General features: G+C 41.7%; 202 protein-coding genes, 3 pseudogenes, 2 riboswitches and 2 other annotated features (2 of these 209 cut by a window edge). Of the genes and pseudogenes, 154 read left to right on the top strand and 51 right to left on the bottom strand.

Features of this window, described 5'->3' with window-relative positions:
* The 3 genes from IGI76_RS10770 to IGI76_RS10760 form a co-directional block, all read left to right on the top strand.
* Nucleotides 1-2,915: the 3' portion of a rhamnan synthesis F family protein gene (locus IGI76_RS10770; RefSeq protein WP_086295562.1), read on the top strand. The gene continues 160 nt to the left of window position 1, outside the view; 2,915 of the gene's 3,075 nt are visible here — the last part of the coding sequence; its start codon lies beyond the left edge, outside the window; it ends in the stop codon at nt 2,913-2,915.
* A gap of 64 nt (nt 2,916-2,979) precedes the next feature.
* Nucleotides 2,980-4,209: a glycosyltransferase family 4 protein gene (locus tag IGI76_RS10765; RefSeq protein WP_438792263.1), complete on the top strand. Its 1,230-nt coding sequence runs from the start codon at nt 2,980-2,982 to the stop codon at nt 4,207-4,209.
* A gap of 20 nt (nt 4,210-4,229) precedes the next feature.
* A complete protein-coding gene (locus IGI76_RS10760) occupies nt 4,230-5,540 on the top strand; it encodes a DUF2142 domain-containing protein (protein ID WP_060792928.1) in 1,311 nt (436 codons plus the stop codon).
* Nucleotides 5,541-5,709: 169 nt separating this feature from the next.
* Here IGI76_RS10760 and IGI76_RS10755 read toward each other — a convergent pair.
* The 3 genes and pseudogenes from IGI76_RS10755 to IGI76_RS10745 form a co-directional block, all read right to left on the bottom strand.
* Nucleotides 5,710-7,004 (bottom strand): annotated as a pseudogene (locus IGI76_RS10755) (ISL3 family transposase).
* Nucleotides 7,005-7,150: 146 nt separating this feature from the next.
* A pseudogene (locus tag IGI76_RS10750) lies at nt 7,151-7,504 on the bottom strand (transposase); the annotation flags it as partial.
* 807 nt (nt 7,505-8,311) lie between these two features.
* On the bottom strand, nt 8,312-10,114 hold the full coding sequence (locus IGI76_RS10745; RefSeq protein ID WP_071859262.1) for an LTA synthase family protein: 1,803 nt from the start codon (nt 10,112-10,114) through the stop codon (nt 8,312-8,314).
* 236 nt (nt 10,115-10,350) lie between these two features.
* Here IGI76_RS10745 and IGI76_RS10740 point away from each other — a divergent pair, with 236 nt between their 5' ends.
* The 13 genes from IGI76_RS10740 to IGI76_RS10680 all read left to right on the top strand — a co-directional run bounded on the left by IGI76_RS10740 (nt 10,351) and on the right by IGI76_RS10680 (nt 21,605).
* A complete protein-coding gene (locus IGI76_RS10740; protein ID WP_060792197.1) occupies nt 10,351-11,133 on the top strand; it encodes a glycosyltransferase family 2 protein in 783 nt (260 codons plus the stop codon).
* The gene (locus tag IGI76_RS10735) at nt 11,102-11,878 is read left to right on the top strand and encodes a glycosyltransferase family 2 protein (RefSeq protein ID WP_051095375.1); all 777 of its coding nucleotides are present in this window, start codon (nt 11,102-11,104) and stop codon (nt 11,876-11,878) included. Before IGI76_RS10740 ends, IGI76_RS10735 begins: the two co-directional genes overlap by 32 nt.
* A 1-nt stretch (nt 11,879) precedes the next feature.
* Nucleotides 11,880-12,236 carry a DUF2304 domain-containing protein gene (locus IGI76_RS10730; protein WP_060792198.1) on the top strand — a complete coding sequence of 119 codons (357 nt, stop codon included), beginning with the start codon at nt 11,880-11,882 and terminating at the stop codon, nt 12,234-12,236.
* The gene (locus IGI76_RS10725) at nt 12,233-13,174 is read left to right on the top strand and encodes a glycosyltransferase (protein WP_438781530.1); all 942 of its coding nucleotides are present in this window, start codon (nt 12,233-12,235) and stop codon (nt 13,172-13,174) included. Before IGI76_RS10730 ends, IGI76_RS10725 begins: the two co-directional genes overlap by 4 nt.
* Nucleotides 13,175-13,384: 210 nt before the next feature.
* Nucleotides 13,385-14,959, top strand: a complete 1,575-nt coding sequence (locus IGI76_RS10720) for a lipopolysaccharide biosynthesis protein (protein ID WP_438792262.1) — start codon at nt 13,385-13,387, stop codon at nt 14,957-14,959.
* A 61-nt stretch (nt 14,960-15,020) separates the two neighbouring features.
* A complete protein-coding gene (gene mltG, locus IGI76_RS10715) occupies nt 15,021-16,364 on the top strand; it encodes an endolytic transglycosylase MltG (RefSeq protein WP_231434832.1) in 1,344 nt (447 codons plus the stop codon).
* 115 nt (nt 16,365-16,479) lie between these two features.
* The gene (gene greA, locus IGI76_RS10710; RefSeq protein ID WP_005229556.1) at nt 16,480-16,959 is read left to right on the top strand and encodes a transcription elongation factor GreA; all 480 of its coding nucleotides are present in this window, start codon (nt 16,480-16,482) and stop codon (nt 16,957-16,959) included.
* Nucleotides 16,960-17,111: 152 nt separating this feature from the next.
* Nucleotides 17,112-17,843 (top strand): cell wall-active antibiotics response protein LiaF, encoded by a 732-nt coding sequence (gene liaF, locus IGI76_RS10705; protein ID WP_010749367.1) that lies wholly within the window; start codon nt 17,112-17,114, stop codon nt 17,841-17,843.
* Complete coding sequence (locus IGI76_RS10700; RefSeq protein WP_201689550.1) at nt 17,840-18,907, top strand: sensor histidine kinase; 1,068 nt, start codon at nt 17,840-17,842, stop codon at nt 18,905-18,907. Before liaF ends, IGI76_RS10700 begins: the two co-directional genes overlap by 4 nt.
* Nucleotides 18,908-18,910: 3 nt before the next feature.
* Nucleotides 18,911-19,540, top strand: coding sequence for a response regulator transcription factor (locus IGI76_RS10695; protein ID WP_005236913.1), 630 nt, complete (start codon nt 18,911-18,913; stop codon nt 19,538-19,540).
* A gap of 86 nt (nt 19,541-19,626) precedes the next feature.
* Complete coding sequence (locus IGI76_RS10690) at nt 19,627-20,292, top strand: potassium channel family protein (RefSeq protein WP_005229566.1); 666 nt, start codon at nt 19,627-19,629, stop codon at nt 20,290-20,292.
* A gap of 11 nt (nt 20,293-20,303) precedes the next feature.
* On the top strand, nt 20,304-20,603 hold the full coding sequence (locus IGI76_RS10685; protein WP_005229567.1) for a HesB/YadR/YfhF family protein: 300 nt from the start codon (nt 20,304-20,306) through the stop codon (nt 20,601-20,603).
* 57 nt (nt 20,604-20,660) lie between these two features.
* Nucleotides 20,661-21,605 (top strand): glycosyltransferase family 2 protein, encoded by a 945-nt coding sequence (locus IGI76_RS10680; protein WP_162985184.1) that lies wholly within the window; start codon nt 20,661-20,663, stop codon nt 21,603-21,605.
* A gap of 64 nt (nt 21,606-21,669) precedes the next feature.
* Here IGI76_RS10680 and IGI76_RS10675 read toward each other — a convergent pair whose 3' ends face one another.
* On the bottom strand, nt 21,670-22,665 hold the full coding sequence (locus tag IGI76_RS10675; protein WP_121262294.1) for a phosphoglycerate dehydrogenase: 996 nt from the start codon (nt 22,663-22,665) through the stop codon (nt 21,670-21,672).
* Between the two features lie 26 nt (nt 22,666-22,691).
* Nucleotides 22,692-23,501 carry a DUF1189 family protein gene (locus IGI76_RS10670; protein WP_074535132.1) on the bottom strand — a complete coding sequence of 270 codons (810 nt, stop codon included), beginning with the start codon at nt 23,499-23,501 and terminating at the stop codon, nt 22,692-22,694.
* A gap of 132 nt (nt 23,502-23,633) precedes the next feature.
* On the opposite strand from IGI76_RS10670, the gene IGI76_RS10665 reads away from it, so the two are divergent.
* The 4 genes from IGI76_RS10665 to IGI76_RS10650 all read left to right on the top strand — a co-directional run bounded on the left by IGI76_RS10665 (nt 23,634) and on the right by IGI76_RS10650 (nt 26,380).
* Nucleotides 23,634-24,077 carry a GtrA family protein gene (locus IGI76_RS10665; protein ID WP_010749371.1) on the top strand — a complete coding sequence of 148 codons (444 nt, stop codon included), beginning with the start codon at nt 23,634-23,636 and terminating at the stop codon, nt 24,075-24,077.
* A 75-nt stretch (nt 24,078-24,152) separates the two neighbouring features.
* The gene (locus IGI76_RS10660; RefSeq protein ID WP_060792203.1) at nt 24,153-24,758 is read left to right on the top strand and encodes a superoxide dismutase; all 606 of its coding nucleotides are present in this window, start codon (nt 24,153-24,155) and stop codon (nt 24,756-24,758) included.
* 141 nt (nt 24,759-24,899) lie between these two features.
* A complete protein-coding gene (locus IGI76_RS10655) occupies nt 24,900-25,100 on the top strand; it encodes a cold-shock protein (RefSeq protein WP_005229578.1) in 201 nt (66 codons plus the stop codon).
* A gap of 254 nt (nt 25,101-25,354) precedes the next feature.
* Entirely contained in the window at nt 25,355-26,380 is a 1,026-nt protein-coding gene (locus IGI76_RS10650; protein WP_074535133.1) for an LCP family glycopolymer transferase, read from the top strand.
* 41 nt (nt 26,381-26,421) lie between these two features.
* Here IGI76_RS10650 and IGI76_RS10645 read toward each other — a convergent pair whose 3' ends face one another.
* Nucleotides 26,422-26,568 carry a hypothetical protein gene (locus tag IGI76_RS10645; RefSeq protein WP_438792261.1) on the bottom strand — a complete coding sequence of 49 codons (147 nt, stop codon included), beginning with the start codon at nt 26,566-26,568 and terminating at the stop codon, nt 26,422-26,424.
* 219 nt (nt 26,569-26,787) lie between these two features.
* Between IGI76_RS10645 and IGI76_RS10640 the strand changes: the two genes are divergently transcribed.
* The 7 genes from IGI76_RS10640 to IGI76_RS10610 all read left to right on the top strand — a co-directional run bounded on the left by IGI76_RS10640 (nt 26,788) and on the right by IGI76_RS10610 (nt 35,778).
* Entirely contained in the window at nt 26,788-28,908 is a 2,121-nt protein-coding gene (locus IGI76_RS10640; protein ID WP_086295557.1) for a peptidoglycan D,D-transpeptidase FtsI family protein, read from the top strand.
* 188 nt (nt 28,909-29,096) lie between these two features.
* The gene (locus tag IGI76_RS10635) at nt 29,097-29,378 is read left to right on the top strand and encodes a hypothetical protein (RefSeq protein ID WP_010749375.1); all 282 of its coding nucleotides are present in this window, start codon (nt 29,097-29,099) and stop codon (nt 29,376-29,378) included.
* A 3-nt stretch (nt 29,379-29,381) separates the two neighbouring features.
* Nucleotides 29,382-31,418 (top strand): cation:proton antiporter, encoded by a 2,037-nt coding sequence (locus IGI76_RS10630; protein ID WP_005229585.1) that lies wholly within the window; start codon nt 29,382-29,384, stop codon nt 31,416-31,418.
* Nucleotides 31,419-31,621: 203 nt separating this feature from the next.
* Nucleotides 31,622-33,529 (top strand): ABC-F family ATP-binding cassette domain-containing protein, encoded by a 1,908-nt coding sequence (locus IGI76_RS10625; protein ID WP_333719325.1) that lies wholly within the window; start codon nt 31,622-31,624, stop codon nt 33,527-33,529.
* A 16-nt stretch (nt 33,530-33,545) separates the two neighbouring features.
* Complete coding sequence (locus tag IGI76_RS10620; protein WP_010749378.1) at nt 33,546-34,493, top strand: thymidylate synthase; 948 nt, start codon at nt 33,546-33,548, stop codon at nt 34,491-34,493.
* Nucleotides 34,494-34,537: 44 nt separating this feature from the next.
* The gene (locus IGI76_RS10615) at nt 34,538-35,284 is read left to right on the top strand and encodes a hypothetical protein (RefSeq protein WP_231434830.1); all 747 of its coding nucleotides are present in this window, start codon (nt 34,538-34,540) and stop codon (nt 35,282-35,284) included.
* A 5-nt stretch (nt 35,285-35,289) separates the two neighbouring features.
* Nucleotides 35,290-35,778: a dihydrofolate reductase gene (locus IGI76_RS10610; RefSeq protein WP_005229592.1), complete on the top strand. Its 489-nt coding sequence runs from the start codon at nt 35,290-35,292 to the stop codon at nt 35,776-35,778.
* 64 nt (nt 35,779-35,842) lie between these two features.
* On the opposite strand, the gene trhA is transcribed toward IGI76_RS10610, so the two are convergent.
* On the bottom strand, nt 35,843-36,496 hold the full coding sequence (gene trhA, locus IGI76_RS10605) for a PAQR family membrane homeostasis protein TrhA (RefSeq protein ID WP_005229593.1): 654 nt from the start codon (nt 36,494-36,496) through the stop codon (nt 35,843-35,845).
* Between the two features lie 126 nt (nt 36,497-36,622).
* Here trhA and IGI76_RS10600 point away from each other — a divergent pair, with 126 nt between their 5' ends.
* The 7 genes from IGI76_RS10600 to lepB all read left to right on the top strand — a co-directional run bounded on the left by IGI76_RS10600 (nt 36,623) and on the right by lepB (nt 42,124).
* Nucleotides 36,623-37,465 carry a DegV family protein gene (locus IGI76_RS10600; protein ID WP_026008095.1) on the top strand — a complete coding sequence of 281 codons (843 nt, stop codon included), beginning with the start codon at nt 36,623-36,625 and terminating at the stop codon, nt 37,463-37,465.
* Between the two features lie 211 nt (nt 37,466-37,676).
* Nucleotides 37,677-38,663 carry an SGNH/GDSL hydrolase family protein gene (locus IGI76_RS10595; protein ID WP_121260961.1) on the top strand — a complete coding sequence of 329 codons (987 nt, stop codon included), beginning with the start codon at nt 37,677-37,679 and terminating at the stop codon, nt 38,661-38,663.
* The gene (locus IGI76_RS10590; RefSeq protein WP_010749381.1) at nt 38,660-39,310 is read left to right on the top strand and encodes a YpmS family protein; all 651 of its coding nucleotides are present in this window, start codon (nt 38,660-38,662) and stop codon (nt 39,308-39,310) included. Before IGI76_RS10595 ends, IGI76_RS10590 begins: the two co-directional genes overlap by 4 nt.
* Nucleotides 39,310-39,831, top strand: coding sequence for a peptide-methionine (S)-S-oxide reductase MsrA (gene msrA / locus IGI76_RS10585; RefSeq protein ID WP_231434828.1), 522 nt, complete (start codon nt 39,310-39,312; stop codon nt 39,829-39,831). Before IGI76_RS10590 ends, msrA begins: the two co-directional genes overlap by 1 nt.
* Nucleotides 39,824-40,045, top strand: a complete 222-nt coding sequence (locus IGI76_RS10580) for a YozE family protein (RefSeq protein WP_005229600.1) — start codon at nt 39,824-39,826, stop codon at nt 40,043-40,045. Before msrA ends, IGI76_RS10580 begins: the two co-directional genes overlap by 8 nt.
* Before the next feature lie 68 nt (nt 40,046-40,113).
* Nucleotides 40,114-41,544, top strand: a complete 1,431-nt coding sequence (locus tag IGI76_RS10575) for a S41 family peptidase (protein ID WP_010749383.1) — start codon at nt 40,114-40,116, stop codon at nt 41,542-41,544.
* Nucleotides 41,545-41,575: 31 nt separating this feature from the next.
* On the top strand, nt 41,576-42,124 hold the full coding sequence (gene lepB, locus IGI76_RS10570; protein ID WP_005229602.1) for a signal peptidase I: 549 nt from the start codon (nt 41,576-41,578) through the stop codon (nt 42,122-42,124).
* Between the two features lie 129 nt (nt 42,125-42,253).
* Here the strand turns inward: lepB and IGI76_RS10565 are convergent, their stop codons facing one another.
* Nucleotides 42,254-43,747, bottom strand: a complete 1,494-nt coding sequence (locus IGI76_RS10565; RefSeq protein ID WP_438781520.1) for a helix-turn-helix domain-containing protein — start codon at nt 43,745-43,747, stop codon at nt 42,254-42,256.
* Nucleotides 43,748-44,135: 388 nt separating this feature from the next.
* Here IGI76_RS10565 and IGI76_RS10560 point away from each other — a divergent pair, with 388 nt between their 5' ends.
* The 15 genes from IGI76_RS10560 (at nt 44,136) to IGI76_RS10490 (ending at nt 63,963) form a co-directional block, all read left to right on the top strand.
* Complete coding sequence (locus tag IGI76_RS10560; protein WP_438792260.1) at nt 44,136-47,666, top strand: SpaA isopeptide-forming pilin-related protein; 3,531 nt, start codon at nt 44,136-44,138, stop codon at nt 47,664-47,666.
* A 54-nt stretch (nt 47,667-47,720) separates the two neighbouring features.
* Complete coding sequence (locus IGI76_RS10555; protein ID WP_231434826.1) at nt 47,721-49,589, top strand: SpaH/EbpB family LPXTG-anchored major pilin; 1,869 nt, start codon at nt 47,721-47,723, stop codon at nt 49,587-49,589.
* Nucleotides 49,590-49,608: 19 nt separating this feature from the next.
* Nucleotides 49,609-50,508, top strand: a complete 900-nt coding sequence (locus IGI76_RS10550; protein ID WP_179190642.1) for a class C sortase — start codon at nt 49,609-49,611, stop codon at nt 50,506-50,508.
* Nucleotides 50,509-50,929: 421 nt separating this feature from the next.
* Nucleotides 50,930-51,796, top strand: a complete 867-nt coding sequence (gene ylqF / locus IGI76_RS10545) for a ribosome biogenesis GTPase YlqF (RefSeq protein WP_231434825.1) — start codon at nt 50,930-50,932, stop codon at nt 51,794-51,796.
* On the top strand, nt 51,780-52,544 hold the full coding sequence (locus IGI76_RS10540) for a ribonuclease HII (protein WP_231434824.1): 765 nt from the start codon (nt 51,780-51,782) through the stop codon (nt 52,542-52,544). Before ylqF ends, IGI76_RS10540 begins: the two co-directional genes overlap by 17 nt.
* Before the next feature lie 68 nt (nt 52,545-52,612).
* Nucleotides 52,613-53,491 (top strand): DNA-processing protein DprA, encoded by an 879-nt coding sequence (gene dprA / locus IGI76_RS10535; protein ID WP_005229619.1) that lies wholly within the window; start codon nt 52,613-52,615, stop codon nt 53,489-53,491.
* 142 nt (nt 53,492-53,633) lie between these two features.
* Complete coding sequence (gene topA, locus IGI76_RS10530; protein WP_438781516.1) at nt 53,634-55,712, top strand: type I DNA topoisomerase; 2,079 nt, start codon at nt 53,634-53,636, stop codon at nt 55,710-55,712.
* Nucleotides 55,713-55,863: 151 nt separating this feature from the next.
* A complete protein-coding gene (trmFO, locus tag IGI76_RS10525; RefSeq protein WP_005229622.1) occupies nt 55,864-57,165 on the top strand; it encodes an FADH(2)-oxidizing methylenetetrahydrofolate--tRNA-(uracil(54)-C(5))-methyltransferase TrmFO in 1,302 nt (433 codons plus the stop codon).
* 119 nt (nt 57,166-57,284) lie between these two features.
* Nucleotides 57,285-57,710, top strand: a complete 426-nt coding sequence (locus tag IGI76_RS10520) for a hypothetical protein (protein WP_231434823.1) — start codon at nt 57,285-57,287, stop codon at nt 57,708-57,710.
* A gap of 13 nt (nt 57,711-57,723) precedes the next feature.
* Nucleotides 57,724-59,160 carry a flotillin family protein gene (locus IGI76_RS10515; RefSeq protein ID WP_010749391.1) on the top strand — a complete coding sequence of 479 codons (1,437 nt, stop codon included), beginning with the start codon at nt 57,724-57,726 and terminating at the stop codon, nt 59,158-59,160.
* 195 nt (nt 59,161-59,355) lie between these two features.
* Nucleotides 59,356-60,294: a tyrosine recombinase XerC gene (xerC, locus tag IGI76_RS10510; RefSeq protein WP_081091721.1), complete on the top strand. Its 939-nt coding sequence runs from the start codon at nt 59,356-59,358 to the stop codon at nt 60,292-60,294.
* Between the two features lie 22 nt (nt 60,295-60,316).
* The gene (gene hslV, locus IGI76_RS10505; RefSeq protein ID WP_005229630.1) at nt 60,317-60,859 is read left to right on the top strand and encodes an ATP-dependent protease subunit HslV; all 543 of its coding nucleotides are present in this window, start codon (nt 60,317-60,319) and stop codon (nt 60,857-60,859) included.
* A 14-nt stretch (nt 60,860-60,873) separates the two neighbouring features.
* Complete coding sequence (hslU, locus tag IGI76_RS10500; RefSeq protein WP_010749393.1) at nt 60,874-62,271, top strand: ATP-dependent protease ATPase subunit HslU; 1,398 nt, start codon at nt 60,874-60,876, stop codon at nt 62,269-62,271.
* A gap of 13 nt (nt 62,272-62,284) precedes the next feature.
* Nucleotides 62,285-63,076: a GTP-sensing pleiotropic transcriptional regulator CodY gene (gene codY / locus IGI76_RS10495; RefSeq protein ID WP_231434822.1), complete on the top strand. Its 792-nt coding sequence runs from the start codon at nt 62,285-62,287 to the stop codon at nt 63,074-63,076.
* Nucleotides 63,077-63,087: 11 nt separating this feature from the next.
* Nucleotides 63,088-63,963 (top strand): aldose 1-epimerase family protein, encoded by an 876-nt coding sequence (locus IGI76_RS10490; protein ID WP_231434821.1) that lies wholly within the window; start codon nt 63,088-63,090, stop codon nt 63,961-63,963.
* Between the two features lie 52 nt (nt 63,964-64,015).
* Here the strand turns inward: IGI76_RS10490 and plsY are convergent, their stop codons facing one another.
* Nucleotides 64,016-64,654: a glycerol-3-phosphate 1-O-acyltransferase PlsY gene (gene plsY, locus IGI76_RS10485; protein WP_015510003.1), complete on the bottom strand. Its 639-nt coding sequence runs from the start codon at nt 64,652-64,654 to the stop codon at nt 64,016-64,018.
* Between the two features lie 284 nt (nt 64,655-64,938).
* On the opposite strand from plsY, the gene parE reads away from it, so the two are divergent.
* From parE to efp, 19 genes are all read left to right on the top strand, one after another.
* On the top strand, nt 64,939-66,966 hold the full coding sequence (gene parE / locus IGI76_RS10480) for a DNA topoisomerase IV subunit B (RefSeq protein WP_074535153.1): 2,028 nt from the start codon (nt 64,939-64,941) through the stop codon (nt 66,964-66,966).
* An 11-nt stretch (nt 66,967-66,977) separates the two neighbouring features.
* Entirely contained in the window at nt 66,978-69,440 is a 2,463-nt protein-coding gene (gene parC, locus IGI76_RS10475) for a DNA topoisomerase IV subunit A (protein ID WP_016610800.1), read from the top strand.
* A 268-nt stretch (nt 69,441-69,708) separates the two neighbouring features.
* A complete protein-coding gene (gene pflB, locus IGI76_RS10470) occupies nt 69,709-71,937 on the top strand; it encodes a formate C-acetyltransferase (RefSeq protein ID WP_010749399.1) in 2,229 nt (742 codons plus the stop codon).
* Nucleotides 71,938-72,041: 104 nt separating this feature from the next.
* The gene (pflA, locus tag IGI76_RS10465; protein WP_333719318.1) at nt 72,042-72,797 is read left to right on the top strand and encodes a pyruvate formate-lyase-activating protein; all 756 of its coding nucleotides are present in this window, start codon (nt 72,042-72,044) and stop codon (nt 72,795-72,797) included.
* A gap of 94 nt (nt 72,798-72,891) precedes the next feature.
* Nucleotides 72,892-73,821, top strand: a complete 930-nt coding sequence (locus IGI76_RS10460) for a manganese-dependent inorganic pyrophosphatase (RefSeq protein WP_086295537.1) — start codon at nt 72,892-72,894, stop codon at nt 73,819-73,821.
* 88 nt (nt 73,822-73,909) lie between these two features.
* On the top strand, nt 73,910-74,719 hold the full coding sequence (locus IGI76_RS10455; protein WP_081116407.1) for a DUF1803 domain-containing protein: 810 nt from the start codon (nt 73,910-73,912) through the stop codon (nt 74,717-74,719).
* Nucleotides 74,720-74,914: 195 nt separating this feature from the next.
* Nucleotides 74,915-75,361, top strand: a complete 447-nt coding sequence (locus tag IGI76_RS10450; RefSeq protein ID WP_060792226.1) for a hypothetical protein — start codon at nt 74,915-74,917, stop codon at nt 75,359-75,361.
* Nucleotides 75,362-75,455: 94 nt separating this feature from the next.
* Nucleotides 75,456-75,863, top strand: a complete 408-nt coding sequence (locus tag IGI76_RS10445; protein ID WP_060792227.1) for a hypothetical protein — start codon at nt 75,456-75,458, stop codon at nt 75,861-75,863.
* 177 nt (nt 75,864-76,040) lie between these two features.
* A complete protein-coding gene (glgB, locus tag IGI76_RS10440) occupies nt 76,041-77,987 on the top strand; it encodes a 1,4-alpha-glucan branching protein GlgB (protein ID WP_231434841.1) in 1,947 nt (648 codons plus the stop codon).
* Nucleotides 77,988-78,018: 31 nt separating this feature from the next.
* Nucleotides 78,019-79,161: a glucose-1-phosphate adenylyltransferase gene (locus tag IGI76_RS10435; RefSeq protein ID WP_016610807.1), complete on the top strand. Its 1,143-nt coding sequence runs from the start codon at nt 78,019-78,021 to the stop codon at nt 79,159-79,161.
* The gene (glgD, locus tag IGI76_RS10430; protein WP_016610808.1) at nt 79,151-80,302 is read left to right on the top strand and encodes a glucose-1-phosphate adenylyltransferase subunit GlgD; all 1,152 of its coding nucleotides are present in this window, start codon (nt 79,151-79,153) and stop codon (nt 80,300-80,302) included. The genes IGI76_RS10435 and glgD overlap by 11 nt, the downstream gene beginning before the upstream one ends.
* Nucleotides 80,299-81,732 carry a glycogen synthase GlgA gene (gene glgA / locus IGI76_RS10425; RefSeq protein ID WP_231434819.1) on the top strand — a complete coding sequence of 478 codons (1,434 nt, stop codon included), beginning with the start codon at nt 80,299-80,301 and terminating at the stop codon, nt 81,730-81,732. The genes glgD and glgA overlap by 4 nt, the downstream gene beginning before the upstream one ends.
* A 117-nt stretch (nt 81,733-81,849) precedes the next feature.
* Nucleotides 81,850-84,303: a glycogen/starch/alpha-glucan phosphorylase gene (locus tag IGI76_RS10420; protein ID WP_231434818.1), complete on the top strand. Its 2,454-nt coding sequence runs from the start codon at nt 81,850-81,852 to the stop codon at nt 84,301-84,303.
* 81 nt (nt 84,304-84,384) lie between these two features.
* Nucleotides 84,385-85,146 (top strand): hypothetical protein, encoded by a 762-nt coding sequence (locus IGI76_RS10415; RefSeq protein WP_231434817.1) that lies wholly within the window; start codon nt 84,385-84,387, stop codon nt 85,144-85,146.
* Between the two features lie 423 nt (nt 85,147-85,569).
* Nucleotides 85,570-86,313 carry a hypothetical protein gene (locus IGI76_RS10410; protein WP_416337219.1) on the top strand — a complete coding sequence of 248 codons (744 nt, stop codon included), beginning with the start codon at nt 85,570-85,572 and terminating at the stop codon, nt 86,311-86,313.
* A complete protein-coding gene (locus IGI76_RS10405; RefSeq protein WP_416337218.1) occupies nt 86,271-88,577 on the top strand; it encodes a WxL domain-containing protein in 2,307 nt (768 codons plus the stop codon). The genes IGI76_RS10410 and IGI76_RS10405 overlap by 43 nt, the downstream gene beginning before the upstream one ends.
* 362 nt (nt 88,578-88,939) lie before the next feature.
* Complete coding sequence (locus IGI76_RS10400) at nt 88,940-89,509, top strand: DUF2179 domain-containing protein (RefSeq protein WP_005229664.1); 570 nt, start codon at nt 88,940-88,942, stop codon at nt 89,507-89,509.
* Between the two features lie 103 nt (nt 89,510-89,612).
* On the top strand, nt 89,613-90,551 hold the full coding sequence (locus IGI76_RS10395) for a cation diffusion facilitator family transporter (RefSeq protein WP_233784951.1): 939 nt from the start codon (nt 89,613-89,615) through the stop codon (nt 90,549-90,551).
* Nucleotides 90,552-90,625: 74 nt separating this feature from the next.
* Entirely contained in the window at nt 90,626-91,186 is a 561-nt protein-coding gene (gene efp, locus IGI76_RS10390) for an elongation factor P (protein WP_005229668.1), read from the top strand.
* A gap of 59 nt (nt 91,187-91,245) precedes the next feature.
* Here the strand turns inward: efp and IGI76_RS10385 are convergent, their stop codons facing one another.
* Nucleotides 91,246-92,457 carry a chloride channel protein gene (locus IGI76_RS10385; protein WP_121260985.1) on the bottom strand — a complete coding sequence of 404 codons (1,212 nt, stop codon included), beginning with the start codon at nt 92,455-92,457 and terminating at the stop codon, nt 91,246-91,248.
* Between the two features lie 92 nt (nt 92,458-92,549).
* A riboswitch (Fluoride riboswitch) is annotated at nt 92,550-92,622 on the bottom strand.
* A 231-nt stretch (nt 92,623-92,853) separates the two neighbouring features.
* Here IGI76_RS10385 and IGI76_RS10380 point away from each other — a divergent pair.
* Nucleotides 92,854-93,546 carry a hypothetical protein gene (locus IGI76_RS10380; RefSeq protein ID WP_005229673.1) on the top strand — a complete coding sequence of 231 codons (693 nt, stop codon included), beginning with the start codon at nt 92,854-92,856 and terminating at the stop codon, nt 93,544-93,546.
* A gap of 86 nt (nt 93,547-93,632) precedes the next feature.
* Here IGI76_RS10380 and IGI76_RS10375 read toward each other — a convergent pair whose 3' ends face one another.
* Both IGI76_RS10375 and IGI76_RS10370 read right to left on the bottom strand, forming a co-directional pair.
* On the bottom strand, nt 93,633-93,911 hold the full coding sequence (locus tag IGI76_RS10375) for a GIY-YIG nuclease family protein (RefSeq protein WP_005229675.1): 279 nt from the start codon (nt 93,909-93,911) through the stop codon (nt 93,633-93,635).
* On the bottom strand, nt 93,901-94,635 hold the full coding sequence (locus tag IGI76_RS10370) for a tRNA1(Val) (adenine(37)-N6)-methyltransferase (RefSeq protein ID WP_005229677.1): 735 nt from the start codon (nt 94,633-94,635) through the stop codon (nt 93,901-93,903). Before IGI76_RS10370 ends, IGI76_RS10375 begins: the two co-directional genes overlap by 11 nt.
* A 137-nt stretch (nt 94,636-94,772) precedes the next feature.
* On the opposite strand from IGI76_RS10370, the gene IGI76_RS10365 reads away from it, so the two are divergent.
* A complete protein-coding gene (locus tag IGI76_RS10365) occupies nt 94,773-95,408 on the top strand; it encodes a lysophospholipid acyltransferase family protein (RefSeq protein WP_005229679.1) in 636 nt (211 codons plus the stop codon).
* Between the two features lie 53 nt (nt 95,409-95,461).
* Here IGI76_RS10365 and IGI76_RS10360 read toward each other — a convergent pair whose 3' ends face one another.
* From IGI76_RS10360 to anmK, 3 genes are all read right to left on the bottom strand, one after another.
* A complete protein-coding gene (locus IGI76_RS10360) occupies nt 95,462-96,553 on the bottom strand; it encodes a DUF871 domain-containing protein (RefSeq protein WP_201689510.1) in 1,092 nt (363 codons plus the stop codon).
* A gap of 117 nt (nt 96,554-96,670) precedes the next feature.
* The gene (locus IGI76_RS10355) at nt 96,671-97,966 is read right to left on the bottom strand and encodes a PTS sugar transporter subunit IIC (protein ID WP_231434812.1); all 1,296 of its coding nucleotides are present in this window, start codon (nt 97,964-97,966) and stop codon (nt 96,671-96,673) included.
* 21 nt (nt 97,967-97,987) lie between these two features.
* Nucleotides 97,988-99,148 (bottom strand): anhydro-N-acetylmuramic acid kinase AnmK, encoded by a 1,161-nt coding sequence (gene anmK, locus IGI76_RS10350; RefSeq protein WP_231434811.1) that lies wholly within the window; start codon nt 99,146-99,148, stop codon nt 97,988-97,990.
* 254 nt (nt 99,149-99,402) lie between these two features.
* On the opposite strand from anmK, the gene IGI76_RS10345 reads away from it, so the two are divergent.
* The 3 genes from IGI76_RS10345 to IGI76_RS10335 are packed head-to-tail and all read left to right on the top strand — an operon-like array spanning nt 99,403 to nt 106,836.
* The gene (locus IGI76_RS10345) at nt 99,403-100,524 is read left to right on the top strand and encodes an exonuclease SbcCD subunit D (RefSeq protein ID WP_438781503.1); all 1,122 of its coding nucleotides are present in this window, start codon (nt 99,403-99,405) and stop codon (nt 100,522-100,524) included.
* 2 nt (nt 100,525-100,526) lie between these two features.
* A complete protein-coding gene (locus IGI76_RS10340; RefSeq protein ID WP_231434809.1) occupies nt 100,527-103,655 on the top strand; it encodes an AAA family ATPase in 3,129 nt (1,042 codons plus the stop codon).
* Nucleotides 103,656-103,671: 16 nt separating this feature from the next.
* On the top strand, nt 103,672-106,836 hold the full coding sequence (locus IGI76_RS10335) for a DEAD/DEAH box helicase (RefSeq protein WP_121261001.1): 3,165 nt from the start codon (nt 103,672-103,674) through the stop codon (nt 106,834-106,836).
* Nucleotides 106,837-106,883: 47 nt separating this feature from the next.
* On the opposite strand, the gene IGI76_RS10330 is transcribed toward IGI76_RS10335, so the two are convergent.
* Nucleotides 106,884-107,618 carry an HAD family hydrolase gene (locus IGI76_RS10330; RefSeq protein ID WP_231434807.1) on the bottom strand — a complete coding sequence of 245 codons (735 nt, stop codon included), beginning with the start codon at nt 107,616-107,618 and terminating at the stop codon, nt 106,884-106,886.
* 244 nt (nt 107,619-107,862) lie between these two features.
* On the opposite strand from IGI76_RS10330, the gene IGI76_RS10325 reads away from it, so the two are divergent.
* The 5 genes from IGI76_RS10325 (at nt 107,863) to pepF (ending at nt 114,486) form a co-directional block, all read left to right on the top strand.
* Nucleotides 107,863-109,599 carry an ABC transporter ATP-binding protein gene (locus IGI76_RS10325; RefSeq protein ID WP_142968251.1) on the top strand — a complete coding sequence of 579 codons (1,737 nt, stop codon included), beginning with the start codon at nt 107,863-107,865 and terminating at the stop codon, nt 109,597-109,599.
* Between the two features lie 709 nt (nt 109,600-110,308).
* A complete protein-coding gene (gene spxA / locus IGI76_RS10320) occupies nt 110,309-110,707 on the top strand; it encodes a transcriptional regulator SpxA (protein ID WP_003127030.1) in 399 nt (132 codons plus the stop codon).
* A gap of 152 nt (nt 110,708-110,859) precedes the next feature.
* On the top strand, nt 110,860-111,510 hold the full coding sequence (locus IGI76_RS10315; protein WP_231434806.1) for an adaptor protein MecA: 651 nt from the start codon (nt 110,860-110,862) through the stop codon (nt 111,508-111,510).
* A gap of 100 nt (nt 111,511-111,610) precedes the next feature.
* On the top strand, nt 111,611-112,516 hold the full coding sequence (locus tag IGI76_RS10310) for a competence protein CoiA (protein WP_438781499.1): 906 nt from the start codon (nt 111,611-111,613) through the stop codon (nt 112,514-112,516).
* Between the two features lie 152 nt (nt 112,517-112,668).
* Complete coding sequence (gene pepF / locus IGI76_RS10305; RefSeq protein WP_016610833.1) at nt 112,669-114,486, top strand: oligoendopeptidase F; 1,818 nt, start codon at nt 112,669-112,671, stop codon at nt 114,484-114,486.
* A 130-nt stretch (nt 114,487-114,616) separates the two neighbouring features.
* On the opposite strand, the gene IGI76_RS10300 is transcribed toward pepF, so the two are convergent.
* The gene (locus IGI76_RS10300; RefSeq protein WP_005229705.1) at nt 114,617-115,273 is read right to left on the bottom strand and encodes a ClpXP adapter SpxH family protein; all 657 of its coding nucleotides are present in this window, start codon (nt 115,271-115,273) and stop codon (nt 114,617-114,619) included.
* A 108-nt stretch (nt 115,274-115,381) separates the two neighbouring features.
* A complete protein-coding gene (locus tag IGI76_RS10295; protein WP_016610835.1) occupies nt 115,382-115,957 on the bottom strand; it encodes a CYTH domain-containing protein in 576 nt (191 codons plus the stop codon).
* A 196-nt stretch (nt 115,958-116,153) separates the two neighbouring features.
* On the opposite strand from IGI76_RS10295, the gene IGI76_RS10290 reads away from it, so the two are divergent.
* From IGI76_RS10290 to mgtE, 4 genes are read left to right on the top strand one after another with little or no spacing between them, the layout of a single operon-like run.
* Nucleotides 116,154-116,822, top strand: coding sequence for a GTP pyrophosphokinase (locus IGI76_RS10290; RefSeq protein ID WP_005229708.1), 669 nt, complete (start codon nt 116,154-116,156; stop codon nt 116,820-116,822).
* A gap of 5 nt (nt 116,823-116,827) precedes the next feature.
* Nucleotides 116,828-117,625, top strand: a complete 798-nt coding sequence (locus IGI76_RS10285; protein ID WP_438781751.1) for an NAD kinase — start codon at nt 116,828-116,830, stop codon at nt 117,623-117,625.
* A 4-nt stretch (nt 117,626-117,629) separates the two neighbouring features.
* On the top strand, nt 117,630-118,529 hold the full coding sequence (locus tag IGI76_RS10280; protein WP_034858411.1) for an RluA family pseudouridine synthase: 900 nt from the start codon (nt 117,630-117,632) through the stop codon (nt 118,527-118,529).
* A 17-nt stretch (nt 118,530-118,546) separates the two neighbouring features.
* The gene (mgtE, locus tag IGI76_RS10275; RefSeq protein WP_010749430.1) at nt 118,547-119,911 is read left to right on the top strand and encodes a magnesium transporter; all 1,365 of its coding nucleotides are present in this window, start codon (nt 118,547-118,549) and stop codon (nt 119,909-119,911) included.
* A gap of 56 nt (nt 119,912-119,967) precedes the next feature.
* On the opposite strand, the gene IGI76_RS10270 is transcribed toward mgtE, so the two are convergent.
* Entirely contained in the window at nt 119,968-120,804 is an 837-nt protein-coding gene (locus IGI76_RS10270; RefSeq protein WP_010749431.1) for an AraC family transcriptional regulator, read from the bottom strand.
* 144 nt (nt 120,805-120,948) lie between these two features.
* On the opposite strand from IGI76_RS10270, the gene IGI76_RS10265 reads away from it, so the two are divergent.
* Together IGI76_RS10265 and IGI76_RS10260 are read left to right on the top strand one after the other, a co-directional pair.
* Nucleotides 120,949-122,700: an ABC transporter ATP-binding protein gene (locus tag IGI76_RS10265; RefSeq protein ID WP_438781495.1), complete on the top strand. Its 1,752-nt coding sequence runs from the start codon at nt 120,949-120,951 to the stop codon at nt 122,698-122,700.
* Entirely contained in the window at nt 122,687-124,468 is a 1,782-nt protein-coding gene (locus IGI76_RS10260) for an ABC transporter ATP-binding protein (protein ID WP_060792246.1), read from the top strand. The genes IGI76_RS10265 and IGI76_RS10260 overlap by 14 nt, the downstream gene beginning before the upstream one ends.
* A 61-nt stretch (nt 124,469-124,529) precedes the next feature.
* Here IGI76_RS10260 and IGI76_RS10255 read toward each other — a convergent pair whose 3' ends face one another.
* Entirely contained in the window at nt 124,530-125,171 is a 642-nt protein-coding gene (locus tag IGI76_RS10255) for a copper homeostasis protein CutC (RefSeq protein ID WP_015509972.1), read from the bottom strand.
* A 102-nt stretch (nt 125,172-125,273) separates the two neighbouring features.
* Between IGI76_RS10255 and IGI76_RS10250 the strand changes: the two genes are divergently transcribed.
* From IGI76_RS10250 to IGI76_RS10230, 5 genes are all read left to right on the top strand, one after another.
* Nucleotides 125,274-126,116 carry a methyltransferase domain-containing protein gene (locus IGI76_RS10250; protein WP_231434804.1) on the top strand — a complete coding sequence of 281 codons (843 nt, stop codon included), beginning with the start codon at nt 125,274-125,276 and terminating at the stop codon, nt 126,114-126,116.
* Nucleotides 126,117-126,469: 353 nt separating this feature from the next.
* The gene (trmL, locus tag IGI76_RS10245; protein WP_015509970.1) at nt 126,470-126,973 is read left to right on the top strand and encodes a tRNA (uridine(34)/cytosine(34)/5-carboxymethylaminomethyluridine(34)-2'-O)-methyltransferase TrmL; all 504 of its coding nucleotides are present in this window, start codon (nt 126,470-126,472) and stop codon (nt 126,971-126,973) included.
* A 17-nt stretch (nt 126,974-126,990) separates the two neighbouring features.
* Complete coding sequence (locus IGI76_RS10240) at nt 126,991-127,644, top strand: histidine phosphatase family protein (RefSeq protein ID WP_015509969.1); 654 nt, start codon at nt 126,991-126,993, stop codon at nt 127,642-127,644.
* Nucleotides 127,645-127,664: 20 nt separating this feature from the next.
* On the top strand, nt 127,665-130,319 hold the full coding sequence (gene recD2, locus IGI76_RS10235; protein WP_231434803.1) for an SF1B family DNA helicase RecD2: 2,655 nt from the start codon (nt 127,665-127,667) through the stop codon (nt 130,317-130,319).
* 101 nt (nt 130,320-130,420) lie between these two features.
* Nucleotides 130,421-130,648, top strand: a complete 228-nt coding sequence (locus IGI76_RS10230; protein ID WP_005229738.1) for a hypothetical protein — start codon at nt 130,421-130,423, stop codon at nt 130,646-130,648.
* 103 nt (nt 130,649-130,751) lie between these two features.
* Here IGI76_RS10230 and IGI76_RS10225 read toward each other — a convergent pair whose 3' ends face one another.
* On the bottom strand, nt 130,752-131,375 hold the full coding sequence (locus IGI76_RS10225) for a response regulator transcription factor (protein ID WP_010749438.1): 624 nt from the start codon (nt 131,373-131,375) through the stop codon (nt 130,752-130,754).
* Entirely contained in the window at nt 131,372-132,481 is a 1,110-nt protein-coding gene (locus IGI76_RS10220; protein ID WP_375354794.1) for a sensor histidine kinase, read from the bottom strand. The genes IGI76_RS10225 and IGI76_RS10220 overlap by 4 nt, the downstream gene beginning before the upstream one ends.
* Before the next feature lie 86 nt (nt 132,482-132,567).
* Between IGI76_RS10220 and IGI76_RS10215 the strand changes: the two genes are divergently transcribed.
* From IGI76_RS10215 to IGI76_RS10205, 3 genes are read left to right on the top strand one after another with little or no spacing between them, the layout of a single operon-like run.
* The gene (locus IGI76_RS10215; protein ID WP_015509966.1) at nt 132,568-133,500 is read left to right on the top strand and encodes an ABC transporter ATP-binding protein; all 933 of its coding nucleotides are present in this window, start codon (nt 132,568-132,570) and stop codon (nt 133,498-133,500) included.
* A gap of 14 nt (nt 133,501-133,514) precedes the next feature.
* Nucleotides 133,515-134,660 (top strand): ABC transporter permease, encoded by a 1,146-nt coding sequence (locus IGI76_RS10210; protein ID WP_231435424.1) that lies wholly within the window; start codon nt 133,515-133,517, stop codon nt 134,658-134,660.
* Nucleotides 134,647-135,819, top strand: a complete 1,173-nt coding sequence (locus IGI76_RS10205; protein WP_231435426.1) for an ABC transporter permease — start codon at nt 134,647-134,649, stop codon at nt 135,817-135,819. The genes IGI76_RS10210 and IGI76_RS10205 overlap by 14 nt, the downstream gene beginning before the upstream one ends.
* 54 nt (nt 135,820-135,873) lie before the next feature.
* Here IGI76_RS10205 and IGI76_RS10200 read toward each other — a convergent pair whose 3' ends face one another.
* From IGI76_RS10200 to IGI76_RS10190, 3 genes are all read right to left on the bottom strand, one after another.
* Nucleotides 135,874-136,845, bottom strand: a complete 972-nt coding sequence (locus tag IGI76_RS10200; protein WP_153883785.1) for a diacylglycerol/lipid kinase family protein — start codon at nt 136,843-136,845, stop codon at nt 135,874-135,876.
* A gap of 472 nt (nt 136,846-137,317) precedes the next feature.
* A complete protein-coding gene (locus tag IGI76_RS10195; RefSeq protein WP_074932921.1) occupies nt 137,318-137,563 on the bottom strand; it encodes a spermidine/putrescine ABC transporter permease in 246 nt (81 codons plus the stop codon).
* A gap of 16 nt (nt 137,564-137,579) precedes the next feature.
* Nucleotides 137,580-138,101 carry a hypothetical protein gene (locus IGI76_RS10190; protein WP_153883784.1) on the bottom strand — a complete coding sequence of 174 codons (522 nt, stop codon included), beginning with the start codon at nt 138,099-138,101 and terminating at the stop codon, nt 137,580-137,582.
* A 389-nt stretch (nt 138,102-138,490) separates the two neighbouring features.
* On the opposite strand from IGI76_RS10190, the gene bsh reads away from it, so the two are divergent.
* Nucleotides 138,491-139,465: a choloylglycine hydrolase gene (bsh, locus tag IGI76_RS10185; RefSeq protein ID WP_153883783.1), complete on the top strand. Its 975-nt coding sequence runs from the start codon at nt 138,491-138,493 to the stop codon at nt 139,463-139,465.
* 60 nt (nt 139,466-139,525) lie between these two features.
* Here bsh and IGI76_RS10180 read toward each other — a convergent pair whose 3' ends face one another.
* Nucleotides 139,526-140,053, bottom strand: coding sequence for an FUSC family protein (locus IGI76_RS10180; RefSeq protein ID WP_034858419.1), 528 nt, complete (start codon nt 140,051-140,053; stop codon nt 139,526-139,528).
* A 390-nt stretch (nt 140,054-140,443) separates the two neighbouring features.
* Between IGI76_RS10180 and IGI76_RS10175 the strand changes: the two genes are divergently transcribed.
* Nucleotides 140,444-141,142, top strand: a complete 699-nt coding sequence (locus IGI76_RS10175) for a sunset domain-containing protein (RefSeq protein ID WP_118215482.1) — start codon at nt 140,444-140,446, stop codon at nt 141,140-141,142.
* A gap of 174 nt (nt 141,143-141,316) precedes the next feature.
* On the opposite strand, the gene IGI76_RS10170 is transcribed toward IGI76_RS10175, so the two are convergent.
* Nucleotides 141,317-141,769 carry a hypothetical protein gene (locus IGI76_RS10170; RefSeq protein ID WP_128489384.1) on the bottom strand — a complete coding sequence of 151 codons (453 nt, stop codon included), beginning with the start codon at nt 141,767-141,769 and terminating at the stop codon, nt 141,317-141,319.
* 505 nt (nt 141,770-142,274) lie between these two features.
* On the opposite strand from IGI76_RS10170, the gene IGI76_RS10165 reads away from it, so the two are divergent.
* On the top strand, nt 142,275-142,784 hold the full coding sequence (locus IGI76_RS10165; protein WP_231435430.1) for a QueT transporter family protein: 510 nt from the start codon (nt 142,275-142,277) through the stop codon (nt 142,782-142,784).
* Nucleotides 142,785-142,868: 84 nt separating this feature from the next.
* Here IGI76_RS10165 and cbpA read toward each other — a convergent pair whose 3' ends face one another.
* Nucleotides 142,869-143,507, bottom strand: coding sequence for a cyclic di-AMP binding protein CbpA (gene cbpA / locus IGI76_RS10160; protein WP_005229762.1), 639 nt, complete (start codon nt 143,505-143,507; stop codon nt 142,869-142,871).
* Between the two features lie 155 nt (nt 143,508-143,662).
* On the opposite strand from cbpA, the gene rpmG reads away from it, so the two are divergent.
* From rpmG to IGI76_RS10140, 4 genes are all read left to right on the top strand, one after another.
* On the top strand, nt 143,663-143,815 hold the full coding sequence (gene rpmG / locus IGI76_RS10155; RefSeq protein WP_005229764.1) for a 50S ribosomal protein L33: 153 nt from the start codon (nt 143,663-143,665) through the stop codon (nt 143,813-143,815).
* 12 nt (nt 143,816-143,827) lie between these two features.
* Nucleotides 143,828-143,998, top strand: a complete 171-nt coding sequence (gene secE, locus IGI76_RS10150) for a preprotein translocase subunit SecE (protein ID WP_005229766.1) — start codon at nt 143,828-143,830, stop codon at nt 143,996-143,998.
* 118 nt (nt 143,999-144,116) lie between these two features.
* The gene (nusG, locus tag IGI76_RS10145) at nt 144,117-144,659 is read left to right on the top strand and encodes a transcription termination/antitermination protein NusG (RefSeq protein ID WP_005229769.1); all 543 of its coding nucleotides are present in this window, start codon (nt 144,117-144,119) and stop codon (nt 144,657-144,659) included.
* 128 nt (nt 144,660-144,787) lie between these two features.
* On the top strand, nt 144,788-146,278 hold the full coding sequence (locus tag IGI76_RS10140; RefSeq protein WP_311902331.1) for a DUF1576 domain-containing protein: 1,491 nt from the start codon (nt 144,788-144,790) through the stop codon (nt 146,276-146,278).
* 152 nt (nt 146,279-146,430) lie between these two features.
* Here the strand turns inward: IGI76_RS10140 and sdaAA are convergent, their stop codons facing one another.
* Together sdaAA and sdaAB are read right to left on the bottom strand one after the other, a co-directional pair.
* Nucleotides 146,431-147,303 (bottom strand): L-serine ammonia-lyase, iron-sulfur-dependent, subunit alpha, encoded by an 873-nt coding sequence (gene sdaAA / locus IGI76_RS10135; protein WP_081118463.1) that lies wholly within the window; start codon nt 147,301-147,303, stop codon nt 146,431-146,433.
* 14 nt (nt 147,304-147,317) lie between these two features.
* A complete protein-coding gene (gene sdaAB / locus IGI76_RS10130) occupies nt 147,318-147,983 on the bottom strand; it encodes an L-serine ammonia-lyase, iron-sulfur-dependent subunit beta (protein WP_201705083.1) in 666 nt (221 codons plus the stop codon).
* 317 nt (nt 147,984-148,300) lie between these two features.
* Between sdaAB and rplK the strand changes: the two genes are divergently transcribed.
* The 4 genes from rplK (at nt 148,301) to rplL (ending at nt 150,702) form a co-directional block, all read left to right on the top strand.
* Nucleotides 148,301-148,723 (top strand): 50S ribosomal protein L11, encoded by a 423-nt coding sequence (gene rplK / locus IGI76_RS10125; RefSeq protein WP_005229787.1) that lies wholly within the window; start codon nt 148,301-148,303, stop codon nt 148,721-148,723.
* 100 nt (nt 148,724-148,823) lie between these two features.
* Complete coding sequence (gene rplA, locus IGI76_RS10120) at nt 148,824-149,513, top strand: 50S ribosomal protein L1 (RefSeq protein ID WP_005229790.1); 690 nt, start codon at nt 148,824-148,826, stop codon at nt 149,511-149,513.
* 63 nt (nt 149,514-149,576) lie between these two features.
* Nucleotides 149,577-149,703 (top strand) — a sequence feature (ribosomal protein L10 leader region).
* Nucleotides 149,704-149,768: 65 nt separating this feature from the next.
* On the top strand, nt 149,769-150,269 hold the full coding sequence (gene rplJ / locus IGI76_RS10115; protein WP_016610861.1) for a 50S ribosomal protein L10: 501 nt from the start codon (nt 149,769-149,771) through the stop codon (nt 150,267-150,269).
* A gap of 61 nt (nt 150,270-150,330) precedes the next feature.
* Complete coding sequence (gene rplL, locus IGI76_RS10110; RefSeq protein ID WP_003127081.1) at nt 150,331-150,702, top strand: 50S ribosomal protein L7/L12; 372 nt, start codon at nt 150,331-150,333, stop codon at nt 150,700-150,702.
* Nucleotides 150,703-150,818: 116 nt separating this feature from the next.
* Here the strand turns inward: rplL and IGI76_RS10105 are convergent, their stop codons facing one another.
* Nucleotides 150,819-150,992, bottom strand: a complete 174-nt coding sequence (locus IGI76_RS10105) for a hypothetical protein (RefSeq protein WP_005231922.1) — start codon at nt 150,990-150,992, stop codon at nt 150,819-150,821.
* A gap of 148 nt (nt 150,993-151,140) precedes the next feature.
* A complete protein-coding gene (locus tag IGI76_RS10100) occupies nt 151,141-152,160 on the bottom strand; it encodes a branched-chain amino acid aminotransferase (protein ID WP_311902337.1) in 1,020 nt (339 codons plus the stop codon).
* A gap of 210 nt (nt 152,161-152,370) precedes the next feature.
* Between IGI76_RS10100 and IGI76_RS10095 the strand changes: the two genes are divergently transcribed.
* Entirely contained in the window at nt 152,371-153,339 is a 969-nt protein-coding gene (locus IGI76_RS10095) for a pyridoxal-phosphate dependent enzyme (protein WP_175496481.1), read from the top strand.
* A gap of 199 nt (nt 153,340-153,538) precedes the next feature.
* On the opposite strand, the gene IGI76_RS10090 is transcribed toward IGI76_RS10095, so the two are convergent.
* From IGI76_RS10090 to IGI76_RS10080, 3 genes and pseudogenes are all read right to left on the bottom strand, one after another.
* Nucleotides 153,539-154,363, bottom strand: a complete 825-nt coding sequence (locus tag IGI76_RS10090) for a TPM domain-containing protein (RefSeq protein ID WP_121261039.1) — start codon at nt 154,361-154,363, stop codon at nt 153,539-153,541.
* Nucleotides 154,360-155,481: a TFIIB-type zinc ribbon-containing protein gene (locus tag IGI76_RS10085; protein WP_311902342.1), complete on the bottom strand. Its 1,122-nt coding sequence runs from the start codon at nt 155,479-155,481 to the stop codon at nt 154,360-154,362. The genes IGI76_RS10090 and IGI76_RS10085 overlap by 4 nt, the downstream gene beginning before the upstream one ends.
* A 16-nt stretch (nt 155,482-155,497) precedes the next feature.
* Nucleotides 155,498-156,727: pseudogene (locus IGI76_RS10080) on the bottom strand (SPFH domain-containing protein).
* A 283-nt stretch (nt 156,728-157,010) separates the two neighbouring features.
* Here IGI76_RS10080 and dnaX point away from each other — a divergent pair.
* The 13 genes from dnaX to IGI76_RS10015 all read left to right on the top strand — a co-directional run bounded on the left by dnaX (nt 157,011) and on the right by IGI76_RS10015 (nt 167,481).
* Nucleotides 157,011-158,732 carry a DNA polymerase III subunit gamma/tau gene (gene dnaX / locus IGI76_RS10075; RefSeq protein ID WP_015509951.1) on the top strand — a complete coding sequence of 574 codons (1,722 nt, stop codon included), beginning with the start codon at nt 157,011-157,013 and terminating at the stop codon, nt 158,730-158,732.
* Between the two features lie 20 nt (nt 158,733-158,752).
* The gene (locus tag IGI76_RS10070) at nt 158,753-159,067 is read left to right on the top strand and encodes a YbaB/EbfC family nucleoid-associated protein (protein ID WP_005229811.1); all 315 of its coding nucleotides are present in this window, start codon (nt 158,753-158,755) and stop codon (nt 159,065-159,067) included.
* 14 nt (nt 159,068-159,081) lie between these two features.
* Nucleotides 159,082-159,678, top strand: coding sequence for a recombination mediator RecR (gene recR / locus IGI76_RS10065; RefSeq protein WP_005229813.1), 597 nt, complete (start codon nt 159,082-159,084; stop codon nt 159,676-159,678).
* Between the two features lie 20 nt (nt 159,679-159,698).
* Nucleotides 159,699-160,346: a dTMP kinase gene (tmk, locus tag IGI76_RS10060; protein WP_005229815.1), complete on the top strand. Its 648-nt coding sequence runs from the start codon at nt 159,699-159,701 to the stop codon at nt 160,344-160,346.
* Nucleotides 160,347-160,378: 32 nt separating this feature from the next.
* A complete protein-coding gene (locus tag IGI76_RS10055) occupies nt 160,379-160,708 on the top strand; it encodes a cyclic-di-AMP receptor (protein ID WP_005229817.1) in 330 nt (109 codons plus the stop codon).
* A gap of 14 nt (nt 160,709-160,722) precedes the next feature.
* The gene (holB, locus tag IGI76_RS10050) at nt 160,723-161,655 is read left to right on the top strand and encodes a DNA polymerase III subunit delta' (RefSeq protein WP_015509950.1); all 933 of its coding nucleotides are present in this window, start codon (nt 160,723-160,725) and stop codon (nt 161,653-161,655) included.
* A 29-nt stretch (nt 161,656-161,684) separates the two neighbouring features.
* Nucleotides 161,685-162,485, top strand: a complete 801-nt coding sequence (locus IGI76_RS10045; RefSeq protein WP_005229821.1) for a PSP1 domain-containing protein — start codon at nt 161,685-161,687, stop codon at nt 162,483-162,485.
* 19 nt (nt 162,486-162,504) lie between these two features.
* On the top strand, nt 162,505-162,852 hold the full coding sequence (locus IGI76_RS10040; RefSeq protein ID WP_026008088.1) for a DNA replication initiation control protein YabA: 348 nt from the start codon (nt 162,505-162,507) through the stop codon (nt 162,850-162,852).
* Nucleotides 162,853-162,922: 70 nt separating this feature from the next.
* Nucleotides 162,923-163,783 (top strand): 16S rRNA (cytidine(1402)-2'-O)-methyltransferase, encoded by an 861-nt coding sequence (rsmI, locus tag IGI76_RS10035; protein ID WP_015509949.1) that lies wholly within the window; start codon nt 162,923-162,925, stop codon nt 163,781-163,783.
* 171 nt (nt 163,784-163,954) lie between these two features.
* Nucleotides 163,955-165,172 carry an ammonium transporter gene (locus tag IGI76_RS10030; protein ID WP_195961201.1) on the top strand — a complete coding sequence of 406 codons (1,218 nt, stop codon included), beginning with the start codon at nt 163,955-163,957 and terminating at the stop codon, nt 165,170-165,172.
* 16 nt (nt 165,173-165,188) lie between these two features.
* Entirely contained in the window at nt 165,189-165,530 is a 342-nt protein-coding gene (locus IGI76_RS10025; RefSeq protein ID WP_005229830.1) for a P-II family nitrogen regulator, read from the top strand.
* A gap of 150 nt (nt 165,531-165,680) precedes the next feature.
* Nucleotides 165,681-166,805, top strand: a complete 1,125-nt coding sequence (gene dinB, locus IGI76_RS10020; protein ID WP_005229832.1) for a DNA polymerase IV — start codon at nt 165,681-165,683, stop codon at nt 166,803-166,805.
* Between the two features lie 19 nt (nt 166,806-166,824).
* The gene (locus IGI76_RS10015) at nt 166,825-167,481 is read left to right on the top strand and encodes a DNA alkylation repair protein (RefSeq protein WP_016610941.1); all 657 of its coding nucleotides are present in this window, start codon (nt 166,825-166,827) and stop codon (nt 167,479-167,481) included.
* Nucleotides 167,482-167,618: 137 nt separating this feature from the next.
* Here the strand turns inward: IGI76_RS10015 and nrdG are convergent, their stop codons facing one another.
* On the bottom strand, nt 167,619-168,215 hold the full coding sequence (nrdG, locus tag IGI76_RS10010) for an anaerobic ribonucleoside-triphosphate reductase activating protein (RefSeq protein ID WP_005229836.1): 597 nt from the start codon (nt 168,213-168,215) through the stop codon (nt 167,619-167,621).
* An 83-nt stretch (nt 168,216-168,298) separates the two neighbouring features.
* A complete protein-coding gene (gene nrdD / locus IGI76_RS10005; RefSeq protein ID WP_034869343.1) occupies nt 168,299-170,494 on the bottom strand; it encodes an anaerobic ribonucleoside-triphosphate reductase in 2,196 nt (731 codons plus the stop codon).
* 287 nt (nt 170,495-170,781) lie between these two features.
* On the opposite strand from nrdD, the gene IGI76_RS10000 reads away from it, so the two are divergent.
* From IGI76_RS10000 to IGI76_RS09975, 6 genes are all read left to right on the top strand, one after another.
* Nucleotides 170,782-171,546, top strand: coding sequence for an ABC transporter ATP-binding protein (locus tag IGI76_RS10000; RefSeq protein ID WP_005229848.1), 765 nt, complete (start codon nt 170,782-170,784; stop codon nt 171,544-171,546).
* Nucleotides 171,536-173,590 (top strand): ABC transporter permease, encoded by a 2,055-nt coding sequence (locus IGI76_RS09995; RefSeq protein ID WP_311902353.1) that lies wholly within the window; start codon nt 171,536-171,538, stop codon nt 173,588-173,590. The genes IGI76_RS10000 and IGI76_RS09995 overlap by 11 nt, the downstream gene beginning before the upstream one ends.
* A gap of 188 nt (nt 173,591-173,778) precedes the next feature.
* The gene (locus tag IGI76_RS09990) at nt 173,779-174,861 is read left to right on the top strand and encodes a M42 family metallopeptidase (RefSeq protein ID WP_005229852.1); all 1,083 of its coding nucleotides are present in this window, start codon (nt 173,779-173,781) and stop codon (nt 174,859-174,861) included.
* 9 nt (nt 174,862-174,870) lie between these two features.
* Nucleotides 174,871-175,656 carry a DUF975 family protein gene (locus tag IGI76_RS09985; RefSeq protein WP_311902356.1) on the top strand — a complete coding sequence of 262 codons (786 nt, stop codon included), beginning with the start codon at nt 174,871-174,873 and terminating at the stop codon, nt 175,654-175,656.
* 206 nt (nt 175,657-175,862) lie between these two features.
* Nucleotides 175,863-176,603 carry an MBL fold metallo-hydrolase gene (locus IGI76_RS09980; RefSeq protein WP_016610950.1) on the top strand — a complete coding sequence of 247 codons (741 nt, stop codon included), beginning with the start codon at nt 175,863-175,865 and terminating at the stop codon, nt 176,601-176,603.
* An 18-nt stretch (nt 176,604-176,621) separates the two neighbouring features.
* Nucleotides 176,622-177,626 (top strand): lipoate--protein ligase, encoded by a 1,005-nt coding sequence (locus IGI76_RS09975; protein WP_311902359.1) that lies wholly within the window; start codon nt 176,622-176,624, stop codon nt 177,624-177,626.
* A gap of 45 nt (nt 177,627-177,671) precedes the next feature.
* On the opposite strand, the gene proS is transcribed toward IGI76_RS09975, so the two are convergent.
* Nucleotides 177,672-179,105 carry a proline--tRNA ligase gene (proS, locus tag IGI76_RS09970; protein WP_015509942.1) on the bottom strand — a complete coding sequence of 478 codons (1,434 nt, stop codon included), beginning with the start codon at nt 179,103-179,105 and terminating at the stop codon, nt 177,672-177,674.
* Between the two features lie 40 nt (nt 179,106-179,145).
* Nucleotides 179,146-179,350 (bottom strand) — a binding site (T-box leader).
* Between the two features lie 96 nt (nt 179,351-179,446).
* Nucleotides 179,447-181,159: a hypothetical protein gene (locus IGI76_RS09965; RefSeq protein ID WP_333719311.1), complete on the bottom strand. Its 1,713-nt coding sequence runs from the start codon at nt 181,157-181,159 to the stop codon at nt 179,447-179,449.
* A gap of 308 nt (nt 181,160-181,467) precedes the next feature.
* Here IGI76_RS09965 and IGI76_RS09960 point away from each other — a divergent pair, with 308 nt between their 5' ends.
* A complete protein-coding gene (locus IGI76_RS09960) occupies nt 181,468-181,986 on the top strand; it encodes a S24/S26 family peptidase (RefSeq protein ID WP_016610953.1) in 519 nt (172 codons plus the stop codon).
* 62 nt (nt 181,987-182,048) lie between these two features.
* Here IGI76_RS09960 and IGI76_RS09955 read toward each other — a convergent pair whose 3' ends face one another.
* Genes IGI76_RS09955 through IGI76_RS09940 form a run of 4 tightly spaced genes read right to left on the bottom strand, consistent with a single transcriptional unit; the run spans nt 182,049 to nt 185,283 of the window.
* The gene (locus IGI76_RS09955; RefSeq protein ID WP_142974132.1) at nt 182,049-182,729 is read right to left on the bottom strand and encodes an energy-coupling factor transporter transmembrane component T; all 681 of its coding nucleotides are present in this window, start codon (nt 182,727-182,729) and stop codon (nt 182,049-182,051) included.
* On the bottom strand, nt 182,656-184,068 hold the full coding sequence (locus IGI76_RS09950) for an ABC transporter ATP-binding protein (protein WP_333719310.1): 1,413 nt from the start codon (nt 184,066-184,068) through the stop codon (nt 182,656-182,658). The genes IGI76_RS09955 and IGI76_RS09950 overlap by 74 nt, the downstream gene beginning before the upstream one ends.
* Entirely contained in the window at nt 184,065-184,667 is a 603-nt protein-coding gene (locus IGI76_RS09945; RefSeq protein ID WP_010749530.1) for an ECF transporter S component, read from the bottom strand. Before IGI76_RS09945 ends, IGI76_RS09950 begins: the two co-directional genes overlap by 4 nt.
* On the bottom strand, nt 184,660-185,283 hold the full coding sequence (locus IGI76_RS09940) for a YkoF family thiamine/hydroxymethylpyrimidine-binding protein (RefSeq protein ID WP_128489234.1): 624 nt from the start codon (nt 185,281-185,283) through the stop codon (nt 184,660-184,662). The genes IGI76_RS09945 and IGI76_RS09940 overlap by 8 nt, the downstream gene beginning before the upstream one ends.
* Before the next feature lie 93 nt (nt 185,284-185,376).
* Nucleotides 185,377-185,476: riboswitch (TPP riboswitch) on the bottom strand.
* A gap of 321 nt (nt 185,477-185,797) precedes the next feature.
* Here IGI76_RS09940 and IGI76_RS09935 point away from each other — a divergent pair.
* Nucleotides 185,798-187,336, top strand: coding sequence for a zinc ABC transporter substrate-binding protein AdcA (locus IGI76_RS09935; protein ID WP_270290214.1), 1,539 nt, complete (start codon nt 185,798-185,800; stop codon nt 187,334-187,336).
* A 66-nt stretch (nt 187,337-187,402) separates the two neighbouring features.
* A complete protein-coding gene (locus IGI76_RS09930) occupies nt 187,403-188,413 on the top strand; it encodes a plasmid pRiA4b ORF-3 family protein (RefSeq protein WP_311902374.1) in 1,011 nt (336 codons plus the stop codon).
* A gap of 90 nt (nt 188,414-188,503) precedes the next feature.
* Here IGI76_RS09930 and IGI76_RS09925 read toward each other — a convergent pair whose 3' ends face one another.
* Nucleotides 188,504-189,619, bottom strand: coding sequence for an NAD(P)/FAD-dependent oxidoreductase (locus IGI76_RS09925; RefSeq protein ID WP_333719307.1), 1,116 nt, complete (start codon nt 189,617-189,619; stop codon nt 188,504-188,506).
* A gap of 118 nt (nt 189,620-189,737) precedes the next feature.
* Here IGI76_RS09925 and recQ point away from each other — a divergent pair, with 118 nt between their 5' ends.
* The 15 genes from recQ (at nt 189,738) to IGI76_RS09850 (ending at nt 209,534) form a co-directional block, all read left to right on the top strand.
* The gene (recQ, locus tag IGI76_RS09920; protein WP_010749536.1) at nt 189,738-191,504 is read left to right on the top strand and encodes a DNA helicase RecQ; all 1,767 of its coding nucleotides are present in this window, start codon (nt 189,738-189,740) and stop codon (nt 191,502-191,504) included.
* Between the two features lie 56 nt (nt 191,505-191,560).
* Entirely contained in the window at nt 191,561-191,980 is a 420-nt protein-coding gene (locus tag IGI76_RS09915) for a GNAT family N-acetyltransferase (protein ID WP_060793049.1), read from the top strand.
* Between the two features lie 57 nt (nt 191,981-192,037).
* Nucleotides 192,038-192,781 carry a MurR/RpiR family transcriptional regulator gene (locus tag IGI76_RS09910; RefSeq protein WP_015509932.1) on the top strand — a complete coding sequence of 248 codons (744 nt, stop codon included), beginning with the start codon at nt 192,038-192,040 and terminating at the stop codon, nt 192,779-192,781.
* 542 nt (nt 192,782-193,323) lie between these two features.
* Complete coding sequence (locus IGI76_RS09905; protein WP_016610961.1) at nt 193,324-193,689, top strand: hypothetical protein; 366 nt, start codon at nt 193,324-193,326, stop codon at nt 193,687-193,689.
* Between the two features lie 44 nt (nt 193,690-193,733).
* Nucleotides 193,734-196,067, top strand: a complete 2,334-nt coding sequence (locus IGI76_RS09900; RefSeq protein WP_333719306.1) for a lectin-like domain-containing protein — start codon at nt 193,734-193,736, stop codon at nt 196,065-196,067.
* A gap of 302 nt (nt 196,068-196,369) precedes the next feature.
* Nucleotides 196,370-198,514 (top strand): glycoside hydrolase family 3 N-terminal domain-containing protein, encoded by a 2,145-nt coding sequence (locus IGI76_RS09895; RefSeq protein WP_333719305.1) that lies wholly within the window; start codon nt 196,370-196,372, stop codon nt 198,512-198,514.
* A 222-nt stretch (nt 198,515-198,736) separates the two neighbouring features.
* Nucleotides 198,737-199,738 carry a LacI family DNA-binding transcriptional regulator gene (locus IGI76_RS09890; protein ID WP_156235860.1) on the top strand — a complete coding sequence of 334 codons (1,002 nt, stop codon included), beginning with the start codon at nt 198,737-198,739 and terminating at the stop codon, nt 199,736-199,738.
* Nucleotides 199,739-199,751: 13 nt separating this feature from the next.
* Entirely contained in the window at nt 199,752-200,678 is a 927-nt protein-coding gene (locus IGI76_RS09885) for an ROK family protein (protein WP_311902388.1), read from the top strand.
* 48 nt (nt 200,679-200,726) lie between these two features.
* Nucleotides 200,727-201,674 (top strand): ABC transporter permease, encoded by a 948-nt coding sequence (locus IGI76_RS09880; RefSeq protein ID WP_016610970.1) that lies wholly within the window; start codon nt 200,727-200,729, stop codon nt 201,672-201,674.
* A 12-nt stretch (nt 201,675-201,686) separates the two neighbouring features.
* Nucleotides 201,687-202,562: a carbohydrate ABC transporter permease gene (locus IGI76_RS09875; RefSeq protein ID WP_005236529.1), complete on the top strand. Its 876-nt coding sequence runs from the start codon at nt 201,687-201,689 to the stop codon at nt 202,560-202,562.
* An 18-nt stretch (nt 202,563-202,580) separates the two neighbouring features.
* Nucleotides 202,581-204,224, top strand: coding sequence for an ABC transporter (locus IGI76_RS09870; protein ID WP_311902390.1), 1,644 nt, complete (start codon nt 202,581-202,583; stop codon nt 204,222-204,224).
* 13 nt (nt 204,225-204,237) lie between these two features.
* Nucleotides 204,238-204,816, top strand: coding sequence for a hypothetical protein (locus IGI76_RS09865; protein WP_333719303.1), 579 nt, complete (start codon nt 204,238-204,240; stop codon nt 204,814-204,816).
* A gap of 164 nt (nt 204,817-204,980) precedes the next feature.
* Nucleotides 204,981-206,609, top strand: coding sequence for a PTS transporter subunit EIIC (locus IGI76_RS09860; RefSeq protein WP_333719302.1), 1,629 nt, complete (start codon nt 204,981-204,983; stop codon nt 206,607-206,609).
* The gene (locus IGI76_RS09855) at nt 206,609-207,940 is read left to right on the top strand and encodes a 6-phospho-alpha-glucosidase (protein ID WP_034858513.1); all 1,332 of its coding nucleotides are present in this window, start codon (nt 206,609-206,611) and stop codon (nt 207,938-207,940) included. The genes IGI76_RS09860 and IGI76_RS09855 overlap by 1 nt, the downstream gene beginning before the upstream one ends.
* A gap of 220 nt (nt 207,941-208,160) precedes the next feature.
* Entirely contained in the window at nt 208,161-209,534 is a 1,374-nt protein-coding gene (locus IGI76_RS09850) for a gluconokinase (RefSeq protein ID WP_311902395.1), read from the top strand.
* 18 nt (nt 209,535-209,552) lie between these two features.
* Here IGI76_RS09850 and IGI76_RS09845 read toward each other — a convergent pair whose 3' ends face one another.
* Nucleotides 209,553-210,293: a MurR/RpiR family transcriptional regulator gene (locus IGI76_RS09845; protein ID WP_167822031.1), complete on the bottom strand. Its 741-nt coding sequence runs from the start codon at nt 210,291-210,293 to the stop codon at nt 209,553-209,555.
* A 150-nt stretch (nt 210,294-210,443) separates the two neighbouring features.
* Here IGI76_RS09845 and IGI76_RS09840 point away from each other — a divergent pair, with 150 nt between their 5' ends.
* The 5 genes from IGI76_RS09840 (at nt 210,444) to IGI76_RS09820 (ending at nt 214,638) form a co-directional block, all read left to right on the top strand.
* Entirely contained in the window at nt 210,444-211,196 is a 753-nt protein-coding gene (locus IGI76_RS09840; protein WP_026008086.1) for an IclR family transcriptional regulator, read from the top strand.
* Nucleotides 211,197-211,306: 110 nt separating this feature from the next.
* Nucleotides 211,307-211,954 carry a bifunctional 4-hydroxy-2-oxoglutarate aldolase/2-dehydro-3-deoxy-phosphogluconate aldolase gene (locus IGI76_RS09835; RefSeq protein ID WP_438781466.1) on the top strand — a complete coding sequence of 216 codons (648 nt, stop codon included), beginning with the start codon at nt 211,307-211,309 and terminating at the stop codon, nt 211,952-211,954.
* Between the two features lies 1 nt (nt 211,955).
* Nucleotides 211,956-212,954 (top strand): sugar kinase, encoded by a 999-nt coding sequence (locus IGI76_RS09830; RefSeq protein ID WP_142973237.1) that lies wholly within the window; start codon nt 211,956-211,958, stop codon nt 212,952-212,954.
* Between the two features lie 12 nt (nt 212,955-212,966).
* Nucleotides 212,967-213,809: a 5-dehydro-4-deoxy-D-glucuronate isomerase gene (gene kduI / locus IGI76_RS09825; protein WP_333719300.1), complete on the top strand. Its 843-nt coding sequence runs from the start codon at nt 212,967-212,969 to the stop codon at nt 213,807-213,809.
* Between the two features lie 22 nt (nt 213,810-213,831).
* On the top strand, nt 213,832-214,638 hold the full coding sequence (locus tag IGI76_RS09820) for a gluconate 5-dehydrogenase (RefSeq protein ID WP_438781463.1): 807 nt from the start codon (nt 213,832-213,834) through the stop codon (nt 214,636-214,638).
* Nucleotides 214,639-214,895: 257 nt separating this feature from the next.
* Here IGI76_RS09820 and IGI76_RS09815 read toward each other — a convergent pair whose 3' ends face one another.
* The 5 genes from IGI76_RS09815 to IGI76_RS09795 form a co-directional block, all read right to left on the bottom strand.
* A complete protein-coding gene (locus IGI76_RS09815) occupies nt 214,896-215,567 on the bottom strand; it encodes a rhamnogalacturonan acetylesterase (RefSeq protein ID WP_016621185.1) in 672 nt (223 codons plus the stop codon).
* A 10-nt stretch (nt 215,568-215,577) separates the two neighbouring features.
* Complete coding sequence (gene uxaC, locus IGI76_RS09810; protein ID WP_086295511.1) at nt 215,578-216,966, bottom strand: glucuronate isomerase; 1,389 nt, start codon at nt 216,964-216,966, stop codon at nt 215,578-215,580.
* A gap of 20 nt (nt 216,967-216,986) precedes the next feature.
* Complete coding sequence (locus IGI76_RS09805) at nt 216,987-218,498, bottom strand: UxaA family hydrolase (RefSeq protein WP_142964784.1); 1,512 nt, start codon at nt 218,496-218,498, stop codon at nt 216,987-216,989.
* 12 nt (nt 218,499-218,510) lie between these two features.
* Nucleotides 218,511-219,914 carry a tagaturonate reductase gene (locus tag IGI76_RS09800; RefSeq protein WP_151195044.1) on the bottom strand — a complete coding sequence of 468 codons (1,404 nt, stop codon included), beginning with the start codon at nt 219,912-219,914 and terminating at the stop codon, nt 218,511-218,513.
* 73 nt (nt 219,915-219,987) lie between these two features.
* A complete protein-coding gene (locus IGI76_RS09795; protein ID WP_005229927.1) occupies nt 219,988-220,968 on the bottom strand; it encodes a LacI family DNA-binding transcriptional regulator in 981 nt (326 codons plus the stop codon).
* Between the two features lie 162 nt (nt 220,969-221,130).
* On the opposite strand from IGI76_RS09795, the gene IGI76_RS09790 reads away from it, so the two are divergent.
* Nucleotides 221,131-223,344, top strand: coding sequence for a helix-turn-helix domain-containing protein (locus IGI76_RS09790; RefSeq protein ID WP_311902413.1), 2,214 nt, complete (start codon nt 221,131-221,133; stop codon nt 223,342-223,344).
* A 59-nt stretch (nt 223,345-223,403) separates the two neighbouring features.
* Here the strand turns inward: IGI76_RS09790 and IGI76_RS09785 are convergent, their stop codons facing one another.
* Nucleotides 223,404-224,291 (bottom strand): carbohydrate ABC transporter permease, encoded by an 888-nt coding sequence (locus IGI76_RS09785; protein ID WP_333719298.1) that lies wholly within the window; start codon nt 224,289-224,291, stop codon nt 223,404-223,406.
* A gap of 259 nt (nt 224,292-224,550) precedes the next feature.
* On the opposite strand from IGI76_RS09785, the gene IGI76_RS09780 reads away from it, so the two are divergent.
* From IGI76_RS09780 to IGI76_RS09750, 7 genes are all read left to right on the top strand, one after another.
* On the top strand, nt 224,551-225,519 hold the full coding sequence (locus IGI76_RS09780; RefSeq protein WP_005229934.1) for an ABC transporter permease: 969 nt from the start codon (nt 224,551-224,553) through the stop codon (nt 225,517-225,519).
* A gap of 15 nt (nt 225,520-225,534) precedes the next feature.
* Nucleotides 225,535-226,212 carry a YesL family protein gene (locus IGI76_RS09775; protein WP_333719297.1) on the top strand — a complete coding sequence of 226 codons (678 nt, stop codon included), beginning with the start codon at nt 225,535-225,537 and terminating at the stop codon, nt 226,210-226,212.
* A 165-nt stretch (nt 226,213-226,377) separates the two neighbouring features.
* Nucleotides 226,378-227,499, top strand: a complete 1,122-nt coding sequence (locus IGI76_RS09770; protein ID WP_081116627.1) for a glycoside hydrolase family 88/105 protein — start codon at nt 226,378-226,380, stop codon at nt 227,497-227,499.
* Nucleotides 227,496-228,812, top strand: a complete 1,317-nt coding sequence (locus IGI76_RS09765) for a glycoside hydrolase family 28 protein (protein ID WP_005229941.1) — start codon at nt 227,496-227,498, stop codon at nt 228,810-228,812. Before IGI76_RS09770 ends, IGI76_RS09765 begins: the two co-directional genes overlap by 4 nt.
* Nucleotides 228,809-229,699, top strand: a complete 891-nt coding sequence (locus IGI76_RS09760) for a dienelactone hydrolase family protein (protein WP_311902418.1) — start codon at nt 228,809-228,811, stop codon at nt 229,697-229,699. Before IGI76_RS09765 ends, IGI76_RS09760 begins: the two co-directional genes overlap by 4 nt.
* Nucleotides 229,660-230,577, top strand: coding sequence for a pectinesterase family protein (locus tag IGI76_RS09755; protein ID WP_221693409.1), 918 nt, complete (start codon nt 229,660-229,662; stop codon nt 230,575-230,577). The genes IGI76_RS09760 and IGI76_RS09755 overlap by 40 nt, the downstream gene beginning before the upstream one ends.
* Nucleotides 230,574-230,686 carry the 5' end (the start) of a DUF4064 domain-containing protein gene (locus IGI76_RS09750; protein WP_311902419.1) on the top strand. 334 nt of this gene lie beyond the right edge of the window, so only the first 113 of its 447 coding nucleotides appear in the window; it begins with the start codon at nt 230,574-230,576; its stop codon lies beyond the right edge, outside the window. Before IGI76_RS09755 ends, IGI76_RS09750 begins: the two co-directional genes overlap by 4 nt.

The following is a 230,686-nucleotide window of genomic DNA, read 5'->3' as shown; positions in this document are numbered from 1 at the left end:
AACTTTCTAACACAAAATATGAGTATATTTATCAAGAGAACAGTGGTGTTTGCGTAACAAGAAACCGTGGGTTAGATTGGATAAAGGGCAAATATGTTCTTTTTATTGACAGTGATAACTATCTCGATCCTGAGTTTATTGAAAAATTAGTTTCTTTGGCTGAAAGCGAAGAGGTCGATATAGTATATACCGACTTAATCAATGCTTCATCAAAAGAACTTTTCATGAAAGCCAGACCGTTCGAGCTTCAAGCCTATCTAACAAATAATTTTATTGATAATTGTTCACTAATACGAGCATCCATCATTAAAGATGTTCGTTATGACTTGAATTTAAACCGAAAAAAATTAGTTGATTATGATTTTATCATGAATTTAATTTTAGTTAATAAAGCAAAACCAAAAAAATGTGAAGAAGCTAAGCTGAATTATCGAGTACTAGCAAATTCGATTTCTAGGACCGGAGAGCATTCTTCTGATAAATTTTATTATGAAGTTTATTTTTATATATTAAGAAAACATATTGAAGACTATCCCAATGAAATTCTTAATGCAGTTTCACACAATACTATGATATTGGAAAATAGATTAAGCAATCTCACAAAACATTTGACTGAGTTAACAGAACATGTAAAGAATCAAGATCACGAAATTATCGTGAAAAACGATGAAAAAAAACTTTTAGAATTGGATAAGCAAAATCTGCTTGTTGAAAGAAAAGAGTTGGGTGAACATTTCTCTTATGAAATTGAAAAATATGAAAAAGAACAATTTACAATGAAACAAATTATTGCAACTTTGGAAAATGAGAAAAATGAAATTCGAAATTCAAATTCATATAAATTAGGGAATCTTTTCATCAAGCCGATACATTATGGATATCGCTTTATTAAAAATCCAGCTCTTGCTTTAAAAGTGTGGAGTAAATTAAAAGAGAACACAAGAAAATACTCAACAAAAGTTGTAAAACCCTCTACACTCCTGATGAGGGTTAAAAGGAGTGTAGAGAGAAAGAATAATAACTATGTTGCTCCATCAAGAATTTTGATTTTTGTTATTTATGAAGACAAAGAGAAATTACAAGAATATAAACTTCTTTTCTTGAAAGCATTTAAAGCTCTATGTACAGATCTCTTAATTATAGTAAATGGTGATTTACCAAGCTCGGATATTGAGCAGTTGGAACAATTAGGCCGTGTAGAAACCAGAGAAAATAAAGGATACGATACGGCAGCATTTAGACATGGAATTTTGTTTTTGGGTAAAGAGAAGCTTTTGGAATATGATGAGTTACTGTTAGTAAATGATACCAACATTGGACCTGTTGGTGAATTATCATCTATTTTTAAAAAAATGGCAGATAAAAAACTGGATTTTTGGGGTTTGACTTATGGAGAAGAATATAACGATTTTACTAATTTAAACAAATACGGCTATATTCCTAAACACTTACAGTCTTACTTCTTAGTAATAGAAAAGACATTACTTTCTTATTCAGGGTTTTATTCTTATTGGGAAAAAATGAATGATACAAATTCAAGAGATAAAGCAATTGGTATGCACGAAACGGTATTCACAAAGCATTTTTCAGATTTAGGATTTAAGCATGGTGCGCTAACAGAAAAAAACGAGGATAGTGCAATGTATATCCATCCTCTTGAGATGCTTAAAGAGGGTATACCAGTAATCAAATATACTGCATTATCAAACTATACAAATGAGAAATTTATTTGGCAAGGCTTGAATAGGCAAACAGAAATCCCTAGTTTGGTAAAATATATAGAAGAAAAGACAGATTATCCTGTTAAAATCATCAAAGAGATCATAGAGGATATAAAGGAGAAAGATTCACAAAAGTATGTATTGATTATTGATGGTGTTGAAAATGTTATTCCACAACTGACAAAATATCGTGTTGAAAATAAAATTGAACAATTAAAAAATTTGAATTTTAGAGTGAAGTCTGTGGGACTTTCTGAGCTGAAAATTAGCGATGCAGAAAGAGCGAGCCATATTATAATTTATAGAGCGCCATATAATGAGATGCTGGTCAATTTGATTCAAGTGGCCAAAGAATTTAATAAGCCAGTTTTATATGATATTGATGATTTAGTGATTGATACGAAATACACTGACCAGCTTTCGTATGTTAAAGGATTATCTAAAATAGAGAAGCAAAATTATGATGCTGGCGTGACTAACTATGGAAAAATGCTGGTTCTATGTGATATTGCAATAGCTTCCACAGAAGATTTGAAAAAAGAGCTAAAAAAGTATAATACTAAAGTGTTGTTAAACCGTAACTTAGGCAGTGAGGAATTAATAAAGCTAAGCAATAATGCAGAAAAACTTAGTGATGCATCATGTGTTCATATTGGGTATTTTTCTGGATCAATTACTCATAACGAAAATTTTGAATTAATTATGCCGGCAATATTGAAAATTTTAGCTTCCTTTAATAACGTGAAATTACATTTAGCGGGTCATATCGATATTCCGAATGAGTTAAAAGAATATAGTGAACAAATTGTGATCCATCCATTTGTTGACTGGAGATTGCTGCCGCAACTTGTTAAAAATGTAGATATAAATCTTGCGCCGCTTGTCGACACTATATTTAACAGGGCAAAATCTGAAATTAAGTGGTTAGAAGCTGGGTTATTAAAAATTCCAACAATTGCCAGTAACATTGGATCATTCAAGGACATGATAATTGAAGGTGAAACTGGCATTTTAGTTGATTCATCTGAAGATTGGTTTGAAAAACTAGAGCTGCTTGTAACGAATGGAGAGTTGCGCAAAAAAATTGGACGTAACGCGTATAATTATGTTGTTAACAATTGTACGACAATTCAACATAACGATGAATTGACAGATTTTTTATCTGAAGAGGCAAAAAATAAAATAAACGATTAAATAAAATATTCTTTAGTATAGGTATGTTTTAAATGAAGGAGACAAGATGAAAACAATACTTTTCGTGTCACCAACGGGTACGCTCGATAATGGAGCAGAAATATCTATCGTCAACTTAATGAAGTTTTTAGCTGCAGAAGGATATCATGTAGTTAATGCAGCACCGATATATGGAGTTGCAACAGAAAATGATTATTCTAGATATTGTGAGTCCAATGGCATTGAATGCTATTTGATCAATAACCAACGTTGGTGGTGGGAAGATGCTCCCGCACATATATTTGGTTCAGAAGAAGAAAGAGTTGTTTCATATAGAGACACAATTAAGACATTAACCGAGATTATAAAAGAAAAACAAGTGGATGTGGTGATTACAAATACGGTAAATATGTTTCAAGGTGCTCTTGCTTCTTGTCTAGAATCTATTCCTCATATCTGGTTAATTCATGAATATCCAGAAAAAGAGTTTGCTTACTATAAGAATAAACTAGATTTTATTGATCAATTTTCCACGGATATATTTTCGGTCACAGGTGATTTAAACAATCATCTGAATAAATTATTTAATAGTAGAGAAATACTTCCTTTTGCGCCGTATACAGAACTAAAAAGTTCAAATATTCAAATAGGAAAGAAAAAAAGAATCGTTTCAGTTGGAAGAATAACCAAAAGAAAAAATCAATTGGAGCTAATTCGAGCATTCCATGAAATAAATAGAAAAGATATCGAACTAGTTTTTGTTGGCGGTTGGGATGAAGAGTATAAAAGAGAATGCGAACGATATATAAAGGAGCATACTATTGCATCAGTTTCTTTTACCGGGAATGTAGAGAATCCATGGGATATAGTTACAGATAAGGATATTTGTGTATTTACATCAAGTTTAGAGACATATGGATTAGTTTATGTAGAAGCTTTACTCAATGGTATTCCAGTGATCATTTCGGACAATCCAGGCCATTTATCTGCATATGAGATGTTTCAACATGGGAAAATATATCCATTAGGTAATATTGATTCGCTTGTAGAGGCTATTAATTATTTTATAGACAATTTTGAAGAAGTAAAAAGTAAATCAGAAATGTTCATTAAAACAGCGAAAGAAAAATATCAAATCAAGTCAGTTTATCATGTTTTAATAGAAAGAATAAATCAAGCAAAGACAAATGAACATGCTATAAGACACATAAAAAACTTATTAGTAATCAACGAAAAGAAAAGTAAATTAGCAAATCTAGAAATAAAAATAAGAACCTTTGTGCAGAGAGTGATGTATAAAATTAAAAATAAATAAATACTTAAGGGGTTAAAATAATGGTTCGAAACAAATTACGAGAACCGCAAGGGATTTTTCTCGTACTAGCAACTCTATTTATAGGGATTTCGGTATTTTTAATGCCTATTAATAGAGTGCCCGATGAGATGAACCATGCGAGAATGGCATGGAATTCAATATTTGTAAGAACTGACACGAGTTTTGATTGGATGAATAGTGTTAGTGCAGATACTGAAATTAACAAAAGTGAATATAAACAGTTGTTTACGGAAAAAATTGATTTATCCGAGGAAAAATTTCAACCAAGCTTTGAGTTGAAAAGAATTATGCATATTCCGCAAGTTTTAGGAATGATACTAGGAAGCATTGTTTATCCATCAATAGGCGTAATGGTAACATTGGGACGCTTATTTAACGCTGTATTTTATATAGCCAGTATGTATTTAATTATTACAAAGACTAGATACGGTAAATGGTCGATGGTGCTTTTATCTTTACTCCCTATAATGGTTCAACAAGCAGGATCATTATCTTATGATGCTGCAAACTTCGTAGCGATTCTTGGCTTTTTTGCCTTTTTAAGCTTAATGATTGAAAATCCTCAAATCAATTTAAAAAAGTTGTTTCAAATTTTGCTATTTGCTCTAGCACTATATATTACGAAAAGTAATAACTTTTTATTTCTATTGCTTCTGTTCCCAATCAATTTCATATTAGCAGGAAAACTTTCTCCTTTGGAGAAAGTTAATCAGCATATAAGAAAGTTGATCTTCAAATACAAATATATACTGATCGTCCTTTTGCTTGTTCTTGGGGGATTAGTAGGTATTAAAATGTTTGGTGGTATACAGGGAATTAAAGAATTACTGCTCGTTTTGGTGAGAACTCTATTTAATAATAATCTAAATGGACATTTAAACAGCATTTTAACCGTGGGTATGTTTGGTTATATTGGGTTGTTTTCGGTAGAAATCCCTTTGTGGATTATTTTTATAGATGTAGCTTTATTGGCTTTTATTTCTGCTCTGAATAGTGATTTTGAAATCAAGAAAATATTCGGATTTTCATCGTTAGCAATCATTGTAATTCAAATTTTGGCTATAATCGCTGGAATGTACTATGCTTGGACACCGCTAGTATTAGGAGAGAATGCAATAATTTCGGTAGGTGCACAAGGGAGATACTTTACTCCGTTTCTTATTTTTCTTGTTCCTTTTTTCATCTCATTAAAAGATAGCATAAAAGTCGAGATGAGTGAAAAGCTATTAAGGTTTGCTATAATATTAACTTTAGTATTCAATTTTATTGTTTCTACAGGCTTGGTTTTGGATACTTATTGGTTTTTATGATGGGAGAACTTATGAACAGGGTTGCTTATCTTTAGATTAGTTTTTTTTCTTTTCTAATTCATTTTCAGTATAGAAATTTGCTAATTCTGTTTTTTCAATAATAGATGAAATGAGTTGTGTAAAATCAAATCTGGGTCAGAATGAACCACATTCTGGCTCAGATTTTTTGTTATCTTACATTGATTAATTGATTGATCAAAAAGATTCTAATTCTCATGTTCTCGAATGATTTAAATCCGTAGGATACTCGTTTCATTGTCTTTATGTGGGTATTCTTCGCTTCAATTTTTCCATTGGAATAAGGATAGATCATTGCGTTGGTGATGCCTTCTTCATAGGTCAGAAGGTTTTGAAGCTTCTCCCGAAAGCCGTCATCTAACGTTTCGGGAAGTTCTGCCAATATGGAGAAAAATAAGTCAGGGTCTTTGTCTCGAAAGGCTTCAACTAATTCATGAAAAAAGGGATACGCCTCCTTCAGGGGCGTAGAAAACTCAAGCAAACGATCAATCATCATTGCTTCAGTAAGAAATGGGTATTTTGGTGCTCGGAAACTTTTCCATGTTTTGTATTCATAATGGTTGATGTTTGCACGATTTTTTAGCAAAAAGCGCCAGTTCTTTTTCAGTTTTTCTGCATGGCTTTTCTGCCCAGCTTTACGAAGTTCATTCATTTCACGGATACGCAACTCATTGAACGCTTGATTCATGTGTTTGACAATATGAAACCGATCAATCACTACTTTCGCATTTGGCAGAACACGTTTGGTGAGCTGGAAGTAGGCAGCGTTCATGTCTGTAACCAAGAATTCTACTTCTTCTGGATTGGTACAACCTAAGAAATAGCTTGTTAATCGGGGTAATTTACGCGTAGGCAAAACATCAATTAATTTTCCTGTTTCGCCATCTGCGCAAATAAAGCTCATCTTATCTTCTATGGAAGCGTGCGAACGAAATTCATCAACCATCAATACACTGGGGAGAATCATTTTAGATTGCTTTGGCAAATAGCTTTTAAACTCTTTCAACGTACGAATAACGGTGGTCAAAGATACCTGACAGCTTTTCGCAATAAAAGATAAAGATACTTTTTCAGTTAGTAAAGAAGCAATTTTATATCTAACATGATTTGCGATTGAATGTCTGGGTTGGACAAAATAACTTTGAGCCGTCCAATGGGTGCGACAGTTTTTACAGGTATAGCGTTGCTTTTTAGGCGCATAACCAAAGGCATATGATTGTATTGTTCAAAACGGACAATCGTTTCCTTTTTTCCATTTTTCACTATAATTGCTTTCCCGTTTCCATCTACCACAGTAGTACCACAACTTCTACAAGCACGAGGAGTAGGCGAGAGAACCGCATCGACGACCAACGTCTTTTTCTTCTGAAGGGTCTCGTAAGAGACCTCTGTAATCATCAAATCTTTCTCTATTATTCTCAGCATTTTTTTGATAGAATCATTCATATAGCATATCGTTCTCTCAGTTGTTTATTTTGTGGTGATTTAATCATACTAGAGAACGATATATTTTTTAATACCTAAAATGAAAATGGGACTGAAGAATCAATTCTGATTCATCAGTCCCATAAATTATAGAGTCAGATTTTTTGTTATCTCACATTGATTAATTGATTGATCAAAAAGATTCTAATTCTCATGTTCTCGAATGATTTAAATCCGTAGGATACTCGTTTCATTGTCTTTATGTGGGTATTCTTCGCTTCTATTTTTCCATTGGAATAAGGATAGATCATTGCGTTGGTGATGCCTTCTTCATAGGTAAGGAGGTTTTGAAACTTTTCCCGAAAGCTGTCATCTAACGTTTCGGGAAGTTCTGCCAATAAGGAGAAAAATAAGTCAGGGTCTTTGTCTCGAAAGGCTTCAACTAATTCATGAAAAAAGGGATACGCCTCCTTCCAGGGCGTAGAAAAGTCAAGCAATCGATCAATCATCATCGTTTCTGTCCCATAAAAATTATAGAGGCTGATTTTTTGAGGAGAATGATTAGGCGGTTGAGAAATAGAAAGCCTTATTCTCATTACATGATATAAATATCTTTTGATGTCATGTTGTAACAGGAAACTTGAAATGCTTTTAATTTTCACTTTATAGATAATGGGATTATAAGAAGTCTGTTAAAATAAAATTTCGCTTTTTTACCAAAAAAATATTCATATAATTATATTATGATTAAAATAAAAAAAGGTGATAAATCAAGCAGCATTCTTTTTTAATTTACCTCTACTCACAATATAGTTGATTTAATAAATATTAAAGTAATAATCGCTCTTTAAAGAATCGATGTAAAAAAGGTATTTTAAGAAAACTTTTTTATGTACAAAAGTAGTATAAACGAGAGGATATTATGATTGACTTGCAATTCTGTCATGCAGGTCACCTTAGAAAGTGTAATTTGGCTGATACATAAAAAGTGGTTGTGGACAATCAAGAAAAATCTCCCCTCTTCCAGTTGCTACTATATATTTTTTATTTTAAGAGCGGATGTGAAATATTGTTGTTATTTGAAAAAAGAGTTTATAGATTAGACCAGCAAAATATTTTTGGATTTTGAATCGTGTTTAAAAAAAATATTAGATTTCTATCAGAATATATTATTTCAAAAACTACTTAATCATATAGCTAACAAGAAAGTGATCTTTCTGACATGTTGCTTTGAGCAAGCGAAAAAAAAAGACAAAAACATCACTTGGATGCTTTTGTCGGGGCGATTTATGAAGTATTCCATGCAGCAGCGATCGATATATTTTTCACTAATTATTACTATTTGTATTTATGGTAAGATCCGAACCTTTCATTATATACTTATTATAAAAACTTGAGTTTTTACTTAATTCAGAGGTAAATGTCTCGTATCCCAAGAATTCCATTAAAGTATTAGTATCAGAATATAAATTAGTACCTAGTCCTATTCGGTCGCCTTCTATTTGTACGCCTAGTGCGGCCAATGTTGTAGGGAAAAGATCGAGTGTGCTAAATTGACGCTCAGTGTTATTTAATGTAGTAATAGGAGAGTTGATGAATAAATTAAAAACCGTTCTCTGGTAAGTTTCTTCTATTGAAGCGAAGTAACCTTGGTCCATATTTAAATGGTCTCCAGCAATAACAATAGTTGTATTTTCATAAAATGGCTGTGCTTTTATCCAAGCAATAAAGTCGCCAATCATCTGATCCGAATAATAAATAACATTGCTAAGCTGTTCATCAAAAATCTCAGGTGTATTTTCATTTTTGTATCCATCTGGAAAATGAGTATCTGCCGTTAGCATAGTCAAATTAAATGGCTGGTCTAGTGATGCTTGTTCCAAAAGTGTGTTTTTCGCAAATTCAAAGAGTTTCTCATCCTCATATCCCCACCATACTTTTCTATCTTTTGGTATCCAACCATGGTCATTAGCATAATTATAATCCCGTATCTCGTAGTCTCCATGTTGCTCATAAAATTTCTTCCTACCGCCAAAATCGGCGTCTGACCCCAATAATAAAATTTGGTTATATCCGTTGTCATGTAATATGTCACCTATAGAGGTAATTCCTGGCATGAAATGTTCAGTATTGCCATAGTCGTTTTCACTATATCCGCCGGTCACACGTAAAGGCACGCCTGTGCTTTGTCCAACCATTCCTCCTACCGTAAATCCAACACCAGGAACTTGAATTGCCCCCCCTAACAGCTTTTGGTTGGAGAAATTTAGTCCATCTGAATATGAGAGTTCTGTGATATTAGGCATTAAATTTTCTTGTTGGGCGCCTCCAACAGCTGACGAAAGATAAGTTGTCTCTAAGGACTCAACAAAAATATAAATCAAGTTTCTCTTGTCCTCAGGAAAAGTTATAGAAATCGAATTTGGATCAACATAAAAATCTTCATATATAGTTGATTTTTCAAAAAAGTAAGCTTTCAATTCATTAAAACCAAGTTTATTAAGGCCTAATACTATATTTGCTAACAATAAAATTACTGTAAAAAAAATAGAAAGAAAGCATGATTTTTTTGAAAATTTGACTATTCTAGTGGTTTTCGAAGAACGAATCATAATCATGAAATAGAGTAGAATGATGATAATTTGTGTAATGACTATAGAGTTTAGTAAAGGACCTAAAAGATATGCGTAAATCTGTCCTTGATCAGTTCCAGTTAGCGGTTGAGAAAGTGTATAAAAAATTTCATCTATTCCAACGTTTCCGAAGTAGCTTTTAGTCCAATAGGCGCTATTAGAGGCCAAAAAACCTAAAAATGTCAACAATATCAGTAGTAGTGAAAGTGCAACATATTTTTTATCAATCTTTATAGGTTTCTCAAGCCAATAGTTTGAACCAAATCTAAAAATTGCATAGAAAATTATCGCAAGGACTAATGAGAGTATGGTCCTTACAACCGTACCATTTTCTGAAACCCTTTCTAAAAAAAGTACGACTCGAGTAAAATTGGATGAAATAAAAGTACTAAGGGTGAAATGAAAGCTAGCAATAAAAAAAGCGAAAAAAAGCCGCTTCAAAAAGGTAGAGCGACAGTAAAAAAACAAAATAAAAAAAAGACCCAGGCTTATAAGCATTTAAAAAATCCTCCCAGAAAAAACTGTTTTAGAAATAAGTGTCGTTAGCAAAAAGTTTAATATAAATCTTCGATTAAGTAAATTATTTCATTAAATACAATCTTAAAAAGATGAAGTATGATAAAGTAAGAAAAGGTTATATATTTTATTTGATTATTGAGATTTATTTAGAAGTCGAGTATAATTTTAAAGATTGAGTTTGTAGCGGCAGCTCTAGAATAGGAAAGGGGAAGAGAATGCATACCTTTGTAATTTGTGCATATAAGGAATCGCCATTTTTAATAAAATGTATTGAATCTTGTAAGAATCAGACGAGTGTTTTAAATAATAATTCCAAGATAATAATGTACACAAGCACGCCAAACGAATATATAAAGAAAATTTCTGGACAATATGGGATCCCTTTATTTATAAAAGAGGGAGGCAGTATTGGAAAGGATTGGAACAATGCTTTGTCTGTGGTAGAAACAAGATATGCGACAATTATTCATCAAGACGATCTCTACTTGTCAAACTATGGAGAAAAAATATTGAATTCTTTCGAAGAAAACAATAATCTTAATATAGTATTTTGTGATTATGAAGAAATTGATGAGCAAGACAACATAAGAGAACGGAATGTTAATTTGAAAATAAAGACCTTCGGATTGCATTTACTGAGTTTGTTGCCATACAAGAAATATCAGCGCAGAATATATGCTTTTGGTAATTTTATATGTTGCCCAGCTGTATCATATGATTTAGATCGGTTAAAAGATTTTTCTTTTAATGAATCTTTAAGAATGGCGGTTGATTGGGATGCTTGGGAACGCATAATGAAGCGCCATGGAGAAATATTATACATTCCTGAACGTTTGATGTATCATCGTATCCACTCAGAATCAGAAACAACGGTTAATACAGTTTCAAAGACAAGAGAAGCTGAGGAATACGAATTGTACCAACGTTACTGGGGAAAGACTATTGCGAAGTTATTGATGAAATATTATGTTAATAACCAAAAGAGCAATCAACTATGAAAATAAGGATGAGATAAAATTGAATCCCAAAATATTGTTAATCATTCCAGCCTATAATGAGGCGGACGGTATTGAAGATGTTATCCGCAAAGTAAATGATTATAGAAAAAATTATAAATATATCCTTGATTACATTGTAATAAACGACGGCTCAACTGACAATGAAGAAGAAATCCTTCGAAAAAATGATATCAACCATGTTGAACTTGTTAATAATCTTGGTATTGGTGGAGCAGTTCAGACCGGGTACATTTATGCTTTAGAAAATGATTACGACATCGCTGTTCAGTTTGATGGGGATGGACAGCATGATATTCAAAGTCTACCTAATTTGATAGAGCCTCTCATAAATGACGTAGCTGATTTTACTGTTGGTTCAAGATTTGTTTCTGATAGTAAATCTAGTTTTAAATCCACTGGTGCCAGGCAGGCAGGAATAAAAATTTTATCCAATTTAATTTATATGCTGACTGGTCTAAGAATAAAGGATGTTACAAGCGGTTATCGAGCGGGCAACAGAAAAGTTATAGAACAATTTGTTAGTAGATACCCAAGTCAATATCCAGAACCTGAGAGTTATATGCATTTAATTGCGAAAAACATTAGAGTAAAAGAAGTCGGCGTTAGAATGTTTGAGAGGACTAGTGGGAAATCAAGCATTCATTTGTTGGACTCAGTTGCCTATATGTTTAATGTTTCGATCTCTATATTGATTGCTTCTTTGATTGAGAGGGAGGATAAGTAATATGCCAATACAGCTCCAAATAATTGCTATTTTTTTAGCAATTGGTTTTTTATTGTTAACGATATTTTTAATTCGGAAAGATCATGCAGAAGTCAGACAAATGAATAAGTGGTTATTTTTAAGCGTAATCATGATTTTTGGCGCTTTGTTTCCCAGTTTAGGAACAAAAATTGCTCACTCATTTGGTATCACCACACTGACTTCATTAGCATTGTTTACATTAACTGCTTTTTTGTTATTTATTGCTTTAACAAGCAGTATTGCCTTGATAAATACCCAACGTCAAATTAAAACATTGACACAGCAATTGTCACTTTTAAAACATGAAATAAATAAATTAAAAAAGGAGAAACAATGAGAGGCGTATATCTATCGCAAGATTTATCGCATGCTGGTGGTATAGAGAAAAAAATCTATAAACAAATCGAAGAATTTGAAAAGAACAATTTTACTATATATAAGGCGATTAATCCCAAGAGAAATATATTTCACCTAATTCGCAATGTTATCCCATTTTTTTCTAAACAATATTTTATGTCTGATAATATTAATTGGATTGAATATGACTTTGTTTATATAAGAAAAGGCGCCGTCTTAGACAAAAGTGTTATTGACTTATTAACTAAAATAAAATTACAGAATCCGCAGATTCTTATTATTATGGAAATTCCGACATATCCTTACATAAATGAATTCAAGGGTTTGCTTAAATGGATTATAAAAAGCAAAGAAAAATTATGGGTTCCTAAGTTGAAATTGTATGTTGATTTGTTCGTTACTTATTCCGACGATAAAAAAATCTATGATATTCCATGCTTAAATATTTCAAATGCATACGACTTTCCGGAGCGTCCGCCATTAATTAAATGTTCGAGTGATTCAATACAACTCTTAGGCGTAGCTGCGCTATGCTTTTACCATGGTTATGATAGAGTCATCGAAGGGTTGAATAATTATTATCAATCAAGTAAATCACAACGCCAGATTCAGTTTCAACTAGTTGGTGATGGTCCTGTGCTTAAAGAATATGAACAATTGGTTAAAAAATATCAATTAGAAGACAAGGTTACGTTTCATGGTAGAATAGCATTTTCCGATTTAGATCGATTTTATCAGACAGCAGATATTGGAATTGACTCTTTGGCTCGTCATAGATCGGGTGTTTTTTATAATAGTAGTTTAAAAGGAAAGGAATATTTAGCAAAAGGTTTCCTATTATATCAGGGGTTAAAACAGAGCTGGATTCAGAAAATTTATCTTTTTATTACAAAATTCCCAATGACGATACACCGCTAGATATTGAAAAAGTCGTTGAATGGTATGATTCTTTGAGAAAAAACATGTCGAAGAAAGAACTGACAAACTTCATATACAAATATGGTAAGTCAAACTATACGTTTGAAAAAACGTTTCAGCCTGTGGTGGATTATTTAAAAGAACGAGAGACTAAAAGAAAATAAATTTTACTTTGTTGGTTTGCTATCCAATGGTTCAATCAGCGAGATATTGAGTAAAGAAAATAAAATTTATTTAGTTGAAAGGATTCTAATGGAAAATAATCAAACAAAAAACTTATTTAAGAACTCATTTATCACTGGAGTTATTTTTGTAATTCAGATGATTATGAGTTTTGTTACAAGAACTCTTTTTATTAAATTCTTAGGTGTTGAAATACTGGGATTCAATGGTATAATAAGTAATATTTTGATGGTTCTATCTGTTGCTGAGCTAGGGATAGGACCTGCCTTGATTTTTTCGCTTTATAAACCTTTAGCGGAAAATGAAGTCGAACTAGTGAAAATTCTGATGAAATTTTATAAAAAAATATATACTTTGATTGGCTTAATAATTGCAGGACTAGGGCTCGTTCTAATCCCTTTTTTACCCTTTATCGTAGATAGTTCTGCTCAGATTGATCATCTGTATTTGTATTATTTATTGTTTTTATCAAATACAGTAGTGTCATATTTCTTCACTTATAAAAGAAGTATAATTATAGCAGATCAAAAGAACTATATAGTAGCTTCAAATGACTTTTTATATTGGATGATGTTTCAAATCTCAAGTTGTTTTGCTATAATGCTATATAGTAGCTTTACTGCGTATCTGATCTTTCAACTTTTAAGTACGATAGCTGCTAATCTAAGTATTTCTTTTATAGCGGATAAAAAGTTTCCTTATCTTAAGGATAAACCCAGTGATACACAGTTGCCGCAAAATTTAAAATCTGAAATAAAGAAAAACACAATTGGTCAATTTACCAATAAAATAGGAACTATGGTTGTTAACGGAACTGACAACATCCTTATTTCAATTTTTATAGGTTTATCTCAAGTAGGAATGTATGTGAACTACACGTTAATAGTTACTTCCGTTACAAATTTAATCAATCAGATTATTAATTCAATGACCGCTACAATTGGAAACGTCGGAATAACTGGTTCCCGTTCAGATTCAGTGCGTATGTTTGAAAATCATCTTTTTTTTGTTCATTCTATCGGCTACTTTTGTAGTTTCTATTTGATTGTGTTGTTTAACCCATTTATTATTCTTTGGCTTGGCAGTAAATTTACGTTTAGTTTTTTTACAGTAATATTAATTGTTTTAAATTTTTCTATAACAATTTCGAGGAAAAGTGCGCTTAGCTTTATTGATGCTTATGGATTGGCATGGTACCAGAAGTATAAACCGGTTTTCGAATCTATAGTGAATTTGGGACTTTCTATACTTTTCATCACAGTGTTCCATCTAGGCGTTGATGGGGTTTTGTTAGGAACCATCATATCCAGCATAACGATTTCATGTTGGTTTGAACCATATGTTTTATACAAACATGGTTTTTCTGAACCGTTTAAAAAGTTTGCAATATTAGCTGTTAAAAATTATGGCACAACAGTAATAGGCTTAATATTGGCAATTGTAACAGCTCTATTGACATCAGAGCTTAGAGGATTTCAAGGTTTTATTCTCCAAATTTTAATCACAAGTACAATATTAATATCTTCATTTATTGCTATTAATATTAAACGAAGAGAATTTCGTTGGTTCCTACACCTTGTTTTAAGAAAAAAACATAATTAATTTCTAAAACAGTTTCACTAGTGATATCATTTAATTAAGAAGAATTTAAGGAGGAGTTGTTTTGTCTAAACAACAGCATCCAGAAAAATCGTTTAAAGACGAAGTTTTAAAGTCTTTAGAGTCAAACCAAAACAAAGAACGGGATATAGGAAGCGAATTGAATTCTCAGCAAGAAGAGCGTCAATCAATCATTTCTCGGTCGAATAAAGAAAGCACAGAGAAAGAAAAAGGCTCTAGAAGCCAAAGTAAAGCTTTTGGTCACAATAATAAAATAGACCCAAATAATGACGATTTAACGGGGAAAAACCAACGCAGATTGCAGCGCAGCAAGGAAGACAAAATAGTTAATAAGATCGTGTTGATTGTTGTTCTTGTTTTCTTAGTAATCGGCGGAATATTAGGTTTCTCAGCTTATCGATATGTTACTTCAAGTTTGCAGCCATTAGATCCCGATGATACTGAGATGGTGACGATTGTTATTCCAAGCGGTTCTTCGAATAAAGCAATTGGTGAAATCTTAGAGGATGAGAACATTATTAAAAGTGGAATGATTTTTAATTATTACACAAAATTTAATAATCTGACGGGCTTTCAAGCAGGAACATATCATTTTTCACCAAATATGACACTGGAAGCGATAAGTGAGCAGTTGCAAAATGGCGAGGGCTCGGTCACCTCTGATGCAAAAGTGACGATTCCAGAAGGATTTGATGTTGATCAAATCGGTGATGCTCTAGCGGAAGCAACGAATATCTCGAAAGACGATTTCTTAGCTTTGATGGAAAGCGATGAGTTCTTTGAAAAAATGAAAGAAACCTATCCTGAGCTTTTAGCAAGTGCCGGCGATGCGCAAGGTGTGCGTTACCGACTAGAAGGATACTTGTTCCCAGCAACTTACGACTACTATACGGGAAATACCCTAGAAGAAGTCGTTACCCAAATGGTGGATAAATCAAATTCAGTCTTGTCAAAATATTTCGATCAAATCGCTCAAAAAGAAATGACGGTTCAAGAAGTCCTTACTTTGGCATCACTTGTTGAGAAAGAGGGTAGTAAGCTAGAAGATCGTAAAAATATCGCACAGGTATTCTTCAATCGTTTAGCGATTGATATGCCGCTGCAATCGGATATTTCGATTCTATACGCGTTAGGTGAGCACAAAGAGCTAGTTACTTATGAGGACACTCAAGTTGACTCTCCTTATAATCTCTATGTGCATACTGGCTACGGACCTGGACCATTCAACAATCCAAGTGAAGCAGCGATCCAAGCGGTCTTAGATCCAACACCGAACAACTACTATTATTTCGTTGCTGACATTCAAACCCAAGAAGTTTACTTTGCGGAAACCTATGAACAGCATATGCAATTAGTGGAACAATATGTAAACAATACCTCAAATTAAATTTTCATAGGTTTATAGTTTACATTTAAAAAAAAGCATGGTAATCTTTTGTGGACTCATCGCAAAAGATTACCTTTTGCGATTTATTAGAAGTTACTAAAAGGAGAAAAGAACTATGGTAGAAAAAGTTTACCCAATGACACTTGAAGGAAAAGAAAAGCTAGAACAAGAATTAGAAGAATTGAAAACGGTAAAACGCGGCGAAATCATTGAACGTATCAAGGTAGCCCGCAGTTTTGGCGATTTATCCGAAAACTCAGAGTATGAGTCTGCTAAAGATGAACAAGCGTTTGTCGAAGGCCGAATCACTACTTTAGAAAATATGATTCGTTTTGCAGAGATCATTGATAATGAGGGTGTAGACTCTGATGAAGTTTCCATCGGAAAAACAGTTATTTTTGTTGAGTTGCCTGATGGTGACGAAGAAGAGTACATGATCGTCGGTAGTGCTGAAGCAGATCCATTTTCTGGTAAAATTTCCAATGATTCACCAATCGCTCGTGCCTTGATTGGGAAAAAAGTCAATGATGAAGTGACGATCTCAACGCCAGGCGGAGATATGCAAGTAAGAATCACAGAAGTAAAGAAAAGCTAATTGCTTGATCACTCGATCAATCTAGTTGACCCTGTTGTTCATTCTCCTTTAGGGAATTTGATCAAACAGGGTCTTTTTTCGGACCAGCGACGGATGGACAAACCATTTTTTTCAGGTATGATAGAGTAGAATTACTAAGAGGAGGAGCTTGAATGAAAAGTCCTTGGCGTTTTTTCTTTATTGTTGAAGCGCTCTTACTGCTTTTTGCGGTATGGCAAATTTTATCTAATCCGCCATTATTATTTTTATTAATACTTGGTGTGACGTGCTTGGTCCTTGTGAACCGAAGTGAGCGCAAGAGCAATTTTAAAAATTTCTTGATGGTCTCAAGTTCCATTGCTATTTTGATCAGTTTGTTAAATAGTCCAGCACTGTGGCTGATGCTGATTTTTGCGATTTTATTTATTGGTTTAAAAGGAGTCGAGATTACCGGAATCGACTTAACTAAAAATTCGTTCTGGCGCAAAAAACAAATGATTATCGTTGAAACTGAAGAACCCAAAGCTGATCATCCACTGAAACAAAAGCAGCAATGGTTAGGCAATGAACGGATCGGCAGTCAAGTCTATGAATGGGACGATATCAATTTAGATATCTTGACGGGAGACACTTTCATCGATCTAGGCAACACTTTATTGCCTAAGAAAGAAAACGTCGTGATCGTACGAAAAGGCTTTGGCAGAACTCGTATTTTAGTGCCTGCTGGTATAGCGATCAAATTAGAGCACAGTACTTTTATTGGCTCCGTTATCTTTGAAGGCGAAGAAACGAGCTTGAAAAATGAAAAAGTGACGATCTACAGCCCTGATTATGGCGAAAATAGTCGGCGTTTGAAAATCTTGACGAATACCCTTGTTGGTGATGTTGAGGTGATTCGGGTATGATCGGGAAATTTTCAAGAGGCATGATCGCTTTTTATGCAGGATTAGCAAGTTTTTTTACCATGATTTTGATGCTGTTTTCCTATTTGTATGCCAGTGGGAAAAATAATTGGCTGATTGAAGTCTTTCAAATCAAGCTCTTCTTTATCCCAATCGTCTTTCACTTACTTGTAATATCTGCATTGATTGCTTTAGCTGTCTTTTTACTGACTTCTTTTTTTCGCAACCGTCAATACGGTCCGGTGGAAGAAAAGTTAAGACTGTTAGCCAGTGGCTATATCGATAGTCCTTTATTGGAAACAAAAATCCCCCATGCGTCTGAAAACCATTTGATTGCGAATGTGGATCGTGATATTGCCAGTATCCAATCGAAGATGAAACAGATGTCGATGGAATTACAGCAATTGAATGCGAAACCGCAGTTTGTTGATGGTCAGACGAAAGAAGAGATTTTAGAAGCAGAAAGGCAGCGTCTGGCTCGTGAATTGCACGACTCTGTTTCTCAACAGCTGTTTGCCGCCATGATGATGATGTCTGCACTAAATGAGCAAGCGATTCGAACAGATGCGCCAGAAAGCCAAAAGAAACAGTTAGCTATGGTCACAGACATTATCAATGCTTCGCAATCTGAAATGCGAGCGCTCTTGCTTCATCTACGACCTGTTACTTTGGAAGGGAAGAGTCTAAAGCAAGGAATCGAGCAATTGTTAAAAGAATTAGAGACCAAAATCAAAATTCTATTGACTTGGGATATTGAAGACTTTACGATGCCTAGTTCGATTGAAGATCAACTCTTTCGTGTGATCCAAGAACTCTTATCTAATACACTGCGTCACGCCAAGGCTAATGAGTTGGAAGTTTACTTGCATCGCATTGATAATAACGTGTTGTTGCGGGTGATCGATGACGGTGTTGGCTTTGATCCACAAGATCAAAAGGCCGGCAGCTATGGCTTGATGAATATCCGAGAACGGGTAAGTGCCGTTGGCGGAACGTTGAAAATTATTAGTTTTAAAAATCAAGGAACCAGTATTGAAATTAAAGTTCCACTGTTGAAGGAGGCATAAGGTATGATTAAAGTGTTGTTAGTTGATGACCATGAAATGGTTCGTCTGGGAGTCTCTTCTTATCTATCGATTCAAGATGATATAGAAGTAATTGGGGAAGCGGAAAATGGTCGAGTCGGGTATGAAAAGGCATTGGAATTACGTCCAGATGTGATTTTGATGGATTTGGTGATGGATGAAATGGATGGGATCGAATCTACGAAATTGATTTTAAATGATTGGCCCGAAGCAAAAATCATTATTGTCACTAGTTTTATTGATGACGAAAAAGTCTATCCTGCTATTGAAGCGGGTGCGGCAGGTTACCTGTTAAAGACGTCTACTGCTCATGAGATTGCGGAAGCCATTCGTGCAACCCAGCGAGGAGAGCGGGTCTTAGAACCCGAAGTCACCACGAAAATGATGGATCGTTTGACGAATCGGACACCGATCCTACATGAAGATTTGACCAATCGGGAACAAGAAGTGTTACTGTTGATCGCCGAAGGAAAGAGCAATCAAGAGATTGCGGATTCACTCTTCATTACGCTGAAAACAGTGAAGACACATGTGTCAAATATCTTATCAAAATTAGAAGTAGAAGATCGTACACAAGCTACGATATATGCTTTTAAACATGGTTTGATAAAATAAAATCTTAATAATCATACCTCCTCATGGCAAGCAGAGGAGGTTTTTGTTATACTAAATTATGATCTGGTAAAAAAGGAGCGTTTGTGGTGAAGCAAAATTATGCAATAATCGGTCTGGGCCGTTTTGGTGGCAGTATTTGTCGCACGTTGATTGAATCTGGACAAGAAGTACTGGCGATCGATAGCAACGAAGATCGTGTCAATGAGTACATGAATATCGCCACCCATGCGGTGGTCGGCAACGCACAAGATGAGATGACGTTACGTTCATTGGGTATCCGTAACTTTGACCATGTCATTGTTGCGATTGGTGAGGATATTCAAGCCAGTATATTGGTCACACTGATGGTTAAAGAAATGGGTGTTCCTAATATCTTAGCGAAAGCCCAAAACGAATACCATGCCCGTGTACTGGAAAAACTCGGCGCAGACCGTGTCGTCCATCCCGAACGTGACATGGGGATTCGCATCGCCCATAATCTAGTTTCCAAAAATATTTTAGATTATATTGAACTATCTGATGAATTTTCTCTAGCAGAAATTCGTGTGTCCAATCCACGCTTTTTCAATAAATCCCTGATTGAGCTGAATTTTCGACAAAAGTATGGTTTGACAGTCGTTGCGATTCGTCGGGGACCAGGACAAGTGATCGTTTCGCCTGATGCAGAGGCGATCGTGCGTGAAAATGACAATTTACTCGTGATCGGTAATACAGATGATGTAGATATACTTGATGAACATATGAATGATTAGGAGTGAAGAAAATGAACTTAACAATAAGTCCTGAAGCAATGCAATGGTTTAAAAAAGAATTGGTGGTAGACCAAGGAAGCGGGATTCGTTTTTTCGGAAAAATTTATGGCAAAACACAAGTGCATGACGGATTTTCCGTGGGAATGTCAGTGGATAAACCAGAACGTCCGATCGTCGAACAAACCATTGATGGCTTGCTTTTTTTTATTGATGAAGCAGACGAATGGTTTTTCAAAGGCTATGATCTAACTGTGGACTATGATGAAACGTTAGATGAACCGAAATATGATTTTAGCGAAGATAAAAAATAATGTGGATTCGGTCCCAGCTGACCGATTTCCCACGATTGGCTCTAGGAGATGAAACCGATGTTATCAATTGTTGTACCTTGTTTTAATGAAGAGGCAAGCTTGCCGATTTTCTTTGAAGAAACAGAAAAAGTGAAGAAACACTTAAATATGCCTTTTGAATATATTTTTGTTAATGACGGGTCTTCAGATCAAACTCTGTCTGTTTTAAGAGACTTGTATCACGCCCACCCTAAAAGTGTTCGCTATCTATCTTTTTCGAGAAACTTTGGCAAAGAAGCTGCTCTTTATGCGGGGCTACAAGCTGCTAGAGGCGATTTTGTCACTGTAATGGATGCAGATTTACAAGATCCGCCGTCATTACTACCTGAAATGTTTGCTTTGCTAAGAAGTAAACCAGAGCTTGACTGTGTGGGGACGAGACGTGCCGATAGAAAAGGTGAGCCAAAGATTCGCAGTTTTTTTTCGAACTCGTTCTATAACATCATCAACAAAATTGCCGATACCGAAATGGTAAACGGTGCGCGAGATTTTCGTTTGATGCGTCGAAATATGGTTGACGCGGTTTTACAGCTGTCAGAGTACAATCGCTTTTCAAAAGGGATCTTCAGCTGGGTTGGGTTTGACACTGAATACATCGCCTATGAGAATCGGGAAAGGGTAGCGGGTGAGACGTCCTGGTCATTTTGGAAGTTATTCCAATATTCGATTGACGGTATCGTCAACTTTTCAGATACGCCTTTGAATATCGCCTCGTTTATTGGTGCGCTTTCCTGTTTTGGTTCTCTGATTGCTTTGATCTTTATTGTGATAAGAACCTTTATTTTTGGAGATCCGACATCAGGGTGGCCTTCAATGGTCAGTATCTTTTTATTTGTTGGTGGTTTGCAATTGCTTTGTTTAGGGATCATCGGCAAGTATATTGGAAAAATTTTCTTAGAGACTAAAAATAGACCTTTGTACTTCTTGAAAGAAACCGAAAAAGACCAAGAAAAACTACGATAAAATAAAAGTGTACAATCTGAAGGGGCTGCCTTCAACTGTACACTTTTTTTGTGGAAAGAATTTGTTAGTATCCCTTATTTAAGTTTATCTCATTTTTTACAAGTTCTTGTTTCGTTAAAAATTGTTGGAAATTCGCTAAGAAAATATCCATAAATGCCTTTTGAAAATGGGGCGTGTGTCCTGAGATATGAGGAGTAATCAACAGGTTTTCGGTATGCCATAGCGGATCATTTTCTGGTAGAGGTTCCTCTTCAAAAACATCTAGTGCGGCAAATGCCAGCTGCTTTTTCTCTAAAGCCTTTGTTAATGCGGCAGTATCCACGCTAGGACCGCGACCGACATTATAAAATGAAGCGGAAGGCTTCATTTGTGCAAAGAAGGCTTCCTCATACAAATGTGTGGTTTCTTCTGTCAGTGGAAGAATATTGATGATGCAATCGGCGGTTTTTGCGCAATCGTGTAAGTCAGATAACGCAAACGTTTTTTCAATACCCGCCACCTCATGGCCGCTTGTATTAATGCCAATCGGATGTACACCAAAAAAGGTTAATGCTTTGGCTAATCTTTGGCCTATTTGTCCCGTACCAACGATCAAAATCTCTTGATCAGATAGCTTTGCATAAGGAATCGTATCCGGTGCCCATTGTTGTTTTCTTTGTTGTTGGATTGCTTGGAAAATCCCGCGGTTTTCCATAAAGAGCAAAGCCAATAAATGGTCTGTAATCGATTCTGCGTGGATGCCACTGCCATTTGATAAGAGAATGTCGTATTTTGCAAACTCTTTTAATGGCAAGGTGTCCACACCAGCCGAAATCGCTTGGACCCATTTCAAATTTGTTTTTTCGGTTAACAGGTGTTCGTTCCATGCTGGTTTCCAACCGATAGTGATTTCTACTTGTGACCAATCAATTGCTTGGTCCTTTGAGTACACGAGAAATTGATAGTCTTTTTCCATTTGTTCCACATAAGTGTCGCGAAAGTTGCGAGTGGCTAAGATTATTTTTTTCATTGCCAAGCCTCCTTGTATCTTAAGTGTAGCAAAGAATGAGAAAAAAGCCATGTTCAATGAATTGAACATGGCATAGATCATTTTTTTAATTGTATTTTTGGGGAATCTTTGACACCTTGTGTAAATAAGAATAGGGAACCAAACAAAATAAAGGTGGTAGCATCAAAGGAAGGCAGCGCTAGTTGTACAATAACACTAATGAGTGTAGGCAATGCAGCACAGACAATGAGAATCTTTAAATTTTCGAAAAAGGTATAAGAGAATAGCTTCAATTTCGTATAGATCGTTGCAATAAAGGTTCCCATGATTAAGGTGATCAGTAAGCTGACAAACGTGGGATATAAGGCGACAAAAAAGACAATGATTTTTATCAGCCATGGGATCGCTTGGTTGGATAAGGTTTCACGAATCGCCTGACCGTTAAGATTACGCAGTGCTGGTTCACTATAATCAAATTCTAATTGGTTTGAGTCTAACATAGACGTTGAGAAACCAGAAGAAGGGATACGAATGACCAGCTGATCTTTTAACAAACCTACTGCGATCACCGAGCCGGTGACATCAGATGCAATATCCGCTGGTGTACGATTGCCATCAGGATCAAAAGTAAAGATGATCGAATCGGTTTGATAGATGAATCCTTGCGTATTTGGAGCGGCAGAAAGCTGTCCATTTTCGATCGTGAAATCAGGAATTGTTTCTCCGATTTTTTGTCCATCTGCTTGCACATCACGAAAGACGCCTAAGACATTGATGGTAATTGGCAAAGCCATCATCACGGCTGCACCTAATAGAAAAACGATCACTTTGGAAAACTCTGCTTTTTTGACGAATTTTAGTTCTGGTATTCGAAAAAAAGCAATTTTAAATAGTTGGACGATAGTCATTTGCTGATAAACTCCTTTGTGGTATAACTAGAGTAATTGTAACGAAGGGTTCTTAGGATTACAAGGAATTCACAAAAAAAGAGCCAAATATCTATTGAATAAGTAAATAAAGTAATGAAAGTAGGCATATGTATGCAAAAGTTAATTGAATACAAACAAATCTTACAACAAAAAAAACTGTGGGAGCCACTCACGTATTTATTTTTTGGTGGTTTGACCACCGTAGTCAATATTGTCGTCTATCTTATTTTTCGTGAAGGGTTTGGTTTTTATTACCAGACAGCGAATGTGATTTCTTGGATCGCTTCAGTTTTATTCGCTTACTTTACAAATAAGTTATGGGTCTTCGAAGCAAAAACAAAAACGAAGCAAGAGTCTTGGGCGGCATTTGGAAAGTTCATTTTTTTTCGCGTTATATCATTAGGCTTGGACATGCTCTGTATGTATTTCTTTATCTCAGTTTTAGCTACCGGCGATCTTGTTGCCAAGCTGGTCACCCAAGTCGTTGTTGTTTTGGCAAATTATGTATTTAGTAAATTTTTGATTTTCAATACGAAAAAAAGTGAGAAAAAGTAAGCATATTTTTTGAACAAAGTCTGATAGTCTGATAATGTTACTTATGTAAACATTATCATTGAGGAGGATTTTTTTATGACTTACACATTACCAGATTTACCTTACGCATACGATGCATTGGAACCATATATTGATGAAGAAACGATGCATTTGCATCATGATAAACACCACAACACTTATGTAACAAACTTAAATGCAGCGATTGAAAAACATCCTGAATTAGGTGAAAAAACAGTTGAAGAATTATTAGCAGACTTTTCTTCTGTACCTGAAGATATTCAAACAGCGGTTCGCAACAATGGCGGCGGCCATGCTAACCACACGTTCTTCTGGGAAATCTTAGGCCCAAATGCTGGTGGCGAACCTACTGGGGCGATCAAAGAGGCAATTGAAGAAACATTCGGCAGCTTTGAAGACTTTAAAGAAGAATTTAAAACTGCTGCAACTGGACGTTTTGGTTCAGGTTGGGCATGGTTAGTCGTTAAAGACGGTAAACTAGCAATCACTTCAACAGCGAATCAAGATTCACCATTGATGGATGGTCAAACACCTGTTTTAGGTTTAGATGTTTGGGAACATGCGTATTACTTAAAATATAAAAATGTTCGTCCAGAGTACATCAATGCTTTCTGGAGTGTTGTTAACTGGGATAAAGTGAACGAATATTTCGCAAAAGCTTAATCAAACTATTAGGAAGAAGCCTGTCTAAGGGCTTCTTTTTTGTTGATGGAAAGAAATTTCGTTATTGCTAACGCTTACATATTCCGCTATAATGAAATCGACGGAATCGTCGGATTATAATTATTGGAGGCTTTACACACTATGGAACATGGGAAAGTAAAATGGTTCAACAACGAAAAAGGGTTTGGTTTTATTACAGTTGATGGTGGCGATGATGTATTTGTTCACTTCTCTGCCATTCAAGGAGATGGTTTTAAATCGCTTGAAGAAGGACAAGAAGTTGAATTTACGATCGTTGAAGGTGCCCGCGGACCGCAGGCAGCGGAAGTAACCAAAGTCTAATTACTTAATTACAGAATCGACTGAAAACCTTGCAGCTAAGCAAGGTTTTTTTCGTCCTAGCTAGTTTCTGGCAAAACCATGAAGGAAAAGAATGAGAAAATTATTTCTTTCCTTCAAGTGAGGGATACTTTCGTTTTGTTTCATTTACATTACATTTTTATTAAAACAAAAGTTTTATAACAAATGAGATTGCTGTATGATATAAATTATGCGAAAATTTAGTCGATTGTTATTTTTATCGGACGAGGTGCAAGATGCGAAAATATCAAAGAATAGTAATAGGAACATTAGGGATTTTAGTCCTGGGAATTATCGGATTAACTGTGTACGGCTTGCAAGTTTATAAAGATACAAGTTCAACTTTTGAACATATTTCTAAACCAGTAGATCGAAAAACAAAAAGGCGTTCAGAAACTGTCAACATTGAAAAAAGAGAACCTTTTTCCATCTTGTTACTAGGAATTGATACCGGAGCTTTAGGAAGGACCGAACAAGGCCGTTCAGACAGCATGATGGTTGTTACAGTAAATCCAGAAAAAAAGCAATCTACGATTGTTAGCTTGGATAGGGATATATTTACTCAAATCGTCGGGTATGGAACGCTAGATAAGTTAAATCACGCATATGCTTTTGGCGGAGAAGCCATGGCAATGGATTCTGTGGAAAATCTTTTGGATATACCGATTGATCATTATGTGACAATCAACATGCAAGGCCTGAGAGATTTGATTGATGCAGTTGGTGGGATCAAAGTAACGAATGATATCGACTTTACGCTAGAGGGGGTTCATGTTCCAAAAGGAAAAATCACTTTAAATGGGAAAACTGGTCTAGCTTATGCACGCATGCGTAAAGAAGACCCAGAAGGAGATATTGGTCGGCAGAAAAGACAACGTGAGGTCGTAACAAAAATTCTAAAAAAAATAATGAGTTTGGACGGAGTCAATAATTATCAGAAAATATTAAAAGCAGTTGAGAAAAATTCAAAGACGGATCTGACATGGGACGATATGCTGGATATCGGAAAAAACTATTTACCGGCTTTTACGACGATTCATCAAGAGCAGCTGCAAGGGGAAGGGCAAATGTTGAATGATGTCTACTATCAGCTTTTAGGGGTCAATCAGCTCTTACACATGCAAAATACACTCAGAGAACAACTGGCCCTCCCTCCAAACAATCAGCTTTCACAAGGAGATGAACATACGCAAGGCTATGTGAACTATCAGTTCTATGATGACAGTGCAGTGTTTTCCGATGGTGAGGATGCGAGTGAATAAAACCATATAGCTGTCTTTCGATCATTTGAGGGTGTGTCGCTTTACACATCTCCTTCAACTGTTTGATAGGATAGCGGAATCGATACATGGGCAACTGCTTGTGTGTCGATTTTTCGTTTATATGAAAGATCCCATCGCTTCAATCGATCTAGTTTTCCACAAAAACTGAAATGTATATCTTGTTTCACGAAATCAACAAATGAAAAAACAGAAGAAAGCTTAAAAAAACAATTTTTTCATGAAAGAGTGAAAATGAAACAATCTATCTGTGAAACATTCAGGCAGATATCGTTGACTTTTTATAGTTTTTTCTAAGGATTAATGGATATTTTTTGTTTTTTCTGTTTCAGATCGAATTTTTTGGTAAAATAGGACAGTAGTCATTATAGATTGGAAGGATAGATGAGATGAAGAATTTGAAAGATAAAGTTGTCCAAGGGATACGTAAGGGGCCAGAAGAACCAAAGGCCAAATCGTATCGCAAATCTCATGTTCCATTTCGATTGAACTTTTTGTTTTTTATTATATTTGCTTTGTTTGTATCATTGATTGTCCAATTAGGCTATCTACAGATCGTCAATGGCGAAAATATTGAGCAGCAATTGAAAGCTTCATCTGTAGTGGAAGTAAAAGGAAGTGCCCCTCGGGGTATGATTTACGATGCTTCTGGGAAAGCTTTAGTGGAAAATCAAGCCAATGCAGCAATCACTTTTACCCGTGGAAACAAAATGACCGCTCAAGATCTTTTAGAAACGGCCAAAAAATTGAGCGAGTTGATCGAAATGCCAGTCGACAAAAACTTGTCTGATCGAGATCTTAAGGACTTTTGGTTGGCAGATGAAGACAATCTTGAAAAAGCAACTGAACGATTGAGTGATGAAGAGCGTTCTTTAGGTACTTCTGAACAATATGCGGCAACCGTTGAGAAAGTGACTGAAGAAGAAATCAATTTTTCCGATGCCGAATTAGAAGCAGCCACGATTTTCAAGCGGATGAACAGCGCACAATCCTTGAGTACGGTCTTTATTAAGACGTCGGATGTGTCTGACCAAGAATTGGCAGTTGTTGCTGAAAACATGGTCGATTTACCAGGAATCTCCACCGGGACCGATTGGACACGAAAGATCGTTGAAGGAAGTTCTCTGGCTAGTTTGATCGGAACGGTGACTAGTGAAGAACAAGGAATACCTGAAGAAGTTCTAGACGAATTCTTAGAAAAAGGTTACGCACGTAATGATCGCGTTGGACGTAGTTATTTAGAACAGCAATATGAAGAAGTTTTACAAGGAACAAAATCCATCTCTGAAATATCGCTTGACAACAACAACAATATTGAAAGTCAAAAAGAAACCTTTGCAGGCGCAAAGGGGGATAATCTGGTTTTAACACTCGATGCTGAATTTCAAGCGAAAGTTGACAAGATTTTGCAAGACAATTTTCAAAAACTGATTGATTCTGGTGCTGCAGAGTATTCCCCAGGGGTATACGCAGTGGCGTTAAATCCGAAAACCGGCGGTGTCCTTTCCATGTCCGGGTATCATCATGACACGGGATCAAATGAAATGCAGGAAAATGCCATTGGTACCTTTATTAATTCCTTTGTACCAGGGTCCGTCGTCAAAGCAGGAACCTTGGCTGCCGGTTGGGAAAATGGCGTCTTAAACGGCAACGAAGTGCTGCTGGATCAACCAATCAGAATCGGCTCCGATGTAAAAGCCTCTATTTTCAACCCAACTGGGGCAAATAATCGCAATCTTTCTGCGGAGCAGTCATTGGAAGTTTCTTCTAACTCCTATATGATGCAAGTCGCTTTACGTTTGATGGGCATCAATTATCAGTCAGGCATCTCGATTCCAACAGTGGATCGTCAAGGGGATGTCTACGAAAAACTCCGTTCCTCTTTTGCCTCTTTTGGTATGGGAACTGAAACAGGTATCGATTTACCAGGAGAAGCAACTGGTATCAGCACATCCATTGAGAACATGGATCCTGTCAGTGATGGCGGAAAGATCCTCGACTTAGCATTCGGCCAGTTTGATACTTATACGACACTGCAACTGGCACAATATGCAGCAACTGTTGCTAATGGTGGCAAAAGATTGCAGCCTCACATCGTTGACGGAATCTACGACAATGATGAAACAGGCGGACTAGGTTCGCTGATTGAGGACATCGAACCAACGGTATTGAACGAGGTTGGTTTATCAGATGCGCAAATGCAAATTATCCAAAATGGTTTTTACGATGCGGTTCATGGAACGGATGCTTGGGCAACTGCCAAAGGCTTGGCTTCTGCGAAAATGGAAGTCTCTGCCAAAACAGGTACTGCCGAAACACCCATCGTGGATAGTAATGGCAATACCATCAGCTTAGTTAACTTAAACATCGTTGCCTACGGTCCAAGTAGTGATGCGGATATTGCGATTGCGATCGTGATGCCTCAATTAAAAGGAGACACCGATACGCATCCAAATATTCAAATCGCGAAAGAGATCATGGATGCTTATTACGACTTGTATATGAAATAAACAAAAAATCGCAGTGAAAGCTGCGGTTTTTTTAGTTTATAAGAATGCGGATAGAAAATCATCTTTTAGTGAGAAAGGCTTGCTATTTTTGAATGATTGGCTTAGAATACTAGCGGTCAAGAGATAATTTTGATTTATACGATAAATAAAAAGATAAACTGATAATAAAAGGGGCCCAAAGCACAATCATGAACAAGGAATGTTTAAGCAAACAAGAACTGATGAAACAGTTGGGACAATTTACACCAGCTGAAAAAAAAGAGATTCGTGAGTACTTGCAACGGAAAAATCCATTGCTTTTTCGTAAATTTGAGCGAATGAAACACGATCTTTACCGCTTGGAATCACGGCGTGTCCAATGCGAAATTGAAAATAACGAAAAGGAGTTAGATCTTTTAAACGATAAGATCCTTTTGAAAAAAGAAGATTTTCTTGAGCTGTTATTAGCTATTCGAAAGAAAAGAGGGTAATGGATGGAATTTATTGAACTCGTCATTATCATTGCAATTCTCGTCACGTTATCAAATGTGGCGAGCAAAATATTACCCTCGGTACCGATCTTTTTTATTCAAATCATCTTAGGAATTTTACTAGGTTTAACAGAAATGGGACAGGAAATCGCTTTTGAACCGGAAATGTTTTTAGTAATGATCATTGGACCATTGCTGTTTCGTGAAGGAGAACGAGCAGATGTACCTGAAATCCTCAAAAACAGCAAGATCGTATTGTTTTTGGCTTTTGGCGGCGTTTTAATGACACTGTTTGCTGTCGGCGGAACGCTCCATTGGTTGATGCCCACGATTCCTCTGGCTGCTTGTTTCGCTTTTGGTGCTGCGTTAGGACCAACTGATGCAGTGGCAGTCTCCTCATTAGCAAAACGTTTGAAAATTTCCAAAAACATTATGCACATTCTGGAAGGCGAGGGCTTACTGAACGATGCTTCAGGGGTTACCGCATTGCAGTTTGCTATCGTAGCTTTGACCACCGGGAGCTTTTCAGCAGCCAACGCAGGGTTCCAGCTCCTATTCTCTAGTATCGGCGGCGGGCTTGTCGGTTACTTGATCGTGTGGCTGAAACGCCGAATTTTGCGCTTTATTGAAAAAATCTCGGCACAAGATGTCACAGTATACTTATTGATTGAACTGCTCTTGCCATTTGCTGCCTATTTGCTGGCAGAAATGATTGGCGTCTCAGGGATTATCGCAGCAGTTGTGGCAGGTGTAGCCCAAGCCCAAAGAAAACGCCGGATCTCATTGTTTGATGCAGAGCTGGCGAACATTTCAGAAAGTACTTGGTCGACCATTGTCTTTACATTGAATGCATTGGTGTTTCTTTTTCTAGGAATCGAGTTGTCACAAGTATTTTCACCAATCTGGGAGAGCAATAATTATGCAAACTGGCATCTAGTGATTACGATTTTGGTGATCACGGCGGTGATCTTCCTTGTTCGTTTTCTCTTTTTGTTGTTTTACTATTGGTTTTTACAGTCAAAAAAACAAGTATCAATGAATCAAGTCGCCTTGTTGACTTTTGGCGGAGTCAAGGGAACAGTCAGTTTGGCAGCCATCTTTATTTTGCCTGTGATGGTGCATGATGCACCCTTTCATGAAAGAGGCTTGCTTCTGTTTTTGACCGCTTGTGTGATCTTACTGACATTGATCATCAGCGTGATGGTCTTGCCATACTTGGCAGATGGGGAAGCTGCCGAAAGCGTCGACTTCAATCACTTGCTGATCTTAGAAGACGTCATCGAACAATTGGAAGCAGAAGAAAAGCAAGAACTCTCGGATAAAGGCCGTTTAGCGATCGATGCTGTCATCAATTCCTATGAAAATCGGCGCTGGGAGTTGTATCGCAATAGTTTGACTGATTCAGAAAAACAAGAAATCCAAGAAATTCAAGGATTGATCCTATCGATCGAACAAGACGGCTTGGATGAAGCTTATCGAAATGGGAAAGTCAGCTTAAATGGCTACCGTTTTTATTCACGGTTTATTTCTCAGCAACAGCATTCCCTCGCAAAACAAATTCTCTCATTCTTTAGTTTTTGGCTCTTCTTTATTCAGCGATTTATCCGTATTTTGATTCATCCTCGCTTGTTTTTACAGCGACAGCAGCAGCTAAAAGCTGCCTTGAAGCAACGAGACATTTCTGAAGTACAAAAAATTTACTTAAAGAACAGTGAATATATTTTTCATAGTTTGAGCAATTTAGAAGATGTCTATGATTCCTCGCTGATCAATTTCTTTATTCGTCAACGAGAAATGAGCATCAAACGATTTGAACACAGCAATTTCATTGAAACGATCATGATCGAGCAAGACCCGATTTTTGTTAAGAAAGTCCTTTGGGGCTATTACCTTGAGCGCAAGACGATCGATGAATATGAAGTGGCGGAAAAAATCTCAACGATTTCTGCAAATGAATACCGACGCAATGTCAATCTGTTAGAATCGTATGCGATGTCTCGAGCAGAAGAACAGCCGAAGCAGCGAATGTTTCGCCGATAATACGTCTCAAGAGGCGCACAACTTGAGGCACGTTTTATGGAGTGTCTTCGTCAGGTTATTCCTAAAAGATGATCAACAGCGATGATCAGAAGGAGTAGACTGACGAAGGCATTCTTTTTTTACAAAAATTGATTTTTTTCTCTCATCGTTTCCGCTGATGAAATGTGGTACAATGAGCGAAGAAAAAACTCAGGAGGGATTCTGTGAAAGAATTAAAAGTAAGTGAATTAACCAAAACATATGGTGAAAAAACACTGTTTGATCAGCTTTCTTTTCTGATACATGAAAAAGATCGAATCGGTTTGATCGGTGTCAATGGCACGGGTAAATCGAGTTTGTTACGGATCTTGGCCGGTTTGGATCGCGGTGATGGCGATCGCCAAACGGTATTTGCCGCCCAAGATTATCGCATCGGTTTCTTGACTCAAGACAATCAGTTACAAGAAGAATTATCTGTTGTAGATGCTGTTTTTCAAGGCACCAGTCCGCTGATTCGCGTTGTTCGTGACTATGAAAAAGCGCTGATTGCCTTAGAGAATAATGGCTTGGATCAACAAACGCAACGGAATTATCAGTTGGCAGAAGAAGCGATGAATAAAGCCGATGCTTGGAATACAGATACAACTGCCAAGATCATTTTACAAAAACTTGGGATCAATGAGTTAGAAAAAAAGGTCAGTGAATTATCTGGAGGTCAAAAGAAACGAGTAGCTATGGCTCAAGTATTGATCGATGAACCAGACCTGTTGTTATTGGATGAACCGACTAACCACTTAGATTATGATGCGATTCAATGGTTGGAAGGCTATCTAAAAAATTATCGGGGTGCATTATTGATGGTGACCCATGATCGCTACTTTTTGGATCGAGTCGTTAATCGGATCTTTGAATTGTCCTTTGGTAAGCTACATGAATATCAGGGCAATTACGAGACGTATCTTCATGCTCGAGCAGAAAGAGAACGTGTGGAGGAGACGCAAGAAGACAAGCGCAAGCAGTTGTACAAACATGAGTTGGCTTGGATTCGCACTGGTGCGAAGGCCCGTACAACGAAACAACAGGCCCGGATCGATCGTTTCGATGATTTAAAAGAAAACCTACATCAAGTAAAACGGAACGGCGAAGTGGCCATCGATGTTGCTACGACACGCTTAGGCAAACAAGTCTTAGAGCTAAAAGATGCGAGTTATCAGATTGAAAACAAAACGATTTTGTCTCACTTTGATTTGTTGATTCAATCAAGAGAACGCTTAGGGATCACAGGAGAAAACGGAGCGGGTAAATCAACGTTGCTCAATATTTTAGCTGGACGCCTGCCTTTAGAAGAAGGAGAGCGTACGATGGGCGTGACTGTGAAAATGGCTTATTATACGCAAACGATTGAAGCGATGAACCCTGATCAGCGAATGATTGCTTATTTGCAAGAAGCGGCCGAGGAAGTGCAAAAAGTGGATGGCTCCCAAGTCAGTGTCGCAGAAATGCTGGAACAGTTTTTGTTTCCGCGATCCATGCATGGCACCAAGATCGGCAAGCTGTCTGGCGGGGAAAAACGACGACTATTTTTACTCAAGCTATTGATTGGACAGCCAAATGTTCTCTTGTTAGATGAACCGACCAACGATTTGGATATTGATACCTTGACGATTTTGGAAAGTTATTTGGAAACATTTTCAGGTGCAGTCATCACGGTTTCCCATGACCGCTACTTTTTAGATAAAGTTGCCCAAAAATTGCTGATCTTCGAAGGAAATGGCAGGATTACGTCCTACTTTGGTTCCATCAATGAATATCTAGCAGCCAACACCAATAAAGCTAGTTCGAGTGTACTAGAGGCAAAAGAAACAAAAACCGATTCACTTTCTGCTGAAAGTGAGGCGTCTGCTGCAGCGCCTGTCAAAAAGAAACTGAGTTATATGGAACAAAAAGAGTGGGCGACGATTGAAGATGATATCGCGGCATTAGAAGAAAAAGCAGCCGCTTTGACCGAAGAAATGAATCATCAAGGCGCGGACTTTACTAAGCTGCAAAAATTACAGCAAGAAATCAGCGAGGTTGAAACGCAACTGGCAGAAAAAATGGATCGTTGGGAATATTTGAGCGAATTTGTGTAGAGTAAAGGAGAGAACGATGGAACAAGCATATTTAGATCTAGGAAGAAAAATATTAGCAGAAGGCAATGATAAAAGTGATCGTACAGGAACGGGAACACGCAGTGTCTTTGGTCATCAAATGCGTTTTGATCTGTCCCAAGGCTTTCCTTTGCTGACAACAAAAAGAGTTCCTTTTGGCTTGATCAAGAGCGAATTATTGTGGTTTCTAAAGGGAGATACCAATATCCGCTACCTGCTGGAACATAATAACCACATTTGGGATGAATGGGCGTTTGAACGCTACATTAAAAGTGATGCTTATACAGGTCCTGATATGACAGACTTTGGTCGCCGTTCATTAGTGGATGAAGCTTTCAATGAACAGTATCAACATGAGTTGAAACTATTTTGTGAAAAAATCTTAGCCGATGATGCTTTCGCTGAAACTTTCGGCGATTTGGGCCATGTATATGGGTATCAATGGCGGCATTGGGAAAAAAGTACGGGCGGGTTTATCGATCAAATCAAAGAAGTGATCGACATGATCAAAACGACGCCGGATTCTCGCCGTCTGATCGTCTCCGCATGGAATCCTGAAGATGTACCGACGATGGCGTTGCCACCTTGTCACACAATGTTTCAATTTTATGTTCATGAGGGTCGCTTAAGCTGTCAGCTGTATCAACGCAGTGCCGATGTCTTTTTAGGCGTTCCCTTCAATATTGCTAGTTATGCGCTATTAACGCACCTGATTGCTCATGAAACTGGATTAGAAGTCGGGGATTTTGTCCATACATTAGGCGATGCTCATCTGTACAGCAATCATATGGAACAGATGAAGGAACAGTTGACTCGTTCGGTACGTCCGGCGCCAACCTTACAGTTAAATCCTGAAAAACAGTCGATTTTTGATTTTGAAATGGAAGATATTACCTTGGCAGGGTATGATCCGCATCCAACGATCAAAGCACCGATCGCAGTTTAAGTGGTTGTTTGGGTTTCATTTCATAAAGAAAGGAATGAGGCGTAATGGTAAATACCCACAAGCGAGGCTTTGCGGCGACCTTTCATCAGAGACATGCTGGATCGATTAATGCATCGCTCATTGAGCAAGTCATCGATTTCTTGCATCAGCACTATGATGCAGTTTGGCTATCCGTATCCGAAGAAACAGTGCCAGAGCTAAAGGAAGCCATTCGATCAAATCAGCAGTGTACTGCCATTTTTATACCAGCAAAAGGAGCAGCGGATGCCCGCAGAAGGCTTGTTTTTGCTGCCCAGCACCACCTGCCAGCTCTGGATTCGCTGCATATTTGTGATTTTGATCGCGTAGTGACGTGGATTCAGACCTATCCAGAAGAACTAGTGGCTATAAGCAAAAAGCCTTTACCTGCGAATACGTATTGTATCCTAGGACGAACTGCAAGGGCGTTTGCGAGTCATCCGCAAACGTGGCAAAGAACGGAGCGCTTGATCAACGAGATCGCTGCTGACTTCTTTCAAATAGAAGACATTGATGTCGCAGCTGGCAGTGCTCTCTTTCCTATCTCCCTGATACCGACCTTGCTGAAAAACAACAACGCGCGTTTAAATGATGGGGAATGGCCGCGAAATGTCCAAAGAAGCGGCGGCACAATTGTTTACCAAGCCTGTGATGGCTTGCGCTTTGAGGAGCGCAACAAAGATCCATTTGAGCATGAATCAGCTTTTCAGCTGATGCGGCGGCTGCAGGTTGCTGCTATTATTTCGGAATCATTTTATACAGAAGGGATGTAATTTTTATGTTGATCGCACTTTGGGCACAAGATCAAAAGGGGTTGATCGGAGCGGATGGTACACTGCCGTGGCATTTGCCGAATGATTTGAAATTTTTTAAAGAGCAAACCATCAATAATACGATTATAATGGGGCGCAAAACCTTTGAAGGCATGGGAAAAAGATTACTGCCACAGCGTACGACGATCGTTTTGACGAGTGATCGGGATTATCAAGCCAACGGCGCCTTAGTGATGCATGACCGTGAGGAAATTTTGGCGTATGTGAAGCAGCAAGAGCATCCCGTTTTCTTAACTGGTGGAGCAGGTGTTTTTGAAGCGATGATTGACGATTGCGATCAATTGTACCGTACAGTGATCGCTGCGGAATTTAACGGAGATGTGTATTTCCCAGAGATTGATTGGACGCAATGGAAACTTGATCATGTGATCGATGGGATCGTCGATGAAAAGAACCATTATCCCCATCAATTTGAATTTTATCGTAGAAAATAAAAGAACAGGAAGCTTTCTGCAGCGAAAGTTTCCTGTTCTTTTTTTTGTAAGCAGTGCTTCATTTTTAGGTATACAACAAGACGGAAAAGTACATCAATCCAGCACCTAACATAACGAATAAGTGCCAAACCACATGCATGAACCGAACGGATTTTAAACTATAGAATAGCGCACCTACAGTATAAGAAACACCACCGCTTGCTAGTAAAAATGTTCCCCAGTAGCCTAAATGTTCGATCAGAGGTTTAAAGGCAATAACACATAACCAGCCCATGATGATGTAGATCAGGGTGGAGATTTTTGAGACGGTCTCTTTTTTATGAAGAGTCAGTGACTTATAAACGATGCCGCTAATTGCTAGTAGCCAAATCAAGACAAAGAGTGACCAGCCAAGCCAGCCTTGGATACTAAGCAAGCAAAAAGGTGTATAACTTCCAGCAATCAGCAAGAAAATGGAGGCATGATCAAAGACTTGGAAGACCTTTTTTGCTTTGGTAAAAATCAAACTGTGAAATAAGGTAGAAAAGAGGAAGAGCAAAATCATCATCGATCCATAAATGGCATAGGAAACGATGTGGATAGGTGACCCTAGATTTGCCCCCTTGATTAAGAGAATGACCAGTCCTGCGATACTCAGTCCTAATCCGATCCCGTGGGTTACTGCATTTAATACTTCATTGACGATCAAATATCTGCGACTAAACTTCATGTGCTGCATTCGGCACCGTCCTTTCGAATCGAAATTAGATGAAAAAAAATTTTCTCTCTGTTATACTTAGTATAAATGGTCTGTGGTTATTTTACCACGAAAAAAGACTTGATTTAAAGAGAGAGTGAATATATGATGGCAAATCTTAAAATTGTGACAGATTCTTCCAGTACGATGGAACCAAGTGTCCGTGATGCTTTGGCTATCCATGTCGTGCCTTTATCTGTAATGATCGATGGTGTCGTTTATCCAGATGATGAAACGCTGCCGGGAGAAAAATTTATGCAAATGATGGCGCAAGCCAAAGAATTACCTAAAACTAGCCAGCCGCCGATCGGTCATTTTGTAGAACTGTATGATGAATTAGGCAAAGATGGCAGTGAAATACTATCGATCCATATGACCAAAGGTCTTAGCGGAACCGTGGAAGCGGCTCGTCAAGCCAGTCATTTATCAAAAGCCAAAGTCACCGTGATCGATAGCGATACGACAGACCAAGCGTTGGCTTTTCAAGTGATTCGGGCAGCAGAATTGGCTAAAGCCGGTAAGACACTAGAAGAAGTATTACCAGAAGTGGATTTGGTGCGTGAGCATACGAAATTATTTATCGGCGTTTCAACGTTAGAAAACTTAGTAAAAGGTGGTCGTATCAGTCGTGCCAAAGGTCTTTTATCGAGTTTGCTGAACATGAAAGTGATCATGGATTTTGATCATTCAGAACTGATTCCAGTCGTCAAAGGACGCGGTGTCAAGACCTTCAATAAATGGTTTGAGGAATTAAAAGCAGAATTGAAGAATATGCCAAAAGTGACGAAAATTGGTATTTCTCATGCAGAAGGGTTAGAAATCACGGAACGTTTCCAAAAAGAACTAGCAGAATTGTTCCCTGACTTGGAGATCCCATTGCTTCATACAACACCGATCATCGCCACTCATACAGGTAGAGGTGCGTTTGCGATCACTTACAGTACGGAATAAAAAGGTGCTTCCTTTCAGCGATTCGTTTGACGACGAATCGCTTTTTGGTGTATGAAAAGCTGAAAGGAAGAATAAGCAGAATGAAGCTGCGATTCTTTGTCTACTCAAAGAGTAGGGAGCTATCTTCTTTCTTAAGTTTGAAGGATTGCGACTAGGAATTTTATGAGAATTTTGTTAAAATAGCAAAGATTACAAAGGAGTTTGAATACCTGTGAAATGGAAGAAATTAGTAACTTATTTGATCGTTGTGGGACTGATAGCCGTTGGAACAGGTGTGCTGTTTCATCTAGCTGTTCCCAAAGCGCAACCACTGCTGACCCCTGTGGACAAGCTAGCAGCCAATGATTCGAAAAAATCCGCCATTGAATACCTCGCGCTTGGGGATTCATTGACAGAAGGTGTTGGGGATGAAACAGCTCGGGGCGGCTTTGTGCCTATTTTGGCAGGAGATCTAGAGGACCGCTATGATCTGAGCAATTTAGTAACCAAAAATTATGGGGTCGCTGGTGAACGAAGCGACCAGATTTTAAAACGAGTCAAAAATGATGAAGACTTGCGCCAAGACCTTAGTCAAGCGGACCTGATTACTTTGACCGTCGGCGGAAATGACGTCTTAAAAGTGATCCAAAGCAATTTCTTCGGGCTGAGTATCGAGACGTTTACGGAACCGATGGCAGAATATAATGAACGCTTAAAAGACTTGTTTGCTCAAATCCGCGATTTGAATAGTGATGCACCAATCTATGTCTTGGGCATCTACAATCCATTTTATCTGAACTTTCCAGAGATCACCGACATGCAGACGATCATTGATAACTGGAATAAACAGACGGAAACGTTCGTCAATCAGCAAGAAAATGCCTTTTTTATTCCTATCAACGATTTGCTCTATAAAGGGTTAAGTGATGAGGTCGGTATTGCGGATACAGAAGAAGACGCAACTGAGGAAACAACACAAACAACCGACACTGGGAGTTTACCTGAGTCATCGGCGCCAAATGCTGATGAGACACAAAGCAGCACGTCGGCGACTACCGACTCATCGCAAGCTGTCGGGAATAATATCACCAACAATGTTTTGTATGAAGGCGATCGCTTCCATCCCAATAATCTTGGGTATCAACTGATGGCAAATGCCGTTCGCGATGAAGTGATCAAAACACAAAACTATTGGTTGCTAGAGGAGGAAGCAAAATGAAACCAAGCGAATCAACGAAGCAGCCGGAAAAAACAGCTGCAAGCACTAAAAAATCGATCAACTACTGGAAAATTGCTTTTCTAGTTCTGGTCGGCATCCTTTTGGGGACAACGGTTTTCTTTGCTTCAAGAATTTTTCAGCAGCGAGAAACTGGCTTAAATGAAAGTGCTGAACTTGTTCAACGGGAGGGCAGTCCTGTTCTGACCGTTAACAGCAACAAAAGCCAAGTCAATCAATTGATTGATTTTTATCTATCTGATTTTCAAAAGGATCAAGAGGTAAAATATAATTTTGAGCTGAGAAACGAAGCACTCTTAACAGGCGAGTTTCAAGTATTAGGGTTTCCTATCACGTTTTATCTCTATTTTGATCCTTATGTGACAGAAGAAGGCAATGTCCAATTAAAAGCCAAAAGTTTATCGATTGGCACCTTGGATTTGCCCACCAGTGAAGTAATGAAAATGATCAAACGTAGTTTTAAATTTCCCGAATGGATCGATGTCAATGCCGATGAACAAATTATACTGATACGATTGGATCAATTCCGCATGCAAAACGGATTGTTCATCAAGGCAAACAAAATCAATCTTGTAGATGATGAAATTCAAATGAGCTTATATTTACCAGCTGAAACGGAGGATGAATAATGGAACGAGCAATTTTTGCAGGTGGGTGTTTCTGGTGTATGATCCAGCCCTTTGATGAACTCGAAGGGGTGCATTCGATTTTTTCTGGCTATACCGCAGGACATACCGAAAATCCAACCTATGAAGAAGTCAAAAGCCATCAAACAGGGCATACTGAAGCAGTAGAAATCATTTTCGACCCAGAAAAAATCAGTTATGAGGAGCTCTTGACGATTTATTGGCAGCAAACAGATCCAACCGATGCTTTTGGCCAATTTGAAGATCGCGGCGACAATTATCGTCCGGCTATCTTCTATTTTAATGAAGAGCAGCGGAAAAAAGCCGAAGCCAGCAAAGAGGCGCTTCAGGCTTCCGGTCGATTTACCGATCCGATCGTGACCACGATCGAACCAGCCCAACCTTTTTATTTAGCGGAAGAAGAGCACCAAGAGTATTATAAAAAGAATCCTGAGAATTTTGCTCGCAATCATGCCCGTAGAGCAGCCTTTTTAGAAAATCATTGGGAGCAAGAACATGCGTAAAAGTTTTTATAGCTATTTAATGGCAGTCAAAGGACCGAGTCATACAGATGAGGCCCAGATCTTTGCTACTCATGCAAGTCATGATATCCAGTTTCCGAAGCACAGCGATGACTATGATGAAGTCTCTTCTTATCTGGAACTAAATGTTGATTATTTGCCATCCATGGATATTTTTGATCGTATCTGGGCAGAGTATCTCGAAAATAACAAATAAAAACGTCCTTCGTTTTGCCTGCACAAATGCTCAGAACGAAGTTGTTTTTTCTCAGAGAGGTGTTGTGAATGAAAAATGTAACGACAAGCCGATATATCGTTTCTCTTGTCTGTGTCGCGATTTTGTCGGGAGGCGGTGTCTATTTATGGCAAACAGCCCAGCAAAATCAGCAGACGACACAGCCGGCGACAGAAACGACGACAGAAGCCAGCGGGATGGAGAAAATCCAGTCGTTGTATGACCAGATCCTTGCGAATTATTACCAAGAAGTCGATGAGGATGCATTGATTGAGGGTGCTCTTCAAGGGATGACCGATGCGCTTGACGATCCTTACACGACGTATCTAAACCAATCAGATGCGGATAACTTGGATCAGTCCCTCTCAGGAAGTTTTGAAGGGATCGGTGCTACTTTGTCGATCGTGGAAGACTATCCCGAGGTCGCACAAGCGCCAATCAAAAACACCCCTGCAGAAAAAAGTGGTCTGCGCATGAATGATCGAATCGTCAAAGTCGATGGGGAAGATACGCAAGGACAGGAATTGTCTGAAGTCGTGAGTAAGATTCGAGGGGAAAAAGGCACGCAGGTGACCTTAACGATTCAGCGTGGAGCAGATACCTTTGATGTGGAAATCACTCGGGACGTGATCCCAATCGAAACGGTCCATGGTGAACTGGTTGAAAATGATGATACGATCGGTCGAATTGATATTACCTCCTTTGCCGAAAACACAGCAGCTGAGTTGAAAGAAACGATCACCGAGTTGCGGGAAGACGGTGCGAAATCGTTTGTTCTTGATCTAAGACAAAATCCTGGTGGATTGCTGGATCAAGTCCAGATCATGGCAAGTATGTTTTTAGAAAATGGTCAAACGATCGTGAAGTTTGCCAACAATCAAGGGGTTGTCAGTGAGACCAAAGCGAGCGAAGCATTGGATGAAGGATTCAAAGTCACAGAGCCAGTCGTTGTTTTAGTCGACGGCGGCAGTGCCTCCGCAGCTGAGATTTTTGCTGCAGCCTTGCAAGAATCAGCGAATATCCCAGTCGTTGGTACGGAAACCTTTGGTAAGGGGACCGTTCAAAATGTGAAAGATCTGGGGGATAATAGTGAATTAAAAATGACGGTCATGAAATGGCTGACACCAAATGAAAATTGGGTCAACGATCAAGGTGTGATGCCGGACTATGAAGAGGATTATCCAGAATATGCGTATTTCCCGCCATTACCTCGTGATAATGCCTTAAAAGCTGGACAATCGTCAACGGCTGTCAACAATTTGAATCAATTTCTTAAAGCGTTAGGGTATGCCACGAGCAGCGATACCTTCAATGACGAGACGACTGCAGCTGTGAAAGCCTTCCAAGAAGCTCATGACCTAAAGGCAACTGGTGAAGTCGATGCCGATACTGCCCAAGCAATTGAAAAAGAAGTAGCAGAAAAACTCAAAGCAGAGGACCCAGCGTACTTAAAAGCACTGTCCTTGCTTTCAGAAAAATAAGTAAGGAAAAAATCGGAGAGGAGGTAGATTTGTGAATGCCAAGAAACAGTGGATCGATCGTTTTTGGCTAGTTGTGAAATATGCCTTGATCGCCTTTGCAACAGCCTTCTTGATTCGGGCATTTTTACTGATTCCGGTTCCTGTTGAAGGGAACTCCATGGAAGGAACGTTGCAACAAGGAGATATGGTAGTCATCGAAAAGATTTCACCGATCCAGCGTTTTGATGTCGTTGTTTTCCAGCTGCCAGATGGTTCGACCTATATCAAGCGGGTGATTGGCTTGCCGGGTGAGTCGGTGAAATATGTCAATGATCAGCTTTACATTGATGATGAACCGGTAGATGAAGATTTTCTAGTGAAAAACCGCAGCAACGATCATGAGTCTGCCTCTTATACCAATGATTTTGATTTGGAATCTTTATTGGGCGTTGAGAAATTAGGCAAAGACAGTTATTTTGTCATTGGTGATAATCGACGTGCCTCTAAAGATAGCCGCTCCTTTGGTCCTATATCAGGCGATGCGATTTTAGGCAATGCCCGCTTTGTTTATTATCCATTGACTCATATTCGGCTGATTTAGACTGAGAAAAATAGAATGTTCCTAACTAAACATCCCCCCTTGGAATCATCTGTTGATTCCAAGGGGGGATTTTGTATAGCAATGATCCTTTTTCAAAAGGATGTGGTTTGTATCGAGAAAAGGGTGGACTTAGGCGCTATTGGCAGTTATTCTTTTTATTTTTTCATTAAAAGCAGCCAAAAGTTTCTGACACAAATTCGTTTCAAAATCACGGTAACGGCAAAAATCAATGATCGCCGTGTTTTCCTCAGTTGTAAAAGGAGGTAAAAGCTGTGGGGAACTCAGAATATAAAAGTCAAAAGGTTCCTCTGTTGGCAGCGTGATCCGTTCAATTTCAACATAGGGCAATCGTTCACATATATTAAACACTTCCATTGAGACCAAGTAATTGGATACATAGACAAAAGCAACTTTAAGCTTATATTTCTGTTCCTTTTCGATGTAAATGGGGTAAAGCAAACACGCTTGATAAAAAGCAAGATCCGTATAACAGGCTTTTAACCACTCGTAGTCTTTGCGGTTTGCTATTTTACGCCAAAAGCTCTGAATCGTATTTGTCAAAATCGTATGTAATGGGTACTTATCTTTGATTATAGTAGCTTCAAAAAAATTTAAAAGAGGAACTTTTTGCTTGAATATGCAGAACTTCAGCAATGTAAGATATGTATTCATATAAAGAAACGATTGATGGTCGAAATCAAAATCACAGAGAAATTTTTGGCAGTGTGCTTCAAATTCAGCCATCAGTTCCTTTAACTCCGATTTTTCATGCTTGTAACAGTCTTGAATGATCGGAAGGCGCACGTCTGCCGCTGAAGTTAGCATTGGCCAGTAATAAAAAAGGAAAAACAAAGCATTGATCTCAAGAATATCTATAGCTGAATCAATGATTTCAAAAAACGCTGAAAAGAAATCAAGATTTTCACCACTGGGAATAAAGGACTGGTTCGTTAACTGATAAAGATTTGTCGCGTGGCCATTCTTGATACGAAATAGACAGATTTTGCAATGAAGCAAGGCTTCTTTTTTGCCAATCTCATACTTGCTTTTGTACTTCGTTCCTTCGTAAGTCACAAAAAGTTCTTCGATCTCTTGATCAAATGCCTTCGCCAAACTATCTCCTAAAGAAATGTGCCAGATAAAATTAAACAATAAGATGCGAATCACCATCTCCGAACCTGTAAGTGCCATAGCGGACTGATTTAACGTCACGTTGAATTCTTTCAAATGGTCTTGCAGCTTCTTTGTTTGCCGAAAGCAAGTCGAACGACTGATATAGTTTCTTTGGCAAAATGCCAGTAAACTTTCATCTTGATTGGTCAAGATGCTTAACAATAATTTGTAAGAAATACTTTCTTGCGCTAAAAATTGCTGATATTGGTTGTATTCAATCAAATTTTTAGGAAGATTCAGGGTGTTTTTATGTAATGAAAGATTCACTGGGGAGAGATTTTGCAAGTCGATTTGGATCGAGGAAAGTAAACTTTTCAATCGTGTTGCACTTAAGTGGGTCAGATTTTTCACGAACTCTAGGTTGTATTCACCCGGAGCAATTGATAATAGTTTTCCGTAGAGTCCGATTTTGTCTAACGCTCGGGTATCTAAGAGTATTTTTTCAATCAAATGATCACCTTCTTGTTTTATTAATAACGTATTTATATAACGGTGTAAAGACACGTCTCAAAACTTTTGCTTTTTTTTAGAAAAATTGAGACAAATTTTTCATAGAACTGTCTCATAAAGAACAAAAATAGAAATCGCAGGTGAAAAACGATAGTTTTTTTACATTATTAAATAACATATCGATAATGAATTAACTTTAAAATAACCAACTTTTTTTTCTTATGAATAACTACAGGTGTGCCAATTAGTTCTATTTTTCAGAAAATAAAAAAAAGAGGTGTCTTTTGCTTCTTTCTTGTATGATCAGCTTGTAATTTTTGATTCTTTGAAAGGAGGTCTTTTTATGTTTTTGACAAAGAGACACCACGGGTTCTCTTTCATTTTCTGTATGTTAGGGGGGATACTATTTTTCATTTATTCGAGTTTGCAAACAAACGGGACTGCAAGTGCACAAGAAGAACATACGATCACTATTGCTGAAACGAAGCAGATCAAACTGACTGGTCACCAAGAGGGCACTCAATTTTCTTTATGCTATCAGCTACCACAAAAAAACAAACAGCAGCGTCTCTGGGTACAACTATACGCGATCGATGAAACGAAGGAACAGTTGTTACTAAAAACAAGCAATGAAGAGATGACTCAAGTCAAGGATGATTCCGCACAGTCTTGGCTTACAACCCAAGATTTCTTGCAAACACCAACGGAACAAGAACTAATCTTTCAGCTGCCTGAAGAAACGAAAAAGCTAAAATTGATGATTCAGATCGAAGAATATGACAAGGAAGGTGAAGAATCGTACAACCTACTGTCTTCGAATGAATCAGTTTTTGAAATCCCACTTGCCACAAATTCTGCTTCTTCAGAAACATCAGAAGTCAATTCTGGCACTGGATCCTCTTCAGAAGCCGTGAGTGAGTCGACCTCGGAGCAAGCGGCGACTGAAAGTTCAAAAGAAGTTTCGAACGAAGAAACGAAGGAAGAGACAAACGAGACAGGAACGGCGACAAGTGCTTCTGAAGAGGAAACACTCATTGAACCATTTAAACAAGAACGTCTTTATCAAAAAACGACTGTTTCACAAACTTTTGCTTCGATTGAACCAGATTATACGACAGACCAAAGCGGGACGTATCCTGCGGCGAACTGGAAAACTGATGAGAACAGTAACGTCTTAAATCATCAGGGGAACAAGGATGCAGGCGAAACGTGGGACGGCATAACTACATGGAATGGCGATCCAGCAAATTTGACCCATTCATATATTGAATATGGTGGTGTAGGAGACGAAGCAGATTTCGGGCTACGAAAATTTGCCAAAGAGACGAATACCCCAGGACTATTTGATGTCTACCTAAATGTACGAGGGAATGTTCAACGTCAAATTGATCCCATCGATGTCGTGTTGGTAGTGGATTGGTCAGGCAGTATGAATGAGATGGGACGGATCGCAGAAGTGAAAAAAGGCGTGGATCGCTTTTTGAATCAAATTGAAGGAAGCGGCATTCAGGATAGTGTCTACATGGGCTATGTCGGTTATTCCAGTGATGGCAGCAATTATCAAAACAAAACCTGCCAATTAGGAAAATTTTCTGAAGTCAAAGAGACGATCCGATCGATGACGCCAGAAACAGCAGCTGGGGGAACCTTTACACAAAGGGGGCTACGTCAAGCAGGGGATATGCTATCGACGCAAAATGGACATAAGAAAGTCATCGTTTTGCTAACGGATGGCGTTCCTACTTACAGTTATCATGTGTCTAAAGTGCATACCCAGGCAGACGGCAGTTATTATGGAACCGCCTTTTCTCTTACTCAAGACCAGCCGATGAATACATCGTTTCTCTACAATGGCTATTTTGCGTTTGATCAACAGAACAATTATAAATGGATCAACAATACCTTTATCGCCACGATTGGTGAAGCGATGGCGTTAAAAGAACGTGGTATCGAGATTCATGGGTTGGGGATTCAACTGCAAGGAGATCAAACCGCTGGGTATACAAAGGCCGATGTCGAGAAAAAAATGAGACAGATGGTTTCTGCTGATGAAGATGGCCATCTTTATTATGAGTCAGCCAATGAAGCAGCGGATATTGCCGACTATCTCGAGAAAAAAGCCCTTCACATTTCGGCAACAGTCACCGATGGCGAGATTACTGACCCCATTTCGCAGCCATTTGTCTACGAAGAAAATAGCTTGTCCGTCAAAAGTGTCGGGTCTGCTGCTCTAACGGTGCAGCCTGACATTTCGATGTCTGACAATACAATCCATGCTTCAGGTCTTTATTTAGGCGAAGGGCAAGAACTGCAAATTCATTATCAAGTGCGGATTCAAACAGAAGCAGCGGATTTTAAACCAGATACTTGGTATCAAATGAATGGCGAAACGGTATTTTATCCGAATCATCAGTCCGATCAAAAGGCATTGTTTGGTGTGCCATCCGCCAAAGCACCTGGGAAGGAGGTGACGATCAAAAAGCACTGGGAAGAATACGATGGCGATACCTCCAGTCGTCCTGAAACGATCTATATTGAAATAAGCAGGAGTCCTGTCAGCAATGAGAAAAGCTGGCAAACAGGGTATCTCAAACTTACTGAGACCGATGCCCAAGATCAGACAACTTGGGAACGAAGCAAAGTTTACGCGCTTTCTGAAAAGGATGGGACGGAGTACGAAGAAACCCGTCTACTGCCGCTGTATAACAATCAGGGAGAAACTTTTGATTATCAAGTCACAAATGAACGAGCAGTGGCAGGTTATGAAGCAACAAAAGTGGACGCTTATACTTGGAAAAATACAAAGGCGTTTATACCCCTGGCATTAAACCTGATCAAAAAATCCGCTGTAGGAGAGGTGAAGCTGACAGGTGCCGTTTTTGAATTGACGGGGGCAGGAGAGACAGTGACCCTTGTGGATCAAGGGGATGGAACGTATGGACTGCCAGCAGATACTGCGTTGCAAAAAGAGCAGACCTATCGTTTGGAGGAAGTCACTGCACCGGCGGGACACCATTTAGCTGAGCAAACCCAGTGGCTAATTCATATTGATACGCAAGGGAATACGACGATCGATGGGCAACCCGTCACAGTGGACGATCATACGATTACGCTGGAGATCACCAATCCGTTTACAGAAATTCCAGTTGCTATTCGAAAATATACGGTACAAAAAGAGCAGCAAGTACTGTTAGCTGGGGCTGTCTTTTCTCTGCAACAAAAAACAGCAGCGGGGGATTATCAAGAAATTGCCTCAGAAACATCGAATGACGTGGGGATGGCTGAATTTACGATCCTTGAGCCGGGCGCTTATCGCATCTCAGAAACAGCTGGTCCGCTTGGATACGATACGATTGTTGGTGATTATGAGTTTGTCGTTGGTTCAGACGGAAAGATCCAGTATCAAGGGGAAAACGTCGCTGCAGATGCCAACTGTTGGACTCTTACCCATGGCAATCAGTTAAAACCTTTTGATTTGGTGGTCAATAAACAGGATGAAGTGGGACAAGCGCTTGAGGGAGCCAAATTCCGCTTAAGCGGAAACGGTCAGACGATAGAATTACCAGAATCCCAAGAATCGCTAGCGGTATTTCATTTCCATGATCTAACACCGGGTAGCTATACCTTAGAAGAAATTGTTACGCCTGCAGGCTATGCTGGTTTAACAGCACCTGTGAAAATCAGGATCGAAGAGGATGGCAGTGTCTTGATTGACGAAAAATTGCAGCCGAATCTTCTTGTTTCTGGAGAAAAGAACAATCAAATAGAATTGATCGTCACCAATCAAGTAAAAGTGTCTCTTCCTGAAACAGGAGGGAATTGGCATGGGTGGCTGGCGATTCTTTCAGCAGGTCTACTAGTCCTTTTAACAGGTAGCTATCTGTACGTTACGCGCAAAGATAAGCCTTCATTAAAGTAATTTGACCATTCGTGAAAAAACGAAAATATCAAACATAGAAGAGAGGAAAGAACAATGAAAAAGATTTTTAATCATACGAAAATGGTTTGTCTCCTATTTTTACTTCTGCCATTTGTCTTTTTTGGAACGAAAAATCAGCAAGTATCCGCAGAGAGCAATTTGGCACAGGTCCATCTGCATAAAAAGAAAATGGTCAATTTGCCAGGTTCATTGATTCAAAATAGTGGGACTGAGATGGCAGAGTTTGATCAATACCAAGGCTTAGCCGATGTCACTTTTTCTGTCTATGATGTGACCACAGCATTTTATGAAAAACGATCTGCAGGGGCATCCGTTGAAGAAGCGAAGCGTCAAGTCCAAACCTTGACGCCTGGTTCCCCTGTAGCTAGCGGGAAAACAGATGCAGCCGGTGATTTGGTTTTTGAATTGCCGAAAAAACAAGCCGATCGGGATGCAGTTTACACCATTGTAGAAGACCCTAAAGCCGGTGTTACCACTGCTGAGAACATGGTGATCGCCTTTCCTGTTTACGAAATGATCCAACAAGCAGACGGGTCGTATGCTTACGGGGAAGAAGAATTAGACACGATTCATCTTTATCCTAAAAATACTGTCACAAATGAAGGAACGCTCCTTGTGAATAAACGAGGAACGGGGGAAAACGAACCACTGAATGATGCGGAATTTGTCATCTCAAAGCAAGAAGGAAACGCACAGACCAAGAAATATATTTTAAGTGCAGCCGATGGACTTTATACGTGGACGACTGACAAACAAGCAGCGTACCGCTTTTTAACAGGTAAACAATATGCTGCTGGAGAAACGACCATCGATGTTGATGAAAACCAAAAAGGACAGTTAAAAGTTGAGCAGTTAGAAACAGGCACCTATCAATTAGAGGAAACGAAAGCCCCAAGTCAAGCCGCTTTGATCGAACAAGAAACCATCAAGGATTTTTCGATCGCAGCAGGCAATGACGTCACGGTTGAGCTAACAGTCAAGAATGACACGACAAATGTTACCAAAACAACACCACAATTAGACGGCAAAGACGTGGAAATCGGCGAAAGAATCCAATATCACCTAACGGTTAATATCCCATTAGGTATCCAAGACAAAGTAGGAGCAGAAAACAAATACAAACATTTCCAATTGATCGATGCCCATGATCCAGCATTGACTTTTGAAAATACAGCAGAAGGAGAAACGGGTTATGCGTTGTATGATGGAGAAAAGAAAATCGACGCGACGAATTACCAAGTAACGGAAAAAGAGCATGGCTTTACGGTAACCATCAATCCAGAATTTGTACCGCAATTAACGCCGGGAAATCAATTGCGCTTTGTGTATTATATGTATTTAAATGAACAGGCTATGCCTATCAATGGCTTTAAGAATGAAGCAAATGTAGAAACAGATTTCATGACGGATCAAACGCCGCCAAGCGTGGAAGTTTTGACAGGGGGCAAACGCTTCTTAAAAGTCGATGGGGCTGTGACCGCTACCGAAGCGCTGGCAGATGCAGTTTTTGTTGTACGAGATCAAGACCGTGATGATGCCAACTACTTGAAAATCGAAGAGGGAACCAAACAGGTATCTTGGGTACAAACAGCGGATGAAGCGACGAAATTTACCACAGGTACAGATGGATTGGTTGATATCATCGGGTTGAAATTTGGCGCGTACTATTTGGAAGAAGTAAAAGCACCGAAAAATTACGTGCTGCTAACAAATCGCATCGCTTTTGAAGTCCATGAAACGTCTTATGGAACGAAAGAGCAATTGGGAGAGCCCGAAAAAGTTCCTAACCGCCGCAAAGGAACCTTACCAGCAACTGGTGGTGTCGGCACGTATTTAATGGGCGCAATCGGAGTGGTGATCGTTGGTTTAGCAGGGGGTTATTTTGTAAAACGGAAAGGGTAAGTAAATGAGATGAAAAAGCATGATGAGTATCAGACGAAGAAATGGCGTAAAAGCACCAACTAGAAAAGTAACTTTATTGGATTTTTTGATGGGTGTTCTGCTGCTGCTAGGGGTTTTGATCATCAGTTATCCTTTTGTAAGTAATCAGCTCAACACGTTTTTGGATAAACAGTTGATCAGTTACTACCAAAGCCAAGCCAAAAAAATGAGTGAAATAGAAAAACAACAAAAAAGGAACCAGTTGGAACGAGCAAATCAAGAGCTGGCCCAGCAGCCCAGCAATCCTGGAATCAAAGAAACGCAAGATTCACCCGAAACAAGGGACTCAGAATCAGGCGATACACCTGATTACTATGAACGACATACGATCGGCGTTTTAAAGATCCCGGTGATTGGTGTCGTTCTCCCGATTTTTGATCAAACCACCGATACGCTGTTAAAAAGAGGCGCAACATTATTGGAGGGCGCTTCGTATCCAATTGGTGGTGAAGATACCCATGCAGTTCTGTGCGGACACCGTGGGTTAACGAGTGCAACGCTCTTTACTGATCTGCCTAAGCTGCAGATCGGTGATGAGTTTTATATTGAAACGTTTGATGATACATTGGCGTATCAAGTAGATCAGATAAAAACGGTCGACCCTGATGATACTCAGGCATTAAAAATTGTGAAAGGCAGCGATTACGTCACGCTGTTGACCTGTACCCCCTATATGGTCAATAGCCATCGTTTATTGGTACGGGGCAAAAGAATTCCTTATGTTGAAGAAAAAGAAACAGCCGCCGCCAAAAAAGCACAGCAGCAAAAAGTAGGATTGATGCTAGGCGTGATCACTGTTCTTATCCTCCTCTTGTTGATTAGTAACAGGATTCAGCGGAAAAAACGTCTTCATTCGAATACTTCCATTGATGAAAAGTAAGGATCGTTCGTTTTTCTCAATAAGTAGAAGAAAATGACTTTTTAACCTTAGTCAGAATGAAACATGTCGTGTGAAATATGGTACAATAACTAAGATAAAAGATAGCAAAAAAGCAGTCAGTCTATCGCGAGTGTGTTAGGAAAAACCAAAACAAAGCGGTAAGGATGCTTCATTCAACCACTTCCCCAAAATCAAAAAGTCAAGGTGCGTTGAAACAAACGCGCTCGAAGCTTTTCCTATGCATCAGGTTGGAAAAAGAACATTGATCCGCAAACAGTTCAGCTAGTTTGCTGCACTGATGGGTTTCTCTGACTCAAAAAAAGCAAGCGATCCTCGTTCTTGTCACCCATATATTACACGGATATCGAAACGACTGTCTTTTTTATCAATTCGAAGAAGTACCAAGGAGGAAAACGTTCAAATGACCATTCAATGGTTTCCAGGCCATATGGCGAAAGCCAGACGTGAAGTAAGTGAAAAATTAAAGTTCGTGGATATCGTTTTTGAACTCGTGGATGCACGCTTGCCGATTTCATCCCGCAATCCCATGTTAGATCAATTATTACAACAAAAACCACGATTGATCTTAATCAATAAAACGGATCTAGCAGATCCCGTTCAAACCAAAAAATGGGAGCAATATTTCCAAGCACAAGGCTATCTAGCACTGGCAATCAACGCCCAAGACAACCAAGGGGTCAAAGCCATTGTTCCTACAGCGAAACAAGTCTTGAAGGAAAAAATTGCTCGCGACAAAGCGAGAGGCTTGAAGCCTCGTGCGATTCGAGCAATGGTGATCGGCATCCCGAATGTCGGAAAATCGACCTTGATGAACCGCTTAGTAGGGAAGAAAATCGCTCAGACGGGCAATAAACCCGGCGTGACGAAAGGGCAGCAATGGCTGCGTTTTGGGACTGATCTAGAGCTTCTAGATACGCCTGGGATCTTATGGCCAAAATTTGAAGATCCTGAGATCGGCAAGAAGTTGGCATTGACCGGAGCGATCAAAGACCAGCTGATCCATTTGGATGATATCGCATTGTATGGTCTTGATTTTTTTGCCCGCTATTATCCTGAAAGAATCGCGAATCGTTACCAACTAAAAGCGGAAGAAGAGGCGTTGTTAGCGCCCGATCTGTTGATGAAAATCACGGAAAAACGTGGCTATAAAGACAATTACGATCGAGGAAGCGAACTCGTTGTCTTCGACATTCGGCAAGGGAAATTGGGCCGATATACACTAGATCGAGTGGAGGAAATGGAAAGCCAAGATGAAACAACCGATTAAGACAATCAAAGAGCGATTATTTGATCCAGCTTTCAATGACCAAGCGTATTTGCAGGCGCTGCAAGCAGATGAACGAGCGGGGGTCCAAAAGCTGCTGCAACAATATGAGAAACAGCGAGTGAAACACCAGCTATTGCAGGAAAAATACGAAGAAATGATGCGTTTTGAAAACGAAGCATTTCAGCAAGGCGCCCGTTTTATTGCTGGTTTAGATGAAGTGGGGCGCGGACCATTAGCAGGACCCGTTGTGTCAGCTGCGGTCATCTTGCCTAAGGAATGTCAGATCTTAGGTCTAAATGATTCCAAACAGCTTTCTGCCAAGAAAAGAGAAGAGCTGTTTATCGAAATTCAAAACAAAGCCGTTGCTGTCGGTATCGGCGTGGTCAGTCCAGAAGAGATCGATCGGATCAATATCTATCAAGCCAGTCGTCTAGCAATGAAAGAAGCCTTGATCGACTTAGCAGTCAAGCCCGAGTATTTACTGATCGATGCGATGACGATCGATACGGAAATCCCTCAACAAAGCTTGATCAAAGGAGATGCCCGTTCCATTTCCATTGCCGCAGCAAGTATCATCGCCAAGGTATATCGAGACAACTTAATGAAAGATTTTCATGAAGTCTATCCTTTTTATGGGTTTGATCAAAATGCTGGGTATGGAACCAAAGTCCATTTAGAAGGGCTAGCTGCCCGCGGAATCTGTCCTATTCATCGAAAAACATTTGCGCCAGTAAAACAATATCTATAAATTTCATCCATCCCTCTTTTTTTAGCGAATCTTATAAGTAAGATTACTAAGAAAAGAGGGCTTTGTTTATGAAGTATCAACAAGCAACAGATTTTGAAAAACAGTTGATAAAACTGTACTACTGTCAGGGAATTGGTCTGCAAGGTTGTTGGAAGATCATTTGGCATTGGTTGGAAACAAAAGAGATGAATTGTTCGCTGGAAGAGATGATTGCCATCGGGGTCCTTCCACAGCACCGTGCGGTTTTTCGGCGATCATGGGAGCGATTGACAGACGAACACATCGCACAAAAGATGGGCGCACAAAACTACCTCACTTTCTTCTCGGCGGAGTATCCGATGCTTTTACGACAAATCGCGGACCCGCCATTGATGCTTTTTTATGAAGGGAATCTGCAATTGCTACAAACGACCATGATTGGCTTTGTTGGTGCAAGAACGGCGTCCTTATACGCACGAAAAGTTTGCGAAAAGCTGATTCCACCTCTAGTGACGGAAAATTATACCATCGTTAGCGGATTGGCCAATGGTGTCGACAGCTTTGCCCATGAATCAGCCATCAGAAATCGTGGACAAACCATTGCTGTGATTGCTTCTGGGATGGACCATTGTTATCCGTCATCTTCCTACCGTTTGTTCCAGCAGATCCGTCAAGAACATCTGGTGTTAAGCGAATATCCGCACGATACCAAACCGCAAAGATACCACTTTCCGCTGCGCAATCGCATTATTGCGGGGATCTCAAAAGGGGTCTGCGTAATTGAAGCCAAGGAAAGAAGCGGTTCTTTGATTACGGCACAGTTAGCGATGGAAAATGGACGAGAAGTTTTTGCAGTGCCTGGTGAAATGATTTCGGATCAGTCAAAAGGTTGTCACCGCTTGATTCAAGATGGTGCAAAATGTACGATTAGCGTGTCGGATATTTTACAAGAGTTAGCCTTTTTTTGATTTTTCCAATCAACCTTCCTTGACAAACCTTTTCTTGAAAGCTATGATAAGCTACGATTTGTATGTTTCATCTGCATACGATAGGTTCACTGATTGATAGAATATAATAGTAGGAAAAATTCAGGAAGGAGCCATTCTTTATATGGCATATAAATATTTAGTAATCGTGGAATCGCCCGCAAAGGCGAAAACCATTGAAAAATACCTTGGACGAAATTACAAAGTCGTCGCAAGTGTCGGTCATATTCGTGATCTCCCTAAAAGTAAGATGGGGATCGATGTCGAAAATGATTATGAGCCTCATTACATTTCGATCCGTGGAAAAGGTGACGTGATCAAAAGTCTCCGTTCTGCTGCGAAAAAAGCTGAAAAAGTCTACCTCGCAAGTGACCCGGATAGAGAAGGAGAAGCTATTGCTTGGCATTTAGCTTTTCTACTTGGACTAGATTTAAAAGATAAAAATCGTGTCGTCTTTAATGAAATCACTAAAGATGCGGTCAAAGCAGCCTTCAAAGAGCCAAGAACGATCGATGTGGATCTCGTCGATGCTCAACAAGCACGGCGGATCTTAGACCGTTTAGTCGGGTATTCATTGAGTCCGATCCTTTGGCGCAAAGTCAAAAAAGGGTTAAGTGCTGGACGTGTTCAATCGGTGGCGCTTAAGATCATTATTGATCGTGAAAAAGAGATCCGTGATTTTGTTCCTGAAGAATATTGGAGCATTGATGGAAACTTTAAAAAAGCCACGAAGAAATTCAAAGCCAATTTTTGGGGCTTAGATGGCAAAAAGAAAAAATTACCGAATGCTGAAAGTATTAAAGAAGTCACCGATCGCCTTTCTGGTAAAGACTTTCAAGTGACAAAGGTTGAAAAGAAAGAACGCAAACGGAATCCATCTGCACCATTTACCACCAGTAGTTTGCAACAAGAAGCAGCCCGCAAACTGAATTTTCGAACACGGAAAACCATGATGGTCGCACAGCAGCTCTATGAAGGGATCGCCCTTGGCAAACAAGGGACTGTCGGTTTGATTACCTATATGCGTACCGACTCGACGCGAATCGCTGACACAGCCAAAGGGGAAGCAGCCGAATTTATCGAAAACACCTATGGTTCAGAGTTCTCCGCTCACGGTGGCAAAAAACGCGCCAATGCACAAGGGGCGCAGGATGCCCATGAAGCAGTAAGACCGACCAGTGTTTTGCGTACGCCAGAAGCCATGGAGAAATTCTTAGACAAAGACCAATTAAAATTGTATCGCTTGATCTGGTCTCGCTTTGTGGCTAGTCAAATGACGCCTGCCATTTTGGATACGATGAAAGTTACTTTGGATCAAAATGGTGTCATCTTTATTGCTAATGGTTCAAAGATCAAATTCAAAGGATTTATGCAGGTCTATGTGGAAGGACGCGATGATGGCAAAGAAGACAAAGAGAACATCTTGCCAGAGTTAGTCGAAGGAGATGTCGTTCAATCCGTATCGATCGAACCGAAACAGCATTTCACCCAACCACCTGCTCGTTACAGCGAAGCAACGTTGATCAAAACCCTTGAGGAAAACGGTGTGGGTCGTCCTTCAACCTATGCACCGACGTTAGAAACCATTCAGCGGCGTTATTATGTGAAATTGACGCAAAAACGTTTTGAGCCAACTGAACTTGGTGAGATCGTCAATTCGTTGATCGAGGAATTCTTCCCGCAAATTGTTGATATGCATTTTACTGCTGAAATGGAAAATAGCTTGGATAGCATTGAAGCTGGGAAAGAAGAATGGGTCAAAGTTGTCGATCAGTTTTATCGCCCATTTGAAAAAGAATTGACGACTGCAGAAGAAAGTATCGAAAAAATTCAAATCAAAGATGAACCCGCAGGCTTTGATTGCGATCTTTGTGGTCATCCGATGGTGATCAAATTAGGCCGCTACGGAAAGTTTTATGCTTGCAGTAATTTCCCAGATTGCCGCAACACAAAACCAATCGTGAAAGAAATCGGCGTTGAGTGCCCGGTCTGTCATCAAGGGCAAGTCGTTGAACGCAAATCGAAGAAAAACCGGTTGTTTTATGGTTGTATCCGCTACCCTGAATGTGACTTTACTTCTTGGGACAAACCAGTGGGGCGTAATTGTCCGAAGTGTGATAATTATTTAGTCGAAAAGAAAGTCAAAGGTGGGAAACAAGTCGTTTGTATCAAAGGCGACTATGAAGAAAATGTGCAAAAATAACTAGCAGGATATCCTGTTAAAAAAGAATCGGCGTATTCTCTTGAACGGTCAGCCTCATTATTGGCTGACAAAAGAAAGCGCCGGTCCTTTTGATTAATACAAGCTGTTTCTTATGAAAAGAGACGAGCTTTTGAAATAAAAGGAGAGCACTATGAAAGAAATCAATGTTATTGGTGCCGGTTTAGCCGGAAGCGAGGCTGCGTGGCAAGCAGCGCAAGCAGGTGTCGCAGTAAATCTTTATGAAATGCGTCCTAAGAAGTCGACAGAAGCCCATCACACAAATAATTTTGCCGAGCTTGTTTGTACCAATTCACTACGAGGCAACAATTTAACGAATGCGGTCGGTGTCTTGAAAGAAGAAATGCGTCGCTTGGATTCAGTGATTATCACTTCTGCAGACAAAACAGCGGTTCCAGCAGGTGGTGCCTTAGCTGTGGATCGCGATGATTTTTCAGAGTTGGTCACCAAACGTGTCAAGGAGCATCCTTTAGTTACAGTCATCGAAGAGGAGATCACTGAAATTCCAGAAGGCATCACTGTGATCGCAACAGGTCCATTGACTTCTGAACCGCTCTCAAAAGCGATCCAAGCGTTTAACGGATCTGAAGGATTTTATTTCTATGATGCCGCAGCTCCAATCGTTGACAAATCAACCATCAATATGGATAAAGTTTATTTGAAATCTCGTTACGATAAAGGTGAAGCAGCCTATCTGAACTGTCCGATGAATGAAGAGGAGTTTTATGCGTTTCGTGAGGCCTTGGTCAATGCAGAGGTGGCTCCTTTGAAAGAATTCGAAAAAGAAAAATTCTTTGAAGGGTGTATGCCGATCGAAGTCATGGCTGGTCGTGGTCCGAAAACCATGTTGTTTGGTCCGATGAAACCAGTTGGGTTAGAAGATCCGAAAACTGGCAAGCGTCCTTACGCAGTGATTCAGCTGCGTCAAGACAATGCGGCGGCTTCTCTTTACAACATCGTTGGCTTTCAAACACATTTGAAATGGGGCGAACAAAAACGGGTATTCCGGATGATCCCTGGCTTGGAAGAGGCTGAATTTGTGCGCTATGGCGTGATGCATCGGAATAGTTTTATGAATTCACCTGAGCTTTTGCAACAAACCTATCAATCGAAAAAACGTGAGGACCTCTTTTTTGCTGGACAAATGACAGGGGTCGAAGGGTATGTGGAAAGTGCAGCCAGCGGGTTGATGGCTGGCATCAACGCTGCCAAACTTGCAAAAGGCGAAGCACCGATCATTATGCCACAAGAAACGACGATTGGTAGTATGGCGTATTATATCACCCATGCTGAAGGCAAACACTTCCAACCAATGAATGCAAACTTTGGGTTGTTGCCAGAACTTCCAGAGCGAATCAGAGACAAGAAATCCCGTTATGAAGCATTGGCAAATCGAGCGTTAGCTGCTTTAGAAAAAGCCAAGGAACAATTATAAGCACGATGATCGAAAACTTTCTTACTGATAATTGGTGAGAGAGTTTTTTTTTAATTTGTCTTGAAACTTTAATCAAGGTGACTTATGATAGACAGTAACAATGACAGAAGGTGGTGAAGATGGTGATCGGAGAATGGATTCATTTGATTCAAAACTATTTACAGCGTTTTCCTACAGTGATCCAATTTTTAGGTTTGCTGATCCTCTTGGTCGGGGGCATTTTCGTTGTCTTTGTTGCATTTAGTTTGCTGTTGGGCCCCTTTATGTGGCTCTACAATCGCATCACAGACAAAAACCGCAGCAATGTCATTAGCCGCAATGATTTTGTGATCGGCGAACTGACGGAAAAGATTGTCGGAGACACAATCGGCGAAGTCATGGAAATAGGGAGTCAAGGTGCACGTTCTGTTTATCCTGCTCGTTTTTTTCGGGAAGAAGATCGTGAAAACAATGTTCGATTGCCAGTCGGCACCAAAGTCATCATTGTCGATTTTGATAAAAAAGGGATCGCGTTGGTGGTTGAAAGTAAAAATTTTATAGAATAGGAAGTGTTAGGTTATGGTGGATACAGGATCAGCAGTCGATTTTTTAAGTAATCCGATCTTATGGGGCGTCGTCCTCGTTGTTTTATTGATCGCCTTTTTGATGATACGCTACCGAATCGGAAAACCCGATGAAGCGTTGATCGTCACGGGGTCGTTTTTAGGAAAAGAAGGCATCAAGATTTTAAAAAACAGTGGGACGTTTGTGATTCCTATTGTTCAAAAGGCACATAAATTAAGTTTACTGACCCACAAGTTAGAGATTGGGACACCAGAAGTTTATACAGAACAAGGCGTACCGATCAAAGCCAGTGCCACGGTGTTAGTGAAAGTCGGCAACAGTACCGAGTCGATCAAGACAGCCGCTGAACAATACTTGGGTAAATCCACTGGTGAACTGGAAGATGAAGCGCAAGAAGTCTTAGAAGGTCACTTACGGGCAATTCTAGGAACGATGACGGTGGAAGCCATCTACAAAAATCGCGATGATTTTGCGGAACAAGTACAAGAAGTTGCCTCTACGGATTTGAAAAAAATGGGGCTGGAGATCGTATCATTTACGATCAAAGACGTTAGCGACAGCAATGGTTACCTGGATGCTTTAGGGCGTCCCCAGATTGCTGAAGTGAAGAAGAACGCTGAAGTAGCAGAATCCAATGCCTTAAGAGAAACGCGGATCAAGCAAGCTGAGAATGAGCAATTGGCACAGCATGAAGAGATCCGTCGCCAAACAGAAATCGCGGAAGCGACAAAAGATATGGCGTTGAAACAAGCGCAGTACAAACAAGAACGTGAAGTTGCGGATGCGAAAGCGGAGCAAATCGCGGTCGGTGAACAAATGAAAGTGCAATTGATCGAGCAAGAAAAAAATATTGAGATTCAAGAGAAACAAGCGGAATTGACAGAAAAAGAATTGAATGCAACTGTCCGTAAAAAAGCCGAAGCAGATAAATATGTCGTTGAACAAAACGCATTAGCAGACAAAGCCCGTGAAATCGCCCGAGCACAAGCCGAAGCGGAAAAAGTCAAATTGGCTGCACAAGCGGAAGCGGAACGAATTGAAAAATTAGGTAGTGCCGATGCGGAACGAATCGCAAAAGTCGGTCAAGCCGAAGCGGAAAGCCGTGAAAAGATGGCGATTGCTTTGACCAAACTGAACGAAGCTGGTATTTTGATGGAGTTCATCAAAGTGCTGCCTGAAATCGCAAAAGAAGTCAATGCGCCCCTTAGCAATATCGATAAAGTGGTCAGCTTTGGCGGCAACGATGGGCTTCAATCAATGGGGGAAGCTGGTTTAGCGCGAACCTTTGATACGATCAAAGAAACCACCGGATTAGACTTAGTGGCGTTGATCAATGACACGATGTCCACAAAACAAGGAAACAAAGAGCTAGTTCAAGCTGTTTCAAAAAGCAATGGTTCGCCTCAGCCAACAACTGGTCCAATCGAATAAAAGCAAATAAGTGGAAACGTATCAGTCCCTCTCTATTTTGAGAAAGGGATTGGTACGTTTTTATGGCTCTTTTGAGTGATCTTTCTGAAGAATGATAAGAATCTTACGAAGATTCTTAGAAAGTTTTCACAATTATGTCTAAACTTTGAAATATTGATTAAATTCTGACAATTCATTTGTTTTTTTTTGTGGTCTATGCTAAAGTTATTTCGAATCATGAAAAGGGGGGTTACTTTGCAAACGGATCAATTACAAGAAGAGTTTTTTCGTTATCTTATTGTTGAAAGAGGGTATTCGGAAAAGACAAAAAAAGCGTATCAAGAAGATATGAGCGATTTTTTTCACTTCTTGAAAGAGTCTGGCAATGAAGACCCGTTAGCGGTGGAGTATCGTGATGTTCGTGTCTATTTGAGCTATTTGACGGAACGAGGGTATAGCCGTAATTCCATCAGTCGGAAAATGGCTAGCTTGCGTTCATTCTACCAATTTCTAACCAAGCATGAGATCGTCAAAGAGAATCCCTTCGCCTACATTCATTTAAAAAAGAAAAACGCTAAATTGCCGCGTTTTTTTTATGAAAAGGAAATGGATGCTCTTTTTCAAAGTGTCGCTGGTGATGAGCCATTACAACAGCGCAATCAAGCATTGTTAGAAGTCCTTTACGGTTCAGGTCTGCGGGTCAGCGAGTGTAGCAGTCTGACGCTGGGCGCGATCGATTGGGAAAGCGGCGTTTTGCTGATCCACGGAAAAGGCAACAAAGATCGCTATGTTCCTTTCGGCAGTTACGCACAAGCGGCAGTCAAGCGCTATCTTACCTCAGGACGCAAGCAGCTGATGGCAAAGCAGAACAAGGAACACGAGGTTCTCTTCGTGAATCATCTTGGTGATGGGATCACTGCAACTGGGATCGAGTATGTATTGAATCAAATCATCCGAAAAAGCAGTTTAGACAGTAAAATCCATCCTCATATGCTGCGGCATACGTTTGCGACCCATCTATTAAACAACGGCGCCGATATGCGGACCGTTCAAGAATTGTTGGGGCATGCCAATCTATCGACGACACAGATTTATGCGCATGTCACCAAAGACAGTTTACAAAAAAATTATCGCCAATTTCATCCACGTGCGTAAAATTGGTACAGGAGGAACGTAAATGAAGTCAGAATTTCATTCAACCACCATCTGTGCGGTTGAAAAAGATGGCAAGTTTGCCATGGCCGGTGACGGACAAGTAACGATGGGAGAACAGGTCGTTATGAAAGGAACCGCTCGGAAAGTCCGTCGAATATACAACGGTGAAGTGATCGTTGGCTTTGCCGGTAGTGTGGCAGATGCCTTTACCTTGGAAGAAAAATTTGAAGGAAAACTAAATGAATACAACGGAAACTTGCAACGAGCTGCAGTAGAGTTGGCACAAGAATGGCGGACGCAGCAATCGATGCAAAAATTAGAGGCGATGCTGATCGTCATGAATGACAAGGAGATGCTCTTAGTCTCTGGGACAGGTGAGGTCATTTCGCCAGATGAAGGGATTTTAGCTATCGGTTCAGGTGGAAACTATGCCTTGGCGGCAGCCCGTGCGATGAAACGTTATGGCGGTGAACTATCTGCCAAAGAAATCGCTGAAGGTGCCTTGAATATCGCAGCAGACATTTGTGTCTTTACAAATCACAATATCATTGTAGAAGAGTTTTAAAGAGGGATGACGATATGACAAATCAAAACAAATCACCACGAGAGATCGTGAAAGAATTAGATGAATACATCGTTGGACAAACCAATGCCAAAAAATCAGTGGCGGTTGCTTTAAGAAATCGTTACCGCCGTCTGCAATTAGATGAAAAAATGCAGCAAGATGTCACACCAAAAAATATTTTGATGATTGGACCAACGGGCGTTGGGAAAACGGAAATTGCGCGACGGCTAGCGAAAATCGTTGATGCGCCTTTTGTTAAGCTAGAAGCAACGAAATTCACAGAAGTCGGTTATGTCGGTCGAGACGTAGAATCGATGGTTCGTGACCTTGTAGAAAACGCGATCCAAATCGTGAAAAAAGAACAATATAAAAACGTACGCATCCAAGCGGAGAAAAAAGCCAATCGTCGTTTAGTAAAAGTCTTAGTTCCTGGTATTAAAAAGGAACAGAAAAAGAACACCAATCCTTATGAACAAATGATGAATATGTTCAACGCCGCACAACAACCAGAAGAACCAAAAGAAGAATTGACAGATGAGATTCGCAGCAATCGCCAAGCGATTTTTGAACAATTAGAAAAAGGCCTTTTGGATAACCGAGAAGTGACGATCCAAGTCGATGAACCGAAAAATCAAGCGCCAATGATGAACAATGGCTTAGAACAAATGGGCATTGATTTGAATGAAACATTAGGTGCATTGAAACCGCAAAAGAAAATTGAACGCACAGTAACCGTGAAAGAAGCGCGGGAATTGTTGATTCAAGAAGAATCCTCCAAACTGGTCAACGACGCGGATATTCATAGCGAAGCATTACGTTTGGCGGAATCTAGCGGCATCATTTTTCTTGATGAAATCGACAAAGTTTCTTCGAAATCACAGCAATCAGGAGAAGTTTCTCGTGAAGGGGTGCAAAGAGATATCTTGCCGATCGTTGAAGGCTCACAAGTCAATACGAAATATGGAACGTTACAAACCGACCATATTCTCTTTATCGCTTCAGGCGCATTCCATCTATCAAAACCAAGCGATTTGATCCCTGAGTTGCAAGGGCGTTTCCCAATCCGCGTGGAGCTGGATGACTTGACGAAGGAAGACTTTGTTAAAATTTTAACGGAACCAAACAATGCCTTAGTCAAACAATACGTTGCCTTGTTAGGAACCGAGAATGTCAAAGTGGTCTTTACGATGGAAGCCATCGAAAAAATTGCCGAAATCGCGTATCAAGTGAATCGCGATACCGACAATATCGGAGCCCGTCGTTTGCATACGATCCTGGAGAAACTACTTGAAGATCTATTGTTTGAAGCATCTGAGATGCAAATGGGTGAAATCACGATCACAGAAGCGTATGTGGAAGAAAAACTTGCGTCAATCGCAAAAGATGAAGACTTAAGCCGGTATATTTTATAAAGGGAGCGGACCAATGAAAACATTATTAGAAAAGACAAGACAAATCAATGAATTATTGCAGCAAAAAAACACCTTTAATTTAGCTTCTGATTTGCCTTACGACAAAATGGCTGTCATTTTAGGAAACATCCTAGACAGCAATGCGTATATTATTAGCGTCGACGGCAGCGTGTTAGGTTTTGTTGAGAACCATGATGTCAATAATGAGCGGATCAAAAAAATGTTTGTCGAAAAACAGTTTCCTAAAAATTATACAGATTTAGTCGATCACCTGACTTCCACAGAAGCCAATGTGCCGATCAGTAACGATATGACGGCTTTTCCTGTGGAAGGCCGCGAGCTGTATCCCAACGGACTAACAACCATCGTACCAATCTACGGTGCAGGAGAACGCTTAGGGACGATCATTCTTTCCAGAATCGATAAGTCCTTTGATGATGATGATTTGGTATTAGCAGAATACAGTGCGACAGTTGTTGGTATGCAATTCTTGTACCAAAAATCCCGAAGTATCGAAGAAGATGTTCGCAGTACCACAGCTGTTCAAATGGCGATCAACACGCTTTCTTATAGTGAGCTAAAAGCTGTTCAAGCAATTTTTGAGGCATTAGAAGGAGACGAAGGTCGTTTGACCGCATCAAGTATCGCTGACCGTATCGGTATCACCCGTTCGGTGATCGTGAACGCTTTGCGTAAATTAGAGTCTGCCGGTATTATTGAATCCCGCTCTTTGGGGATGAAAGGCACCTACTTAAAAGTGCTTAACAGCCGCTTTAAAGAGGAATTGACGAAACATCAATATTAGGAGATGAGACCATGACAGTTACCATCACGGCCGGTCATCTGCAAGCAAAGATTGCAGAAAAAGGGGCTGAGCTGCAAAGCTTAGTCGATACGAGCAATGACCTTGAATATATTTGGCAAGCTGATCCAAACCACTGGGGAAAGCATGCACCGATCTTATTTCCGATCGTGGGTGCGTTAAAAGAGGACACCTATCAACATGAGGGCAAGAGTTATCATTTGCCTCGTCATGGATTTGCCAGAGACATGTTATTTACTGTCGTTGAACAACGCACAGATTACGCTTTGTTTTTACTAGAAAGTTCGACTGAAACCAAAGCAAAGTATCCGTTTGATTTTCAGCTGTATGTCAGTTATGAATTAGGCGGTGATGGTTTAGTCGTCAAATACCAAGTGAAGAATAGCGGTCAAAAAGAACTATTCTTCTCCATTGGTGGACACCCTGCATTCAACGTCCCACTTGAAAAAGGGCTGACTTTTGAAGACTATTATCTTTCTTTTTCTCCAAAGAAATCACGAGTGAAATTGCCGTTAAAAGGCAACTATATTGATTATGAGCAACGCACACTCGGTCAAACGAATACGGATCTACGCTTGACCCATGACATGTTTGCAAATGATGCGCTAGTTTATGAAACGAAAGGATTACATTCCTACTCGATTCGCAGTGAAAAATCGCCTCATAGTATCACGTTAAGCTACAATAATATGCCGTATGTCGGTTTTTGGTCCACATATCCAGTGAAATCGCCATTTCTATGTATTGAACCATGGTGCGGCATCGCAGATACGCTAGAAGCCTCCGGTGAGCTGTCAGAGAAGCTGGGGATTCAAGCACTTCCACCTGAAGAATTATTTGAAACAAAGTACTCCATCACAGTTAAATAAACGTATGAAAAAAGAAGCTGGGAAAAGCGCAATGACTTTTCTCAGCTTCTGCTTATTTGTTCGTTTGACCCTTATTCAGTCCAAAGGGTACCCGACTTTCGGTCCCATCTTTGATGCGGGTAATGTTTTCACGATGGCGAATAAAGATAAAAATCGTTACGCCGATCGCAATGAAGGTCAGCAGCCAATTTTGCTCAGGCAAGATCGCAGGAGCGATAAAAGGCAAGACGATCGTCGATAAGGTGATCAAACACGCCGCGATCATACTGGTCAGGCTCACCATACTTGTCACATAAAGACAGATAACGAAAATCAATGAAGAATAAATGAAAAAGAGCGGATTGTATCCTAAGAGCATCCCAGCACTTGTCGCCACTGCTTTGCCGCCTTTAAATTTGGCAAAGATCGGGAAGGTGTGACCTAAGATCGCACAGACCCCAAACCAGAGCGGATTGACAGTATGGAGACCAAAGATGACTGGCAAGCTGGTCGCCAAAGTTCCTTTTAAGATATCCATCAATAAAACAACGATGCCGGCTTTTTTTCCTAAGACGCGAAATGTATTGGTCGTTCCCGTATTGCCGCTGCCGAATTGGCGAATATCTTTTTTGAAAAACAGTTGGCCAATCCAAACACCAGAGGGGATCGAACCTAAAAGGTAAGCAACAATAAATAAAAGAATCGTATTCATAATAACCAACTTTCTTTGCAAGGCTAGGGCAATTTTAGCATGAAAACGCCTTTCCAACAATAAGAAAATCTTTCGCTGGTCAGACAAAGAATAAAAACAGCTTTTCTCAGAGCTGTGAAACACAAACAAGCCATTTTGCGACTCTAGCTTGTGCAAACAAAGGAAAAAGGATAAGATAGTTTAGAAAAATGTTCGCTTGAAAAAAGCGTATTTTGTGTTAAGATTTTTTTTGCAGTCCTTTCAGCATTAGAAAAGGACTGATCAAGATTAAAGGAGCGGTGGGTTTGGCAAAGAAAACCACAGAATATAATGATGCTTCCATTCAGGTCTTAGAGGGTCTGGAAGCAGTAAGAAAACGGCCAGGAATGTATATCGGCTCGACCGATAGCCGCGGCTTGCACCACTTAGTGTATGAAATCGTCGATAATGCGGTTGATGAGGCACTCTCAGGATACGGCAATGAAATCGATGTTACGATCCATAAAGACAATAGTATCAGTGTTCGAGACAATGGTCGGGGAATGCCGGTCGGGACACATGCATCTGGAATCCCAACTGTTGAAGTGATCTTCACCGTGTTACATGCTGGCGGAAAGTTTGGCCAAGGCGGCTACAAAACTTCTGGCGGCCTTCATGGGGTTGGTGCCAGTGTTGTAAATGCCTTATCCAGCTGGCTAGAAGTGGTCATCGTTCGAGACGGTATCGAATACAAACAGAGCTTCAAAGACGGCGGGAAACCAGCAGGTACTTTGAAAAAAATCGGCAAAACCCGTAAACCAACGGGAACAACCGTTACGTTCAAACCAGACGATACAATCTTTTCGGCAACCAAATTCTCCTATGAGATTCTCGCTGAACGTTTGAGAGAATCAGCGTTCTTGTTGAAAGGGGTCAAAATCTCCCTGACGGACGAACGTGGGGAAGAACCGATTCATGAAGTCTTTTTATATGAGGAAGGCATCAAAGAATTTGTTGATTATTTAAATGAAGAAAAAGATACCTTGACCCAAGTGGTTTATTTTTCTGGCACGAAAGAAGCCATCGAAGTAGAGCTTGCCTTTCAATACAATGATGGGTATTCAGAAAACGTCTTGTCCTTTGTCAACAATGTACGTACCAAAGATGGCGGTACCCATGAAGTTGGGATGAAGACGTCAATGACCAAAGCCTTCAATGAGTATGCCCGCAAGGTCAATTTGTTGAAGGAAAAAGATAAGAACCTTGAAGGCAGTGATTTCCGTGAAGGGTTAGCGGCAGTTCTGTCGATCCGCGTGCCAGAAAATCTTTTGCAATTTGAAGGACAGACCAAAGGGAAATTAGGGACACCCTTAGCAAGAAATGCGGTAGACAATGTGATTGGTGAGCAGCTAGGCTATTATCTACAAGAAAACAGTGAAATGAGTCAAATGCTGGTTCGTAAAGCGATCAAGGCAAGAGAGGCCCGTGAAGCTGCCAGAAAGGCGAGAGAAGAAAGCCGTACTGGAAAGAAACGCAAAAAAGGCGAGTCACTGCTTTCTGGTAAATTAACACCTGCGCAATCTCGTAATCCTAAGAAAAATGAATTGTATTTGGTGGAGGGGGATTCTGCGGGTGGTTCAGCAAAGCAAGGACGAGACCGCAAGTTCCAAGCCATCTTGCCATTGCGAGGCAAAGTCATCAATACTGAAAAAGCCAAGATGCAGGATATTTTGAAAAATGAAGAAATCAATACGATGATCTATACTATCGGTGCCGGTGTTGGCCCAGAGTTTTCAATTGAAGACTGCAACTATGATAAAGTGATCATCATGACCGATGCGGATACCGATGGGGCGCACATCCAAGTGCTGCTTTTAACCTTTTTCTACCGGTATATGAAACCTTTGATCGAAGCGGGGAAAGTATACATTGCTTTGCCGCCTCTGTACAAAGTGTCAAAAGGGTTAGGGAAAAAAGCAGTAGTCGAATACGCTTGGACCGATGATGAACTAAGCAAACTGACCCAAAAAATCGGCAAAGGCTATCTCCTACAGCGCTACAAAGGGTTAGGAGAAATGAATGCCGACCAATTGTGGGAAACGACCATGGACCCAGAAACGCGGACACTGATTCGGGTACGGATCGATGATGCTGCCCAAGCAGAACGTCGCGTCACCACTTTGATGGGGGACAAGGTAGAGCCTCGTCGGAAGTGGATCGAAAGTCATGTTCAATTTAGTTTAGAAGAAGATGGCAGTATTTTGGATAAAAAAGAAGATACGGTACCTGAATTAGTTGATGAAAAATTAATGGATACCGAACAAGCAGACAGCAAACAGTTAGTTAAGGAATAGGAGGTGGTCTCTTGGAACACAAAAGCAATATACAAGAATTGACATTGGAAGAAGTGATGGGAGATCGCTTCGGTCGATATTCCAAATACATTATTCAAGAACGGGCATTGCCAGATATTCGTGATGGGTTAAAACCGGTTCAGCGGCGGATTTTATTTGCTATGAACCAAGACGGCAATACCTATGACAAAGGCTTCCGCAAATCAGCAAAATCTGTCGGAAATATCATGGGGAATTTTCACCCCCATGGGGACTCGAGTATCTATGAAGCAATGGTCCGCATGAGTCAAGACTGGAAGCTACGTCAGATTTTGATTGAAATGCACGGGAACAACGGGAGTATGGATGGTGATCCGCCAGCTGCCATGCGTTATACGGAAGCACGGCTTTCGGAATTAAGTGGTGAGCTATTAAAAGATATTGAAAAAAACACCGTGGAATTGGTTTGGAACTTTGATGATACTGAAAAAGAACCAACTGTTCTACCAGCAAAATACCCGAATCTGTTAGTCAATGGCTCAACTGGGATCTCAGCTGGCTATGCAACGGAGATCCCTACCCACAATTTAGGGGAAATCATCGATGGAACGATCTATTTGATCGACCATCCGCAAGCTTCTTTGGATCAGCTGATGAAGTACATTCCTGGCCCTGATTTTCCAACAGGGGGCATTTTACAAGGGAAAGAAGAAATCAAAAAAGCGTATGAAACAGGCAAAGGCAAAGTGATCCTGCGTTCGAAAACCAAGATCGAAGACATCAAAGGCGGCAAACAGCAAATCGTCATCAATGAGATCCCGTATGAGGTCAATAAAGCCAACTTAGTTAAAAAAATGGATGAGATCCGTTTGAATAAACGCATTGATGGGATTGCTGAAGTACGAGATGAAACAGATCGTACTGGACTGCAGATCGTTGTCGAGCTGAAAAAAGAAGCAAATGCGCAAGGGATTTTAAATTATTTATTTAAGAATACCGAATTGCAGATCAACTACAACTTCAACATGGTGGCAATCGACAATATGCGTCCTCAGCAAGTCGGATTAAAGCGGATTTTAGAAAGCTACATCAAACATCGCCGTGAAGTGATCGAAAAACGCAGTCGTTTTGAGCTGCAAAAAGCGCAAAAAAGACAGCATATCGTTGATGGGCTGATCAAAGCTTTGTCGATCCTTGATGAGGTGATCGCTACCATTCGCGGTAGTAAAGACAAAAAAGATGCCAAAAATAATCTGGTGGTTCAACATGGTTTTACCGAAGAACAAGCAGAAGCCATTGTGAACTTACAGTTGTATCGCTTGACCAATACGGACATTACACAATTGCAAGCAGAAGCAAAAGAACTTGCAGAAACGATCGCTGAATTGACAACAATTTTGAATGAAGAAAATGAATTGCTGAAAGTGATCAAGAAAGAACTGCGAGAGATCAAGAAAAAATATACGACGCCGCGGTTGACTGAGATCGAAGCAGAAATTCAAGAAATCAAGATCGAAACACAAGTCTTGGTCGCCCAAGAAGAAGTCGTCGTGACGGTCACAAGAGACGGCTATGTCAAACGCAGCAGCTTGCGTTCTTACGGTGCTTCAAAACCAGAAGAGATCGGCATGAAAGAAGGCGACTCTTTACTTTACAGTAATCAAATGAACACGTTGGATCACCTGTTGTTGGTTACTAATAAAGGGAACACGATCTATCGACCGGTCCATGAATTACCTGATTTAAAATGGAAAGATTTAGGGGAACATATTTCGCAAACAGTCATGACACTGGCGCAAGATGAAATGATCATTGGGGTCTTTGCCTACAAAGAGATCGATCCATTGAAAAATTTCGTGCTGATTAGTAAAAACGGTATGATCAAACAGACACGAATGACGGAATTTGAACCTTGGCGCACCTATAAAACACGGCCGATGACGATCATGAAGCTGAAAGATGAATCAGATGAATTGGTCAACGTCTTTTTGACGGATCAAACGGAAGAAATGGATGTATTCTTAGTCAGTCATCTTGCCTTTGGCTTACGCTACCCGCTTAATGAAGTGCCTGTTGTGGGACCAAAAGCAGCTGGGGTCAAAGCGATGAACCTTAAAGCGGATGATTATCTTATCAATGGGTTGCTCGTTTATTCAGAAGGGGATACACCGATCGTTTTGATCACCCAACGTGGCGCAGCAAAACGAATGTTGGCTCAAGAAATCAACCAATTAGGTCGGGCGAAGCGCGGATTGATGGTCTTGCGGGAATTGAAGAAAAATCCTCATCGCGTCGTCTATATGGGCAGTGGGGAAAATCAGCAACTGCTAGTGACGAATCAAAAAGGACAATCCTTTGAAGTGATCACCAACCAAATCCCGATCAATGATCGGACCTCCAACGGCTCATTTATCATGGATGAGAAAACAGGGGGACAAATCTACGAAGTGAAAACTCAAATCAGTCCTGCAATCGCAGAGGATTCTGTACTATAAATTATAACAAAACAACCCTTCTGTACCAGTACAGAAGGGTTGTTTTTTTCTCATAATTAATCTTTCACATTAACGAAAAAGGTACTTTAATAAAAGTTTCACATTTAATAAATACCTATAAATCAACATTTTTAGTAATTAATATCTTAAAAAAAAATAAATTGTTAAAAATAATTCTTGAAAATGCTTGCAATCATTAAGGTGTGTGTTATACTGTTCACGTAAAGCTGTTACATTAGTGAACAGAAAATTTAAGGAGGTCCATCAAATGGAACAATGGAATGGATTTAAAGGAAAAACTTGGAAAGAAGAAGTAAACGTACGCGACTTCATCCAAGAAAACTACACACCTTATGACGGAACAGATGAATTCCTAGCAGATGCTACTGAAGCAACGACGAAGCTATGGGATCAAGTCATGGAACTGAACAAGCAAGAGCGTGAAGCTGGCGGCGTATTGGATATGGATACAAAAGTCGTTTCAACGATCACTTCTCATGGACCTGGCTACTTAGACAAAGACTTAGAAACAGTTGTTGGTTTCCAAACGGAAAAACCATTTAAACGCAGCTTGCAACCATTTGGCGGCATCCGCATGTCAGAACAAGCAGCAGAATCTTACGGCTATGAAATTGATGCGGAAGTCTCACATATTTTCCGTGACTACCGTAAAACACATAACCAAGGAGTTTTTGATGCTTATACACCTGAAATCAGAGCAGCGCGCCGTTCTGGTGTAATCACAGGTCTTCCTGATGCTTATGGCCGTGGCCGAATCATTGGTGACTACCGTCGTGTGGCATTATACGGTGTGGACTTCTTGATCAAAGAAAAACAACAAGACCTATTGTATTGCGGAAACGGAACGATGTCTGAAGACATTATCCGCCAACGTGAAGAATTGAGTGAACAAATTCGTGCTTTAAGCGAATTGAAAGAATTAGGAAACATTTACGGATTTGATATCTCTAAACCTGCTCAAACGGCGAAAGAAGCATTCCAATGGTTATATCTTGGTTACTTAGCAGCTATCAAAGAGCAAAATGGTGCAGCAATGTCATTGGGACGTACGTCAACTTTCCTTGATATTTATGTTGAACGCGATTTGAAAAATGGCGTGATCACTGAAGAAGAAGCACAAGAAATCGTTGACCATTTCGTCATGAAACTACGTCTTGTGAAATTTGCTCGGACGCCTGATTACAACGCACTGTTCTCTGGTGACCCAACTTGGGTAACTGAATCAATCGCTGGTATGGGTGAAGACGGACGTCACATGGTAACGAAAAACAGCTTCCGTTTCTTACACACTTTAGCAAACTTAGGTCCAGCGCCAGAACCAAACTTGACTGTTTTATGGTCAACACGTTTGCCTCATAACTTCAAAACATTCTGTGCGAAAATGTCGATCCAAACATCAGCGATTCAATATGAAAATGATGATGTGATGCGTGGACATTGGGGCGACGACTACGGAATCGCTTGTTGTGTATCCGCAATGCGCATCGGGAAACAAATGCAATTCTTTGGTGCTCGTGCCAACTTAGCGAAAACATTGTTGTATGCAATCAACGGTGGGGTCGATGAAAAATCAAAAGCACAAGTTGGACCAAAATTCCAACCAATTACTTCTGAATACTTGGATTACAACGAAGTAATGGAAAAATATGACACAATGATGGACTGGATTTGTGATCTGTATGTGAACACATTGAACATCATTCATTACATGCACGACAAATATTCTTATGAACGCATTGAAATGGCGCTACAAGATACAGACATTTTACGTACGATGGCTACTGGTATCGCTGGTTTCTCTGTTGCAGTTGACTCATTATCAGCGATCAAATATGCCAAAGTTCGTACGATCCGTGATGAAAACGGCATTGTTGAAGATTACGAAATCGAAGGCGATTATCCGAAATACGGAAACAATGATGACCGCGTAGATGATATCGCAGTCAACTTGTTGAAAGCCTTCATGAAAAAAGTAAAACGCACGAAAACATACCGTGATTCAAAACACACAACGTCGATCCTTACTATCACTTCTAACGTGGTTTATGGTAAGAAAACAGGGAACACTCCTGATGGACGTCGTGCAGGCGCACCATTTGCTCCAGGTGCAAACCCAATGCATGGTCGCGATACGCATGGTGCTTTGGCAAGTCTTTCATCAGTTGCGAAATTACCATATGATTACTCATTAGATGGTATTTCAAACACCTTCTCAATCGTACCTAAAGCATTAGGACGTGACGACGAAACACAACAAGAAAACCTAGCAACAATGCTAGATGGCTATGCAGCAAAAGGTGGTCACCACTTAAATATCAACGTATTTAACCGTGACACATTGCTTGATGCGCAAGCTCACCCAGAAAAATACCCACAATTAACGATTCGGGTATCTGGCTATGCAGTAAACTTCATTAAATTAACAAAAGAACAACAAGATGACGTGATTGCTCGTACAATGCACGAAGCAATGTAATAAGCAACAACTTCAGGCGGCGGACGGGAAAATCCGCCGCCTCTTGTTTTGAAAGTATCAGACGGAGCGTGGTCATCCGTCGTTTCGAAGAAAGGAAGAGCATTATGGCAGTAACAGGACAAGTACATTCAACAGAAAGTTTTGGATCAGTAGATGGACCAGGTATCCGTTTTATTGTATTCATGCAAGGATGCCGCATGCGTTGCCAGTTTTGTCATAATCCAGATACATGGAAGATTGGCACCGGTGTCGAACGAACGACTGATGATGTCTTAGAAGAGGCATTGAAATATCGCGAATTCTGGGGACGAAAAGGTGGGATCACCGTCAGTGGTGGGGAACCATTGCTTCAGATGGACTTTCTGATCGATCTGTTTCGTAAAGCCAAAGCAGAAGGTGTCAGCACGACATTAGATACTTGTGGAAAACCATTTACACGGGAAGAACCATTTTTTAGCAAGTTTCAAGAGCTGATGACCGTTACTGACTTGTTATTGTTTGATATCAAGCACATCGATAACAAAGCCCATAAAGAGCTAACTACTCAATCCAATGATAATATTTTGGATATGGCGAATTATCTTTCAGAGATCAATCAACCTGTCTGGATTCGTCACGTGCTGGTTCCTTTTAGAAGCGACTATGATGAATTTTTGATCCGTTTGGATGAGTTTATCAAAACACTGAAGAATGTCGACAAAGTAGAGATCTTGCCTTATCACACGATGGGGAAATACAAGTGGGATGAGCTTGGTTTGAAATATCCCCTTGAAGGGATCGAACCACCAACAGAAGATCGGGTGAAAAATGCCAAGCGTTTGCTTCATGTAGACGACTATAAAGGTTACTTAACCCGTTGATCAAAACAGGAAAGAAGAGATTGCTATTGCTTCTTTCCTGTTTTTTTACTATGATTAGAAAGTGAATATCAATTGAAATAGGAGCGATGAAGAAATGTCGAAAATATTAGTATTCGGTCATCAAAATCCTGATACCGACGCCATTGGTGCAGCAATTGCCTTTGCAAATTTACAAAATCAACTTGGAAAAGATTGTGAAGCAGTAGCGCTTGGTACACCGAATGAAGAGACACAATTTGCGTTAGATACCTTTGGCCTAACTGCCCCTCGGGTGATCGATTCAGTGGCAAAGGAAACCCAAGAAGTAATGTTAGTGGATCATAATGAATTTCAACAAAGTGCAGCGGATATTACGGATGTCACTGTATTGGCAGTAGTTGATCATCATCGTATCGCTAACTTTGAAACGGCAAATCCACTGTATTATCGTGCAGAGCCGGTCGGTTGTACAAGTACGATCGTGTTGAAATTATACAAAGAAAATCAAGTGGAAATTCCAAAAGCGATCGCAGGAATCATGCTCTCAGCGATCATCTCTGATACATTGTTGTTTAAATCACCAACATGTACCGACGAAGACGTAACAGCAGCCAAAGAACTAGCCGTTATAGCAGATGTAGAACTGGAAGTCTATGGATTAGATATGTTAAAAGCTGGTACGAATCTTGGAACGAAATCAGCAGCAGAATTGCTGGACCTAGATGCCAAAAGCTTCCCAATGGGTGCTAAAAACATCCGTATCGGACAAGTCAACACGGTTGATCTAAAAGAAGTCTTTGACCGTCAAGCAGAGTTGGAAGCGGCTATGAAGGATTCAATGGCAGCAAATGGCTATGATCTGTTCTTGCTGGTTGCCACTGATATCTTAGATAGTAATTCTGAGCTGCTAGTCGTTGGTGAACCAACTGCCCCAGTAGAAGCAGCCTTTAAAACGACATTAACCAACAATCGTGCGTTTTTACCTGGTGTCGTTTCTCGTAAAAAACAAATCGTACCTCAATTAACAGAGGTTTTTGAAGGATAATTAAGCTAACTGTCTGAATGCTGGTGAGATCTGTTTTGGTAGATCAAGCCAGCATTTTTCATGATTGTTTGGATAAGGAGTACACGCAGTGAAATTTTTTTATAGTCCCCACTTTCGCTCATTGCAACCGATACTGGAATCTTCGAAATTCCATGAATTGGTAGAGGAGCTATTAAATAGCCAAGAGCCGCCGACACTACGAGCGTTAAAAGCGAAGTTTACAGATGGTTCATTTGATAAAATTCTTGACCGCTTGATCGCAGAAAAGTTGATCATCCGTCAAGAACGACGCTATTATTTAGGCTTTCCCATCTATACTGAACATGATCAACAGCAGATACAAGTAAGTGATGATTTCTATCAAGCTGCGCGCAATTGGTCAACACAAGAAATCGCTGGGTTTATCAAAAGCTTTGCTTCGTCAAGTGTTGAAAATAAATACTTTTATGGTTGTCTGCAAGGGGTTGAACAAGGAGCGGTCTATGCATTGAGCCATGAACAGTTTCAGTTGATCTCTTACTCAGAAACACAGTGGCCACCGACACTGCCGGCTTTTTTTGAAGCGAATGAACAGTTGCGTACTCTTGCGATCTATGATGAATTAATGGATTTGATCGGTGATGTCGATCCAGTCTATTACTTAGACCAAGTGAGTGTGATCCTTGAACGCATTCGTAAAAACAAAAAAGTCCGTCCGAGTATTTTTCTGGAATCACTTCAACAGTTGAAAATCGTTAGTTCCGAGGTAGATTTCTTGCTGGAAGAAATAAATTGTGATAATCTAAAAAACGGTCGTTATCAGACTTCTGAAAAGGATCTGTTCGTCCAACGGCTTGTGATTGCTCACTTGGCAAAAAAATCAGGTTCATACAATACGCTTTATTTCAATAATAATTAGAATTTCTAATAATTATGTTATTTGTTTTAAATTTTCTAACTATTTAAAAGCTGCTAGATTCGATTCTAGCAGCTTTTTTTTATTTCTTCAAATGATAATTTGATGAATAAAAATTAAAAAACAACAATCGTTTTGTTTGGAGTTTTGATTTCTTGATGATATGATGATTCTAGAACTTTGAAAGGGGATATAAAAATGGAAGGATATAAAACGGTTGATTTTGAACAGTTGGAACAAAACAAAACGAAAGCAGAAATGATTACGTTCGTATCAATGTCAGAAATAGAAGCTGCTCGACAAGCAATTACAAAAGCGGGGATCGATGAAACGCGTTTTTCTGATGGCGATCTCATTCTTGCGTTAAAACAAAAGGAACGGTTTGGGGCAAATACGATCGTTTCCGTGATCATTGATTGGCTAGTCAAGCAAAACTATCTAGTGAATCCAGCTCATGCCATGCGTTACTTAGCAAAGAAAATGGCTGATGGTCCTGTAACGAGTTATAAACTATTGAGTGAGACTGAGTTTGACTGTGATGGGAATTATTACTTGATTGGTCACACTGGTAAATCATTTGCTGTAAATAAAGCCTATAAAGTTTACACTGACGGACAAGTAAAAGTGCTTTGGCAGGCAAAATAATAGAAGATGATTTCGGCTCTAGCGAAGAAAGAAAACGGCTGTTGAAGCAGTTGTTTTCATAAAAGGATCGAAGATTGAAGGTTGTGAAGGACGCGTGAAACTAAACATTCGAATCAGCTTAGCTGGCAGTCATCTTTTGATTGGTGCATTCAGTTTGATCGGTGCATTGCTGACGCTTTATAAAGTACCAACTAGTTTTGGTACGATCCAAGTCATGTTAGGTGAAATTTATTATACCGACACGGTATTTGACCGGTTTACTCAGTTTTTCTTACTGGGGATCATTAGTCTTTATACCGTAGTGACGAGTTTTTATGGGTTTCGATTCTGGTGTTTTTGCTCCGCCTCTTCTGCATTTGGGACACTGCTGGCATATGTTGAATTAACTGAGACACTTCCGGTGATGGTTGTTTTCATCCTGTTTTTGGCAAGTTTGTTTCAGTTAAGTGTAGTCACATACTTCATTTTCCAAAAGCTAAAAAGTAGAGCTGAAACAGGTTGAACAGATACGTTCAAGCTGTTTTTTTCTGTCAAAGATTATTTGTTGGCAACTAGGGTTATTGCGTTACTAGCGCAGTGTTTTATGCTATGCTAGATAGAGAGATGTAGTTGATTTGAAACGATTTCTAAAAGATGAAAGAGCGTAACAAGGTCGTTGGCATTTCAGTCAGCGATCAAAATGAATTTGAGGAGGACTGATGAGAGAGTGGTTACCAAACAACAGGTACTGACTGCGGAAAAAGACTTTCTGAGTGGTGAAAATTTTTATGTACAGCATTTCTTAGGCGCCCATCAAGTAGATGATGGCTACGTGTTTCGCGTTTGGGCACCAAATGCTCAGCAAGTTTGGCTTGTTGGCGACTTCAACCAATGGACGGATACCTTGCCGATGAACAAAAGGACGGAATCCGGTGTTTGGGAAATTGAGACCAACCAAGTAAAAGAAGGACAGCTTTACAAATACAAAGTAAAACAATCAAATGGACGAGAAGTATTGAAGATCGATCCTTTTGCTGTCCATTTTGAAGCTCGACCAGGAACTGCTGCCGTGTTGCATTCGATCCCACAAAAAAGATGGCGGGATGGGTTATGGCAAGGACGGAAAAAAAGACAAAAAACATTTAATCGACCTCTTAATATTTATGAAGTTCATGCCAGCTCCTGGAAGCACCACGAAGATGGCACCCCTTATCGCTTCTCCGAATTAAAAGATGAACTTATTCCTTACGTGAAAAAAATGGGCTACACCCATATCGAATTTATGCCTTTGATGGAACATCCCTTAGGAACCTCCTGGGGCTATCAATTGACTGGTTACTTTGCACTTAGCTCCTATTATGGGACACCAGAAGAATTTCAAGACTTTGTAGAGGCTTGTCATTTGGAAAATATAGGTGTCTTCGTTGATTGGGTGCCAGGACATTTTTGTGTCAATGATGACAGTCTTGCCTATTATGATGGCACGCCGACCTTTGAATACATGGATGAAAACCGTGCGAAAAATGTTCGCTGGGGTGCGATCAACTTTGATCTAGGCAAACCGCAAGTCCAAAGCTTTCTGATCTCAAGTGCATTGTTCTGGATCGAATTTTACCACATTGATGGTATTCGGGTAGATGCCGTTTCCAACATGATCTATCGCGATTATGATGAAGGTCCATGGGAACCGAATCACGAAGGGGGCAATCGGAATTTTGAAGGGTACTATTTCTTACAAAAGCTCAATTCAGTCATCAAGTTAGCCCATCCTGCAGTTGTCATGATTGCAGAGGAAAGTACTTCCGAGACCAAAATAACAGGAATGGTCGAAGGAGGCGCTCTCGGGTTTGACTACAAATGGAATATGGGCTGGATGAATGATGTCCTGCGTTTTTACGAAATGGACCCGATTTTCCGTAAAGATCATCTAAGCCTTTTATCTTTTTCTTTCATGTATCGGATGCAAGAAAATTATATCTTGCCACTCTCCCATGACGAAGTGGTTCATGGCAAAAAAAGTTTGATGCACAAAATGTGGGGAGACCGCTACAAACAGTTTTCACAACTACGAAATCTCTATACGTACATGATGATGCATCCAGGGAAAAAACTGTTATTCATGGGTAGTGAATGGGGACAGTTTTTAGAATGGAAATATGATCATGGTCTTGAATGGGTCGATTTAAACGACGCATTCAATGCAAAAATGCAGTTCTTCACCCGGACCTTGAATGAATTATACAAAGAAGAACGAGCCCTTTGGGAATTGGATGATCAAGAAGATTCATTGATGGTGATCGATGCAGACAACTTAGATGAAACGACATTGACTTTCTTACGACAAGGAAAAACGAAAAAAGATTTCTTGATCGTGGTTGTCAATCTGACACCAGTGGAGCGTCACGATTTTGCGATCGGCGTGCCATACGAAGGAACGTATCGCGAGATTTTAAACACGGAACGGGATGTATTTGGTGGAACTTGGGTGGCGAATAACCCAGACTGCCAGACCAGTAATACCCCTTTTAAGCAATACGACTATCAAATCAAAACAATTTTGCCTGCACTTGGGGCTTTAATCATCAAACCAGAAAAAATCAAAATGACTCGAAAAAAAGCAGTAAAGAAAGTACAAAAAAAAGAGTAGAGGGGGAACGGTGAGTAGATCACCAAACGAAATGAAAACAGAGATGTTAGCAATGATCCTCGCAGGGGGACAAGGGACTCGATTAGGGAAATTAACAAAGAATATTGCTAAACCAGCGGTTCCATTTGGTGGCAGATATCGGATCATCGATTTCACGTTGAGTAATTGTGTCAATTCAGGAATCAAAAATGTGGGTGTTGTCACTCAGTACCAGCCATTAGCACTAAACAACCATATCGGAAATGGTGCAAGCTGGGGATTGGATGGAATTAGTACCGGTGTGACGATCTTACAGCCATATTCAAATTCAGAAGGCGAAAAATGGTTTGAAGGAACCGCCCATGCGATCTATCAAAACATCGCTTATATCGATGAGATGGACCCGCAATATGTCTTGATTTTATCAGGGGACCATATCTACAAAATGGATTATGAAGAAATGCTGGAAAAACACAAAGAAAATGATGCTTCATTGACGGTTGCAGTTCTCGAAGTACCGATGAAAGATGCCTCGCGTTTCGGAATCATGAACACCGATAAAAATGACCGTATCATCGAATTTGATGAAAAACCAGCCGAACCAAAAAGCAATCTCGCTTCAATGGGGATCTATATTTTCGATTGGAGTCGTCTGCGCAGTATGCTGTTGAGTAACTATACAAAAGATGGCGAAATGGTCGATTTTGGGAAACATGTCATTCCTTCTTATCTCGAAAGCGGCGACAACGTTTTTGCCTATCGCTTCTCTGGCTATTGGAAAGACGTAGGAACGATCGATTCATTGTGGGAAGCCAATATGGAATTTATTGATCCAGCAATGGAGTTGAATATTCGGGATAAAAGTTGGCAAGTATTTTCTAAAAACCCAATCGCACCACCACATTTTGTGACTGAGACCGGGGCTGCGAGAAACTCTCTCGTGATGGATGGCTGTTATGTTGCAGGGGAAATCGAGCACAGTATTTTATCAGAAAATGTGCAGGTGAAAGAAGGATCGACGATCAAGGACAGCGTGATCATGCCTGGAGCGGTGATCGGTAGAAATGTTAAATTAAACCGAGTGATCGTTGGGGAAAATGCAGTGATTGGTGACGATGCAGAGATCGATGGAACAGACGAAATTGCCGTAGTCGGCTATTCTGAAATTTTAGGGGTGACGATTGATGAGAACTAATAAAATGTGTGCGATTTTAGGGAATCTGCAACGATACCAAGACTTGATGCCATTAACAGAAAACCGTCCGCTGTCGACTTTATTGTTTGACTGCAAATATCGCTTGTTAGATTTTAATCTTTCAAGTATCGAAAATGCCAATATCAAACAAGTCTATATGATTTTCAATGAAGGAGAAACGCAGTCGGTCTTCGATCATATCGGTGGCGGAAAAGAGTGGAACTTGGACGGCGTACAAAATCGTTTCTTTATTCACCTGTTCCAAGACTCATTGAAAAAGCAAGCAGAAGGACAAGAGTATTATTATAATGTCATCGACTATTTGGAAAAATCCAAATCGGATCATACCGTATTTATGGGCAGCAAAGTCTTATGCAACATTGATTTGCGTGCCTTGCTGAAAATCCATCAGCTACAAGGCAATGAAATGACCGTCGTATACAAACGCATCAGCAGTGACAATGTTTGCGAAAGTGATCTGTTGTTCAATGTAGACAGTGAAGGTCACTTAGAAGAAGCGATCCAAGCGAAAAAAGGTGAGGTCAGTGACCTTGTCAACTTATGTACGGATATTTTTATCATTCAAACAGATCGTCTGATCGCTGCGCTAAAAGAGGGGCAAAAAGTTGGCGCAACGGCAGACCTCGGTCAATTTTTACGAGAAATGATCGCTGTTGAAAATACAGGTCTATATGAGTACACAGGTTACTTAAGTAACATTTATGACATCTCTTCTTACTATCAAACAAATATGGATATGCTCGATGTGCATAAATTTACGTCGTTGCTTTATTCGAATCAAAAGATCTATACCAAACTGAAAAACGAAGTGCCAACGTATTATTCAGAAACATCTGACGTGAAAAATAGCCACTTTGCTTCTGGCTGCATCGTGGAAGGAACGGTCGAACAGTCACTCGTTGCCCGCCGCACGAAGATCCATCCTGAAGCAAAAGTCAAAGGAGCGATCATCTTCGGAAATAATGAGATCAAAGCAGGTGCCGAAGTCTCTTATGCGATCCTAGATAAAAATGTGACCATCGCAGAAGGTGTCAAAGTGCAAGGAACCAAAGAAACGCCAATCGTCATTAAGAAAAATTCTCATGTGACCCAAGACGTTATTGGAGGGGCAAGCGCATGAAGGTTCTGTTTACAGCAGCGGAATGCGCCCCATTTTTTAAAACAGGCGGATTAGGGGATGTTGCAGGGGCATTACCAAAAGAATTGGTCAAAAAAGGCGTCGAGACGATTGTGGTCTTACCCTATTTCACGAAAATGCCTGCTGAATACCAGGAGCAAATGGAAGATTGTTTTTCCTTTGAAGTGGCGGTCGGCTGGCGCAAGCAATATTGTGGGATCAAAAAATTAGTTCTAGGCTCTGTGACCTATTATTTCATAGACAATCTCTACTATTTTGGCCGCGAACGGCTCTATGATTTTTATGATGATGGGGAACGCTTTGCTTTCTTCCAATTAGCCGTGATCGAAATGATGGAACGCATTGAATTTATTCCAGACATCGTGCATGTCAATGATTACCATACGGCGATGATTCCCTTCTTGATCAAAGAAAAATATCATTGGATTCAAGCGTATCAAAACATACGCACCGTTTTGACGATCCATAACATTGGGTTTCAAGGGTGGTATAGTCGCGATATTTTACCAGATCTTTTTGGTATGGGGACTGAGAGATACGATGATGGCACACTACGTTTAAACGATTGCTTGAACTTTATGAAAGCAGGAATCTTGTATGCGGACCGCATCACGACGGTCAGTCCTTCCTATAGTGAAGAAATCAAAACCTCTGAGTTTGGCTGTGGGCTTGAAGTGATTTTACGTATGGAAAGCGGCAAACTCAGCGGCATTTTAAACGGAATTGATTACGAAATGAACGATCCAGAAACCGATCCTCATTTGGACTATCCTTTCAGTGTCGAAGATTTATCAGGAAAAGCTAAAAACAAGCGAGCGCTACAAGAACAATTTGGTTTGCCTACCCGTAAAGATGTCCCATTGATTTCTGTTGTTAGCCGTTTGACCACTCAAAAAGGGTTCCATTTGGTCCTTGAAGAAATGGAAAATCTCTTGCAATTTGATGTTCAGTTCATCTTACTAGGGACTGGCGAACATGATTTTGAAGAAGGCTTTCGCTATTTTGCTCAGAGATATCCTGACAAATGTGCTGCCGCGATTTCTTTTGATATTGCATTGGCGCAAAAGTTATACGCAGCAGCGGATCTTTTCTTGATGCCTTCCGCCTTCGAACCATGCGGACTGTCACAGATGATCGCGATGCGTTATGGTACATTACCGGTCGTTCACGAAATCGGTGGCTTGAAAGATACGGTAGATTCCTATAATCCGATCACGAAACAAGGTACCGGCTTTGGCTTTCAAGAGTTTTCACCATTTTACTTGATGAATGCCTTGAAGCAAGGGATCGAATTGTATCAATCTGATCAGGCAACGTGGAACGTATTGGTCAAGCAAGCAATGGAAAAAGATTTCAGCTGGAATCAAAGTTCCGATCTTTATATCCAGTTGTATAATACTATCAAAGTTTGATTGTTTTAAGACAGAAGAATCCTTGTCTGCAACAGAACTGCTAGTTGTAAGACTAGCAATTTTGGCGGCAAGGATTCTTCTTTTTTATAAATTGAATGCAAAAAGGAGTGTAACCCTATGACAAAAGAACGATTGCGTGAACTGCTAGAAATCAGTGTTCATGAACTCTTTGCGATTGAAGTGGATGAAGCTTCACCACAGGAATTGTTTCAAGCACTAGCCAATGTGGTGAAGCAAATGTATTCAGAAGACTGGCGTCAAACCAGAAAAAATCTCTTGCTGGAGGATCAAAAACAAGCGTACTATTTTTCAATCGAATTTTTGCCTGGCAAAATGCTAAAAAGCAATTTGTTGAATATGCAGCTGTTGGAGCAAGCGGAAGCCGTTTTTGAAGAGTTAGGCGTTTCCCTTGATGACGTTGCGGATACAGAAAAAGACATGGCTTTAGGAAACGGGGGCCTCGGTCGTTTGGCCTCTTGTTTTATGGACTCGCTGGCTTCATTAAGCTTGCCGGGAAATGGGAACGGGATTCGCTATCGCTATGGATTATTTAAACAAAAATTTATTGACGGCCATCAAGTAGAATTACCAGATGATTGGTTACGTTCTGGGAATGTCTGGGAAGTCCGCAAAGAAAGCAAAGCGGTGCCTATTCGATTTGGTGGGCAGGTCTATCTCGTTACGGGAGAGGACGGAAAACTAGCGCCAGTCTATGAAGGCGGCTTTACCTGGCGGGCAGTTCCGTATGACACCGCGATGGTTGGCTATCAGAATCAACACATCAACACACTGCGCTTGTGGAGTGTCGAAGTTCCTGCTGAAGATGAGGCGCATTATGCGACATTGGAATCACGGCAAGCCTTAGAAAATTTGACTGCTGTTTTATATCCAGATGACTCAAACGAGATTGGCAAACGCACACGATTGATGCAAGAATACTTTTTTGTTTCTGCAGGCATTCAAAGTATCATTCGCTATTATAAAAAATCGAATCTGCCTTTAGCGATGCTCAGTGAACGAGTAGCAATCCATATCAACGACACGCACCCAGCGCTTTGTGTCCCAGAACTGATGCGTATTTTAGTTGATGAAGAAGGCCTTGCTTGGGAACAAGCGTGGGCGATCACCGTGAAAGTCATGAGTTATACGAACCATACGATCATGGCGGAAGCCTTAGAAAAATGGCCAGTTCGCATGATTGAAGAAGTGTTGCCGAGAATGGATCAGATCATCAAAGAAATTGATCGGCGCTTTGTCGAAGGAATGCAAGGGGTCCATCCGCAAGCCTTACTGGATCGGACGCGAATCATTATTGATGATCAAGTCCATATGGCACATCTAGCCATCATCGGCAGCCATAGTGTCAATGGGGTAGCCAAGCTCCATTCTGATTTACTAAAATCAGTGGTACTCCATGACTTCTATCTCATTTATCCTGCCCGTTTCAACAATAAGACCAACGGCATCGCACAACGGCGTTGGCTTCAGCTAGCCAATCAACCATTAGCCAAAGTGCTGGATCAGTCGATCGGTACGAGTTGGCGCAATGACCCCTTGGATCTGCAGCTGCTCAAAAATTATTATGAGGACGAAAACGTTCTGCAACAAATTGCCGACGCAAAAATGAGTAACAAGCGTGCACTGGCAAAGTACATTCAAAAAGCAACGGGCATTACAGTAGATCCAACGGCAATTTTTGATGTGCAGATCAAACGCCTGCATGCGTACAAACGACAACTGCTGAATCTAATGCATATCTTGAAGCTCTACTTTGAGGTCAAAGACGATCCGACTGCAGCGTTTCATCCAAGAGTCTTTATTTTTGGTGCCAAAGCAGCACCAAGCTATCACTACGCAAAATCGATCATTAAAGTCATCAATGAAGTGGCGAATCTGATCAATCATGATGAAACCATCAATGATAAAATCAAGGTTATATTTTTAGAAAATTACAACGTTTCATTAGCAGAAAAAATCATTCCAGCAGCGGATGTCAGTGAACAAATCTCATTGGCCTCTAAAGAAGCGTCAGGGACAAGCAATATGAAGTTGATGCTAAATGGGGCAGTAACGATCGCGACTTTAGATGGTGCCAATATTGAGATTCGAGATGCGATCGGTGATGAAAACATTGCGATCTTTGGGTTGACGGAAGAAGAAGTGTATCAGTATTACGCCCAGCATAATTATTCTGCTTACACCTACTATGAGTCAGATCCAGTCTTGCAACGGGTGGTCAATGCCTTTATTGATGGGACGATCCCGAATATTCAAGTTGAAGGTCGGGAAATCTTTGATTCCCTTTTGAAATACAATGATGAATACTTTTTATTAAAGGATTTTCATGCCTATTGTGACGCGCAGCATCGGGTAGATAGTGCCTATCAGGATACGCAACGTTGGCGTAAAGTCAGCCTAATGAATATTGCGAATGCAGGCAAATTTTCGGCAGATGAAACGGTGCGAAATTATGCTGCAGATATTTGGCAGATCGATCCATTATTTGCCCATGTCAAAGAACCGAATGCAGCAAGCTTGACTGAGACGGTGCCTCCAGCCGAATTTAGCTGAAGTGTCCTCATCTGAAATGGTGTAGTCTTTCGTGAAATTCTCCTTAATTTATGGTATGATGAAAAAAATGCATGTAAGAGGATGAGTACAGTGGCAAATTATTTAGATGTGAAACGAAAACACTTCCGTTTTCCTGCTTATGATGATACAGATGGTGTGAAGCTGCAATCCGAGCATCGCCCCGCATTCAGTAAAGCAGATGATTGGATTTTAACCGAAATCAAAGATTCCGTGAGTCATTCTCACAAGGAAGAAAATCAATCTTTGCAGCGTAAAGTGCAGTCCAGCCAACGCGATCGGGGGCACAATGTTCGTCAAAAAGAAGAGCTTGCCAATCACCGTGCCAACTTGCCTCAGTACGGAAAACGTCCAGTGAAAGAGCAGATGCCAACAGGAAAAACCAACTTTTTTGGCAAAGAGGCGAACCATTCTTCTTATCAAGTGACCAGTAAGAAGGAAAAAGCTGAGGTTCCTGTTTCTTCGAAAAAAGAATATTCGGGGCGCTCTTATTTCGTGCCTAAATATATTCCTGCATCGATTATTCCAGATGAGCAAAAACCTGAAATTACGCCGAACGATTTGATGGATGCAATGGCAAAAAAACAAGAAAGTTATTTGTTGTTTGATACTGAACCAGCAGCTTATCAAGTCAAAGAAGAAAATGATCCGACCGTCAAAAAATTCAATCGCCACCCCTCTGTTGGGATGACACGCAGTGAGTTTCGAGCCAGCAATAAAAAAAATGGTGAGAAAAAACGTTCCGTTTTAGATCGATCATTAAAAGGAATGATTGAAGACGATCAACAAGAAGAATCTTCAAATGGCTATTTTCGTTCTAAATAGCAGTGACAGTTACTCTTAATAGAAGTGGTCCTTTGAGCATAACGATGAATGATTTCAGCTAGATGGCTAACATCTAGCTGTTTTTTTTGTGTGCCGAAACTATCGATTTCACAAAGTGATTAGTTGAAATACATTTTTCACCGCCTGAGGAATATTCTGATTTTACTAAGCAATAGCGTGGGCTATAGAATAAAGTGAAACGATCAAAACCATCGTTATTTATAATGTTTGTTATTTTAATTGGCGATTTTTTTGTCATTTAAAATCGATGGCAAGTCAAACGGTGGCAGGACAGTGGTTTTCTGATCAGCTGCAATTGAAAAAGGGAAGCAAGCGTCCTGATGGCTAAAGCTGCTCTTTGGGAAGGCCTGATCCTTGATCGATTTCAAGGGAAAGATACGCTGAAAGGTGGGGCATCAACAAATGAACAAGAAAAAGAGAAAGGTATATTTCACCATCATTATTGGCTTACTTGGAGGACTCTACTTTTTTTCAACCATGAGTGTGTTTTCTTCAAACGTTTTCTTTGCTGCGCAGCTGGAGGAAAAAACGGTTGCGAGTGAATCATTCGATCTGATACGAGAGCAAGAGGCTGAGGAAAGAGTTGCCATTTATTTTGATGAATCAACGAAATCCGGGACTGTAGGAGACCTGTTACTGGTTGCGTTTCATACGGACCGTCCCATTAGTGAAATAGCGATCCGATTGCCGAAAGCTGCGGTTATTGCTGAAGAGGAGTTGCCAAAGGGAGTCAAGATAACGCCACTCACTGAAGAGAACGGTTGGAAACTAATGACCGATACTCCTAGAAGTGATTTTTTGGTTCCATTGATAGTTGATGCAGCAGGATCGTTTCCATTTGAAGCAGCAGATTCAATGATAATGCTTGAAATAAAAGAAGCACGGGAGACAAACCCTACGGACACACAAGAGGATGAGCAAACTGATTCGAGTGACTCCACTGGTCAATTGGATCATTTGGATCAAGAGGATCGAGAAGATCAAGTAGCAGAAGAGAAGGAAATAGAAAGCCAGCTTCCTGAGGCATCAGCATCTGATCCTGGCAATCTTTATCTTTTAGGCGACGACGTAAAAAAAGAGGAGTTGCCAATTGGGTCGAATTTATGGCTGCAATGGTCGATCCGACGGTCAATTATATTTATTTGACAGCCAGTTTTCAAACGAACGATAATCCTCGTTTGGGCATTACGGGAATTGACGGCTGGAGCAGCAGCGTCAATCCTAATGGCGGATTAGCCTATGTTTATATCAATGCCAGGGAAGTCTCAAGAACGTTAATCATCGATGGCCTCGACAAATATCAGATGGATCTTAGAGCCGTAGCGATCTGTTTTCGCGATTCCAGTGTCAATCCAGACTCCCCGTGGGACATTACTTTGCAAAATTTGAAACTCTACCATGGAAACTTTTGGGGGGCAATTGAATACCATGATTTGAATATGTCAAATCAGCAGCGTTCAATCATTCGGTACCACAATCTTAACCATACGGGCAATCAGTTGTTTTACGGGTTGCACTCTCGAGCCAGCTTTTCTGGACATTCGGTTTCACACCAAACGCCTAGATATACCTCAGACTTCAATGCTTCTTGGACGATTCACACAAATACTCAGGCGAATTTTGAAATCAACCAAATAGAGCTTCGTGAGGGAGCAAACGTCGAAATGTCGACGATCAGCTCAGGAAATCTTGATTTTTATAATACAAATGCGCGTCTCGTATTAGGGGATAATGCCCGACTATCATTAAATGCCAACGGTTCAGCTGGTGAAGCAGGCGGTGCTAATATTCGCTTTGTCGCTGGCAATGGACGCATTGAGTTAGGAAAAGGCGCGGAATTGGCACTAAATACACAAAACAACAGCCCAGCAGTCATCACATCAGGCACGCCCCATGATATTCGCTTAATGGAAAAAAGTCGCTTGTCGGTTGCTGCTGCAAACCGAACGTTGTACAGTCATATTTTCTGGTTAAGTGCCAATACGCATGTCACCTTAGAAGACAGCAGCACCTTAGAGGTTGAAGCAACAAATCAAAATACAACCGCAAATATCTTCCACTTCTCTGGCACGACTGGCAATCTCAACGTAGGCAAAGATGCTACCTTAGATATTCGTTCGGACAGCCCACAGGCTGTCCAACGGCTACTTTTCTTTACCGGTGCCAACAATCCCGCAAGATTGACGATCGACGATGCCAAGCGTGTCAATTTGCAAAGAACCCGCGCCATAACGACCACCACAAATGGTCTAATTGAAGGGGGAGGAATCACTGCAAAGAATCAGGCGATTCGCCAGTGGCGGCATGGAAATACAGGAGAGACAGTTGATTTTCAGTGGCAACCGATTCTGTCCATGACTGCGGCGATTTCAGGAACCAATACCAATGTGACCAACGTATCTTCGCTAAATGAGGAAACAAGTCGAGGGTTTGCCGCGCAGTTTGCTTCTCGTTCGCAACGGTTATTGTTTGAGAACATACCAGACGTCACGGTGACCATCGATCCTTTGACAGAAGATAGAACCTTACCTAATGCCTATACGATTTCGGGAACCGCCAATCCTGGTAGCTACCTTCGATTCCAAAGAGAGGGACTGATGCCAGAACCGACGCTTGAAACGACAGTCGATAATGCTGGCAATAGCACGTATTTTCACAGCCAAGCGGATGAAAACGGGCATTATTTACTTGATCTATCTGATTTAGAACCTTTCCAGTATTTTACTCAAGGTGAGGTGGTCACCGCTCAGGCATTTCTTGATGGCAAATGGGCAGAAGCATCAACCACTGTGGAACCCATTGGTGACGTAGACCCAAAAGATCCCCTTGATCCTGATCAACCGATTCTACCTGAAAATCCACCCTTGATACCAGAAAATCGCGGGTTTATCAGTATAGACTTTGTTTCACAATTCGATTTTGGTACAGTACCGATTCGCTCGTCGACAAGCCGCTATCCGGCGCTTCCGCAACGAATTTCTTTAGTGGATGATCATGAATCAACCGAACGACCAAACTACATTCAGGTTTCCGATCGTCGATTTCTTCAAAAGGGCTGGACCTTGAGTGCCCGATTATCAGAGGAAGGGTTCGTTAGCACGGATGCGTTTAAGCACCACTTAAAAGGAGCGAGTGTGCATTTGACGAATATTGAAATGGTTACCTCTAGAGAAAATCCCTCTGAAGCACCAGACTACTTTGATGCAATCGAGCTGGGACCGCAGAACCAAGTGATTGCACGTGCCAATGAAAAGCAAGGGGCGGGAACTTGGATTCAACGCTATGGAAACGAGGATACCATGCAAAAAAGTGTCGAGCTGGAAATCCCTATTGGCGCGAGGCCGCAAGCAACAAGTTATCAAGGAACCATCCATTGGGAGCTGAGTTTCGTACCTGGTGCTGACGAATAACCCCTTGGAAAACAAGTAAGTATGTTCTGCAATCGTGAATATGATCGAACACTGTAAAAGTTGATCAGACAAAAAGAAGTCCATTTGCCATTGGACTTCTTTTTTGTCTGAAACAAACGAGTAGTGGTTTACACTACTTTTCCCACTTTGGTAGATACGCTTTTCAATCAATAGAAGTGAGTGAAACCACAGGTAGTGTATCGATGAGCAAAATCATAACATGGTAGCCATCAACAAAATCACCTAAGCACTGTGTCTTCTCCAGCATAAATTTTATTTAGCTATTTTAGTAATTAAATCCTGCTCAAATATTTTAATTTTCGCTTGCCTTTTGATATGCTAAGAACAAGGGGGAATCAAAGATGGAAGTTGATCTACAAATGCTGGCGATGATTTTCTTTATCAATCTCGCCTATGTCACATTGAACACACTGCGATTTTTATTGACAATGAAAGGGTATCGCGTGATTGCCCCATTAGTGAGTATGATCGAAATCACGATCTATATTTTAGGCTTATCTATGGTATTGGATCGTTTGGATAACCCGCTGAATCTCTTGTTCTATGCACTAGGCTATGCTGCAGGAGTCAGTATCGGGATCAAAATCGAAGATAAGCTGGCTCTGGGCTATACAATGGTCACAGTGATCCTACCTAGTAATACGGATGAAGAAAAGAGTTTGCCGAAGATTTTGCGACAAGAGGGTTATGGTGTGACACAAAGCTTTGGTGAAGGATTGGAAGGCCCGCGACTGATTTTAGAGATTCTTTCCCAAAGAAAAAGTGAGAAAAAGCTCTATCAAACGATCAAAGCGGTGGAAGAGCGAGCGTTTATCATCAGCTATGAACCCAAGTATATTTCGGGCGGTTTTTGGACCAAAAAAATCAGCCGTAGAGAGGCGAAGTTGAAAAAGCAAGCACCTGTTGATTGAGGAACTAGAGGCAGCTTGATCCATTCGTGAAGAATAGTTGCATAATAAGCAGGGAGTTTATTGATGAGAGGAAGCGTTAGGTGTGGAAAAGAAAGCAAATGGCATGATGGCGGTCATCGCTGCACTGATCTCAAACATTTTGGTAGCGATCAGTAAGTTTGTCGGTTATGCCTTGAGCGGTAGTGCGGCCATGCTGAATGAAAGCATTCATAGTGTCGTGGATTGCAGCAATCAGATCTTTTTATTGATCGGTGATAAACGGGCAACAAAGGGACAAAGTGAACTGCATCAGTTTGGTGAAGGTCGGGCGAAATATTTTTTCAGCACGATCGTTGCGATGATGCTCTTCTTTGGTGGGGGCGCATTAGGCGTGATGGAAGCAGTGGAAAAGCTGCTGCATCCCGCCCATGAAGTCGGCAATACTTGGTTAGTGATCGCTATCTTGATCTTCGGGATGATCGTTGAAGGAAGTTCGTTGTGGATCGCAATCAAGGAGATCCGCGAGCTAAACGTCGAACGTCAACCAATCTATCGTTTTTTGAAAGAAAGTCGGCATAGTGAGATTTTGATCATTTTCACAGAAGACTTTTGTGCGGTGATCGGTCTGATGATCGCACTGATCGGAACGGTTTTAACAATGATTACCGGGAACGCATTTTTTGATGCCTTCAGCGGCTTATTGATTGGTCTTTTATTGATGGTAGCAGCGATCTTCTTAGCCCGCGAATTTTACAGTCTACTGATTGGGGAAAGTGTTACTAAACGTGATTTAGCGGTGATCAAACAAGCGTTTGAACGTCCCGATGTTGATCGCTTGATCGATGTGAAAACAGTCCATTTAGGGCCAGCAGAAATTTTGATTGCAGCGAAAGTCGATATTGCCGCAAAACAAGAAGAGGTCGGCTATGAGATCGTTAATGAGATCGAAGCCGAGATTCGACATCAAATGGCAGATAAAAAAGTCTATATTTATATTGAAACGGATGAGTACGATCCTCACTACATGGAAAAGCGGCGCAAACTTGTGCGACCTTCCCACTGATTTAGCTAGAATAAAGCTGTTTTTTTTGATACAATAGACAAGGATTATCACATAGTGAAGGAGATTTCAAAATTATGATCAATGCAAGTGACTTAAGAGCTGGAATGACGTTTGTTCAAGACGGCAAACTTATCAAAGTATTAGATGCCAGCCACCACAAACCAGGTAAAGGAAATACGGTTATGCGTATGAAATTACGTGACGTTCGGACTGGTTCTACTTACGATACAACCTTCCGTCCAGAAGAAAAATTTGAAAAAGCGCATATCGATACGAAAGCTGTACAATACCTATATACAATGGACGATACCGCATTCTTTATGGATCTGGAAACCTATGAACAATATGAAATTCCAGTTGAAGTGGTTGAAGAAGAAATGAAGTTCATTCTAGAAAACATGGAAGTAAAAATTCAATTCTTCGGCAGCGAAGTAATCGGCGTGCAATTACCTTCAAGTGTAATCTTGAAAGTTGTTGAAACACAGCCATCAATCAAAGGGGCAACTGTGACTGGTTCAGGAAAGCCAGCAACGATGGAAACGGGCTTAGTTGTCAATGTTCCTGACTTTGTTGAAGAAGGCGAAATGCTAGAAATCAATACAGCTGAAGGTACTTATTTAAAACGTGCAAAATAGCAAAAAAACCGCGACTTGTTCGCGGTTTTTTCTTTGCTCAAGTTGTGTTTAGAAGTGGCTCATTGTCCTTTTGCCGATCTTTTTTGTAAAGGATAGATACTATAAGGTTTACTGATAAAGTAGGCGACGGAGCAGACGATCACAAAGAAGGGTAGATTTTGAAAGCCAAAGACTTCTCCACCAATAAAGATCGGTGCAAATAAGGTGCTAGTGGCGCTGCCAAAAACACTGGCATAGCCTAGTGCTGCTACCAGTTCGATAGGCAGTCCGAACAGTGGCGCCAACACGACCCCCAAAGAAGAGCCAATCGCAAACAAAGGGGTGACTTCTCCACCCAAAAAACCAATGCTGATGGTTAATACGGTCAACACCAACTTAAGCAGCCAATCATAAGAATAGATCGGTTGCTTCGTGAAACTCGCGCTGATCAAATTTGTTCCTAAGCCTGAATAACGCCCTTGATACAACAAAACAAAAAGCAAGACTAACGCCAATGCGCCAATCCCAATACGCCACAGTGGATTCGGGAAGCGCCGCTTCATGATGCGTTTCATCGTTTCTAAACATCCCGCAAAGCTGCCGCCAACCATACCAAAAATCAACCCAATCACAAGTAATTTCAGAAAAACAGGTATCGTCAAATCGACGGATTGAGGCAACATAAGACTAAATTTTTCTAAGCCTAACCATTGAGAAGTCGTACTAGCAGTGAAAGCAGCCAGCAAAGCAGGTAAGAGGGCATGATGACTGAATTTACCGATGACAAGCACTTCCAATGCAAAGAACGTCGCAGCGATGGGGGTTTCAAATAAACCAGCAAATCCCGCAGCCATCCCAATCATGATCAGGGTGCTGGCGTACTTTTCTAGTCGCACCCAATTTCCTAAACGATTGGCGATGGTGGCACCTAACTGAACCGCAACTCCTTCTCTGCCTGCGCTTCCTCCAAATAAATGCGTCAGCCAGGTTCCCACCATTACAAAAGGAATCAAACGCAGCGGAATATCTTTTTCTTCTTCCTGCCCGACTAAAAACACTAAGTTCATTCCTTGAGGACTCCGATCGCCATACTTTTGGAAAAGGTAAGTAAAGCAAATACCGATAATTGGTAAGAAGAGAATCAATGGCAAAAAATGACTTTCACGGAAGGCACTTAAGAACAGTAAAATTTTGCCAAAGAAAGTGTCAACAGCTCCAGCAAGCACCCCAATCACCAGACTGAGCAAACCTAATGCAGTCAGTTCAAAATACGTTGTTTCTTGTTTCTTCATTTCTATCACGATCCTTTAAAAAAGATAGGAATAATGCTCTTGCAACTATGACGAACGAGTGAAAATAAAAAATGACTACTACACACTAAAAAAAAGTGGTAGAAGTCATTAGCAAAATTGCGGTTTCAGTAAGAACTGAGGGAGACATTCATTCCCTATTAGCATCAATATTATCTGATAAAACCCTCGTTTTGTCAATGGATGCTGGTCGTGAAAAGCAATCCAACGAATACTTATCTTTTATACATACTTATGGTAAAATTAATTTCATAAGAATTTACATGTGAATTGAGCGTCGGAAGAGTCAATGGCAAGAAAAGGGATGAAAGGACGATCCTTCTACTGGTTGACCAAGGGGAAAACAGTGGGTAGTGAGGAATCGAAGGGGAAAAAAGAATGATTGCATTTATGACGATCGAAAAATGGCTGCAAAGTGAGCGTTTTTACTATGTGATCCTACCAATTCTCATGGTGGTTGGTCTGATCGCATTATTAGGGTTCCTGATGGTTCTGCTTTATCGAGAAAACCGTAACCCGAAAGTGACGCTATTGCTTGGCGGCATAGTCGTTGCGTGTCTGCTAGGCTTTTTTATTGGAGATCAAGTGTATGGTGAATTCAAAACGTATAATGCGCTGATCACACCGAATATCCGAGACCGCGAAAAAATGTTTTTAGGCTATAAATATTACGAATCTGATACTACAGCAGTTTATCAGCGCATCCAAAGCAATAAAGCGATTGAAACTTTAGGGATCTATCAAGCAGTACCAGTGGAACGGGCGATTGAATTTCTTGGATCTGCTCATAACTCCGTATATTTTAAAATGGGCGCCCAGGTTTATTATGCTCGCTATCAACCGACATTTGTGGAAGAGGAAACAACGGCTAAGCTGCAGGGGGTTCAATACCATTTGACTGATCCTTCCTTTGAAACGATCGGCTTCTATTCCGAAACCAACAACTATTTGACGGCAATTACGATTCCAAAGTCTCAAGAAACCCTCGAATATCAATCCGTCGATTCTGTGATCCCGAAAGAATTTGGGAAAAGTCAAACCCAATGGGCGTTACCAAATAGGAATGAATAACCATAAAAGAAAACTACCTAAGTCACGAAAGAAAGCTCCTTCAAGCAGGAATCTTCCGTGCGCAGGTAGTTTTTTTGTATGCTTGCTCAGATAACATTACTCTCGCTATGGCTGCTCAGGTAGTCCTCTTTCTTTTTGCGAGACAATTTTTTGAAGGCGGCTTCTGCTTGAGTGGCTTCACTGCGAGTGGAAAAGCTTTCCGCATGGATCATTTGTAATGGTCTGCGACTAGCAGGACGGGTATATTTTGCTCCGATCCCTTTGTTGTGCTCTAATAAGCGGCGGCTCAAATCAGTGGTATAACCACCGTAGAAGGATTGATCGTTGCAACGCAACACATAAAAATAATGATTCTCAGCAGCCATAGAGCATCGCCTTCACTTCGGGACTATAGGCACCCGTTTCATCATAGGTAATGAGAGGGGAATCAATTTTAAAGCCATCCGCCTTGCCATCCTTGATTCCTTCAATCAATAAAATATTGGCCTCTTTGCCTACTTTCGGATAGACGAAGCGGACGCGCTTTGGTGCGATTCGATGGGCGCGCATATGGTCCAAAATATCGAGAAAGCGATCCGGGCGATGAACCATCGCAAACCGTCCGTTCATTTTTAACGCTTTGCTAGCGGTTTGGATCACTTCATCTAAAGTTGTGGTGATCTCGTGCCGAGCGATCGCTAAATAGGGATTCGGGTTTTTGATCGCCGTCGGTACATTTTTAAAATAAGGGGGATTGCAGACCAATAGATCGACGGAATCAGGCTTGATTTTTTGAAAGAGGTTCTTCAAGTCCAAAGGATAGACCGTCAGCTGGTCTTGCAAGTCGTTTAATTCGATACTGCGCTGCGCCATATCCGCTAAGCGTTCTTGCAATTCGATTTGATAAATATGAGCGGTCGTTTTTTTGCTGATAAATAAACCGACTGCGCCATTCCCTGCACAAAGGTCAACGATTACGCCTCTTTTTGGCACTCTAGCGTAATTTGCTAATAACACAGCATCTAATGAAAAAGAAAAAACTTCGGAACTTTGAATGATCTTGATGTCATCGGCATACAATTGGTCGATGCGTTCGTTCGGTTGCAACATGAAGCATACTCCTGTTCTAAATTCATTTCAATGTATTATACTACGATTAAGAATAATGGGAAACGCTAAAAAATGCTTGTCATTTAAACCGTTTTTTTGCATACTTGAATAGGAGAGAAATAGAAAGGAAAATGAGTATGTTTTTTCGCTTTATGCGCGGTGTGGTTCGCGTAGTATTATTTTTGATCAACGGCAATGCTCGTTATCAAAACAAAGAGGTTTTACCTAAAAATGAAAACTACATTTTAGTGGCTCCTCACCGAACCTGGTGGGATCCATTGTACCTAGCAGTGGCTGCTCGACCAAAGAAATTTAGTTTTATGGCGAAAGAAGAGCTGTTCAAAAACCCGATTTTACGGTTCATTTTGATCCATGCCAATGCTTTTCCAGTTAAACGAGACAAACCGGGACCGAGCGCGGTAAAGACGCCAGTCAAAATTTTGAAGGAAACGGATCTTAGCTTGATCATGTTTCCAAGTGGTACGAGACACGCAACGGCCTTAAAAGGCGGCATGGCGTTGATCGCAAAAATGGCTAAGGTCAAGATCGTTCCCTCTGTTTATCAAGGACCGCTGACGTTAAAAGATCTTTTTAAACGCAAGCGAGTAACCGTCCGCTTTGGGGAGCCCATTGACATCAGTGACATCAAAAAGATGGACAAAGAGGGCTTGGCGGAAGTCGAACGGCGCATCCAGGGTGCATTTGACACACTGGATCAAGCGATTGATCCGTCATTTGTTTATCAAATCGATGAGTCCAAAAGAGAAGATTAATACCTAAGAAAAGCCGCTGATCCTTTTGTGATCAGCGGCTTTTTTCTAAAGAGTTAATCCAATAATTCGAAAGCAAATTTGGTCCACGGTTTTAAATATTCCAACAAAGGCAGCTCGTCACTTGAAATGGCGCCGACTTTGTTTTTCCGTGTGTCTTGGTGAGGGGTCAAAACGATCTGCAATTCGTTTTTGTATTGGCCAAAGGTATCATTGCCGATAACGATGTCCCCATAGGCAAAAGGTTCTTGGTTTGTATGAGGGAGGTTTTCGATGGGACGGTACTTCACCCGTGATTGTGTGGAACGAGCGACTAACGCATTACTGTCACCACGCCGAAAATGATTGGTTTCGGCTAATATTCTTCGTTCGATTTCGCTGGCCTCTGCTTCTACGAGAACGCCAAAGGTCAGCTTGTAACGATCGATCGCCGCCAGAGCTTTCAGCTCTGCATCCGACGCATAAGCATTGCCGATAATCACGGTATCGATCAACCCAGAAGCAAAAAGCAGCTTCCCTTGCAGCGCCAATGGTAAATCTCGACAAGATTCTAAGGTCGGTAAGCCATCATTGACTTCCCAAGGGCCGATTTTGGCTGATTGACTAGTGATGAAGGCGGCTGTTTTCAACCCATATTTTTTAAAACGTTGACTGCAGCTGCGGAAAAAAGCATCCGTTAAGCCTGTGCCTCGTTGGGGGTAAAAATTGTGGCAGCCATATAAAAAAGGTTCATTGGCTTGATAAGAAAGGATATTTTCTAAATAGTTCACATCATTACTCATATTCAATTCAATCGCCAAGCCAAATGGATTAAAGGTCAGCTGGGCTTCTTTACTGCCATCAAACCCTTGATCCAAGCGGATACCGTCCGCGCCTAATTCTGCAAAGAAGCTAAGATCGTCATAAGAGATCGCCAGATCACTAAAAACAGCAGGCGAAATATCTAATATCGTTTCAAAGCCAAGGTTCTTGGCAAAGCCGATAATCGAAGAGAATTTTTTTCTGACGGTCTCTTTGCCTTCACTGACTTCTAGCATACTCATAAATAAGCGAGAGTAACCAAGGGCAGCAGCTTTTTTTAAATAGTCTTGATCCAGTAAAGGATCACTATGGTCGGGGTAAATCGAAAGGCCAATTTCTCGTTTCAATGGTTTTCCTTCTTTCTAAAAAACCGCACGAAACACCTCTTGGCATTGGAAAAAGCTGGTGAGGAAGGCTTCTTCTGTTTGTCTTGGTGGGTGCTTCGTACGACCTTTATTTACACATTATTGTGCGACTGGTTGATTTTCTTTTTCCAATTCGTTTTTGTCGTAGATTTTTACGAATGGGTAATAGATCAGGATCGATAAAAGAATCAAAAGAACATTCAGCACGATCGCACGCCAATCGCCGCCAGTCGCTAAGAAAGCGCCAATTGGTCCAGGCAATGTCCAAGGGGCATTGACCGTAACTGCATTGACTAAACCAGCTGAGGTAGCGACCCACGCAATGACGCCATTGATCAGTGGTGCAATGATGAAAGGTGGGATCAAGATTGGGTTCAAAACGATCGGTGTACCGAAAATCAGTGGTTCGTTGATGTTGAAAATAGCTGGAATCAAGGCTGTTTTTCCTAGTTTTGAACCGAATTCCGATTTGGTGCGAAACGCTAACAAGATAGCCAAACCAATCGTTGAACCAGCCCCACCGATCCAGATGAACCATTGATAAAATGGTTCGGCTGCGATATTGGGAATCATATCTCCTGAAGCAAGCGCAGTCGTATTTCCTTCCAATAACTGCAACCATAATGGACGAGCCAGTGAACCAACGATAGAAGCACCATGGATCCCGAATGACCAGAAGAAGGTCGTCAAGAAGGTGATCAAAAGCACACTTGGCAAGGTGTCTGCGGCACTGACTAAAGGATCAACGACTTTTGCCACGATCGTGTGCCAGTCAAAGCCGATATAGTAAGTGATCGCACCCATTCCTAAAATAATGACTAAGGTAGGGGTCAAGGCTTCGAAAGAACGAGCGACTGCAGGTGGGACTTGTTCTGGCATCGTGATTTTAAATTTCGATTTGTCCGTTAACCGATAGATTTCAACGGCAAGAATCGAGGTGATGATCGCCACGAACATACCAGCACTCCCTAAATTGGCCATTGGCAAGACAAAGCCGACCGTTCCAGCAGCATCCAAGGCTTCTGCTGGGATATTGACAGGGGTGAAGGTCAGTAAGAAGGCGGTCGTAGCTAGGATCCCGCCAGAAAGACCATCAAGCTTATAAGAGCGAGAAAGACTGTATCCGATCCCGAATGCCGCATACAAGCTCATAATGTACATCGTCATTCGATAAGGCAATAAGATCGTTGAGGCATTGCTAGACAAGAATTGATAGATGCCCCAACTTTGAGGCAGCGGTGGAAAGGCTAAAATCATAAAGAACGAACTGACGATGATCAATGGCAAGGTTGAAACGATCCCGTCACGAACCGCCCGCAAGTGACGCTGGCTGCCAAGTTTTTCCATCGGTCCTGCCAAATGGCGCTCGATGAATTGAGTGAATTTATCTAACATGGTTTATCCTCCTAAGGTGTTTTACATTTTTGCTTCCCATGGATTCGGAATGATTTTCCCTAAAATCACGCCTTGGGCTGCCCCGGTTGCTGCAGGGGCATTATTGACACGGCTGTGAAGGGTTTCATTTCCTAAGATGGCAAAAGCCACCGCTTCTTTGGCATCGTTGGAACCGCCAATGTCATCTTGTGTTCCAACGGCTACTGATTCTGGTAAATAGCCTTGGATCAGTTCAATCAGCAGATGATTGTGGGCACCACCGCCCGAGAGAATCACTTCCAGATCGTTTGTTCCCAACTGAGGAAAAATGAACCGTTGGTAACTGTCAGCGATGGAAAAAGCGGTGAAATCGGTTAAAGTCCTCACCAAGTCTTCAGGGGCTGCTTCGGGATACTTGGTCAATAACTGCTGCACAAAATGTTTTCCAAAAAGCTCACGCCCGGTGCTTTTCGGCGGTTGCTGGGACAAATAAAAATGAGTTCTTAATTCCTTTTGCAAGGTGGGTATAATTGCTCCCGCACGGGCTGTTTCACCAAACGCATCATAAGGCTGACCGAATAGCTGAACCATTAATTCATCGATGACCATGTTTCCTGGACCTGTATCAAAGGCATACAGCTCGTTTAAGCTGCCACTTTTTGGTAGTACAGTAACATTGCCGATGCCGCCAATATTTTGCAGCAAACGATTTTTGGTGTCTGATTGATAGAGCAGATAGTCTGTATAAGGAACAAGAGGGGCGCCTTGACCACCAGCAGCCATATCCATCACTCGAAAATCGGCGACGACTTTCGTTTGTAAGCCATAAGCGATAATTGAAGGTTCGCCAATTTGCAAGGTGCTGTTTTTCGCTGGGTCAGCATCGGGGGAGTGCCAGATCGTTTGTCCGTGGCTGGCAACAAAATCAATGCTTTTTTCTTCAATACCAGCTTTTTGGCAGAGGATTTGACACGCTTTCAAAAATTCATACCCTAATTCAGTATTTAATTGGCAGATGAGGGGAACATTTGATTCCACCGGATCACAAGCGGTTTTTATTCGCTCCTTCAATTCTTCACCAATGGGCAGCGTGATCATTTCCATCAGCTTTACGTCAGTTTCGGTGCCGCTGCCATTGATTTTTACTAAAGCAGCGTCGATCCCATCCAAACTGGTTCCTGACATGAGTCCTATTGCAAGCATAGCGTTTCTCCTTTCTTTTAGAATAGTGATGAAAGCGATTGTTGAATTCGATTTCACACTCATTGTAAATGAAGTGTAATTATATTTCAAGATATAAATTTATAATTGAAAAAACATTTCAACATAATGATGTCAGGTGTTCGCTCTTTTTATCAAAAATGAGTGGTAAGTGAAATTTCGCTGGCAGAGAGATGTCTAACGATCAGGGAAAGTGGTATAATGGTTGGAAGGATATTTTTTAAGAAGGTGAAGAAATGCGCTTTATACATACAGCTGATTGGCACATCGGAAAAAAACTACATGGCTATGATTTGCTGGAGGACCAGCGAGCAATTATCGATCAAATCATTGCGATCGCTTTAGAAGAAAAAGTCGCTGCCATCGTCATTGCAGGTGATCTGTATGATCGTTCCGTTCCCGCTGTCGATGCAGTCAAATTATTGAATGAAAAAATCGCAGAAATCAATCTAACGAATGAACTGCCTTTATTGGCTATCTCAGGAAACCATGATAGCCCAACGCGGCTAGAAACCGGTAGTCAGTGGTTTCAACAAACACGCTTTTACCTGTCCACCAGCATCGAACAAAGTTTGCACCCGGTTGAGTTTGACGATACACAGTTCTTTTTACTGCCTTATTTTGAACCGATCGAGGCGCGCTTGTTTTTTGATGAACCATTAATGAAGATTTCTGATAGTGTCCAAAGAGTCATTGAGGAGATGACCAAACACTTTGACTCGTCCAAAAAGCAAGTGCTAGTGACCCATTTTTTTGTGGCGGGTTCTAGCCAAACAGATTCAGAAACAAAAATTCAAGTTGGCGGATTGGACAGCGTACCGACCACCGCTTTTGCGCCATTTGATCGAGTCGTTTTGGGGCATTTACATGCCAATACCGCCCTGAAACATCCGAAAATCGGGTACAGTGGCTCTCCGCTGAAATTTTCCCTTTCTGAACGGACGAACCAAAAAGGGGTCTATCTTGTGGATACTGTAAAAGACACCAATGAATTTATTCCCCTCACACCAAAAAGGGATATCCAGCAACTGACGGCTTCCTTTGAGGAGTTGATCGATCCGGTTTTTTACCGTGATCTAAATCGTGAGGCGTTTTGGCATTTTCTGCTGACGGATCGTGCTGTGATTTCAAATATGATGAATCAGTTGCGAAAAATCTATCCATTTATTTTGTCTGTCGAACGGTTGAATGGACGAGAACAGACGAAAAAAAGACAGCTAACCACACGAGAAACCGACCCGCAGACCTTGATCAGTCATTTTTTTCAAGAAATGACGGGAGATTCATTGCTCGATGCACAAACCAAATGGATCGAACAAGGATTAAATGAAGCATTTGTCGTGGAAAAGAGGGAATAGTCATGCAACCGAAGTCTTTACAAATGAAAAATTTTGGTCCATTTATTGATGAAAAATTGGATTTTAGTCAGCTGCAAGCTGGCGGTTTGTTTTTGATCAGCGGCAAAACGGGTGCAGGAAAAACGACGATTTTCGATGGCATGACGTTTGCCTTGTTCGGTGAAACATCGGGGAATCTGCGCTCAGGAAAAGAAATGCGCTCGATGTTTGCTTCACCAACCGAAGAGACCAGCGTCACGTTTACTTTTGAACATCAGCGTTTTACCTACCAGATCCAACGGAAACCGGAACAGACGTTAGCAAAAAAACGTGGTGACGGGGTCACCAACCAAACGGCAAAAGTCCAGTTGACGATTTTTGACGCCGAGGGCAAAGAGAAAAAGCAAATCAGTAAACGGACAGAAGTTGATGCGTTTATCAAGGATCTGCTGCAGCTGGATGCCAAACAGTTTTTTCAAATCATGATGTTGCCGCAAGGAGAATTTCGTAATTTTTTGATTGCCAGCAGCAATGAGAAAGAACGCGTTTTACGGAATTTATTTGGCACGGAAATGTATCAACAATTTAATGAATGGTTGAAAGAGCAAGTCAAAGCACAAAGTAAAAAGCTTGAGCATCAGCAGCTGGTCGCCTCACAAATCATGGAGCGCTTTGAATGGGAAGAAGCGCAGGAGGTTTTAACGGTTGCGGAAGGTCTGACTTTGTGGGCGCAGGATTTAGAAAAACAACAAGCGCAGCTTCAGCAATTATTGCACAAAAAAGACCAAGCGATCCAAGAAATGAAAGCTGCGCAAGATGCTTTTTACCGTGCAAAAGAAATTGAAAATGCACGGATCGAATGGCAAGGTCTACAAGAAAAAGCCCGAGAGCTGCATGCTAAAAAAACCGAGATTGCTCAGAAAAAAGCACAGTTGAACCAGTTGGTGTGGGCGCTTGAACATCAAGAAATCATGCAGCAAAAAGAAGAACGAGTGAAAGAAGCACAGCAAGCTGCTCAGCAAATCAACGAAACAAAGCAGCAGTTGCAAGAAATTCAGCAGCAACAAGTAAGCTGGCAAGACCAACGAGCGTTGATTGACGGCATCAAGAAAAAACAGGAAGCTGCTAGTCAAAAAGTTCAACGAATCCAGCAGCAGATCCCGCTAGCACAGCGTACACAAGCGCAGCAAGAAGAAGTGGCGCAACTTGAAAAAGCCGCACAACAACAGACCACCGAATTAACGAAGATAAACCAAGCGCAAGCAAGTGCCAAAGCGCAAGCGCAGCATCTGGTAGAAGAAATCGAAACCTTGCGAGGGTTTCAAACAGAAGCGGTGAAATTGGTAGAAACGCAGGCTCTGGTCGAAAAATGGCAGCAAGCAAAAGCGCAGTTTCGTGAAGCCGAGCAAAAAGCAGGGGAACAGCAACAAATTCATTCGGAGTTAGTTCTTGAACAACAGCAATTAGCAGCATCCTTGCTGGAGCTGCAAAAAACGTTAAAACAAGAAACCAGTCAAAATGCTCGAATGCAAATTGCTCGGCTTCGTCTATTACTGGAAGAAAATGAACCCTGTCCGGTTTGCGGATCATTGGATCATCCGAATACACAGGAGCACACGACCTATCGCATCGAAGACATCATTGCCAGTGAACAAAGACTTGAGCAAACACAAGAAAAATTGACGAAGATCCAGCAGCAAGTATCGGCAAATCAAACGCTGCAGGAGCAAGCCACATTGCGAATCAGCGAATGGCAAGCCACCAGTGTTGCTGCGCAGAAGCAAGTGGAATTCGCTTGGACTGCAGTTCAACAGGCATTTGCTACCTTGCAGCCGTTAGAACACCAAGAGGCGATTACCGAGGAAACGACGGTAGCGGAACTAAAGAAACGGCAATCTTTCAATCAACAAAAAGCCGCTTCTTATGAAGACGCACAGAAGAAACATCAGGCAGTAAATGAGAAATTAGCAACGTTAAATGAGTCCTTTCAGCAAGTCAGTGAGCAAGCGAAAAAAGCCCAAGAAGCGCGTCAGCTTGCGGAGGGGAAATTGGCTTCTTTACAGGAACAACTTGCAGGCGCAACGTATGAACAATTACAAGCAGATTTAACAAAAACCAATGGTTTACTGAGGGAATATACGCAACAAATTGAGGCTGATGCCCGACAAGAAGCGCAGCTAAACGAGCAGCAAGCGATTCTTTCAGAGAAGCTGAAAAATCTGCAGCAATTTTTTGAAGAAAAGCAAGCGGCTAAGACAAAAGCAGAACAAAGACTGACGCAGCGACTCCAAGAAGCTGGTATGACGGAGGAAACGATGCGGGAATTGATTGCCCAAGCCGCTCAAACAACCGTTCTCTCAGAAGAAATCAAAACCTATGAGCAAGAAACGGTGTTTGTTCAGCAACGGCTAGCATTGTTAGATGCACAGTTAAAAGAGCAAGCTGCGATAGATTTAAACCAATTGGAAGCTGACTACCTTCAGTTGCAGACCGTGATGGAGGAACTACAGCAAGAAACAGTTCGCAAACAGGAGAAAGTCAACGTCAATCAACGGTTGTTTGACGAGCTGCAGGTCATTTATCAGCAAAATGTCGAAGAACTGGCCCAATTAGGCCAACTTCAGCAGTTGGCAGAAACCATCAACGGCGAAAACGTCAAAAAAACCAGCTTGGAACGGTATGTACTGCAGCAATTTCTGACAGAGATCTTAGAAGTCGCCAATGAACGCTTGGCTCGGTTGACTCGTGGCCGCTATCAATTTGAATTAGCGGATAAAGTCGGGAGCTATCGAAGCTCAACAGGCTTAGAAATTGACATATATGACGATAATGCGGGACAAGTCAGAAGAGCTCATACACTTTCAGGCGGCGAAAGCTTTATTGCTGCCTTAGCGTTGGCGATCTCTTTGGCGGATGTGATCCAGCAACGAGCTGGTGGGATCGAGATCGAAGCCCTCTTTATTGATGAGGGCTTTGGATCGCTTGATGAAGAATCATTGGAAATGGCGATGGAAGCATTAGAAATGATCGAAAATGAAGGGCGCATGATTGGGATCATCAGTCATGTTCGAGAACTGCGGGCAAGAATCCTGCAGCAAGTTTTCGTAGAAACTAACGGCAGCGGGCAAAGCCGGATCCGAATAAAAGAATAAGGAGAGGAGGGCTATTATGAAGTGGAGTATTCCAGAAAAAGTAATTGAGCGTGGCAGAACGTATGTCAACGAAGATCGCGTCTTATCTGTCACACCAGACAAAGAAAAAAATGTGTGGCACGCAGAAGTATTGGGGACAGAATTGTATTTAGTGACCTTAGATGCTACAGCCAAAGAGGTAGATTATTGCCAATGTCCGTACTGGGAAGAGCATCATTATTGCAAACACACGGTGGCAGTCGAACTTTATCTACGCAAACAAGGGAAAACACGAAAAATCAATGAGCAAACCCCCATCAAAAAAGCCTTTTCTGCTTCAGAGATGTTTTCCAACGGCTTTGCCCGCTTAGGGAGCGAAAAAGAAACGAGCCAACCCTTACAGGTTGAATTTCGGATAGATACCATCGCCACCAATCCTTACCATCAAGAAATGGATATCTTAGGGATTTCCCTCAAAGTCGGCCATCGTGGCACCGCACGGACCTATGTCGTTAAAAACATTTATAAATTTTTGCAGATGTACCAAGAAAACAAGCAGTACGCAGCGAATAAGCAGCAGACCTTCTTTCTATCTGCGGATGCCTTTGATGAGAAAAATCGAGCCTTGTTGAATCGATTGGCAGGAATCGCGCAAACGCAACAGTTAATCGGGCAAGCAGGTATTCAGATCAGTGGTAAACTTGACAAAAAGTATTTGCTGCTACCAGTTGAGTTCGGCAAAGAATTGTTGTTACAGTTAAACGAAGTCTATACGCAAATAACCATTGGTGAAACAAAAGTCAATGAAGCCGATTTTCAAATCGGTGAACCTTTGTCGTTTTCAGTCACAAAACAGGAGGATCATTTTCCGCTGGAATTCGTGAAAGATTTTGACCATTTACTTAGCTATTATAATTGGGGTCTGCTGGATGGAACCTTTTATGAACTGACTGTCGAACAAAAGGAAATCTATGTCACGATGCAACAGTTGTTTAAACGATTTGAACAGCCAGTCATCGACTATCCGAAAGAAGAACTAGCGAATCTTTTTATGAAAGTATTGCCTTATTTGCGAAAAATCGGGCGTGTCCAAGTAGCACCTGAAGTTCAAAATGAAATCGAAGAGTCTGAATTGAAAGCTGTCTTTTCGTTACGGAAAATCAAAGGACAAGTCGATTTACAAGTAGACTTCACTTATGGAGAAGTCGTTTTTTCAAGTGATGAAAAACATCACTATATGCCAGAAAATCATCCCGAGATTTTACGTGATTTTCAACAAGAAGCACGAATTGAAGCGATTATTGAAACCTTTGGCTATCAAGCGAGCACTAAAAATTGGCAAAAAAGCTTACCTGCGGGGGAACAACTTTATACCTTTTTTACAAGGGAGATCCCTGTTTTAAGGCAATTAGGTGAAGTCCGTATCGGCAAGAAGCTGCGGGAACTTTACCTTGACGCCCAACACCATCGACCAGAAATCGTTATCGAAGAAAATGGTTCTTGGTTGGATATCAAGTTTGATGTCAGCGGCATTCAAGAGTCAGAGATCAATGAGGTCTTGCGCAGCCTGTTACAGTCTGCACAATTTTATACCACAGAAAATGGGCAAGTCCTTTCATTGGAATCGGAAGAGTTTCAAGAAGCAAGTGCTGCCCTGAAAAAATTGCGTCTTTCACTAGAAGCGAAGGATGGGGCGATCCAAGTTCCTTTGAATCAAGGGCTGCTCCTGCAAGAGCAGTTTGCTGATCAAGCCAGCTTTAGCGCCGGTTTTCAGCAAATGACGGAAGACTTGATCCACCCAGAAAACTTTGAGGCGCAGCTGCCAGAAAACTTGCATGCTGAGTTGCGGCAATACCAAGAAGTTGGCTTCCGTTGGCTAAAAATGTTGAGCCACTATCAATTTGGCGGTATCCTTGCCGATGAGATGGGGTTAGGGAAGACCGTTCAGACGATTAGCTACTTACTTTCAGAAAAACAAGAGAAACAAAAATTAAATGCGCTGATCGTGGCACCTGCCAGTCTAACATTCAATTGGCAGCAAGAAATCAAACGGTTTGCGCCGACGATTTCCGCGTCTGTCATCAGCGGAACGAAAGAAGAGCGCGAAGGGCAGATGGCGCAGCCAGCGGACGTCCGCATCACTTCTTATGCAAGTTTGCGGCAAGACATTGATGCCTATCAAGCATTAGATCTGACTTGTTTGATTTTAGATGAAGCGCAAATGGTCAAAAACAGTGCGACCAAAACGGCACAGGCCTTGCGCTCCTTGGAAGTTCCACAGCGGTTCGCCCTCAGTGGCACACCGATCGAGAACAATTTAGAAGAATTGTGGTCCTTGTTCCAAATGATCATGCCAGGCTTTTTCCCGAACAAGCAAAAATTTAAAGAACTTTCCACGCAAGAAATTGCGAAAATGATCAAACCCTTTATTTTGCGAAGAGACAAAAAATCCGTGCTGCATGATTTGCCGCAAAAATTGGAAACAAATTATTACAGTGTTTTAACAGAAGAACAAAAGAAAATCTATTTGGCGTACTTGCGGCAAATGCGGGAAGAAATCGCGCAAATGGATTCTACGTCTTTTCGTAAAAATCGAATCAGTATCTTAGCTGGTTTGACTCGACTGCGGCAAATCTGTTGTGACCCACGATTATTCGTGGAGGATTATGAAGGGTCTTCTGGGAAACTTGAACAGGTCAAAGATTTACTCTTAGCAGCCAAAGAAAATGGACGTCGTGTGCTGCTATTTTCTCAGTTTACTAGCATGCTTTCGATCATTGAAGAAGAGCTAGCACAAGAAGGGTTTGAGTCCTTTTACTTGCGAGGCAGCACACCGCCGCAAGATCGTTTGACGATGGTCGATGCCTTCAATAGTGGAGAAAAGGACGTCTTCTTGATCTCGTTAAAAGCAGGAGGAACAGGACTGAATCTGACCGGCGCAGACACCGTGATCTTATACGATTTGTGGTGGAACCCGGCGGTGGAAGAACAAGCCGCTGGACGAGCCCATCGGATCGGTCAAAAAAATGTTGTCGAAGTCTGGCGAATGATTGCTGAAGGAACCATTGAAGAACGAATGGATGCGTTGCAACAAGAAAAACGTGAGCTTTTCCAAAAAGTGATCCAAGGCAATGAAACACAGCTTCAACAAATGACAGAAGAAGATATTCGCTTGATATTGAGTATCGGCGAAGAAAGTTAGCCAATCAAAAAGATGGACCTGCCGCAGGAGCGAAGGTCCATCTTTTTTTAGTTATACATGTAAGCAGGTACTTGCATCAGTGTGTCAATACTGTCTTGCAGCTGTGAAAAAGCGGTGATCGACACATCTGGCAATTCTTCCAATCCATTAGGGGCCTGACGGAGACGATGATTGAACCACAAGGCTTGCCAACCGGCTTTCTTACAGCCCACTACGTCATTATCAAAATTATCACCAACGTACAGTGTCGTTTCTGGATCAAGAGCAAAGTCGGTTTCTGCCAATTGGAAAATTTCAAGTTGGGGCTTTTGATAACCAGTTGCTTGTGAAATGATCATATGCTCTGGTTTGATCCATCGAGTCAGTTGCAACTGATCCAATTTTTTTTGCTGGTGGTCAGTGGGACCATTGGTAATAATTCCTAGTTTGACTGGCAATGTGGACAAATAGTTCAAAGTTGACTCAACTTCAGGATGCAGCGTGATGGCATCTAGTTCATGTTCATAACACAGCTGAAATTTACAGCTTTCTTCCATTGTAATAGGTAAGTACCCTAAATCCGTTAATGAATGGGTCAGTCGAAAATAACGAAAATGATCTAGCGTCCATTCATTTGCCAATACCCGTCCAAACTGCTCATCACTGTGCACCCGAAACCGTAAGTAAAGAGCAGTTAAATCTTTGTGGGCTATTTGTGGGAAACATGAGGTTACGGCATTACGAAATGGTTGTTGCTGGTCATATAAGGTATCATCGACATCAAAAAGAATACTAGTGATCAAAAAAGACACGCCTTTCAGAGTTAGTGAAAATTTTCAGTTTGTTTTCGAATCAATCATAAGCCATTATTTCTGTAAAAAAAAGAGGAAAATCCCTGCAAAATAAAGGTTTTATTTACTGTTTTTAGAAATCCGCGTCTTCATAGGTTTTCAAAATTATAGTGAATTTTACCCATTTTCACATGTTTCTCATTTTGCATTTCTACTGAGAGTTGCTTATAATGAAAGCTATTGAGGAGGGGGAAATGTGTTAAAAAGGTTTTTTCGTTATTATCGACCGTATCGGTCACTATTTATACTCGACTTTACTTGTGCGGTATTTGCTGGTTTATTGGAACTAGCCTTTCCAGTTGCCGTCAACCAAGTAATCGATAAGATCATGCCTCAGAACAACTTTCGCCTAATACTGTTGGCATGCTTAGGCTTGTTCTTGTTTTATGTGATCAATACTGTGTTGCAATATATCGTGGTTTTTTATGGTCATAAACTTGGGGTCAATATTGAAACTGATATGCGTCAAGAGTTATTTCGACATCTGCAAACGCAATCTTTTGAATATTATGATAATCAAAAGACTGGCAAGCTGATCAGTCGATTGACTACGGATCTCTTTGAGATTTCTGAAGTCGCTCACCATGGTCCAGAGGATGTTTTTATTACCATTATGACTTTGGTCGGTTCATTCCTATTGATGTTAAATATGCATGTTCAATTAGCTGTGGCAACATTTGCGTTGATTCCCTTGATTACGATCGCCTTGGTTTTTTTCAATAAGAAAATGACCAAAGTCAACACACAGATCTATGATAATCTCGGTGAGTTCAACGCCGGAGTGGAAGCATCTGTCAGTGGCATTCGAGTGACACAATCATTTGCCAATGAAACGTTTGAACATAAACGTTTTGACGGGTTAAGTGAGATTTATCGGCAGTCTAAAATCCTTTTTTATAAGGTAATGGCAATCAGTTCAGCGTACAATTATTTCTTGATTCGGTTGATCAACTTGTTTGCTCTGATCTTTGGTGCCTACTACGTGATTCGTGGCGAACTGACGAACGGTCAGTTCGTAGGGTTTATTTTATTGTCAAATGTCTTTGTTAGACCAATCGAGAAGGTTAATACGATGATCGAAAGCTATCCGAAAGGAATCGCTGGCTTCAAACGCTTGACCGAAGAGTTGGATAAAGAACCGACGATCAAAGACAAGCCAGGCGCACGGGCAGTAACTTCCTTAAAGGGAGACATCGTCTACCATGATGTTTCTTTTTCCTATGCGGATGCGACGAAAGTCTTGAATCACATCGACTTGTCGATCAAAGCGGGTGAGACGATCGCCTTCGTTGGACAAAGTGGTTCGGGGAAAACAACGTTATGCAACTTGTTGCCGCGATTTTATGAAGTCACGGAAGGCGCCATTACGATCGATGGCATCAATATTCAGGAGATGACCTTGGCATCTTTACGTCAGCAGATTGGTACGGTGCAACAAGATGTTTTTCTTTTCCCAGGAACGATTCGAGAAAATATTGCTTATGGCAAACTTGATGCAACAGAAGAGGAGATTTTAAAGGCAGTCAAATTGGCACACTTAGAAAAAGTCATTGATCAAATGACGGATGGCTTGGATACGGTCATCGGTGAACGAGGCGTCAAATTATCCGGTGGCCAAAAGCAGCGAGTAGCGATTGCTCGGATGTTCTTGAAAAACCCGCCGATTTTGATTCTAGATGAAGCAACTTCAGCGTTAGATACCGAAACGGAACAAGTGATCCAAGAATCATTGAATTCTTTGGCAGATGGGCGTACAACCTTGATCATTGCCCATCGCCTCGCAACGATCAAACATGCGACACGAATCATTGTCGTTAGTGAGAAGGGGATCTTAGAAGAAGGAACCCATGAAGAGTTGATGGCGAGAAAAGGGCATTATCGTGCATTGCATGATGCTCAATTCGCTCGTGACCGAGACCCAGCACTTGCTTAGAAGAAAGACATAGTAAACGATCAGTTCAAGAATAGTACAGTCTATTATGCTTTGTCAGTGACCAAGCAACAAATTGGCTGGCTTCTTGGATTGATCGTTTTTTACTGAGTTTTTTGTGAGAAACCCTTTTCATTTATAAGCAGATGTTCATTTCTGCTGCTGTTTTATAGCAGATTATGACAGAAATGCTTCTATGGTTTTCTGATTAAAAAGGAATGTGATACAATAAAACCAAGAAGAAAGAGAGTGGTTGCGATTACTCGTACAAAAAAATAACATCCATTTTCCTTGTAGCGCGATCGTTTCTCGGCAAAGGAAGGATAGTGAAAAAGTTCTTTTGAAAACGATTGAGCGATGGCCTTGGTTTTTCTCTCATTTTTTGATTACATCTGTAATTGTCGAAGGGAAATTAAAAAACGTTGCCTTCTGTTAAAAGAATATTTTAATATTCTGACATCTTTTTGATACACCTTTGACACACTGTTGTATAAAAGGAGTAATATTAAAAAAAAATTTGAGTTTTCTCATTTAAAAATAAACTTTTTGAAGGAAACCTTTTGCCTTAAAGGTTTCGCTTTTAATATAACTTTCGAGTTTTATTAAAAAATATGAGATTTAGACTAGATTTTTTTTAGTTAAACCTGTATAATTGAAATCAAGCGAGGGAACAGGACTTGCTTGATTGAAAATTAAAAAGGAGAGATGCACGTTGTTGACACTATACACTTCCCCAAGTTGCACATCTTGTCGCAAAGCTCGTGCGTGGTTACAAGAGCACGAAATCCCTTTTGTTGAAAGAAATATTTTTTCAGAACCGTTAAATATTTCTGAGCTTAAGGCAATTCTACAAATGACAGAAGATGGCACAGAAGAAATTATTTCCACCAGATCCAAAGTATTCCAAAAGTTGAATATGGATCTAGATGACCTGCCCCTAAAAGATTTATTGACACTTGTTCAAGAAAACCCAGGATTATTGCGTCGTCCGATCATGATTGATGAAAAACGATTGCAAGTTGGGTTCAACGAAGATGAAATTCGTCGGTTCTTACCTAGGGATGTTCGCCAACTGGAATTAAGACAAGCGCAATTAATGGCAGGATTATAAATTTGACTTCATCGACTCGCTTTCTCTTTGAAAGTGAGTCTTTTTTTGAGTTTTTATGTTTTTCTTAAGAGGATATTCGTTTTCTCTTTACTTTTTATCAGGTTTCGATACAATGAACCTATAGTGAGTAGCAAAAGTGAGGTGTAGCTAATATGGAAATGGAACATATCAATGAGAACACCATTCGTGTATTGATCAAAAGTGAAGACTTAGCTGCGAGAGGCATCACTTTTCTTGACCTTCTAGGAAATCACAATGAAATTGAAAACTTCTTTTACAGTATTCTTGAAGAAGTTGATATTGACGAAGAATTTAAGGGCAGTGAAGCTGTAACTTTCCAAGTCTTGCCTAAAGGCGATGGGTTAGAATTGTTTATTAGCAAAAATCTTCCACCAGAAGGAATGGAAAATTTTGATGAGATGAATGATGAAGCGAATGAAGACATTACCGACATGTTGAAAAAGCATGTGGCGGCTCAATTACAAGAGTCGGAGCAAGCAGAAGACATCGGCAATCGTTTTGTATTCGAGTTGTTGCGATTCGAAGATATGATTCAATTGGCATCCGAAGTATATTTGGATTCCGTTGCAACCAATCTTTACCAAATGGGTAACCATTATTATATTGAAATTCGATTCATGGATGTAGAGGTTACTGATATTGAAGTGGAGAACGCACTTTCTTATTTGATGGAATTTGCCCAACGGACATCAGTGACGCCAGAGGTTTTATCTGAATATGGTCAGTTGATCATGGAAAACGATGCACTTGAATTGACTCGTTTCTACTTCAAAAATGATTAATGAATGAAATTCATTTCCAGCCAAGAACATGTTGCTAATGTTCTTGGCTTTTTCAATTGTGTTTGATGAAAATGGCGTATCTTTTATTGAGGTGAGTTAGATGCTGAAAGCATTGAACCAAGGAAAAGAAGTCATTGCAGCGAAAGGGAGAAAGAAAGCATCAGGTCCTTTTTATTGCCCAGGGTGTCACCAAGAAGTGACTTTGCGGCAAGGAACCAAACGACAGCCCCACTTTGCCCATCAAGCAACTGCTGATTGTCAGACTTACAGCGAAGGGGAGACGAAGGAACACTTGGAAGCCAAACAACTATTGTTTGAATGGTTTCAAGATACAGGGATTGAGATCGAAGCTTTTTTGCCTAAACTCCAACAGCGTCCTGACCTTTGTTATAAGAATATCGCCATTGAAGTACAGTGTTCTTCCCTCAAGTTTTCACGATTTCTTGAAAGAACCAGCACGTATTTAGCAAACGGCTATCGACCATGGTGGATCTTAGGGGAGAAATTGCATCCGAAACGCCAATGGTCACTTTTGGCAAAAGCCTGCTGTAGTTATCAGGCAACTGGTTTTTGTTTGTGGCTGATTGATACGCAAAATCAATCCTTAATGAAGTTAGAACAAATCAACTGGCACTATCAAGAAGGAGTCAGCAGTCAACAAAGCGATGCTCGAAAAGGGGCGCCTTACCATAAAGAAACACTTCGCCCTTTGTGCAAAGGACAAAGATCAAACCATCACCGTCCTCCTGAGTGGCTTGCTGCAGACTATCAGGTGTGGTTGATACAAAAACTGCGAAAGAACCTGCCAAAAATCCGTATGATCCAAGAAATATTGTATCCGTTAAAAGGCAATGTCTCCCAGCTGCCTATGTGGTGCTATTGTGCAAGCAGCTTTGGCATTTTATTTGAGCATCGAATATTGGTTTTTCGCTTTCTTTATTTAAGTGACTGTCCACTTCGTTTTGATCAATGGGTGGCACGGCTGCGGCAGCTGGATTGGCAATAGCAATTCCCGTTACTGGATCAACGGGAAATTTTGCGTGGACTCTTTCAAGAATGCCAATATTTAGAAAATTCGGTTTCTTTTTAAGCCAATGATTTGGTTTCACTGAAAAGTATGATAAGATATTTTTAACCAATGAACAAGGAGTGAAGGGAATGTCAGAAACAAAACAATTACCAGCACGTGAATCGATTCCAGTCGAAAAAACGTGGGACTTAACGAAAATCTATGCCGATGATGCGGCTTTTGACATAGAATTTCAAGAGATCCAAGCACAAGTCAAAGAAGCAAGTCGTTACCAAGGCACTTTAGCCGATGGGCCGCAAGCCTTCTTATCCGCATTAGAATTTGTTTTAGCGCTTTCTCGTCGTTTAGAGAAACTCTATGTATACAGTCATTTGAAAAACGATCAAGATACTGCCAATACGACGTATCAAGGCTTGTATGCAAAAGCAAGTAACTTAGTTGCGCAAGTAAGTGAAGCCGTTGCTTGGTTTGATCCTGAGCTATTGACAATGTCTGATGAAACGATTTGGGGCTATTTCGATCAAGAGCCGAAACTAGCTGTTTATCGTCATATGATCGAAAAAACCATCAACGAACGTCCACATGTCTTGCCAGCGGAGCAAGAAGCGTTATTAGCTGGTGCTGGCGAAATTTTTGGGGCACCTGGCAACATTTTTTCTGTTTTAAACAATGCTGATTTGGATTTTCCAGTAGTTGAAGACGAAAACGGGGAAAAAGTGCAGTTATCTCATGGTGTATACGGTGAGTTGATGGAAAGCACGGATCGGTCTGTCCGTGAAGCAGCCTTTAAAGGTCTTTATGGTGTCTATGAGCAATTCCGCAATACCTTTGCCCAAACATTAAGCACCAATATCAAAGCCCATAACTTTAAAGCAAAAGCCCGCAAATTTGATTCGGCACGGCAAGCCGCTTTGAGTGCCAACCACATTCCTGAAAGTGTCTACGATACATTAGTGGATGTCGTCAATCAGCACCTGCCATTGTTGCATCGTTATATGGCATTAAGAAAACGCCTGTTGGCTGTCGATACGTTGCATATGTATGATGTTTATACGCCGATATTAGGGGAAGCACCCATTCGATATACCTATGAAGAAGCGGTCGAAAAAGCGAAAGAAGCGTTAAAACCATTAGGTGAAGAATACCTTGCGGTGGTTGAAGAAGCCTTCAGCAATCGGTGGATCGATGTCGTTGAAAACAAAGGCAAACGTAGTGGCGCGTATTCTTCTGGTGCCTATGACACGCTGCCATATATCCTGATGAACTGGAATGATCGATTGGATCAACTCTTTACTCTTGTTCATGAAATGGGACACAGTGTGCATAGTTACTTTACACGTAATAACCAGCCTTATGCCTATGGCGATTATTCGATCTTTTTAGCGGAAATCGCTTCAACCACCAATGAAAATATTTTGACAGAGTATATGCTGCAGACTGAAACAGATCCACGGGTCAAAGCTTATGTCTTGAATCATTTTCTCGATGGCTTCAAAGGAACGATTTTCCGTCAAACGCAATTTGCCGAGTTTGAACACTTCATGCACGTGGAAGATGCGAAAGGAACACCGTTGACCAGTGAGTTCTTAAGCGAGAACTATGCCGAGTTAAATGCAAAATACTACGGACCTTCTGTTGAAAAAGATCCTGAGATTCGTCTTGAGTGGTCACGCATTCCGCATTTCTATTACAATTACTATGTTTACCAGTATTCAACCGGATTTTCGGCAGCTTCTGCTTTAGCGAAGAAAATCTTAGCAGGTGAACCAGATGCCTTAACCAACTATTTGAACTATTTGAAAGCTGGACGCAGTGATTATCCAATCGAAGTCATGAAAAAAGCGGGCGTCGATATGACAAAAGCAGATTATATTGAAGACGCGATGAAAGTATTTGAGCAACGCTTGAATGAATTGGAAGAACTCGTCAAAGAAATTGAAGCATAATTGAAAAGCGAACCAATCCGTGAAGGATTGGTTTGTTTTTTTGTTTGTCCACAATAAAAAACGCTGCGCAGCGAGCCAAATACAAGATCATCGTTTGGCTCGCTGCGCAGCGTCGCTATTGAATAGGGTTTCATAAAAGAATCAACCCGCGATCAATTTCATGAATAGTGGAAAGTTTTGGTGCTTTCAAAGACTGAGCTTTTTGTAAAAATGTATCGAGTTCTGTTGCTGTACCACAGACGAGCGGAAGACTTCTCAGTTCCTCTGATCCTTCTAAAAGGACCCCATATTCTTCTTCACTTGAAAAATCATACACCACAGCAGAGGGTGTGATCGTGATGCCCATATCTTTGGCTACACGCTGATCGGTGGCAAAGTTCTTTTTCACTAGCTCAGAGGATCGATCTTCTAGGAACATCTCTAAATCACCATTCGTTTCAGAAAATAATTCTTTCACTAAGGCATCGCTATATTCTTGTCTTTCGATCCCTATCCGTTGTTGCAGTTTCAACAAGAAATCCCGCGCAATTTTTTTTCCTTGCAACTGAGCTGCCTTATAGTCCAGTGATGCAGCATAGATTTGGTTGGTCTGTTCATTTCGCAAGACCAAATCCGTCTTATTCATGGACAAATAGTCCATTGAGACACCTACGGAAAACAAGTTAACGAAAGGTAGGATCTGCAAATGGATTTTTTTGCGGCTGGTGTTTAATTTATTGAGAATCTCTTTTTCGATATCATAACAAATAGGCCCAATCGGATTAATAAATAAAAACAGTTCGATCATTTGAATCTCTCCCCAATTAAGATTCTTTTGTACCTTGAAAAACAAAATAAGTATGTTTTATTAAATATAGCAAAAAAACGCGAAAAAAGTAAGCAAAAGGACAGCTTACTATGATTTTTCTTCAACGGCTCGGATGATCTTGTTTTTCGCTGGTCGGTAAGGAACGCCAAAGAGACGTAACAAGGAGTGAAAGGCATCTTTCCCTTTAATCGGTTCGTTGACTTCTAACTCCAACTCATAATCATGCTGTTGACCATACCAGCTTTCATCTAACGCGAGCAATCCTTCTTCAATCGGAAATTCCGCCCGTTTCGTTTTTAATGCTGCGATCATACGTAACGTGTCAGGCTCGATACCTGCCGCTCTTAGGCGCTGAGCAACGATACCCGTAGGTAGAATTTTTTCTGAAGCAATCAATGAAGCTGCGGACGTTTTCGTTAAAGGATCAGTCGTCTCTAATAACCCGTGCTCAATGGGGGTTTTTAGCGTTAATTCCGCATTGGTAGCAGTCGTGCGAATACGCAAGCCGAATTGCTTTTCCCGCAGCTTATGATCTGCCGTATCAAAATAGTAGTTGGTTTGTATCTTAAATGCTTCTTCTGACAAATTGTAATAAGCAAGCAACTGGTGGTATTCTTTTTCCGTCAACATCGTTTTATATTCGATCTCTATTTGTTCGCCCATCGTTTCTCACTCTCTTTCTGTTGCAACCATAGTGTACGCTGTTTCAGCTATTCCGTCAAAGAAACCAAACAAAGAAAAGCTGAGACGTTGGGGGAGAGACAAAAAATCTTTTGTTTCTGCTCTTCTGTTCATTCAGTTTTATTCCAAGAGTATGGTAGAATAAGAGGTATGTTATGAACAGAATCGAGGGAGAAGAATGATTCGAGATTGGGAAGAATTCTTAGCGCCTTATGAACAGGCGGTTTCAGAATTAAAAGTAAAATTAAGAGGCATACGAAAACAATATAGGGAACAAAACAAGCATGTTCCCATTGAATTTGTCACTGGGCGGGTCAAGCCAGTGGATAGCATTTTAACGAAAAGTAAATTACGTGGGATTGCTTTGGATCGGCTTGAAGAAGAGATGTCTGATATCGCTGGATTACGAATCATGTGTCAATTTGTGGAAGACATTCACCAAGTCGTTGAACTCTTACGAACACGCAAAGACATGAAAGTGATCATTGAACGGGACTATATCACCAATAAAAAAGCCAGTGGCTACCGTTCTTATCATCTAGTGATCGAATATCCCGTTCAACTGATCGACGGGGAAAAAATTATTTTAGCTGAGATTCAAATTCGGACACTAGCGATGAATTTTTGGGCAACGATCGAACATTCACTAAACTACAAATACCAAGGGGAATTTCCCGCTGAAATCAGTGAACGGCTGCGTCGGTCGGCAGAAGCCGCCTATCAGCTAGATGAAGAAATGTCCAATATCCGTGAAGAGATCCAAGAGGCACAACGGTTATTTTCACATGGGAAAGGCAAGCGAGGCGGACATGATCAGAACCCGTTGCCAAAGGGGGAAACGGAATGAAAGGTATCCGCGTGGCAATCGTCCATAATCAAGAAAGCAAGTCGGTAGAAGTGACAAAGCGTTTAACTACGCTTTTAGAACAATCTGAAAATAAGATCGATCAAGACAATCCTGAATTAGTGATTTCTGTTGGGGGAGATGGCACGCTCCTTTCTGCTTTTCACTTGTACAATCATAAGTTGGACCAAGTGCAGTTTTTAGGCGTCCATACGGGTCATCTCGGCTTTTACACGGACTGGCGAGATTATGAATTGGAAGAACTAGTCGAGTCATTATGCAATGACCATCAAAAAAGCGTCAGCTATCCGTTATTAGATGTTCGTATCACGCATGCGAATGGAAAATCAGACAAGCATTTCCTTGCATTGAATGAATCAACGATCAAGCGCGGCAATCGCACGATGGTTGCCGATATTTCTATTAAAGAAGACCTCTTTGAAAAATTTCGCGGCGATGGCTTATCGATTTCAACGCCCACCGGCTCCACTGCTTATAACAAGAGTGTTGGTGGGGCAGTCTTACACCCAAGTATCAATGCCTTTCAATTGGCAGAGATTGCTTCGTTGAACAATCGTGTCTTTCGGACCCTTGGTTCGCCGATCGTCGTGGGTCACCATGAATGGGTCAAAGTACAACTGCAGCAAAGCACCGACTATTTAGTAACGATCGATCAGTTTACCATCGAACAAGAAGAAATCGATGCTATCTATTACCGTATTGCCGATGAACGGATTCATTTTGCGTCTTATCGGCATATGCATTTTTGGAATCGGGTCAAAGATTCCTTTATTGGAGAAGAATAAACCCATGGAATTTACGTATTACTATACTGGACAAGGACAGCAAGTCAAATATTTTTTGAAGGAACAAGGGGTGTCCAAAGGACTGTTAGCAAAAATCAAATTTCAAGGCGGAAAGATATTTGTCAACGATCACGAGCAAAACGTCTTGTTTTCTTTGGCGCAAAATGATAGGGTAACTATTGTAATTCCTCCTGAAGGAGAACATGAGACGATGCTGGCTGACCCGACACCGATTGAGATCGTGTATGAAGATGCCCATCTGTTAGTCGTGAATAAACCGGCTGGCATCTCATCAATTCCTGCGCAATATCATCCGACTGGCACGATGGCCAATCGCGTTAAGGCCTACTATCAAGCGCAGCACTATGAAGATCAAGTGATTCATGTTGTCACGCGGTTAGACCGTGACACATCAGGATTGATGCTTTTTGCAAAACATGGGTTTGCCCATGCGAAGCTGGATAGCCAGTTGCGAAAGAAGCAGGTCGTAAAAAAATATCAAGCCCTCGTTGCTGGTGAACTGCCCGCACTTTCTGCCCATGGTGAGATTGAGCTGCCGATTGCTAGGGACCTGACTTCACTATTGAAACGCAAGGTCAGTGACGAAGGAAAAGAAGCACGGACGGAGTATTGGCTAAAACAACGCAATTCAGATTGCGCTTTAGTTGATATTCAGTTACACACAGGCAGGACACATCAAATAAGGGTCCATTTTTCTGCGATCGGTTGTCCCTTATTAGGAGACGAGATGTATGGCGGTACAATGGCTCTTGGGATCAAACGACAAGCATTACACTGCTGTCAGCTGCAATTTCAGCATCCCTTTACGAATGAACCGTTGGCTTTTAAGCTGCCCTTACCAGCAGACATGGCCGCTGTTTGCTCAGCCATGGATAGGCAATAACAAATGAGGTGAAGAGATTGGATGAAAATCAAGAATTAACCGAACGGTTTGATCAACTGAATCAAGCATTAAAAGACAATGATATCCAGGGATTTCGTGAGGCATTCTTGGATCTGCATATCTACGAGCAGGGGCAATTCTACCAATCTCTAGAAGCAGCCGATCGACAAATCGTCTATACGTATCTATCGCCGAAAGAATTAGCAGACATGTTTGACGTCATTGAAGAAGATGATGAACACATGGTGGACTATCTTTCAGAGATGCGCCCCGCCTATGCGGCTGATATGTTGGCGCAAATGTATACCGATAATGCGGTTGACCTGCTGAATACTCTGGATAAAAAACAAACAGCGAAATATTTGAGTTTGATGACCGCTGAAGCTGCTAGCGAAATCAAAGAGCTGCTGCACTATGAAGATGAAACTGCTGGATCGCTGATGACTACCGAGTTTGTTTCCATTGTTGCCAACCAAACGGTTCGTTCAGCGATGTATGTCTTAAAAAATGCCGCAGATGTTGCCGAGACGATTTACTATATTTACGTCGTGGATACTGATAATAAGCTTGTGGGCGTTATTTCTTTAAGAGACTTGATCATCAATGATGAAGATACCATGATCGCTGATATTTTGAACGAGCGGGTGATGTCGGTCCATGTTGGAGATGACCAAGAGGATGTCGCTCAGACCTTCCGAGATTATGACTTTCTTGCATTGCCAGTCACTGATTATGACGATCACCTATTAGGGATCGTGACCGTCGATGATATCATCGACGTTATCGATGATGAAGCAGCCAGTGACTACTCTGGATTGGCAGGGGTCAATGTGGAAGAAGTCAGTGAGAACCCGATCAAAGCGTCTTCGAGACGCTTGCCTTGGCTTATCACCTTACTCTTTCTCGGAATGGCCACCGCCAGTCTGATCAGTCATTATGAAGAGTTGGTCAGCGAAGCAAGTATTCTCGCTGTCTTTATCTCACTGATCACTGGGACCGCCGGTAATGCTGGTACCCAATCCTTAGCCGTAGCCGTTCGTCGTCTGGCGATCAATGACGACAAAGAAAACAGCTTTATGAAGACGGTAGTTGGTGAAGTGCTGACAGGACTGTTCACAGGTGCCATCACGGGGTTGACGATTTTTGCTATCGTAGCTGTCTGGAAACAAAATCCGATTCTAGGGTTTGTGATTGGGATGGCGATGATGTGTGCCATCACAGTAGCCAACTTAGCGGGAAGTTTGATCCCGATGCTGATGGACAAGCTGGGGTTTGATCCAGCAGTGGCAAGTGGTCCGTTTATCACGACCCTTAGCGATTTGACCAGTGTTTTGATCTATTTCAACATTGCCAGTCTTTTTATGAACTATTTTATTCAATGAACAAAAAAGAGCAAGCCGATGATTCTTCATTCGAAGGAAGGTCATCGGCTTGCTCTTTAATTTTTTGGTTTTGGCAATACCCCAGAAGGAGAGACACCATAAAGTTTTTTAAAAGACTTGCTAAAGTGATAAGCATCCTGATAGCCCACAGCAGAGGCGACTTCTTTGATCGTGAGGTTTTCATTTTTTAACATGTCTTTGGCACGCTTTAAGCGAATCTCAATCAAGTAGTTGATGGGACTGACACCCGTCGCCTCTTTAAAAATCTTTGAAAGGTACGTCGGGCTGAGAAATTGATCCTGTGCGAGCTTCTCTAACGTGATTTCTTCTTTGTAATGATTTTCCAAGTAATAGACCGTATAGTTGACGATCTGTTGTTGTCGTCGTTGGCTTTTGGAAAGGTAAGGCACGACATTGATATGGTCTTCATTTAGTCCACGTAAAATGTAGACGAGCATCTCCATCAAAACAGCCTTTTGCATCAATTGAAACTCATCCCGCTCTTCACTGCTTTCTCTCACCAACTGCCAGGCTTTTTCCAAAACTTGATGATGGTATTTGCCTAGCTCCAACAAGGGGTGTTTGTTCGGGAAAAAATTCCGTTTAAACCCTTCCAAAGAAATATTTTTCAAACCAATATGCAACTGATGGGAGCGAGTGCCCTTTGGCTGCAATTCGCAGTGATCGACGCCAGGATTGAAAAGCATGACGCTGCCAGCACGGATTTTTTTCGCTGGTTCTTTTTCAAAATAATAGGTACTTTCTCCTTCTAATAAGACGCTGATTTCTAAAAAGTCATGATGGTGCATTTCTCCATGACTTTCTGATTGCGTCCATGGGTCAAAGAGATAGATGATTTCTGGATTAAACGTGCGAGGGTTAACTAAATTCATGGCTGATTCACTCCAATTGGGTGCTTATTTCCTGTAAAAAAAGGGAATGGTGCTTCTTACTAATATTTTACATCAAAATGAGTAAGAAAAACCATTCAAATCGCTTTTCAAAACGCTAAGCTTAACAACGAGAGGGGGAATTAGATGAGTAATACACAATGGATCTGGCGCTATGCCAAAAAGAACCGGGGAAAAATCATATTGGCAGTCCTGTTTTTAGTGATCAATGCAGCGCTGATCATTGTTAATCCGTACTTGGGAGGAATGGTGATCGATGATGTCATCAATCAGCAAAAAACGCACTTATTGATTCCATTATTGTTGATCATGATCGCAACGACCGTCATTCGTACCATTGTCCGCTACAGTTATCAAATTTTATTTGAACGGGTCGGGCAAAATACGCTATACGATTTACGGGAAGATTTGTATCAGAAGCTGCAAGAATTGGATTTCGACTTTTTCAATCACACTCGTGTGGGAGATATTATGGCACGGATGACTGGTGATACCGATGCCATTCGCCACTTTGTTTCTTGGGTGACCTACAATATCGCTGAATGTATCTTGTGGTTCTTTTCAGCGGTGGTGGTTATGAGCTTCATTGATTGGAAATTGATGTTGGCGCTGGTGGCTATCACACCGATCATATTTCTGTTGACCAATCGCATGTCTAAGAAAGCACACCCGTTGTTTTTTGACATTCGTGAGAGCTTTTCGCGCTTGAATTCAATGGTGGAAGAAAATATCGGCGGCAATCGAGTGGTGAAAGCTTTTGCTCGTGAAAATTTTGAGATTGAAAAATTTCGCTCTTACAACGAAGATTTTAAGACCCGCAATATGGCATCTGCCAAAGTATCCCGTACCTATCTGCCATGGCTTGATGGCTTAGCAGGAAGTTTGTCAGTCATTGCCTTGATTTTGGGTGGGATCTTCGTTATCAACGGCGAGATGACATTAGGGGATCTTGTTGCGTTTAATGGCTATCTTTGGATGTTGAATAATCCTATGCGCATGAGTGGTTGGTTGATCAACGATGTTCAGCGATTTTCTGCAGCCTGTATCAAAATTCGGCAAATGTTGGCGCAAGAATCGAAAATTCCTGTTCATCAACAAGAAAAATTAGAGCCAATCAAAGGATTTGTAGAGTTTAAAGATGTTTCCTTCCACTTTTCGGATGATCCGAATCAAAATGTGTTGGAAAACATCAACTTCAAAATTGGCCCTGGCCAAACGTTAGGGATCTTAGGGGAAACTGGGTCAGGGAAAACGACGTTAGTGAATTTGGTTGGACGCTTTTATGATCCCACTGAAGGGGAAGTATTGATTGATGGAAAAAACGCCAAAGAGTATCCCGTGCGCCAAATGCGGGAAAACATTTCAATGGTGATGCAAGATGTTTTCTTGTTTTCCAATACCATCTCCGACAACATTGCTTTTGGAAATCCTTTAGCTGATGAAGGCTTTATTCGGCAAATGGCGGTAGTCGCTGATGCAGATACCTTTATTTCTCGGATGCCTCAAGGCTATGAAACGATCGTGGGCGAGCGAGGTGTGGGGCTTTCTGGCGGACAAAAACAACGGATCTCCCTAGCACGGGCCTTAGCCAAAGATCCATCGATCTTGATTTTGGATGATACGACGTCTGCCGTCGATATGGAGACAGAATCGAAGATCCAACAGGAGCTGACAAAATTAACAGGAGAGAAAACGACGTTTATCATTGCGCATCGAATTTCCTCTGTTCGAGAAGCCGATCAGATTCTGATGATGGAAAAAGGACGAGTCGTTGAACAAGGGACCCATGAAGAACTTGTCAGTCTGCGGGGCAAATACTACGAAGTGTATCAAAAACAATTAGGCTTGTCAGGAGGTGAAGACGATGGCGAGAAATAAATTTGATGTGGATGAGGAATTAGACCAGGAGTTTAGTTGGAAGGATTTCAAACGCTTGTCACAATATGTCGTTCCTTATAAAAGAAGTATTGCCAAAGTCCTATTTACGATCATTCTGGCAAACTTAGCAGGAATGTTGGCGCCCGTTTTCACAAAGATCGCGATCGATTCATCGATTCCTGAGAAAAATGTCAACCAATTGCTGCTTCTAGGAGCTGCCTTTCTAGTGACCTTGATCGTTATCGGCGTCTGCATGCGTTACCGTATCTACCATATCACGAATATTGGTCAAGACGTATTGAAGGATATGCGCTTTGATATTTTTGAACATCTGCAGCGACTGCCTTTTTCTTATTTTGATACAAGGCCCCACGGCAAGATCTTGATTCGCATCGTAAACTATATCAATACACTGAGTGACCTATTGAGCAACGGCCTGATCAATTTGATCTCGGATGTTTTCAACGTCATCATCACCTTGATCTTTATGTTTGCGATCGACTTCAAATTGACCTTGTATTCCCTTGCGTTGCTGCCAATTTTGTTCATCATGGTGATGGTGATCAAGAATAACCAGCGCAAAGCCTATCAGGTGTTGAGTAATAAACAATCCAATCTAAATGCTTACATTCATGAAAGTATTGCTGGTATCAAGATTACTCAATCCTTTGCGCGAGAAGAAGAAAATGCTGAGATCTTCCAAGAAGTCAGCAATGATTACCGGACTTCATGGATGAAAGCTGTCAAAATTCAGTTTCTGATGTGGCCAGGGGTGCAAAACATTTCAGTCATTACGACTTGTTTGATTTATTTTGTCGGCATTCGTCAGATCGGTGTCGATGTCAGCACAGGTACTCTGATCGCTTTTATCAGTTATATCAATAATTTCTGGAATCCAGTCATCAATATCGGGAATTTTTATAATTCTTTGATTACAGCAACAGCCTATCTTGAACGGATTTTTGAAACGATGGATGAAGTCCCAGATATCGAAGACAAACCTGATGCAAACGTATTGCCGACGATGAAAGGGACCGTTGATTTTGAACACGTGACCTTCCGATACGAAGAAGGCAAAAACATTCTTTCTGATGTTAACTTCCACATTGAACCTGGGGAAAGTATTGCTTTGGTTGGTCCTACTGGTGCAGGGAAAACCACGATCATCAACTTGCTGAGCCGCTTTTATGATGTCAATGAAGGCAGTGTTAAAGTGGATGGGATGGACGTTCGTGACGTGACGCTGGAATCGCTGCGCTCACAAATGGGGGTCATGCTGCAAGATACCTTTATTTTCTCAGGAACGATCATAGAGAATATTCGCTATGGAAAATTAGATGCGACAGAAGAAGAGATCATCGAAGCAGCGAAGATCGTCCGTGCCCACGACTTTATCACGGAGTTGAAAGACGGCTATCAAACCGTCGTCGAAGAACGAGGAAGTACTTTATCTGCAGGGCAACGGCAACTGATTTCCTTTGCCCGAGCGTTGTTGGCTGATCCAAAAATTTTGATCTTAGATGAAGCGACCTCAAGTATCGATACGAAGACAGAAGAATTGCTGCAAGAAGGATTGTTGAAGCTGTTAGAAGGCAGAACCTCATTTATCATCGCTCACCGATTATCCACGATCAAAAATTCTGATCGAATCTTTTACGTGGCAGGGGGGACGATCGCTGAATCGGGTAACCATGATCAGCTAATGGCACAAAAAGGCTTGTATCACCATTTGTATCAATCACAATACGACTTATTGCAAGCCATCTAAAAGAATCCCTACAAACGATAGAAGCGCATCGTTTGTAGGGATTTCTTTGTGTCCTTCAAGCTCAATCGTTAAGGTCAACGATTCTGGTTCCATGAACTTCTTTTACACCTAGTGTATCGGCAACTTCTTGGGCATTTTCAAAGGAAATGCCACCGCCAGGTAAAATCGTTAAACGCTCACCAGCATAGGCGATCAATTCTTTCAGACGATCGAAATTTGCTTCGATTGGAGTGCCTGCAGCACCACCATGGGTCAAAATCCGCTGTACCCCATGCTCAGCTAACCAATCGATCGCCTTGAATTGGCGCGCTGCAGGAATCGCGTCGAACGCCATGTGAAAAGTAACCTGCAAGCCTTCTGCGGTTTCTAACAGTAGCTCCAATGCTTCTTCGTCCAACCAGCCGCTAGGTGTTAAGCAACCTAGAACAACGCCGTCTGTTCCTAATTTTTTTGCTTCGATCAAGTCGGTATGCATGATTTTCAGTTCTGTATCATTGTAAACAAAATCACCACCCCGAGGTCGAATGATCGTCATAACGGGTATTCCTTTTTCGCCAGCATATTGCAGAACTTCTTCTTGCACGCCGGTACTTGGTGTTGTTCCGCCGACTGCTAAATTATCACAGAGTTCGATGCGCTTTGCACCTCGGGCGATCGCTAAGGGAATATTGGTATAGTTTTCTGCACAAAATTCTTTTAACATGATTTACCTCCATTAGATGGGTGTTCAATTGATTTGTTATTCTATCCACTAGCATTCTACCACAAGAATATGCTAAAGTAGAGCAGAGATGAGGGAAGTTGAATGTTAAAAAAAATCGATCGCGGGCGCCTTTTTTTAAACGCCCATTATCACTTGTTTGAATGTCCATTGTGCCGCCAAGCATTTTTCCCGACCGAAAATGGCTTGGTTTGTCCAAATCGTCATCGATTTGACTTATCAAAGAAAGGCACACTTTTCTTTTTGGATCATCAAGTCAAAGCAGATTATGATCAAGCACTGTTTTTGCCGCGTCAACGAATGATCGCTAGCGGCATGTATGCACCAGTCATTGAATGCATCAAAGCAGCTTTAGGGGATGCTAAGCATCTTTTAGATGTTGGCTGCGGGGAAGGCAGTTTTCTGGCTCAGCTGGTCAATGAAAAGACTCAGGCGGCTGTCGGCTTTGATATTGCCAAGGACGGAGTCTATCTAGCAACCAATCAAAACGTACCAGCTTTTTGGTGTGTAGCGGATCTGACCAACCTGCCGTTTGCTGAAGCGAGCTTTGATACGATTTTCAATCTATTTTCGCCGTCAAATTATGGGGAGTTTAACCGCATTTTAAGAAAAGGCGGACAGCTGATCAAAGTGGTCCCTGCGGCGGATTATTTAAAAGAACTACGAGCCGCTTTTTATCCTGACGATGAAACAAAACAACAGTATTCGAATGAACGGGTCGTTAGCAAATTTTTTGAACACTATCCCAACGCATCCCGTCAAAGAGTGACGCATGTTTTTGCGATCCCTGAAGAAAATCGTCAAGATTTACTTGCCATGTCCCCGTTAGAGTGGGGGGCTTCGGAGGAACGCAAAGAAAAGCTGCGACAAACCCCTTTGACACAGATTACGGTTGATGTTGAGGTGTTGATTGCGAAAATTTCCTGAAAATATTTTGAACTTTTTTGTTATTTACTCTTGCAATCATGCCATGGGAGTGATATATTGTTCTCAAGTCATTTTTCATTGGTTTTTATCAGGTTCCTGTTCTGATAAAAGTTAGTGAAAAGAGCTTCACTAACGTAACGACTCGCAGTGATCGACACCGAGTTGGTACGTTTTTTTTATGCCCAAAAAAGCGCCCAAAAAATGTTGTTTCTAGAAAAACAAGCGTGCCAAAATATGGTACTATAGAAGTTATTGAAGTAGTTATTGAGCATGTAATGGAAAACGTAACGTTTAACGACACAAATCAATGCGAGAACCGATCGGCAGTATCCGATCGAAAGGAGTTTTTATCTATGAATCACATCGTTCTTTTTGAACCTCAGATCCCAGCCAATACGGGGAATATTGCACGGACGTGTGCAGCAACAAATACTCATTTACACTTAATCGAGCCTTTAGGCTTTTCAACGGATGACAAGCAATTGAAGCGTGCTGGGCTTGATTATTGGCACGATGTCAATATTACCTATCATAAAGATTTAGCTGCTTTTATGGACTTTTTAGGAGCGCGTCCGTTGTACCTGATCTCGAAATTTGCCAATCGCGTGTATTCTGATGTCGATTACACCGCCGATGACGATCAGTTCTTCATTTTTGGGAAAGAAACGACGGGGCTTCCAGAAAGCTTTATGCGTGAGCATGCCGAAAAATGCTTGCGGATCCCTATGAATGATGAGCACGTTCGTTCCCTAAATCTATCAAATACGGCGGCCTTGATCATTTATGAAGTTTTGCGGCAGCAAGGATTTCCGCAGTTGGAATTGACGCATCATTACGAGAACGACAAATTAGACTAAGAAGCGAGGCTTTTTCGATGCAATTATACTTTACCCGTCACGGAAAAACAGAGTGGAACCAAGCACGCCGCTTTCAAGGAATGCTGGGGGATTCGCCGTTATTGCCAGAAAGTTATGACGAGATCAAATTACTCGGTGATTATCTGGCAGCTATTCCTTTTGAGAAGATTTACTCAAGTACATCTTTGCGAGCAAAAGTGACTGCCCAAGAGATCCAAGCAAGACTCCAACACCCTGTTGAAATCATTTATAATGAGAACCTGCGAGAAATCGGACTCGGTGAATTGGAAGGTCGGTCCATAGATGAAATGCATGAGAAGTATCCCCAGCAACTGACTGATTTGCGTAATCACCTGGATCGATACGATCCCAGTGCCTTTAAAGGTGAGCCGATCCAAGAAACATTGAGCCGAATCGAGACCGTCGTCATGGATGCGGTGATGCAGCATGAAGGCCCATTATTGTTCGTCGGTCATGGAGCATCCTTTACGGCTGCTATACAGTGGCTTGCAGGCAAACCATTAGCCGAATTAAGAGAGCAAGGTGGATTAGTCAATAACAGCGTTAGCTTATTAGAGACGAATGAACAAAAAGTATTGCCTTTTGAACTAAAAGTTTGGAATGAAGCAAGCTTTTTAAGCAATCAGGCAGGATTAGACGCTTTATTGTAAACCATGAAAGGAGCGGCACCATGATTCCAGAAAGAACGTTTTTTGTCGGCCATGTTGCCGCCATCTTTTTCCAGAATCCCAGCAATTTTTATAAAGTACTATTAGTTAAAGTCACTGAGAATAATGCCGACTACAAAGACTCGGAGATCGTCGTTACTGGTAGTTTCGGCGAAATCCAAGAAGAGGAAAAGTATCGGTTTTTTGGTGAGCTGGTCAATCATCCCAAGTATGGCGTCCAGTTGAAGGCCGAAAGCTACCAACAAGAACAACCAACCTCTGAACAAGGGTTGATCGCCTATCTTTCAGGAGAAAAATTTCCTGGGATCGGCAAGAAGACCGCTGAAAAAATCGTTGATCTTTTAGGAGAAGAAGCGATCGACCGGATGCTGGAAGAACCAACATTGTTGGAGCAGATTCCAGGATTGAATGAAAGTAAGCAAAAAATGATTTTAGATACCGTTCGGCAAAATCATGGGATGGATCAAGTGATCGTTGGCTTGAGCCGTTATGGTTTTGGTAGTCAGATTTCTTTTGCAATCTACCAAGCCTACAAAAATGAAGCATTAGCAATTATCGAAGAAAATCCTTACCAGCTGGTGGAAGACATTGAAGGCATTGGCTTTAAACGCGCAGATGGCATCGCTGAGCAGCTAGGGATCGAAGCTTCGTCACCGCAACGGTTTCGAGCCGCAGTCTTGCATCAGATCTTTGCCCAATCCTTGCAGACGGGTAATACCTTTATCCACGCCCAGGACTTGTTAGAGCAGACACTGCGTTTATTAGAGACGAGTCGACCTATTGAGATCGCGCCAGACGACCTGGCCTCAACGATCATTCAGTTAGTGGAAGAAGGAAAAATCCAGCAAGAAGAAACTCGTTTATATGAAAACAGTTTGTACTTTTCTGAGTGGGGAATCGCTAGTTCCATCGAACGCTTGCTTTCCCGCAAAAAAGAGATCGTGTATCCTGAGAAAAAAATCAGCAAAACGCTGCGAAAAATTGAGAAGCATCTAGGCATCACCTATGGTTCTTCGCAAGAAGAAGCAATCAAAGAAGCCATCCGTTCGCCATTGTTTATTTTGACAGGAGGACCTGGTACTGGGAAAACGACGGTGATCAATGGGATCGTACAATTGTTTGCTGAATTGAACGATTTGGACTTAGAACCATCAAAATACAGCGACGAAACCTTTCCGATTCTCTTGGCAGCACCGACTGGTCGAGCCGCCAAACGAATGAACGAAACGACTGGCTTGCCAAGTGGTACGATCCATCGTTTGTTAGGCTTGAACGGACGTGAAAAAGCGCCATCGATCAGTCCAAAAGAATTAGAAGGCGGCTTACTGATCGTCGATGAGATGTCTATGGTGGATACATGGCTGGCGAATACCCTCTTTAAGTCGATTCCTACGAATATGCAAGTGATTTTTGTGGGGGATAAAGATCAGCTTCCTTCTGTGGGACCAGGGCAAGTCCTTCATGACTTGCTAGCGATCGCTGCGATCCCGAAACAAGAATTGACGGAAATCTATCGTCAAGGCGATGGGTCAAGTATTATTCCACTCGCCCATGCCATAAAAAACGGGCAGCTGCCTGCTGATTTTACACAAAACCAAAAAGATCGTTCTTTCTTTGCGTGTGATGCTTACAAAATCGAACCGTTGATCGCTCAAATCGTGAAACGGGCAAAAGACAAAGGCTATACGCCGCAAGATATTCAAGTGTTGGCACCGATGTATCGTGGGGCAGCGGGTATCGATGCCCTTAATAAAATGATGCAAGAGATTTTTAACCCCAATGATGGGACCAAAAAAGAGGTGACCTTCAATGATACGGTGTATCGTATCGGCGATAAGGTCTTGCAGTTGGTAAACTCTCCTGAAGATAACGTGTTTAATGGCGATATGGGTCAAATCGTTGGGATCACTCTAGCCAAACAGTCGGAAGACAAGATCGACGAGCTGGTCATTCAATTTGATGCCAACGAAGTGACCTATAAGCGGAATGAATGGAACAAGATCACGTTATCCTACTGTTGTTCGATCCATAAATCTCAAGGCAGTGAATTTCAAATGGTTATTTTGCCGATGGTTCATCAATACCAACGTATGCTGCAGCGCAATTTGCTATATACTGCTGTGACCCGCAGCAAAGAGATGCTGATTTTACTTGGTGAACCACAAGCGTACCAAACTTGTGTCAACCACGAATCTGCGACTCGTTTAACGACGCTGAAAGAACGCATCAATGGCACAGAAAAAATGACGCCGTTGCAACGTGCAAAATTGGCCCAATTTGAAGAAGCCGATGATCCATTTTATGATGATTCCTCTGTTGACACGAAAGTAAAAACGTCTTCGACGAAGATAAAGGAGCAATCCAGCACTGAAGTTACTGCTAACAAGCAAGCGGTAGAAAAGACCTCAGATAGTGGGCTTGATTTGTTTGCTTTTGCCGAGACGGAGCCGTCAGCATCAAATCAGACAGAAACGGCAAAGCCTCTGTCAGGGGATAAGGTTCTAAGTGAAGGGACTACGGGGGAAGAAGCACTCATCGAAGAAACGCCGAACGATGGTGTATTGACTTTAACGATGGTCAAAAAGCATTTAGTGGATCCAATGATTGGCATGAAGGATTGTTCTCCATACGACTTTATGCCCACAAAAAATGGTTGATTCAAAGATGAGAAAATACTAAAAAAGGGTCGTTAGTGAGCGCTTTCTTTTGGTTTTTTAGCTTCTTATGCTAAGCTAAAATCAAAAGGAGGCGTTACGTTATGGCGAAAGAAACCGAAGATAAATTAGCAAAATTAGCAAAAGAATCTGGCAACGACTTTAAAAAGTTAGATGAGATGGAAAAAGAATTCAAATTGGATGAAAGTCCTGAGTCAGAACGAGGCGATCGGGAAGAATCTGGCTTAGAAAAAACGTTAGATAAGGCACCGATTTTTCCGCCTAACACACCGAATAATCCAACGAATCCTGGCAGTCCTGGAAATCCATAGCTTGTCCACCAAAAAACTACGACAGTCGGATATTCGAATAGAAAACAAAAAGCCTGAAGAATGCAGCTTCGCATTCTTCAGGCTTTTTTGCAATCGATGAGGTTTACTTTAAATGCTGATAATAATAGATCGCTAATTGCGTGCGATCCCGCAACTCCAGCTTTTCTAGTAATTGACTGATGTAATTACGAATGGTTCCATCACTTAGATACAAGGCATCGGCGATTTCTTTATTATTTTTACCCGCTGCTACTTCTTTGATGATCGCAAGTTCACGTTCGCTAAAAGATGCTTGATTATCTATCGCTGGTTGGTTCTTCATCATTTGCGTGAAGGTCTCGACGATCTCATTCCCAAACACGACTTGCCCATTGTATGCGGCTTTGACAGAAGGGATGATCGCTTGCAGGTTCTGTTTGATCAAATATCCTTTGACACCGATAGAAAAGGCTTCACGAATGTATTCTTGATCTTTGAAGGTGGTCAAAAGCAAGAGGATCGCTTGCGGAAATTTAGCCAGTATTTCTTTGGCAGCAGCGATCCCAGTTTGTTCCGGCATACGGATGTCGGTCAACAAAACATCCGGACGATGGGCTTCGTAAAGAGCAATGGCGTCTTTGGCACAATGACCGATACCCAGCACCTGAATCTCTTCTGTACTTTCAAGAATGGTTTGTAACGAGGTCGTCACAAACGGGTCATCATCAATAATGACTACAGTAATCATTGGTGTTCCTCCTTTGGTAAAATGATCGTCAACTGAAAGCGTTGGTTTTCTTGTAAAATATGAACTTGACCTTGCAGCTCCTGGACCCGTTGACGCATCGTCTTCAGACCGATTCCGCTGTTTGCAGTTTGGGGTGAATTGACGTCCTCGTTGGTGATTTGCAAACGGTAAAAGGCGGGCAGCGTGCGAAAATGCACGACAACGGTTTTGGCATGACTGTGTTTGATGCTGTTGGTCAAGGCTTCTTTGATGACCATTAAGAAACAGTTTTGCTGTGCTTCGCTCAATCCTTCAAACAAGTTTCCTTCAATCGTTATGGAAGAGGGGAAATCAGCAATCAGAAACTCTATGGCTTGCGGAAAAGAAATCGATTTTTCATGGAGATCATGAACGCTTTGCCGAATGCGATCCATCCCAGTGTGAACCGTTGCACTCAAATTTGCTAACGGCACATTTAATTTCGGCTCTTGATTGATCATTTCAAGCGCACCAATTTGTAAAATGGCACTCGAAAGTAGATGGCCGACATTGTCATGGATATCTCGCGCGATTCGATTTCGTTCTTCCGCGATTTGTAAGGCTAATTTTGTCTCTTGTGAGAGGGCTAATGCTTTGTTTTGTTCCGATAACTGCTGCTGCTTTTCCCAATGGGTATCTTTTGAAGCAATATATTTTTTCTCAAGATCGATCATTCGCTGCTCTTTTTTTCGTAAATAAAAAGCGAAAAGCAGTAGCAGGATGATAAAGGCGAGCTCAGTGGGTGAATGGTTGCCAACCGTCGAAATCAACAAGAAACCTAATAGGAATAAACCATCATCTTGTCTTTCTTTTGGAGCGATCACCCGCATCATTGCGGGCAAAAAGAGGGCAAGCGCTGGCCAAAAGGCACATAGCAGCAACAGAATAACTTGAAAAAACCAGCTTGGTTTCTTAGGCAGCAAATAACTGACGCCAGTAAATAAAACAGCGATCAGCAGATAGATGACTTGCACAGCAACAAATCCTTGGTTTACCAATAAGAACAATGAGATAGCGAGGAAAAAGCCCGCTTCGGTGAGTGGTCGATAGTTCGTCATAGGAGACTCCTTCATTGTGACAAATGTCATGGTTGGTTTAGCCAATCGTCACTAGTTTCTTTCCTTGAACTTTATTATAGTCAGATTAACAAGAAATTTGGAAGGAGTTTTTCATCATGATTATCGAAATTGATAAATTAGTAAAACGCTATGGTGATTTTGTGGCATTGAACCATTTTGATCTGCAAGTTCAAGAAGGAGAAGTTTTAGGATTATTGGGACCAAACGGGAGCGGAAAATCCACCGCCATCAACTGTATGCTCTCTTTGTTAAATTATGACAAAGGGACCATTAAACTGTTTGGATCAATCATGACGCCGGAAAATTATGCCGTCAAGGCAATGATTGGCGTCGTTCCTCAAGATGTTGCCGTCTTTGAAGAACTTAGTGTGCAAGAAAATATCGATTACTTTTGCGGTTTATATGTTGCTGACAAACAGAAACGCCAAGCCTTGATCGAAGAAGTGATTCAATTAGTGGGATTGGAAAATTTTGTGACGTTTCACCCAGGCGAGCTCAGCGGTGGGTTGAAGCGACGATTGAATATCGCCTGCGGGATCGCTCATAAGCCGCGCTTGATCTTTTTAGATGAACCCACGGTAGCGGTCGATCCTCAAAGTCGGAACAAAATTTTGGAAAGTATCAAAGAACTGAATCGTCAAGGAGCGACGATTGTTTATACGACCCATTACATGGAAGAGGTGGAGATTCTTTGTGACCAGATCGTGATTATGGATCAAGGACAGGTGATTGCTAAAGGAACCAAGGAATCTCTAAAAGATATGGTACGGACAGCGGATCGTTTGACCATCGATATCCCTTTACTACCTGAGCCTGTATTGACAACGATTCAGCAAACCATTGCTTCTGATGGGATCGCCTATAAAAACGGTCAGCTTGAAGTAACAACGACGGAGCTGAATACAGTTTTATTACCGATTCTGACACTCTTACAAGCAGAGCATATCACTTATGGAAAAATTGCAACCAAAGAAGCCACTTTGAATGATGTCTTTTTAGAGATTACGGGCAAGGAATTGAGAGACTAAAGGAGGGAATCACAATGTTTTGGCATTTTTATAAATACCGCACAAAAGTGCTGCTGCGAAATAAATCCATGCTGTTTTGGACGTTGGCGTTTCCTATCCTCTTAGGTCTAATGTTTATGGCTGCCTTCGGGGAGATCGATCAAGCGGGCAATCTAGAAACGATCACAACGGGGATCGTAAAGACTGGAGATCAAACAGCGCTTTCGGAAAATTTTTCCACCGTCCTTGAACAAGTAAAAATCAATGAAAAACCATTATTTGAACTCGAGGAATTACAAGAGACAGAGGCAGCTGAGAAGTTGACTGCTGGTGATTTAGCTGGGTATTATTTGATTGATGATGAAACCATTTCTCTGCATGTGGGCCAAGCGGGCATGAGCCAGTCGTTGATGAAAAACGTAATGGATCAATTTTTACAACGCACAGCGATCATTGCTAGTAAAGCGGCAGAACTTGAGAGCCTTGATCTGGCGCCAATTCTATCGGCTTTTGAGCAGGAAGCGACTTTTCAAGAAGTGAATGCTGATCGTGACATGAGTTTCAAAAGTTTCTATTTCTTTACGTTGATCGGGATGGCGATCCTCTACGGGACGATGTGGGGTGTCCGCAATGTCCAGGATCAGCAAGCCAATCAATCTGCGAATGGTATTCGGCTTTCCTTGATACCAAGGAAACGGACATTGGTTTCAAGTGCGAATTTAGCGGCAAGTTTTACGATTGTGTTAGTCGAAATCTATCTTATCTTAGCCGTCTTTCGTTTTGTCTATCAAGTAGATTTCGGACAACGTTGGCAGTGGTTACTGCTGGTTGCCGCATTAGGATCATTGTGTGCGATTTTGCTAGGGACATTGATTGGGAATTTGACACCAAAAATGAATTTGGTGCAAAAGGACGGAATTTTGATTTCCGTGACGATGGCGATGAGCTTTTTTGCCGGGATGATGGGCTCGGAACAGATCAAGTATTGGCTTGATCTGCATGTGCCACTGTTGGGGCAAGTGAATCTCGTCAATTTGATCAGTGAAAGCCTGTATCAATTGTACTACTATACAGATTTGACTAGCTTTTATACCAATCTTCTATGGCTGACTGGCTTTATCGTCCTATTTGCCATCGGGAATGCTTGGATCGAAAGAGGGGTGCGCTATGACGCTTTATAAAACGATTTGGACTTTGCTTAAAGCAAATAAGTCGAACTTACTGATTGGGGTATTGATCACTGTTGTTGTCACATTCTTTTATGCACAAAGCATCGATGTCGAAAACACCTCTTTGCAAGAGGCAAAAATTGCTTTGATCAGTGAGGAGGAGTCGCCTGTCGTGGATGGTCTCCGAGCCTATTTAAAAGAAAAGCAAACCTTGGTCACGTTGGATGGCACCTCGCAAAAAGAAATTGATGATGCGCTTTATTTTAATCGTGTAAACATCGTCATGCATGTGCCAGCAGATTTCACTCATCAAGTTGAGGCAGGCAAGATGCCGACGATCGAGATTCAAAGTCGACCAGATGCCTTTTCTAAAACAGTCGTCACTCAGCAAGTGAACACTTTTTTACAAACAGTCCTTTTGTTTCAGGAGGAAGGTAAAACCGTCGCAGCGGCGATAGAACAAGCGCAATCTGCATTGGCGGTCACAGGGGATGTGAAGCTGAGTGCAGAGTATGGGCAGCGAATGAAAAAGCTATTGACTGGCATGACCTTTAACTTATTGTCTTATGGGCTCTTTCTCTCGGTATTTAGCGGGTTTGGCGTGATCAATTTGGCATTCAATCGCAAAGAAATCAGCAAGCGAAACCAGAGTGCACCACTTCCGAAGCGTGTATTGCAGCGGAAAATCCTTCTAAGTTTGATCAGCTACTCGCTACTTTTGACCTTCGGCTTTCTACTACTGATGGTGTTATTAGTGATTCGCACGTCTTGGGATACAGCAGCCTGGTACCACATTTTGAATACGTTCTTGTTTTTATTGCCAGTTATCAGCTTTTCAGCTTGTGTCACTTCCCTGGTGAAAAACTCAGAAGCGATCGGTGGGATCAGCAATATCTTCATAACAGGAAGTTGTTTTGTCGGTGGCGTCTTTGTATCCGCGAATTTCCTGCCAGATATCGTCAATAAAATTGCAGCGTTTACGCCAACCTACTGGTTTGTACAAAATAATACATTGATCAGTGAAACCCTCACTTATAATCAAGCGTTCACGGAATCCTTTTGGTTCAATGGCTTCGTATTAATTGCTTTTGCTGCCGTGTTTTCAATGCTCCAATTTATTTTGGGAAGAGAAGGAAGCCGTCGTTGGCAATACCACTCGGCGAAAAATTGATGATCGAACGTATAGAAAAACGATACAAATCAGCAGCGATTTGTATCGTTTTTTTTATGGGCACCAGAATAGTTGTGAAGCCGTGGTAAAGGTAATATCAAAGGGGCGTTGCCCCATTTCCTCGCCATCTTCTTGTCCATGTTGAGGAACGGTGGAGATGATTCTCAGCTTCGAAGTGGAAAGATGGTGAAAGTAACGTGAATTCATGTGTTTCTTTCGCATCAGTAAGCCGATCAGCCAAAAAATCTTAAAAAGCGACACACGTTCGACAAGAACGAAATCAAACTTTTTCTCTTTGACTGAAGCAGTTGGGGCAATCGCCACACCGCCGCCAAAGTAAGGATGATTGGTCGTGGTACATAAAAAAGCTTTTTTGTAACTGAACTGCTGCCCATTGCACTCAACTAAGATCGGGAAGCCTTTTTGGCGAAACAAAACCCGAATAATCGCAGCGATATAGGAAAAGGAGCCAAGATTAAACTTATTTAGATTGCTTTTTGCCACAGAGTGATTGGTGGTATAGACGATTGCCGCATCAAGACCAATACCGACATTGTTAAGGGCAATGCCATTTTCTTCTTGGATCTGCTCCTCATAACGGATAATGGTCAATTCTTGAGGTTTAGTAGTACCAGCAATTTTCCAAAATGCTTTTTCTGGTTCCCGCGGCAACTCGATACTCCGAGCAAAATCATTTCCTGAACCAGCAGGGATATAGGCAACGGGGATTTGTTGTTGTTCAAGTTGTAACTCTGATACTACTTGGTGCAACGTTCCATCACCGCCGATAACCACCAATAATGGATAAAGCATCTCGCCATTTTCTAAATAGACCTCATCCCAAGGAATGAGTCGTTCTTTTAAGAGTTTTCGTGTGATCGTTCGTTCATCACCTGGAGACTTTGTTAAATAGACTTGATGGGGGAAACGATGTTTTTTTACAATTTTTTGCACACGTTCCACCGCTTTTTTTCCTCGTCCACTGCCTGAGGCAGGGTTCACGAGGAAGTGATAATAATAGTTCATTTTATGAATAGCTCCATATCGTTTTTTCGTTCAATGCGATTAATTATAGCATGTTTCGACAGAAGGAGGGGGGACGATGCCTGAAAAAAAGAGCAAAAAAATAGATTCGACGATTGTGCTTTCTAGGTTCTCAAAGGTTCTTATGTCCACTTTGATCCTCAGGTAACGATGCCCATCGCCGAATCCTATTCAATTAGTAAGGAGTAACTCAAATTCCCACATCCTTTGTCTTTTATTCTAAGTTGACAACAATTCTTTTCTTGCAGAACCTGCTTCGTCTGCTTTACTGGGAATCCTTGCTCCTTACACTTACAGTATAGCAGGTTTTCCTATTTTAGCAATCGCTTACAATGTTTACTTTGTGCTTTTTAAAGAATTTTAAACTTTCTAAATGAAAGGTAAAGAAAAAAAGCAAAATCGATGGACAAACGATTTTGCTTTTAAAGTTTACGGCTCGAGGAGCCACGAAAGATTATTTTTTGGGATTTTTCACGAAAGTTAAAAGTAAAATTGGAATCACCAAAAATATAATCGCATTATTGATTATCAGCACATCTGAATTATTAAAATTTAATGGATTATTTTGCCAAGTTTGAATCATAAATCCCAGTAAATTATGAGTGTGAGCAATATAAAACAGAGCAGAAGTGCCTATCACATTTAAAATAATCGCGATAATGCTTAAGATTCGTACCAGTTTAATTAGTACTTTTTTCATCGCATTTCTCCTTTAATTATGGCTGCATTTCTGGTAAATTACCGAAAGCTTCTGTTAGTTTTACAGAGTCCTCCAAAATATCCATATAGATATCGTGATAGGCCCAGCCGTCACCTAAATCAGCAGCTTCAATTGCTTCTGTAGTCGTTTGTAATTCTCTCATCAAATCAGTATAATTGCGCATGATAGAGGTGTAGGCTGTTAAGTGATACGTGTCAGGATTCGCAATATAACCCTCCACTTCTGCAATCATTTCAGCGTACGTATCGGATAATTTTTCAAGTTGTACTTCTAAATCGTCAGCAGACACTTGATTCGCTTCGCTGTCAGTTTCTTCTTCAGAACTTTCACTGATGTCGGCATCAGAATCATCAGTTTCGTCTGAATCATCTATCTCTTCATCATCTTCAGATGGCGCCGTCGTGGTTTCTGTTGTTTGTTGTGAGGATTCGACAGTATCACTTTCCGCGTCTTCACTCGAGCAGCCAGCCATAAATAAGGCCGTTACCAACACAAATCCAAATAGAGTCTTTTTCATTTGTTTATCCCCTTTGTTCAAAGAAAACTATAATTTCTTTTTATAATTTTCGATGAATTAGTATTTTTGTATTGTAAAAAAAGAACGGTTACCATTCTTTCCTAATACTCTATCTATTTTACATTTAAGCACTTCTTAAATAAAGAAATATTCCGATTTTTAATCATTATTTAACAATGTATACGTGATAATGTTGTTAAATTTGAATAAATTTGCGCTTTCATCGGTGGGAGGACTTTCAAGGTAGCTGATTTTTGTTGTTTTGTAGTATTAAAACAATCATAATATATCTAACTATTTTTTTATTAATATTTCTTCCGTTTTACTTGTTAAAAAAATGCGATAGGAGTAAATTAAAGGTGTAAAAACTTATTTTAGGAGGAATTAGGATGTGTACTGCGCTAACGTATGTAACGAAGGATCATTATTTTGGCAGAAATTTTGATTACGATGTTTCTTATAAAGAAGTGGTGACCATTACTCCGAGAAATTACCAATTGAATTTTCGCAAAGTAAGTGAAATAGATCACCATTATGCGATGATCGGGATTGCTGCTGGAGTCGCTGAATACCCACTCTATTATGATGCGGTCAACGAAAAAGGCTTAGGTATCGCTGGTTTGAATTTTCCAGAAAATGCTGTATACAATGAGTTTCAAGAGGGGAAAGAAAACGTCACGCCTTTTGAATTCATCCCATGGTTACTAGGACAATGCGCTACCGTGGAAGAGGCAAAAGCCCTGTTGGCGAAGGTTAATCTGGTAAAGATCAATTTTAGTGAAGAACTACCATTATCGCCATTGCATTGGATGATTGCTGATAAAAAAAGTGCCATCGTTGTTGAGAGTATGAGTGATGGTCTTCATATTCATGAAAATCCGGTCGGGGTCTTAACGAATAATCCACCATTTGACTACCAGTTATTCAATTTGAATAACTACCGTGTGTTATCATCGAAAACACCAGAAACGCATTTTTCTGACAAGCTGGATTTTGATGAGTACAGTCGTGGAATGGGGGCCTTAGGTCTGCCAGGAGATCTTTCTTCGATGTCTCGTTTTGTCAAAGCGGCATTTACCCGATTGAATTCCGTTTCTGGAGAATCTGAATCCGAAAGCATTAGTCAGTTTTTCCATATTCTAGGTTCTGTCGAACAGCAAAAAGGACTATGTGATACTGGAAATGAAAACTATGAATACACGATTTATACTTCTTGCTGCAATACAGACAAAGGGATCTATTACTATCGTACGTATGAAAATAGTCAAATCGTTGCAGTTGATATGAATAAAGAAGATTTGGAAGGCAATGTACCGATTTCTTATCCATTAGTTGAAGACCAACAAGTATTTTTCAGTAACTGATCCATTTTTAAAACCCCATCTCAATGCCGTTTTGAGATGGGGTTCTTTTTCTGCTTTGTTTCAAACCGAATCGCTCTGACTCGGTGTTGTCTTCGTTTGTGCAGTGCGTTTATTGGGAAATGGGAAAAAGCGATTCACCAGTATGGCGATCGTCATGCCTATAAAGCTGTCAATAATCCGATTAAAGGCATACAAGTATGATTCAGTTTGAGGAATCATGAATAAAATCGTCAATAGTGTGGCACAAGCACCAACTGTTCCCTCGGAGTAATCAAATTTGACCAATAAAGCGATCATCAACATGATCACTAAAGGGATCGCAATGATTTGTATAACGGACGAATGTCCGAAAAAGTTAAATATCGCAATACAAAACACAGAAGCGATTGCACCGAAGCTGTTGCCGGCAATCCGATGTTTCCCGTATTTGACGGTGTTTTCATGGTCTTCTCGTAATGTGAAAACAGCTGTGATCGTCGATACAACATACGTTTCACGATTCAGAAGAAAACTAATCAAAATACAAAGAAATACACTAATGCCAGTTTTTACATTTCTTAAGCCAAAGGTCAATCCAAATAATTTCAATCATGCCATCCTCTCAAAACAATTTCAACGAAATAGATTATACCATATCGCAAGCACTCATATTTTAGATTTTCAGAAAAATGAACAACGATTCTTTCATCGTGCGTTGAGAGGTAAATTCTACCAGTAGTCGAAAAGCTAGTTTTATCCTATGCACTTATCAACTTTGAGTATTGAAAGGAATACAATAAGTAAACCTAACTTAAAATGAATTGATTTTCGCATTCCTCGTTTAAAGCTCCTTTCCATTTCTATGAGTGATCCTTCTTTTGATTTTTCAATCCTGTTATCATTTATATAAGTTGTTTTGATAAAAAACTACTTATTGTTTATAAAAAGTTTGTTTTTTAGATATTATATTGAGATAATCAAAAATAAGGAGGGGATAAAATGAAAAAAGTTTCTGTATTACTTGTTTTCTTACTTGGTTTTGTTGTTTTTCCAGTGACAGTTTTCGCTGCTTCTTCACCGAGCGTGAGCTATCAAACGAATGTCCAGTCTCAAGGGTGGCAATCATGGAAAACAAACGCTCAGACGTCAGGGACTACAGGAAAAGGGAAGCGACTTGAAGCAATCAAAATAAAAATTACAAACGAAAAATATAAAGGAAGTATTGAATATAAAACATCCATTCAGAAACAAGGATGGGAAAAATCTTTTAGAAAAAATGGTGCCCTATCTGGTACAAGCGGTAAGGGGCAGCGTTTGGAAGCGATCCAAATCAAACTTACCGGTGAGATCGCTAAGTATTATGATGTCTATTATCGAGTCAATGCACAACAATTTGGCTGGATGGGCTGGGCAAAAAACGGGCAGTCCTCAGGAACTTCTGGCTTTGGTTTTCAATTGGAAGCAATTCAGATCAAGCTGGTAAAAAAAGGTGGGAAAGCACCTGGAACGACGAATAATGGCTTTCGAGATGGACTGAAAAAATATGTAGATAAACGGGGCAAAGGGTTGATCAAAGGGTCAAAACAAAAGATTTATCACCTACCGGGCAGTCAATACTATAAGAAAACGACCAGTCCGATTCGTATGTTCAAGACAGAGGTGGAAGCTTACAAAGCGGGCTTTCGACCTGCTAAATAGAGAAGGACTCAGTCAATGTGTACACAATCGGGCACTTGAAACTGGTTCGATCACTATAAATAATTCCTTCCCCTCAGCGGGAAAGGAGTTTTTTATTCCATAGTATTTTTTGCTAGATATGAGGATTCACAAAGTAAGTTTACTGGCTGCCCGCTTTATAGGCTGATCCTTTTTTTAGCGAGGTGTCAGCACAAAGCTACCATCTTCATCGTTCATTCCTTCAATAAATGTAAAAATAATATTTTTACCATCTCTTTCAAGGAAGAAGTAGGACATCTCAGTTTCATATTCTGGATCTTGCATCACTAGCTGATTGTCTTCAAGGGTATAGTTGTAGGTATACTCGAATTCTTCCCAGACTACCCCATCAAAAACTACTCCAAGCTCTTCCAGTTCATCATCTTCTTCTGATTGTAGCGAGCTATTATCAGTACCAATAGTAAGATTCGTTTCACTAAATGTGGCTGTCATCACTGCATACTCACCATCATCATCATCTATCTCAATAAGCCAGTCATTTTTTTGTAAGTCTTCTTTTGTGATATTTTCATTACCATTACCATTTCCACAACCAACAGCTATGACCATCAGAAGGAGAGTTGTTAAGTTTATCGCTATTTTTTTCATTATTACACCTTTTATTCCGTTTGTTTTTGTTTATATGAGTATATTGTAACATATTTATTGCGTACCTCGTTAAAGTAAAAAAATATGATTATCCATCACGTGATTTGCGACATCGATTACAAGTGCTTCTCTCCCTTCTTTTTTTAGTTTTGCTATCTGAAAGATCAGCATGACTAGCGGTACTTTTTTATTAGTAAGCGTAGGCTTTGCAAGAGTATTTCTCATTGAGTTTGCTTTCCAAAAGTATGCTTTTATTGGAAGCCAAAAAGAAAAGCTACCCCATGAGCCGTGACTAGCTTGTGTAAGTAGAATAAAGAAGCACTGAATGAATGGCAATCGGTGAGAAACTTGACTTAGAAAAAGCTTTTAAGGTGATTTAGAAAAGGATTTGGCTGGTTTAACATTGATATATGGCTATTAATGTGTATAATAAGTACTTGTGCGAAGCGCACCGCGGTTCATCAACCATCCCGCGTAATCAAAACTCGGAGAAAGTAGGGATCAAATGGAAAAATCAACAAATCTAACCAATCAACGTTTGCGTGTCGTCGCAGCCAATGGGATCATTATGGCACTTTATGTTGCTGTAACGGTTCTGGTCGCACCAGTCGCCTCAGGAGCGATTCAATTCAGAATATCTGAAGGGTTGAATCACTTAGTCGTTTTCAACAGAAAATTGATGTGGGGTGTCGTCGGTGGGGTCGTTGTGTATAACTTGTTCTTTGGAATGGGGATCTTGGATGTCGTATTCGGCGGTTTCGGAAGCTTTTTAGCCTTAGGAGCAACTGCCTTGGTACATAAGAAGATTCCAAATGTTTTCTTAAGACTCGCATTTAATACAATTGTTTTTTCATTAAGCATGTTCCTGATTGCGATTATGCTAAACATCACCTTAGCATTACCTTTCTGGCCAACCTTTGCAACAACGGCATTGAGTGAATTTATCGTGATGACGATCACTGCACCTGTGATGTATATCACCAATCGTGCCGTTCGTTTCGATAAGCGCGTTTAAAAAAAATCTTGTTTTTTGCTTTGATGGTTCTCAAAAAACAAGAAAAAAGATCATTCCTTTCTTTTTTAGGAATGATCTTTTGTTTTATTCTGCTTTTAGGTCTTCGATCTCCACAACTTTGAAATTTTTTGCTTCCAGTTGAGAAACGATCTTGTCGCATAATTCTTTTGATGTGTTCGCTGGTAAAGTGATCATCGTACGACGGATAAATTCATCTTTACCGATATCCAGTGTGATACAGCTGGCAATACTGCTGTATTTTGCGATTATTTTTGCGATGACTGCTAAGTCGCCTTGTTGACCAGTTGATGCGATCGTCAACACATAGCTTCCTTGCTCAACACTCCATGACTGTGACAACATGTTCAACAAAGAACTGTGTGTCAAGATGCCATAAAATTGATTGTTTTCATCTAATACAGCAATATAAGGCAATTCTTTGATCGTAAAGAAAACGTTAAAGAAAGAAGAATTGACATAAATAAATTTGGTCGCATTTTTTAGTAGATAAGTGACTGGCAAAGTCATGTCGCCGCCGTTTGCTTTGTGGCGATAAATGTGCATTTTATAAATATTTCCTCTGAAAATCTTGCCTGATTCATCTAGGATAGGCACACAACGATAACCAGATTCTTCCAAAATTGCCAGCGCTTCTTCTAAAGTAGCTGTTTCTTTTACCGTTGTTAAATCGCGTTTTTTGTAAACCATTGTTTTTAATAACATAATTTTCCCTCCCAAATACCCATTTAACACCATTATCATACCACAAAATTAGAAGAAACTATATTTTTACGACAGAAAATCAAAAATTGACACATTCTTAAATAAATGGTATTTTTAGTGTTGGAAAACTTTATAAAAAGGGGGAGGACACTAAGATGGCAACAAAAAAAGCTGCTTTGGCTTGTTCTGTCTGCGGATCCCGCAACTATTCAAAATCAGTCAGTGAAGGTAAAAAAGGCGAACGCCTTGAAATCAACAAATTTTGCAAGTATTGTAATCAATATACGTTGCATCGTGAAACGAAGTAAGGAGGGAATCAAATGAAATTTTTGAAAAATGTTGTTGAAGAAATGAAAAACGTTTCTTGGCCATCGAAAAAGCAATTACGTAAAGATACCTTTGTGGTGATTCAAACAACCATTATTTTTGCATTGATGTTCTTTGTGATGGACACACTGATTCAAACAGTCTTCAATTGGATCCTAAAGTAAGACTTCTTACTGATAGCGCTAGTCATTTATCGCAAATCATGCTATAATCGCTTTGAGGAAAAACTTCGGTGCAGCTGAGGTTTTTTTATTTTACAAAAAGATGGGGAGTCCGAAAAAAATGGAATCTTTTGAAAAAAATTGGTATGTACTGCATACGTATTCTGGCTATGAAAACAAAGTAAAAGCGAACCTAGAGTCACGTGCACAAAGCATGGGTATGGGTGATTATATTTTCCGTGTCGTCGTTCCCGAAGAAGTAGAAACAGAAGAAAAAAACGGCAAAACCAAAGAAATCGTTCATAAAACATTTCCTGGCTATGTATTAGTTGAAATGGTCATGACGGATGAATCTTGGTACGTTGTACGTAATACTCCTGGGGTAACAGGTTTCGTTGGTTCCCATGGTGCAGGAAGCAAGCCAGCGCCTTTATTACAAGAAGAAATCAATTCAATTTTACGTTCGATCGGTATGAGCACTCGGACAGTTGAACTGGAAGTAGAAATTGGCGAAACCGTCAAAATCATCGAAGGTGCGTTTTCTGGTCTAGAAGGACAAGTAGCAGAAATCGATGAAGAAAAACAAAAACTAAAAGTGAACATCGATATGTTCGGTCGTGAAACGAGTACAGAACTTGATTTTGAGCAAGTAGATAAGATTTAACTACTGGATTCACTAGCAAGAATGACTCTTTTACGGTAAAATAACAGTAATGAGAATAAAGTGGACCAATTCGTTGGCCCACTTTTTTTCTCAAAATCAGTAAGCGCTTTATAAGAGGAAGGGGTCCTATGTCAAAACTAGTCACTTTTTTTAGAGTAAAGTTTCACAATGATTTTCATCCCCATGGTAAAGGGATGATCTCTGTACATAATGGATATAGCTTGTTATTTCTTTTCAATTTGCTGCTATTTTTCTTTGCTATGTTGTTTTTTGATCCAATGGTGGCAATCGAAGAGCTCAAGTTGATTTTGTTTTCGGAAAGTCATTTAGTCACCGATTATATTGCCATGACCTCGGTAGGGACGGCTTTGTTAAATAGCAGTCTGATGACCTTTGTAGCGATCTCGATTTGCTATCACTATCGGGTACCGATCACGGGCGGTGCAGTCTCTGCGATCTTCATGGTGACTGGCTATGGCTTTTTTGGAAAAAATCTCCTGAATTTTATCCCAATATTTTTAGGCGTCCGCCTGTATTCGTATTTTATGAACGAACCACTGAAAAAATTTCTGTTGATCGCCCTCTATGGGTCATCGGTTTCCCCAATCGTCAGCTATTTTGCTTTCAATGATTCCTTACCACCATACTTTAGTCTAGTGATGGGGTATGGCATTGGGATCTTCACCGGTTTTTTGATGGTTCCTATGGCCTTATACTTTCAAGCGCTGTTTCAAAGCGTCAGTCTATACAGTGCGGGATTTACTTCAGGGATGCTATGTACACTGGTCGCTGCCATCTGCCGAATGTTTGGCCTAACGATCGAGCTGCGAACAATGGTGTCACAAGAACAGCAACCGCGTTTGATTTTCATGATGCTGGTTTTAGGAAGTATGCTCGTAGGCTATGGTTCGCTGATGGCGATCAAGAAAAAACGATTGAATATGCGAGCGATTTGGTCGCATAGTGGCAAAATCGAACGCGATATTTTACGTGATACCGGCGTCTACAATACCATGATCAATATGGGGTTAATGACATTCTTACTAGTGGCTTACGTTGTCAGTATTGGTGCGGTTTTAAATGGACCTGTCATCGGTGCGATCTTTTGTGTCATCGGCTTTTCTGCTTGTGGCTCTCATGTCTTTAACTCACTCCCTTTATTGGCAGGAGTGACGATCGCCAACCTATTGAGTGTGTATACTATCAACGAGACGGTCACAGTCACATCAGCGATTTTTGGGATGATGCTCTGTGCAGTAACGAATGCCTATGGCTGGAAAGGGGGCTTGGTGGTTGGCTTTGTGCACGCCTCTATGGTACTGAATATTGATTTCTTACATGGTGGCTTGAACTTGTATAACAACGGTTTTTCTGGCGGGTTAGTCGCCATGATGATCATTCCCTTGTTGGATCTCAGCAAACAGCTCTGGCAAAAATCAGCCGATCAGGCACAAGCTACCCAGGAAGAAAAACCACAAATGGACTTGAAAGCACAAGAAAGCGAGCAGCCATTGGTCACGTTGGATCAAACAGAAGGGAAACCTAAATTTTCCGAGCCTGTGAAGGTATTAAAACCCGTTGCCCCAAAGAAACACTATAGGGTCGGCGAGTGGGAGTAGAAAAACCGCCAATGTCATTTGTTACTTGTTTAACAAACGGGGGTTACTTGTCTTTTCGTCGCTGGAAATTATGGGAAAATGAAAACCAACCAAAAACAAGCAACGATTGGTTGTTCTTGGTTGGTTTTTATTCGTGTTCGTTTCTAAAAAAATCAACGATTGGCTTCTAAGATTTCTGCCTGCAAGCGTTGAGCAGTCGGTGTCATGGCTAGACCGCCTTCAGCCGTTTCCTTGAAAATGCTAGGCATTTGGCGACCGACTTGATACATCGCTAAGACCACTTCATCAGGTGGGATAACACTTTCGATTCCTGCCAGTGCCATGTCGGCAGAGATAAAGGCTTGGGAAGATCCCAGGGCATTGCGCTTCACGCATGGGACTTCGACTAAGCCCGCGACAGGGTCACAAATCAAGCCCATCATATTTTTGAGGGTGATCGCCACCGCTTGAGCCGCTTGGTGAGGGGTGCCACCTTTTGCACAAACCAAAGCCGCCGCAGCCATTGCGCTAGCAGAACCGATCTCCGCTTGACAACCGCCTTCGGCACCGGAAATCGAGGCATTGTTGGCAATCACCAGACCAAAGGCGCCGGCTGTAAACAAAAAGTCGACTTGTTGCGCTCGAGTCAGTGCCAAACGTTCACGCACGGCCATCAATACACCAGAAACAACACCCGCACTACCGGCAGTCGGAGTGGCGCAAATCAAGCCCATTTTCGCGTTGACTTCATTGACTGCAATGGCATTTTGGACCGCTTGTAGAATGGTTTCTCCGCTTAAAAAATCACCGGCAGCAAGGTAGTCGTTCATCCGTGTCGCATCGCCACCGGTCAATCCCGTCACCGATTTAACACCAGAGACACCTTCAGCGACTGATTGTTCCATAACAACTAAATTCTTTTCCATGATTGCAAGGATCTGTTCGCGACTTCGGCCAGTATTTTCTGCTTCGATCGCAATCATCATCTCTGCAACGGAAGGATAATTTTTACTCTCTGTTACTAATTCTTCTATTGTATAGAACATGTGCCTTTTCTCCTTTAATCAAAATACGCAGCGCTGTAAACGTGTGGCAAAACTTTGATTTGTTGCGCCAGCTGATCATTGCGCTGATCGACTTCGATGATCATGATTGCTTTATCACCGACAGCTTCTCTTGTAACGGTCATCGTACCGATATTGATTTGAGCCTCTGATAGTAAATTGGTTACTTTCGCAATCATTCCTGGAACATCTTGATGGACGATCACATAAGTTGGCGTACCCAGCGTCAGAGAAATTTTGAAGCCGTTAAGCTCTGAGATTTGAATATTACCACCACCAATCGAGATACCAGTGACGGATAGTCTGTGGCTACCTTTTGTCAAAATCATCTTGACCATATTTGGATGTTCCGCTTTTTCTTTTTTAGGAACGAATAGGACTTCGATCCCTTTCTCATAAGCGATTTTTAAAGAGTCTGCTAGGCGAGCGTCATCTGGCTCCATGCCTAAGAGACCGCCAACTAACGCAATATCGGTTCCATGACCGCGATAGGTTTTGGCAAACGATTCATACAACAGGATATCTACACTGTCTGGCTGTTCGCCAAAAATACTGCGAACGATTTTTCCAATCCGGGCAGCACCGGCTGTATGAGAACTGCTGGGACCCACCATGATGGGTCCGATTATATCAAATACACTGCGGTATTTTAATTGTTCCATTTTTTTCACCTCGATAGTAGTAAACGAATAGGGAAGAATTCCAGTAGTAGTGTAGCATAAAAAATGAGAGAATGAAAAAAGCAGACCAAAAGCAAGGGATTTTTATTTATTTTTTTAGCGAAGGAATAACGAAAAGCGCTGGTGAGTATTTTTTCGAAAAAAACAGCTGAAAAACCTTGAATTATTCCTTAAAGATGCTATAATATTCCAGTGTGCTTTCGTCACACGTTTTTTGTGTGTGCACATGAATCACCAAAGTGGGAGGAGAAATTTGGATCTCCAATTAACCACATCACGGACTCAAGGAGGTATGTCTCGTGGCAAAAAAAGTAGAAAAAATCGTTAAATTGCAAATTCCTGCAGGTAAAGCAACACCAGCTCCGCCGGTAGGTCCTGCGCTAGGTCAAGCGGGTATCAACATCATGGGATTCACTAAAGAATTCAATGCTCGTACAGCTGATCAAGCAGGTTTGATCATTCCAGTAGTGATCTCTGTATACGAAGACCGCTCATTTACTTTCGTTACAAAAACACCACCAGCAGCAGTATTGTTGAAAAAAGCAGCAAACGTTGAAAAAGGTTCAGGCGAACCAAACAAAACAAAAGTTGCAAAAGTTTCACGCGATCAAGTAAAAGAAATCGCTGAATTGAAAATGGAAGACCTAAACGCAGCTGACGTTGAAGCAGCAATGCGCATGGTTGAAGGAACTGCACGAAGCATGGGGATCACTGTAGAATAATTACAGCCCTAAGGAAGTAGCTTCTCAGTCGGCTTCATATTGAAAAATATGGGACACGTGGGAGGTTCTACCGTTATAACCACATCAAGGAGGAAACAAAATGGCTAAAAAAAGCAAAAAAATGCAAGAAGCATTGAAAAAAGTTGATGCTACAAAAGCTTATTCAGTTGAAGAAGCAGTAGCTTTGGCAAAAGAAACAAATATTGCAAAATTCGACGCAACGGTTGAAGTTGCTTACAAATTAAACGTAGACCCTAAAAAAGCGGATCAACAAATCCGTGGCGCGGTTGTATTACCAAACGGTACTGGTAAAACACAAACAGTTTTAGTTTTTGCTAAAGGCGATAAAGCCAAAGAAGCAGAAGCAGCTGGTGCTGATTTCGTTGGTGACGACGATATGGTTCAAAAAATCCAAGGTGGCTGGTTCGACTTTGACGTTGTTGTTGCAACGCCTGACATGATGGCTACTGTTGGTAAATTAGGTCGTGTATTAGGCCCTAAAGGTTTGATGCCTAACCCTAAAACTGGTACAGTAACAATGGACGTAACAAAAGCAGTTAACGAAGTAAAAGCTGGTAAAGTTACTTACCGTGTTGACAAAGCTGGAAACATCCACGTACCAATCGGAAAAGTTTCTTTTGAAGATGACAAATTGATCGAAAACTTCAAAACGATCCATGAAACATTGTTGAAAGCTAAACCTTCAGCAGCAAAAGGTCAATACATGAAAAATATCTCAGTTACAACAACATTTGGACCTGGGATCCATGTAGAACAAGCTTCTTTCTAATTTATTACAAAAATTTAAAACTTTTATTGACTTGACTGCCTTATCTATGGTAAGGTAGTCAAGGTTAAAAGTTTAACTGTACCGAAGACAGTAGGTGGCATTTGCCTTAATTTCCTACCGAGGACGTTTATTGAGAACCTTCAATAGTCCCTCTATGTCTACGGTGGCATAGAGTTTTTTATTGTCTTTTTTTAAGACAAAGGAACCGTTCGTTTCGAAGAAACTCTTCCATCAAAATCAGGAGGTGAAATATAAATGAGTGAAGCAGCTATCGCTAAAAAATCCGCGATCGTTGATGAAGTGAGTGAAAAATTCTCTGCAGCCGCATCTGTAGTCGTTGTTGACTACCGTGGACTAACTGTTGATGAAGTAACTCGCTTACGTAAACAGTTGCGTGATGCAAACGTTGAGATGAAAGTTATCAAAAACTCAATTCTTTCTCGTGCTGCTGAAAAAGCTGGTCTAGAAGGTTTAGGTGAAGTATTCACTGGTCCTACTGCCGTAGCATTCAGTAACGAAGACGTTGTTGCACCTGCAAAAATCATTAACGATTTCGCAAAAGACGCAAAAGCTTTAGAAATCAAAGGCGGTATCATCGAAGGCAAAGTTTCTTCATTGGAAGAAATTACTGCATTGGCGAAATTGCCAAACCGCGAAGGACTTCTTTCTATGTTGCTATCTGTGCTACAAGCACCTATCCGCAACGTGGCTTACGCTGTCAAAGCAGTGGCAGAAAAAGAAGAAGATGCAGCATAATTGCCGCATGATTTTTCAGTATTAAAAAACTAAACTACTTACTTAAATGGAGGAAAACAAAATGGCATTGAACATTGAAAACATTGTCGAAGAGCTAAAAGGCGCGACAATCTTAGAATTAAACGATTTAATTAAAGCTATCGAAGAAGAATTTGGCGTATCTGCTGCAGCTCCTGTAGCTGTAGCTGGTGGAGCTGGCGATGCTGGTGCTGCTGAAGAACAAACTGAATTCACTGTAGAATTGACTGCAGCTGGCGATCAAAAAGTTAAAGTTATCAAAGCAGTTCGTGAAGCAACTGGCTTAGGTTTGAAAGAAGCGAAAGCAGTCGTTGACGGAGCTCCTTCAGCAGTTAAAGAAGGTATCTCTAAAGACGAAGCTGAAGCATTGAAAGCAGCTTTAGAAGAAGTTGGCGCTTCAGTAACAGTTAAATAATTTTTCTTAGTGTCAAATCCATTCGTATGAAGGGGTTTGGCGCTTTTTTTAATAAATGAAATCCCTGCAAAAGGAATAAGCAGCGATCCCCGTTTCTTACTAGCGAGGATCACTGCTTATTTTTTTCTAAATTGTTGGAATAAGAACACAAAAATAAAAAAGAAAAATGCTTCCCACAATGTTGTGGTCCAGCTAAAACTGCGGTTGATACCAAAAACGAGATTACCGATATTGGAAACCACCAAATACAATGCTGTTGCTAGCAAAGAATAGCCGAGTCGTTTGCCCATCATTACGCCTCCCTTTGCTATGATTGTAACAAGTCAAAAGAGTTGTGGCAATCAATTCTAATGTAGTGATGATAAATTGATCGATAGAAAGAGAAAAACCGAACGATCACAACGGATCGTTCAGCTGAAGAGGATATACACGGTTCGCTTAACCCAATGGGACGTCAAAGATCCAACCAGTTGGTGCGGCAATGTCTCCGAATTGAATGCCGGTCAATTGGTCATACAATGCTTTGGTTTGTGGACCAACTTCCGTTTCGCTATAGAACACATGGAAATCCTCACCGTTTTGGATCCCGCCGATCGGAGAAATAACAGCAGCTGTTCCGCAGGCACCCGCTTCGACAAAACGATCCAGCTCATTGAGATAAACATCACCTTCAACCGGGGTCAATCCTAATGAATGTTGCGCTAGATGCAGCAATGAATATTTTGTGATACTTGGCAAAATAGAAGGAGATTTTGGTGTCACAAATTCATTGTCAGCCGTGATCCCGAAAAAGTTGGCAGAACCGACTTCTTCGATTTTGGTATGTGTTTCTGGATCAAGATAGATGCAGTCGGAAAATTTCCGTTGATGGGCTTCGTATCCAGGCAATAAACTCGCCGCATAATTTCCGCCGACTTTGGCTGCACCAGTACCATTTGGTGCCGCGCGATCATAATCAGAAACAATGAAATTGGTCGGTGTCAATCCGCCCTTAAAGTAAGGTCCGACAGGCATACAAAAAACCGTAAAAATGTACTCTGGTGCTGGACTGACACCGATGTTTTCTCCGACGCCAATCAATAGCGGACGAATATACAAGGTGGCGCCGCTGCCATAAGGCGGAACATATTCCTGATTTGCTTTTACAACTTGTTTTACCGCATCTAAGAAGAAGTCCTTAGGAACCTCTGGCATGCGCAGACGATAGGCACTGCGGTTCATCCGTTTGCTATTTTCGTCTGGACGGAATAAATTGATGCCGCCATCTTTTCTTCGGTAGGCTTTTAGTCCTTCAAAACATTGCTGTCCATAATGAAGAGCGGTTGAGCCCTCGTGGATATGCAGATAATTATCCTCGGTAAGTTTGCCTTCATTCCAAGAACCGTCTTTCCATGTTGCCAAAAAACGCCATGGCGTTTTGATATAAGAAAACCCTAAATTTGACCAATCGATTGTCATTCGTTCACACCCTTTTTTAATTTTTCTAAGTATAGCACTTCAGAAAAGAAATGTCATTATTTTCTGAAAATTCTTCTGTAAGAATATTTGGTGACATTAACGTGTAAAGAAAGGGGAAGTGATCTTTGCTTGTACGAGTTCCCCAGTTTGTTTTTCTACAAGTTCTGTGCTTCAATGAGAGTATAAAAAAACAAAAAAGGGGGAACGTTTGTGATTGAGGAAGTGTTGACGGACAGTCAGGGGATCGCTGCTGCGTATCGACGATTGAAACCAATCATGATCCATACACCACTTGCACCAAGTAATATTTTAGGCAAAGAAAAAGAGGGCACGATATTTTTGAAATTAGAAAATCTACAGCGTACCGGCTCCTTTAAAGCGCGGGGGGCGTATAACAAGCTCGCTTCATTGACTGATGCAGAAAAACTTCGCGGTGTCATCGCCTGTTCTGCAGGAAATCATGCGCAAGGTGTTGCTCTCGCAGGATCGTTACTGGGGATCAATGTCCGAATCTTTATGCCATTAACGGCTGCTAAAACAAAAATAGAGGCGACAAGAAGCTATGGCGCACAAGTCGTTTTAGCAGGAGAGACGTTTGATGAAACCAAGCAACTGACAGTAGACGCCATGAAAGACAGTGGCGAAGTTTTTGTCTCTCCCTTTGATGATCGGGCAGTAATGGAGGGGCAAGGAACGATTGCGATCGAACTGTTGGAGGATCTTCCAGATGTTGATAATGTCATTATTCCCATCGGCGGTGGTGGGTTGATCGCTGGGATGGCTTTAGCCTTAAAAGAACTTCGTCCAGAAGTCAAAATCATCGGCGTTCAATCCTATGGCGTTTATGGTATGATCGCCTCGATCTGGCAGCAAAAGCTGGTAGCCAATCGCCGCAGTAGAACGATCGCCGATGGCTGTGATGTTGCTTTAGCAGGGGAGCTGACCTATGATGTTTTAAAGACCCGTATCGATGAAACGGTCTTAGTTGAAGAATCCGACATCGAACAAGCGATCCATTACTTGGCTTTGAAGGAAAAAGTCATTGCAGAAGGTGCTGGTGCATTAAGTACAGCGGCGATTTTAAGCGGACAAATCGATCATTTACTTCGAGGAAAGAAAACTGTGGCATTGGTCTCCGGCGGCAATATTGATTTCTCTGTGTTTAAGGAAATGATTTGAATAAAAAGCATACTCAAGTAAAATCGATGAGGTACATTTGAAATTATCAAAAGGATCTCTATATCTTTACCGGCGATAGGGTCAAAATCATTGTGACGATAGCTAAAGGATCTTGTCGATTCATGGTATGAATAGCAGCAAAAAAAAGAGTTCCCGTTTGAAGGAACTCTTTTTTACATTCAAAAGAACTATTTAACGATTAGAAACTGCGTCCGCCGCCGCCGAAAGTACCGCCGCCAGAAGAGTGGGTCGTACTGCCGCCTCCGCCGCCAGAAAAACCGCCACCACCGCCGCCTCCGCCATTATTCGAAGGACGGGGGATGCGTCTGGTTGTGACAAAGGAGTTGACTAAGCGATCTTCTTTTTGGGTCAGATCAATACTTGATTTTTCTAGATAGTTAAATTTGTAGCCGCCCATTTTTAATTGGTAACGGGATTTAACAATGATGAAAAAGGCGATACTGATCACTGCTGCGATTGCTAAGCAAATAGCAATTTCTAGTGGCGTCATCACTTTGTAATAAGTAATTTTTCCAGTATCACGATCGATACGATAGTGATCGGCAGGAACACCTGCTTCCACAAAACCAGCTGCTTTTTGCAGATAGACCAATGCCGCTTGGTAATAATTTCCCTCTGCCATCTGGTCAAATACCGCATCAAGAAGATTGTCTAGACGTGAATCGGTGAGGTAATCGATCATATTTCCAGAAGTCGAAACGTGAAATTTACGTTGCGACATATCGATCACCAAAGCGGATCCATTGTTGTCGTTGCCGATCCGTCTTGAAAGATATCGATTAGTATACAACTCGATATCTCCCGTGTTGCTGTTCGTTGTTTGAATAAACACTTCGCCTTTGATTTTCGCATTCAGCGCTTCTGCTTCTTCATTCAACTTCTGGATTTCTTGTTCGGTAAAAAGTCCAGCGTGGTCTGCGACTGTCTCTTCGGCTGCGAAGGCGGGCAGGGTGGTGAAGAAAAAGCCAACCAGCAGAAGCAACAAATAGGATAGTTTTTTCATAAGAAATACGCTCCAATCAATGCGAGGATGGTCGTTGCCGCGAAAATTGCGCCACTGACGATTCCCAAGCGTTTGTAACTGATTGGTAAAACACCGCTAACTTTTCCTGTTTGCCCATTCATCGCATAATAAAAGGCACTCTTGCTTTCATCATCGGCTCGATAGGTCACTAGCCATACAGGAAGCAAAACGTAATTGTTTTCTTCTTTTGTTAGATTGATGGATCGATTGTTGCGTTTAAAACTAGTATAGCCATTGACGGTACCTGCTAACAGGTTTTCAGCATACCCCGATAATTCGTTTTTGACTTCGTCGGAAAGATCAATGTATTCAATGTCTCTTTTTTCTGCTTGGAAGCCGGCTAAATACTGACTGCGAAAATTAACAGCTTTTTCAAGGGGAAACGGCTGAACGCCAGTTACCATTTTTTGTTGGACGTTTTTTGACAGCGCATGCTTGAGCAATTCATTCACCTTGATTTTTCCTCGTCGCAAGACATCGTATTGTTTGTGTTCAGTATATTCAATATCACCAACGCGCCAAATACGCAAGGAGGTACCCATTCCTGAAAGGGAGCCGTTCATCTCGGCATCGACGACCCAATAAGGGAAGTATACGCCAGTCAATTTCTCTACTTGTGCTTGGTCGAAGAAATCCCGTGGGACGAATTTTTTCTTTTGCGCCCATTCTAAAAACTTTTGCGTTGCTTCTTCTTTTTCGATCGCAAAGGGAAGGACTTTGTTTGGCAAAAATTCTCCCGAAAGCCGTCCAGATAAAACGACCGGGTTATGGCAAAAGTAGCAATAGGTTGCAGCTGTAGTCGCATCCGTCACGATTTCAGCACCGCAGCTGGGGCAGGTGAAAAGGTCCATCTGTCCCGCTTGTGCATTGGCTTGTTGCTGCACTTCTTCTTCAAGGCTCGGCTCCGTCACTGAGGCAGCCGTGGCATCTACAGAAGAATCAGCGGCCATTTGCGCTTCTTTTTGCTTTTCTTCAAAGGCAGTGACTTCGTCTTCAGTAAAAATACTCAGACAAAATGGACAATGAAATTTTTGATCGCCAGGATCAAAGGTTAAAGCGCCCCCGCAATTGGGGCACTTATGTGTGATAACATCCATCAGCAATCCTCCTCAATTAGTCTACTGGGACACCTTTGAAAGGTTTGCCGCAATTCGGACAGAATTTTGGAATGCCGTTGGCTAAATCGATCACTTCACCACAATCGCTGCATTTCATTTTCAGACTTGGTCAATCGCTCGTTGGTTTAGGCGTGCCGCAATTGCTGCAGAATTTACCAGTATTAGATGTGCCGCATTGTGGGCAGTCCCAATGATCTGCGTTGCTTTGTGCAGGTGCTTGTTGCTGCTGCATCTGCTGTTGGTTGTTTTGTGACGCTTGGTTCAAATAACCGCCACCAGCGTTCATCCCCATGCCCATGCCAACAAACCCAGTCGTAGCGCCAGCGGCATTGCTACCGGCAGATTCCATACCACGAGCTACCGAACCTTGAACATAGCCTTCACGAATCGAAGGGTCACCTAACATTGCCCCTTGGTTCCGCATGTTGATCAATTTTACGGAATCATCCGTATAAGAGATGCTTGCGACGGCAACCGAAACGATTTCCATTCCTCGGAGTTCTCGCCAGCTGTCATCAAGAACTGTTCCCATATATTTGCTTAATTCCATGCTCTTAGATGGAACGTAAGAAATTCGTTCGCCATCAGCGGACATTTTGTTGATCGCTGTTTGTAGGGCGGTCAAAAATTCAGCTAAGTACTGCTCGTTGATGTCGTTGATATCGACTTGACTTTTGTTTTTTGGGATCGCATTCGTATAGAACAAAATTGGATCGGTAATTCGTAAGGAATAGTTTCCGTGCGCCCGCAAGAAAAGTTCTGCGTTGTAAAAGTTGTCAAAATAATTCAAAGGCGAGGAAGTACCGAAGCGAATCCCTTTGATTTCTTGTAGATTGATATAAAAAACTTGTTGTTTTTGCGGTGTAACGCCACCAAACTTAAAGCGGTCAAACGTTTCAGAAATCGCATCTTTCAATGAACCGTTTAACATTGAAGGCGCTAATTCGTTTTTCACTGTATAGTAGCCTTCTTCGGCGGTATAATCGATGATTCGCCCGCCATCAACCAATAACATCATCATATTCGGATAGACATGGATCACTGAGCCATCAGTGATGACATCTTCTGTGCCTTTTCTGTTGGAACCGCGTTTGTCATTACGCCGCACTTTGACACCTTTTGTCATTACTGTCGAATCGCTCATATTGTCAGGCTCGATCACCTCTAGCCATTGATCTGCTAATCCGCCGCCAATTGCGCTTGTTGCCGCTTTGATAATACCCATTTTCAGTCCTCCTTTAAATTGTTTTCATCACAATAGATGAACATAGATTCATTATACCATAGGAGGTGAGATTTACGTTATCAGTCTAAAGTTGGAGAGGAGTTTTTCGCAAAATCCATCAATAAACGGTTCGTTCGCAGGTGGATTTGAATAAAAGAGACAAATTGGAGATTGCGGATTAAATTTCCATTTCTTTTGAGATTCCCCCACGCAAACGGTGGTTTTTTTTGCTGATATTACGTATAATAGAAGGTAGCGAATTTTGAAATGAGTGTGGAAAACTATGGCTTATCAAGCATTATATCGTGTTTGGCGTTCTCAGCGTTTTGATGATGTTGTCGGACAAAAAGCAATTACCCAAACCTTAAAAAATGCAATCGATCAAAACCAGATCTCGCATGCCTATTTATTTACGGGTCCTCGAGGAACCGGGAAAACAAGTGCAGCGAAAATTTTTGCCAAAGCCATCAATTGTCCGAACCAGGTCAACGGTGAGCCTTGCAATGAGTGCGATATGTGTCGCTCAATCACAGCAGGGACGCAAGAAGACGTGATCGAAATCGATGCGGCAAGCAACAACGGTGTAGAAGAAATTCGCTTTATTCGTGATCGTGCGAACTATGCACCGACCCAAGCTGAATACAAAGTTTATATCATTGATGAAGTGCACATGCTGTCAACAGGCGCATTCAACGCTTTACTAAAAACATTGGAAGAACCACGGAAAAATGTTGTCTTTATTTTGGCAACAACAGAGCCCCATAAGATTCCAGCAACGATCATTTCTCGAACCCAACGTTTTGATTTCAAACGGATCAATACGCAAGATATCGTGGGTCATTTAGAAACGGTCCTTACTACTAGTGAGATCAATTACGAAGCAGAAGCTTTACAGATCATTGCGCGAGCCGCAGAAGGCGGTATGCGGGATGCCTTGAGTATCACCGACCAGGCGATCGCTTTTAGTGATGGAACCGTAACGACCCAAGATGCTCTTGAAGTGACGGGCAGCTTGTCCTATGAAATGATGGACCGTCTGATGCAAGCTTGCGGGGAAAAAGAAGTTGCCGATGCGTTAGCGACCTTGCGGGAGTTATTAGCCTCTGGTAAAGAAGCCCGACGTTTATTGGAAAACTTGTTGGTTTATTGTCGAGACTTGCTGATGTATCAACAAGCGCCGCAGCTGCTATCTGAAAAGTCGCTGCAATTGACTGAAGCGTTTCAAACACTGGCAAAAAATACCCCGCCAGCAAAAATCTATCACTGGATCACGGTCTTAAACGATACGCAAAATGAAGTACGATTTACGAACAATCCTACGATCTATCTGGAAGTGGCTGTGGTCAAATTAGCCAATGATCCAGAAAGTGCTGCTGTTGCTAGCAATTCAGCTGATAATAGTCAAGAAGTGGCGCAGTTACGGCAAGCATTGCAAAAACTTCAGGCAGAGGTGCAACGACTGCAGGAGAATCGACCGGCAGGTGCCGTTGCGGAAACCACTGCGCCAGTGAAGAAAGCCAAGGCGACCACTACGTTCCGTTTACCAAAGGAACGCGTGTTCCAAGTACTGAAAAGTGCAACGAAGAAAGACTTGGCAAACGTTCGCAATGTTTGGGACGATCTTTTGATGTCTCTTTCCGTGACGCAAAGAGCGATGCTGCATTCCAGTGAAGCAAAAGCTGCCAGCGAATCGGGCGTCGTGATCGCTTTTGACTATGAGATCTTATGCCAGCGAGCAAGTAACGACCAAGAGTTTCAATTGATGATCCATAATCAATTGTCTCGCATGATCAAAGACTACGCCCCACAGGCTGTCTTTATCACAAAAGAAAGTTGGCCAGCACTACGGCAAGAGTTTTTGGCCGGCGGTCAAGCAACGGCAGATTCGGAAATTGAAGTAGACCAAGAAGAGACCGAAGCCGCTCCTGTCGAACCTGAAAATGACGACTTAGTAACAAAAGCGCAAGAGTTATTTGGTGAATTAACCAGCATTGAAGAAAATTAATGAAAATGGAGTGATTGATAATGATGCGAGGCATGGGAAATATGCAAGGCATGATGAAACAAATGCAAAAAATGCAAAAAGAAATGATGAAAGAACAAGAAGCGCTGAACAGCAAACAATTTATCGGCGAATCGACAAATGGCTATGTCAAAGCGACCTTTACTGGCGATAAGACGTTACAAGACATTACTATCAATGAAGCGATCGTTGATGCTGACGATGTGGAAATGCTGCAAGATATGATCATTTTAGCTGTCAATGACGGATTGAAGAAAATTGAAAAAGAATCGGAACAAACGATGGGCAAATACACAAGAAACATTCCGGGTCTATAAAAGGAGAAATGACGGTGCAATATCCTGAACCGATCGCCCGATTGATCGACAGTTACATGAAACTGCCGGGAATCGGACAAAAAACCGCGACACGTTTGGCATTTTATACGATCGATATGAAAGAAGAAGTCGTCAATGAGTTTGCCAAATCGTTGCTTAGTGTCAAACGAGATTTGCACTTTTGCAGTATTTGCGGAAATATAACTGAAGAAGATCCTTGTGAGATCTGTAGTGATCCAACAAGAGACAAAGAAACGATTTTAGTGGTTGAAGAGCCTAAAGATGTCATGGCACTAGAAAAAGTCCGGGAGTATCATGGACTTTATCATGTGCTGCATGGCGTGTTATCCCCGATGGAAGGGACAGGTCCAGAAGATATCAACATTGCATCGCTGATACAGCGGCTGCATGATGATCAGGTCAAAGAAGTGATTATTGCGACCAATGCGACCACGGAAGGTGAAGCAACGGCGATGTATATGTCACGTTTGATCAAGCCTGCTGGTATTAAAGTCACGCGTTTGGCTCATGGCTTATCTGTGGGCAGCGATATTGAATACGCGGATGAAGTGACCTTGCTAAAAGCAGTAGAAGGTCGCCGAGAATTATAAAGATATTGGAGGCAATTAGGGTGAATGGATTGTTTATAACCATCGAAGGACCGGATGGTGCTGGAAAAACCAGTGTGATCGAAGAGTTGTATCCTCGGTTACAGCTTGAAGCAACAAGAAAAATCGTGAAAACAAGAGAACCTGGCGGAGTTAAAATCGCTGAAAAGATTCGTAAAATTATTTTAGATCCGCGAAATGAAGAAATGGATGAGCGGACGGAAGCCTTACTTTATGCAGCGGCCCGCCGCCAACACTTGATTGAGGTTGTCCTGCCGGCATTAAATGCTGGACACATCGTGATCTGTGACCGCTTTGTTGACAGTTCGCTTGCCTATCAAGGAGCTGGACGCCGCATCGGGATTCCTGAGATCGCACGGATCAACGAGTTTGCGACGGAAGGAACGACGCCTGATTTTACCTTGTATCTAGATGTTGACTCTGATACTGGCTTGCGTCGCATCCAAGAAAACCGCGCACATCAATATGACCGCTTAGATTCGGAAGGATTGGAGTTTCATCAACGGGTTCGTCATGCGTATCTTAAGCTGGCGGAAGAAAATCCTGTACGCATTCATAAGATTGATGCTAGAATGGGGTTACAAGAAGTTGTTGAATCCAGCTATTCAGCAATCGTTGAATCGTATCCTGCTTACTTCAAGTCAATCTAGAGTAGGTTGGATAACACAAAGGAGATGGTCCCATGAAATTAATTATGGCAATCGTACAAGACAAAGACAGTAATCGTTTGGCAAATGAGTTTATTGATGCCAATATCCGTGCTACAAAATTATCCTCAACGGGTGGGTTTTTAAAGGCTGGCAACAGTACGTTTATCATTGGTATTGAAGACGATCGGGTACAAGATGCATTAGAATTGATCAAAAAAACCTGTCAATCAAGAAAACAATATGTCTCGACACCGATGTCTTTAGACATTTCCTTAGACGGTCAAGTTCCTTATCCAGTCGAAGTCGAAGTCGGCGGAGCAACTGTGTTCGTGCTACCGGTTGACGGATTCCATCAATATTAAAAAAGGAGCTTTTCATGGAGGAGTTATTTCTACAAGAATATCAGCCTCTTGTTTTTGCCCAACTAAAAAAAAGTATCAAGCATGGGCGCATTGCTCATGCTTATCTTTTTGAAGGGGACAAGGGGACTGGCAAGCACGAATTAAGTCTGTGGCTCGCAAAACGCCTTTTTTGTACCAATGTGCAAGAAGAAGCCCCGTGCGGCACTTGCAGCAATTGTCTGCGGATCGCCCAAGGAGAGCATCCTGACGTCATCCAAATCGAGCCGGATGGGCAGATGATCAAAGTCGACCAGATTCGGCAGCTGCAAGAGGAGTTCTCAAAAAGCGGCTTTGAAAGTCGTCTGAAAATCTTTATTTTGTCTCAAGCTGACAAAATGAACAACAGCGCTGCCAACAGCCTATTAAAGTTTTTGGAAGAACCGGTGGGAAACTTTTTGGCGATTTTAGAAACTGAGAGTTTAGGACGTATTTTGCCGACGATTCAGTCTCGCTGTCAGATCATTCATTTTTCGCAGCTGTCAAAAGAAAAACTACAGGAGAAGCTCCAAGAAGAAGGACTTTCCAAAGAGACGAGTCGACTTCTGAGCCACTTGACGAATAGTTATCATAAAGCAGTTGAAATCTCGCAGAATGAATGGTTTAATGAAACTAAGGATGCTGTTAAGCGTTGGGTGAATTACCTTTTGAAGAAAGACCCGCAAGCATTTATTTTTGTTCAGAAAAAATTATTGGGTCTAGCAAAAGAAAAAAATCAGCAATCAGAAATCTTTTTGCTCTTGTTATTTTACTTTCAAGAGGAACGAGATCGATTGTTGGCACAAGGTTTATGGGGAAAAGAGATCAATCGTGCCATTGAAGCCGCATTGCAAGCACAAAAAAAATTGCAAGCCAATGTGTCTTTCCAAGGAGTGGCAGAACAATTTTCCGTGAAAATCATCTATGGATAAAACGCAGCAGCCGGAAAAGGAGACCAGAGATGATCGAAGTTGTCGGAGTGCGTTATCATGACGTGGGCCAGATTTATTTTTACACACCAAAAAAACAGACCTATACCATAAATGAACAAGTCATCGTGGAATCACAAGATGCCAAATGTCTTGCCACGGTGGTTACAAAAAGCAGAAAAATGAATGAGAGCGATTTGCCTCAAGCAGTCAAACCGATCCTGCGTCGAGCGACGAAAAAAGATTTGGAGCAAGCTGCCGCCAATCAAAAAGCAGCAGACGAAGCGTTGAAAATCGGGAAAGAAAAAATCCGAGCACACCAGCTGCCAATGAAGCTGATTCGGGTGGCATATACCTTTGAGCGCACAAAACTGATTTTTTCGTTCACGGCAGAAAGCCGCGTTGATTTTCGTGAGTTGGTCAAAGACTTGGCAAGTGAATTTCATACACGGATCGAACTGCGGCAAATTGGTGTCAGGGATGAAGCAAAGGCGCTAGGCGGAGTTGGACCCTGCGGTCGCAAACTATGCTGTGCGACGTTTTTAGGCGATTTTATCCCAGTGTCCATCAAGATGGCTAAGGATCAAGGACTCTCCTTGAATCCTGCAAAAATTTCAGGGTTATGTGGTCGTTTGATGTGTTGTCTTAAGTACGAAAGTGAAGAGTATGAGCGTGCAAAAAAAGAATTGCCGGATCGCGGCAAGGAAGTTGAAACGCCAGATGGCAAAGGGCGTGTGGTCGGGCTGGATCTGTTGAGCCGAGTGATCAAAGTCCGTTTGCATGATCGGCAAACACCAATCGAGTATGATTATGAAGAACTAGTGACAAAATAAGTAGGTGACCATAATGAGCATGGACAAACGATCAATATATGACGGATTGAATCAGTTAGAAGTGGAGTTGCAAAATTCCTTGAATAATCTAGCGGAAATGAAGCAGTCTTTGCAAGAAATCGTCGAAAAAAATACGACATTAGAATTGGAAAATCAACGCTTACGTGAACACATTCGTGAGTTGAACCAAGTGGCAGATGCACCCGCTGAATCGGTCAAACAAGAGCTTTCTAAATCACGGATGAATTTAGAAAAGATTTACGAAGAAGGATTTCATGTTTGTTATGACTTATACGGTTCTCGCAGAGAACATGACGAACCTTGTGCGTTTTGTCTAGAAGTGATCTATCGTGAAAGCGGCAAATAGCTGACAGACGAAGCGGTTCGTTAGAAAAAAGATCAGTTTCTGCTGGTCTTTTTTTCGAAAGGAGCAGTACATGCAAAAGCAGCAAAGTTATAAACAAGACACTGGGAAACTGTATCTTGTTCCAACACCGATCGGTAACTTGGAAGATATGACGTTCCGATGTGTCAAAATTTTAAAAGAAGCGGACCTGATCGCAAGTGAAGATACTCGAAATACCCAGAAATTGTTGAATCATTTTGAGATTGCGACACCGCAAAAAAGCTTACATGAACACAATTATAAAGAACGGGTGCCACAGCTGATAGAACAGCTGCAAATGGGCAAGACTATTGCCCAATGCAGTGATGCTGGTATGCCCTCCATTAGTGATCCAGGTCATGAATTAGTCAAGGCGTGCTTGGTCGAAGGAATCGCAGTGATTGCGCTCCCAGGACCTACGGCTGGTTTGACCGCGCTGATCGCTTCTGGCTTATCACCGCAGCCGAATCTTTTTTATGGTTTTTTACCTCGTAAGAAAAAAGAACAAAAGCAAGCGTTAAGTGAATTGGCAAGCCAAAAAGCTACGATGATTTTTTATGAGTCACCGTATCGAATCGCAGCGACGATCGAAACGATGAAAGAGGTATTGGGAGAACGTCAAGCAGTTATCTGCCGTGAATTGACAAAAATCCACGAAGAATATTTGCGAGGGACCTTTTCAGAATTGATTGAATACCTCGACCAACAACCAATCAAAGGGGAATGCTGTCTATTAGTGGAAGGCGCTTCTGAAATCCCTGAAGTCGTTTATGAAGGAAGCTATGCTGAACAGGTGGCAGCCTTGATGGAAGAGGCAGACTTGTCTTCGAAAGAAGCCATCAAAGAAGTGGCTAAACGCAATCAAGTGAAGAAACAGCTTGTTTATCAAGCCTACCATCAATTAGAAACGTAATCATACCGAGAATTCTCTCGGTATTTTTTTGTCTTTTTTCGGACTTGTGTTAAATTATCTGACATCAATAGTTAGCTATTTTCAGAAAATTCACGGTTTTCTCAGAAAAATCTAGATTATTTGAAAATATGATGTTAGGATAGATAACATAAAGAAAAGGAGGCGTCAAAAATGAACACAGGGAATATTGCATTTATTTTAATTTGTAGCGGCATGGTTTTTCTTATGACTCCAGCATTGGCATTTTTTTACGGAGGATTGGAACGTCGCAAAAACATCCTCAATACCATGATGATGGTGATTTGTACGATGGGCTTGGCGTCTGTGCTATGGGTCGCTTTAGGGTATACCTTATCTTTTAGCGGCACAGGCTCATTTATTGGGAATTTAGATAAAGTCTTTTTCAATCATGTCTCGATGACAGAAGGAGAAGGGATTCCTGAAGGGTTATTTGCGGCCTTTCAAATGATGTTTGCCTTGATCACAACGGCGATCATTACTGGATCTGTCGTGGGCAGAATGCGTTTCTCAGCTATTTTCCTATTTATCGGCTTCTGGCTAGTTCTCGTGTATTTTCCAATGGCACATATGGTATGGGGCGGCGGTTTCTTAGATGCGATCGGCTCGATCGATTTTGCAGGAGGCAATGTCGTTCATATCAGTTCGGGTATCAGTGGGTTAGTCTTAGCGGTCGTTGTCGGTAAGCGGCGAGAATTTCATCAAACCGAATATCGTCCTCATAATATTCCCTTTGTTGTACTAGGTGCTGGCCTTTTATGGTTTGGCTGGTTTGGCTTTAATGCTGGCTCTGCGTTAGCAGCTGATGGTCTAGCGATCCACGCCCTAATGACCACGAATACGGCAGCAGCCAGTGCGATGCTTTCTTGGATGCTGATCGAAAAAATCGTGTTGGGCAAACCGACGATCGTTGGTGCGTGTACTGGAGCCGTCGTGGGCTTAGTTGCCATCACACCAGGTGCGGGATTTGTCTCGCTTTGGTCTTCCTTTATCATTGGCGCTTTAGTCAGTCCGTTTTGCTACTTCTTTATTTCTGTCATCAAACATCGTCTAGGATTAGATGATGCGCTGGATGCCTTTGGCTGCCATGGCGTAGGCGGGATCTTTGGCGGTTTGATGACGGGGATCTTTGCGGATCCAGCAGTGGGTGGACGGTCAGGATTGCTCTATGGCGGCGTTGATCTTTTTCTCGCACAAGCCGAAAGTATCGTATTTACGATTCTATTCGCAGGTATCTTATCCTTTGTCATTATCACTTTGATCAAATGGGTAATGCCGATTCGCGTATCGCAACAAGAAGAAGCAGTGGGGATGGATCGGATCGAACATGACGAAACGGCCTATCCTACCTTTATGGGGTTAGACTCTTAAGAGTGGAGGAGCAGTCATGAAAAAAGTTGAAGCGATTATTCGCCAAGAAAAATTAGAAGAACTAAAGGCCGCTTTGGATCAGTCTGATTTGATCAGCGGCATGACAGTCAGTCAAGTGCTGGGCTGTGGCAATCAAAAAGGCCTCAAAGAGTTTATTCGTGGCCAAGAAGTGATCACAACTCTTTTACCAAAAGTAAATGTCCGTTTTGTTTTAGCAGATGAAAAAGTCGATGCGGTGATTGAGCTGATTGTATCGATCTGTCGGACAGATGAAGTCGGTGACGGCAAAATATTCGTCTACCCGTTGGAAGAAGCGATTCGGATTCGCACTAATGAACGAGGGGAAGCTGCCTTATAGTAGAACTTCTTGGACCATGAAGAGGGCCGCAAAAGCAGTGAATGTAGAAGGAAGGACCAATGAAGATTGGTCCTTTTTGCGTGCTTCCCTCGATTCCTTGCTTGATAGGGAACCTCTGTTCGTTTATAATAAGAAGTGAGGTGAACAACGATGTCGGAACTGCAATTTCCCTTAAAAAATGATACGAGCCGCAAAATTATTCATATTGATATGGATGCTTTTTTTGCTTCGGTGGAAGAAAGGGATGATCCAGAGCTTGCCAAGCATCCCCTCGTCATTGCCCGTCACCCAAGTGATACTGGCGGACGAGGAGTGGTCACGACCGCCAATTATCTGGCACGACAATATGGCATCCACTCGGCAATGAGTGCGCAAAAAGCTTATGAGCTTTGTCCGCAAGCGATTTTTAAACCGGGAAATCATCAAAAGTATCGTGAAGTGTCCCAGCAAGTCAGAGAAATTTTTCATCGATACACCGACATCATCGAACCAGTTTCTATTGATGAAGCGTATCTAGATGTCACAGTCAACAAGATCAATTGTCCTTCAGCAATTAAGATCGCTCGTTTGATTCAACGAGACATCTGGCAAGAGACTCATCTGACCTGTTCGGCAGGAGTCAGTTACAACAAATTCTTGGCAAAACTGTCTTCGGATTATCATAAACCACGAGGATTGACGGTGGTGATGCCAGATGAGGCAGTGGCATTTTTGCAACAATTACCCATTGATAAATTTCACGGGATCGGGAAGAAAACTGTTCCGCGGATGCATGAGTTAGGTATTTTTACAGGAGCTGATCTGTATGGCTGGAGTGAGATGGCGCTGATTCGTGAATTTGGCAAAATGGGGTATTCCTTGTATCGGAAAGTTAGAGGGATCCATGATTCCCCAGTTAGTGTGACGAGAGAACGGAAATCAGTTGGAAAAGAGCATACATACGGCAATCCATTAACCAGTGAAGAACAAGTATTGAGCCAGTTACGGGCTATCGCAGAAGAAGTCGAAAGATCACTGAAGCGCACACAAAAACATGGCAAGACGGTCGTGTTGAAAGTTCGTTACAGTGATTACTCTACGATCACCAAGCGAGTGACCTTGCCAACCTATGTTCATAAAAAAGAACAGCTATTTTCCGAAGCAAGTCTGATTTGGGAAGAAATTTTAGGTCTGGAAAAAGGCATCCGTCTTTTGGGGATCACCGTCACAAATCTTGATCCACTGACCTATGAAAATATCGTACTGCCCTTATGGCAACTATCTGACGAGCAGTAGGCTGAAGAGGAGGAGCAAAATGACACTCTATCAAGTATATGACACGATGACAGGATTGGCTAATCAGGAGCGAAGTGAAAAAATGGCCGCCTACATGCGGCATCAGTTTGATTTTTTAGGCATTCCTACGCCGTTGCGCCGCCAGCAGGAGAAAGCGACCTTCAAAGCTGCAAAACAAACGAAAACGGTTGATTGGGACTTTATCGATCATTGTTGGCAAAGCAGCTATCGGGAACACCAATACCTTGCGATTGATTATTTAGTGGTGATGGAGCCGTTTCTAGCGGCCATCGATCTGGCAAAAATTGAACAGCTAGTCATAACAAAAGCTTGGTGGGATAGCGTGGACGCCCTAAGTGAGGTTGTCAGAAAACTAGTTCGCCGACTGCCAGCGTTAAAAGCTGAAATGCTTCGCTGGAGTCTTGAGGAAAATCTTTGGCTGCGGCGAGTGGCAATACTCCATCAACTGCTGCAAAAAGAACAGATGGATCAACCACTGCTTGAAGAGGTCCTCGTCAATAATTTGGGGAGTTCTGAATTCTTTATCAACAAAGCCATTGGTTGGAGCTTACGAGATTATGCCAAGACGAATCCTCAGTGGGTCCAAGACTTTCTGCTTCGCTATCAAACAAGTCTGGCGCCTTTGACGATTCGTGAAGCAAGTAAGTACCTGTAAAAAGCTTGGTCACTGAGTTGATATAACATAAAAAAACACCGTGCATCATCTTTGAAGGAAGAGGAGGTGACCGCCAAAAGTTCGATTTTTTGGTCTAACTTTTGGGGTCACCTCAAGATGCACGGTGTTTTTAGTTTTTAAATTTGTTTTTTGATTTGTTCGTAGCTTGCTTCAGCATCTTTGCACTTTGCCCAGATAACCGCTTTTCCTTGTTCCCGAGATGCAGCAAGATCAATGATTCGTTGATTGCTGCTGCCGCGAAACTGCAAGTTTAAATTTCGTTTGCTCAGTTCAAAACGACCGTCGACTAAAATATCGATTTTGGATAAAAGTTCCAATTTATCGGGTGTTTCCAAAAGCAATTCTTCATAGGTGTAGCCTGACCAGCTCCAAATATCTTTGCTGTGCCCAAATTCAGCACGAACCCGATCAACGACTTTCAGACAGACTGTTGTGTTCAAGAAAGGTTCGCCGCCTAGGAGGGTCAGCCCTTGGACATAATCATGCCGCAGATCTTCGATGATTCGATCCTCTAGTTCTTGCGTAAAAGGTGTACCATAGCGAAAGTTTTGGACCGCTTTGTTAAAACATCCTTCACAAGCAAAGAGACAGCCGCTCACGTATAAACTATTTCGAATGCCTTCACCATCAACAAAGTTGAAGGCTTTGTAATCAGCAATATAATTTTGGCTATATTCTTTGGCTTGCCATTCTTTAGGTTTCGGATTTCTCATAAGAAAACTTCTTTCTATCATGAATTACAGGGATTGGTCTTCAAGAAAAGGAGTGTAGAAGAAATCTAGCACTCCTTTTTCGTTTATTCTTGCAAATGTTTGACCCGGGCAGAAATTTCTTTGTGCCGTCCATTGACCATTGGACGAGCTTGAGGATTTCCAAGATACCCACAGGTTCTTTTGACGACGTCACAACTTTTTGGGTCATGATTGCCGCATTGCGGGCATTCGAAGCCCCGTTCGGTTGGATTGAAATCTCCTTCATACCCACACTCATAACAGTGATCGATAGGGGTATTTGTTCCAAGATAGGCGACCCGATCATAAGCGTAATCCCAAACCGCTTCTAACGCTTTTGGATTTTGCTGCAAGACTGGGTATTCACAGTAATGAATAAACCCGCCAGAACAGTATTTTGGATATTCTTTTTCAAAATCAAGTTTTTCAAATGGTGTCGGATTTTTCCGCACATCATAGTGGAAGCTGTTGGTGTAGTATTCTTTGTCGGTAATGTTTTCAACTTCACCGAATTTTTCGGTATCCAAGCGGCAGAAACGATCAGTCAGGCTTTCACTAGGCGTCGAATACACGCTGAAATGATAGCCGTATTCATCGCCCCAAGCATCTGCATGAGCTTTCAATTCTTTCACGATCGCTAGGGTAAAGGCTTTTGCTTCTGGATCTTGTTCCCATGTTCCACCATAAAAAGCCGAAGCAGCTTCATACAAACCGATATATCCAAGAGAAACAGTAGCACGTTTGTTTTTGAATAGTTCATTCACATTGTCTTTGCGATCCAAACGTTCACCGAAAGCCCCATACATATAAAGGATCGGCGCATTCGCAGGGCTGGCTTCTTTACAGCGCTCCACCCGATAGACAAGAGCATCCTTGACGATTTGCAGACGGTCTTCCAGCAGCGTCCAGAATTTTTCTTGATCACCATTTGCTTCTAAGGCGATCCGAGGAATATTCAATGTTACGACGCCTAGATTCATCCGACCGACATTGACTTCTTCGCCACGTTCGTTTTTCCAGCCTTGCAAGAAAGAACGACAGCCCATCGGCACTTTAAAGCTGCCGGTCAATTCAACCAATTTATCATAATTCAAAATATCAGGATACATCCGTTTGGTGGCACACTCTAAAGCCAGTTCTTTAATATCATAGTTCGGATCGGTAGGGGCCAAGTTGACGCCACGGCGAATACTAAAGATCAATTTTGGAAAAATAGCGGTACGCTTCTCACTGCCTAACCCGTTGATGCGAATTTGGAGAATCGCTCGTTGGATCTCCCGTTCGAACCAGTTGGTTCCTAAACCAAACCCAAGGGAAGTAAACGGCGTTTGTCCGTTTGAGGTGAATAACGTATTGATTTCGTATTCTAGACTTTGCATTGCATCGTAGATATCTTTGCGCGTTTTGCTCTTCGCATAAGCTTCCCGACGTTCAGGCGACTCGATCCATTCTTCGGCATCTTTTAGATGCTTTTGATAATTCAACTCAGCAAAAGGAGCCAATAATTCATCTGTTCGATCAGCAGAACAGCCGCCATATTGACTCGATGCTACGTTTGCAATGATTTGTGAGATTTGAGCGGTGGCCGTTTGGATTGATTTTGGCGATTCCACTTCGGCGTTCCCAATTTTAAACCCATTATTCAGCATGCCTTTAAAATCGATCAAGCAGCAGTTGGTCATTGGGGTGTAAGGATGATAATCCAAGTCATGGTAATGAATGTCGCCTTTTTGGTGAGCATTTGCCACGTGAGGAGGGAGCATTTTCAAACCGATCGATTTTCCTACGATCCCAGCGGTCAAATCACGTTGTGTATTGAACACATTGCTATCTTTATTGGCATTCTCATTGACGACCGATTGATCTTTATTCATCAATTTGTTGATCGTAAAGTTGATGTCTGTGGCTTTGCTGCGCTCGAAATCACGATGGGTCCGATAGTTGATATATTCTTCAGCCAAGGCATACTCGTTTTTTGCTAATAAGATATGCTCGACGATATTTTGGATCTCATAGATTTTTACATTCGTACGAAAACGTTCCGCGATCTCGTGATCGACACTGTCAACGATCTCGGTGATTTTTTCGTGGTCGATGGGAGAAAGCTCGCCGTTGATTTTTCTTAGGGCTTTCACTAACGCATCGTAAATTTTTTGATCATCAAAATCGACAAGCCGTCCATCACGTTTTACGATTTTTAACTGACGCAAAGCGGACTGTCTTTCCAACCCTTGCTCAGGATTTCTCTTAATGTTCATCATTTCTACCACTCCTTATCTTCCTCAATATAATAAAACAAATTGTAGAAATGAGCAACTATATATAGTGGTGAATAAGGGTTGGTAAATTGGATATACACAATATATGGTGTATATTCATTGGAGTGTTTTCTGAGAAAACTGATAAGATTAAGGATTTGGTTGTTCCATGTTTCACATAATGAATAAAAAACTTTTTTAAATTTATTTTTTCTCTGTTTTGAAGCAGAAGTATTCAATGAAAAAGTATGCTACCATAAGGAGAGAATTTTATTAAAGGAGGGTTCTATGTGAAAAATATGATTGATGTGAAGCATCTGACCAAAAGTTACGGCACTCGTTTCAATCAAACCAAAGTATTAGATAACCTTTCTTTTGCAGTGGATCAAGGAGAATTTGTCGGGGTCATGGGGCCCAGCGGCGCTGGGAAAACGACCTTGATGAATCTGTTGTCTTCAATCATGCGACCTAGCTTAGGCTCGATCTATATCGATGGCAAAGACATTACCCGAATGTCGGAAAAAGCCCTCAGTGATTTTCGTCGTCAGCAGATCGGTTTTATCTTTCAAGACTTTAATCTTTTAGAGACGTTGACTGCCAGAGACAATATCTTGCTTCCCCTTGCCATTGATCGCTTGCCCGTAAGTGAAACCCAAGAGCGCATTGAACAAACGGCCAATTTGTTAGGAATCGAGCACTTGTTAGATCGCTACCCAGAAGAATTGTCTGTAGGGCAAAAACAGCGGGTCGCTGCTGCTCGAGCAATCATTAGTCGTCCGGCGGTCCTTTTTGCTGATGAACCCACTGGCGCCCTTGATTCAAAAGCGGCGACAGAATTGTTACGGTATTTAGCGCAAATCAATCAACAAGAGAAAACAACGATCTTGATGGTCACCCATGATCCTTTCACCGCCAGCTACTGCAACCGAATTTTATTCATCCGAGACGGTGTCTTCTTTGCAGAAGTCGTCAAAAAAGGCGGGCGTCAGGAATTTTTCGAAAAAATCATCGATATGCAGGCAACGATTGGAGGCGGTCCGCGCCATGTTGTTTAAAATCGGCTGGCGGAGTTTCTTGCGGCAGTTTCGCAACTATATGGTGTATTTTATTTGTATGATGACCGCCGTGATGATTTTTTATTCCTTTAACGCCTTGATGAATGATCGTCTGCTGAATCAACGGGTCCAGCAAGATATCCGCATTGAAGGGGTTTTAGGATTCGGCAGCAGTGTGGTTGCCTTTGTCGTTTTGTTTTTTATGCTGAGTGCCAATCATTTTTTTCTTAGTCAGCGGCAAAAAGAAATCAGTGTTTACCAGCTTTTGGGGCTGCGGCAAGGTCGTCTGGCTTGGCTGTTGCTGCGGGAAACGTTTCTATTGAACTTTTTCTCTTTAGTGACCGGCATCTTTATGGGGATTATTTTTTCGAAATTTTTTTCTATGATTTTGATTCGAGCGATGGGCTTGAATTTAACGAGTCATTTCTTTAATTCGCCCCAATCGATTTTTTCAACGGTTTTTGTCTTTATCGCGGCGATGATTATTTTGAGTATTCAAGTGATCCTTTTTGTATGGCGTACCCCAATGAGTGAGCTGATCAAGACTGAATACCGCTTACCGATCAAGAAAATGAAAATGACCCCGTTTCGTTCATTAATGGGGGTTCTAGGTCTGATTCTACTGGGGGTAGGCTACTATTTGTCTTTGACCCTGCGGGAAACTTGGACCAACTATATCACGTACACACAAGATTTTTCAGCAATTTTATGGATTCCTTTATTGATTCTGTTTTGTTGTGTGACGGCAACCTATCTTTTTTTTGATTGCTCGTTGCCGGCATTGTTATATTTTTTGAGTAAGCCGAAAAAACGTCTTATCAAAGGGGCGAAACTGATTGCTTACAATAACGTGCGGGCTTACTTGCAAAGAACGTGGAAAAGCTATGCGCTTTTGACGATCATCACAGCGATCGCAATCTCCCTGATCGGGGGAACGATGGGGGTCATCTCATTAAACTATCAAGCAACGAACCGCATTTATCCAACGTCCTTTCAAGTGTCAGAAGAGCAGGCAGATACCTTGCGGGACCTTTTAGAAAAAGCCGATACACCGATTATTGCCGAACAATCGATTCCCTATAAAATGACCAATATGACGGTTCAAACCCGTTACCTTGGAGAGTTGCAAGACGAAAATATTGAAAATATCATGGTGAATCTGGTCGCTTTTTCTGATTATCAGCGTCTGCGAAAACTGGTTCCCGATGCCCCGGAGATTCAACTGAGTACTGATAAACAAGCGGTGCTTTTTGACAGTCAATACGATGTGACTCGTTCGTTTATCACCTATCGCGATGAGGTCAAAATCGGCAATCAACATACGTTCAAACTCATTCAAGCAGAACAGGATTATTTTGGGGATTCTGCCTTGCGCTATTCCTTGCCGAATGTCCTTGTCATCCAAGATTATGCGTACCAGCAAGTTGAGGGCTTCACCTATAGCGTTGCTTATTTACAAACAGACAAGGTGCAAACGGAGAGCTTGACTCAGCTGCTAGATGAAGAGCTGCCGATCGAGTGGACGCATCCTTTGACCTATGAGTTTAGCGATGACCAAAAAAGCGTGCGTTTTTATCCAGAGACTGCCCGAGATTCCACCAGTGAGAATAACCAGATGACCGCATATCGACTGACCTTAGCGAATCGTTTTACAACGATGCGCGGCGTGCGGCGGCAAGCAGGAATCGTTTTGTTTGTGTCATTATTTGTAGGTGTGATCGTTTTGATCACGACATCCAGCAGTTTGATCGTTCGGCAATTTTCAAATACCGAGCGGGAGAAACACAATTACCGATTATTGACCAAACTAGGTTACACCCGAAAAGAAGTACGTAAACTCGTTTACTGGCAAAACATCTGGATTTTTATGCCAGGTACGTTACTGGCGATCTTGCATGCCGTCTTTGCCATTAATACCTTCACCCAAATCATCGACAGTCCTGGGTATTGGGTGGCTCATTTGTTTGCGGCAGTTGCAGCAGTCGTCTATCTATTTGCCTATTTGATTACCGTCAAGCTGTGTCTGCGAATAATTGAAACTTGATTGAATTCTTGATAAAACGATCCTTAGAATTGAAGCGAACCTTGCAAGTTAGACCAAAAAATCTAACCTTGAGGATCACTACAAAACGAGGATCGTTTTTTCATTTAACCAATCTTTTTGTATTTCCCTCTGGCACCAGATTAAGAGAATGGTATAATCATAATCAATGAGACAAAGGAGGAAGCAAGATGGAGAAAAAAGAAGAACAGCTTTTAATAGACCTAACGACTGCACGTGGGGTTCCTGGGAATGAGGAGGAAGTGCGTGAAGTCTTTAAAGAATATGCCAAAGACTTTGCTGAAGATATCTTTTTTGATGGTTTAGGAAGTGTCATTGCCAAACATGTTGGTGATGGCGGTGGACCGAAAATTTTTATATCGGGACATATGGATGAAGTCGGCTTTATGGTAACTAAAATCACAGAAAAAGGCTTTATTGAATTCCAGACCCTTGGTGGTTGGTGGGGGCAAGTGATGCTGGCACAGCAAGTCGAGATCAAAACCAATGAAGGCAAATTGATCCACGGTGTCGTCGGTTCAAAACCACCCCATGTCTTGAGTCCAGAGACTCGAAATAAACCGTATGATATCAAAGATATGTTCATTGATATCGGCGCTTCAAGTGAAGAAGAAGCCAAAGGCTGGGGGATCCGTCCGGGAGATATGATCACCCCTTATATCCAATACAAACGGATGAACGACAGCAAATTTTTGCTAGCCAAAGCATGGGACAATCGAATCGGTACGGCGGTATCACTGCGGGTATTAGAAACCTTGGCATCCGAAGGACATCCCAACTGCTTGTTTGCCGGCAGCGACGTGATGGAAGAAGTTGGCCTAAGAGGGGCGCGAACAAGCACTCACTTAGTGAATCCCGATATCGCGATCGCACTAGATACTGGTACCGCTGGGGACACACCTGGAATGACACCAAAAGAAGCGGATTCTGTGTTAGGCAAAGGCCCACAAGTCTTGATTTTCGATGCTTCCATGATTCCTCACAAGAAATTATTGAATTTTGTGATCGATGTCGCCGAAGAGATGGAAATTCCTTTCCAATATACCGTGATCACTGGTGGAGGAACCGATGCTGGTCAAATGCATTTGACTCGTGATGGGGTTCCTTCGATCGCTATTACCGTGCCAGTTCGTTACCTGCATTCTCATACTTCTGTCATTCATGAGGATGACTACTTCAATACAGTCAAGCTTGTAACGGAAGTGGTTCGCCGCTTAGACGATAAGACCGTTAAAGCATTGCGCAGTTACTAAGGTGAGTCTATGAGATCAAATACAATGATTCGAGAGACCGCCAAAAACTCCTTGCGCGGATTCTGGGGAACGTTCGTCTTAAGTATTTTAGCGACGGTTGCGGTACAAGCGGTGGTCAGCTCGCTTTTTAGTAGTATTGGGACTTCTTTTGGTGCAAACAATGCAGGGAGCTGGATCGATCTGATCTTGGACAATTTTGTCTTCTTTGCGTTTTCGGTAGCGTTGAGTATCATGGCACTCTATCTGGTTCGTGGCAGAGGAATCAAGGTGGCGGATATTTTTCTAGTCTTTGATAAACGTCTGTATGTACCGTTTTTGCTACTAAATTTAGTGAGCGCGCTTTTAAATTATCTTTTGAGTTTTGCGATTTTCTTGCCGCAGTTTGTCTTATCAGGACTCAATCAATATTTGGACTTGGTATTCAATTTTAATCGGGGAATCTCTATTGATGTGGCGATGTTTAATGGCTCCCTGGCTTTTGTGATTGGGACCTTTCTCTCCATCATTTTGTTCTTCTTTTTGTCACAAGTCGTTACTGGTGTGATTCAATTAGCGATCTATCTGCGCTATGATCAACCGGAATTAGGGGTTCTTCAGTCAATTAAAGTGGCCTTTGCGCTCTTGCGTCCACATCTGGGTCAATACATTTGGCTACAGTTATCATTGATTGGCTGGTTTATTCTCGGCTTTTTGGCACTGATGATCGGGATGCTATGGGCAAACGCCTACGCCTATGCAGTCAATGCAGTATTTTATGAGGAATTGATCAATGAACAACGAGCGATGATCAGATAAACAAAAAAGACGACGGCCCATTGGTCTGGCTCCCTGCAGATAGAGTAAAAAACTCATTCATAGGGTTCTACCAATAGACGTCGTCTTTTTCTCGTTTTCTCGATCTTTTTTTGCAAAAAAATGGTCGGATTTTAGTCAAATCAGCTGAGATGTGATAGCATAAAAGAAGTAGAAAACCAGCTTGAGCCAAAGAGGAGGAAACACAAGTGAAAATAACTGTCTTAGGTTGTTTAGGTGCCTATCCGTATAATGGTGAAGGGACTACTGGCTATTTAGTTGAGTCGGAAGGCTTTCATTTGCTGCTTGATGCGGGAAGCACCACCTTGGTCCAACTAGAAAAAATCCTTGATCCTTTAGACTTAGATGCAGTGATTCTGACGCATTACCATCACGATCATATTGCGGATCTAGGGGTATTGCAATACTATTGGCAATTATATCCAGGAAACGAAGAACGCCAGGTTTTGCCAATCTACGGACATGGGGAGGATGCGGTTCATTTTGAAAGCCTGACGATGCCTGGAGTGACTCAAGGAATTGATTACCTCCAAACGGAGTCATTGGAATTGGGCCCGTTTACCATTACCTTTATGAAAACGATCCATCCAGTCACTTGCTATGCCATGCGATTTGTTGAGAAAAGCACAGGCAAGGTTTTTGTTTTTACAGGCGATTCTGGCTACTTAGAATCTTTTGTTCCGTTTGCACAAGGAGCTGACCTGTTTTTGGCAGATACCTATCTTTTTGCAGGCAATGAGCGGCACAAGGCTCATTTTACGTCAAAAGAAGCAGGGGAGATCGCCCATGCGGCGCAGGTAAAAAAATTAATGTTGACGCATTTGCCGCAACACGGTGACTTAGAACAGTTACGAGAAGAGGCTGCACTAGCTGCCAATGGGATCCCCGTTGAATTGGCGGCTGTTCAAAAAATTATTGAAATCATCTAATTAGGAGGAACGAATAGTATGCTTTTTGTACCGAACGAACTGAATGACCCACGCATCAATTTAGCCATCGAGATTTTTCTTCTTCAAGAAATGAAAGTGGATGAACCCATCTTACTTTTTTACATTAATGAACCATCGATTATCATTGGACGCAATCAAAATACGATCGAAGAGATCAATAAGGAGTATGTGGATGAACATGGGATCCATGTCGTTCGTCGGTTCAGCGGCGGCGGTGCAGTCTATCATGATTTCGGGAACTTGAATTTCAGCTTTATTATGCCTGACGATGGGAATTCTTTCAGAGATTTTGAAAAACTGACCAAACCAATCGTCCAAGCTTTGCATGAGATGGGGGTTGAAGGGGCGCAACTAAAAGGCCGCAACGACCTTGTGATCAATGACATGAAGTTTTCTGGTAATGCGATGTACGCAACAAATGGTCGGATGTTTGCTCATGGCACGATCATGTTTGACAGTGATATCAATGAAGTAGTTAACGCCTTGAAAGTCCGTAAAGACAAAATCGAATCAAAAGGCATCAAATCGATCCGATCAAGAGTGACCAACATCAAACCATTCTTGCCAAAAGAGAAGCAAGACATGACGACTGAAGAGTTCCGTCAAGAAATCTTATTGAAGATTTTTGGTGTCGATTCCGTGGAAGACGTCAAAACCTATGAACTAACAGAAGAGGATTGGGTCAAGATCAATGAGATTTCCGATAAGTATTATCGTAACTGGGATTGGAATTACGGCAAATCACCAGCCTTTGATATCGAACGTCGTCATCGATTTCCGATCGGCTCCATCGAAGTTCGTTTAAATGTGGCAGAAGGAAAAATCACAGACGCCAAAATCTTTGGCGACTTTTTCGGTCTAGGGGACATTGCAGATGTAGAACAAGCACTGATCGGTACTCGTTATGCCAAAGAAGATTTGGCACAAGTCATTGCCAACATTGATATCAAAAAATATTTTGGCAACATCACGCCTGAAGATTTTCTTTCATTGATCTATTAATCAAAAAACGAAGCAGCCTTTTCCATCTGGCTGCTTCGTTTTTTATTAGTATGCGCGGGCGATCCAAACGGTGTGTTTGGCAGGTTTGCCGCTGACAATATCGACTGTTTTTTCCATTGGTGCTTCAAACGGAATGTTTCGGGTAGTAAAGCCAGTTTCTTCTTTGATTTTGGCCTCGGTTTCTTCCGAGCCATCCCAACCGATCAAAACAAAACCAGTCACTTTGTCTTCTTGTTTGCACATTTCGATATGGGCTTTTAGTTCATCCAATGTATCGATGTTGGTGTACTCATTATCTTTGTTTCGTTCCTTCGCAGCTGCTAATAAACGTGGAGTCATTGCTTGTAATTCTTGGTCAACAAACGCTTCTAATTCCTCAAGCGCCACCGTTTGCTTGTCAGCTAGGTCACGGACTTTGACCATGACTTTGCCAGCTTCTAAATCTCTTGGGCCACATTCGATTCGCAAGCAAGCGCCTTTTAGTTCCCATTCATTGAACTTATAGCCAGGTGAGTTATCAGAATCATCCAAACGAACACGAATGCCCTTGGCTTTAAAGTTGGCATACAGTTCTTCTAATTTTTCTAAGATGGCTGGATTCTTTTTCCAAGGACCGACTGGTAACAACACAACTTGGGTTGGTGCAATGGTTGGTGGGAAAACTAAACCATTTTCATCGCCATGGGTCATGATCAAGGCACCTAACAAGCGGGTAGAGACACCCCAAGAGGTTGTGTGGGCATGGGTATGCTTGTTTTCTTTCGTTAAATACGTAATATCAAATGCTTCAGCAAATTTTGTCCCCATGTAGTGGCTGGTTCCTGCTTGGACTGCTTTGCCGTCTTTCATCATCGCTTCGATCGAATAAGTATCTACTGCCCCCGCAAAGCGCTCAGATGGGGTTTTTTGTCCACGATAAACAGGGATCGCTAGGAATTCTTCGCAAAGGCGGGCATATTCATCTAAGACTTTCATGGTGCGTTGACGAGCATCTTCTTCATTTTCATGAGCGGTATGACCTTCTTGCCATAAAAACTCTGAGGTACGCAAGAAAGGCAATGTTTTCTTTTCCCAACGAAAGACGTTTGCCCATTGATTGATTTCATAAGGCAGGTCACGGTAGGAGTTGATCCAATCAGAAAAGGCAGAGCCGATCATGGTTTCTGAGGTTGGACGCAATGCCAAAGGTTCTTCCAGTTTTTCGTTGCCGACTTCTGTGACCCAAGGTAATTCAGGGGCAAAGCCTTCGATATGATCCGCTTCCTTCATAAAGAAATTTTGCGGAATCAGCATTGGGAAGTATGCATTGCGAATGCCTTCTTTTTTCAAGAAACGATTGAACTCCTCTTGAATATGCTCCCAAAGTTCGAAGCCGTCAGGACGGAAAATAATGGAACCTTTCACTGGGGAGTAAGCCATCAATTCGGCTTTTTGGATCGTTTGGATATACCATTCTGTAAAATCATTTTTTTGTGTCATTGTTTTTCCTCCTTAAAAAAATAAAAAAGCATCTCGTCCTAAAAAGGACGAAATGCTTGGATTTCGCGGTACCACCTTTGTTGATTATCGATCGGGATAATCCAACTCGTAAAGGATAAGGCCTTTCCACCGACCGTTTTGCGGTCATTGCCATTGGGTAGGTTCATTTTATCAGCGGGTGTCGATTTTTCAGCTGCCATCGACTCTCTAAGACCATCATAAAATTACTATTCCAATGCTTGTTGCTGTTCTTTATCATGCTAAAGCGAAAAAGCGAAAAAAGCAAGAGTTTTTTCGCTTTTTCTTAAAATAGACCGTTTAACGTATCGGAGAAAAGGCAGTCAGTCAAAAGACAGCAGATCCGCTTTAGCGGCAAGTGTTAAACGCAAAAAATGAAAACCATCTGAATCCTCGATACGCATACTTCCTTGATAGACAAGACAAATTTGTTCCAGCATTTGCACATCGGTATGGATCGCCTGTCGTTTTGCTTCATCAGTTTGCAGTTTTTCTGCCTCATCCTCTGTTAAAAGCGGCATTTGACAGTCGATATGCAGCTGTTCTTTTGTGTCAGTCACTTTCAACGAAAGCTTGCGATTTTGAGGATCTGTGACCGAACAGGTGTAGCGGATGGCGTACTCTAAGCAATGGGCGATCAAGGACAGACGATCATTTTCGTCCAATCGTTCCAGTGGTTCCGTGAGGTCATCGCAGGTAAGGGTAATCCTTTTTTGAGCGGCGGTGTGTTGATAATCAGCAAGCAGCATCGTCGTGATCGATTCTTTTTCAACCGCAGGGATCGTTAGCTGCTGCTTGATTTCTTCTTCAATCTCGCAAAGACCTTCGTACGCAGCCGCTAGTTGTTCGTCTTCTAACATGTTTTTAATGGTATGGGTTCTCTTTTTGATGGTTTGTAAAACTTGCTGCCATTGTGCCGTTTGATCTGGACCGATCGCCTGCTGATTTTCATACAATCGCACTTTGATGTCTGCTGTGTCGATCTGCTTATTTTTGCCTTCACTGGCAAAAAAGAGTTCGAGGAACCCATAACAAGTAAAAATAAGTATCAGTAAGAAAAAGATGATCGAGCGCCAATTGATGTCAGATTGCGGGAGGACTAAAATATCCTGGATATACAAGAACCCATGACCGATTGCCGCGACAACGATCCAAGGTGCACAAAGGACATAAAATTGATTCTTTTTTAACGCCTCATAAATCGCCGCAAACGAAGTCACAAAGGTGCTGGTGATATTTAATAAAAACAGATAGTTCATGACGACTGGCAAACTTTGTTTTTGAAAAAGTGCCAAAAACATGGCAGAGATTCCGAAGGAGTAGTGAACAAACAACCATTTCTGATAATACTTACGTACGAAGTGCATGTTTGTGTAGTAAAACCCAATCAAAAACATGGGCGTAATAATCGAAAGAAAATTTAACATAAATGAATTCACGAGGGGAGAAAAAAGCAGTCCGCCCAGCAGATCCCCGAAGCCGGCTTCTAAACCTGCACTTAAAGCAAAGGCGCTGAATAAGATGGAAGATACTTTCAGCTTTCTTTGGTTGATAAAAGAAACGAAGAGATAAAATAAGTTAAGAATACAAATAAATCCGGTAAATAGGAGGATATAGATATTCAAAATTGAAAGACTAAAAACATAACCGATCAATGCATTGGCAGGGCCGAAAAAGACCTCGGCTGGAAAGCCAGAATAAGTGTCGAAAGGACTAGTCACGTAGATCTTCAACGTCTTTCCAACGTAATCCTCTGGCAATGTGATAAAAGATAAGGTTTTGCCAGGATGGTTGAAGGTCAATGAATGTTCGGCAGCTTCATTGGTATAAATTTCTTGATCATCCAGATAGACGGTCATGTGTTGATGATCGCCAATCAGTAGCATCGTTGGATATTTGTATTCATTGGTCATTTTTCGCTGCATGACAAATCGATCATTGGCTTTTACGCTAGGTAAATATTTCACATAACGGCTAATAAAAGTAGAATCAGGATTGTCTTCCGCATAAAAAATCCAATCTTCCTTCTTCTCCACGGTATGGTTATCAGAAGTAGGAGATAAGAAGAGTATAAGAAAAAAACCGATGCTTCCTAGCAAAAATAGAACGAGTAGGATAAAGGGAATCCAACGTTTAAAAAAGAACTTGTTATTTAAAAAAAAGCATACTTTTTCTCCTATGTTTTTTAATCGCCTTTAGCATAATATAAATAGTAAAATAAAGTCAAATAATAATCAGAAAAAATACGCATAAAAATTCAATGAATCGTTTTTAAATATTTGAAAAAAATTTAATTATGTTATAGAATCGAAAAAGAAACTGAGCCTTAGAAGGAGAAAAGAAAATGAAACTTTTGCCAAAACAAAGTATCATGCTCTCACTTTTTGTATTGTTGTTTATGCTGATTTCTGTTTTAGCGGTCGTGATTCCTCATGCGTTTGGTTTCACAATGGCCATTGTTAACAGCGATGCAATGGAACCTACATATTCCGAAGGGACATTACTTTTTGTTAAAAAGGCTTCAGAAGACAATTTGGTCGTTGGTAATGAAGTGACCTATTATGTTGATCACGGCAGACAGATGCGCACACGGCGAATCGTTGCAGTGGGAGAAAACCAATCGGTGCTTTATACGATCGGTGATAACCAAAGCCAGATGGAACCAAAAGAAATCCAAAAAAGCCAATTGATTGGGCAACCCATTTTTTATATCCCTAAAGTAGGGGCTTGGCTCAATCAAACGACGATCCAGCTTTTTAAAAACATGTATTTCCTTTTCGCAATGTATATTTTAGTGACCACCTTGTTTGTAACGCTCTATCAAATCAAATCTGGATCCATAAAAAAATCAATCATCTCTTAGCCATAAGAAGAAAAAAGCCAAAGAAACGGCAGTGTTTCTTTGGTTTTTTCTCTTTTTCCCCTTTATAAGAGCAGTGTTCCAGCGAGGCCGATTATCAGACAAAATGATAGAAAGAGCATATCGGCGAAAGTGATGCGAAATGACTTGGCGTAGGTTCGCTTTGCCTCGCTGTCAAATCCTCTTGAAAGCATCGCAGTCGCCAAGAGCTCAGACCAACGAATCGATTTGACCAGTAAAGGGATCATCATCTTGAATGAAAATGGATTGACGGGGATTCCTCTAGAACGCATGCTATTACGGATATTCTGGTACTCGGCTGGAATGATGGGCGCAATTTGAAACGCAGCGAGCAGACCATAGGCAAAAACGGCGGGGAGTCGCAGCTGTTGCTGCAGCGAATAAATCAGCTCATTGATCGTGGTCGATACACTGAAAGAACTGCCCAACATACCAAAGCAATAGATACGGCTTGCCATGTCAAGTCCATAGCGCATAGCTGCTGCTGAGGAGGAGCCACCTTGGTTGTCCTGGTAGTAAAGGAGTCCGGTGAAAAAGACCCCCACAGCTGCCAAGGTCAATGTAGAAACAAGCAAAAGGCTTTTTTTCAAAGAGCGTTCGTTTACAGAAACAGCAAAGAACAGGACACAGAGTAGCAGATTCAATCTGAAATTATTTTGAAAAGAAACCAGTAAGGCGAGTCCTAAAATGGCGAATAACTTGACTGTCGGGTTGAGGGTGCGCATCTATGTCCTCCTTTTCATAATGATTAAAATCAATGATTTGTGAACAAAATGCTTCCAATAATAAGACATCGTGACTAACGATCAAAACCAAGGTGCCGCTTGCGGCTTTTTCGGCTAACAGCTGCATGACCTGCCAAGCTTGCTTGACATCTTGGCCATAGGTCGGTTCATCCACCAACAGTAATTTGACTGGTCGCTGCAATAAAGCTGCTACTGCCAAGCGTCTTTGCTGGCCTTGGCTGAGTAGAAAAGGGGACTGAGTGCTCTTGTTTTGTAGTCGCAATTTTTCCAGCAGTTTGTCACTCTCGGTTGCTGCACGTCCTTGGCTAAGCTCCTGTGCCACTGTAGCAGCCAAAAACTGGTCCTGCGGATTTTGCATGATCCAGCTGATGGACCGAAAAGGGGAGGGATGCTTCTTGATTGGATCCCCGCACAGGCGAATGGTTCCTGAGTACGTCTGCTGCTGCAAGATCGCTTTTAAAAACGAAGATTTGCCGCTGCCGCTACGTCCGGTGAGCCCAATCATTGTCCCACTATCAAAGGTAAGATTTGGAAAAACAATCGCTTGGTTACGGATCGGCAGGCGAAAATCTTGAAAAGATAGCCGCTCTTTTGCAGAAAGTTTCTTAATCTCAACAGGCGGTAGTGACCTGCGCAGCTCCTGATCGAGTGCGCGCATCTTTTCTTGATCGACGGATCTGAATCCTTCTTCAATCAGCAGCCACTCAGCTACCCAGTCAGCAGTTTCTTTGATTTGATGGTCGATCAGTAAGATGCCAATGGCATGTTGCTTTTGGAGCTGTCGCAGTTTTCGAATGATTTTTTGACTTGTGTCAGCGTCCAAATTGGCAAATGGTTCATCCAAAAGTAAGTAGCGACTCTTTAAAATCAGACAACAAGCCAATGCTACTAACTGTTTCTCACCGCCAGACAAGGTCGTAAAGGGCTGATCGGCAAGATGGCTGATCTCGCAAAACGTCAAGGCTTCCGCTACTTTTTTTGGCATGTCGGCTTGGGGAATACATTGATTTTCAAGACAAAACAGTAGTTCTTCTCGAGGCGTGGCCATACAAAATTGCATATCTGGATTTTGAAACAGTAAGCTGATCGACGTGCTTCTTTCTCGAATGGAAAGCTGGTTTAGCGTTCGGTCATCGATCGTATAGGTTCCTTTTTCAAACCCTTTCTCGTTAAGCCCCGCTAAGAGGTGGAAAAGAGTGCTTTTTCCTGTTCCTGAAGCACCATAGATTCCTTTTGTTTCTCCGGGGGCTAAAGACAGTGTCAGATCAAGCCGTTTTTGATCCACGAAAAAGCAGCCGTTTTTCACGAGCAGGCTCATGCCGCTTCTCGTTTGGCGCTAATGGTTTGGTCTTCAGCAATCGGATAACTGTTGAGAACGCCCATGCGTGTCAGATGATCACAGACGATCTTCACCAAAAAGGCGGAAAAGAATAAAGAAGAAAGCAAGCGAATAATAAAAATCACCACCAACAACTGCCATTGCAAGTCAACGAAATTTGACCGAATGATCCCCCAAAGAAAACTCGTGATCGTGGCGCCAATGGCACCAGTGATCAAAGGGAACCAGCCATAGCGACGGTAGCCACCTAATGCAAAGCCAGCTTCTGTTCCAATCCCTTGTACAAACCCGCTGATAAAAATAATCGGTCCATAAAAATTCCCCATAAACACTTCTAAAAGTGCGGCGATCATCTCAGTGATCGTCGCTGCGCCCGGTTTGCGCAGCACATAGCCAGCAAAAGCCGCTGCCATGAACCAAACCCCGAAAATAAACTCATTCGCTAAAACAGACAAACCAAAGGGTGTTAAAAGCGTACCTAACAACAGCCCAAAATGAACAGCGCCCAAATAGATCACGCCAAAAATCAACGAAGCGATCCCCACCATAATGACATCTTTTAAGACCCATTTAGTCATGCGACACCGCCTTCTTTTTGGAAGGACTGTTGACTGAGACCGTTGCTTCTAACACATAATGGGGAAGATGGTCATGAGCATACGCTAATGCCGCTTCAAAATACCCAAAGAGTTGGTTGGCCGTTCCCGTCAGCATCGTCACATAATGGGCGGAGCGAGGCGCCAAACCATAGGTTTCTGCCAGTTGGACGATGGTGGCGATCTCTTCCATATAATTGTTTTCCCCAAATACATAAAACGAGTATTTACAATCCACGTCAAACGTACCATTCAAAAGATTGCTTGCTTTATTGGGTTGTGCCTGTTCTCCATTCAAAAACGCGTCACCTGCAGAATCGCCAGGACAGCCCTTAGAAAAAGTAAACTCACCCACGAGGTGTGTCTTGGATTCGTAAGCGTTGATAAATAGCCCAGCTGCCGCATCGACAACACTTGGGGCTTCCCCTCGAAAAAGGGTGCTGAACAGATCGGTTTGCTGCCAAACAGCTGTTGTATCCGTCCGCTCAATGCTCGCGACGATTTGTTGCGCAAAGTGGTCTTTCATGGGGTACAAACTTACTCGGCACCCAGTGATATCGATCCCGCCTACGGCACAGGCGATTGGTTCATTTGTCATTTTCTCTTCTCCTCTCGATGGTTTTTCTGTCTACAAAAAAAGCGTTCCTCCTTTTTCTATCCACACGTAGACAGAAAAAATGGGAACGCGAAAAATCATGCGCTGCCACTTCCCTACGTTGGTACTAACCAAATCAGGTTCTAAGGGACCAGACTTACGTCTATCTCAGCATAAAGCGCCCCTAGTGGATAATCTTCTATTCAATTACCCCTAGAGTGTAGCACAGGACCCAGCAAAGGACAATAAAAAGAGATGTTCAACGATTGAAAAAAATCAGCAGAGCAAGTCTTTCAAGGAAATTTCTTCACTGATATCTGTGGTGGTACATATGAAGGTTTTTACATATAAAAAAACAAGTGAAAAAGCGGTTGACAGGTTGCAAATAGTTGTGTAAAGTATAAAACCGATGGTAAAACGTAAACGTTACGTTTTGTTTTTATAAATCGTAATTGATTTATCAGTATTTTACCAAGGGAAAGAAAAAGAGGAAAAATAAAAGGAGTGTAGTTAGAAAATGAAGAAGTTTTTTAAAATAACGATGTTATCAGCAGTAGCCCTCGCATTGGCTGCCTGTGGTCAAGGTGGTTCTGACGCTACGGAGCAGTCAGGAAACGCCTCTTCTGAGAATGAACAAATTCAGGTCATGGCCACGTTTTATCCGATGTATGATTTTACACGCCAAGTCGTAGGGGAGGAAGGGCAGGTCGAATTATTGATGCCCGCAGGCACTGATTCCCACGACTACGAACCTTCTGCAAAGGATATGGCAAAGATCCAAGATGCGGATGTCTTTGTCTACAACAATGAAAACATGGAAATGTGGGTTCCTTCGATTGAAGCTACGTTAAATGATGGCGATGTGACAGTGGTCAAAGCCACAGAAGGAATGGTCTTACTTCCAGGAGACGAGGATCATGATCATGACCACGATCATGGCGATGATGGTCATTCCCATGAATTGGATCCCCATGTTTGGTTAGCACCAAGCTTAGCCATGAAACAAGTAGAGGCGATCCGTGACCAACTAAGTGAGGCTTATCCAGAGAAAGCGACAGCCTTTGCAGAAAATGCTGCGAATTATTTAGCGAAGTTACAAGAGCTTCATGCGTCTTATGAAGAAGCGTTTAGCAATCCAGCGCAAAATCACTTCGTGACCCAGCACGCAGCTTTTGGTTATTTGGCATTGGAATACGGGTTGACCCAAGTACCGATCTCTGGTCTTTCACCAAGCGAGGAACCTTCCGCTTCACGAATCGCAGAACTAAAAGAGTTCGTTCAAGAAACAGGTATCCAAACGATTTACTTTGAAGAAAATGCCAAAGACAGCATTGCACGAACGTTAGCTTCAGAAGCAGGTGTCGAACTGGCTGTCTTGAATCCATTAGAAGGGTTGACCCAAGAACAAATGGATAACGGGGAAGACTATATTTCGATCATGGAACAAAACCGTGATGCCTTGAGAAAAACGACCGATGTAGCAAATGACAAAGAAATAGCGGAAGCCGAAAAAGAAAAAACGGTTTATAACGGCTATTTCGAGGATGCAGATGTTCAAGATCGTCCCTTATCTGATTGGGCAGGAGAATGGCAATCCGTGTATCCATTTTTACAAGACGGAACATTAGACCAAGTGTTTGATTATAAAGCAAAAATGGACAAGAAAATGACGGCTGACGAATACAAAGAGTATTATACGACCGGTTATCAAACAGATGTTGCTCAGATCAAGATCACAGACAATACAATGACGTTTATCTTCGATGATGGTACGAAGAAAGAAGCAAATTATGTGTATACTGGCAAAGAGATTTTGAACTATTCCGCTGGTAATCGTGGCGTACGTTTCTTGTTTGAAAGCACTGACGAAGATGCGGCATTCAAATACATCCAATTCAGCGACCATATGATCGCACCAAGTGCGTCCCATCATTTCCATATCTACTTCGGCAATGATAGTCATGAAGCCTTATTAGAAGAAATGGATCATTGGCCAACCTATTATCCAACTGGGATGAGCGGATTAGAAATTGCACAGGAAATGCTTTCCCATTAAAAAAAAGATTGACAATCCTCGCTCTTTTCGTCAAAGTAAACTTGATAGGAAGGAGCGAGAATTTTTTTGGAAAAAACATTGAAGAAATTAGCGAAAGTGATTGATCGTATGATGGATCACGTTGATTTGTATGGCGGACCAAGTGTGGTTAGTGACGACGATCTTGAACACTACTTAGATCCTGTTTTTTACTTGATCTTTTGCGCGGAAACAGATGGTGGCATGACTAAATTAAAAGACAAAGTCTTTGTCGAATCGGTGTACACCGAAATGCTGCCTCAAGAAGTACCGTACAGTTTAAATTTTCTTCCGTTTGCCAAAACAGCCATTGAAGACTTTTATTACTGCATGTATAAAGAAAAGCATATCACCAAATCACAATACCAAGAAATCGCCTTTGTATTGGCTGAAAAACAACCTATCTTTTTCGCACGGATGTCCAAACCCCAGTTTTGGTCAGCTGAAAAGAAAGAAGCGATGTTAGCGATGATTCAAGACACCGATCCTGAAGAACATGAACTATTGCCTGTTGATGACCCGCGTATTGCTGCAATCTCGCCAAAAATCGTCCCATTTCCAACGAAACATACGGCCTTTGATGAAGCGGCAAATACACCAGTCGCCTATCAGATCCGTATTGATTTAGAAGGATACCGTCCGCCAATTTGGCGTCGTTTGATCATTCCTGCTGGGCTGACCTATGAGCAGCTGCATATGTTGATCCAGATTGCCTTTGAGTGGATGAATCAACATTTGTACTTGTTTATTGCCGGTTCGAAATCGATCGGCTTAGGCAATTCCGTACCAACGGATGCTTCCGGTATTGACGAAGATTTTCAGTATTGCAAGTCCATGACCTACATTTATGATATGGGGGCAGATTGGACGCATAAGATCAAAATTGAAAAAGTGTTGACCGCAGAAGATCACCCAGATCCCGTCGTTCCAGTTTGTATCAAAGCTGTTGGCGATGTTCCGATCGAAGATGCCTTTGATGATGATTTCCGAGAACCACTGGATCGTGAGATCATCAATGAAGTGTTACTCGATTATTGGGAAACAGGAGAATATGTTTAGCGATCAGCTAGATGACTGTACCGTAATTTTGCAAGACTAACAGTGACAACCACCAGACCCTAGCGGTTCTGGTGGTTTTTTAATCTTCTGTCAAAGACGCTTTTTGATATATTCTGTCATCGGTTTTGTGTAGCTCGAGAAGTTTTTGGGTTGAGATCGTCCATCATTGATCCGATTGGCTAGGAGATAACCGATATAAGGCCCGGTCGTTAACCCAGAAGAACCAAGTCCACTGGCGGCGAACAAATTCGTTTCATCAGGCACTTCCCCAAAGAACGGCGCAAAATCAGAAGTATAGGCACGTGTGCCAACGCGCATGGTCATAGGCGTGGCAAAGAGTGCTTCGGGGTCTTCAAGAAAAGTACCGATTCCTGTCATCAATTGCTGCTTGGCAGCTTCCGTAGGCGTCAGATCCCAACCAGCATCATTTTCATGCGTAGCGCCTAATAAAATTTGACCATTTGAGAAGGGGATCAAGTCACCTTCACCCTCTAACATGGCGACTGGCCAATTATCTGTCGGTAAGTTGGCAGCAAAGGAAAGCAATTGGCCTTTTTGCGGACGAATATCAACGTGATACCCCAAAGGTGATAACAAGTCTAACAATCCAGGTCCAGCTGTCAGACAAAGAACCTCTGCCTCAAGGAGTTGATCCTTTACTTTGATTTGCCAATGGCTGTCCTTTCTTAAAATCTCGGCTTTTTCTTCGATAAAAGTGACTTGATGCTGTAAGGCAACTCCTTTTACGTGCGCAAGATAAGCACGACCATCTAAACGACCACCCCCTGAGATCCGTAATGAGGACATTTCCTTTAATAATGGCAGTGCCTCTTTGGTTTGTGGCCCTGTCAGCAAATCGATCTCGCCGATTTCTGGGGCTTCTTTGCGGCGACTTACAGCCAGATCTGCTAGCTCCTGAAGCGCGTTTTCGGGACGCACCACCAACGTGCCACAGGGGGCATAGATGGAATCATCTAATGCAAAATCCCGCACCAATTGTGGGAAAAACGCGGCACCGTCTTGTGCAAGCTGGTACCATTTTTTATTGCGGCGTTTGGAGAGCCAAGGGGAGATGATGCCAGCACTAGCAGACGTTGCTTGCCCGATAAGGGAATCAACGACAGTCACGTCAAATTTGGTTTTATCAAGATAATTGGCGAGGGTCAATCCAATGATCCCACCGCCGATAATCACAACTTTTTTCATAGTAGAAGACTCCTTTGGTTGATTTCAATGAAAAGCGAATAAAAAGCGAAAGTTCTCTTAATGCCGTTTTCTTTGCGTACTTAATTGCGTATAATAAGGAAATGGAAAAGAGGGTATTATGCAAACTATTCAAACAGTCTTAAAAGAACATTTTGGCTATTCACAGTTTCGTGAAGGTCAAGAGACGATTATTCAATCTATTTTAACACAACAAAATGTTTTGGGAATCATGCCTACTGGTGGCGGGAAATCGATTTGTTATCAGTTGCCAGCGCTCTTGCTGGATGGGGTCACCTTGGTCATTTCACCTTTGATTTCTTTAATGAAAGATCAAGTAGACAGCCTCGTTGATATGGGGATCCCCGCTGCTTACATCAATTCTTCCTTGACAGGAGCACAGATCAATCAACGCTTGCAAGAAGCTCGCCAAGGACGAATCAAGCTGCTGTACGTTTCTCCAGAACGTCTGGACTCAGAAGCTTTTCGCTATTCGCTGCGGCAGATGCCGATCGCTTTGTTAGCCGTTGATGAGGCCCACTGTATTTCCCAATGGGGTCACGATTTTCGCCCGAGCTATCTGCGGCTCGCCGAAACGATCGACAATTGGGAACAAAAGCCCACGATCGTAGCCCTTACCGCAACAGCTACGCCCAAAGTTGCCGAAGATATCGAAAACTTACTTTCGATTCCAGCTGAAAATCAAGTCAAGACCGGCTTTGCGCGGGAAAATTTGGCTTTTCAAGTCGTCAAGGATCAAAAAGATACCTACATAACGACGTATTTGAAAATGAACCAAGGACAATCAGGTATTATTTACGCCAGCACCCGCAAAGAAGTGGAACGAATCTATCACCTGTTGAAGCATGAACACGTGTCAGTCGGGTATTACCATGGCGGGCTTTCAGAAGAAGAGCGCTCCTTTTTCCAAGAAGAATTTCTCTATGACCGCCTACAAGTGATGGTAGCCACCAATGCATTCGGAATGGGAATCAACAAAAGCAACGTCCGCTTCGTGATCCATGCCCAGATACCAGGTAATTTGGAGTCTTATTATCAAGAAGCAGGGCGTGCTGGACGAGATGGGGAACCCAGTGATGCGATCTTGCTTTATGCGCCGCAAGACATGCAGATCCAGCAATTCTTTATCGATCAATCCGAATCAGACATTCTTTATCGCCAAAACGAATACTTGAAGTTGCGGGAGATGAGCCAATACGGACATACCCAATTGTGTTTGCAGCGCTATATTTTGCGTTATTTCGGAGAAGATGGTCCCGATTGCGGTCGTTGCAGCAATTGTCTTGATGAAAGAGAACAAGTGGATATCACAGTGGATACACAAAAAGTGTTGTCATGTGTGAAACGAATGGGCGAACGCTTTGGGAAAGCCCTGGTGGGGAAAGTGCTAACTGGCTCAGGCGATCAAAAAGTCAAACAGTGGGGCTTTGAAAAATTACCGACTTATGGATTAATGAAAGATTGGTCCCAAAAGGAAGTCAATCAGCTGATCGATTATTTAACAGCATCAGGGTATCTTTTGCCGTCTGAAGGGCAATACCCGTTGTTAAGTGTGACCAATGCGGGGATTGATGTGTTGCTTGGAAAAGCAAAAGTTTATCGAAAACAAACCAAAGTCAAACAGTTAGTGGTGGATGACGAGCTATTCGATCAACTGCGCACCTTACGATTGAATCTCGCACAAGAACAAAATTTGCCGCCATATGTGGTTTTTTCTGATAAAACACTACGAGAATTGGCGGAAGTTCAGCCAAAAACGCCGATCGAGTTTTTACAGATCAAAGGAGTTGGCCAAAACAAGTTGGATAAGTATGGTGACGCCTTTTTAGCATTGCTTTCTGAATACGAAAAGACGGAAAGTGACTAAAATAGACATTTTTCTAAGATAAGACAAAAAAGACAGCAGGAAGGGACGAAACATCAATGATTACGATTCGACCGGCAGTAGCTGCAGATCAAGCATTTTGGTTTTCTTTGGATACTCACTTACCAACGGAAGTCTTCGCCAAAAAGATAATGGAAAAAACTGCTTATGTTGTAGTTGCAGACGACCAGCCAGTAGGGTTGCTGCGCTACAATTTTTTCTGGGACACGATTCCTTTTTGTACCATGTTAGTGATCGCAAAAGCGCATCAAGGCAAGGGAATCGGGAAACGGTTGGTTACTTATTGGGAACAACAGCAAAAAGCAGCTGGCCATGCGCTTTGCTTGACTTCCACACAAGTCGACGAGCAGGCACAGCATTTCTATCGTAAACTCGGTTACCAAGATGCCGGTGGGTTACTTTTGACAAGTCCTGGATTTGAACAGCCGATGGAATTGTTTCTTGTCAAACAGTTGTGATGTTTCTGCCAGCTTATGGTACATTGATAGGAGAACAAAAAAATAGGAGCGTTTAAGATGTCTTTTTTTGGAAAAATCGATTTCAATGAGTTATCAGAGACCGATCGTGCAATCTATCATTACATGTCCAGCCAAAGTGATAAAATTCCTTACATGCGTGTCCGTGAGATCGCGCTTGAATCCCACACTTCAGCTTCTTCGGTCATGCGCTTTATCCGTAAATTAGGGTACGAAAGCTTTACGGAGTTTCGCACCCAATTTAAAGTCCCTGAATTAGATGCCGTTAGTTTTTATAGCAGCATGAATGTCCTGAATGCTGAACATTTTCCGCGAGATATTGAAGGAAAGATTCGTCGGATCGCAGAAAGAATGTTGGAATGCGACAACATCATTTTTTATGGCATCGGTGCCTCTGGTTCCATGTGTGAATACGCTGCCCGCCGTTTTGCTACGATTGGATTTAATAGCTATGCATTAGTGGATAATACGTACCCCATTTTTGCTAAGTTGAAGCATACTTCGGATAATATGATCGTCGTCTTGTCCATCACGGGAACGACTACCGAGATTATTGAAGTCGTCAATGGGTTTCGTAACAATCCAGACTTCACTACGGTAGCGATCACCAGTGACGCCAATAGCACTCTGGGACGAATGTCCGATTATGTCTTGGACTATTCAGTTGATGTAAAACGCATCAACAAGTATGAAGATTTGACGACGCAAATTCCTTGTCTTTTCTTAGTGGAAGCTTTATCAGAGACGGTTCGTCAGTTTTCGTTAACAGCAGAAGAATTGTAAACGGATTTTTCTCTTTATTCACACGTAAATTAACAAACAGCTTCATTCCATCAAAAGGGATTCCTTTGATGGAATGATTTGGCTGTTTGTTTTTTTATTGTGAAAAAAATAGGTGTAGGTATCGATGGGAATCGACTTGAAAAGTTTGCTGTTTTTAAAAAAAGTAAAGCGACTAGCAAGAGGAACTGAGGGGCGAGACAATGTGTGCAGCAAGAATGACCTGAATTCGTGTCGTTTTCAATAGATTTTTATAGAATGACGCGTATTTTGGAAGAAATGAGCCATGAAAGATAACGGAGATTCACAATATTCACCATTTGATGAAGAATGTGAATTTTATCAAAAGTCAATCAACGATATAATAAATAGAACATGTTTGAAAACCATCGTTTTTGAGATATGTTATTTTATTTTGAGTGATATTTTTAATAAGGCTGATAAACCATGCTTTAAAATGGTTTTCTTCCACATTTCTTGCAAATCCTTTTATAATCTCAAAAACGATGGTTTTTGAAGTGAATTCTATAAAAGGAGGAGGGAGAATGAACATCAAAGGTGCGCGTTTTTTAGCAAAACTTCTAAAAGGCTGTCTCGCCTTATGGGTCGCTTGCAGTTTTCCAATAACAAGCTTCAGCGATGAGCTGCGATCAACCGAAACAGATGGAACCGTGCAGTTTACAGGAGTATATGAACCGCTAGATCCTCCAGAACCATCACCGCCAACAGGACCAGTCCTACGCCCGCCGCAAGACACGGTGAAGCCGGGGGGAGAACTGCCTCAGACTAACACCGTTCAGCGATTGGATTGGGTGATTCTAGGCTGTCTTTTGATAATTATCGCGCTTGACTTATATGTACTAAAACAAATCATTCGAAAAGGAAAAGCTACTTCCCCAAAGTGGGAATAGCGTCCATTTAACAAACAAGAGAATGACATTTAGGAGTGAATGGGATGAACTCATTTTTTCGTAAAAAAAATAAAGAATTACTGGTTTTGCTTATCTTACTCCCTCTGATTATGACGTTCACGATCATGAATGCCGAGACGATTTATTCGTGGACCCCAGAGAATGAGCAAGAGGAGAAATCAGCTGAAGAAGTAATCGGAGAAATCTTCTTTCCAGAAGAATTGATCCAAGGAGAAGTCGATTATGTACTAGATTTTATCTTTTACTCAGAAGATGCCCTTGAAACGGTGGACCTCGCTTTGCCTGAACAAGTAATCATCGATCAGGAAGCATTGATGGAGGGGCTAACTGCTGTAAAAACAGAAAACGAAGGGGTGTGGCAGCTGATCAGCGAGGTCCCACAAACCACCTTTGTCTTACCGATTATTGTGGATACGATCGGAGAATATGAGCTCATCGTTGCCGAGTCTGCGTCACAACGGCTTCTGATAGTGGAAAACACGGTGATCGAAGATACTGATCAAGACGAAGATGAAAATGATTCTGCGGAAGCTGCACAAGAGGAAGAAGGAGACGAGGCTTCGGATGCGGCAGCGAAAGAGGCGGAAGTGGATGATAGAAGTGAGCAGATGGTCGAAGTGACGATTGACAAAAACAATTTTAGAGAACACTTTGATGTCCAAGGCACTGCTACTTACAATGAAGAAACGGGTCTATTAGTCTTGACAGAAGATATCACTTGGTCAGTCGGTTATGTTACCTTAAAAGACAGAATTAGTCTGGATCAGCCATTTACGCTTAAAGGTAGAGCCAATATAGGGTCTAAACCACGTGGTGCTGATGGGATGGCATTTGGCTTTCATAATTCTGAGACTCACATAAGAGGTCATGAGGGCAATGCATTTGGGATCGGTGGACTGAGAGATGCCTTCGCTTTTAAACTAGATAATAATTATAATGATACTCGAGGTCTTTTTGATAGTAATAGGTTTACCGTTGAAAGGGATCCAATACAAGTCGGCGATGCACCCTTTGCTGGCTTTATCTATCATAGGACACCAGTATTACTGGAAACATATATGGGAAATGATGCTCCAGCAGCAAGAACGGGTGCCAGAAATGGGGCAGATGATCCGATCTTGATTGAATATCAGCCAAATAATGAAGGTCGCTGGTTTCAAGTTACGTATAGAGATCGGATTTGGCGACGTGATATCAGTGATTGGCAGCCCGCTGATGTTTCTGCAATGGCATTTATTATAGCCGGCAGTACGGGAGCGAGAAGTGATCGCCATACCTTTTATTTTGAAGAAATGAACTACTACATTGGTACCGGAACCGTCCATGTAAACTATCTGGATCGAGAGACAGGAGAGCCTATTCTTCCTGCGGATACACTGGATCTGCCGTTACGTTTTCTTCATACACTGGACCCCAAGAACCGAGAGAGCGATGAACCCTATCAGTTAGGGTATGACTATTATGGTGTTGAGTATGAAGCAGAACACTTTGACCCAGATACATTTGACATTATGCCGCAGCCGTTCCATCAGGAGGTGACTTTTTTATTTGATCGCGTGCCATCGAACATCAAGATCAATCACATAGATGAAGAAGGGGTAACACTGAGGGAACCAACCTATCAAGGAGAATTCGTAAATGAATCGGTCGATATCCTGCCTGTGGAGATTCCTTATTATCAATATCTTTACGAGCGGGACGGTCAGCCGCTGGAAACAAGAGTCACCCGAGATGAACAAGAATACTGGCTGGTTTATGGTTTAGAAAGTACTCCGCAACCAGTAGATCCTCTTGACCCGGATACGCAAGTAAACCCTGAGAATCCGCCTGAGATTGATGAAGAACAAGGGTTTGTCAGCTTGGATTTTGTTTCCCAATTCCAGTTTGGGACAGTGGGCATTCGGTCAGAAACGACGACCTATGATGCCTTACCGCAAAAACTGCTTCATTCGGCTTATCCAAATGATAATCTACGCCCTAATTATGTGCAAGTTTCGGATCGGAGGCGGGAAAATTCTGGTTGGACCCTCCGTGCAACCTTACGAACCCCTTTTGAAAGTGATGAAGGGCATCAACTGAATGGTGCTAGAATTTTGTTAAACAATATCGATGTAGCAACGACTCGAGAGAATGTGTCTGATCCCCCTACGTTTAAACCGCAAGCAACCCTGACTGTTGGACAGGCTGAAGTGATTGCGCAAGCAAATGCCAACGAAGGTAGAGGCACTTGGGTCCAGCGCTTTGGCGATCGAGAAACAATGGATCAAAGTGTGAAACTTGAGGTGCCAGTGAGTGCAGCACCTCAAGCCACGCGATATACAGCAACGATCCTCTGGGAACTTTCCTTTGTTCCTTAAGAATAAAGTAAAAAGAAGCTGCAGCTAGTTGCAGCTTCTTTTTATTAGAATCATGGAAGAGACAATGTCGGATGTATCAGGGGATTCGGTGCGATCCATTTTTTGTGGTACACCTTGTACCATGATGAAGATTTTTCCTTTTTCCCATGAGTTGATCCAAAGTAGGAACACTATCTTTTTTTGAAAACGTTTTTAATTATACTAGATGAAAGGAATAGATACTTTTTTGCTTCTGCTAAGAAGGCGCAAATAGGGCTTTTTTTAAGCAAAAGAAGAGAACCGAATGATTGGAGAGAATAATAGTGGAGACCGTAAAACTAAAAGAACTGATTGACCAAATGACCGTAGCTGAAAAAGTGGGCCAGTTAGTCCAACTGACGCCAGATTTTTTTGCACAAGGAGGAGAAATCACGGGTCCGATGCAGCAATGGCAAATGAGTGAAGACCAATTATTTACGATTGGTTCTGTGTTGGGCGCTCATACTGCTGAACAAGTATATGCCATCCAAACGTCTTATCTTGAGAAAAGTCGTTTAAAGATTCCCCTTGTTTTTATGGCAGATGTTATCCATGGGTATGAAACGATTTTCCCAATTCCGCTTGCCTTAGCCTCTTCCTTTGATGCGCAGTTAGTGGAAGAGGTTGCTAAAGCTTCAGCGAAAGAAGCGGCAGAAGCTGGTGTCCATGTCACGTTTTCACCGATGGCGGATCATGTCAAAGACGCGCGCTGGGGAAGGGTCTTGGAAAGTAATGGGGAAGATCCCACCTTATCTTCTGTATTGACGGCTGCTTATGTACGAGGGTATCAAGGAACTGCTTCCCTTGCAGAAAATAAACAGCGAATTGCCGCTTGTGTCAAACACTTTATCGGCTATGGCGCTGCAGAAGGTGGACGGGACTACCATACCGTTGATTTGTCCGATCTGGAGCTCTATCAGAATTATTTGCCCGCGTTTCAGGCTGCGATTGAAGCAGGGGCACAATTAGTAATGACCTCCTTTAATACGATCCACGGTGTTCCTGCCACCGCAAATCAACCCTTATTGCAGGAAGTATTACGACAAAAGCTGGGATTCGACGGCTTGATCATCTCAGATTGGGCAGCGGTAGCGGAATTGATGGCGCATCGTGTAGCTGCTGATCGAAAGGAAGCCGCAAAGAAAGCTTTTACTGCTGGCGTGGAAATGGATATGATGAGCGATTGCTATCTGAATGCATTGGAACAAATCATTCATGCAGAACCTGAAATGAACGAGCAGCTAAATAAGGCTGTCTTTCATGTGTTAAGCTTAAAAAATAAGTTGGGTCTTTTTGAAGACCCTTTTAGAGGATTAGTGCAGGGCAACTTAGCACCAAAATTAGTGCAGGAAACACGCCACCTTTCACGAGAAGCAGCAAAGAAAACAACGGTTCTTCTGAAAAACCAAGCACTGTTGCCGTTACAGAAAAAACAAAAGGTCGCATTGATCGGCCCCAAAGCAGCTTCGAAGGATCTTTTGGGGGCTTGGTCGTGGATCGGCAAACCGGAGGCTGCGGTCTCCTTAGCGGAGGGTCTTTCTCAAAAAGAAATTGACTTAACTGTCTTATCGTATCCTGATGGGGAAATGCTGACGAGTACCTTTATTGATGAGGCGTGTAAAGTTGCTAAAGAAGCTGAGGTTGTTTTATTGGCTCTGGGGGAAACTAGCGAGGAAGCGGGAGAAGCGGCAAGTCTGACCAAACTTTCTTTATCAAGAAAGCAAGAAGCATTGATTGAAGCAGTAAGTCAGGTCAATCCTAGGATCGCAACGATTCTTTTCTGTGGCAGACCACTAGTTTTGACCGCCATCGAGCCTCTTTGCCAAGCCATCATGATTGCTTGGTTCCCTGGATCAGAAGGAGGCAATGCGTTGGCAGATTTGTTGATGGGCGAGTCTGAACCGCAAGGACGTTTAGCTATGAGTTTTCCTCGAGCAGAAGGCCAATTACCGATGACCTATGCTCAACTCTCTACAGGGCGTCCACTGACTGAAGAGAATAGTGATCAAAAATATATTTCGCGTTATATGGATGAAAAAAATGAGCCATTGTTTTCTTTTGGCTCGGGGATGGGCTATGGTCGATGCACGATCACCCACACCCAAATCATTAATCCTCAGGAAAAGGATGCACCATTTGAGATCAGCTGCACGCTGAAAAATGAGGGAGATGTGCCGCATACGACGACACTGCAACTCTATAGCAGAGACGATGTTACAGAAGTAGCGCGACCGATGCGGGAATTAAAACAATGGCAAAAAATCCATCTTGCTGCAGGCGAAGAAAGGCAGCATACATTCTATGTTACACCAGAGGATTTTGCTTACGTTCATTCCGATTTCTCGACAAAAAGTGATCCTGGTACGATTTCTTTATACCTTGGCTTTGCTGCTGCCTCAGCGAAGTTGATTGGTACGCTCACGATTTAAAAGCCTTTCGAGGCTTTTTTTTGTAGGTACAACTTGTACCATGATGGCACAGGTTTCAAGTTGCTGGTACAAACGCCAATCAGCCCTAGAATCATTGTGGATGAAAACGTTTTTATATATAGTTGGATTATCAGATGACCAGTGAGGTAACGGTCGTTCATTTTTCCGATAAAATAAAAACGTTTTTATTTTTGCGGGATCAGTTTAGGAGGTGAGGGTCATTTGGCAAATCGAATCACGATCCGAGAAGTAGCGAAAGAAGCAAATGTGTCGATTGCGACGGTTTCCAAAGCACTCAACGGTGTCGATGTTGTTCGCCCAGCTACGAAAGAACGTGTGGTGGCGGCAGCACAACGTTTGCATTATGTTCCCAATTTAATGGGCAAACAATTGAAAAACACGAAAACGAAAATGCTCGGTTTCTACACTACCAGCATGAAAGGGCCTTACTTTAGCGTATTAGTTGAAGCGATTGCCAGAGAGGCAGAAAAACATGGTTATGCGGTCAATGTCTTCTTATCCACGGATAAACGAGTGGTTCTCAATAGTATATTAGGCGGTGTTGTTGATGGCATTATTGGCTTTGAAGATTTTTTAACAAAGCAGGATTTGGCTGCGATGGAACGAGAACAAATCAAAGCCGTCTTTATCGATCGAAACATTCAAGAGAAGAACTTCGGCAGTGTAGTCTTTGATTCTTTCGAAAAAGGAAAAGCAGCCACCGAGTATCTTTTGTCTCTTGGCCACAAAAAAATTGCCTTTATCAGTGGTATCACTGGTGTTTATGATAGTGATGAGCGCTTAAGAGGGTATTTAGAAGCATTAAACGAGGCAGGGGTTTCTAAAAGGTCGGACTATCAATTACAGGGGTTCTTTGAAGAAGAACGAACGAGAGTCCGTGTGCAACAGTTTTTGTTAGAGCAGAAAGATTTACCCACAGCGTTTCTGGCGGGAAATGATCTTAGTGCGATCGGAACGGTCAAGGCGATCCATGAGACCAAGTGGCGGGTGCCAGATGATTTCAGCGTAATTGGTTTTGATGGCATCGATCTTTTGGACTATTTCATGCCTCGGTTGACGACTGTGAAAAATCCAATCCAATTGCAAGGGGTCACGGCAGTCAAACACTTGATCGAAATGATTGAGGAAAATGCCATTGGGATCTCCTACGTTTTACCAGGGGAATTGTGCATCAATCAATCGACAAAACAAGTAAATGAATAATGAGGGTGAAGCAATGTTTATTGGAATCGATGTTGGAGGAACCACCATCAAATATGGTGTGATCTTGAAAAACGGTGAAATTGTCAAAAAAGGACAGATGCCGACGATCCATGAAAAGGAGGGATTTTTGCAATCCATCACAGCATTGATCAAATCATTGCAGCAAGAAGCAATAGTCGATGGTGTCGGGATTAGCGCACCGGGCATCATCCAAAAAGATGGCACGATGATTACAGCAGGATCAATCAAATCCCTTTATGGAATCAATTTAAAGCAAGAAATAGAAGAACGTGTCAAGCTACCGGTCATGGTTGAAAATGATGCCAATGCAGCGGCGATCGCTGAAAAATGGCTTGGGCACGCACAGAACTGTGAGAACTATCTATGCCTTGTCGTCGGTACAGGCATTGGCGGTGGGATCATTGTTAATGATCAGCTCTATCGCGGCAGCCATGGCATGGCAGGTGAATTCGGATGGATGCTGATCGATAGCTTACCTGACCAAGGAAATTTAGAAACTGTTTCCTTGAACCAAAGAGCTGCTGTCGTGGGGGGGCTTTGCCACCAGTACCAGTTGGCACTTCAACAGCTTGGTCGGAGTGATTTCCCTCAAGATGCGGTGGAGATCTTTCAGCGAGGAGCGCAAGGAGAAGTGGTAGCGAACCAAGTGCTTGCACAGTTTTTTCAAGATTTATCGGTGGGCTTGCTCAATTTGATCAGTACATTTGATCCCGAGCTGATTTTGATTGGTGGTGGGATCAGTGAAAATGATGAGTTTATGGCAAGGCTTGAAGAGAACCTCTGTCAGCTAAAAGCTCGCCATGAAAGTATTGGTTACTTAGAAGGACGCACGATTGCACCGATTCGACGTGCAAAATTAAAAAATGATGCAGGTATGATTGGTGCGGTCTATCAGTTGATAAACCAACGAAGGAAGTAACTCATTTCCTTCAGATGAAAAAGTAAGCGTTTTAGAAAGGGTGGAACAATGGAATCTAAAGGAGTCGTACTTAAAGCAACCCCAAAGAAAAGAACCTTTTTGCAGAAACTAAAAGGCCAAAGTTTTTATCAAGCAATGGTTTGGCCTGGGATTATCCTGATGATTATTTTTAATTTTATCCCACTATACGGGATCGTCATCGCATTTAAAGATTACTCAGTGCTTGATTCGATCGCGAATGCAGAGTGGGTCGGTACCCAATATTTCCAAGAATTTTTTAGTGATTCAATGTTTTGGACGGTGATGAGTAATACGTTAGGCATCAGCTTTTTTAAACTACTGATTGGTTTTCCAGCAGCGATTGGCTTAGCGGTATTGATCAATGAAATCGTTCATGTGCGCTTGAAGAAGGTTGTTCAAACGGTGTCTTATTTGCCACATTTTCTTTCTTGGGTCATCTTAGGAGGCATGTTTATTACGTGGTTGTCTGATACCGGTTTGGTCAATAATTTACTGTTAGGTGTTGGGTTGATCGATGAACCGATCCGCTTCTTGACTGATCCCGAAAAATATTGGGCGATTGCAGTCATTTCCGATATTTGGAAAGAAGTTGGATGGAATACGATTTTATACATCGCTGCTATGACAGGGATCAATCCAGCTCTTTATGAAGCAGCGAGAATGGATGGCGCCACGAAGTTTCAGCAGATTACTCGGATCACGATCCCTTCGATCCGTCATATTATCGCCTTGACATTTGTTTTGTCAGTCGGTGGGTTATTGGGTTCGAACCTCGATCAAACACTCGTCTTACAAAACCCTGTCAATTATCAGTCCAGTGAAGTCATTAATTCATTCGTCTATAAAATGGGGATTCAACAAGGAGACTTCTCCTATGCGACCGCCGTTGGTCTATTTGTGTCGGTTGTTTCATTGATCCTTGTGGTCGGTAGTCATCTTTTGACAAAAAAAATCAGTGATGAATCAGTCTTTTAGAGGAGGGAAAGTATGAAACAAACATTTTCAAAAGATGAGAAGATCTTCAATACTGCCAATGTGATTTTCATGGTGTTCTTCTTAGCCATCATTGCGTTGCCACTATGGAATATCGTCGCCTTGTCTTTCAATGATGCAACCGATGCCGCAAGAGGGGGGATCTATTTCTGGCCACGGGAATTTTCACTAGAAAGTTACTACACCGTTTTTGAAGATTCTGCGATCTATAAAGCCTTTGTCATCTCAGTTGCAAAAACAGTGATTGGTGTTGTTTTGCATACGGCATTGACGGCGATGGTTGCTTACGGGATGAGTCGTAGAAACTTAATGGGGCGGAAAATCTACATGAACATGGGGATTTTAACGATGTTCGTTTCTGGAGGGATGATTCCTACCTTTCTCTTATTTAAAGAACTCGGCTTGTTAAATAATTTTTGGGTTTACATCATACCTGTTTTATTTTCTTTTTACGACATGGTGATTTTGATGAATTTTTTTCGGAGCATTCCATTTTCGCTGGAAGAATCTGCCATGATGGATGGCGCCAATCCTTTTATTATTTTCGTAAAAATCATTTTGCCATTGTCCCTTCCAGTTTTGGCAACCATCGCATTATTCCACGGCGTCTTTCAGTGGAACGACTACATGACCGCCAATATCTATGTTGATGATCGTAGTTTATATCCTTTACAAATGCTACTATTTCGGATCGTTTCGGAAAATCTATCGCCTGCAGTAGCAACAGGCACCAATGTGGTCAGAAATACGACTTCTCAGTCACTGCAATTAGCAACTATGGTGGTAACGACGGTTCCTGTCGTCGTGATCTATCCATTTTTACAAAAGTACTTTATTCAAGGGATGACTCTTGGATCAGTAAAAGAATAGACAAAAGGAGAGAAAAAAATGAAAGCAAGCAAATTATTTTTAGGGATCGGTCTCGTATGTACATCAGTCATGGTATTAGGTGCCTGTGGTAATTCCAGCAGCGAGTCAAAAGGAGCTGCTGAGGTAGAAGATCTGCCAGAAGCTCGCTTTGAAGCAGACAAAGATACCCCAAGCTGGCAAAAAGACACTGACCATGAAGCGACCTTGAAGTGGTATGTCAACTTTGATTGGTATGCTCAGCCAGGTTGGGGAAAAGATACTGTGACGCGAAAAATCAAAGAAGACATGAATATCAATGTCGAATTTATTTCAGGGAATGATGAGAACCTTAACACGATGTTAGCTGGAGGCGATCTGCCAGATATCATGACCTTCGATAAAAATCTATCTGCTGCCAACGAAGCGACGAAATTTGCTTTACCACTGAGTCTTTTGGCAGAAAAATACGATCCTTATTTCCTAGAACATGCAGCGAAGCCTGAATCTGTTCAATGGTTTACTTTAGAAGATGGCAATATCTATGGATACCCAAGCTTTTCAACGACTGCGCAAGATTATGAGGACGGCAATGTAGTGGGAGATCAAGTCTTCATTGTCCGCAAAGATATTTACGAAGCATTGGGTGAACCTGATATGTCGACGCCCGAAGGATTTTTAGATGCGTTAAAACGGGCAAAAGAAGCATTTCCGACAGCAGATGATGGTGCTGCATTAGTCCCATTTGCTTCGACTGCATTAGATATTTCCAATGGCGGGGATGGCGCTTATGGTGGTACTTTGCAAGATTTTCTAAGCATTGCACCAAGTGTTGATGGGCAATTCAATGATCGAGACGCTGATGAGGAGTATATCACGTGGATCGAGACTTTTAGAAAAGGTTACAATGAAGGATACATCACCAACGACCAATTTTCAGACAATGACAACACGATGAAAGAAAAACTAGGGCAGGGCCGTTACTTTGCTTACTTGCATACAAACACGAAAGGACTCAATGAGTTCATGTCAGACAATAATGCCCGTAATCCTGAACAAACCTATATTGCCGTCGATGGGCCGAAGAATTCGAATGGCGATGATTCCACTTTTACTGGCGGAAATATTGGTGGATGGACACAAACCTTTATCACGACGTCGACAAAAGAACCCCAAAAAGCCATGGAGCTTTTGACCTATTTGGCAAGTGAATATGGCACGATGGTCACGACCTTTGGGATTGAAGGGGAAACATACAACCTCGTAGATGGCGTGGTTGAATACTCAGAGGAAACAGAGGCCTTACGAAATTCGGACATAGCTCGTTTTGACAAGGAAGTTGGGCTAGGTTCTTATTGGTTTGTTGGGAATGACAATTATGCTATCCAAATGGGACAAAAACCAGCTACATCGATTCGTCAGATGGTGGAATGGTCTCAAGATAAGTTAGCACCACGTTTTGAGATCGAAGACATTGATCCTCGCACCGGTTCTGAAGCAAGAAACCTCACTTCCATCAACACAGCAAGAGTGCAAGCGTTGGTCAACTTTATTCAAGCAGACTCTGAAGAAGCGGGACGTCAGATTTGGGAAGACTACTTACAAGAACGAGAAAACAATGGGTGGTCAGCAATCGTTGATTACCGAAATGAGAAAATCGCTGAAAATATTGAAAAACTAAACTAAAGGTGTGTGTGTGATGTTTGCTTTAGAGAGTCGTTTTTATCGTCTTTGCGAAGTTATTTTTCGTATGCTGGTTTTGAATCTCTTGTTTTTGGTGGTGTCGTTTCCGATCATCACGTTTCCTGCAGCTATGCGAGCGGTCGTAGATGCTTATGAACATCCTGAAGCAAAACTGCTACCCCCCTTCTTGAAAAACAGCAAAAACGCATTGTTGAAGACCCTACCATTAGGGGTCTTCAATCTCTTCTCATTTTTATGCGAACTCAGCTTGTGGCGTTCTGCTGCTTTGACGAATTCATTGTTTTTCTCTTTTTTGACCATCATTTTTCTTACATTTTTGTTGTCCTACAACATTAACCTGTATGTGATGCAATCAAAATTGCAAGATCGGCAAAACCTGTTTGACCTTTTTCGTAGTAGTTTTTTCTTTACAATGATGCACTACCATAAAGGGATCGGAATTTTAGTCCTAGCAGCGATCGGCTATTTCTTCACATGGCACTCAGCACCAAGTATCTTCTATCTGTTTTGTCTGTCTGGGCCCTTGTATTTTTATCAAAAAGTGTTGCATCTAAACAGAGTGGATCAATCTTGATTCACTCTTTTTTTGTTGCTTGTATTCGCCACTAGCAAGGAAGTAGATAGGATGAAACATGTTCCAATCTTTGAAACGCATTGAATTGAAAACGTTTGCTATTCTATTAGTAACAAATGTTTCCTATAATGAACCTACAAATCAACTACAAAGGAGTTTCCTCAATGAAAGAAAAAGTGATGGATGCGATGCAGAAATTCTCCAAGGCAATGTTTGTGCCTGTTTTGATTTTGCCGATCGCAGGGATATTGATTGCCGTTGGGAATGTGTTTACAAATGTCCGCTTGCTTGAGCAGTTTCCTTTTTTGGATAATCCGATAACCACCGGTTTTGGTAGTATCTTATCCGCTTCCTTATTACCGATTTTAACCAATTTAGGCATTATTTTTTGTGTTGGGATCGCTCTAGGGTTGGCCAATAAGAAAAAGGCTGAAGCGGGATTTACCGCGTTGTTGGGATATTTCGTCTTCTTAAATGCCATGAACAAATTCATGGAGCTTCGGGGGATGTTGGTTCCAGCCGATGCGCTTCAAGGTTCAGGGCAAGCGATCGTTTTAGGGATCCAAGTGCTGGATATGGGGGTCTTTCTTGGCATCATTTTAGGGATCGTCGTAGCATTGATCCATAATCGTTTTATCGATACGACCTTTAACAACGCCTTTCAAGTTTATGGCGGCGCGCGCTTCGTCTTTATTGTCTTGATTCCGGTCGTCGTGTTATTAGCCATCGTTTCCACGTTTGTATGGCCAGTAATACAAACTGGCATCGACGGTTTAGGCGGCATCATTCAACAAACGGGCAACTTTGGTATCTTCTTGTACGGTACGCTAGAACGCTTATTGATTCCAACTGGCTTGCATCACTTGATCTACACGCCGTTTTTGTATACTTCATTAGGCGGTGTCGCAGAAGTTGGCGGTCAAGTCTTTGAAGGGGCACGAAACATTTATTTTGCGGAAATTGCTGACCCAGCAGTCCGCGTATTATCGCAAAGTGTCATTTGGGACGCTCGTGGGATTTCAAAAATGTTTGGACTGATCGGTGCCTGTTTGGCGATGTATCAAACGGCAAAACCAGAAAATAAAGTCAAAGTCAAAGCCATTTTGATTCCAGCAGTTGTGACTTCCTTTATTGCAGGTGTGACTGAACCAATCGAATTTTCTTTTATGTTCGTGGCACCTGTTTTGTTCGTCATTCATTCTGCCCTTAGCGGCTTGAGCATGGTGGCGTTAAATCTCTTTGGTTCTCGCGCCATCGGACCGAATGGCTTCATCGACTTTCTTTTGTACAACTTGCCCTTAGGGATCGAGAAAACTCGCTGGCCAGTGTACTTGATCGTCGGGGTCGTCTTCTTCTTTCTTTATTACTTCTTGTTCCGTTTTTTGATCACGAAACTGAATTTGAAAACGGTCGGTCGTGAAGAAGGTGGGACAGAGACCAAACTGTATTCGAAGAAAGAGTACAAAGAAAAACAACTTGCTGGAGCAGGTGTCGGGGTCATGGCGAGTGACCAAGCCGCCCCTAGTCCAACTAGTGAAACAAGTATCTCAGCAATTATCACCAAAGCGCTAGGTGGCGATGACAATATCAAAACCATCGACAACTGCTATACCCGCTTACGTTTAAAACTAAAGGATCCTGAACTCGTGGATGAAGCACTGCTAAAAGACGAAACACAAGCCAAAGGCGTGATCAAAAATGGTGAAAATGTCCATGTCGTCTATGGGTTGACCGTGCCGAAAGTGCGGGAAGAGTTAGAAAATTATCTGGGAAGAGAAGGAGAGATTGAATGATGAAAAATTTTTCAGTAGTGATCGCAGGGGGCGGCAGTACTTTTACCCCGGGAATCGTTATGATGCTGCTTGACAATCAAGAACGCTTTCCTTTAAGAAAGCTGAAACTATACGACAATGATGAAGCACGCCAAGCGATCCTTGGTGAAGCCCTAGCGATTTTATTAAAAGAACAAGCACCGCAAATCGAATTTTCGTTTACGACGGATCCTGAAGAAGCCTTCAGCGATGTCGATTTCTGTATGGCGCATATCCGAGTAGGAAAGTATGACATGCGGGAAAAAGATGAAAAAGTCCCTTTGCGCCATGGCGTCTTTGGCCAAGAAACCTGTGGACCAGGAGGGATCGCTTATGGGATGCGCAGCATCACTGGTATGCTGGAGATCATTGATTACATGGAAAAATATTCCCCCGATTGTTGGATGCTGAATTATTCCAATCCGGCTGCAATCGTAGCTGAAGCGTGTCGGGTCTTGCGTCCGAAATCAAAGGTTCTGAATATCTGTGACATGCCCGTGGGCACGTTGCGTCGCATGTCGCAAATCATCGGCAAGCAGCCAGAGGAACTAGAAGTTCGCTACTTTGGCTTGAATCATTTTGGCTGGTGGACCAGCGTCAAAGACAAAGAAGGCACGGAGTACATTCAAACCATTCGTGACTACGTTGCAGAACATGGCTATTTGACGCAGATCGAAGTGGATACCCAACATACTGACCCAAGTTGGCAAGACACCCACAAAAAAGCCAAAGACCTCTTGGCGCTCACACCAGAATATCTGCCAAATACGTACTTGAAGTATTATTTATACCCAGATTACGTCTACGAACACATGAAAGAACATCCAGAGTATACGCGTTCCAATGAAGTGATGGAAGGACGGGAAAAACGAGTGTTCGATCATGCCAAAAAGATCACTGCCCAAGGCTCTGCTGAAGGGATCGCCTTTGAGATTGATGCCCATGCAACCTTTATCGTTGATTTGGCACGCGCCATCGCTTTTAATACGCATGAGCGAATGGTCATGATTGTGGAAAACAACGGCGCGATTGCGAACTTCCCAGATGATGCCATGGTGGAAGTGCCATGTATCGTCGGTTCTGATGGACCAGAAGCCCTCGCTCAAGGAAAAATTCCTGCCTTCCAACAAGCGCTCATGTTTCAGCAGGTGACTGTGGAAAAATTAGTGGTCGAAGCATATGTGGAAAAGAGCTATCAAAAAATGTGGCAAGCGTTAAGCCTTTCCAAAACGATTCCTAGCGCAAAAGTAGCCAAAGAGTTGCTCGATGATTTGGTTTCGGAAAATGGTGATTACTGGCCAGGATTGTCTTGATTTGTTTCACATTTGCGAAACATTTGCTGTTTGGATAACTGAAAGAGGAAGATTCTCCAAGAATCTTTCTCTTTTTTGATTTTTGTTGTGGAAGGATAATTCTCTGAAGAAAATCACCACGAAACGTCTTATCAACAAAACGATCAGACAGGTATACTAGAATATGCCACTAACTATGGTAGAATAAAGCTAATTGAATCAGATGAGAGGGAGCAATGCGATGTTTTTAGGGATTGATATCGGCACGACAGCCATAAAATTTGGGGTCATTGAAGATCGGAAAATCATTTACTCACAGTCATTACCAATCAAAACCCATAGCCACGGGTTAAAACAGACCCAATCAGCGACCCAGATCAGTAGCCAATTGATCAGTGGTGTCACAACGATTCCCGCTCAATTAAAAGCGGCAATCACAGTGATCGGGTTCAGTACCGCCATGCACAGTTTGATGCCAGTGGCTGGTGAGACCGCAGAAGAGATTTACATTTGGTCAGACAATCAAGCGAGTCAAACGATGACGGCCTTTCGTCAAACGGATCTGGCGGCAACGTTTTATGAAGAGACAGGGACCCCGATCCATGCGATGTCTCCCTTTGCGAAACTGGCTTATTTTCAAACAAATGGTTCATATTCCAAAGAGACGAAATGGTTTGGCTTAAAAGAACTAGCAATGGCGTTGTTTACCGGACAAGCACGGATCGATTATAGTACCGCATCAGCGACCGGTCTTTTTTCTTTGAAAGAAAAGCAATGGAGTCAAAAGATTCTCAATTATTTATCCCTTTCAAAAGCCCAGTTAGCGCCTTTATGTGCACCGACTGATCGTTTTTTGATTACCGAGGAGATGGCGCAGCGGTGTGGCTTGAAGCCTGAGGTAGAAGTGATGTGTGGGGCTAGCGATGGGTGTTTAGCAGCATATGCTGGCTATATTTCTACAGGGATCCGCAACAGCTTGACGATCGGAACCAGTGCGGCGGTTCGTAAAGTAAGTGAGACCACCGTCTTTGATTGCCAAAAACAAAATTTTTGCTACTATCTGCAAGATGACCTCTATGTCGTAGGGGCACCTTCAAACAATGGTGGCTGTGTCCTTGCTTGGGCAAAAGAGACCTTATCAGAAGATCCTGATGCATTTTATCATTATCTGCCTCAAGTCATGGAGGAGTCGCCGATCGGCAGTAACGGCTTACGTTTTTTCCCCTATTTAAACGGGGAGCGGGCACCTTTTTGGACAAATGAGATCACAGGCGGCTTTTCTGGCTTGACCCTGAAACACAATCGCTCAGACATGTTGCGGGCAGTCATCGAAGGCATGCTGATGAACATCGATTTATTAAAGCAAATGGCGCAGTTGGAAGGGGCAGTCACTGTAAGTGGTGGTTTCTTTCAAACAAAACTTTTAGGTCAAATGACCGCGGATGTGTTGGGGCTGACCTGTTATCTTTCCGATGAAAACGAACCGATATTCGGCTTGTATGATTTATACAAAAGCTCTGTTGTGCGGCAAGATCAGCCAGATGAAAAATTTGTTCCTGATCCGCAGAACCAAGCGCTCTATCAAGAATTGGCAAAAACCTATTTTCAAGCATAAGCAAAAACCAGCAATCCACTAGGGTTGCTGGTTTTCTTTTTCAACATGGGTAAAAGCGTCGACGATATATTCCATCAATAAGAGCAGTTTACCAAAGAAGCTAGTGTACTGGATGTTTTGGGTGTCGTAGGGACGTTCATCGGTCACTTCAAAGGAAAAGGTCGCTAGTTGATTGGCGCGATGATCACCGTTCCCGCAAAACAAAACAGTTGGTATGTGATGTTCATTGGCTAATGCCATCTTTTCCAGCACTTTTTGTGTTTCGCCAGATTTAGAGATGGTGATCAGCATACTGATGTTCTCGATGTTGTTACTAATGATCCCACCTGAGTCAGAAGCACTGACTAATAAGGTTTTGATGCCGTTGACCAGCATTTTTTTGTGGAGGTATTCTGCCACGATCCCAGAAAAACCTGTTGCATAAATCGTAATAAACTTGTCCTTGTTTCGTTCATAGATTTCTTTGATCGCGTCGATCGTATCTGCAATACTGGCAGCGTCAATTTGGTAATCGATGGCGGCTTCAGTGATCGTCTGATTTTTCAAGCGATTCTTTAAGAAGTAAAGTAGCTCTAGATAGCCAGAAAAACCTAATTTTTGCGCAAGCCGCACGATGGTTGCGGGAGAAGTGTAGATCGCTTTAGCGATTTCTCTTAAGGGCAGTCCATCGATCGCAGCGGTATTTGCAAGCAAATAATCAAGAATTTGCAGCTCATTGTCAGTCAATTTTTTTCCTTTGATCAATACATTTAAGTCCATTGTTCGGCACTCCTTTGTCTTGTCTTCATCATACAATGAATAACGACAGAAAGTAAAATGGGAATCGCGTCATGCTGATATATAGGAAAAAGATTGTGCATTTCCTAAAAAGATATTATAATTTCTTATATAGAAAATAAAGGTGGAGAAATGATGACGCAAAAACCATATGGAACCGTACTACTAAAAGCAGCAACCATTTTAGATTATCTCGCAGAAGCGCCAAGTAAACCATTGCAAGAAATTTCAGAAGCAACGAAACTGACCCCATCCACAGCTTTGAAAATATTAGAAACGCTGCAAATGATCGGCTATGTCAAACGCGACAAAGAGAAGAATTATCGCTTAGGGTCTAAGCTGATCAAGTATGCCAATCAAAACATTCAAGAGCTTGATTTAGTGGAAATCAGCTTGCCTTACTTGGAAGCATTGCAGAAAACGGCGGATGAAACGATCCACTTAGGGGTCTTGACTGCCAATGAGATTCTTTATGTCAATAAATTGGAGCCCCACAATCAAACGATCCGCATGTCTTCAAAAGTAGGGATCACAAGACCGTTGTATAGCTCTGCCATGGGGAAAGCCGTTTTAGCGGAGTTTGATGCCCCTCAAGTGGAAGAATATTTGGCAGCAACGCCTTTAACCGCTTATACGGAAAACACCATTACGAATCAGTTGAAGTTGAAGAAAGAATTGGAACAGGCAAAAGAAAACCAAGTAGCGTTTGATGATGAAGAAATGGAACAAGAAATCTATTGCATCGGCGCCTCACTGATAAAGGATCAGGAGATCGTTGGGGCGTTTTCTATCAGCCTACCGAAATACCGCTTGACCCCAGAATACAAATCGACATTGATCGATGCGATTATTGCGACAAAACAGCAAATTGAACAAGCATTATAAACTTTTTAGTGGAAAGCCCTTGCAAATAAAAACGAGAACGGTATAATAAACGTGTAAGTTTCTTTATAATAAATACCATTTTCCAAATAGGAAATAAATGGAGGGTCTCAATGAAAAAAGTAGCGAATTTAATGAAACTAAAAGAAAGCGGCGTGATCGCTGTTGTGCGTGGCGCTTCTAAAGAAGAAGCACTACAAGCAAGTAAAGCGATCGTTGCAGGGGGGATCACTGGCATTGAGTTGACTTTTACAGTGCCTCAAGCGGCGGATGTAATCGCTGAATTAGTAGCAACCTTCAAAGATAATCCAGAGGTAGTCGTTGGTGCGGGGACCGTTCTTGATGCAGTGACTGCTCGCTTAGCGATCATGGCAGGAGCACAATATGTGGTAAGCCCAACCTTTGATCAAGAAACGGCTGAATTATGTAATTTATATCAAATCCCGTATCTGCCTGGTTGCATGACCATTTCAGAAATGAAGGACGCCTTAAAAGCAGGCGCAGATATCATTAAACTATTCCCGGGTAGTGCGTATGGACCAAGTATCATCTCGGCCTTCAAAGCGCCATTGCCACAATTAAACATTATGCCGACCGGTGGTGTCAGCTTAGACAACATGCAAGAATGGTTTGCGGCGGGTGTCGTAGCCGTTGGTGTAGGGGGGAATTTGTTAGCGCCAGCAGCAAGTGGGGATTTTGACAAAGTAACAGAAATAGCGAAACAATATGCGGCAAAATTAAAAGAGATTCGAGGAAAGTAAGATGGCAAACATTCTGACACTAGGAGAAATCATGTTGCGTCTATCGACAACGTTAGGCGACCGAATCGCCCATAGTTCGATGTTTGCTGCCCATTATGGCGGTGGAGAAGCCAATGTTGCGATCTCCTTAGCGAATTTTGGTCATCGCGTTTCTTTTGCTAGTAAAGTGCCTGAGAATGCTTTAGGAGATGCCGTTTTTCATCATTTACGAAGCTATGGCGTCGATTGTCGCCACTTGCTTCGTGGCGGTTCCCGACTAGGTACTTACTATATTGAAACCGGTATCGGGGAACGAGCAGCGCGAGTGGTTTATGATCGCGCAGGCTCAAGCTTTGCGCAAATGAAAGAAAATGAGTGGCAATCTGACCTTTTTGATGGGGTTGACATTGTTCACCTTTCAGGGATCACGCCCGCTCTTTCAACGACTTGGCAGACACTTTTACTGACGTTGATCAAAGAAGCGAAAGCAGCTGGTTGTAAAATCAGTTTCGATATCAATTATCGTGGAAAGCTGTGGACGACAGATGAAGCACGCGTCTTTTTGCAAGAAGTACTCCCTTATGTTGATTATTGCTCGGCAGGACAGTTAGATGCCCAAGTCTTTATGGATGTATCAGCTCCAACAGAGGAAGTCGAAGATGACTACTATTATCAAGAAATGCATCGGAAATACCCAAATATCCAGCTCTTTTATTCAACTAGTCGTCAGGTGCTCTCAGCAAGTCACAATCAATTGACAGGAAGCCTATGGCACAACGGCAATTATGTCGTTTCTGCTACCCATGAGATCAATCCAATCGTTGATCGCGTCGGAGGCGGCGATGCCTTTTCAGCTGGTGTCCTACATGGTCTTGTCACGAAGAAACAAGACCAAGAAATCATTGATTTTGCAACTGCAGCATCTGCTTTGAAACATACGATCCATGGCGACTGTAATCAGTTTAGCGCCAATGAGATACAAGAATTTATTGCAACAGGTTCAGGAAAAATTATCCGATAGGAGGAATAAAACATGCAACACATGGAAACACGCTATACCCATAGTCCACTTGATATTCGTCACTATAGTACCGAGGAATTACGCAGAGAATTTTTGGTAGAGAAAATTTTCAAACCAGGACAAATCATGCTGACCTATACCCACAATGATCGGATGATCTTTGGCGGAGTGACACCGACAGAAGAAGCGTTAGAAGTGCAATTAAGCAGCGAATTAGGGGTGGAATACTTCTTAGAACGTCGCGAATTAGGCGTCATCAATATTGGAGGACCTGGTGCGATCACGATCGATGGCCAAAAAGAACCAATGAAAAAACAAGACGGCTACTATATCGGCAAGGAAACAAAACAAGTCTTGTTCCACTCAGATGATCCAGCAAATCCAGCGAAATTCTATCTATCTTGCGTGCCAGCACATAAGAAATACCCAAATGTAAAAATCAGTATCGATCAAGTCACACCAATGGAGACAGGCGAGGGCTTGACATTAAATGAACGGAAAATTTATCAATACATTCACCCAAATGTTTGTGAAAGCTGTCAATTACAAATGGGGTACACGATCTTAGAACCAGGCAGTGCTTGGAATACGATGCCAAGTCATACACATGAACGTCGGATGGAAGCATATGTGTATTTTGATTTTGCCAACGAAGACACAAAAGTGTTCCATATGATGGGCAAACCAGATGAAACGAAGCATTTAGTCGTTAGTGAAGAACAAGCAGTTATTTCTCCAAGCTGGTCGATCCATTCGGGTGTTGGAACCAGTAACTACTCATTTATCTGGGCAATGTGTGGCGAAAATATCACCTATACCGACATGGATATGGTGGCAATGGACGACTTAAAATAAAAAGAAAGAGGGTTTATCAATTATGGATTTTTCAATGGATCAATTTCGTTTAGATGGTAAGATCGCATTAGTGACAGGAGCTGTCTATGGGATCGGTTTTACGATCGCTCGTTCATTAGCAGCAGCAGGAGCAACGATCGTTTTTAACAACTTGGATCAAGAATCAGTGGATAAAGGATTAGCAAACTATCGTGAAGCAGGGATCGAAGCCCACGGCTATGTCTGTGATGTAACGGATGAAAAAGCAGTCAACGAAATGGTCAAGCAGATCGAAGAAGAAGTTGGCGTGATCGATATCTTAGTCAATAATGCTGGGATCATCAAACGAATTCCGATGTTGGAGATGTCTGCTGAAGACTTCCGCCAAGTCGTTGACGTGGACTTGAACGCTCCATTTATCGTTTCAAAAGCAGTCTTACCGTCAATGATCAAAAAAGGACATGGAAAAATCATCAACATTTGCTCAATGATGAGTGAATTGGGAAGAGAAACGGTGGCTGGTTACACAGCGGCTAAAGGCGGCTTGAAAATGTTGACGAAAAACATTTGTGCTGAATTTGGTTCAGCTAACATTCAATGTAATGGGATCGGACCTGGTTATATTGCAACACCGCAAACCGCACCATTACGAGAGATCCAACCAGACGGTTCTCGTCACCCATTTGATCAATTTATCGTAGCGAAAACACCTGCTGCCCGTTGGGGTGAGCCAGAAGATTTAGCAGGACCAACTGTTTTCTTAGCTTCTGAGGCATCAAACTTTGTCAATGGCCATGTCTTATATGTAGACGGCGGTATCTTGGCGTATATCGGGAAACAACCTGAATAAAACAATCAGTAGTAAGGATGGGGACGATTGCAATCGTTCCCTTTTTTATGGTGCAACACCTAAGAAATGCAAGGCTTTAAAAGGTAGCTTGGCGATAAATGGGTTGAAGCAAAGGAATGGCAAACAAATCTTTTAGAAAGAGTGAAAAGCAAAACGCTGTGAAGGAAAATGTTCTTCGCAGCGTTTTGCTTGAGTAGCTCTTTTCAAATCAGGTAGCGTATTTATGTTAGGGGAAGATTCAACACGAACAATGAGTTTCAATCTAAAAGAACTTGTTGTGCAAGCGGTAATGGAGCATTTGTCAAACATTTGGCAACTAATTTGGCGACGGCTGTAGCACCTTGGTTATTCAAATGCGTGTTATCCGTAATGCCGGCTGGATAATTAGGGTGCTGGTTTTTTTCTAAATGAAGAAAATAGGTTTTCGCCTGTTGTGGTTCCAGTGCTGAAAAGAACCGTTGTGTTGCGGCAAAAAGATCCAGACAGACCACATCCAAGGAGGTAGCCAAAGCACGCATTGCTTCTGGGTAAGGACCGACTGCCAAAGGATCAAGTTGCTGTTGGTCCACGTAATGCAAACGAGTGATCGAGGTCAATAGGATCGGTGTCGCTTGCTGCTGGCGTGCCGTTTGCACGAAGGTTGCTAAATTATGCTGATATTCTACAGGTGTCGTACCACGACTATCTGTTTTTTGATCGTTGTGTCCAAATTGAATCAAGAGATAATCACCAGCATATAGTTCTTTTTTTGCCTGCAACAAGCGTCCTTCTTCAATGAAGCTTTTGGAGGAACGCCCATTTTTTGCCAAGTTGACGATTTGATGCTGGGGGAGATAGCGTGAGATCTTTTCACCCCAGCCCGTTTCTGGACGAGCGCTAGGCTCTTTGATCGATGCGGTGGAATCACCGACGATGACGATTTTTTCCATTGTCTTTCTCCTAAAATTTGAAGTAGTTGTTGGCGTTTTGATAACAGACATTTTCTACTAATGGTTTTAGCTGACGAAGATCAGCAGGTGCTTCACCACGTACAACGATCTCAGCAAGCCATTCACAAAAGACGCGTCGGAAATATTCATGACGGGTGTAAGACAAAAAGCTTCTTGAATCCGTCAGCATGCCGACAAAGTTAAAGATCACACTGCCGTCTGCGAATTTCGTCAATTGGTGACGCATGCCTGCGCGGGTGTCGTTATACCACCAGCCAGATCCTAACTGCAATTTATTATTGCCTTCTTGCTGGAAGCACCCCATCAAAGCGACGAGTGCATCATAGTCATTGGGATTTAAGGAGTAGAGAATCGTTTGAGGCAAATGGTCCTGCGCATCAGCAGCGTTCAATAATTTCTGCAAGCTTTGAGTCAGTGGTTGATCATTGATGCCATCGTAGCCCGTATCTGGTCCCAAGCGCTCAAACATTCGTTGATTGCAGTTACGGTACGCATGGACATGCAGTTGCATCGTCCAACCATGTTCGTGATACAGCTTCATCAGTTCAACTAGAACATTGGTTTTGAAGAACGAAACTTCGTTTTCCTCCAAAGATTCTCCAGCTAATGCTTTGGCAAAAATTGCTTCAAGGGATAACTGTTCGTCTGCAGCATACACTAAAGTATCCAGTGCATGGTCAGACAAGCGGCAGTGATGCTGGTGAAAGTAGGTTACACGGTCCCGCAAGGCTCTCAAGAAAGCATCGTAGGTAGTGATCGCGTTTTCGACACTCTTTTCGAGTTTGGTAACATAGGTAAGAAAATTCGGATGGTCGATTTGTAACGCTTTGTCAGGTCGAAAGGTCGGCAAGACCCGAAAACGTTGTTCTGTTTGGCTTAATTGGTGATGATAGTGAAGATCATCGACTGGATCATCTGTGGTGCAAACGATCTCGACGTTACTGCGAGCAATCAAAGCTCTTCGGGTAAAGTCTTTTTGCTGCAATTTTTCGTTGCATAGCCTCCACAAAGTTTCGGCGTTTTCTTCAGTAACGGGAAGATCGATCTCAAAAAATCGCTTTAATTCTAAATGGGTCCAACTGTAAAGGGGATTTCCCACCAATTTTGGCACTGTTTGACACCATGCCAAAAATTTTTCATAATCACTGGCATTGCCCGTAATCGCTTCTTCGGGTACGCCACAAGCGCGCATCAATCGCCATTTGTAATGATCACCACTTAGCCATGCCTCGGTGATAGTTTTAAACGGCCGATCCTCATAGATTTCTTTCGGGTCTAGGTGGCAGTGGTAATCAATGATCGGCAGCTCTTTGGCATAGTCATGGTATAGTGTTTGAGCAATTTCATTTGGCAATAAATAGTTTTCATTTAAAAACATGTCGGACCTCTTTTCTTTGATTATAGTGTCACGCCATTTTTAAAGATGGCGATCTCACGAACGTTGTTGGCTTCATTACGCGTCGGTTTTCCACTGGCAGTATCGATGATCGCTTGAATAAAATCTTCCAGCACGACCTCCATCGGCTCTTCCAACAAGCGACCAGCGTTGAAATCCATCCAGTGGGGTTTCTTATGATAAATCTCTTGATTCGTGGCAACTTTCATGGTCGGCACATAGGCACCAAATGGCGTGCCGCGGCCAGTGGTAAATAAGACGAGTTGACAATCGGCAGAAGCCAGTGCAGAAGCGGCAACAAGGTCGTTTCCTGGACCTTCCAGCAGGCTCAAGCCTGGCTTACGGAGTTTTTCCCCATATTTTAAGACATCGACGACAGCGGAAGTCCCAGATTTTTGGGTACAGCCTAATGACTTATCTTCTAGCGTAGTGATACCGCCTGCCTTATTGCCAGGAGAAGGATTTTCATAGACCGGTTCACCGTATGCAAGGAAATAATCTTTAAAGTCGTTGATTAGATGGAGAATTTTTTCAAAGGTGGCTTCATCTTGTGCACGCGCCATCAAGACTTGTTCAGCGCCAAACATTTCGGGTACTTCCGTCAAGACTGTACTGCCACCTTGAGAAACTAAAAAGTCAGAAAATGCCCCCAACAAAGGGTTGGCGGTGATCCCAGAAAACCCGTCGGAACCCCCACATTTTAACCCGATCTTTAGCTCACTCAAGGGAACGGCTTCTCGTTGATCCTCTTTTGCTGCTTCCAGTAATTCTTCTAATAAGCTTTCGCCGACCGCAATTTCATCGTCGCTTTCCTGTGCCACCATAAATTTGACGCGCTTTGGATCGTAGTCACCCAGGTTTTTCTTAAACTCGGGAACGGTGTTGTTCTCACAACCTAAGCCAAAGACCAAGACGCCACCGGCATTTGGATGATGCACCGCATCAATTAAAATTTGACGGGTGTTTTGATGATCTTGGCCTAACTGGGAGCAGCCGTAGGGATGTTTAAGGATCGTAATATGATCAAAAGTGCCAAGATCTGGATGATTCTTCTTGAAGTTTTCAACAATGATCTCTGCGATGCCATTGATACAACCAACTGTTGGCACGATCAGTAAATCATTACGAATTCCAACTTTGCCGTTTGCTCGACGGTACCCTTGGAACGTCGCAGCCCTTTTTGGATAACGGACGGGATGCAAATCGGGGGCATAGGTGTATGCTAAGGTACCAGAAAGGTTGGTTTTGACATTGTGGGTATGCAACCATTGGCCAGTTTTCACGTCAGCTAAGAGATGTCCAATGGGATAGCCATATTTGATCACGTCTTGTGATTGTGCTAGATCTTTGAGGGCGATTTTGTGTCCTTGTGGAATATCCTCAAAAAGGGTGATCGTTTGGCCTTCAAATGCAAGGGTCGTTTTAGCAGCTAGTGGTTTTAATGCGACTGCGACATTGTCTTTAGGGTGCAATTTCAATAGTTGCGCGGGTGTTTCTGTTAATGTGTTGGACATAAAGATTCTCCTTTATTTCAAACTTGGCTCAGGGGTGTCAATCGACGCAAGTAACTGGCGGGGTCCGTCTTGTTTTAGACATGCGCACATTTCATTGATTGTCTCTGTCATAAAGCTCAGGTCTGCATGCCAAAGTTGCTCATTTTTTAATAGAGCTGCGATCTGTTCTTCTGCTGGTAATTGTTTCACTTGCTGAAATATGGTTGTCACTAGCTCATCATCTTGAAAGGGTCGTGTGAGATAGAAAGTCAGCAATCCTGCCAGTGCGGCAGTGATTCGTTTTGGTACCTGCTGGTTTTGTTGGACATAACGACTTAAGACTGGTTGAAGACGCGCACGGAATTTTGAGACGCTGTTTAAAGCGATCGATTGCAGCTGATGCTTCACATAAGGATTTCTGAAGCGCTCTTTGATTTGGTCCGCATAAGCTGCAAGCTGCGCTTTAGGCAAATCAAGCATTGGAATCAACTCTTCCTGAAAAAGACCATCTAAAAAGGCTGCAAATTCACGGTCGTTCATTACTTCTTCAACGGTTTCTAAACCCGCTAAAAGACCGAGGGGAACCATCGCCGTATGAGGACCATTTAATAAATGTACTTTTTGTTCACGGTAAGGAGTCATATCTTCTGTCACGATCACATTCAACCCAGCTTCTTGCAAAGGGAGCTTTTCGGCTACGCCGTTTCCTTCGATCACCCATAGCATAAAGGGTTCCGCAGTGACCATTACGGCATCCTCATAGCCAAGAACCTCTTGGTATTGTGCCACTTTGTCGCGAGGATATCCTGGAACGATCCGATCGACTAAGCTGCAGCAGAAGGTGTTTTCTTTTTCTAACCAGTTGACGAAGTCTGATTCCAAAGACCATAATGCGGCATATTGTAAGACGATCTCTTTTAGTTTTTCCCCATTCCGATCGATCAATTCACAAGGAATGATCAAAAATCCCTTTTTTCGTAGTTGAAAACGACGATACAAAAGAGCGGTCAGTTTTGCGGGAAAACTTTGGGGAGGGGTATCGTGTAAGGTATCCTCTGGGTGAAACGCAATACCTGCTTCCGTCGTATTAGAAACGATGATCTCAAGTTGCTCGTCTTCGGCTAATGCAAGATAGTCTTCCCATTGCTGATAAGGATTCAGCACTTGATCGATGGTGGAGACGACTTCAAATGTTTGAGATAAAGCGCCATCGACAAGTCCTTCTAAGATAACGGTGTAGAGATTTTCTTGTTGTGCCAACAGCTCTTTCAAGCCGTGATCAATCGGCTGTACCACAACGGCACTGCCGTTAAAAAGACCTTGCTTGTTCATTTGCTGCAGCTGCCAGTTAAAAAAGCCCCGCATAAAATTGCCTTCCCCGAATTGAATCACTCGGGCTGGATAGGTTTGATGGGGTTGTTCGGTAATTTTTTTCATAGAATCCTCCTTAAAAAAATATATATATGCACACGTTAACATTTTTGCGTAAGCGCTCTTGAAAACAAGAGGCTTACAGCGATTGACGAATGATTAACGAGGTATCAAAGAAATGTTGTTTCTCAACTACTTGATTGGCAAATGCCTGCAACAGCAGGGTTGCTGCCAATTGACTCATTTCATAGACTGGTTTGCGGATCGTTGTTAATGGGGGATACGTATAGGGAGAAAAAGAACTATCATCAAAACCGATGATGCCTATCTCCTCTGGGATCTTTCGTCCTGCTTGATGACAGGCATTGATCGCACCGATCGCCATATCATCATTGGCGCAAAAAATCACTTCAGGTGGTTCAGGTAAAGCGAGTAGTTGCTGGGCACCCAGCTGACCGCTTTCCAACGAGTAGTCGCCAGCTACGAAGTATTCTTTCGGGCAGACAAGCTGCTTTTCTTGAATCGCTTTCATAAATCCTTTGCGGCGCTCTCTAGCGGAACCAAAGGAAGCGATCCCTTCGATCATGGCGATCTTTCGAAAGCCTTGTTCAAGCACATAGGTGATCATTTGATAGACCCCTTGGGCATCATTACTAGTGACATTCATCAAGGTTGCATCCTGCAATTGACGATTCAAAACGACGATGGGAATGTTTTTCTTTGAAAGAGCAGCGATAAAACCGTCATCACGATCGCTTTGACTCATCACGATCGCTCCATCGAGGCGATTCGGCTCTTCATCAAATGTATCGGATTGCAATAATTCATGAACCGCCAAAGTATATTCGGATGGTAGGGTATCACTGATTCCTTTGATCACTTCGACTAAAAAGCTATCGGAAGTACCAATGGATAGATGAGAAAAATAAAGACCAATGATATAGGATTTTTGATTCACTAGACTTTTGGCATTGACATTGGGCACATAGTGTAAAGATTCAGCGATGGCTGCGATCTTCTTTTTTGTTTCTGGCTTAATTAATGGGCTATCGTTTAGCGCACGAGAAACAGTTGTATGTGAAACACCAGCGACTTTGGCGATATCTTTGATCGTAACCATAGAAAACCTTCTTCCTTTTTGCTTGATTCAAGCATAGCTTGTTCCCACGAGAATGTCAATACACCAAGGATGCACACGTGAAACATTTTTCAAAATAACATAGGAACTTTTTCTGGGATGTGCTAGTATAAAAGAAGATAGTCAGGTAATGGGAGGGAGTCTATGAAATTCTTTTTAAGCTATCATCAAACGTCCAACTTGTTTTATAAAATATTTATTTTGATTTTTCTAATTGGTAGCGCTTTAATAATTGGGTTTAGTGGGGTCATTTATCATCGAACGTATCAAAACATTCAAGAAACATTTTTGCAAAGTCAACATAATTTGGTCAACCAAGTCAAAGAAAATCTGGATCAAAAAATTCAGATGGTGGAGTATGCCTTTTCTACATACAGTAGCACACAAAGCTTTTCCGATACGATGGAACAGCCGTTTTCTGTGACGAATTATCGACAAGTACGAGAGATCAATTCACAACTGGCTTACATTGGTGTGATGGGGATCGAAAACGCCAGTTACCAATTGGTGAATTTGAACCAGCATTGGAAAATCGAAGAAGGCTCCTTAAAACAAATCGATGATACTGAATTCGCTGCTTTTCAAGCGTTGATCGACAACCAACGCTACTTGTATTGGTTGCCAGAAGATGGCTATTTAAAAATGGTGATGACGCTGCCTGTGTTTCGACAGGAAACCACTGCTTTGGGGATCGCTGAAATCCAAGACCATACCATTGCGCAGTTGGTGGCAGATCATGACGATTCCTTTTTGAATATTTTTCATGCAGACGGACAACTGCTTTTCGATAATGGTGAAGTGATCGATTCTGCCTTACAAGAAACAATGATTGCAGCTGCCCACGGCGATGGCATCTTCACTGACAAAGAAAACAATAAGTATGTGGTCACACAATCGGATTACAATCAGTGGTATCATGTGATCCGCCTGGCGCCTGCTAGCGTTTCACAAGCAATCCGTGAATTAAGAAGCGGTTTGATCGTGATTGGCAGTCTTTTGATCATCCTCTTTTTATTAGTATCCTATCGCATTGCGATCGTGGCTACCTCACCCATCAATCGGATCGGTGAGCTTTTAAAGCCCAAAAAACAAGGTCAGAAATTAGAAGTCAATCAGTTGATTTCCGATATCGACCAGGTCTTACATCAAAACCACGATCTCGCCGTCAAAGTCGAGCATCAAAAGCCCGAATTAGAATCCTTGTTTCTATTAAACTTGTTTCGCGGCTGTATCTCAGAAGAAGATATTCACTTAAAACTGTCACAATTTGGGTATGAAGTATCCAAAACAGAACACTTTGCCGTATTACTGATTCAAATCGATGATTTGTGTGGACGAGAAACAGCGACTATTGATATTTTCTTGCTTGCCATCGAGAATCTCGTTTCTGAGATCATTCCAGCAAATTTGCGTTTTCAACCAATCATCTCCAGTCAAGAAACCCAAGGAACGATTTTAAAGCTTCCTGAATCAGTTGACCAAAAACAAGTATTGACCTATTGTCAAAAGATCCATCAAGCGGCAAAAGATTACTTGAAAATCAAAATAAGTTGTGGGGTCTCACAATCCTACGACCGCCTCGTAGAAACCAAATTAGCGGTTGATAACGCCAAAGAAGCCTTGCACTATCGAATGAATTTAGGGGAAGAAGTCATTATCTTTTTTGACGACATTGCAGCACAATTAGACAATAATGCGATCGTTCAATACCCTAGAGAAGCAGAAAGCACCTTTTTGGATGCGATGCGTAGTGGGGAACTAGCGACCATCAAAGCGAGTTACACGGAAGTCGTACGGGAAATCATTCATGAAAACAAAAATCCGTTGACGATTGAAAGTGCCTTGTTTAAGTTGATCAACAGTATCGTTCAGCTAGGGCAACTTTTAGGAGCGGATCATACCAGCTTGCAGAATAGTCGTAAAGTTTATCAATCCGTGCTCAACCAAACTATTTTGTTCAAAGTTGAGCAAATCATCTATCATGAGTTAGTTTTACCTATCGTTGAAACGACACAAGCCAAAACAGATCGAGAAATTCGCTCCTTGTCTGAAAAGATGGTCTTGATCGTACACCAACAATACGATCAAGATCTCTCCTTAGATAGCATTGCTGAACAGCTACATTATAATGCCAATTACTTAAGTAATGTGTTTAAAAAGGAATTATCCATCAATTTTGCCGATTACTTACAAAACTATCGGTTGCAAATCGCCAAAAAATGGTTGCGGGAAACGGATATGACGATCAAGGAAATCGCAGCCAACCTTCAATATACCAACTCTCAAAACTTCATCCGCTTTTTCAAAAAGAAAGAACAGATGACCCCTGGAGAGTATCGCAAACGATCCAAAGACTAAAAGAAAAAAGCGCTTTTTGATCGTTGATCAAAAGCGCTTTTTTCTTTGCTGCCTGTTGGTTACCCTTTGACGGAACCAACCATTGCACCTTTCACGAAATACTTCTGGACAAATGGATAGGCGATCAACATTGGCAGAGTCGCAACGACGATCACGGCCATTTTTACGGATTGTGCTGGGGGGACAACATCGACACTAGCGGCATCAGCGTTCATCCCGCTGGAGACGATCACGATTTGTCGAAGGAGCACTTGGATCGGCCATTTCGCTGAATCATTGATGTACAAGATCGCTGATTGATAAGTATTCCAATAACTAACAGCGTAGAACAAAGAGATCGTCGCAATCGATGGTAAGGAAAGGGGTAAGATGATACGGAAAAAGACGCCCCAATCAGAGCAACCATCCATTTTTGCGGATTCCTCTAAACTATCAGGAATCCCTTGGAAAAAGTTTCTCATAATGATCATATTATATGCACTGATGGCGCTCGGTAAGATCAATGCCCAGAGAGAATCGATCAAGCCGAGGCTTTGTACCAAAATAAAACTTGGGATCATCCCACCGCTAAACAACATGGTAAATACGACAATAAAGTTGAAGATGCCGCGTCCATGCAAATATTTTCTCGAAAGAGCATAGGCCATAAAAGAGGTCAAGATCATTGAAAGAACCGTTCCGACGATGGTCACGAAAAGGGAAACACCAATACTCGTAAAAATCGTGGGTGTCGAGAGAATATACCGGTAAGCATTTAAGCTAAATTCACGTGGGAGAATGATAAATGTTCGTGTCGCGATCTCAGAAGAAGAAGCAAAGGAGCTTCCGAGAATGTTTAGAAAAGGTAAGAGACACGTTAAGGTGAAGAGTAGTAGAAAGCCAATAATAAATCCTTGAACGACCCGTTCACTTTTCGGGCGGTTCGTTTTTTTCAGGGTTTGTTGCATAGAAAAAACCTCCATCTTTTTTTACTTAAATAGGTACTTCCAACGTATCATGAGGCGGGGACAACGTATATAATCACTTTTACATGTTAAAAAATTCACAATAGCGATAAACGTTGATAAATCAAGGATTTTCCAATTCGATTGAGAAATAATCCTAAAAAATGTATGCCTTTTCAAAGCTGAGAAAATGATTATATACGTTATCTTTTTTTCACGCTACCATGGGACTATCAAATCAAAAAAATTCGGAGGAACAAGTATGGAAACAAAAGTTGATAATTACTTCTCACCACTTAATGAAGAAGAACAGCGGCTGCGGCTGAAAAAGAAAAAATGGGCGCAAATCAGAAAAAATCGTGCCCTCTATATTATGGTATTGCCGGGGATTTTATATTTTCTTATTTTCCGTTACATACCGATGGGCGGTTTGGTCATCGCTTTTCAAGACTACCAACCATTCTTGGGGATCCTAGGAAGCCCCTTTGTTGGCTTCACTCATTTTATTCGGCTCTTTACTGAAGATACCTTCGTGATGTTGATGCGCAATACACTGATCATGTTTTTCTTAAATATCACGATTTCTTTCCCTTTTCCTATATTATTGGCACTTATGCTAAATGAAGTAAACAATCGCCGTTTGAAAAAAGGGATTCAAACCATCATTTATTTGCCTCATTTTATGTCGTGGGTCATCGTTGTTTCCATCTTCTATGTTTTATTAACGACAGAAGGTGGTGTAATCAATAACATGATCGAAAGTCTTGGTGGCGAACGTATCCCGTTTCTAACAAGCCGCACGTGGTTGCGTCCAATGTACATTTTCCAAGATCTTTGGAAAGGTGCCGGTTGGGGGACGATCGTCTATCTAGCCGCTATTACCAATGTTGATGAACAGCTTTATGAAGCTGCGGATATGGATGGGGCTGGCAAGCTACGAAAAATGTGGCATATCACATTGCCTTGTATTCGTCCAACGATCGTAACCTTATTGATTTTAAAGATCGGTTCGATCTTAGATATGGGCTTTGAGCATATGTTCTTGTTGATGAACTCAATGAACCGTGAAGTTGCCCAAATCTTTGATACCTTTGTCTATACCGCCGGGATTCAAAATGGTCAATTGAGTTACTCGACAGCTGTTGGGCTGTTTAAAGGACTTGTTGGCTTGATCCTCGTTATCTTTGCGAATCGTTTGGCGAAAAAAATTGGCGAAGACGGGATTTATTAAGAAAGAAGGGATCACATGACGATCGAAAAGATCACGAAAATCAACGAAGGATTACTCGCATTTTTGACGCTGATCGCACTTCACTTTCTTTGGCTCAGTGTGACTCTCCTGGGAGGGGTCCTCTTTGGCATTGGCCCTGCGTCGTATGCCATGATGAAATATTATGATCGCTGGCTTCGTCTTCATGAACGACCACCTTTGATCAAAAGTTTTTTCTACTATAGTAAAGAACGGTTCCGACAATCGGTGCTGATCAGTTGGTTGTTTCTGATCATTGCAGCGATCGTGATCACCAACATATTTGCGCCATTTCCATGGTTTATCCAAGTAGCGAATTTCCTCTTTTTGATTGCGTTTCTCTTTTTATTCATGCACGTGTATACCGTCATGGCAGCCACCAACTTTGTGACCGTGTTTGAGATCCTGCGGGGGAGTGTGTTGTTAGGTTTAGGCTATCTGCATTATTCGATCATAAGTTGGACGATTTTGATCGTTGGCTATTTAGTCCTGGGTAGTTATTTCTTGATCGGCCTCTTTCTGATGGGTAGCAGCTTAGTTGGTGGTGTTTTTGCCATTGCTGGTAAAAAAATTCTTCAAGATATCCACCCAATTGAAACAGATCAGGTGGTTTCAAAAACGGCATCGACTACGGAGCAAACCGTTGCCAGCAAAGGAGATGAGGTCATTATCTAAAGAAAACGGCTCAAAGACTTTTACTGGTCCGCAAACAAAACGGTCACTAGAGAACACCTGAAAATAGCAAGACAAGCTGAACCCTCATGAAATATAGCCGGTAAAACGGATTCATTCAAATAGCTCTATGAATTGAGGAGACTACAATAAAAGGAAGTATCGTACATGAAGAACTATTCGGAAATTGCTTTGAACACATTATTTGAGCGCTATGACTACTTATGCAAAGAAAAAATTTATCACGGAAAATGGTCCTATGACATCGGGGTCGTTTTACAAGGCGTGAAAGAAGCCTATGAGCAAACTGGTGACAAACGCTATTTCGACTATATCCAAAACACGATGGATTTTTATATTGACGAAGACGGTTGTATCAAAAACTATCAGATGGATGCGATGAATATCGATTACATCAATAATGGCAAATGTTTATTCTTACTATACAAAGAAACAGGTGCTTCAAAATACAAGATCGCCTTGGACACGCTGTATCAACAATTACAGCAGATGCCAAGAACAAGCGAAGGCGGGTTCTGGCATAAAAAAATCTATCCTTATCAAATGTGGTTAGATGGCTTATATATGGGGGCCCCATTTCTAACAGAATACGCACTGACATTTGAGAAAGAAGAAGCATTGGAAGATGTAATCAAGCAATTCACCTTATGCTTTACTCATACCCTAGATCCAAAAACGGGTCTTTTGTATCACGCGTGGGATGAACAAAAAGTCCAGCCGTGGGCAGATCCTGAGACCGGTTGTTCAAAAAATTTCTGGGGACGATCAATGGGATGGTTCATGATGGCTCTCGCAGATACGATGGTGCTATTAGGGGAATCAGAGCAGAAGAATCCATTAGAAAAAATGTTTGTCTCCTGTCTAGAAGCTCTTGCTAAAGTAAGAGATCCCCAGAAAAAAGTGTGGTATCAAGTCTTAGATAAAGGCAGTGAGCGTGGGAATTATTTAGAAGCATCCGCTTCTTCAATGATTTGTTACGCAACAGCGAAAGCAGTCAAAGCAGGGATCATCGATCAAAAATGGCAAGTGTTTGCCCAAGAGACCTATCAAGGATTGCTTGATGAGTTTGTCTTTTTAACAAAAGAAGGCTGGTTGAATCTGATCAGAAACTGTGAAGTTGCTGGTCTTGGTGGACCAGATGATCGGGATGGTACGTTTGTTTACTATATCAGTGAACCCGTTATCACAAATGATTTCAAAGGATACGGTGCCTTTTTACAAGCGAGTTTACTGCTGCAACCACTAATGGAGGAAGGAAGCAAGAAATGAATATCCAATTGACTACAGCTGATTTACAAGAAAAAGAAGGTCTGTTGACAGAAGCGATTCAAGAAAAAATTGATGAATTGCATCAACAAGGAGGAGGCAGAATCACTTTTTCCGCAGGACGCTATCCGACAGGTGCGCTCTTTTTAAAAAGTAACATTGAACTGCACTTACTATTGGGGGCGACCCTAGTATTTTCTGATGATCCCAAAGACTATCCCGTCGTTGTGTCTCGCTGGGAAGGGGTCAAACGGGAAGTTTATGCCTCTTGTTTATATGCCGAGAATGCGGAAAATATCGCTGTCACAGGACTAGGAATGCTTGATGGACAAGGGCAAAGATGGTGGAAGACCTTTCGGGAAAACCGTGAACAGCTTGCTTATCCACGACCAAAATTAATCAGTTTTGACTCTTGCCAGCAAATTACGTTGAAAGATATCCGTCTTGTCGATTCACCAAGTTGGACCGTCAATCCGATTCTTTGCCAAGATCTAACGATCGATAATCTTCGCATCAAAAATCCAGCGGATTCGCCAAATACGGATGGGATCGATCCTGAATCTTGTAAAAATGTCCGCATCAGTAACTGTCATATCGATGTTGGTGATGATTGTATCGCCATCAAATCAGGAACGGAGGACACCAAAGAACGGGTCGCTTGTGAGAATATCACGATCGTAAATTGCCATATGCTTCATGGGCATGGGGCAGTCGTTCTAGGTAGTGAGATGAGCGGCGATATTCGTAATGTCACCATCAGTAACTGTATTTTTCAAGATACCGATCGTGGGATTCGGTTGAAATCCCGTCGGGGACGTGGCGGAACGATCGAAGATATTCGAGTGAATAACATAGTGATGGATAATGTTATCTGTCCATTCACTTTAAATCTTTACTATTTCTGTGGACCGAAAGGCAAAGAAAAGTATGTTTGGGATAAAAATCCGTACCCGATCACCGAGGAAACCCCTCATTTTCGGAGAATCCATTTTGCAAATATCTCGGCTCGGAATGTTCATGCGGCCGCTGGGTTTGTTTATGGCTTGGCTGAACAATTTATTTCAGATATCACTTTCCAAGATATTGCTGTCTCTATGGCTGAACACCCAATTCCAGGAAAGCCTGCAATGATGACAGGTATCGAAGAGATGACAAAACAAGGCTTTTATATTGGCTGTGGACGGAATATTCAGTTTGATCGTATCAATTTGGAAGGCGTAACTGAAGCGTTCCATATCGAGAATAGTCGGGAAATCACCGTCACACAATCATTTGAGAATCGTCAGCCTCTGGCATTTCAAGGAGATTTTTTGTGAGGGATCCTCAGTTACTACAGCTGCTAGGTCCTGATATGAAAGTTGCACCACAAGTGGTTCAGCAAACAAAAGAGCAAGTGCAAAATTATACCTTGGAACATTTACTTCTACGATTAAATCAAGAAGAGGATGTCCCTGCATACTTTGCTTATCCTAGCTCTCAGCAACCTGTTCCACTCGTTTTGTTCAATCATTCTCATGGCGGCGACTTCACGATGGGGAAAGAAGAACTACGACAAAGTCCGTGTTATATGCAAAAAGAAAGCCTATTCGCGACATTTATGAAGTTGGGCGTCGCCGTTGGGGTGATCGACATGTGGGGCTTTGTCGAACGAAAAAACGGTGAGAATGATAGCTACAAGCGGTTTCTGTTGCATGGCAAAACATTATGGGGACAACGAATCTATGACAATCAACAGTTTTTGACCTATCTTGCTTCCCGCAAAGAAGTGAAACAGTCCGCTATCGCCACATTGGGACTTTCTATGGGCGGTTTGATGAGCTGGTGGTTGGCAGCGCTTGATGAACGGATATCAGTGGTGGTGGACATGGCAGCAGAAGTGGACTATCAAGCATTGATCGAAGAGGACTGTCTAAGCAAACATGGGTTTTACTATTATGTTCCTAATGTGTTGAAAGACTTTACGACTGCGGCCATCCAAAAACAGATCGCACCACGCCCGCGTTTGAGTTTGGTTGGCAAAGAGGATCGTGGCTGCCCCTCAAGCGGCGTCGCTCGTTTGGATCAGCAGCTCGGACAGCATTATGAAGCAATAGGCTATAAGGAGCATTGGCAGGCGTGTTGCTTGCCAGGCGGTCATGAAGAAACCAAGGAGATGAGAGCGCAGTGGATCGAATTTCTAAAACAGCACCTCCTATCAAGCTAAAGGTTAGTAAAGAGCCGCAAAAGGGTGATTTTACGAGTATCCAAGCAGCCGTGCTGGCTGCTGAAGCCTTAAAAGCACCTTGTGAAATCACGATCGCCTCTGGAGTGTATCAAGAACAGGTGAAAATTTATAAAAACCAGCTTACGTTGATCGCGGAACCTAACACGTTCTTATGCTACCACTTGGCTGCCGAGCAAACCGATGAAAAAGGGCAAAAAAGAGGAACGTTTCAAACAGCGACGCTCTTTATCAATAGCCGAGAAGTCTTTGTAAAAAACCTGACCATCATCAATGACGCAGGGTATGGGCAAGCAGTCGGGCAAGCAGTTGCCGTCTATATCGAAGGGGATGACATTCGCTTCGAACGCTGTCATCTCGATGCTTTTCAAGATACCTTGTGCCTGGGTCCATTGCCAAAATATACCAAAGAAGGCGAACCAATGATCAGTCCTTGGCGAAAGACAGTCTTTGACCAACAACAGAGTTTGTTTTTGCATTGCAGAATCAGTGGAACAGTCGATTTTATTTTTGGCGGTGGTTCCGCCACCTTTGAAGAGTGTCGCTTGCATTGTAAAAATACACCACAAACGAACTACGTTACTGCTGCCTCAACCAGCAAACAAGCAAGCGGGTTAACCTTCGATCGGTGCCGAGTGACAGGGGACAAAGCCTATTATTTAGGCCGTCCTTGGCGTAATGACGCCAAAGTCACCTTTTTATCCTGCTGCTTTGATCAACAGCTCGCCCCTTGCGGATGGTCTGATTGGGGAAAAACAGCAAGCCACCAAACGGTCACATTCACGGAGCGAATGTGTTGTTACCAAAGAAGTCCCCAACGTCCTGAATGGGTGACTCTTGAAGGAGTGATAGAAAAATGAGCAAGGCAAAATGGTCTGGCTGGATCGGGATGGTTCTCGCTCTGGTGTTTATGGGCGGCTTTTCCTTGGCGATCAATCAAATGACTGCCCAGCAGTTCGAAGAGATCTT

The organism is Enterococcus sp. DIV2449a (assembly GCF_051711225.1).
Lineage (GTDB): Bacteria > Bacillota > Bacilli > Lactobacillales > Enterococcaceae > Enterococcus_D > Enterococcus_D casseliflavus.
Note: the sequence above shows the minus strand (reverse complement) of the source record. Positions and strands in the feature narration are given on the sequence as shown.

Bases quoted from the DNA above. Each gene is read 5' to 3' on its own strand.
- IGI76_RS10760 (WP_060792928.1), top strand. From the start codon at position 4,230: ATGGTTCGAAACAAATTACGAGAACCGCAAGGGATTTTTCTCGTACTA.
- IGI76_RS10745 (WP_071859262.1), bottom strand. From the start codon at position 10,114: ATGCTTATAAGCCTGGGTCTTTTTTTTATTTTGTTTTTTTACTGTCGC.
- IGI76_RS10740 (WP_060792197.1), top strand. From the start codon at position 10,351: ATGCATACCTTTGTAATTTGTGCATATAAGGAATCGCCATTTTTAATA.
- IGI76_RS10735 (WP_051095375.1), top strand. From the start codon at position 11,102: ATGTTAATAACCAAAAGAGCAATCAACTATGAAAATAAGGATGAGATA.
- IGI76_RS10730 (WP_060792198.1), top strand. From the start codon at position 11,880: ATGCCAATACAGCTCCAAATAATTGCTATTTTTTTAGCAATTGGTTTT.
- IGI76_RS10725 (WP_438781530.1), top strand. From the start codon at position 12,233: ATGAGAGGCGTATATCTATCGCAAGATTTATCGCATGCTGGTGGTATA.
- greA (WP_005229556.1), top strand. From the start codon at position 16,480: ATGGTAGAAAAAGTTTACCCAATGACACTTGAAGGAAAAGAAAAGCTA.
- liaF (WP_010749367.1), top strand. From the start codon at position 17,112: ATGAAAAGTCCTTGGCGTTTTTTCTTTATTGTTGAAGCGCTCTTACTG.
- IGI76_RS10700 (WP_201689550.1), top strand. From the start codon at position 17,840: ATGATCGGGAAATTTTCAAGAGGCATGATCGCTTTTTATGCAGGATTA.
- IGI76_RS10695 (WP_005236913.1), top strand. From the start codon at position 18,911: ATGATTAAAGTGTTGTTAGTTGATGACCATGAAATGGTTCGTCTGGGA.
- IGI76_RS10685 (WP_005229567.1), top strand. From the start codon at position 20,304: ATGAACTTAACAATAAGTCCTGAAGCAATGCAATGGTTTAAAAAAGAA.
- IGI76_RS10680 (WP_162985184.1), top strand. From the start codon at position 20,661: ATGTTATCAATTGTTGTACCTTGTTTTAATGAAGAGGCAAGCTTGCCG.
- IGI76_RS10675 (WP_121262294.1), bottom strand. From the start codon at position 22,665: ATGGCTTTTTTCTCATTCTTTGCTACACTTAAGATACAAGGAGGCTTG.
- IGI76_RS10670 (WP_074535132.1), bottom strand. From the start codon at position 23,501: ATGACTATCGTCCAACTATTTAAAATTGCTTTTTTTCGAATACCAGAA.
- IGI76_RS10665 (WP_010749371.1), top strand. From the start codon at position 23,634: ATGCAAAAGTTAATTGAATACAAACAAATCTTACAACAAAAAAAACTG.
- IGI76_RS10660 (WP_060792203.1), top strand. From the start codon at position 24,153: ATGACTTACACATTACCAGATTTACCTTACGCATACGATGCATTGGAA.
- IGI76_RS10655 (WP_005229578.1), top strand. From the start codon at position 24,900: ATGGAACATGGGAAAGTAAAATGGTTCAACAACGAAAAAGGGTTTGGT.
- IGI76_RS10650 (WP_074535133.1), top strand. From the start codon at position 25,355: ATGCGAAAATATCAAAGAATAGTAATAGGAACATTAGGGATTTTAGTC.
- IGI76_RS10640 (WP_086295557.1), top strand. From the start codon at position 26,788: ATGAAGAATTTGAAAGATAAAGTTGTCCAAGGGATACGTAAGGGGCCA.
- IGI76_RS10635 (WP_010749375.1), top strand. From the start codon at position 29,097: ATGAACAAGGAATGTTTAAGCAAACAAGAACTGATGAAACAGTTGGGA.
- IGI76_RS10630 (WP_005229585.1), top strand. From the start codon at position 29,382: ATGGAATTTATTGAACTCGTCATTATCATTGCAATTCTCGTCACGTTA.
- IGI76_RS10620 (WP_010749378.1), top strand. From the start codon at position 33,546: ATGGAACAAGCATATTTAGATCTAGGAAGAAAAATATTAGCAGAAGGC.
- IGI76_RS10615 (WP_231434830.1), top strand. From the start codon at position 34,538: ATGGTAAATACCCACAAGCGAGGCTTTGCGGCGACCTTTCATCAGAGA.
- IGI76_RS10610 (WP_005229592.1), top strand. From the start codon at position 35,290: ATGTTGATCGCACTTTGGGCACAAGATCAAAAGGGGTTGATCGGAGCG.
- trhA (WP_005229593.1), bottom strand. From the start codon at position 36,496: ATGCAGCACATGAAGTTTAGTCGCAGATATTTGATCGTCAATGAAGTA.
- IGI76_RS10600 (WP_026008095.1), top strand. From the start codon at position 36,623: ATGGCAAATCTTAAAATTGTGACAGATTCTTCCAGTACGATGGAACCA.
- IGI76_RS10590 (WP_010749381.1), top strand. From the start codon at position 38,660: ATGAAACCAAGCGAATCAACGAAGCAGCCGGAAAAAACAGCTGCAAGC.
- msrA (WP_231434828.1), top strand. From the start codon at position 39,310: ATGGAACGAGCAATTTTTGCAGGTGGGTGTTTCTGGTGTATGATCCAG.
- IGI76_RS10580 (WP_005229600.1), top strand. From the start codon at position 39,824: ATGCGTAAAAGTTTTTATAGCTATTTAATGGCAGTCAAAGGACCGAGT.
- IGI76_RS10575 (WP_010749383.1), top strand. From the start codon at position 40,114: ATGAAAAATGTAACGACAAGCCGATATATCGTTTCTCTTGTCTGTGTC.
- IGI76_RS10560 (WP_438792260.1), top strand. From the start codon at position 44,136: ATGTTAGGGGGGATACTATTTTTCATTTATTCGAGTTTGCAAACAAAC.
- IGI76_RS10555 (WP_231434826.1), top strand. From the start codon at position 47,721: ATGAAAAAGATTTTTAATCATACGAAAATGGTTTGTCTCCTATTTTTA.
- IGI76_RS10550 (WP_179190642.1), top strand. From the start codon at position 49,609: ATGATGAGTATCAGACGAAGAAATGGCGTAAAAGCACCAACTAGAAAA.
- ylqF (WP_231434825.1), top strand. From the start codon at position 50,930: ATGACCATTCAATGGTTTCCAGGCCATATGGCGAAAGCCAGACGTGAA.
- IGI76_RS10540 (WP_231434824.1), top strand. From the start codon at position 51,780: ATGAAACAACCGATTAAGACAATCAAAGAGCGATTATTTGATCCAGCT.
- dprA (WP_005229619.1), top strand. From the start codon at position 52,613: ATGAAGTATCAACAAGCAACAGATTTTGAAAAACAGTTGATAAAACTG.
- topA (WP_438781516.1), top strand. From the start codon at position 53,634: ATGGCATATAAATATTTAGTAATCGTGGAATCGCCCGCAAAGGCGAAA.
- trmFO (WP_005229622.1), top strand. From the start codon at position 55,864: ATGAAAGAAATCAATGTTATTGGTGCCGGTTTAGCCGGAAGCGAGGCT.
- IGI76_RS10520 (WP_231434823.1), top strand. From the start codon at position 57,285: ATGGTGATCGGAGAATGGATTCATTTGATTCAAAACTATTTACAGCGT.
- IGI76_RS10515 (WP_010749391.1), top strand. From the start codon at position 57,724: ATGGTGGATACAGGATCAGCAGTCGATTTTTTAAGTAATCCGATCTTA.
- xerC (WP_081091721.1), top strand. From the start codon at position 59,356: ATGCTAAAGTTATTTCGAATCATGAAAAGGGGGGTTACTTTGCAAACG.
- hslV (WP_005229630.1), top strand. From the start codon at position 60,317: ATGAAGTCAGAATTTCATTCAACCACCATCTGTGCGGTTGAAAAAGAT.
- hslU (WP_010749393.1), top strand. From the start codon at position 60,874: ATGACAAATCAAAACAAATCACCACGAGAGATCGTGAAAGAATTAGAT.
- codY (WP_231434822.1), top strand. From the start codon at position 62,285: ATGAAAACATTATTAGAAAAGACAAGACAAATCAATGAATTATTGCAG.
- IGI76_RS10490 (WP_231434821.1), top strand. From the start codon at position 63,088: ATGACAGTTACCATCACGGCCGGTCATCTGCAAGCAAAGATTGCAGAA.
- plsY (WP_015510003.1), bottom strand. From the start codon at position 64,654: ATGAATACGATTCTTTTATTTATTGTTGCTTACCTTTTAGGTTCGATC.
- pflB (WP_010749399.1), top strand. From the start codon at position 69,709: ATGGAACAATGGAATGGATTTAAAGGAAAAACTTGGAAAGAAGAAGTA.
- pflA (WP_333719318.1), top strand. From the start codon at position 72,042: ATGGCAGTAACAGGACAAGTACATTCAACAGAAAGTTTTGGATCAGTA.
- IGI76_RS10460 (WP_086295537.1), top strand. From the start codon at position 72,892: ATGTCGAAAATATTAGTATTCGGTCATCAAAATCCTGATACCGACGCC.
- IGI76_RS10450 (WP_060792226.1), top strand. From the start codon at position 74,915: ATGGAAGGATATAAAACGGTTGATTTTGAACAGTTGGAACAAAACAAA.
- glgB (WP_231434841.1), top strand. From the start codon at position 76,041: ATGAATTTGAGGAGGACTGATGAGAGAGTGGTTACCAAACAACAGGTA.
- IGI76_RS10435 (WP_016610807.1), top strand. From the start codon at position 78,019: ATGAAAACAGAGATGTTAGCAATGATCCTCGCAGGGGGACAAGGGACT.
- glgD (WP_016610808.1), top strand. From the start codon at position 79,151: ATGAGAACTAATAAAATGTGTGCGATTTTAGGGAATCTGCAACGATAC.
- glgA (WP_231434819.1), top strand. From the start codon at position 80,299: ATGAAGGTTCTGTTTACAGCAGCGGAATGCGCCCCATTTTTTAAAACA.
- IGI76_RS10420 (WP_231434818.1), top strand. From the start codon at position 81,850: ATGACAAAAGAACGATTGCGTGAACTGCTAGAAATCAGTGTTCATGAA.
- IGI76_RS10415 (WP_231434817.1), top strand. From the start codon at position 84,385: ATGAGTACAGTGGCAAATTATTTAGATGTGAAACGAAAACACTTCCGT.
- IGI76_RS10410 (WP_416337219.1), top strand. From the start codon at position 85,570: ATGAACAAGAAAAAGAGAAAGGTATATTTCACCATCATTATTGGCTTA.
- IGI76_RS10405 (WP_416337218.1), top strand. From the start codon at position 86,271: ATGGCTGCAATGGTCGATCCGACGGTCAATTATATTTATTTGACAGCC.
- IGI76_RS10400 (WP_005229664.1), top strand. From the start codon at position 88,940: ATGGAAGTTGATCTACAAATGCTGGCGATGATTTTCTTTATCAATCTC.
- IGI76_RS10395 (WP_233784951.1), top strand. From the start codon at position 89,613: ATGATGGCGGTCATCGCTGCACTGATCTCAAACATTTTGGTAGCGATC.
- efp (WP_005229668.1), top strand. From the start codon at position 90,626: ATGATCAATGCAAGTGACTTAAGAGCTGGAATGACGTTTGTTCAAGAC.
- IGI76_RS10385 (WP_121260985.1), bottom strand. From the start codon at position 92,457: ATGAAGAAACAAGAAACAACGTATTTTGAACTGACTGCATTAGGTTTG.
- IGI76_RS10380 (WP_005229673.1), top strand. From the start codon at position 92,854: ATGATTGCATTTATGACGATCGAAAAATGGCTGCAAAGTGAGCGTTTT.
- IGI76_RS10375 (WP_005229675.1), bottom strand. From the start codon at position 93,911: ATGGCTGCTGAGAATCATTATTTTTATGTGTTGCGTTGCAACGATCAA.
- IGI76_RS10370 (WP_005229677.1), bottom strand. From the start codon at position 94,635: ATGTTGCAACCGAACGAACGCATCGACCAATTGTATGCCGATGACATC.
- IGI76_RS10365 (WP_005229679.1), top strand. From the start codon at position 94,773: ATGTTTTTTCGCTTTATGCGCGGTGTGGTTCGCGTAGTATTATTTTTG.
- IGI76_RS10355 (WP_231434812.1), bottom strand. From the start codon at position 97,966: ATGTTAGATAAATTCACTCAATTCATCGAGCGCCATTTGGCAGGACCG.
- anmK (WP_231434811.1), bottom strand. From the start codon at position 99,148: ATGCTTGCAATAGGACTCATGTCAGGAACCAGTTTGGATGGGATCGAC.
- IGI76_RS10345 (WP_438781503.1), top strand. From the start codon at position 99,403: ATGCGCTTTATACATACAGCTGATTGGCACATCGGAAAAAAACTACAT.
- IGI76_RS10340 (WP_231434809.1), top strand. From the start codon at position 100,527: ATGCAACCGAAGTCTTTACAAATGAAAAATTTTGGTCCATTTATTGAT.
- IGI76_RS10335 (WP_121261001.1), top strand. From the start codon at position 103,672: ATGAAGTGGAGTATTCCAGAAAAAGTAATTGAGCGTGGCAGAACGTAT.
- IGI76_RS10315 (WP_231434806.1), top strand. From the start codon at position 110,860: ATGGAAATGGAACATATCAATGAGAACACCATTCGTGTATTGATCAAA.
- IGI76_RS10310 (WP_438781499.1), top strand. From the start codon at position 111,611: ATGCTGAAAGCATTGAACCAAGGAAAAGAAGTCATTGCAGCGAAAGGG.
- pepF (WP_016610833.1), top strand. From the start codon at position 112,669: ATGTCAGAAACAAAACAATTACCAGCACGTGAATCGATTCCAGTCGAA.
- IGI76_RS10300 (WP_005229705.1), bottom strand. From the start codon at position 115,273: ATGATCGAACTGTTTTTATTTATTAATCCGATTGGGCCTATTTGTTAT.
- IGI76_RS10295 (WP_016610835.1), bottom strand. From the start codon at position 115,957: ATGGGCGAACAAATAGAGATCGAATATAAAACGATGTTGACGGAAAAA.
- IGI76_RS10290 (WP_005229708.1), top strand. From the start codon at position 116,154: ATGATTCGAGATTGGGAAGAATTCTTAGCGCCTTATGAACAGGCGGTT.
- IGI76_RS10280 (WP_034858411.1), top strand. From the start codon at position 117,630: ATGGAATTTACGTATTACTATACTGGACAAGGACAGCAAGTCAAATAT.
- IGI76_RS10270 (WP_010749431.1), bottom strand. From the start codon at position 120,804: ATGAATTTAGTTAACCCTCGCACGTTTAATCCAGAAATCATCTATCTC.
- IGI76_RS10265 (WP_438781495.1), top strand. From the start codon at position 120,949: ATGAGTAATACACAATGGATCTGGCGCTATGCCAAAAAGAACCGGGGA.
- IGI76_RS10260 (WP_060792246.1), top strand. From the start codon at position 122,687: ATGGCGAGAAATAAATTTGATGTGGATGAGGAATTAGACCAGGAGTTT.
- IGI76_RS10255 (WP_015509972.1), bottom strand. From the start codon at position 125,171: ATGTTAAAAGAATTTTGTGCAGAAAACTATACCAATATTCCCTTAGCG.
- IGI76_RS10250 (WP_231434804.1), top strand. From the start codon at position 125,274: ATGTTAAAAAAAATCGATCGCGGGCGCCTTTTTTTAAACGCCCATTAT.
- trmL (WP_015509970.1), top strand. From the start codon at position 126,470: ATGAATCACATCGTTCTTTTTGAACCTCAGATCCCAGCCAATACGGGG.
- IGI76_RS10240 (WP_015509969.1), top strand. From the start codon at position 126,991: ATGCAATTATACTTTACCCGTCACGGAAAAACAGAGTGGAACCAAGCA.
- recD2 (WP_231434803.1), top strand. From the start codon at position 127,665: ATGATTCCAGAAAGAACGTTTTTTGTCGGCCATGTTGCCGCCATCTTT.
- IGI76_RS10230 (WP_005229738.1), top strand. From the start codon at position 130,421: ATGGCGAAAGAAACCGAAGATAAATTAGCAAAATTAGCAAAAGAATCT.
- IGI76_RS10225 (WP_010749438.1), bottom strand. From the start codon at position 131,375: ATGATTACTGTAGTCATTATTGATGATGACCCGTTTGTGACGACCTCG.
- IGI76_RS10220 (WP_375354794.1), bottom strand. From the start codon at position 132,481: ATGACATTTGTCACAATGAAGGAGTCTCCTATGACGAACTATCGACCA.
- IGI76_RS10215 (WP_015509966.1), top strand. From the start codon at position 132,568: ATGATTATCGAAATTGATAAATTAGTAAAACGCTATGGTGATTTTGTG.
- IGI76_RS10210 (WP_231435424.1), top strand. From the start codon at position 133,515: ATGTTTTGGCATTTTTATAAATACCGCACAAAAGTGCTGCTGCGAAAT.
- IGI76_RS10205 (WP_231435426.1), top strand. From the start codon at position 134,647: ATGACGCTTTATAAAACGATTTGGACTTTGCTTAAAGCAAATAAGTCG.
- IGI76_RS10200 (WP_153883785.1), bottom strand. From the start codon at position 136,845: ATGAACTATTATTATCACTTCCTCGTGAACCCTGCCTCAGGCAGTGGA.
- IGI76_RS10195 (WP_074932921.1), bottom strand. From the start codon at position 137,563: ATGAAAAAAGTACTAATTAAACTGGTACGAATCTTAAGCATTATCGCG.
- IGI76_RS10190 (WP_153883784.1), bottom strand. From the start codon at position 138,101: ATGAAAAAGACTCTATTTGGATTTGTGTTGGTAACGGCCTTATTTATG.
- bsh (WP_153883783.1), top strand. From the start codon at position 138,491: ATGTGTACTGCGCTAACGTATGTAACGAAGGATCATTATTTTGGCAGA.
- IGI76_RS10175 (WP_118215482.1), top strand. From the start codon at position 140,444: ATGAAAAAAGTTTCTGTATTACTTGTTTTCTTACTTGGTTTTGTTGTT.
- IGI76_RS10170 (WP_128489384.1), bottom strand. From the start codon at position 141,769: ATGAAAAAAATAGCGATAAACTTAACAACTCTCCTTCTGATGGTCATA.
- IGI76_RS10165 (WP_231435430.1), top strand. From the start codon at position 142,275: ATGGAAAAATCAACAAATCTAACCAATCAACGTTTGCGTGTCGTCGCA.
- cbpA (WP_005229762.1), bottom strand. From the start codon at position 143,507: ATGTTATTAAAAACAATGGTTTACAAAAAACGCGATTTAACAACGGTA.
- rpmG (WP_005229764.1), top strand. From the start codon at position 143,663: ATGGCAACAAAAAAAGCTGCTTTGGCTTGTTCTGTCTGCGGATCCCGC.
- secE (WP_005229766.1), top strand. From the start codon at position 143,828: ATGAAATTTTTGAAAAATGTTGTTGAAGAAATGAAAAACGTTTCTTGG.
- nusG (WP_005229769.1), top strand. From the start codon at position 144,117: ATGGAATCTTTTGAAAAAAATTGGTATGTACTGCATACGTATTCTGGC.
- IGI76_RS10140 (WP_311902331.1), top strand. From the start codon at position 144,788: ATGTCAAAACTAGTCACTTTTTTTAGAGTAAAGTTTCACAATGATTTT.
- sdaAA (WP_081118463.1), bottom strand. From the start codon at position 147,303: ATGTTCTATACAATAGAAGAATTAGTAACAGAGAGTAAAAATTATCCT.
- sdaAB (WP_201705083.1), bottom strand. From the start codon at position 147,983: ATGGAACAATTAAAATACCGCAGTGTATTTGATATAATCGGACCCATC.
- rplA (WP_005229790.1), top strand. From the start codon at position 148,824: ATGGCTAAAAAAAGCAAAAAAATGCAAGAAGCATTGAAAAAAGTTGAT.
- rplJ (WP_016610861.1), top strand. From the start codon at position 149,769: ATGAGTGAAGCAGCTATCGCTAAAAAATCCGCGATCGTTGATGAAGTG.
- rplL (WP_003127081.1), top strand. From the start codon at position 150,331: ATGGCATTGAACATTGAAAACATTGTCGAAGAGCTAAAAGGCGCGACA.
- IGI76_RS10105 (WP_005231922.1), bottom strand. From the start codon at position 150,992: ATGGGCAAACGACTCGGCTATTCTTTGCTAGCAACAGCATTGTATTTG.
- IGI76_RS10100 (WP_311902337.1), bottom strand. From the start codon at position 152,160: ATGACAATCGATTGGTCAAATTTAGGGTTTTCTTATATCAAAACGCCA.
- IGI76_RS10090 (WP_121261039.1), bottom strand. From the start codon at position 154,363: ATGAAAAAACTATCCTATTTGTTGCTTCTGCTGGTTGGCTTTTTCTTC.
- IGI76_RS10085 (WP_311902342.1), bottom strand. From the start codon at position 155,481: ATGGATGTTATCACACATAAGTGCCCCAATTGCGGGGGCGCTTTAACC.
- dnaX (WP_015509951.1), top strand. From the start codon at position 157,011: ATGGCTTATCAAGCATTATATCGTGTTTGGCGTTCTCAGCGTTTTGAT.
- IGI76_RS10070 (WP_005229811.1), top strand. From the start codon at position 158,753: ATGATGCGAGGCATGGGAAATATGCAAGGCATGATGAAACAAATGCAA.
- IGI76_RS10055 (WP_005229817.1), top strand. From the start codon at position 160,379: ATGAAATTAATTATGGCAATCGTACAAGACAAAGACAGTAATCGTTTG.
- holB (WP_015509950.1), top strand. From the start codon at position 160,723: ATGGAGGAGTTATTTCTACAAGAATATCAGCCTCTTGTTTTTGCCCAA.
- IGI76_RS10045 (WP_005229821.1), top strand. From the start codon at position 161,685: ATGATCGAAGTTGTCGGAGTGCGTTATCATGACGTGGGCCAGATTTAT.
- IGI76_RS10040 (WP_026008088.1), top strand. From the start codon at position 162,505: ATGGACAAACGATCAATATATGACGGATTGAATCAGTTAGAAGTGGAG.
- rsmI (WP_015509949.1), top strand. From the start codon at position 162,923: ATGCAAAAGCAGCAAAGTTATAAACAAGACACTGGGAAACTGTATCTT.
- IGI76_RS10030 (WP_195961201.1), top strand. From the start codon at position 163,955: ATGAACACAGGGAATATTGCATTTATTTTAATTTGTAGCGGCATGGTT.
- IGI76_RS10025 (WP_005229830.1), top strand. From the start codon at position 165,189: ATGAAAAAAGTTGAAGCGATTATTCGCCAAGAAAAATTAGAAGAACTA.
- dinB (WP_005229832.1), top strand. From the start codon at position 165,681: ATGTCGGAACTGCAATTTCCCTTAAAAAATGATACGAGCCGCAAAATT.
- IGI76_RS10015 (WP_016610941.1), top strand. From the start codon at position 166,825: ATGACACTCTATCAAGTATATGACACGATGACAGGATTGGCTAATCAG.
- nrdG (WP_005229836.1), bottom strand. From the start codon at position 168,215: ATGAGAAATCCGAAACCTAAAGAATGGCAAGCCAAAGAATATAGCCAA.
- nrdD (WP_034869343.1), bottom strand. From the start codon at position 170,494: ATGATGAACATTAAGAGAAATCCTGAGCAAGGGTTGGAAAGACAGTCC.
- IGI76_RS09995 (WP_311902353.1), top strand. From the start codon at position 171,536: ATGTTGTTTAAAATCGGCTGGCGGAGTTTCTTGCGGCAGTTTCGCAAC.
- IGI76_RS09990 (WP_005229852.1), top strand. From the start codon at position 173,779: ATGGAGAAAAAAGAAGAACAGCTTTTAATAGACCTAACGACTGCACGT.
- IGI76_RS09985 (WP_311902356.1), top strand. From the start codon at position 174,871: ATGAGATCAAATACAATGATTCGAGAGACCGCCAAAAACTCCTTGCGC.
- IGI76_RS09975 (WP_311902359.1), top strand. From the start codon at position 176,622: ATGCTTTTTGTACCGAACGAACTGAATGACCCACGCATCAATTTAGCC.
- proS (WP_015509942.1), bottom strand. From the start codon at position 179,105: ATGACACAAAAAAATGATTTTACAGAATGGTATATCCAAACGATCCAA.
- IGI76_RS09960 (WP_016610953.1), top strand. From the start codon at position 181,468: ATGAAACTTTTGCCAAAACAAAGTATCATGCTCTCACTTTTTGTATTG.
- IGI76_RS09955 (WP_142974132.1), bottom strand. From the start codon at position 182,729: ATGCGCACCCTCAACCCGACAGTCAAGTTATTCGCCATTTTAGGACTC.
- IGI76_RS09950 (WP_333719310.1), bottom strand. From the start codon at position 184,068: ATGAGCCTGCTCGTGAAAAACGGCTGCTTTTTCGTGGATCAAAAACGG.
- IGI76_RS09945 (WP_010749530.1), bottom strand. From the start codon at position 184,667: ATGACTAAATGGGTCTTAAAAGATGTCATTATGGTGGGGATCGCTTCG.
- IGI76_RS09940 (WP_128489234.1), bottom strand. From the start codon at position 185,283: ATGACAAATGAACCAATCGCCTGTGCCGTAGGCGGGATCGATATCACT.
- IGI76_RS09935 (WP_270290214.1), top strand. From the start codon at position 185,798: ATGAAGAAGTTTTTTAAAATAACGATGTTATCAGCAGTAGCCCTCGCA.
- IGI76_RS09925 (WP_333719307.1), bottom strand. From the start codon at position 189,619: ATGAAAAAAGTTGTGATTATCGGCGGTGGGATCATTGGATTGACCCTC.
- recQ (WP_010749536.1), top strand. From the start codon at position 189,738: ATGCAAACTATTCAAACAGTCTTAAAAGAACATTTTGGCTATTCACAG.
- IGI76_RS09915 (WP_060793049.1), top strand. From the start codon at position 191,561: ATGATTACGATTCGACCGGCAGTAGCTGCAGATCAAGCATTTTGGTTT.
- IGI76_RS09910 (WP_015509932.1), top strand. From the start codon at position 192,038: ATGTCTTTTTTTGGAAAAATCGATTTCAATGAGTTATCAGAGACCGAT.
- IGI76_RS09905 (WP_016610961.1), top strand. From the start codon at position 193,324: ATGAACATCAAAGGTGCGCGTTTTTTAGCAAAACTTCTAAAAGGCTGT.
- IGI76_RS09900 (WP_333719306.1), top strand. From the start codon at position 193,734: ATGAACTCATTTTTTCGTAAAAAAAATAAAGAATTACTGGTTTTGCTT.
- IGI76_RS09885 (WP_311902388.1), top strand. From the start codon at position 199,752: ATGTTTATTGGAATCGATGTTGGAGGAACCACCATCAAATATGGTGTG.
- IGI76_RS09880 (WP_016610970.1), top strand. From the start codon at position 200,727: ATGGAATCTAAAGGAGTCGTACTTAAAGCAACCCCAAAGAAAAGAACC.
- IGI76_RS09875 (WP_005236529.1), top strand. From the start codon at position 201,687: ATGAAACAAACATTTTCAAAAGATGAGAAGATCTTCAATACTGCCAAT.
- IGI76_RS09870 (WP_311902390.1), top strand. From the start codon at position 202,581: ATGAAAGCAAGCAAATTATTTTTAGGGATCGGTCTCGTATGTACATCA.
- IGI76_RS09865 (WP_333719303.1), top strand. From the start codon at position 204,238: ATGTTTGCTTTAGAGAGTCGTTTTTATCGTCTTTGCGAAGTTATTTTT.
- IGI76_RS09860 (WP_333719302.1), top strand. From the start codon at position 204,981: ATGAAAGAAAAAGTGATGGATGCGATGCAGAAATTCTCCAAGGCAATG.
- IGI76_RS09855 (WP_034858513.1), top strand. From the start codon at position 206,609: ATGAAAAATTTTTCAGTAGTGATCGCAGGGGGCGGCAGTACTTTTACC.
- IGI76_RS09850 (WP_311902395.1), top strand. From the start codon at position 208,161: ATGTTTTTAGGGATTGATATCGGCACGACAGCCATAAAATTTGGGGTC.
- IGI76_RS09845 (WP_167822031.1), bottom strand. From the start codon at position 210,293: ATGGACTTAAATGTATTGATCAAAGGAAAAAAATTGACTGACAATGAG.
- IGI76_RS09840 (WP_026008086.1), top strand. From the start codon at position 210,444: ATGATGACGCAAAAACCATATGGAACCGTACTACTAAAAGCAGCAACC.
- IGI76_RS09835 (WP_438781466.1), top strand. From the start codon at position 211,307: ATGAAAAAAGTAGCGAATTTAATGAAACTAAAAGAAAGCGGCGTGATC.
- IGI76_RS09830 (WP_142973237.1), top strand. From the start codon at position 211,956: ATGGCAAACATTCTGACACTAGGAGAAATCATGTTGCGTCTATCGACA.
- kduI (WP_333719300.1), top strand. From the start codon at position 212,967: ATGCAACACATGGAAACACGCTATACCCATAGTCCACTTGATATTCGT.
- IGI76_RS09820 (WP_438781463.1), top strand. From the start codon at position 213,832: ATGGATTTTTCAATGGATCAATTTCGTTTAGATGGTAAGATCGCATTA.
- IGI76_RS09815 (WP_016621185.1), bottom strand. From the start codon at position 215,567: ATGGAAAAAATCGTCATCGTCGGTGATTCCACCGCATCGATCAAAGAG.
- uxaC (WP_086295511.1), bottom strand. From the start codon at position 216,966: ATGTTTTTAAATGAAAACTATTTATTGCCAAATGAAATTGCTCAAACA.
- IGI76_RS09805 (WP_142964784.1), bottom strand. From the start codon at position 218,498: ATGTCCAACACATTAACAGAAACACCCGCGCAACTATTGAAATTGCAC.
- IGI76_RS09800 (WP_151195044.1), bottom strand. From the start codon at position 219,914: ATGAAAAAAATTACCGAACAACCCCATCAAACCTATCCAGCCCGAGTG.
- IGI76_RS09795 (WP_005229927.1), bottom strand. From the start codon at position 220,968: ATGGTTACGATCAAAGATATCGCCAAAGTCGCTGGTGTTTCACATACA.
- IGI76_RS09790 (WP_311902413.1), top strand. From the start codon at position 221,131: ATGAAATTCTTTTTAAGCTATCATCAAACGTCCAACTTGTTTTATAAA.
- IGI76_RS09785 (WP_333719298.1), bottom strand. From the start codon at position 224,291: ATGCAACAAACCCTGAAAAAAACGAACCGCCCGAAAAGTGAACGGGTC.
- IGI76_RS09780 (WP_005229934.1), top strand. From the start codon at position 224,551: ATGGAAACAAAAGTTGATAATTACTTCTCACCACTTAATGAAGAAGAA.
- IGI76_RS09775 (WP_333719297.1), top strand. From the start codon at position 225,535: ATGACGATCGAAAAGATCACGAAAATCAACGAAGGATTACTCGCATTT.
- IGI76_RS09770 (WP_081116627.1), top strand. From the start codon at position 226,378: ATGAAGAACTATTCGGAAATTGCTTTGAACACATTATTTGAGCGCTAT.
- IGI76_RS09765 (WP_005229941.1), top strand. From the start codon at position 227,496: ATGAATATCCAATTGACTACAGCTGATTTACAAGAAAAAGAAGGTCTG.